Origin of the sequence: Streptomyces sp. ID05-26A (assembly GCF_033794685.1) — a bacterium.
Lineage (GTDB): Bacteria > Actinomycetota > Actinomycetes > Mycobacteriales > Pseudonocardiaceae > Lentzea.
Genome location: NZ_JARAYZ010000006.1, coordinates 1 through 230686 on the forward strand (window position 1 = coordinate 1; position 230686 = coordinate 230686).

Annotated in this window: 181 protein-coding genes, 5 pseudogenes and 1 riboswitch (1 of these 187 cut by a window edge); of the genes and pseudogenes, 93 read left to right on the top strand and 93 right to left on the bottom strand. The window is 68.5% G+C overall.

Annotated features, from left to right (window positions below; all coding sequences use genetic code 11):
* From PV646_RS37570 to PV646_RS37585, 4 genes are all read left to right on the top strand, one after another.
* Nucleotides 1-1260: hypothetical protein (locus PV646_RS37570; RefSeq protein ID WP_500347077.1), on the top strand; the 1260-nt coding region annotated here is incomplete at its 5' end.
* A gap of 146 nt (nucleotides 1261-1406) precedes the next feature.
* Entirely contained in the window at nucleotides 1407-1814 is a 408-nt protein-coding gene (locus tag PV646_RS37575; protein ID WP_285647536.1) for a hypothetical protein, read from the top strand.
* Nucleotides 1815-1935: 121 nt separating this feature from the next.
* Nucleotides 1936-3285 (top strand): DUF6924 domain-containing protein, encoded by a 1350-nt coding sequence (locus PV646_RS37580; protein WP_500347078.1) that lies wholly within the window; start codon nucleotides 1936-1938, stop codon nucleotides 3283-3285.
* 145 nt (nucleotides 3286-3430) lie between these two features.
* A complete protein-coding gene (locus PV646_RS37585) occupies nucleotides 3431-4036 on the top strand; it encodes a helix-turn-helix transcriptional regulator (RefSeq protein WP_500347079.1) in 606 nt (201 codons plus the stop codon).
* A gap of 140 nt (nucleotides 4037-4176) precedes the next feature.
* On the opposite strand, the gene PV646_RS37590 is transcribed toward PV646_RS37585, so the two are convergent.
* From PV646_RS37590 to PV646_RS37610, 5 genes are all read right to left on the bottom strand, one after another.
* On the bottom strand, nucleotides 4177-5418 hold the full coding sequence (locus PV646_RS37590; RefSeq protein ID WP_500347080.1) for an extracellular solute-binding protein: 1242 nt from the start codon (nucleotides 5416-5418) through the stop codon (nucleotides 4177-4179).
* A gap of 72 nt (nucleotides 5419-5490) precedes the next feature.
* Entirely contained in the window at nucleotides 5491-6291 is an 801-nt protein-coding gene (locus PV646_RS37595) for a class I SAM-dependent methyltransferase (protein ID WP_500347081.1), read from the bottom strand.
* A gap of 120 nt (nucleotides 6292-6411) precedes the next feature.
* Entirely contained in the window at nucleotides 6412-7644 is a 1233-nt protein-coding gene (locus PV646_RS37600; protein ID WP_500347082.1) for a cytochrome P450, read from the bottom strand.
* Nucleotides 7641-8429, bottom strand: a complete 789-nt coding sequence (locus PV646_RS37605) for a class II aldolase/adducin family protein (RefSeq protein ID WP_500347083.1) — start codon at nucleotides 8427-8429, stop codon at nucleotides 7641-7643. The genes PV646_RS37600 and PV646_RS37605 overlap by 4 nt, the downstream gene beginning before the upstream one ends.
* 35 nt (nucleotides 8430-8464) lie before the next feature.
* Nucleotides 8465-9355, bottom strand: coding sequence for an aromatic prenyltransferase (locus PV646_RS37610; protein ID WP_500347084.1), 891 nt, complete (start codon nucleotides 9353-9355; stop codon nucleotides 8465-8467).
* Between the two features lie 992 nt (nucleotides 9356-10347).
* Between PV646_RS37610 and PV646_RS37615 the strand changes: the two genes are divergently transcribed.
* Nucleotides 10348-10908 carry a hypothetical protein gene (locus PV646_RS37615; protein WP_500347085.1) on the top strand — a complete coding sequence of 187 codons (561 nt, stop codon included), beginning with the start codon at nucleotides 10348-10350 and terminating at the stop codon, nucleotides 10906-10908.
* 311 nt (nucleotides 10909-11219) lie between these two features.
* Here PV646_RS37615 and PV646_RS37620 read toward each other — a convergent pair whose 3' ends face one another.
* From PV646_RS37620 to PV646_RS37635, 4 genes are all read right to left on the bottom strand, one after another.
* On the bottom strand, nucleotides 11220-11357 hold the full coding sequence (locus PV646_RS37620; protein ID WP_500347086.1) for a hypothetical protein: 138 nt from the start codon (nucleotides 11355-11357) through the stop codon (nucleotides 11220-11222).
* Between the two features lie 280 nt (nucleotides 11358-11637).
* Nucleotides 11638-12609, bottom strand: coding sequence for an aldo/keto reductase (locus tag PV646_RS37625; protein ID WP_500347087.1), 972 nt, complete (start codon nucleotides 12607-12609; stop codon nucleotides 11638-11640).
* 292 nt (nucleotides 12610-12901) lie between these two features.
* The gene (locus PV646_RS37630; RefSeq protein WP_500347088.1) at nucleotides 12902-13366 is read right to left on the bottom strand and encodes a hypothetical protein; all 465 of its coding nucleotides are present in this window, start codon (nucleotides 13364-13366) and stop codon (nucleotides 12902-12904) included.
* Between the two features lie 407 nt (nucleotides 13367-13773).
* Nucleotides 13774-14148, bottom strand: coding sequence for a hypothetical protein (locus tag PV646_RS37635; protein ID WP_500347089.1), 375 nt, complete (start codon nucleotides 14146-14148; stop codon nucleotides 13774-13776).
* 1003 nt (nucleotides 14149-15151) lie between these two features.
* Between PV646_RS37635 and PV646_RS37640 the strand changes: the two genes are divergently transcribed.
* The gene (locus tag PV646_RS37640; RefSeq protein WP_500347090.1) at nucleotides 15152-15700 is read left to right on the top strand and encodes a ricin-type beta-trefoil lectin domain protein; all 549 of its coding nucleotides are present in this window, start codon (nucleotides 15152-15154) and stop codon (nucleotides 15698-15700) included.
* Between the two features lie 245 nt (nucleotides 15701-15945).
* Here PV646_RS37640 and PV646_RS37645 read toward each other — a convergent pair whose 3' ends face one another.
* The 5 genes from PV646_RS37645 to PV646_RS37665 all read right to left on the bottom strand — a co-directional run bounded on the left by PV646_RS37645 (nucleotide 15946) and on the right by PV646_RS37665 (nucleotide 23141).
* Nucleotides 15946-18297: an NB-ARC domain-containing protein gene (locus PV646_RS37645; RefSeq protein ID WP_500347091.1), complete on the bottom strand. Its 2352-nt coding sequence runs from the start codon at nucleotides 18295-18297 to the stop codon at nucleotides 15946-15948.
* 122 nt (nucleotides 18298-18419) lie between these two features.
* The gene (locus tag PV646_RS37650) at nucleotides 18420-19286 is read right to left on the bottom strand and encodes a carbohydrate ABC transporter permease (RefSeq protein ID WP_500347705.1); all 867 of its coding nucleotides are present in this window, start codon (nucleotides 19284-19286) and stop codon (nucleotides 18420-18422) included.
* A 50-nt stretch (nucleotides 19287-19336) separates the two neighbouring features.
* Entirely contained in the window at nucleotides 19337-20641 is a 1305-nt protein-coding gene (locus PV646_RS37655; protein ID WP_500347092.1) for a carbohydrate ABC transporter permease, read from the bottom strand.
* Entirely contained in the window at nucleotides 20638-21939 is a 1302-nt protein-coding gene (locus tag PV646_RS37660; RefSeq protein WP_500347093.1) for an ABC transporter substrate-binding protein, read from the bottom strand. Before PV646_RS37660 ends, PV646_RS37655 begins: the two co-directional genes overlap by 4 nt.
* Complete coding sequence (locus PV646_RS37665) at nucleotides 21936-23141, bottom strand: ABC transporter ATP-binding protein (RefSeq protein ID WP_500347095.1); 1206 nt, start codon at nucleotides 23139-23141, stop codon at nucleotides 21936-21938. The genes PV646_RS37660 and PV646_RS37665 overlap by 4 nt, the downstream gene beginning before the upstream one ends.
* A gap of 191 nt (nucleotides 23142-23332) precedes the next feature.
* Between PV646_RS37665 and PV646_RS37670 the strand changes: the two genes are divergently transcribed.
* The 4 genes from PV646_RS37670 to PV646_RS37685 all read left to right on the top strand — a co-directional run bounded on the left by PV646_RS37670 (nucleotide 23333) and on the right by PV646_RS37685 (nucleotide 28268).
* Entirely contained in the window at nucleotides 23333-24025 is a 693-nt protein-coding gene (locus PV646_RS37670; protein ID WP_500347096.1) for a response regulator transcription factor, read from the top strand.
* Nucleotides 24022-25290, top strand: a complete 1269-nt coding sequence (locus tag PV646_RS37675) for a sensor histidine kinase (RefSeq protein WP_500347097.1) — start codon at nucleotides 24022-24024, stop codon at nucleotides 25288-25290. Before PV646_RS37670 ends, PV646_RS37675 begins: the two co-directional genes overlap by 4 nt.
* Before the next feature lie 94 nt (nucleotides 25291-25384).
* Nucleotides 25385-27634 (top strand): AAA family ATPase, encoded by a 2250-nt coding sequence (locus PV646_RS37680; protein WP_500347098.1) that lies wholly within the window; start codon nucleotides 25385-25387, stop codon nucleotides 27632-27634.
* Between the two features lie 334 nt (nucleotides 27635-27968).
* The gene (locus PV646_RS37685) at nucleotides 27969-28268 is read left to right on the top strand and encodes a hypothetical protein (protein ID WP_500347100.1); all 300 of its coding nucleotides are present in this window, start codon (nucleotides 27969-27971) and stop codon (nucleotides 28266-28268) included.
* A gap of 209 nt (nucleotides 28269-28477) precedes the next feature.
* Here the strand turns inward: PV646_RS37685 and PV646_RS37690 are convergent, their stop codons facing one another.
* A complete protein-coding gene (locus tag PV646_RS37690; RefSeq protein ID WP_500347102.1) occupies nucleotides 28478-28633 on the bottom strand; it encodes a hypothetical protein in 156 nt (51 codons plus the stop codon).
* Nucleotides 28634-29848: 1215 nt separating this feature from the next.
* On the opposite strand from PV646_RS37690, the gene PV646_RS37695 reads away from it, so the two are divergent.
* Entirely contained in the window at nucleotides 29849-30376 is a 528-nt protein-coding gene (locus tag PV646_RS37695; protein WP_285647666.1) for a DUF2017 family protein, read from the top strand.
* A gap of 102 nt (nucleotides 30377-30478) precedes the next feature.
* Here PV646_RS37695 and PV646_RS37700 read toward each other — a convergent pair whose 3' ends face one another.
* The 10 genes and pseudogenes from PV646_RS37700 to PV646_RS37745 all read right to left on the bottom strand — a co-directional run bounded on the left by PV646_RS37700 (nucleotide 30479) and on the right by PV646_RS37745 (nucleotide 55832).
* Nucleotides 30479-46231, bottom strand: a complete 15753-nt coding sequence (locus PV646_RS37700) for a hypothetical protein (RefSeq protein ID WP_500347105.1) — start codon at nucleotides 46229-46231, stop codon at nucleotides 30479-30481.
* 1105 nt (nucleotides 46232-47336) lie between these two features.
* Nucleotides 47337-47663, bottom strand: coding sequence for a hypothetical protein (locus PV646_RS37705; RefSeq protein WP_500347107.1), 327 nt, complete (start codon nucleotides 47661-47663; stop codon nucleotides 47337-47339).
* A 333-nt stretch (nucleotides 47664-47996) separates the two neighbouring features.
* Nucleotides 47997-48782, bottom strand: a complete 786-nt coding sequence (locus tag PV646_RS37710) for an SAM-dependent methyltransferase (protein ID WP_500347109.1) — start codon at nucleotides 48780-48782, stop codon at nucleotides 47997-47999.
* Nucleotides 48783-50130: 1348 nt separating this feature from the next.
* The gene (locus tag PV646_RS37715) at nucleotides 50131-50454 is read right to left on the bottom strand and encodes a hypothetical protein (RefSeq protein WP_500347110.1); all 324 of its coding nucleotides are present in this window, start codon (nucleotides 50452-50454) and stop codon (nucleotides 50131-50133) included.
* Between the two features lie 160 nt (nucleotides 50455-50614).
* Nucleotides 50615-51226: pseudogene (locus PV646_RS37720) on the bottom strand (carbohydrate ABC transporter permease); the annotation flags it as partial.
* Between the two features lie 157 nt (nucleotides 51227-51383).
* The gene (locus tag PV646_RS37725; protein WP_500347706.1) at nucleotides 51384-52580 is read right to left on the bottom strand and encodes an ABC transporter ATP-binding protein; all 1197 of its coding nucleotides are present in this window, start codon (nucleotides 52578-52580) and stop codon (nucleotides 51384-51386) included.
* A gap of 548 nt (nucleotides 52581-53128) precedes the next feature.
* Nucleotides 53129-53320 (bottom strand): annotated as a pseudogene (locus PV646_RS37730) (integrase core domain-containing protein); the annotation flags it as partial.
* A gap of 16 nt (nucleotides 53321-53336) precedes the next feature.
* Complete coding sequence (locus PV646_RS37735; protein ID WP_500347112.1) at nucleotides 53337-54410, bottom strand: IS110 family RNA-guided transposase; 1074 nt, start codon at nucleotides 54408-54410, stop codon at nucleotides 53337-53339.
* A gap of 226 nt (nucleotides 54411-54636) precedes the next feature.
* A pseudogene (locus tag PV646_RS37740) lies at nucleotides 54637-55353 on the bottom strand (DDE-type integrase/transposase/recombinase); the annotation flags it as partial.
* A 236-nt stretch (nucleotides 55354-55589) separates the two neighbouring features.
* Entirely contained in the window at nucleotides 55590-55832 is a 243-nt protein-coding gene (locus tag PV646_RS37745) for a hypothetical protein (protein WP_500347114.1), read from the bottom strand.
* 841 nt (nucleotides 55833-56673) lie between these two features.
* Between PV646_RS37745 and PV646_RS37750 the strand changes: the two genes are divergently transcribed.
* Entirely contained in the window at nucleotides 56674-57132 is a 459-nt protein-coding gene (locus PV646_RS37750) for a putative glycoside hydrolase (protein ID WP_500347116.1), read from the top strand.
* Between the two features lie 741 nt (nucleotides 57133-57873).
* On the opposite strand, the gene PV646_RS37755 is transcribed toward PV646_RS37750, so the two are convergent.
* The 14 genes from PV646_RS37755 to PV646_RS37820 all read right to left on the bottom strand — a co-directional run bounded on the left by PV646_RS37755 (nucleotide 57874) and on the right by PV646_RS37820 (nucleotide 78672).
* On the bottom strand, nucleotides 57874-58140 hold the full coding sequence (locus tag PV646_RS37755) for a hypothetical protein (RefSeq protein ID WP_500347118.1): 267 nt from the start codon (nucleotides 58138-58140) through the stop codon (nucleotides 57874-57876).
* 15 nt (nucleotides 58141-58155) lie between these two features.
* Nucleotides 58156-58551 carry a hypothetical protein gene (locus tag PV646_RS37760; protein WP_500347120.1) on the bottom strand — a complete coding sequence of 132 codons (396 nt, stop codon included), beginning with the start codon at nucleotides 58549-58551 and terminating at the stop codon, nucleotides 58156-58158.
* Between the two features lie 426 nt (nucleotides 58552-58977).
* Nucleotides 58978-59427, bottom strand: a complete 450-nt coding sequence (locus tag PV646_RS37765; protein WP_500347122.1) for a hypothetical protein — start codon at nucleotides 59425-59427, stop codon at nucleotides 58978-58980.
* 409 nt (nucleotides 59428-59836) lie between these two features.
* Nucleotides 59837-64735 (bottom strand): DUF5005 domain-containing protein, encoded by a 4899-nt coding sequence (locus PV646_RS37770; RefSeq protein WP_500347123.1) that lies wholly within the window; start codon nucleotides 64733-64735, stop codon nucleotides 59837-59839.
* 200 nt (nucleotides 64736-64935) lie between these two features.
* A complete protein-coding gene (fxsT, locus tag PV646_RS37775; RefSeq protein ID WP_500347125.1) occupies nucleotides 64936-66906 on the bottom strand; it encodes an FxSxx-COOH system tetratricopeptide repeat protein in 1971 nt (656 codons plus the stop codon).
* A 213-nt stretch (nucleotides 66907-67119) separates the two neighbouring features.
* Nucleotides 67120-69501 (bottom strand): hypothetical protein, encoded by a 2382-nt coding sequence (locus PV646_RS37780; RefSeq protein WP_500347127.1) that lies wholly within the window; start codon nucleotides 69499-69501, stop codon nucleotides 67120-67122.
* A gap of 183 nt (nucleotides 69502-69684) precedes the next feature.
* Nucleotides 69685-71520: a glycoside hydrolase family 3 protein gene (locus tag PV646_RS37785; RefSeq protein WP_500347129.1), complete on the bottom strand. Its 1836-nt coding sequence runs from the start codon at nucleotides 71518-71520 to the stop codon at nucleotides 69685-69687.
* 19 nt (nucleotides 71521-71539) lie between these two features.
* Complete coding sequence (locus tag PV646_RS37790; protein ID WP_500347131.1) at nucleotides 71540-73126, bottom strand: glucoamylase family protein; 1587 nt, start codon at nucleotides 73124-73126, stop codon at nucleotides 71540-71542.
* 20 nt (nucleotides 73127-73146) lie between these two features.
* Nucleotides 73147-73962: a carbohydrate ABC transporter permease gene (locus PV646_RS37795; RefSeq protein ID WP_500347133.1), complete on the bottom strand. Its 816-nt coding sequence runs from the start codon at nucleotides 73960-73962 to the stop codon at nucleotides 73147-73149.
* Between the two features lie 2 nt (nucleotides 73963-73964).
* Nucleotides 73965-74861 carry a carbohydrate ABC transporter permease gene (locus PV646_RS37800; protein WP_500347135.1) on the bottom strand — a complete coding sequence of 299 codons (897 nt, stop codon included), beginning with the start codon at nucleotides 74859-74861 and terminating at the stop codon, nucleotides 73965-73967.
* Entirely contained in the window at nucleotides 74858-76129 is a 1272-nt protein-coding gene (locus PV646_RS37805; RefSeq protein WP_500347137.1) for a sugar ABC transporter substrate-binding protein, read from the bottom strand. The genes PV646_RS37800 and PV646_RS37805 overlap by 4 nt, the downstream gene beginning before the upstream one ends.
* Nucleotides 76130-76171: 42 nt before the next feature.
* The gene (locus tag PV646_RS37810; protein WP_500347139.1) at nucleotides 76172-77188 is read right to left on the bottom strand and encodes a LacI family DNA-binding transcriptional regulator; all 1017 of its coding nucleotides are present in this window, start codon (nucleotides 77186-77188) and stop codon (nucleotides 76172-76174) included.
* A 322-nt stretch (nucleotides 77189-77510) separates the two neighbouring features.
* Nucleotides 77511-78248 carry a toll/interleukin-1 receptor domain-containing protein gene (locus PV646_RS37815; RefSeq protein WP_500347141.1) on the bottom strand — a complete coding sequence of 246 codons (738 nt, stop codon included), beginning with the start codon at nucleotides 78246-78248 and terminating at the stop codon, nucleotides 77511-77513.
* A 37-nt stretch (nucleotides 78249-78285) separates the two neighbouring features.
* Nucleotides 78286-78672, bottom strand: coding sequence for a toll/interleukin-1 receptor domain-containing protein (locus PV646_RS37820; protein ID WP_500347143.1), 387 nt, complete (start codon nucleotides 78670-78672; stop codon nucleotides 78286-78288).
* A gap of 387 nt (nucleotides 78673-79059) precedes the next feature.
* Here PV646_RS37820 and PV646_RS37825 point away from each other — a divergent pair, with 387 nt between their 5' ends.
* On the top strand, nucleotides 79060-79446 hold the full coding sequence (locus PV646_RS37825; protein WP_500347145.1) for a toll/interleukin-1 receptor domain-containing protein: 387 nt from the start codon (nucleotides 79060-79062) through the stop codon (nucleotides 79444-79446).
* A gap of 7 nt (nucleotides 79447-79453) precedes the next feature.
* Nucleotides 79454-81841, top strand: a complete 2388-nt coding sequence (locus PV646_RS37830; RefSeq protein WP_500347147.1) for a toll/interleukin-1 receptor domain-containing protein — start codon at nucleotides 79454-79456, stop codon at nucleotides 81839-81841.
* 48 nt (nucleotides 81842-81889) lie between these two features.
* Here PV646_RS37830 and PV646_RS37835 read toward each other — a convergent pair whose 3' ends face one another.
* Nucleotides 81890-83914, bottom strand: a complete 2025-nt coding sequence (locus PV646_RS37835) for an ATP-binding protein (protein ID WP_500347149.1) — start codon at nucleotides 83912-83914, stop codon at nucleotides 81890-81892.
* A 300-nt stretch (nucleotides 83915-84214) separates the two neighbouring features.
* On the opposite strand from PV646_RS37835, the gene PV646_RS37840 reads away from it, so the two are divergent.
* Both PV646_RS37840 and PV646_RS37845 read left to right on the top strand, forming a co-directional pair.
* On the top strand, nucleotides 84215-84898 hold the full coding sequence (locus tag PV646_RS37840) for a response regulator transcription factor (RefSeq protein ID WP_500347151.1): 684 nt from the start codon (nucleotides 84215-84217) through the stop codon (nucleotides 84896-84898).
* A 50-nt stretch (nucleotides 84899-84948) separates the two neighbouring features.
* Nucleotides 84949-86280 (top strand): HAMP domain-containing sensor histidine kinase, encoded by a 1332-nt coding sequence (locus tag PV646_RS37845; RefSeq protein ID WP_500347707.1) that lies wholly within the window; start codon nucleotides 84949-84951, stop codon nucleotides 86278-86280.
* Nucleotides 86281-86324: 44 nt separating this feature from the next.
* Here the strand turns inward: PV646_RS37845 and PV646_RS37850 are convergent, their stop codons facing one another.
* Nucleotides 86325-88463 (bottom strand): MMPL family transporter, encoded by a 2139-nt coding sequence (locus PV646_RS37850; protein WP_500347153.1) that lies wholly within the window; start codon nucleotides 88461-88463, stop codon nucleotides 86325-86327.
* Between the two features lie 173 nt (nucleotides 88464-88636).
* Here PV646_RS37850 and PV646_RS37855 point away from each other — a divergent pair, with 173 nt between their 5' ends.
* Both PV646_RS37855 and PV646_RS37860 read left to right on the top strand, forming a co-directional pair.
* Nucleotides 88637-89842 (top strand): monooxygenase, encoded by a 1206-nt coding sequence (locus PV646_RS37855; RefSeq protein ID WP_500347155.1) that lies wholly within the window; start codon nucleotides 88637-88639, stop codon nucleotides 89840-89842.
* 1 nt (nucleotide 89843) lies between these two features.
* Nucleotides 89844-90797 carry a Rieske 2Fe-2S domain-containing protein gene (locus tag PV646_RS37860; protein ID WP_500347156.1) on the top strand — a complete coding sequence of 318 codons (954 nt, stop codon included), beginning with the start codon at nucleotides 89844-89846 and terminating at the stop codon, nucleotides 90795-90797.
* A gap of 11 nt (nucleotides 90798-90808) precedes the next feature.
* On the opposite strand, the gene PV646_RS37865 is transcribed toward PV646_RS37860, so the two are convergent.
* Both PV646_RS37865 and PV646_RS37870 read right to left on the bottom strand, forming a co-directional pair.
* The gene (locus PV646_RS37865) at nucleotides 90809-91474 is read right to left on the bottom strand and encodes a response regulator (RefSeq protein ID WP_500347158.1); all 666 of its coding nucleotides are present in this window, start codon (nucleotides 91472-91474) and stop codon (nucleotides 90809-90811) included.
* 169 nt (nucleotides 91475-91643) lie between these two features.
* Entirely contained in the window at nucleotides 91644-92468 is an 825-nt protein-coding gene (locus PV646_RS37870) for an IclR family transcriptional regulator (protein WP_500347160.1), read from the bottom strand.
* Between the two features lie 106 nt (nucleotides 92469-92574).
* Here PV646_RS37870 and PV646_RS37875 point away from each other — a divergent pair, with 106 nt between their 5' ends.
* The 9 genes from PV646_RS37875 (at nucleotide 92575) to PV646_RS37915 (ending at nucleotide 102985) form a co-directional block, all read left to right on the top strand.
* A complete protein-coding gene (locus PV646_RS37875) occupies nucleotides 92575-93876 on the top strand; it encodes an ABC transporter substrate-binding protein (protein WP_500347162.1) in 1302 nt (433 codons plus the stop codon).
* Nucleotides 93873-94598 (top strand): ABC transporter ATP-binding protein, encoded by a 726-nt coding sequence (locus PV646_RS37880; RefSeq protein ID WP_500347164.1) that lies wholly within the window; start codon nucleotides 93873-93875, stop codon nucleotides 94596-94598. The genes PV646_RS37875 and PV646_RS37880 overlap by 4 nt, the downstream gene beginning before the upstream one ends.
* Nucleotides 94595-95308, top strand: a complete 714-nt coding sequence (locus tag PV646_RS37885; RefSeq protein ID WP_500347166.1) for an ABC transporter ATP-binding protein — start codon at nucleotides 94595-94597, stop codon at nucleotides 95306-95308. Before PV646_RS37880 ends, PV646_RS37885 begins: the two co-directional genes overlap by 4 nt.
* Nucleotides 95305-96183, top strand: a complete 879-nt coding sequence (locus tag PV646_RS37890; RefSeq protein WP_500347168.1) for a branched-chain amino acid ABC transporter permease — start codon at nucleotides 95305-95307, stop codon at nucleotides 96181-96183. The genes PV646_RS37885 and PV646_RS37890 overlap by 4 nt, the downstream gene beginning before the upstream one ends.
* On the top strand, nucleotides 96180-97184 hold the full coding sequence (locus PV646_RS37895; RefSeq protein WP_500347170.1) for a branched-chain amino acid ABC transporter permease: 1005 nt from the start codon (nucleotides 96180-96182) through the stop codon (nucleotides 97182-97184). The genes PV646_RS37890 and PV646_RS37895 overlap by 4 nt, the downstream gene beginning before the upstream one ends.
* A 4-nt stretch (nucleotides 97185-97188) precedes the next feature.
* Nucleotides 97189-98646: an aldehyde dehydrogenase family protein gene (locus tag PV646_RS37900; RefSeq protein WP_500347171.1), complete on the top strand. Its 1458-nt coding sequence runs from the start codon at nucleotides 97189-97191 to the stop codon at nucleotides 98644-98646.
* A gap of 382 nt (nucleotides 98647-99028) precedes the next feature.
* On the top strand, nucleotides 99029-100246 hold the full coding sequence (locus PV646_RS37905; RefSeq protein ID WP_500347172.1) for a DUF6271 family protein: 1218 nt from the start codon (nucleotides 99029-99031) through the stop codon (nucleotides 100244-100246).
* Nucleotides 100239-101852 carry a GNAT family N-acetyltransferase gene (locus PV646_RS37910; protein WP_500347173.1) on the top strand — a complete coding sequence of 538 codons (1614 nt, stop codon included), beginning with the start codon at nucleotides 100239-100241 and terminating at the stop codon, nucleotides 101850-101852. Before PV646_RS37905 ends, PV646_RS37910 begins: the two co-directional genes overlap by 8 nt.
* Entirely contained in the window at nucleotides 101849-102985 is a 1137-nt protein-coding gene (locus PV646_RS37915) for an MFS transporter (RefSeq protein ID WP_500347174.1), read from the top strand. Before PV646_RS37910 ends, PV646_RS37915 begins: the two co-directional genes overlap by 4 nt.
* 48 nt (nucleotides 102986-103033) lie before the next feature.
* On the opposite strand, the gene PV646_RS37920 is transcribed toward PV646_RS37915, so the two are convergent.
* On the bottom strand, nucleotides 103034-105601 hold the full coding sequence (locus PV646_RS37920) for a glycoside hydrolase family 3 protein (protein ID WP_500347176.1): 2568 nt from the start codon (nucleotides 105599-105601) through the stop codon (nucleotides 103034-103036).
* Between the two features lie 211 nt (nucleotides 105602-105812).
* Entirely contained in the window at nucleotides 105813-106589 is a 777-nt protein-coding gene (locus PV646_RS37925) for an aminotransferase class IV (protein ID WP_500347178.1), read from the bottom strand.
* A gap of 740 nt (nucleotides 106590-107329) precedes the next feature.
* Between PV646_RS37925 and PV646_RS37930 the strand changes: the two genes are divergently transcribed.
* The 22 genes from PV646_RS37930 to PV646_RS38035 all read left to right on the top strand — a co-directional run bounded on the left by PV646_RS37930 (nucleotide 107330) and on the right by PV646_RS38035 (nucleotide 131321).
* Nucleotides 107330-108427: a glycosyltransferase family 2 protein gene (locus PV646_RS37930; protein WP_500347180.1), complete on the top strand. Its 1098-nt coding sequence runs from the start codon at nucleotides 107330-107332 to the stop codon at nucleotides 108425-108427.
* Nucleotides 108428-108445: 18 nt separating this feature from the next.
* Nucleotides 108446-108703 (top strand): hypothetical protein, encoded by a 258-nt coding sequence (locus PV646_RS37935; RefSeq protein ID WP_500347182.1) that lies wholly within the window; start codon nucleotides 108446-108448, stop codon nucleotides 108701-108703.
* A 116-nt stretch (nucleotides 108704-108819) separates the two neighbouring features.
* A complete protein-coding gene (locus PV646_RS37940; RefSeq protein WP_500347184.1) occupies nucleotides 108820-109101 on the top strand; it encodes an acyl carrier protein in 282 nt (93 codons plus the stop codon).
* The gene (locus PV646_RS37945) at nucleotides 109091-110065 is read left to right on the top strand and encodes a hypothetical protein (protein ID WP_500347186.1); all 975 of its coding nucleotides are present in this window, start codon (nucleotides 109091-109093) and stop codon (nucleotides 110063-110065) included. Before PV646_RS37940 ends, PV646_RS37945 begins: the two co-directional genes overlap by 11 nt.
* Nucleotides 110062-111069 carry an LLM class flavin-dependent oxidoreductase gene (locus PV646_RS37950; RefSeq protein ID WP_500347188.1) on the top strand — a complete coding sequence of 336 codons (1008 nt, stop codon included), beginning with the start codon at nucleotides 110062-110064 and terminating at the stop codon, nucleotides 111067-111069. Before PV646_RS37945 ends, PV646_RS37950 begins: the two co-directional genes overlap by 4 nt.
* Entirely contained in the window at nucleotides 111066-113165 is a 2100-nt protein-coding gene (gene pabB, locus PV646_RS37955) for an aminodeoxychorismate synthase component I (protein ID WP_500347190.1), read from the top strand. Before PV646_RS37950 ends, pabB begins: the two co-directional genes overlap by 4 nt.
* On the top strand, nucleotides 113158-114708 hold the full coding sequence (locus tag PV646_RS37960; protein ID WP_500347191.1) for an amino acid adenylation domain-containing protein: 1551 nt from the start codon (nucleotides 113158-113160) through the stop codon (nucleotides 114706-114708). The genes pabB and PV646_RS37960 overlap by 8 nt, the downstream gene beginning before the upstream one ends.
* Nucleotides 114692-116059 carry a class I adenylate-forming enzyme family protein gene (locus PV646_RS37965; RefSeq protein ID WP_500347193.1) on the top strand — a complete coding sequence of 456 codons (1368 nt, stop codon included), beginning with the start codon at nucleotides 114692-114694 and terminating at the stop codon, nucleotides 116057-116059. Before PV646_RS37960 ends, PV646_RS37965 begins: the two co-directional genes overlap by 17 nt.
* The gene (locus PV646_RS37970; RefSeq protein WP_500347195.1) at nucleotides 116019-116303 is read left to right on the top strand and encodes a hypothetical protein; all 285 of its coding nucleotides are present in this window, start codon (nucleotides 116019-116021) and stop codon (nucleotides 116301-116303) included. Before PV646_RS37965 ends, PV646_RS37970 begins: the two co-directional genes overlap by 41 nt.
* Nucleotides 116300-117397: a beta-ketoacyl-[acyl-carrier-protein] synthase family protein gene (locus PV646_RS37975; RefSeq protein ID WP_500347197.1), complete on the top strand. Its 1098-nt coding sequence runs from the start codon at nucleotides 116300-116302 to the stop codon at nucleotides 117395-117397. Before PV646_RS37970 ends, PV646_RS37975 begins: the two co-directional genes overlap by 4 nt.
* Nucleotides 117394-117912 carry a beta-ketoacyl synthase N-terminal-like domain-containing protein gene (locus tag PV646_RS37980; protein WP_500347199.1) on the top strand — a complete coding sequence of 173 codons (519 nt, stop codon included), beginning with the start codon at nucleotides 117394-117396 and terminating at the stop codon, nucleotides 117910-117912. Before PV646_RS37975 ends, PV646_RS37980 begins: the two co-directional genes overlap by 4 nt.
* Nucleotides 117909-120311: an AMP-binding protein gene (locus tag PV646_RS37985; RefSeq protein WP_500347200.1), complete on the top strand. Its 2403-nt coding sequence runs from the start codon at nucleotides 117909-117911 to the stop codon at nucleotides 120309-120311. The genes PV646_RS37980 and PV646_RS37985 overlap by 4 nt, the downstream gene beginning before the upstream one ends.
* A 148-nt stretch (nucleotides 120312-120459) precedes the next feature.
* On the top strand, nucleotides 120460-122283 hold the full coding sequence (locus PV646_RS37990) for an ABC transporter ATP-binding protein (RefSeq protein ID WP_500347201.1): 1824 nt from the start codon (nucleotides 120460-120462) through the stop codon (nucleotides 122281-122283).
* Nucleotides 122280-124052 (top strand): ABC transporter ATP-binding protein, encoded by a 1773-nt coding sequence (locus tag PV646_RS37995; RefSeq protein WP_500347203.1) that lies wholly within the window; start codon nucleotides 122280-122282, stop codon nucleotides 124050-124052. Before PV646_RS37990 ends, PV646_RS37995 begins: the two co-directional genes overlap by 4 nt.
* Before the next feature lie 49 nt (nucleotides 124053-124101).
* On the top strand, nucleotides 124102-125922 hold the full coding sequence (locus PV646_RS38000) for a condensation domain-containing protein (protein WP_500347204.1): 1821 nt from the start codon (nucleotides 124102-124104) through the stop codon (nucleotides 125920-125922).
* A 45-nt stretch (nucleotides 125923-125967) separates the two neighbouring features.
* Nucleotides 125968-126864: an aminotransferase class IV gene (locus tag PV646_RS38005; protein WP_500347206.1), complete on the top strand. Its 897-nt coding sequence runs from the start codon at nucleotides 125968-125970 to the stop codon at nucleotides 126862-126864.
* Nucleotides 126865-126871: 7 nt separating this feature from the next.
* The gene (locus tag PV646_RS38010) at nucleotides 126872-127402 is read left to right on the top strand and encodes an NUDIX domain-containing protein (protein ID WP_500347207.1); all 531 of its coding nucleotides are present in this window, start codon (nucleotides 126872-126874) and stop codon (nucleotides 127400-127402) included.
* Nucleotides 127392-127811 carry a hypothetical protein gene (locus PV646_RS38015; protein WP_500347209.1) on the top strand — a complete coding sequence of 140 codons (420 nt, stop codon included), beginning with the start codon at nucleotides 127392-127394 and terminating at the stop codon, nucleotides 127809-127811. The genes PV646_RS38010 and PV646_RS38015 overlap by 11 nt, the downstream gene beginning before the upstream one ends.
* Nucleotides 127793-129013 (top strand): NAD(P)/FAD-dependent oxidoreductase, encoded by a 1221-nt coding sequence (locus PV646_RS38020; protein ID WP_500347210.1) that lies wholly within the window; start codon nucleotides 127793-127795, stop codon nucleotides 129011-129013. Before PV646_RS38015 ends, PV646_RS38020 begins: the two co-directional genes overlap by 19 nt.
* 30 nt (nucleotides 129014-129043) lie before the next feature.
* Entirely contained in the window at nucleotides 129044-129859 is an 816-nt protein-coding gene (locus tag PV646_RS38025; RefSeq protein WP_500347212.1) for an HAD family hydrolase, read from the top strand.
* A gap of 89 nt (nucleotides 129860-129948) precedes the next feature.
* Entirely contained in the window at nucleotides 129949-130542 is a 594-nt protein-coding gene (locus tag PV646_RS38030; protein ID WP_500347213.1) for an RNA polymerase sigma factor, read from the top strand.
* Entirely contained in the window at nucleotides 130542-131321 is a 780-nt protein-coding gene (locus PV646_RS38035; protein ID WP_500347215.1) for a hypothetical protein, read from the top strand. The genes PV646_RS38030 and PV646_RS38035 overlap by 1 nt, the downstream gene beginning before the upstream one ends.
* A 57-nt stretch (nucleotides 131322-131378) precedes the next feature.
* Here the strand turns inward: PV646_RS38035 and PV646_RS38040 are convergent, their stop codons facing one another.
* Complete coding sequence (locus PV646_RS38040; RefSeq protein ID WP_500347217.1) at nucleotides 131379-131861, bottom strand: DUF6326 family protein; 483 nt, start codon at nucleotides 131859-131861, stop codon at nucleotides 131379-131381.
* A 163-nt stretch (nucleotides 131862-132024) separates the two neighbouring features.
* Here PV646_RS38040 and PV646_RS38045 point away from each other — a divergent pair, with 163 nt between their 5' ends.
* Entirely contained in the window at nucleotides 132025-133161 is a 1137-nt protein-coding gene (locus PV646_RS38045; protein WP_500347218.1) for a sensor histidine kinase, read from the top strand.
* Entirely contained in the window at nucleotides 133158-133814 is a 657-nt protein-coding gene (locus PV646_RS38050) for a response regulator (protein ID WP_500347219.1), read from the top strand. Before PV646_RS38045 ends, PV646_RS38050 begins: the two co-directional genes overlap by 4 nt.
* 36 nt (nucleotides 133815-133850) lie before the next feature.
* Here PV646_RS38050 and coaA read toward each other — a convergent pair whose 3' ends face one another.
* From coaA to PV646_RS38070, 4 genes are all read right to left on the bottom strand, one after another.
* Complete coding sequence (coaA, locus tag PV646_RS38055; protein WP_500347220.1) at nucleotides 133851-134801, bottom strand: type I pantothenate kinase; 951 nt, start codon at nucleotides 134799-134801, stop codon at nucleotides 133851-133853.
* A 119-nt stretch (nucleotides 134802-134920) separates the two neighbouring features.
* Nucleotides 134921-136099, bottom strand: coding sequence for an ATP-grasp domain-containing protein (locus tag PV646_RS38060; RefSeq protein ID WP_500347221.1), 1179 nt, complete (start codon nucleotides 136097-136099; stop codon nucleotides 134921-134923).
* 112 nt (nucleotides 136100-136211) lie between these two features.
* Nucleotides 136212-137573, bottom strand: a complete 1362-nt coding sequence (locus PV646_RS38065) for a serine hydrolase (RefSeq protein ID WP_500347223.1) — start codon at nucleotides 137571-137573, stop codon at nucleotides 136212-136214.
* Between the two features lie 7 nt (nucleotides 137574-137580).
* Nucleotides 137581-137739 (bottom strand): hypothetical protein, encoded by a 159-nt coding sequence (locus PV646_RS38070; protein ID WP_500347225.1) that lies wholly within the window; start codon nucleotides 137737-137739, stop codon nucleotides 137581-137583.
* A gap of 309 nt (nucleotides 137740-138048) precedes the next feature.
* Between PV646_RS38070 and PV646_RS38075 the strand changes: the two genes are divergently transcribed.
* The gene (locus PV646_RS38075; RefSeq protein ID WP_500347226.1) at nucleotides 138049-138267 is read left to right on the top strand and encodes a glycosyltransferase; all 219 of its coding nucleotides are present in this window, start codon (nucleotides 138049-138051) and stop codon (nucleotides 138265-138267) included.
* A 36-nt stretch (nucleotides 138268-138303) separates the two neighbouring features.
* Here PV646_RS38075 and PV646_RS38080 read toward each other — a convergent pair whose 3' ends face one another.
* From PV646_RS38080 to PV646_RS38110, 7 genes are all read right to left on the bottom strand, one after another.
* The gene (locus PV646_RS38080) at nucleotides 138304-138834 is read right to left on the bottom strand and encodes a hypothetical protein (RefSeq protein ID WP_500347228.1); all 531 of its coding nucleotides are present in this window, start codon (nucleotides 138832-138834) and stop codon (nucleotides 138304-138306) included.
* Nucleotides 138835-138902: 68 nt separating this feature from the next.
* On the bottom strand, nucleotides 138903-140069 hold the full coding sequence (locus tag PV646_RS38085) for a glycosyltransferase (protein ID WP_500347230.1): 1167 nt from the start codon (nucleotides 140067-140069) through the stop codon (nucleotides 138903-138905).
* Nucleotides 140066-140944 (bottom strand): DUF3152 domain-containing protein, encoded by an 879-nt coding sequence (locus PV646_RS38090; protein ID WP_500347232.1) that lies wholly within the window; start codon nucleotides 140942-140944, stop codon nucleotides 140066-140068. Before PV646_RS38090 ends, PV646_RS38085 begins: the two co-directional genes overlap by 4 nt.
* Nucleotides 140945-140960: 16 nt before the next feature.
* Nucleotides 140961-141668 (bottom strand): hypothetical protein, encoded by a 708-nt coding sequence (locus PV646_RS38095; protein WP_500347233.1) that lies wholly within the window; start codon nucleotides 141666-141668, stop codon nucleotides 140961-140963.
* Nucleotides 141665-142282, bottom strand: a complete 618-nt coding sequence (locus tag PV646_RS38100) for a hypothetical protein (protein WP_500347235.1) — start codon at nucleotides 142280-142282, stop codon at nucleotides 141665-141667. The genes PV646_RS38095 and PV646_RS38100 overlap by 4 nt, the downstream gene beginning before the upstream one ends.
* Nucleotides 142283-142392: 110 nt before the next feature.
* Nucleotides 142393-143577, bottom strand: a complete 1185-nt coding sequence (locus PV646_RS38105; protein ID WP_500347237.1) for a putative glycoside hydrolase — start codon at nucleotides 143575-143577, stop codon at nucleotides 142393-142395.
* 3 nt (nucleotides 143578-143580) lie between these two features.
* The gene (locus PV646_RS38110) at nucleotides 143581-144324 is read right to left on the bottom strand and encodes a lysozyme (protein ID WP_500347238.1); all 744 of its coding nucleotides are present in this window, start codon (nucleotides 144322-144324) and stop codon (nucleotides 143581-143583) included.
* A 278-nt stretch (nucleotides 144325-144602) separates the two neighbouring features.
* On the opposite strand from PV646_RS38110, the gene PV646_RS38115 reads away from it, so the two are divergent.
* The 3 genes from PV646_RS38115 (at nucleotide 144603) to PV646_RS38125 (ending at nucleotide 148587) form a co-directional block, all read left to right on the top strand.
* On the top strand, nucleotides 144603-147023 hold the full coding sequence (locus tag PV646_RS38115) for a transglycosylase domain-containing protein (protein WP_500347240.1): 2421 nt from the start codon (nucleotides 144603-144605) through the stop codon (nucleotides 147021-147023).
* Nucleotides 147024-147130: 107 nt separating this feature from the next.
* Nucleotides 147131-147625 carry a SigE family RNA polymerase sigma factor gene (locus tag PV646_RS38120; protein WP_500347242.1) on the top strand — a complete coding sequence of 165 codons (495 nt, stop codon included), beginning with the start codon at nucleotides 147131-147133 and terminating at the stop codon, nucleotides 147623-147625.
* The gene (locus tag PV646_RS38125) at nucleotides 147622-148587 is read left to right on the top strand and encodes a hypothetical protein (protein ID WP_500347244.1); all 966 of its coding nucleotides are present in this window, start codon (nucleotides 147622-147624) and stop codon (nucleotides 148585-148587) included. Before PV646_RS38120 ends, PV646_RS38125 begins: the two co-directional genes overlap by 4 nt.
* On the opposite strand, the gene PV646_RS38130 is transcribed toward PV646_RS38125, so the two are convergent.
* A complete protein-coding gene (locus tag PV646_RS38130; protein WP_500347245.1) occupies nucleotides 148584-149156 on the bottom strand; it encodes a QsdR family transcriptional regulator in 573 nt (190 codons plus the stop codon). The two genes, PV646_RS38125 and PV646_RS38130, sit on opposite strands and share 4 nt — an antisense overlap.
* Before the next feature lie 61 nt (nucleotides 149157-149217).
* Here PV646_RS38130 and PV646_RS38135 point away from each other — a divergent pair, with 61 nt between their 5' ends.
* Complete coding sequence (locus tag PV646_RS38135; RefSeq protein WP_500347246.1) at nucleotides 149218-150135, top strand: DUF1295 domain-containing protein; 918 nt, start codon at nucleotides 149218-149220, stop codon at nucleotides 150133-150135.
* Here the strand turns inward: PV646_RS38135 and PV646_RS38140 are convergent.
* Nucleotides 150119-151510, bottom strand: a complete 1392-nt coding sequence (locus PV646_RS38140) for a BNR repeat-containing protein (protein ID WP_500347248.1) — start codon at nucleotides 151508-151510, stop codon at nucleotides 150119-150121. The two genes, PV646_RS38135 and PV646_RS38140, sit on opposite strands and share 17 nt — an antisense overlap.
* Nucleotides 151511-151665: 155 nt before the next feature.
* Here PV646_RS38140 and PV646_RS38145 point away from each other — a divergent pair, with 155 nt between their 5' ends.
* The gene (locus PV646_RS38145; protein ID WP_500347250.1) at nucleotides 151666-155385 is read left to right on the top strand and encodes a glycoside hydrolase family 2 TIM barrel-domain containing protein; all 3720 of its coding nucleotides are present in this window, start codon (nucleotides 151666-151668) and stop codon (nucleotides 155383-155385) included.
* Nucleotides 155386-155431: 46 nt separating this feature from the next.
* Here the strand turns inward: PV646_RS38145 and PV646_RS38150 are convergent, their stop codons facing one another.
* The 8 genes from PV646_RS38150 to PV646_RS38185 are packed head-to-tail and all read right to left on the bottom strand — an operon-like array spanning nucleotide 155432 to nucleotide 167646.
* Nucleotides 155432-158239, bottom strand: a complete 2808-nt coding sequence (locus PV646_RS38150; RefSeq protein WP_500347251.1) for a discoidin domain-containing protein — start codon at nucleotides 158237-158239, stop codon at nucleotides 155432-155434.
* Nucleotides 158218-159621 (bottom strand): glycoside hydrolase family 43 protein, encoded by a 1404-nt coding sequence (locus tag PV646_RS38155; RefSeq protein ID WP_500347253.1) that lies wholly within the window; start codon nucleotides 159619-159621, stop codon nucleotides 158218-158220. Before PV646_RS38155 ends, PV646_RS38150 begins: the two co-directional genes overlap by 22 nt.
* 9 nt (nucleotides 159622-159630) lie before the next feature.
* The gene (locus PV646_RS38160) at nucleotides 159631-162057 is read right to left on the bottom strand and encodes a glycoside hydrolase family 127 protein (RefSeq protein WP_500347255.1); all 2427 of its coding nucleotides are present in this window, start codon (nucleotides 162055-162057) and stop codon (nucleotides 159631-159633) included.
* Nucleotides 162058-162059: 2 nt separating this feature from the next.
* Nucleotides 162060-162833 (bottom strand): hypothetical protein, encoded by a 774-nt coding sequence (locus tag PV646_RS38165; RefSeq protein ID WP_500347709.1) that lies wholly within the window; start codon nucleotides 162831-162833, stop codon nucleotides 162060-162062.
* 58 nt (nucleotides 162834-162891) lie between these two features.
* Nucleotides 162892-163680: a carbohydrate ABC transporter permease gene (locus tag PV646_RS38170; RefSeq protein WP_500347257.1), complete on the bottom strand. Its 789-nt coding sequence runs from the start codon at nucleotides 163678-163680 to the stop codon at nucleotides 162892-162894.
* Nucleotides 163677-164498 carry a carbohydrate ABC transporter permease gene (locus PV646_RS38175; RefSeq protein WP_500347259.1) on the bottom strand — a complete coding sequence of 274 codons (822 nt, stop codon included), beginning with the start codon at nucleotides 164496-164498 and terminating at the stop codon, nucleotides 163677-163679. Before PV646_RS38175 ends, PV646_RS38170 begins: the two co-directional genes overlap by 4 nt.
* Nucleotides 164499-164501: 3 nt before the next feature.
* The gene (locus tag PV646_RS38180; protein ID WP_500347711.1) at nucleotides 164502-165737 is read right to left on the bottom strand and encodes an ABC transporter substrate-binding protein; all 1236 of its coding nucleotides are present in this window, start codon (nucleotides 165735-165737) and stop codon (nucleotides 164502-164504) included.
* A gap of 31 nt (nucleotides 165738-165768) precedes the next feature.
* Nucleotides 165769-167646: a glycoside hydrolase family 127 protein gene (locus tag PV646_RS38185; protein WP_500347713.1), complete on the bottom strand. Its 1878-nt coding sequence runs from the start codon at nucleotides 167644-167646 to the stop codon at nucleotides 165769-165771.
* A gap of 144 nt (nucleotides 167647-167790) precedes the next feature.
* Here PV646_RS38185 and PV646_RS38190 point away from each other — a divergent pair, with 144 nt between their 5' ends.
* Both PV646_RS38190 and PV646_RS38195 read left to right on the top strand, forming a co-directional pair.
* Nucleotides 167791-168762: a LacI family DNA-binding transcriptional regulator gene (locus PV646_RS38190; protein WP_500347261.1), complete on the top strand. Its 972-nt coding sequence runs from the start codon at nucleotides 167791-167793 to the stop codon at nucleotides 168760-168762.
* A 66-nt stretch (nucleotides 168763-168828) separates the two neighbouring features.
* A complete protein-coding gene (locus tag PV646_RS38195; RefSeq protein WP_500347263.1) occupies nucleotides 168829-170262 on the top strand; it encodes a WGR domain-containing protein in 1434 nt (477 codons plus the stop codon).
* Nucleotides 170263-170356: 94 nt separating this feature from the next.
* Here the strand turns inward: PV646_RS38195 and PV646_RS38200 are convergent, their stop codons facing one another.
* Complete coding sequence (locus tag PV646_RS38200; protein ID WP_500347715.1) at nucleotides 170357-172033, bottom strand: AfsR/SARP family transcriptional regulator; 1677 nt, start codon at nucleotides 172031-172033, stop codon at nucleotides 170357-170359.
* A 78-nt stretch (nucleotides 172034-172111) separates the two neighbouring features.
* Entirely contained in the window at nucleotides 172112-173551 is a 1440-nt protein-coding gene (locus tag PV646_RS38205) for an IucA/IucC family protein (protein WP_500347265.1), read from the bottom strand.
* Nucleotides 173552-173573: 22 nt separating this feature from the next.
* On the opposite strand from PV646_RS38205, the gene PV646_RS38210 reads away from it, so the two are divergent.
* The gene (locus tag PV646_RS38210; RefSeq protein ID WP_500347267.1) at nucleotides 173574-174917 is read left to right on the top strand and encodes an IucA/IucC family protein; all 1344 of its coding nucleotides are present in this window, start codon (nucleotides 173574-173576) and stop codon (nucleotides 174915-174917) included.
* On the opposite strand, the gene PV646_RS38215 is transcribed toward PV646_RS38210, so the two are convergent.
* Together PV646_RS38215 and PV646_RS38220 are read right to left on the bottom strand one after the other, a co-directional pair.
* On the bottom strand, nucleotides 174907-175908 hold the full coding sequence (locus tag PV646_RS38215) for a hypothetical protein (protein ID WP_500347269.1): 1002 nt from the start codon (nucleotides 175906-175908) through the stop codon (nucleotides 174907-174909). The two genes, PV646_RS38210 and PV646_RS38215, sit on opposite strands and share 11 nt — an antisense overlap.
* A 70-nt stretch (nucleotides 175909-175978) precedes the next feature.
* Nucleotides 175979-176329, bottom strand: a complete 351-nt coding sequence (locus PV646_RS38220) for a hypothetical protein (protein ID WP_500347271.1) — start codon at nucleotides 176327-176329, stop codon at nucleotides 175979-175981.
* 178 nt (nucleotides 176330-176507) lie between these two features.
* Here PV646_RS38220 and PV646_RS38225 point away from each other — a divergent pair, with 178 nt between their 5' ends.
* Genes PV646_RS38225 through PV646_RS38240 form a run of 4 tightly spaced genes read left to right on the top strand, consistent with a single transcriptional unit; the run spans nucleotide 176508 to nucleotide 179514 of the window.
* A complete protein-coding gene (locus PV646_RS38225; RefSeq protein ID WP_500347273.1) occupies nucleotides 176508-177038 on the top strand; it encodes an NUDIX domain-containing protein in 531 nt (176 codons plus the stop codon).
* Between the two features lies 1 nt (nucleotide 177039).
* Nucleotides 177040-177900: a cobalamin-binding protein gene (locus PV646_RS38230; RefSeq protein ID WP_500347275.1), complete on the top strand. Its 861-nt coding sequence runs from the start codon at nucleotides 177040-177042 to the stop codon at nucleotides 177898-177900.
* Nucleotides 177891-178862 (top strand): D-cysteine desulfhydrase family protein, encoded by a 972-nt coding sequence (locus PV646_RS38235; RefSeq protein WP_500347277.1) that lies wholly within the window; start codon nucleotides 177891-177893, stop codon nucleotides 178860-178862. Before PV646_RS38230 ends, PV646_RS38235 begins: the two co-directional genes overlap by 10 nt.
* Nucleotides 178863-178887: 25 nt before the next feature.
* A complete protein-coding gene (locus tag PV646_RS38240) occupies nucleotides 178888-179514 on the top strand; it encodes a GTP pyrophosphokinase (RefSeq protein ID WP_500347278.1) in 627 nt (208 codons plus the stop codon).
* 41 nt (nucleotides 179515-179555) lie between these two features.
* Here the strand turns inward: PV646_RS38240 and PV646_RS38245 are convergent, their stop codons facing one another.
* The gene (locus PV646_RS38245) at nucleotides 179556-180377 is read right to left on the bottom strand and encodes a MerR family transcriptional regulator (RefSeq protein WP_500347280.1); all 822 of its coding nucleotides are present in this window, start codon (nucleotides 180375-180377) and stop codon (nucleotides 179556-179558) included.
* Between the two features lie 101 nt (nucleotides 180378-180478).
* Here PV646_RS38245 and PV646_RS38250 point away from each other — a divergent pair, with 101 nt between their 5' ends.
* From PV646_RS38250 to PV646_RS38260, 3 genes are read left to right on the top strand one after another with little or no spacing between them, the layout of a single operon-like run.
* Complete coding sequence (locus tag PV646_RS38250) at nucleotides 180479-181402, top strand: anti-sigma factor RsbA family regulatory protein (RefSeq protein ID WP_500347282.1); 924 nt, start codon at nucleotides 180479-180481, stop codon at nucleotides 181400-181402.
* Nucleotides 181403-181441: 39 nt separating this feature from the next.
* Nucleotides 181442-181972: a DUF742 domain-containing protein gene (locus PV646_RS38255; protein ID WP_500347283.1), complete on the top strand. Its 531-nt coding sequence runs from the start codon at nucleotides 181442-181444 to the stop codon at nucleotides 181970-181972.
* A gap of 48 nt (nucleotides 181973-182020) precedes the next feature.
* Nucleotides 182021-182410: a LapA family protein gene (locus tag PV646_RS38260; protein ID WP_500347284.1), complete on the top strand. Its 390-nt coding sequence runs from the start codon at nucleotides 182021-182023 to the stop codon at nucleotides 182408-182410.
* On the opposite strand, the gene PV646_RS38265 is transcribed toward PV646_RS38260, so the two are convergent.
* Entirely contained in the window at nucleotides 182364-184847 is a 2484-nt protein-coding gene (locus tag PV646_RS38265) for a helix-turn-helix transcriptional regulator (RefSeq protein ID WP_500347286.1), read from the bottom strand. The two genes, PV646_RS38260 and PV646_RS38265, sit on opposite strands and share 47 nt — an antisense overlap.
* Nucleotides 184848-185118: 271 nt before the next feature.
* On the opposite strand from PV646_RS38265, the gene PV646_RS38270 reads away from it, so the two are divergent.
* Both PV646_RS38270 and PV646_RS38275 read left to right on the top strand, forming a co-directional pair.
* The gene (locus tag PV646_RS38270) at nucleotides 185119-187677 is read left to right on the top strand and encodes an AAA family ATPase (RefSeq protein WP_500347287.1); all 2559 of its coding nucleotides are present in this window, start codon (nucleotides 185119-185121) and stop codon (nucleotides 187675-187677) included.
* A 56-nt stretch (nucleotides 187678-187733) separates the two neighbouring features.
* Entirely contained in the window at nucleotides 187734-188249 is a 516-nt protein-coding gene (locus tag PV646_RS38275) for an EF-hand domain-containing protein (RefSeq protein ID WP_500347288.1), read from the top strand.
* Here PV646_RS38275 and folE read toward each other — a convergent pair.
* Complete coding sequence (gene folE / locus PV646_RS38280; RefSeq protein WP_500347290.1) at nucleotides 188237-188785, bottom strand: GTP cyclohydrolase I FolE; 549 nt, start codon at nucleotides 188783-188785, stop codon at nucleotides 188237-188239. The genes PV646_RS38275 and folE overlap by 13 nt on opposite strands.
* Before the next feature lie 54 nt (nucleotides 188786-188839).
* Here folE and PV646_RS38285 point away from each other — a divergent pair, with 54 nt between their 5' ends.
* Entirely contained in the window at nucleotides 188840-189511 is a 672-nt protein-coding gene (locus PV646_RS38285) for a helix-turn-helix transcriptional regulator (RefSeq protein ID WP_500347292.1), read from the top strand.
* Here the strand turns inward: PV646_RS38285 and cobN are convergent.
* Complete coding sequence (gene cobN, locus PV646_RS38290) at nucleotides 189472-193038, bottom strand: cobaltochelatase subunit CobN (RefSeq protein WP_500347294.1); 3567 nt, start codon at nucleotides 193036-193038, stop codon at nucleotides 189472-189474. The two genes, PV646_RS38285 and cobN, sit on opposite strands and share 40 nt — an antisense overlap.
* 35 nt (nucleotides 193039-193073) lie before the next feature.
* Nucleotides 193074-193208, bottom strand: a riboswitch (cobalamin riboswitch).
* Nucleotides 193209-193216: 8 nt separating this feature from the next.
* Here cobN and PV646_RS38295 point away from each other — a divergent pair.
* Genes PV646_RS38295 through PV646_RS38305 form a run of 3 tightly spaced genes read left to right on the top strand, consistent with a single transcriptional unit; the run spans nucleotide 193217 to nucleotide 196307 of the window.
* The gene (locus PV646_RS38295; protein WP_500347295.1) at nucleotides 193217-194227 is read left to right on the top strand and encodes a ferredoxin-like domain-containing protein; all 1011 of its coding nucleotides are present in this window, start codon (nucleotides 193217-193219) and stop codon (nucleotides 194225-194227) included.
* Nucleotides 194224-194844 (top strand): precorrin-8X methylmutase, encoded by a 621-nt coding sequence (locus tag PV646_RS38300; protein WP_500347297.1) that lies wholly within the window; start codon nucleotides 194224-194226, stop codon nucleotides 194842-194844. The genes PV646_RS38295 and PV646_RS38300 overlap by 4 nt, the downstream gene beginning before the upstream one ends.
* On the top strand, nucleotides 194841-196307 hold the full coding sequence (locus PV646_RS38305; RefSeq protein ID WP_500347299.1) for a precorrin-2 C(20)-methyltransferase: 1467 nt from the start codon (nucleotides 194841-194843) through the stop codon (nucleotides 196305-196307). The genes PV646_RS38300 and PV646_RS38305 overlap by 4 nt, the downstream gene beginning before the upstream one ends.
* Here PV646_RS38305 and PV646_RS38310 read toward each other — a convergent pair.
* The 11 genes and pseudogenes from PV646_RS38310 to PV646_RS38360 form a co-directional block, all read right to left on the bottom strand.
* On the bottom strand, nucleotides 196279-197010 hold the full coding sequence (locus PV646_RS38310; RefSeq protein ID WP_500347301.1) for a cobalt-precorrin-6A reductase: 732 nt from the start codon (nucleotides 197008-197010) through the stop codon (nucleotides 196279-196281). The genes PV646_RS38305 and PV646_RS38310 overlap by 29 nt on opposite strands.
* The gene (gene cobM, locus PV646_RS38315) at nucleotides 197007-197747 is read right to left on the bottom strand and encodes a precorrin-4 C(11)-methyltransferase (RefSeq protein WP_500347302.1); all 741 of its coding nucleotides are present in this window, start codon (nucleotides 197745-197747) and stop codon (nucleotides 197007-197009) included. Before cobM ends, PV646_RS38310 begins: the two co-directional genes overlap by 4 nt.
* A complete protein-coding gene (gene cbiE / locus PV646_RS38320) occupies nucleotides 197744-198889 on the bottom strand; it encodes a precorrin-6y C5,15-methyltransferase (decarboxylating) subunit CbiE (protein ID WP_500347303.1) in 1146 nt (381 codons plus the stop codon). The genes cobM and cbiE overlap by 4 nt, the downstream gene beginning before the upstream one ends.
* Complete coding sequence (locus PV646_RS38325) at nucleotides 198870-199250, bottom strand: TIGR03618 family F420-dependent PPOX class oxidoreductase (RefSeq protein WP_500347305.1); 381 nt, start codon at nucleotides 199248-199250, stop codon at nucleotides 198870-198872. The genes cbiE and PV646_RS38325 overlap by 20 nt, the downstream gene beginning before the upstream one ends.
* An 8-nt stretch (nucleotides 199251-199258) precedes the next feature.
* On the bottom strand, nucleotides 199259-201430 hold the full coding sequence (locus PV646_RS38330; RefSeq protein ID WP_500347307.1) for a P-loop NTPase fold protein: 2172 nt from the start codon (nucleotides 201428-201430) through the stop codon (nucleotides 199259-199261).
* Nucleotides 201431-201491: 61 nt separating this feature from the next.
* Nucleotides 201492-203438 carry a pectate lyase-like domain-containing protein gene (locus PV646_RS38335; protein ID WP_500347717.1) on the bottom strand — a complete coding sequence of 649 codons (1947 nt, stop codon included), beginning with the start codon at nucleotides 203436-203438 and terminating at the stop codon, nucleotides 201492-201494.
* Between the two features lie 12 nt (nucleotides 203439-203450).
* Nucleotides 203451-204041: pseudogene (locus tag PV646_RS38340) on the bottom strand (chitobiase/beta-hexosaminidase C-terminal domain-containing protein); the annotation flags it as partial.
* 133 nt (nucleotides 204042-204174) lie between these two features.
* Nucleotides 204175-205845 (bottom strand): aminotransferase class V-fold PLP-dependent enzyme, encoded by a 1671-nt coding sequence (locus tag PV646_RS38345; protein ID WP_500347309.1) that lies wholly within the window; start codon nucleotides 205843-205845, stop codon nucleotides 204175-204177.
* 1 nt (nucleotide 205846) lies between these two features.
* Nucleotides 205847-206603, bottom strand: a pseudogene (locus tag PV646_RS38350) (amino acid ABC transporter ATP-binding protein).
* Complete coding sequence (locus PV646_RS38355; RefSeq protein ID WP_500347310.1) at nucleotides 206590-207417, bottom strand: amino acid ABC transporter permease; 828 nt, start codon at nucleotides 207415-207417, stop codon at nucleotides 206590-206592. Before PV646_RS38355 ends, PV646_RS38350 begins: the two are co-directional and overlap by 14 nt.
* Before the next feature lie 7 nt (nucleotides 207418-207424).
* Nucleotides 207425-208327, bottom strand: coding sequence for an ABC transporter substrate-binding protein (locus tag PV646_RS38360; protein WP_500347311.1), 903 nt, complete (start codon nucleotides 208325-208327; stop codon nucleotides 207425-207427).
* Between the two features lie 134 nt (nucleotides 208328-208461).
* On the opposite strand from PV646_RS38360, the gene PV646_RS38365 reads away from it, so the two are divergent.
* The 7 genes from PV646_RS38365 (at nucleotide 208462) to PV646_RS38395 (ending at nucleotide 212125) form a co-directional block, all read left to right on the top strand.
* On the top strand, nucleotides 208462-208842 hold the full coding sequence (locus tag PV646_RS38365; RefSeq protein WP_500347313.1) for a thioredoxin family protein: 381 nt from the start codon (nucleotides 208462-208464) through the stop codon (nucleotides 208840-208842).
* Nucleotides 208843-208875: 33 nt separating this feature from the next.
* Nucleotides 208876-209265 (top strand): phage holin family protein, encoded by a 390-nt coding sequence (locus PV646_RS38370; RefSeq protein ID WP_500347314.1) that lies wholly within the window; start codon nucleotides 208876-208878, stop codon nucleotides 209263-209265.
* Nucleotides 209262-209549 (top strand): DUF3618 domain-containing protein, encoded by a 288-nt coding sequence (locus PV646_RS38375; RefSeq protein ID WP_500347316.1) that lies wholly within the window; start codon nucleotides 209262-209264, stop codon nucleotides 209547-209549. Before PV646_RS38370 ends, PV646_RS38375 begins: the two co-directional genes overlap by 4 nt.
* A complete protein-coding gene (locus PV646_RS38380) occupies nucleotides 209546-209815 on the top strand; it encodes a DUF4235 domain-containing protein (RefSeq protein ID WP_500347318.1) in 270 nt (89 codons plus the stop codon). Before PV646_RS38375 ends, PV646_RS38380 begins: the two co-directional genes overlap by 4 nt.
* Before the next feature lie 90 nt (nucleotides 209816-209905).
* Entirely contained in the window at nucleotides 209906-210424 is a 519-nt protein-coding gene (locus tag PV646_RS38385; protein ID WP_500347320.1) for a VOC family protein, read from the top strand.
* A 13-nt stretch (nucleotides 210425-210437) separates the two neighbouring features.
* Nucleotides 210438-211526, top strand: coding sequence for an S-(hydroxymethyl)mycothiol dehydrogenase (locus tag PV646_RS38390; protein ID WP_500347321.1), 1089 nt, complete (start codon nucleotides 210438-210440; stop codon nucleotides 211524-211526).
* Nucleotides 211526-212125 (top strand): MBL fold metallo-hydrolase, encoded by a 600-nt coding sequence (locus tag PV646_RS38395; RefSeq protein ID WP_500347323.1) that lies wholly within the window; start codon nucleotides 211526-211528, stop codon nucleotides 212123-212125. Before PV646_RS38390 ends, PV646_RS38395 begins: the two co-directional genes overlap by 1 nt.
* On the opposite strand, the gene PV646_RS38400 is transcribed toward PV646_RS38395, so the two are convergent.
* A complete protein-coding gene (locus PV646_RS38400; protein WP_500347325.1) occupies nucleotides 212126-212884 on the bottom strand; it encodes an enoyl-CoA hydratase/isomerase family protein in 759 nt (252 codons plus the stop codon).
* A gap of 59 nt (nucleotides 212885-212943) precedes the next feature.
* Here PV646_RS38400 and PV646_RS38405 point away from each other — a divergent pair, with 59 nt between their 5' ends.
* Together PV646_RS38405 and PV646_RS38410 are read left to right on the top strand one after the other, a co-directional pair.
* A complete protein-coding gene (locus PV646_RS38405) occupies nucleotides 212944-213912 on the top strand; it encodes a DUF2332 family protein (RefSeq protein WP_500347327.1) in 969 nt (322 codons plus the stop codon).
* A gap of 11 nt (nucleotides 213913-213923) precedes the next feature.
* A complete protein-coding gene (locus PV646_RS38410; protein WP_500347328.1) occupies nucleotides 213924-214835 on the top strand; it encodes a hypothetical protein in 912 nt (303 codons plus the stop codon).
* On the opposite strand, the gene PV646_RS38415 is transcribed toward PV646_RS38410, so the two are convergent.
* The gene (locus PV646_RS38415; protein ID WP_500347330.1) at nucleotides 214832-215590 is read right to left on the bottom strand and encodes an esterase/lipase family protein; all 759 of its coding nucleotides are present in this window, start codon (nucleotides 215588-215590) and stop codon (nucleotides 214832-214834) included. The two genes, PV646_RS38410 and PV646_RS38415, sit on opposite strands and share 4 nt — an antisense overlap.
* A 281-nt stretch (nucleotides 215591-215871) precedes the next feature.
* Between PV646_RS38415 and PV646_RS38420 the strand changes: the two genes are divergently transcribed.
* Together PV646_RS38420 and PV646_RS38425 are read left to right on the top strand one after the other, a co-directional pair.
* Nucleotides 215872-217446 carry a WS/DGAT/MGAT family O-acyltransferase gene (locus PV646_RS38420; protein WP_500347719.1) on the top strand — a complete coding sequence of 525 codons (1575 nt, stop codon included), beginning with the start codon at nucleotides 215872-215874 and terminating at the stop codon, nucleotides 217444-217446.
* A gap of 20 nt (nucleotides 217447-217466) precedes the next feature.
* Nucleotides 217467-218000, top strand: a complete 534-nt coding sequence (locus PV646_RS38425; RefSeq protein ID WP_500347331.1) for a hypothetical protein — start codon at nucleotides 217467-217469, stop codon at nucleotides 217998-218000.
* Here PV646_RS38425 and PV646_RS38430 read toward each other — a convergent pair.
* Genes PV646_RS38430 through PV646_RS38440 form a run of 3 tightly spaced genes read right to left on the bottom strand, consistent with a single transcriptional unit; the run spans nucleotide 217910 to nucleotide 220276 of the window.
* Nucleotides 217910-218824: an alpha/beta fold hydrolase gene (locus PV646_RS38430; protein WP_500347333.1), complete on the bottom strand. Its 915-nt coding sequence runs from the start codon at nucleotides 218822-218824 to the stop codon at nucleotides 217910-217912. The genes PV646_RS38425 and PV646_RS38430 overlap by 91 nt on opposite strands.
* Before the next feature lie 43 nt (nucleotides 218825-218867).
* On the bottom strand, nucleotides 218868-219710 hold the full coding sequence (locus tag PV646_RS38435; protein WP_500347335.1) for a hypothetical protein: 843 nt from the start codon (nucleotides 219708-219710) through the stop codon (nucleotides 218868-218870).
* On the bottom strand, nucleotides 219707-220276 hold the full coding sequence (locus PV646_RS38440) for an RNA polymerase sigma factor (RefSeq protein WP_500347336.1): 570 nt from the start codon (nucleotides 220274-220276) through the stop codon (nucleotides 219707-219709). The genes PV646_RS38435 and PV646_RS38440 overlap by 4 nt, the downstream gene beginning before the upstream one ends.
* A 71-nt stretch (nucleotides 220277-220347) precedes the next feature.
* On the opposite strand from PV646_RS38440, the gene PV646_RS38445 reads away from it, so the two are divergent.
* Genes PV646_RS38445 through PV646_RS38480 form a run of 8 tightly spaced genes read left to right on the top strand, consistent with a single transcriptional unit; the run spans nucleotide 220348 to nucleotide 227363 of the window.
* On the top strand, nucleotides 220348-221253 hold the full coding sequence (locus tag PV646_RS38445; protein ID WP_500347338.1) for a phosphotransferase: 906 nt from the start codon (nucleotides 220348-220350) through the stop codon (nucleotides 221251-221253).
* Between the two features lie 58 nt (nucleotides 221254-221311).
* Nucleotides 221312-221401 carry a putative leader peptide gene (locus tag PV646_RS38450; RefSeq protein ID WP_322789012.1) on the top strand — a complete coding sequence of 30 codons (90 nt, stop codon included), beginning with the start codon at nucleotides 221312-221314 and terminating at the stop codon, nucleotides 221399-221401.
* A gap of 42 nt (nucleotides 221402-221443) precedes the next feature.
* The gene (locus PV646_RS38455) at nucleotides 221444-222559 is read left to right on the top strand and encodes an ROK family protein (protein ID WP_500347340.1); all 1116 of its coding nucleotides are present in this window, start codon (nucleotides 221444-221446) and stop codon (nucleotides 222557-222559) included.
* 44 nt (nucleotides 222560-222603) lie between these two features.
* Nucleotides 222604-223560 (top strand): TauD/TfdA dioxygenase family protein, encoded by a 957-nt coding sequence (locus PV646_RS38460; RefSeq protein ID WP_500347341.1) that lies wholly within the window; start codon nucleotides 222604-222606, stop codon nucleotides 223558-223560.
* A complete protein-coding gene (locus PV646_RS38465; protein WP_500347342.1) occupies nucleotides 223560-224582 on the top strand; it encodes an ABC transporter substrate-binding protein in 1023 nt (340 codons plus the stop codon). The genes PV646_RS38460 and PV646_RS38465 overlap by 1 nt, the downstream gene beginning before the upstream one ends.
* Nucleotides 224579-225412 (top strand): ABC transporter permease, encoded by an 834-nt coding sequence (locus PV646_RS38470; protein WP_500347344.1) that lies wholly within the window; start codon nucleotides 224579-224581, stop codon nucleotides 225410-225412. Before PV646_RS38465 ends, PV646_RS38470 begins: the two co-directional genes overlap by 4 nt.
* Entirely contained in the window at nucleotides 225388-226050 is a 663-nt protein-coding gene (locus tag PV646_RS38475; RefSeq protein ID WP_500347346.1) for an ABC transporter ATP-binding protein, read from the top strand. Before PV646_RS38470 ends, PV646_RS38475 begins: the two co-directional genes overlap by 25 nt.
* Complete coding sequence (locus tag PV646_RS38480; RefSeq protein WP_500347348.1) at nucleotides 226047-227363, top strand: LLM class flavin-dependent oxidoreductase; 1317 nt, start codon at nucleotides 226047-226049, stop codon at nucleotides 227361-227363. The genes PV646_RS38475 and PV646_RS38480 overlap by 4 nt, the downstream gene beginning before the upstream one ends.
* On the opposite strand, the gene PV646_RS38485 is transcribed toward PV646_RS38480, so the two are convergent.
* Together PV646_RS38485 and PV646_RS38490 are read right to left on the bottom strand one after the other, a co-directional pair.
* Nucleotides 227352-228212 carry a patatin-like phospholipase family protein gene (locus PV646_RS38485; protein ID WP_500347350.1) on the bottom strand — a complete coding sequence of 287 codons (861 nt, stop codon included), beginning with the start codon at nucleotides 228210-228212 and terminating at the stop codon, nucleotides 227352-227354. The genes PV646_RS38480 and PV646_RS38485 overlap by 12 nt on opposite strands.
* Before the next feature lie 45 nt (nucleotides 228213-228257).
* A complete protein-coding gene (locus tag PV646_RS38490) occupies nucleotides 228258-229355 on the bottom strand; it encodes an alkaline phosphatase family protein (protein ID WP_500347352.1) in 1098 nt (365 codons plus the stop codon).
* 49 nt (nucleotides 229356-229404) lie between these two features.
* Between PV646_RS38490 and PV646_RS38495 the strand changes: the two genes are divergently transcribed.
* Nucleotides 229405-230686, top strand: the 5' portion of a protein-coding gene (locus tag PV646_RS38495; RefSeq protein ID WP_500347354.1) for a Tex family protein. Its footprint extends 1052 nt past the window's final position; 1282 of the gene's 2334 nt are visible here — the first part of the coding sequence; the start codon lies at nucleotides 229405-229407; the stop codon falls past the right edge of the window.

A 230686-nucleotide genomic window follows, 5' to 3' on the forward strand; every position in this document is an offset into this window, starting at 1 on the left:
GAAGCCGACCGAGAAACCCACGCCACCGCACTCGCCAAAGAACTCACCAAAAAGTACAGCGTCCGACGCACACGCGGACTCCCCGGCGGCGCCGCACCCCGTACCATCCCCAACCCCGACCACGGAGAAACCTCCGCCACAGGTGCGGCCAGAGAAACCGCGACGGCTGCGCAGAAGAACCAGCGGCAAGATTCCGACAGCACACCTGAGGCGGTTTCGCTGACGCTTTCGGTCAACCATGCGTCGAGCACTGCCATTTCCGCGACGGACACCGCCAGGATTCGTTCCTTCGCACGCTGGGCCGTTCGTTTTGAAACCACCCGGCATCAGCAGGGAAAGCCCGTTCACACGCTCACCGTGAGCGGTGCCGACAAACGGCAGCTCCGATTCGTGCGCACCATGCTGGAGCACGAAATGAAGAGCGAGAGCAAGAAGCTGCACGCGGCGGAGAAAACGGGCAAGGTGCGCATCAAGGTGCTGACCCTGACCGATCCCGGATCGGCAGCGGACAACGTCGCTATCCGGGTGGACGCGGCCGGCGCGACCCAGCAGGAGCAGGCGGTGGACGGCGTTCTGCTCGCGCTCCTGCCGCATTCCCATCTCACGGCCTCGCCATCGGAACTGGTCGCGCTGTCACGCCAGGCACGGGATCTGGCGGGCCAGAACTCCTACGTCCCGTTGCTCATCGAACTGAGGGCGACGTTCGAGTACCAGCCCCTTCCACCTGGAGTGGAGGCTTCGCTCCGCTCACTTGACGAGACCCTCGCCGGGAGCGACGCGGCGGTCAGAGCCGATGTCAGCTCGCTCGTCTCCGACATGCTGCTGACCAGCAGCCTGTTCGTCAGTTCGGAACGCACCACGCGAACAAATGCGGTCGCGGGTTCTCCTTCCGGAGGAGTCGAATGGCGTCCAGACAGCAGAGCCATGACCCCTGAAATGCTCGTCTCAACCCTGAACGCCATCGATCGATTCCTGCGGGAGAACGGTTCGGACGGCCTGTTCGACACCCCGGGCTCGCCGGCCTTCGGCCTCAACTCGCCTTCCGGATCTTCACTGACGTCACGGCTTCTCCGGCTCGGACTCGTGAACCTCACCCCTGCGGCGAGAGCGGAGCTCCTCGGTAGCCCACGATTCCTACGTGAGCTGGCAGAGCCGTCGAGTACGACAATATGGAACATGCTGCGCACGTCCAGCAGAATGGGGAACCGCCTGAGGTACACGTATCGTCCGCTGGCCGCGAATCCTTCCGCTCTTTCGTGAGCAGAATCGGTCCTCACCGTTCCGGCCCAGGGGAACCGGGCAGACCTTCCGGTACCTCAGCGCACAATTGCTTGGCGTCGTTTCTGGTGACCGCAAGACTGTCACCAGGGCCACGACACAGAGGTCCACATGACGAAAGGCTGTCGATGAGTCACCGATTCACGTCCTTCTTGAAAGGCCTCGCCGCGGTGCTGTGCGTTGCGGGCGGACTCACGCTGTCGAGCGGTCTGCCCGCGACCGCGGCGCCGACGGTGGAGTACCGCGTCTGCGCTGTTCGCGGCAGTGACGTGACCGCCGCGATCGTCTTTGTCAGAGGCAGCAACTCCTACGACATCGGGGCCGTGGCGAAACCCGGAACCTGCCAGTCGGTGCGACGCGGTCCTGTCCTGTTCGAGATCTGGGCCGGCAACCAGGTCAACCCGTTCCAGAAGATCGCGTCCTACGGCTCGGGTGGCAGCCAGCCCTGCGTCAGGGTGTGGAGCCGCGACAGCGGAAGGCTCTTCGTCTACAGCCTCCAGTGGTTCTCCGGCACGCCGACCTGCAACGCCGGATGAGTCGGCGCTTCTCCTCTTCGGCACCACGCGGACGTACGCCGGCCGCGAGCGTGAGAGACGGAGCGGTTCGTGACGCTCGCTCCGCCTCGTCCCACGCGTTCCTGACGTGACAAGGAGTTCCATGACCGGCGGGCACCGGTTGACTCTCGGCGAAGGTCTGCGACGCCAGTCGTTGACCTCGCTCAACGACGCCTTCACGCTGAAACACTTCGGGTTCGAGGATCTGATCCTCTTTCGCAACCACGACCGGAAGCCGCTGTGGTGGTCTGTCACGCCGTCTCCCACACGGCGGGGGGAATGGCCGCGCGGGACTGGCGTCAGCGACGTCGCCCTGCAGGCCGACGGCAACCTGGTGGCACACGACGAGAACGGCGTTCCGTTGTGGGCCACGAATACCGCCGGCCTCGGCGCTGATCTCCTCGAAGTCCGCGGCGATGGCGACGTCGTCCTGGTGAACGCTCGCGACGAGGTCGTCTGGTCCACCGGCACGACCCAGCAGGAGATCACACCGCCGCCGTTCCCCGTCGGGCGCGGTGACCGCCTGCTCGTCGGACAATGCCTGGGCGATCAAAGCCTGACCTCCCCCAACGGAAAGTACGTGCTGGTTCACGACCGTCAGCACGCCGGTACCTTCCTCCACGGACCGAACGGGCTGGTCACCTCCTGGTCCCGTCCGGTTGCGCCTACCTATCCGAACGCGTTCGTCACGAGGCTCGTGCTGGAGGCCGACGGCCTCTTCCTCCGGTGGGACGGCACGTTCGACGGCCTTGACCTCTGGGGCGTCCGCAAGCCGTGGCACGACCTGAGTTCGCTCTCGCACCCGTTTCGTCCCCAGCAGCTCGTCGTGCGGGACTGCGGCGACGTGGAGTTGCTCGACGCCGCCGGCGAGATCATGTGGCGCAACGGGTACCTGCGCGACCATCCCGGCTTCGGCTCGGCGTCGACGCGTCTCCAGTCCCAAGAGGACAGCAGATTCCCGGAGCGGTTGTCGGCGACCGCTGCCGGACTCTTGCTGCCAGAACTGGAGTCGGTGCCGCTGGTTCGTACCGACTTCGTCAGCGACGAGGACTGGATCGCCGTCCGCGACGCCGTGCTGGCGCCGCGCCACCTGGTGGCCGGTGAGGTGTTCCACGCCGATGTGGACGTCGTGAACGATGTCGCCTTCGCGGGCCTGTCCGCGGCTCAGTTGACCGAGCTTGTTCCCGAAGGCTCGTCATGGGCCGTTCTGGTCGTCGCCGACAAACGGACGATGACGTGTCCTCAGCGATCGGTGCTGGTGATCGCTCTGAACGAGGACGACCGAGGCAAAACGCTGCGAGCGGTGCCCGCCGCCATCCAGGAGATCGAGAACAACCTGTCACTGTCCAACATGGACTGGGAGGACTTCGCCGACGCCGCGGACGATGACGACATCGTGCACCCGTTTCTGGACGAGGTCGACGAACCTGCCATGACAGATCATCCAGGATGACGACCGGGAAGACGGCGTGTGGACGGAACACCTTCCCACGCCTCACCTGGTTCCCGTCGCTGGTCAGGCATGGCCGCTCGGTGTGCCGAGCAGTTCTCGCAGCGAGTGGCGCGGCGATCCGGTCAAGAGGAGATGAGTCCGCTCGATGTCATTCACGTGCAACCAGAACCTGAGGCAGGCCGCCGGACAACGCGCGGCTCGGGCAGGCAGCGCGTTGCTCGCCGTTTTTGATGAAGCGCTGAGAAACGCGATGGTCAGGCGTTTCGTATCGATGGGCGTGGACATCGTCTACGAGGCGGAAGACGTCACAGAGATGATGCGGCTCGCAGACCATGTCCCCGCTGGAGATGTGGCGGTGGTCGATCTGTCGCACCGCGCCTATCACGCGCTGGGTCTGCTGAAAGGCCGTGGCTGGTCCAGTGTCATCGCGATGACCTCCGGCAAGAGGCCGGCCGAACTTCGCTTCGCGGTGAGGGCGGGTGCCGACGGGTGGCTGGTCAACCCGGCGGCGCCGGTCGCCTCGGCGCCTCAGCCGGTCCGGGACGCGGCAGGTCCCGACGTGTTGAGTGCCAGGGAGGTCGAGGTGGTCCGGCTGGTCGCCGAGGGAATGACCAATGCGGACATCGGCGCCGAGCTGCGGCTCTCCAGTCTCACGGTCAAGTCGCACATGACGAGAATCGGACGGAAACTGCTGGTCGGTGATCGCGCCGGGATCGTCGCGGTGGCCATGCGAGCAGGTCTGGTGACCTGAGCGGCTCCGATGCGGGACCGGGTGGCACCTCGTTCGTCCTTCGCCACCTGGCCCGGCATCCATGACCACTCACGACCACGCGACTGGCGCGAGCACCGACGAGCGGTGACCGGCCAGGCTGGGGCCGCGTTCGGCCTTGGCTACTTCGTCGCATCCCTCGCTTCGGCCACCGCGATCGTCCACGCGTCCGCGACGCTTTGCTTGCCTTCTTCCACCCTGCCCAGCGCCTCGCCGAACTTGGGCCTCGCCTTCGCGTCCTGGACGCCTCGATAGTTTGGCCGCAGGCTGTCCGCGGAGCCCGCGAAAATCTCGCCGACCGGTGCGTCGCTGAAGTACGCGTCCTTCTTGCCGAGCACCTCGGAATCGGTGTAGGCCTTGGGCGAGCTGGGCAGACTTCCCGCCGCGAGGAACACCTTCTTCTGCTGTTCCGGCGCGGTCAGCCATTGGGCGAGGTCGTACGCCTCGCGCAAGTGCCTTCCCTGCTTGGGCAGCGTCAGGAACGATCCTCCCCAGTTACCGCTGTTGCCCGGCACGGTCGCCACGTCCCACTTGCCCGTGTTCTCCTCGCCGCTGGCCTCCTTGATCAGGTTCAGCATCCACGCGGGACACGTCATCGTCGCGAACGAGCCCTGCTTGATCGCGACCGACCACGGCTGGGTGAACGCCGAGACTTTCGCCGTCTGTCCCTTCGCACCGATCGCACCTCCGATGTCGAAGGCTCGCTTCAGATTGGCGTTGCTGTCGGCGATGAAGGCGTCGTCCGAACGGGAGAAGAAGCTCTCGTCGGCCTGGTTGAGGATGGCCGCGTAGATGTTGCCCGCGGAGTCCGCGAACTTGACGTCGGGGGTGGCAGCGCTGAAACGGTCAGCGGTGCTCGCGTAGTCCTCCCAGGTCGGCCAGAGTGCGGACACCTGCGTGCGGTCCGTGGGCAGTCCGGCCTTCTCGAACAGGTCCCGGCGGTAGCACATCGCGAGACTGCCGATGTCCGTGCCCAGGCCCATGACGAAACTGCCGTTGTCGGTGACGCCCTGCTCCCACTTCCACGGCACCCATTGGGACTTGAGCTCGGTCGCGCCGTAGTCGGCGAGGTTCGCGAACTTGTCCTTGGACGCCCGGAACTGCGGCATGTACTGCTCTTCGAGCGCGACGATGTCCGCCGCACCTCGTCCTGCGGCCAGGGCGGGAGCCAGTCCCCGATGGTGTGACTCGAAGTCGGACACCCGCTCTTGGATCTTGATTCCGGGATGCGCGTCCTCGTACTGCCGGTACAACTCCTTGTACCCGAAGTCACCGAACGTCGCGACGGTGAGGGTGATCTCGCCACCGCCGTCGTCACCGCCACCGGTGCAGCCGCTGAGCCCTATCGCGGCTGCGAAGGCCAATGCGCTTGTACGTTTGATCAGTTGACGAAGGGACAAGGCGCTGGTCCTCTCTGCTCCATGTCGTTCGCGCGCTTACTCGGTGCGGGTGCAGGTGATGTAGTTGATGCCGGTCGTCAGCGAGTTGATGTCATTGAGCCGCATCCACTCGTCCACCTCCGTCCGGATCAGCTTGAGTGAATCTTCGCTCATCCGCATGGCGATGTTACGAAAGCCGCTGCCCAGCATGAGTTGCCACCAGTCGTCCAGCTGTGGTAGTCGCGTTACGTAGTCGTGGTGGGTGATGCGAGCTCCCGTCACCCCGGCTTCGGCCAGCAGGGCGTGAATCCGGCTGATGTCACTCGTTCGCCACCACGGCAGGTCGACGGCCAGGTCGTGCTGGTGGGTCTGGGCGAGGTCGAGAAAGCGATCGGACACGGGAGCGAACATGTTCCTCCCGATGGTCGCCACGACGAGCCGGCCGCCCGGCCTCACCAGTCTCCAGGCCGTGTTCAGCGCGGCGGCGATGTCATCGGCGAAGAAGATCCCCAGACTGCACGCGACCGCGTCGAAGGAGCCCGCCTCGTAGGGAAGCCGGTTCATGTCGGCGTGCTCGAACGTCACGTTCTCCATGCCGAGCTCCTCGGCACGGCTCCTGGCCAGTCGCAACATCTGCGCGGAGATGTCGCATCCGATGACCTTGCCGCCGGGGACCTGCCGTGCGGCGCGCAACGCCACTCCCCCAGGGCCGCAAGCGATGTCCAGCACTCGATCCTCTGGCCGCAACCGCAGTTCCGAGACGACCTCGTCGAGGCAGAACGGTGCGACTCGTTCACGGACGTCGAGATAGTTCACCGACGCGGCGTCGTACGTCAGCAACGGGTTGAAGGTGCTCATCAGGCCTCCTGGGAGTGCGAGTTCCTGGCAGTGGAGCGGGCTTCACGTCGAGCGGAAGCACACATGGTGCAGACGGCACTGGTCTCGGCCCGCCGGCCCGAGCGTCACACAGGCGTCAGTTCACAGTCCGGTGTGGACGGTGAGAGAGCTGAACCCCCGGAACCCCAGGTTCGTGTTGTAGACGGGAGAAACCTCCCGCACCACGTGCAACGCGGGGAATCGCGTCGCCAGGGCGCGCAACGCCATCGCTGTCTGCGTGCGGACCAACGTGCCGCCGATGCAGTTGTGCGCCCCACGACCGAACGACAGGTGCGGATTGGGATGGCGAGTGAGATCCAGCGTGTCCGGATCGCGGAAGTGGTGCTCGTCCCGGTTGGCCGCGCCCACGTAGAGGAGCACTGGTTGCCCGGCCTCGATCCGGTGGCCCTTGTAGGTGAAGTCCTCCGCAGCCATGCGTCCGATGTACTGGACCGGCCCGTCGTAGCGAAGGAACTCTTCCACCGCGCGATGCAGAGTCCGGTCGTTCTCCGTGATCAGATGCCGCTGTTCGGGGTGGGACTCCAGCGACCACACCGCGTTGCCGAGGAGGTAGCGCATCGGCTCCAGACCGGCGAACATCAGCAACATCCCCTGGGCGCAGGCTTCGTTGAGCACGAACCGGAAGCCGTCGGTGTCCTCCTCGGCGAGTCTGGTGATCATCGTCGGGTGGTGGGCGCGCATCGCGTTGACCGTGTGCTCAAGCAGGTACTCGGCGAAGTCGTGGATCGCGCGCTGACCCCGTCTCAGGTCCTCCACGGTCAGGTTGCTGGCTCCGAACAGGTACGCGATGTCGTCGGACCACTCGGCGAGCTGCACGTGGTCGTTGTCCGAGGCGCCCAGCAGTTTGGTGATTACCATCGCCGGAAGCGGGCGTGCAAAATCCTGGACGAGGTCGTGCCGTCCGGTCCACCTGTCCAGGAGTGTGTCGATCGCGTTCTGGATGACCGGGACGAGCACGTCCCTGGAGTACAGGTCGCACACCGCGTTCATGTGCTGGCGGCGAACATGGTGATCATGGCCGTCGAAGAAGGCAACCCACCGAGTCAGAACAGGCACGATGTCGGCGAACTCTTGTTGCTGTTCCGCTGGAAGCGCTTTGATGGGAAGCGTCGCCCGGTTGTTCGTCAGCCGAGGGTCCCTGAGCAACGCGGTGACGTCGTCGTAGGAGAAGATGACCCAGGAGCCACCGTACATTGAGGACTGATGAACGGGATCGTTGCGGCGTAGCGCCGTGTAGGTCGGGTACGGGTCCACGATGAGTTGCGGGTTGCTGAGGGAAAACAGTCCTGTGGCCAGTGCGTGGTCCGTGGTCATGAACGGTCTCCGATGTTGGTTCTGGCTCCGACGGCGCGGGCGAGCAGGCGCTGGGCGCTGGCGTACCCCACCTGGTGATTGCCGATCTGTTCGGCGGTGAGCCGGGCGACATCGTCGTCGAGCGGAACCGGGTTCCCGGCGGCCTCCGCGAGAAGGCTGATGTGACAGCATGTATCGAAGATCGTGAACCACCACACGGCGGCGTCGAGCGTCTCCGCCACGGCCACCAGCCCGTGGTTCTGGAGGATCACGCCCTTGCAGTCGCCGAGAGCCGCCGCGATCTGCTTGCCTTCGACACGGTCGAACACGATGCCCGTGAAGTCGTCGAAGATCGCGTGGTCCTCGAAGAACGCGGTGTGGTCCTGCGTGATGGGTTCGAGCAGTTTGCCGAGACTCGAATAGGCGCGGCCGTAGGTCGTGTGCAGGTGGATGGCCGCTTGCGTGTCGGGTCGGGCGGCGTGAATCTCGGCGTGGATTGAGAACGCGGGAAGGTTGACGACACCTTCACCTTCCACTGTGAGTCCGGTGGCTCCGTCGACGCGGATGAGCTGGTCCGGGGTCATGTGCGCGAACGGCACCGTGATCGGATTGGTCCAGAAGGTGTTGACGTCCTCAGGGTCACGCACGGTGACGATTCCGGCGATGCCCTCGTCGAACCCCAGGCTCGCGAAGTGCCAGAAGGCACCGCACAACCGGGACTTCAGGTAGACGCGGGCCTGTGCGGCGTCGTCGAACGACCTCTGCGGCTGGAACTGGTTGTCAGCCGGCTGCGTGCTCTTGGTCATGGTCATCCCCTTTGCACCTGTCCACTCGTCGAACGTCAGTTGGTGTGCTTCGCCCACATCTCGAGCAGGGTCCGGATGTCGCCTCGGTACTGCCGTTCCGCCTTGACATAGGAACCTCGGCGACCGAACGACCAGCCGAGGACGCTGAACTCGTTCGACCCGACCGGAAGGTCACCGAAGAACCTCGTCAGTCGTTCAGGCAGGCGTGGGAGCGCACTCACGGGAACGTCCAGCACGGAGAACCCGACATCGAAGGCATCGCCTTCGGCCGCTGTGAGGGCGAGAGCGACGCAGTAGTCGCGCGAGATGTGCTTCACAACGATCTCGGCGAGGTCGTCGGGAACATCGGCGGCACCGGCCATCGCGGTGTACCGGTCGAGGTCCACACGGGACAGTGGACCGTCGATGTCGAAGTCCAGCACCACGGACCCGGCCCGCCAGTCGACCGCGGCGAAGCTGATGTGGCGCAGGCCCGTCGCTGCGAAGTCCCCGATTCGCGCGACCAGCGGGACCGGCACACCGGGTGCGTCCAGGATCTCGTCATGCGGGCGCTTGGTGCCGAAGTAGAACCAGGTCTTCGCCAAACCGAAGTCGGAGTCGAACGAGCACGAGTGCAGCGTCCTGCCGTCGTACAGCTCCGCCCAGGACCGGGCGAGCGGGAGCAGCGCGTGATCGGCCGGCAGAAGCCCACCCGCGACGGCACGTTCGATGGTGTCGACAGGCTCCGAGGGGAACACCCGATACGACAGCGGCGCGTTCGGCTGGTCGGTGCTGCGCCACAGAACCGATCCTGTGTGGAACGGCTCGGGGAACGCCGCGAACGCCGCCAATGCTGTTTCCGCGTCGTACGGCGCGCCCGTCAAGACCGCGGCGGCGCTGAGATCCCGTTGAAAGTCCTTGGCGGTGGGAGTGCGTGATTCGTCCACAACGGGTCCTTTCAGGTACGTGCTTCAGGGTGCGCTGAACCGCGCGATCACCCGGATCGCCGTGTGATGGGGGAGAGCTGAGGTCCTCATGCTGGAGGCGGACGGGCAAACACTTGTGTGTGCGCAAGCAACTGTCTACGCCTGCCATCCCGGCGAAATCAAGGCAGCCTCAAGAGTGCCTCAAACAGGCGTAACAGGAGCCTGTTCGTGCGTAAACGATTTCATCGAAGATCGTCGCCGACAGTAGAATCGCCTGCTCCCAGGCCGCGCGGCATGACGGTCGTCAGACGCCGGGCGAGTCGCCTTGTGGGACTTGCTCGCGTGCGGCCAGCTGGGCTTATGCGTGCCCACAGCGAAACATGTGCCCAAAAGGGACGACAGATATGCCTTTCCGGCCACGTTCGACACGGGAGATCTTGCGCTGCGGGGTTGACCAGCGACGCATCGTGTGCGGTAAGTGCGCGGGCAGGCGGATGCGTCGTTCGGACAGCGAGTCCGAGGCGTCGCCCGCACTGGGTCGACCTGCGAGCGACCTCGCGTTCGGCGCCGGCGCTCCACCCCGAGGTTGAGCCAAGCCGGTCGGGGAAGCTGGTGCGCCGGCAAGCCGCCATGAACAGCCTCAAGCCGCGACGGCCGGAGGGGCCGGTTCATCGCCTGACGAGGCTTGTCCGATGTGGACTGACCCGAGTGATGCGAGCCGCTCTACTGTTGGCGGACAACGACTTCACCCCTGTCATCGACGGTCGTTCCTTGTACGACCGCGGTCGCGATGTCGACGGACAGGTCGAGCAGTGCCTGCCGCCAGACGCCTATGAGCCATCGAGTGCCGGAGTGCAAGCTAGTAGAACAGAAGGGGTAGCAGCCCCTTCCCTTTGCTCCTCTATTCCACGGCGACTGGGCAACAGTGCCCACAACGCACCTACTGTTCCCTACCACAGCTTAAGGAAGACCTAAGAGAACATCACCCACCCCGCCCGCCCCCGGAGTCCGCCATGAAGCGTCAGCGACCGCCTTTCGTCAGACTGCTCCGCGTTCTCGCCCTCGTCATCACGCCTCTGCTGGCGTTGACGCTCGTCACCCCGTCCGCTCTGGCCTGGGACAGGACGATGATCCGGAGCAAGCAGTTCCCTGGCCAATGCCTCGACAGCAACTACAACGGTGACGTCTATCTGCTTCCCTGCAACTCGGGGAACCTCCACCACCAGTGGATCATCACGAGGGTCGGCTATGGGACGGGCTACAACGGGCACGACCAGATCCGAATCCAGAACGAGGCAACCAGGCTCTTCATCGTCCAGCGGCGGTACAGCTCTTCCGGCACGATGAACCCGACCGGCGGGCTGCTGTACACCGACACGGCCGGCAGCAGCTACCTTTCGAAGATCGACGGCGTCGGCACGACGTGGCGAAATGTCCAGCTGATGTCTTCCCATCAGGATGCGACTGGCTTCAACTCTCCTGGCCTCGCCATCAAATCGTACAACTCGGCTACCGCCGTGGCATCGGACTTCAACAGCGCTGACGCCGGACAGTATTGGGATCTGAGCATCTAAACAGATCGACACAAAGCTTGAGAGCCGCTTCACGACCACCATTGTCGTGAAGCGGCTCTTGGCGTGACATCAGCTATGTCGACAGCTCCACTCAGGTCCTTGCCCCGGGCAAGCAATGCCGTGCCGCTGCCTGTCATCCGACGCAAGCAGAACGACCGGCGCGGCCCGCAAAGCACTCGCAAACCAAAATCGCCTCACTGCATTTGGCAATGAGGCGATGCGTACCCGTAGGGGATATTTGGTTGTACGGAGGGATCGTGGACAGAGGTGGCGGGTGGTGCGCGGAGGGGCGCCGCGCACCACCCCGGCCACTACTTGGGGCAGGAGTTGTAAGGGCACCAGCCGCCGGCCAACTGACCGGAGGCTGCCACCGTGGATGCCAGGCCCAGCGCGCCGACGGCCGCCGCCGACACCATCACCGCAACAATTCGAGCACGAATACGCTTCATGTCATCCTCCGAATGATCATCAGGGTGAAGGAGCGAACTCACAAGAGTAGGAATGCCTCCATCGCTCAAGTATTTAATACTTCCTTAGGTGACTTTGTGAAGTATTCCACACCGCCGGGGATAACATCCCTGCACATCTGGACATTTCTTGAACCTGAGTCTTGACGACGTGGTCGGCATATGTTTGCGGGAGGTTCTGTTCGTGACGTCGAGGCCGGCCGCCGGACTTTCCTCGAATACGCCCGCTCACGTCAACGCGACGCCGCCGGCACGCCTCGACTCAGGAGTGCCCGCTGATGGCGTGAGGAACGTAGCCTGACTCCAAGCCGGCCGCTTCGTCGTCCGACAGAGACACGTCCAGGGCCGCGACGGCGTCCAGGAGGTGATGCGGCTTCGTCGCGCCCACGATCGGTGCCGTGATGACCGGGTTGCGTAGCAGCCACGCGAGCGCGACCTGGGCGCGCGGCAGCCCGCGCTCGGACGCCAGAGCCGCGACCGAAGAGACGATGTTCGCGTCCGAGTCCGAATAGAGGCGCAGGGCGGTCTCGTCGCCCTCGGACCGGGTCGTCGTGGCGTTCCAGTCGCGGGTGAGCCGACCGCGTGCGAGAGGACTCCACGGAACGACGCCCACGTTCAGGTCGGCGCAGAGCGGCAGCATCTCCCGTTCCTCTTCGCGGTAGATCAGGTTGTAGTGGTTCTGCATGGAGACGAACTGCGTCCACCCGTGCAACCTCTGCGTGTACACCGCCTTCGCGAACTGCCAGGCGAACATCGACGACGCTCCGATGTACCGCGCTTTGCCCGCCTTCACCAGATCGTGCAGTGCCTCAAGCGTCTCCTCCAGATTCACTGACTCGTCCAGCCGGTGAATCTGGTACAGGTCCACGTGATCCGTACCCAGTCGCCGCAGCGAGTGATCGATTTCGGCGAAGATCGCCTTGCGTGACAGTCCAGCGCCGTTCGGTCCGGCCGCCATGCGTCCGTGGACCTTCGTGGCGATCACGACCTCGTCGCGCCGGGCGAGCTCCTTCAGGGCACGGCCGGTGATCTCCTCCGATGTGCCGTCCGAGTAGACGTTGGCCGTGTCGAAGAAGTTGATGCCGAGTTCAACTGCCTGCTTGAAGAACGGCAGCGCCTCGTCGTAGTCCATCGACCAGTTGTGGTCGCCTCGCTCGGGCGCACCGTAGCTCAGACAGCCGAGGCAGAGTCGGGAGACCTCAAGTCCAGACGCACCGAGCTTGGTGTACTTCATGGAATGCCTCCACAACGCGGGTTGGCGGAACCAGGGGGACAGCCGTGCTTCATCGGTGACCGCCAGTGTCCCTCCCACGCATGAGAGGACCTTCAAGGGTTCGACGCACCGCGGACAACCGGACGGAGATCCACCGTCTCGCGGGCGCTGACCGCCGACGCGATCTCAGCGGCAGAGGGCTCGATCGCGGACGCGGCCGAGCCGCAGATCCGGGCACGGAGGCCCGTAGCGCAGGCGGCGGCAACTTCGACTGCTGCGCTCGTGTCACGCACAGGGTGTCGTCGCCACTGATCTACGGGCTGACAGGGGCGCGTTCGGCTGGTGGCTGTTGCGGACCGGTGTTCCTGTCGTTGCGCGTCAGGGCGCCATGCGCAAGGTGTGTGGCGTTTTCCTCGGCGGTGCTGCAAAAAGTGGTGTAGTCGCGAACTCCATCAGCGAAGCCGCGCATACCGATTGCGGCGTTCGAGACGAATGTCGAGAGATCCTTCAGCGACGGTCCGAAGCCGTTGGAATAGAACGAGTCCCATGACTTGGACGCTCCGCTTACCGGCTTGTAGGTGATGAGCGCCTTCAGCTCGTGGCTCAGCGCGGCGAGGCCGATTGCGACGCCATCGACCGCTCCGGCACCACGCAACATGCTTTCCGTGTCGACCGAGAGTTCACCGCTCCCAGGGCCGAGGTCCACGAACCCCGATCCGCCCGCCGGATCACCACCGGCGCTGCCAGAACCGCCGGTGCCCGTGATTTTGCCGCTCATGGTCGTCCGTCCTCGCCCTTCACCACGTCACCAGTGATGTTCGCGAACATCGCGTTGCTCGCGAACATCGCCTTACGTCTCCGACGCCACCGAACAAGTATTCGGCGGAGAAACCCGGCGGAAGCGTGAGCGGGACCCAGGCGCCGCCGACTCGCTCCGGTACCCGCACGCGAACGACACAGCACAGGGCCAGCACACCCACCAGACCGTTCCCCCGCAACCCAAACCCGCCACCACAGGACGAAAAGACCGCCGCCCTGCCCAAACACACCCGCCGACGACCACGAGCGGCCATGGCTCAAGCCGTTGCGTGGCTGTTGTTGCGACGCAAAGCGACGCCGAACCGCCCACGTCACCAGCGGGCGGTTCGGCGTCCACAACGCGTACGAAGAGTCGTCCCTCACGAATCAGGGACCGAAGTGCATCTTGGTGATCTTTCCTCCGCCACCGAGGAAGAAGTTCTGGTAGTGACCGAAGTACGTCCGCTTGCCGCCGTACTCCTCAAACCAGCCGTCGTTGTTCCCGGTGGAGATCTGGTCGATGTCGGTGATCCAGACGTTCAACTCGCCGCGGTCTTTGAAGCACATTTTCGGGTAGCGTTGGAACTTCTCGTAGATCCGGAACCACTTGGTACCGAAGGCGCCATCACTGACATCGCCGCAGCCCACCCTGGACAGCGCGAAGGCCGGCGAGGCGGTCGCGATGACCAGGACGGCCGCGAGGATGCCGGTGACGGCAACCCTTTTCGATTTCCTTGCCCGCAAGTCGATGCTCCTCAGCATAGTGGTATCACTGAATCATTCCAGGCGAGCGTACAACGATCTCCTCAGCGCACATTCAGTTCAAGCGCACGATTGTGTCTTTACACCCCCGAGAAATGCACTTTTACACCCGCTCCGCGAGGGGACGGCCGCCAGGTTGCCACGCTGCGTCCAGGCGATCGCCAGGAGTCGCGCGGCTTCACCTTGACGCGGTGCCGATGACGCCCGCGGACGGCAGACCTGGTGGCGGCCGGGTGGTGTTCCCGGAGACGAGTAGGCAGAGCTCACGACCGGCCCCGTGTGCTCGCGGTCCTTGTGCTCGCGGTCCTTGTGCTCGCGGCCCGTGTCGGCGTCCCGCGCACCCGTGACAGCATCCCGGCCTACGAACAAACCGCGCGAAACCTGCCGAATCGGCTCGCAGCCTCCGAACATCGGCCCCAGCACCGAGACGGCCCCGTGAAATCGGACGGTCGCTGGACGTCCGGCCAACTGGCGCGAACGCGCTCCCACAGCGGCCAAGACTGGTGTTGCGGCAGCAAACCACGACACCTTGATGGCGCTTTGCCAGCGGGGACAAGCGTTCTGGCCCCTCTGCGTTCCGAAAAGCTTCCTTCGCTTGGGAACACGCTCCCACCCGCGCCAGGTTTCGTGGTGGGCAAGGCAGTCCGCACATCCTCGTCGTTCCGCTGACGTCAGCGCTGAACGACCTTTGCAGGCGTCCCAGGCAGACAGTCACCCGCCTCAGGCGAGTCCGTGCCTGGTCAGAGACCGCGCGGAACACGCGGCAGCGCCCTGAACATGCCTACGTACCAACACCTTGCCTAAACACCTAAGCGTGGACCGTGTTCACACCAACGTGTCCAGCCGAGAGGTGTTCGGGCACAAGGAGCTACACGTTTGATGCTCTGAAGCAACCTGCACTGCTCTGAGCCGACACGTTCGAGCTACCTTTCCTCCGCACTAAGGGAACCTCAACAGTCCCGATCACCCCCACCCTGTCCGCGCCTTGCTTGCGGGAGTCAAAATGACGACCAACCGATTCACCGCCCGTCGCTTCATCAAGACCGCGACCCTCGCGTTCGCAGCACTGTTCGCCTCAACGCTGGTCGCACCGTCTGCCTCCGCCGTCTACCTCGGAGAGAACCGCATCGAGAGCATCGACCGACCGGGGATGTGTCTCGCCAGCAACGGCAGCGTCCTGCGACTGTCCGGCTGCAACTGGAACTGGACCGACGCGGAACAGAGCTGGATTCTCAACACGACCGGCAACACCCCGAACGGCTACGACCAGGTGACCATCCGCCACCACGCGACGAACCGCTACCTGGTCGCGTACTACCGGGCCGACCAGCTGGGCACCTGGGGCGGCATCTACATGGCCGTCGAGGGTGCCAACGGCACGAACAAGATCTACTGGGACGGCGTCGGCTCCTCCTGGCAGGACGTCAAACTTCAGGCGTTCACCGACAGGACGAACTGGGCCAGGTCCTGCCTTGACGTCAACCACCCCTCCCTCGGAAGCACGTGTGGAAGCGGCGTCAACGCGCAGCGGTGGAAGCTCACCCGGCGCTGACCGCGCGCCTGATCGGATCGGCGCGACCAGCCGACAGATCACGCGAACGCACCGCAGGCGTTGTCACCGCAACGGAAACTGATTGTCCTACCAGTCGGCAGGCCGTCCCCCGGAAAGCAAAGCCCGAAGTGCTGATCGTCCGATCGCCGTGGTCCGGCATCTCGATCGAGATGCCGGACCACGGCGATTCGGTGTCCGGCAACATCGCTCGGCACCACCCGGCAGAGCGGTGGAACGCAGCCGCGTCACTGCGGCAGGTGAGCCAGCTCGGCGTCGACACGTTCTCTCTCGACGTGGTCAGCCGGTCCGTGGAGCTTGGCTCGGGCGAAGGTCAGGCATGTTCGCGCGCGGTCGATTTCGCCCGCGTTGCGCCATGCCGTGCCCTCGTTCAGTGCCAGTTCCCACTCACTGCGATAGCCCGCCTGTCGCACCGCCGGATGCGAGCGCACCTCCGAATATGCCTCGGCCGCCTCTGGCCAGCGTTTCAGACCGCTGAGAGAGTCACCCATCAGCAGCAGGAGATGCACGCCTATCTTGGTCGCCAACTCCTGGTTCGTCTGGGTGCGCCGGCTGTCCAGCTCAAGGCGCAGCGCTCCGAGCAGGTCCAGCGCCTCGTCGAACTCGCTCGCGGCCAGCAGCGTCGTGCTCAGCGAGAGAGACATCCAGATCCGTTCCTCGAAGAAGTCGCGGCCGACCGACAACCGACAGGCCAGCTTGCTGTGCTCGATCGCCTCCTCGACTCGCCCGAGACTCGCGAGCACCAGACCGCTGCTCGCATGCGACGCTGCCACGATCCTCTGGTAGTCGATCTTCTGGGCCAGGACTCGCGCTTCCTTCAGAGTCACGAGCGCGCGCTCGCTGTCGTTGGCCGACGCGTGCTGCGTCCATCCCAGGACGCTGAGCATTTCGGCCTCCTTGAAACTGTCGGCAAGCTCTCTGGCCGCCTCGAGGCCGAGCAGAAAGACCTCGTCCCACCGATTTTCGAACTCTCGTCCGATCAGGTAGCGGTGCAACGACCAAACGAACTCGTACACCGTCCGGTACCAGCCCAGTGCCGCTGCTTCCCTGGCGACGGCGATCCACGTCGTAGCCTGCTCGTCCAGCCAGGCTGCCGCCTCCCGCTGTGACTGGAACGGGTTCCCTTCCTGCGCCTCACGCACAGCGGGAAAGAACAGCGTGCCCGCTGCCGTGCCCTGGCTGAGGACATGGGTGTACAGAGCATCGCGAAGCTGGTCGCGCACGTGCTCTGGTTCCTCTTCGACCCAGCTCTCACGCGCGAAGAGGCGCAGCAGATCGTGGAACTGGAAGTGCGCTGGAGCGGTCGTGATGTTGATCAGTGAGACCTCCACCAGTGCGTCGAGTACCGCACCGATCTCGTCCGCGGGCTCACCGGTCGCCACGGCGGCGAGCTCATCGTCGAAATGAGATCCGGGAATGACGGCGAGGCGACGGAACACAGCCCGCTCGCGCGCCGGCAACATCTGAAGTGACACCGCGAACGCCGACCTCAGATGCAGGTCACCAGCTGACAGTGAGTCCAGTCGGTTCCGCTCGTCACGCAGCTGCCCGACGAGGTGGGCGATCGACCCTCGGCGCCTCGTGGCAAGGCGATTGCCGGCGATCCGCACCGCGAGCGGCAGATTTCCGCAGAGGGTCACGAGCTCCTGGGCCGCCTCCGGTTCGGCCTGGACCACCTCTCGGCCAACGATCGACGCGACCAGGTCCACCGCCTTCGTCGTGGACAGCATGTCGAGAGGTAGCCAGTGCGCCGAGTCCAGACCGGTCAGCATCCGACGACATGTCACGATCGTCAGGCTGTGCTCGCTGTCGGCCAGCAGTGGCCTGATCTGCGTCTCGTCGAGCACGTTGTCCAGAACCAGCAGAACACGCCGGTCCCGCAGCAAGGTTCGGAACAGCGAACCGCGGTCATCCTGTGCCGCGGGCATCCGCTCCCGGGATACGCCCAGCGAGGTCAGCGCTCGTTCGAGAGCGACGCCGGCGTTCACCGGCTGGCTGTCGGCACCATGCAGATCGACGGCGAGGCATCCGTCAGGGAACCGGGCTTCGAGATGCCCTGCGGCCGCCACCGCCAACGTCGTCTTCCCGACGCCAGGAGGTCCCGTGATGACGATGACGCCGCCCGTCTCGGCCTGCTCGCTCAGTCCACGAAGCTCGGCTTCCCTCCCGACCAGCGTCGGCGCGCTGGACAGCGCGAACAGCACCGCCCTGTTCTCCGCTTCCGCTGACCGGCGGCGTCCCTGCTTCGCCAGCATCACGAACGACACCCGCTCGTCCCCGGTGAGGCCGAGGGCATCGGCCAGAAGGTCGGTCGAACGCTCCTGCGCCGCGGCCGCACGACCACGTTCCAGTTCCCTGAGCGCTCGCACGCTCATGCCCGAGGCCAGTGCCAACGCCGCTTGTGACAGTCCTGCCGCCGTTCGATGCCGGAGGAGGGTCTGTCCGAAAGCCGATCTCTGCTCTCGCTGCTGCGAAACATGCGGATCGCTCATACTCGACAGTGCACTTCCTGCCTGTCGCCGGTGGCAAGGACGCTTGCCGCGAAGCGTCCATTTCGTTGCAATCAGACAGATGATCATCGGTCTGGCGGTGCACGCTCGACGGGGCACCTCATCACGATCTTCGGAAGCCGTCATCGCGACGACGGCGCGCGGCCGGGAGGACCCCGGACCACGCGCCGTCGTCTCGCTGGCGACCAAACCTACTTGGTGGAACCCGCGAGCACTCCCTGGACGAAGTACTTCTGGAACGCGAGGAACACGACCAGCGGCACCGCCATCGACAGGAACGCCCCGGTGGAGAGCAGGTCGATGTTGGCACCGAACTGCCGCAGCTGAGACCTCAGCGCCACCGTGATCGGCGCGGAGTCCTGGTCGGCGAACACCAGCGCCACCAGCAGGTCATTCCACACCCAGAGGAACTGGAAGATCGTGAGCGAGGCCAGCGCGGGCTTGGCGATCGGCAGGATCACGCGGCGGAACACGACCCACTCGGTAGCGCCGTCCATCCGCGCCGCCTCCACCAGGTCGACCGGGATGCCGGTGAAGAAGTTGCGCAGCAGGAACACCGCGAACGGCAACCCGAACGCGACGTGGAACAGCACGACCCCCGCGATGGTCCCGAACAGGTCCAACGCCCCGAACAGCTTCGCCACCGGGATCAGCGCGACCTGGATCGGCATCACCAGCAGTCCGACCACCGTGACCGTGAGCCAGTCACGACCAGGGAACTCGATCCACGCCAACGCGTACGCGGCCAGCGCGGAGATCACCACCACGAGGAACGTCGCGGGCACCGCGATGTACACGGTGTTGAGGAACGAACGCCAGATGGTCTCGTTCCCCGCGAGCTCGGCGTAGTTCTGCAGGGTGACCTCGGCCGGCTTGGTGAAGATCGTCCACCAGCCGCTCGCGGTGTTGGCCTGTTCGCTGCGCAGCGACGCGACCAGCAGCCCGAACACCGGCATCAGCCAGAACACCGCGACCACCGCGAGTCCTACCTGCACCGCGCCGTTGCCGAGCTTCGAGACGAACCGGGTGAGCGGGCCGCGTTTCGGCGAGCCGGTCACCGGAACGTCGACAACGCGAACTTCACGCTTCTCGTGAGACAGCACGGTGGTCACGATCGCTCCCGTCGGAACCTGCGGATGTTGTAGAGCATGGCCGGGGCGACCAGCAGGAAGAGGATGATCGCCAGCGCGCTGCCGACGCCCTGATCGCCACCGCTGCCAAACGACACCTGCCACATCTGCAGTGCCAGCACGTTGGCCTCTTCCTGGACAGACCCCGGCGCGATCACGAAGACCAACTCGAAGATCTTCAGCACGTTGATCACCAGGGTGACGAACACGGTGAGCAGGACCGGGGCCAGCAGCGGCACCGTGACCCGCTTGAACACCTGCCACTCGGTCGCCCCGTCCACTCGCGCCGCTTCCAGGGCGTCACGGGGAATCGCGGACAGCCCAGCGGCGATGAACGTGATCGCGAAACCGGTCATGATCCAGATCCAGGACGAGATGATCACCGGGGTGACCAGCGTCGGACCGAGCCAGGTCAGGCCACGGAACGGCAACGCGAAGTTGTCGGCCGGCAGGCGCACCGAGAACTCACCTGGTCCGAGGTCGGGGAAGGTGAACCGCCCGTCGTCACCGGTCATCGTCTTCGACACCACGGCTCCGTCGCGCAGCAGCTCGACCGTGAGACCGGGCAACCCGAGCTCGGCAGGGTCGATCTGACCAGGCTTGCCACCCGCCGACACGTCCAGCCACACGGCCCCGCGCACCTCGGTGCCGCCGGCCTCAGGCCGTGAGACGGGCCGCGCGCTGTCTGGCAACTGCTGGCGGGAGTACCCGACCAGAGGCAGCGACACCACTCCACCGCGAGACACCGTGGCGGTACCGGTGTATCCGTCCTCGCCGGCGTCGAACCCCGAACGCGGACGCGCGCCGGGATAGGGCGACGGCGAAGCGAACACGTCGTGGACACCGACCATCGCCGCGTTCACGACACCGCGTTCCGGGTCCTCCTCGTAGACGAGCCGGAAGATGATCCCCGACGCGAACAGCGAGATCGCCATCGGCATGAACAGGATCAGCCGGAACGCGGTGGCCCACCGGATACGCTCGGTGAGCACCGCGAAGATCAGGCCCAGACACGTCACCGCGACGGGCGCGACGACCACCCAGATCACGTTGTTGCGGAACGCGATCAACGTCCTCGGGTCGGTGAACGTCTCCACGTAGTTGCTCAGACCGACGAACCGGCTGCCGCTCGCGTCGAAGAAGCTGCGGAACAACGAGTACACGAGCGGATAGACGACCAGCGCACCGAGGATCAGCAGTGCGGGCAGGAGGAACAGCACGGCCTTACCGGGGGATCGCCCTGGCTCGGCCACGCTGCGACGTCCGCGCAGGGCATGGGTCACGACGTGTACGCCTTCACAGCCGCTGCCTCAAGGCGCTCCATCGTCTCGTCGATCTTCTTGGGATCGGCGAGGAAGTCCTGCAACGCCTTCCACATGCCCGCGCCCTTGCTGCCACCGAATGCGGCGGGAGTGAGGTCGGACAGGTCGAACCGGACGTTGTCGCCGGCGTCGAGGATGCGCTGAGCCAGCTCACGCGTGACGTCATCGGGGTACGACGCCGGTTCGATTCCCTTGCTCGCCGAGAGGAACCCGCCCTCGGCGGCCCACACCGAGCCTGCCTCAGGCGAGGCGAGGAACTTCATCAGCTCGTTGGTCACCTCGTCGTCCTTGAACTGGACGGCCATGTCCCCACCGGTCACCACCGCGGGAGCACTTCCGTTCACCGCGGGAAACGAGAAGAACGTCGCGTCACCGCCGACGACGGTCTTGGTGCTGGAGTTGATGACGCCGCTGACGAAATCGCCCTCGAACACCATCGCCGCCTTGCGCGGCTCGCCGAACACGTTGGTGACCGACTTCGGGAACTCGGTCTGCAGCGCACCTGACGCGCCGCCTTCGATCAGTCGCTGATCGCCGAACAGCTTCGCCAGCTCCTGCAACGCCACGCGCACGGACGGGTCGGTCCAGGAAAGCTCGTGCTTGGCGAGCTTGTCGTAGTTCTCCGCGCCCGCGCTGCGCAGGTAGACGTTCTCGAACCAGTCGGTGAGTGTCCAGCCGTCGGCGCCCGCGATGGACACCGCGGGCACGCCCGCGTCCGCGAGCGCACGGGAGGTTTCGAGGAACTTCTCCCACGAGGCGGGCTGGTCCACCGAGAGGGAGGCGTCCTCGAACGCCTTCCTGTTGTACCAAACGGTCGACTTGTTGGCGACCTTGAAGTAGACGCCGTACAGTTTCTTGTCGAAACTGCCGAGAGTCTTCCAGATCGGCGCGTAGTTGTCGCCGACGGCGTCCTCGACCTCGGCGCTCACCGGCTTGATGGCACCAGACTTGGCGAGTTGGGCTGCGAACCCGGGCTGTGCCACGAGCGCGACGCTGGGCGGAGTGCCTCCGGAGACCCTGGTCTGGACCACGGTCGGCAGTTCGTCACCCGCTCCTGTGTATCTGACTTGAGCCCCGGTCTTTCTTGAGAACGCGGCGAGCACCTTCTCGAAGCGCACCTGCTCCTCACCTGACCAGGTGCCGATGACGTCGGCGGACTGGCCCTTCAGTTCACCGTCACCGCCGGCCGTGCTGGCACCACAGGCGGTCGCGGCAAAGGCCAGCGCGCACAACGCCGCGATCATGCTTCGTCTCTTCATGACATCTCCTCGTTCCAAATGGCGGTGCTGGTGGCCGGGTCGAAAAAGTGCAGGCGTGAGGTGTCGACCCAGGTCGCGACCTGCTGTCCCTCGTAAATGCGCGAACGCGGGCTGAACCGCCCCACGAGGACGGTGCCCTTGCCGGCACCGGCGACGTCGTCCGCACCGGAGTCCTCGGCGAGCGCGCGGGTGTCGTCGGTGTCGGCGGCCTCGGCGTCCACCGGAAAGTGAACGAGGATGTCGGAGCCCATCGCCTCCACGAGGTCGGCGACCGAGTGCAGGAGCGCCCCCTCGACCTGGTCGACGAGAGCCGCGTCCTCCATGTCCTCAGGACGGATTCCCAGCACGACGTTCTGGCCGACGTACTTCGCCAGCGCCGGGCGTTCGTGCAGCACCGACTCCGGCAGTCGCAGGGCATCCGAGTTGAGCGTCACCCAGTACTGGCCGTCCTGGTCCTCGACCAGCTTCGCGACGAACAGGTTCATGCCGGGAGATCCGATGAATCCCGCGACGAACAGGTTCACCGGCCGGTCGTAGAGCTCCTGAGGCGGGCCGACCTGTTGCAGCACGCCTCGCTTCATCACCGCGACACGATCGCCCAGCGTCATCGCTTCTGTTTGGTCGTGCGTCACGTAGACGGTGGTCACGCCCAGATCGCGTTGCATTCGCGCGATCTGGGCACGCATCTGCACGCGCAGCTTCGCGTCCAGATTGGACAGAGGCTCGTCCATCAGGAACGCCTGCGGCGCCCGCACCATCGCCCGTCCCATCGCGACCCGCTGGCGCTGCCCTCCCGACAGGTTGCGGGGCTTGCGTTCAAGATGGTCGGAAAGCTCCAGCACCTCGGCGACCCGCCGCACTCGCTGGTCGATTTCCTTCTTCGGCATCTTGCGCAACGTCAGGCCGAACGCGATGTTGTCATAGACGTTCAGATGCGGGTAGAGAGCGTAGGACTGGAACACCATCGCGACGTCTCGATCGCGCGGCGGCACGTCGTTGACCACGCGTTCACCGATGCGGATCGTGCCCTCGGTGATGCTCTCAAGGCCCGCCATCATCCGCAGGGCGGTCGTCTTCCCGCACCCTGACGGCCCGACCAGAACGAGGAACTCGCCGTCCCGGATGTTCAGGTCGAGGTTCGTCACGGCACGAGTGCCGTCGCCGTAAGCCTTGCCAAGTCCGGCAAGCACGAGTTCCGCCACAACCAACTCCACGACGCTGTGTGAACGAGGGGCACCGCAAGTCGCGGTGTGGCTGAAAACCTAGGCCGGTCTGCCTTAACCGAGTCCTAAGAGCCGAGAACGATCGCAATAAGGGGCGTTAGGGAATGTTCGCCTGTCCGGAAACCCCTAATTAACCGACAAGCAACCCAGGTCGAACCTACGCTCCTGCCATGCCGAACGCGCTTGTGGTCGAGGACGATCCGGCGGTTCAGGCTGCGCTCGTGCAAGCACTGCGGGGACTCGGCCTGGTCACGCAAGCCGTGAGCACCGCGGCAGCCGCGTTGCAGGAGGCCGCCGCGAACGAGCTGGACATCGTGGTACTGGACCTCGGCCTGCCTGATCTCGACGGTGTCGTCGCATTGACGATGCTCCGCAGCGTGAGCAATGTCCCGGTAATCGTCGCTACGGCCCGTGGCGACGAAAGCTCGGTCGTGCGTTCGCTGAACGCGGGCGCTGACGACTACATCGTCAAACCGTTCTCCAGCAAACATCTCGCCGCACGGATCAACGCGCTGCTGCGTCGCAGCAAGCCAGCCTCCGCGAACGACGAAGCCGACGACATCATCGAGCTCGGCGACCTCCGCGTCGACCTGAGCAGGCGCCACGCGACCCTGGCCGGCGTGATGCTCGACCTCAGCAGGCGGGAGTTCGACCTGCTCGCCTACCTCGCGAAGAAGCCCGGTCACGTCGTCAGCAGGCGTGAGCTTTTCGACGCGGTGTGGGACCACGCGTCCACATCGGACGATCGGACGATCGACGTCCACACCTCGTGGTTGCGGCGCAAGCTTGGCGAGACCGCAGCCGCGCCGCGCTACCTGCACACGATCCGCGGGGTTGGCTACCGCCTCACGGAACCCGAATGAGACGTCTCGCCACCTACGCGTTCTTCCGCGCGTGTGGCGCTGTGGCAGCGGTCCTCGTGATACTTGCCGTCGCGCTCGTGGTCTGGTACGAGCACGATCTCGCGCGCGAAAGAGACATCCGCGACGCCACCATCGTGGCGGAGGTGCTGACCGCGACCTCGGATGCGGACGTCATCCGGGCGGCGATCGGCCGCACCTCGGCCGGCAGGAGCGGGCGGCTGGAGGTGCGGCTCGTCAACGGCACCGTATTGGGCATGAGCAGCGGTGCCCCTGCCTTCTCGCTGCCTGCCCGTGCCGAGGACGGCAACAACGCCGTCGTGTCGGTGGTCGCCACACCCGCCCACCTCCCCGCTATCACCATCACTGTTCTGGCGGTCGCGGCCGTGATGGCCGTGGCGGGTTCGGTGCCGCTCCTCGTACGTCCGCTCCTTCCTGTCGCTCGTGCGCTGACGATGCTGACCGAGGTGGCCAGAGACGGCCAAGGCCGAGTGCAGGTGAACGGTCCACACGAGTTGCAGGTACTCGCGGAAGCGATCAACGCGGCTGCGGACCGCACGGAGGATCTGCTCTCCAAGGAACGAGAGATGGTCGCGGACGTGTCTCATAGGCTCCGCACTCCACTCACCGCGCTGCGCCTCGACGCCGACGCGATCGAGTCCGGGGAGACGGCTGACCGCATCCGCGCGTCCATCGGCGCGCTGGAACGGGACGTCAACCGGATCATCCACTCCCTTCGCCCCAGCAAGACGGCTACGACGGCACTGAGCTGCGATCTGACCGCCGCAGTCAAGGAACGCATGACGTTCTGGTCGTCCTATGCCGAAACCCAGAAGCGGTCCCTCGACGTGGCGCTCACGGATGAGCCGACCGCTGTCCCGCTCAGCCGGGAGGACGTCGACGCGGTCGTCGACACTCTCCTGGCCAACGTTTTTCAGCACACACCTCCGTCCGCGCCGGTGGCGGTCGAGATCGTGCGGCACGCGGGGTGGATCACGCTGGTGGTGGAGGACGGCGGGCCGGGTGTCGCCGACCCCAGTGGTGCCCTGCGCCGGGGAGCGAGCGGCAGCGGGTCGACCGGCCTCGGCCTCGACATCGCCAGATCGGCCGTTGAGGCCACCGGTGGCCGCATCATCGTCGACAAGGGCAGGCTCGGCGGCGCGCGCGTGCGGTTGAAGATGAGCGAGGCGGGCCGCGAGCAGAGCCCGGAGGACCCGCGCGCCTGGCGCCTGTGGTCGAAGAACAACGGACGTCAGCGGAACGGCTGACCGACCCGCGTCGAGGCGCACCCAGAGCATTTGTATCAACGGACGTTGCTCTGCCGATAGGCCTGTCGTAGAGCCCATCGGCGGAGGGATCGAGATGTCCGATTCGATCGATGAACTGTCACTCGGCCAGCAGTTGCTCCGATATCGAACCGTGGCGGGCCTGTCACAGACCGAACTCGCGCGCGCGTCCGGGATGAGCATCCGCGCCCTGCGTGATCTTGAACGCGAACGTGCGTCGGCACCGCAGGCACGCTCGACAGAGCTGCTCGCGACCGCGCTCCGGCTGTCACCGGACGAGCGGGAGTCCTTCCTGTCGCTCGCCAAGAGGGCACGGCGCCGGTCGGTTCGTGACGCTGCGTCCGGTGGAACGACGCTGCACGGCCTGCCCAGCGTGCCCGAACTGTTCGGCAGGAACGCGGAGCTGGACCAGCTGTCGCGGGAGGCGGAATCCGGAGGGATCGTGGTGATCTCGGGTCCTCCCGGGGTGGGCAAGACCTCGCTCGCCGCGACCGCTGTGGACCGCCTCGCCGCGCGTTTCCCCGACGGGTGCCTCGCGATCGACCTTCGCGGTGTCGACGACCAGCCGTTGACCACCGGCGCCGCCCTGGAACGATTCCTGACAGCGCTCGGGGTGCAGACGAACCGCATCCCGGCGGACGAGTACGAACGCGGCGCCATGTTCCGCACGCTGATCCACGACCGCCGAGTGCTGATCGTGCTCGACAACGCGGCGAACGAGTCCCAGGTTCGGCCGCTGCTCGGCACCGGAGCGCAAGGCCTGACGATCATCACCTGCCGCCGCGCGCTCGCCGGACTGGAGTCCGCGCGCTGGCTGCCCCTGGAGGTCCTGGTCGCGGGTGCGTCCATCGCCATGATCAGCTCGATCGTCGGCGCAACGGCCGAGTGGAACGAGCCCGAGGCGATGAACGAACTCGTGGAGTTGTGCGGCAACCTGCCGCTGGCGGTACGGATCATCGGAAACAGGCTCGCGAGCGGGACACGTTCCGTCGCCGCGATCGTGCGGCAGATGCGTGACGAACGCTCCCGGCTGGACTCGCTGACGGCGGACGACCTTCAGCTGCGTTCCGCGTTCACGATCTCCTTCGAGAAGTTGCCCGCGCAGGCTCGGACGGTGTTCCGCCGCCTCGCGCTGATCCCCGGCGCGGACTTCGACGACGAGTTCGCGGCGCTCGTCTGCGGACTGCGGGTGGACCAGGTCGGCCTGGTGCTCGACGATCTCGTGGAGGCCTCGTTCCTGACCGTCACCTCGCTCTCGAACCGCCTGCAGTTCCACGACCTGATTCGGATCTTCGCCCGCGAACGCCTCGCCGCGGAGGAACCGGCGGACATCCGGGACCAGTTGCGCGACAGCCTCTATCACCACGTGCTCGACCGCGGTATCGCGGCGGGAAAGCTGTTCTTCGCCGATGTCCGTGACGTCCCCGAGAACAACCCGTTCCGTTCGCTGGAAGAAGCGCGCGGCTGGCTGGTCCAGGAGGCGACGACATGGTTCCCGGTGCAGCAGAGCGCTGCATCACTCGGCTGGCACCGCGAGGTCCTCGACTTCTCGTGGTACATCCAGCGCTACGCCCAGAGCCGCGAGGTCGAACACGACTGGCTCGCCGTCCACTCCGCCGGACTGGAGGCCGCACGGGCGCTGCGGTCGCAGGACGAGGTCGTGGACTCGCTCAACCAGGTGGGCTGGCTGCAGAGCTTCATCACCCATGATCACGAACTCGCGTTCGCGACTCTCTCCTCCGCGATCGAGATCGCGGAGGAGAACGGCTATCACCGGGGAATCATGGTCGCGAACTGCGCGTCCGGCCTGGTGTTGCTCAACCTCGGCCGGGTGCCAGAGGCGCTCGAACGCAACCGGATCGCCTACGAGATGTCCGCGAGCTACGACTTCTTCGGCTTCAGGTCGTGGATGGCCGTGTCCTACGGTGCTGCGCTGCTGGCAGTCGGCATGTTGGAAGAGGCACTCGCGGTCCACCGGTCGATGCTCGCCGAGTTGGAGGACCGGGTTGGTGAGACGAACCCCGACATGGAGAGAAAAGCCCGGGTACTGCTGCTGGCGAGCGTGGGCGACTGTCTGTCGGGCTTGCAGCGCTGGGACGAAGCGGCGAGAAGCTACCAGGCGGCACGGTCGGCTCAGCCCGACGACCAGGCCGCGGTGTTCCGCAGCGAGGCGGAGCTGGCCCTGACCGAAGGCATCGCCTGGCGGCACGCCGGCGACTTCGTCCAAGCCCGCGAGTGTCTGACGAACGCGCTCGAACTGTTCACCGGCCCTGCGAGCGGCGCGGACCGTGATCGCGCGAAAGCCGAACTCGACCTGCTCGACTAGACCCGATGCACCGCCCCTGGGTATCCCTGGGGCGGTGCATGTCCGCATGAACCCGACCTCGACACCTGACCGCCACTCATCCGAGCTTCATCGTGGATTCATTCCGCGGACACCCAAGAGAATCGCGACAGAACAACGCCGAACCCGTATACCGGCCGCGTGTTGCGAAACTCCCGCAAATACCCGATCGGCCACCGCGTTCTACCTGGTCACCCGCCCACTCGGGCGAACATCGCGGCCACACAGGGCACCGAGGCCATGAACCCGGTCCGAATCGACCACGCGATGCACGAAGATTCTCGGTATCGAAAGCCGATTTCCGAGAGGAGAACCAGTGCTTCGCAAGTTCGCTGCGGCGGCCGCGCTCGTCGCCGCCACGCTCACTCTTGCCACACCAGCGGCACTCGCCGCGGGTTCGGGTCCGGGAGCGGGCGCCGCTCCCGGTACGACCGCACCCGCGGCAACCACTCCCCCGAGCTCAAGCACGCCGTACTACTACACCTGGTACACGACGTACTCGGCCGCCAGCAGCCGAGGCAGCCAGGGAATTGCCGCCCGAGAGTGGAAGACCTACAAGGTACAGACCGTCAAGAGCGGCTCAGCGACTTACTACTACCTTTGGTTCGGCCGCTGACAAGACGTGTCGCGAGCAGGGCCGGGCTATATCGGCCCACAGCCGTGAGGGTTTCCGTCGCCGACGGAAACCCTCACGGCTGAGTGCGTTCAGATCGTCCGCTGCCTGAGACGCGGAGGCAGTGTGCGGCGCGATATGAGACCTCGTCCCCGCAGCGTCGCCAAGCGACGGAAAACGCTCCAGGGACGAGGTTTCACGTGTCAGTTTCGTCAGTACGGAAGCTTGCCGTACGTGAACGTGCGGAAACTCGCCCAGGTCTGCACCAGAGTCCGGCCGGAGCTGTAGGTCCTGTCAAGACCGGTGAAGCGGGCCAGCGAGGAGTTCACGTCGTAGGCTGCCAGGTAGAACCTCGTTCCCGCTTGCACGGTTGAAGTCGCACACAGGCCGTACGGGACCGTAGGGGTACTGGAGCCCCTATCCGGAAAGACCGCGGCAACTCGGTAGTCGGACCCGTAGTTGCACACCCTGAAGCGCTCGGTTGCCGCCTGTGCGGTACCTGAGGTGGCAGCGGTTCCCACGAGAGCGAGGCCGACAGAAGCGGCCAGCGCAACGAACTTCTTCACGTGCGACACAAGGTATCCTTTCGATATCAAGTCTTCGATGAACGCCGGATTCGCGCCCACAGACATGGTGGTAATTCACACCAAAGCGCATGAACCGGCCTTCCGCCAAGGCGGACGCAGAGTGGCCACACATACATACATTGAAGATTTCCTCTCCGCCCTTGAATCAGTGCAATCGCTCCCATGAGCCCCGCGGGCGCCGACAGTGAGGGTGCACAAGGGCAGAAGTTTTGTCCTGACTGAACCGACAACCTTCCGTTCTGCCGTCCGACCGACTTCCATCGCGGTTGATCGAGCCGTGAGGAGCGCTTGTTGAGGAAGAACCGCCGCCAACGTCAACATCCCCAGGACCCGGACCGCGGCAGATCACGAAGACGGGCGGGCAAGGGCCTCGTCATCGGGAGCGCGGTCGGTGTGACGGGTTCAATCCTGGTGGCGGGCGTGTTCCTCGCGGCTTGGAAGGACACCACTGCAGCGGACCCTCACCAAGGAACCAAGGGAGCGCCCGCGCTGTCGCTGGACGTTCCTTCGCTGGTCACCACCTCCACGGAAGTGGAACCACCGACCAGCACCGACACCTCACAGCCTCAGGCCGCACCTCAGCCACAACCGCGTCGCCGGTCTGCCGTCGAGACAGATGCCGCGCCGCCGACGATCGTCATCACCACGACCACCACTCAGCCGCCCACTACACCCGCGACGACGAACAGTCCGTCCAGGGTCGGCAGTCCTACTTCGTCGTCCCCGAGTTCTCAACCGAGCTCGACGTCATCCCAGACAAGGGACGGGACCGCGGGATGAGGTGATCCGCACCAGCCGCACGCGTTTACTCGATCACGGCGAGCGACCGAAAGCGCGGGTGCCGGAGTCCGATTAGGCACGACCTCGGCCACATGTGAAGCATTCGGGTAGTGTGCGCTGCCCCATCGGACCCCACGCGCGCACGGCATTCGGAACACGAGACCACCCACGGTCTACTTGAACGAACAACGCATTCGTGTCTGAAAAGGGAATCCCATGACCAACTGGGACCGCCTGGGCGGGTCGACCTACATCGGAGTCATGACCAGGCACGAAATCGACGTGCTCGACAGCTACGTCGTCGGCCTGCTCGGACTCCTGAGCCACCGCGCCGAGTCCTATCTCCCCGTGGGCGGAACGCGGGCCCGGATGCCGGCTGCCCCCACCAAGGACGACAGGATCAAAGCGATCTTGGTCGCCGAACTCGGCGCGGACGAACCCGACTGGTTCCTCGCCCTCAACGAGGAGTGCGTTCTCCGCGAGGTCGCGGAAGCGCTTCAGCTCATGGCATCGACGCTCCCGGCCTCCGGCGGCGTCGTGATGCTGCGCGTCGGCGCCGAGCCGGCAGCGTGGCTGCGCTGCATCCGCCACGTCCTGGCGATCATCGCGGCGGTCGTCGACCACAACGGCGAGGTGCGGGACCAGGCCAGCGAACCCACCGTGATCTGGCTGAACGCACTGGCCGACGGACTGACCACGGCCTCGGCTCACGTCGCTCTGGAGATCCGGGAGCACGGCAGATGAGTTCCCACCGGTCGGCAGCGTCGCGGGACACCCTTCAGGGCTGCTGACAGCACCGGTTCGCGACAGCCCACGACGCGAGCCGACCGATGGCACCACGGAAGGTCACCGTGCGAGCCTCGCGAACTTCGCGTTGAGTGCCGCCATGCTCTCCTCGGTGAGCACGTACTCGGCGATGGACAGCTCAGTCTCACCAAGGTCGTGCTGAGGCAGATCAACCTTGATCATGACGACCTCCACCTGACCTGACCGCACGGCGTAGCTGGTCTCCACGACGTGAACGTCCTGAGGGGAGAGTCCCGAGCCGAGCCGGCCTCGTCGTGCCCACTCCACGGTCATCGCGTTCTGGAGCGCCAAGGTGACCAGGTTGGTCAAGCGCTTGTTCTTCGCGGTAACGGTCATCACGGGCATTCCCACGTTGTTCAGCTTGCGCCACAACGCCGCCCGCGCTACCTGCCGAGCCATGTCACGGATCACGTCGACGGTGCTCTGCGGCATCGTCAACTGCGGCCCTTGCACAGAAAGCATGACCTGCGCCGACGCGATGTTCGACGTCACGAAGTCCGTCAACGGCACCTCGTCCCCGGCGCTCACGGAACTCTCGCCCGCCTCACCGTAGAAAGCCGGTTCGGCGACCGTATAATAGCCGATTGAAGGACCGTATCCCACAACGGCGTTCGCCGCGAAGAACTTCGCGTGCTGAGGCCTCATGTTTGTCACCGCGGCACTGAACCGCGCGGCCTGGGTGTCTCCTGCCGGCAGAAGCGTGTTCACGTGGCACGTGCGGAGCACGACAGGCCGATCCGGATCAAGCTGAGCCCGACGGTAGGAATCAGTCCCGAACAGCACTCTGGCCGCGATCGCACCGTCCAGGTACACCCCGTCACCGAACTCACTGGGCATATCGGTTTTGAGCCTGAAAGCGAACCCTTCTGGGACACCATGTCCGATCAGAGACCACGACGGGGCATCGATCCCCGCCCAGGGCGACAGGAAGGCGCGATGACGGAGCAGCGGTTTCCCTGCCGCGTCTACGAGATTCGTCGCTTCCGTCTTGAAGTAGTACTCCTGCTGCACCACGTTGTTGGCATGGGCTGACCTCGACATATTGAACACGTCATCCGTGCGTGCTGGAGAGTAGACAGCGGTGACAGTCCAAGGCAGATGCTGTCGCTGAACCCGGTGCACGATGATGTCCGCCGGACTGGGCGTAGGCCGCAGATGCTTGACCATTGGCTGTCCGGCCGTGGCGAGAGTGCCGTCGGCACGCCACGCGGGGCTGAGAGGAGCCTCATGCACCGTAACGTGACGCCCCAGAGACAGCAACGATTTTCCGACCTGCTGGCCGTCCCCGATCCTGCCGTTCGGAGAAACGAGCAGAAGATCCCGGCCGTCAATCGGGTCCACAGGTTTCGTCAGCATCGAGTATCCCGACAGCCCTCTGGCGAGATCGTCGGGAGAGATGACCATCGACGTACTCTTTTGTGCCGAGCTATTCCCGTTGAGACGCAAAATATCGTACCCGTTCACCCCCGCGTCGACGAAGACCACGACGGGCGGCCTCACCCACGGCGCCTGACGCATCTCAACTCGTCCGTCCGCCGCGTGAATCTCATACATCGCAAGCGTGTGCCGCGTCGCGTGTTTCGCCCAATCCGCAGCTTTCTGGTGTCCTGCACGATTTCCCGCACTCCACACGTACAGCACGTCGATGCCGTTACCGTTGGCAATCAAATCCACCGCCAGCTCGCCATACCTGATCTTTGAGACCACTTCGTAGCGAGCGTGATCGAGCGAGGCCATACTTCCTCGACCGAACACCAGTTGTCCGGTGGTCGCCACGATCTCTCCGAAATGGCCTGCGGCCCGGAAAGCCCCGGCGATATCGTAGGCGAGCCCGCCGTGGCTGATCTTCTCACCAACACGGTTGCCCACGACTTTCCAACGCCGCTGGGGATCGTGCCGCAGCGCCATCTGGATCTCCGGATGGCCCAGCAACATTCGCCCGAGCTGCCTGCCGCCCATTTCGACTACGGCGCCGGAAGAGGTAAGAAGCCTGGCGACCCTCCCATCGGGCGAATCGACGACGATCTGCAACGGCGTCTGATTCGAAGCTCCGTTCACCGACGCGCGCCTCGCGAGCTCGGCGGAGACCTCACGCATCCGATCGGGCGGCACAGCAGCACTGGGGAACGCGGCCACGGAACCATCGACAACCAACAGGAAATCCCGCAAAGACGGTGGCGGCCCCATTCTGAACGACTTGACACTGCTGACGACCCTCATTCCCATCTCACCGCTAGTCCTGCCGACATAGTCGATGCTCAGCCAGGGTTGTCCGCTCAAGAAGCGCAGGGTCTCCAGAAAGTCGGTGTTCAGCTTCGCCGCCGCCGCGGCTTTTTGCAGTGCGACAGCCCGTTGCACGGCACTCGCGCCTGCCGGGACGTCACCGTCGGGGTTGGCGGTCACGAGGAGCAGGGTGGGAAGTACCTGGCGTTTTCCGAACATCGTGAAGATGTCGGACGAGTAGACCAGCCTCGCCATAGCGTCAGGAGCGACGTCCACGACGGCCTTGCTCTTGGTCGGGACCATGAATCCGTAGACACTGCTCTCCAGCAACAGCAGAACCGTGCGGGTGTGGACACCGTCGGCCTCCGACACCGACGCCCACGGCGCGACCACGGACTCGGTCTTCGTTACACCACTGGCATTGATGACCGCCTGCTTCACGATACCCAGTTGGATGGCGGCGGGAAGTGCCCCGCTGTGCTTCTCCACGTCGTCATTGCGGTTCTTCGGCGTGTCGAAGGCCATACCGAAGGTAATGCCAGCCACGTCGATCAACGGAATCCAGGCGACATCCTCGGATCTGGGCGAGGACACAACGGAGGCCGAACCGAAGTTCAGCAGCGAAACCTGGCCGTCCTGGTCGACCTGCACCGAGACAGGCGCGACTTCGACAGACCTGAACGGTCCGACACCACGCAACGCCAAGGCGAACTGTTTCGCCGCGTAAGTCGCCTGGTCCTGATAGGTCAGGTCCACGGCGATGACCAGCCGCACGGCGGTGCTCGGGTCCGCCGCGTGCATGGTGAAGTGAGGTGAGGCGGTCACGATCCTGGCCAGCGTGCGGGCGTCGACGTACTGGCCTGCCACGAGGAACGTCCCCGCTTGCTGGGTGACGAAGATGTCGAATGTATGGTTCCTGGACACTGGCATCGAGCCGTACACCCTGGCCCACCGGACGGTGATCGCGAAGCCATCCCAGTCGAACCCGAGGCCACCCGCCTTGCCGACTACCGGGCCATAGTGCTCGACTGGCCCGAACGGTCCCCTACGCACCAGGGTTCCCTCGCCGGAAGGCTCCCCCACGGAGTCGCCGGACTCCGGAGACAACCGCGAGAACGCCTTGTCGACCGCGGTGACGGTGAGGGTGTCCACGTCTCCTGCCAGGTCACGCAACTCGCGTAGCCCCAGCTCCCGTTCCGGCAGCCGCACAGCGATCAACGCCGTGTGCCCGCCGTCCCGTGTCGCCACCGCGCTGAGTACCTGGACGTCGACCTGTGCCAGGGCGACGTCCAGCCCGAACTTCCGCAGGACCGCGAACTCGTCGTGCAACGCCTCGTTGAACAGGCTGTGCGCGGAGTTCGCGTGGTCGAGTCCGCTCTTCGCTCCTCTGGCCAGCGCGCCGAGGGTGCCGAACCCGGTGATCTCGACCAGCACCGGTCCAGCGCCGTTCACCCCGCGCCAGGCCGCCGCGCGGGCCACCCGGCGAGCGATGGTCCCGACGAGATCCTTCTGCTCTTGCGGACCGGTGTCTGCCACGGACGAGAACGTGACGGTGACGGGCTCGATCTCGGTCGCGGCGAGGTCGGCGAGCGCCACCAGCGGCGTCTGGTCGCCGTCCATCGGCGAAACCTCGGTGATGCGGCCTCCCGAATCGGTGACCTGGAGCCCGTTCCCGCTGTGCACCAGGAGATCCGACGTAGGTCCCACCACTGTGGACGGTGCCGAGGCTCCGCCCTGCCAGCCCGACATCAGGTCGCGTGCCACCGCGCTTCGGTTGATGGAGCAGGGAAGCAGTAGAACGGGGTTGTCTCCGGGAAGCCCCGCCTCGCGATAGAGGGAACCCCCCGTGACCATCTTGGCCATGATCGCTCCGCCGATCACGGTGGTGTCGCCGATCTCCCAGGGCCGGTCGGTTCGCAGCCCCACCGTGAAGCCTTCGGACGAGCCATGTCCGTCGATCACCCACGGACGCCCGTCGATTCCCGCGAGCGGCGAGAGGTATGCGACGTACTCCGTCTCGGATGTGCCGTTCTTCCTCGCTGCGGCGGTGAGTTCCTTGCGCACGTAGTAACCCCTTCGAGAGGAGCCACTCCGTGCCGTCTGGGACATCAGGTACGAGTCGGTCAGCCCGCTCGGGAAGTACTGCCCGTCGACCGCCGACAGCGAGGTCCTCCGAGGCTGCGTGACGACGTTCTCGACTGCCAGGTCGGAGGGATCGAGCGCAGGAAGTTCCGTGAACGCGGTCCGCGACACGGTGATCGTGCCGTCGGGCTCGAACCTCACTCCGGTTGTCGCGACGCTCAACGGCCGCCGGAACCCGCCCTGCAACAACGAGTCACGGACCAGATGCCCGCCCGCCGCCTCACCGTTCGGTGTGACGAGCGCGATCGGCCGTCCAAGGCTGTTCGTGCCGAGGATCTGGCGCATGGCCGGATGTGCCCGCGCCACACGGGCGAACTGTTCCGGCGTCACCATCCCCATCACGCCGTCGCTACGCTCGACTCGGTATCTCCCGTTGCCGGAACGGGCGATCAGGAACAGCGGCATCTCCTGCCAGGAAGACCTGCGGCCGGTTCTGGCGCCATCGGCCGATTCCACCTGGTAGGTCTCTAGTTTCTCCTCCGTCGCATTGAATGCCCAGGTGCTGGCAGCGTCATAGTCCGCCTCATCGTTCTCGGACCGGAAGTACAGCGAGACCGGGTAACCTGAAGCGTTGAACAGCACCTCGGCCTCCAGATCTCCGTCCCGCAGACCGGACACCAGGGTGAACTCGTCGAACGCCGACGGCTTCGTCGGGACATAGACTTCTCGGTAGATACCCTCCTCGTGCAGCACAGTCGCGAGGTCATAGGCAACGTCGCCGAAGTTCGCGTTTGTCACACTTTGGGGTGTCACCACCACGATCGGCCGCGCCGGCTCGGAATTCAACTCATTCCAAAACCCGGAGTGGTTCAACAACATCCGCCCGAAGTCCGCGCCGCCGAGCTCCAGCACCCTGCCACCGTACAAGGCGACCCGCACGTACTTGCCGTCCGGAGAATCCACTATCACAAACAGCGGCTTGCCGTCCCATTCGGACGTGCCGCTTCTCACATCGGAGATGAAGGACCGCAGTCCAGGCAGTTCGTCGCCCGGTACCGGGAATGCGAAGACCGAACCCGAAGACGTGTCCGTCACCGGGCTGACCGACTTCCGCACCGCGTTCGCGTTCAGCGAGAAATTCGTGGCCGCGCTGGACGAGAAGGTCTGCTCGAACTCGGCTCCCTCCGGCACGCGGAGGCTGGGCACCGTCGCGTCATGGTCAGCAGGCCCCGAGTACGCGGTGATCCGCCGCGGCCCGCCCAGTTCGCGCAGTCTCGCCTGCAGCTTCCGACTGCCAGGGTGCTCGACGGTGGAACCGGCGCCGAGATCGTTGGTGATCAGCACGATGTCGGGCTGGGCGGTCCCGCCGTGCGCGGTGCGGAACCAGCGCGACTTGTACGCCAGTTTCGCCATCTCGTCAGGGGAAACCCGGAGGACCTCTCCCGAGATCAGCGGAACGACGTACTTCTCGCCGTCGGCGTCCAGCAACAGCTCGAACGGCCTCAGCCGCGAGCCGTCCGTCGTGTCCGCCCACAGGGCGATCTTCGGGCGGAGGTGTTCGCTGCCGTTCTCGTCGACACTCCGTTCCAGAACGACGCGCGTGCTCTCGTCGCTCGCGCGCCTCAGGTTCGCCGCCGTGCCATCTGCCTGGCGAGCCTGGGTGTCGAAGCTCATTCCCAGAACCCTGCCGTCCGCGTGGGACAGCGGCAGCCAGGCGACGTCCTCCGGTCGCACCTCCGAGATCCGCTGAAACACCGTGCTGCCGACCGGTGCGGCCTCGATCAGGCGGAACCCGCCCTTCCTCCCCCGCAACAACCTCGCGAACTGCCGCACCTCCGCGTCAGCGGGATTCACACCGACTACGCGCACCGGCATCGCCGACCCGAACTTCTGATAGTGCGGCGATCTCTTCACGATCTCCAGCAGCACAGCCGGAAGCACCCTCGTGCCGTTGACGGACAATCCCTCGTTGCTCGACGTCAGGAACAGGTAGAAGGGTCTCGCCGCCGCCGGTGGCATCGCCGCGTAGCGTGCCACCCGCTTCGCATGGCCGAGGTCAGTGGCACCAGCGTCGAAACTCAGCCCGCCCGACGCGAACTCCGAAGGATCGTGCACTGCCATCGGTGGTTCGACGATCTTCGCGCGCGGGTCTTTCCCCTCGACCGACACGATGTCGCCGGAAGGCGGTGCGTCATCAACGGAAGGGGCCAGCTTGGCGAACGCCTTGTCGAGGGCGTCGAGTTCCTTGCTGCTGGGGTGGTCGGTGGGGCCGAACAGGAGTGCGGTCACCTCGTCCTGGCCGAGTGCCTGCGGCGGAAGGTCGACAGTGATGACGACGCCCGACTTCCCCTGGCTCGCCGACGCGGGAACATCGACAAGGTCGAAAACGACATCGTCGATCGTGAGCCCGCGCGCCAGTCTGCCCAGCCGCCCCCATTCCGCGATCATCTCCGCGCCCAGCACGGCGTGCGTGGCCTCGAATGACGAAGATCCCTTCGCGACCCCGGTTCCCTTGATGACCACGGTCGGCATCTCCGCGCCGTTCAGCGCCCGCCAGGCCGCCGCCCGCGCCAACTTCTGCCCGACCATGCGCAGTACCTCGGCACACCCGATGCCCAGCTCACCTCGCGAGCCGAACCCGATTTCGGCCGGGCCGATTTCGGTCGCGGCGAGATCCAGCAGCGGCACATCCCACTCGGGGTCCCTTTGTCCGTCTCCAAAGGCGAAGTAGGCACTCTCGCGCGGAACAGATCTTGTGGATGAGGAATGGGAGGTGACTATGTCGTCTGCCGCGGCGATGATCGGCTTTCCGCCGCGCAGGAGCCTCCACTGGCGGGAAAAATCCGCCGCGGGACTTTTATCCCCGCCGGTTGCCACCAAGCAGGAAGCGAACAGAACAGGCGCGCGGGGGTCCGCTTTGACCATTCGATAGACATCACTCACCACAAGGAGGCGCGCCGCTCCACCGCCATCGGACAAGACAACGTCACCCCGCTCCATCGCCTTGTTCGGCTTGAGGATCAGCGCGAAGTCCGAATCAGATCCGTGACCTATCCACAAGTACGGCGGAAGATCACTGACCGCCTGAGGAGAGAGATAGGGAACGGCCCTTCTGATAACGACTCTGTCATTTTCGTCGAGAACCGCGTCATTGAATCGCCTAAAATAGTACTGCCGACGCACCGGCGAATCATGCGGAGCCTGAATAGTGGTCGACAGTTTGTCAAAGTTCCTGACATCGAGAGCATGTCCCCACTGCCCGTACTGGTCACCGGAGAAGGGTGACCAGTCGATCTGATCCGCTCGCGGAGCAGGCGGCTGGTGAGCCACCAGAGTTCGCAGTGTCGCCGTGAACCGTCCCCCCGCAAGGAGCTTGATTCCGTGCCGGGCCTCGAACACCGTCCGCGAAAAACCTGAGCGCATCAGTTCGGCAGCAAGCTTGCCACCACCGCTGACGTCTCCACTCAGCGAAGCGATCACGATCGGCCGCTCCTGATGGCGCCGCAGGACCTTGCCCAGTGCGGGAATCGACGTCAGAGCGCCTGACAATTCCCCCGCGGACAAATGAAGGACTTCGCCGTCCCTGCGCTGAACAACAAACTCCTCCCCTCGCATCGAAACGAAAAAGAAGATCGGCGGACGCACCGTGGACCATCCGGATATCTTTCTGCTTCCAGCCGACGTCAGGTCACCGTGAGACAGTTCGACCTGATAGTCGGACAGAGAGGCGCTCGTAACCTCTTGTGCCCACGACCTGACCTCGGCGATCGCTCCGCTGTCGCCGTCCTCTCCGCTGGAGAGGTACAGAGCGGCGAGGTCGCCATCACCGTCCGGAAGGAACTCGATCTCCAGATCGGTTCCCAGCAGATCGGAAACAAGAAAGTACTCCAGCTTCGACGAGTCCGAGAACGCCGCGTACACGTCTCCGAAGTGACCGATGTCCCGCTGCCGCAGCCTTTCGGCAATCTGACGTCCCAGCGACTCGACGTCCTTCAGCACCCCGTTGTCGCGACTGACCACGACCAGCGGGCGATCCGGATCACCCGCCAGCGCAGAGGAGAACTCGGAACTGTTCCACAGAATGACCGCCAGCTCGGCGCCGTCCACCTCGTAACGCGGGCCGGTCTGGGATTCGATCAGCGCATGGGCGCCGTCCGGCGAGTTCACCAACACGAAAATCGGCCTCTTGCCGCGCGTGCGCTGGTTCAAGTTCCACGGTTCATCGCCCGCGAGCACACCGTTCGCCACCGACATGCCGAGGGAAGCCATGCTGGTCCGGTCCTGGCCGCCCAGTGGGAACCCGAACAGCGATGGCGACGTGACCAGCTCGATCGAGTCCGTGGACAGGGGTGGCCCTGCTTCGAACTGGCTTCCGTGCGGCAGAGCGAATCCCTCGCGGCTGAACGAGAAGTCCCCCGCGAACAGGTGAGTCTGCCAGGGCCGTCCGTCCTGCGACCTCAGTTCGCGCACAAGCTCGCGAAGCGCCTCCCAGCTTGGTCCGGTATCCGCCGAGACGTCATGGCCGAGGATGATCAACTGCGGACGGACCGCCTGCTTCCGGTAGGCCCTGAAAGCCGGGGAACTGACCATCGCCCTCACGAGAAATGCCGGACTCACCCTCGTGATGAGCTGACCAGGAATCGGGACCTCGAACAGGCCACCTTCCAGGCTCAGCATGACCAGTACAGGACGCACCCGGTCACCGGTCGTCGCCGGCGCCCAAGCCGGAACGACGTAATCACGGCTCTTGTCCGCGAGAGACCGTTCGTACGTCCACCTCAAGGCCAGATCAGATGGAATCACCCCAATCTTGTCCGCCATCTTGGCGACGGAACCGTGGCCAAACAGGAGGCCGAGTGGCTCGTTCTCCCTTCCCACGAATGAGCGCCATTGGAGATCGTCGGCTTGGACAGCCGACACAATCGAGTAGGCGGAGTCGTCCAGACCAACGACGCGGTTGTCCGTACCGACGCTGACCGAGCGAGTAGCCAGCTGCACAAGGCGGAACGAGTCCTGCCCACCCCGCTCAGCGATCGCGAACTCACGGGCGGTCCGCGTGATCTGGGCAAGATCGTTGTCACCGACCTGAACACCGATGATCCGAAGCACCACCGAACGATCATCCGCATATCTCTGGTAGTGCGGGGACCTCCGCACGAACTCGGCCAGCTCGGCGCCGCCCATCGCCTGGTCGCCGACCTGGGCCAGACCACCGGACCACGTCACGAACAGGTAGAAGGGCGGGGGGATGCCGTCAGCGGTGAACCCGGGCCTCCGCGACGCGGAGTACACCTGTTCCCAGAAGGCCCTGTCCTTTTTGGACCCGTAGTCGAGGCTGAGCGCACCTGACGCCTCGTCGCCGAAGGGCTCGTGGGTGTTGACGAAAGGCTGCTCGGCCTGCTGATGGGCGAGCGGCGATGCGCCTCCGCTCCCGGACTGGCCATCGCCGGTCCAAGGGTCGCCGGAGGCCTGGCCACCGCTGTGCGCGAACCACTCGCCGACTTCGTGGCCTGGCGCCTGGTCCCCGTCCAGGTCCAGGTCAGGATGGCGCGGCGCGACCGGCTCGCCCGACGCGGACACCGCCGCGGACTCGTCGTGCACGAGCTTCGCGAACGCGGCTTCGAGCGCGCCGAACCGCGCGGTGGTGATCTCCTCCAGCGACCCGGTGGCGTCACGCACTTCTCGTGCGCCGGGAACGTTCTTCGGCAGTTCGACGCTGATCGTCGCCGGTCGTCGCCTGCCAGGCCCGCCGACGCGGATGGCGAGGTCCTCCGGCCGCAGGCCGCGCCCGAACCGTCCCAGCCGCGCCCATTCCGCCGCCAACTCGTCCAGGAAGACGGCGGCGGCTCGCTCGGTGGTGATGCCGACCTCGGGCAGGCCTGCCCCGTTTCTCCTACGCCAGGCCGCTGCCCTGGCCACCTTGCGGGCGATCTCACGCACTCGTTCGGCGTCCGAAGGCGTCAGTTTCCTTCCTGTGCCCTCGATCTCGACCGGGGCGATCTGCTCCGCGGCCAGATCCGACAACGGCACCGGCCCTGCGCTGTCCCGCGCGGACCGCTCGACATCGGCGAGGACCCCGCCGGCCTTGACGGCATGAAGTTGGCCGGACATCGTCAACACGACCTGCGTGCTCGCAAAGGTGACAGTCTCCAGACTGACCTCTTTGCGCCATTGCCGTCCCAGCTTGCGCGCCTCACTCTCGGACGCGCCGTCCGCGACCTCGTTCACCGAGCAGAAGACCAACACGTTGGGACGAGCGGGATCAGGCCGAGTCTGCGTGTACACCGAACTGCCGTACATGATCCGCGCGGCTTGCTCGCCCGACAGCGTCACGGTGTCGCCGATGATCCAGGGTGAGTCGGTCCTGGTACCGAACTTGAACCCATCCACGCCGCCATGTCCGGAGTTCGTCCACGCAACCTTGTCCTCAACCGCCCATGATGCGAGGAAGGGAGCGAAGCACGCGGGCACGACCGCGCCCTGCTCGTCCGTCGTCGCCGGCGACACTTCTCGCATGAAGTACATCTGTCGTACCGGGGCGAAAGCGCGCGCTTCGCCTGACATGGACACGATGTCCCCGTCGTCGAGCGGAAAGAACTGGCCGACGTTCCCGAGTTCCCTGTCGACCAGGGCACGCGAGAAGACGTCATCTGGCTTCAGCACCGGCGGCTCGAAGGTCAGGATCTCGCCCTCGTGAGCGGTGAGCCTGCCGTCCTGGGTGAACTCGCCGCTCGTCAGCAGGTGTACCCGACGCCGGTAGCCACCCTGGGAGAACACGTCCGTGAACGTCCGGCCGTCGACAGCCGAATCACCGGACGGAACCAGTACCAGAGACCGATTACCGCTCCTGGGCAACAACTTCCGGATTTCCGGCTCCGACCTCATCGCCTTCGTGAACTGCTCGAGCGTGAAGGTCGTCGCCTGCGCCTGGCCAGGGCTCGCCGCGTCGCCGAGGCCTCGCCGCAGTCCCCGTACTCCCTCAGCGCCGGTCTCGAAGAGAAGAAACAACGGCAACTCCGTGGATGACCACGGCGAATCCTCCGCGCGATGGCCGTCCTCATAGGACTTTAGCGTGGCAGGGGTGGCGTTCCACGCCCATTCCTTCGCCCGCGAGTACCGCTCTTCGTCCCGATCGCTGCGGACGTAGACCGCGACCGGACGGCCGAGACGGTTGTACAGCACGTCCCACTTCAGATCGCCGGCACGCGATCCTGACACCAACTCCCAGCCTGACGCCGTGGCCGGGGCGTACACGTCGTTGAGAAAGCCCTCTCCGTGCAGCGACCCCACCATCTCGGACACCGCCAGTGACGAACTGGTCCCTTTCCCCGCTCCGACGAACAGCAGTTGCACGGGACGGTCCGGGTGTCTCTCCAATGCCAAGCGGAAAGCCGAATCCGACAGCAATGTCCGGCCGAACTGACGCCACCCCAACTCGTGCGTCACACCGGACGAGGACCTGACGCGCACGACCTTGCCGTCCAGAGAATGCACCGCCACCAGCAACGGCTTCTTCTGCCCCGGCCCCGTCGGCGGCTGTTGCCCGGCACCGTGCTCCACTTGGCCGACGAGCTCACGGAGCGACTTCCGGTCCTCGTCCGTAACGGGGAACCCGAAAACGGAGTCCGACAGAACTCGATCCAGTTCCTGCGCGGGAAGCGGGCTGCTCTCCGCGAACATGGCGCCCTCTGGCACAACCAGGCCACGCTCGTCGAACTCGATCTCACCCGCATAGTCGTAGCCGTGCCAGGAATCCTCATCCCATTCCCGCAGTGCCGCCCGCAACTCGGCCCCCGCCTGGCCCGACTCGGCAGGATCAGCCCCGTCGTCGCTGACGAACAGCACCAGATCCCCGCGAACGGGCCGGTTCCTGGCTTCCTGGTACATCGGCGATTCGACGATCAACCGCGCCATCCGCCGCGGGGACACGGCCGCCAGACGACCACCTTCCAGCGGAACGAGGTACTTCCCGTCGCGCATGACCAGGACGAATCCGACTGGTGGCACGCGATCGCCGAGAACCCCGTGTGCCCAGGGCGGCAATTCCCGCACGACTGTCCTGTTGTCGCTTCCCTGTTGTCGCTTTCTGCCGATCAGGCTCATCACCCTGTCGGGACCGTACGTGCCCAGCGCCCGCTTGAACGCCGCCGCGCGATCCTCGCCGAGGACGAGGCCCGCGCCGAACGCGTGACCATCGACGCCTGCGAACGAGGTCCAGGAGACCTCGCTCGGGGCGAACTCCGAAACCACGAAGTAGTCACCACCGAGGGGAACAACCTGCCCGGTCTCGTCGACCCGCAGCTCTCCGGTCGTCGCCTCGACGGTCCTGAAAGGACCGTCTCCGCGAAGCGCGGTCGCGAACTCTGCGACCTGTTCGTGGAACTCCGCCGAGTTTTCGGCTTCAATGCCCACCACGCGCAGGGGAATGCTGGGGTCGGCGCCGTACTTCTGGTAGTGCGGTGAGCTCAACACCACCTCGGCGAGCGCTGCCCCGTCGAGCAGGCTGTGTTCGACCAGGAAACCGCCGTCCGTCGCGGACACGAACACGTAGAAGCACGCGGGTTGCGTGTCCTGCGGCGGCACGGCCGAATACAGCTGGTCCCAGTACAGGGCGTCGTTCCGGACGACGGAGCTGAGACTCAAGCCACCTGACGCCGCCCTGCTCCTCGGCCTGTGAGCCCGGACGTGCACCAATTCGGCCGCAGGTTGCGACAAGTCGATGCTGACGACATCGGAGTGCCCGCTGACGTCGTCAGTGTTCTGATTCTGTGCCTTCGGCTCGGTCAAACCATCAGCGGCAGGCGGAGCCATCGGTGAGAGTCGCCCCTGTGCGAGATCGACCGGAAGCATCCGCTCCGCAGTCTCCCCGGCATCGTCCACGTCTACCAGTGGATCTCCATTGAGAATGCCGAGCATGTGGTCGATCTCGCGGGCGGTCCGCGAGCCGACCTGGCTTGGTCTCCAGTGGTTCTGGTCGATCTTGTGGTGGTGATCGAGCACAACGGTGTGATGTGCGCGGTCGCCTGCCTCGACCGGTACGATCCGGAAACGGAGCAGCTCGCCCGTGGAAAGGCGGACGTTCGGCTTGTTGCGCAGTTCGTCAACGGCTCGCTGTGCATCACGTACTGCACGATGGCGGGTCGTGTCGTCAACTCCCGACGCAGCTTCGAAGTTGATTCGGACAGTCAACTCCACGACACCGTGGCTACCGTGCCCGGCACGACGGATCTCGAAGGCCGGGCGCATGACGCTCGACTCCGCCGCCCCGGCAGATTCCCGTATCTCATGTGCACGGCCACGCTGGTGTGCCGGCGCATTGCCGAGGCGCTCTCGTGAATAGCCGTGCGGAACGATGCCGGAGCCGAGCGCGAGCTCCGGTAGGTCGGACCCACGTCCGACGGGTTGGTCTCCTGAGTTCGGAACGATGCCACCGCTCATGTTTTCGTCTGCGGGAACGTGCCCAAGTGCCGACTCGGACGGCAGTTCCGAAGCCCTCGTCAACGGCAACCTGTCCGGCAGCGGAACGCCGCCGTGGATGTCCGCCGATTGTTCCGCGTAGGGCGGGGCCTTCTGTTGCGGAGGCTGTGCCGCCGACTCGAACGCGGCAGGCGCGGATACGGAATCCAGGCCCTGCCGCAGTGACACCGGAACAACCGGAAACCCCGGAGCCGGAACACCCGGCAATCGCTGCATCGCAGAGCCGCCAGCGGTTTCGCCGCGGCCAGATTGCGACTGGCCGGCCGGACTCGCGCCCGAGGGCTGCTGCCCCGCCGAGTTCGGCGGCTGTGCCCCCAGTCCAGGAGAGACAACCGTGGCTGGCTGCCCCGGCAAGCCTGTACCGGCCTGCGGCGTCGCCGGAGTACCGGAGAGGCCGCCACCAGGTCCCTGCTGGCCTGGCACGACCACGACAGGTTCATCGGCAGCGGTGTTGTTACCCAGCAGATCGCGCGTCATCGGGTTCTGCGACGGCAGATCAGCCGCCCGCAGTGGCGACCCGACCGTTTCCACGTCCGGTTGCCCAGCGGCGGGCGACTCCTGCGGACTCACGGGATTGGCGGTCGGCGCGTTCTGGTCGATCGGCGCGGACTCCCCAGGCGCGTGCTCATCCCGCAAGCCTGAGAAGGCCGGGCCATCACCGAGCTGCTGGGGCCCGCTCGGGCCAGGAACCTTCGTCTCAGGCAACTGGTGGTTCAGGTTTCCAGGAGCATCCTCGTCGACGGTGGGACTGGACGCGAAGCGCAGTTCTTGCTGGGGTTCACCTGGGATTTGCACACTTGGTGCCGTTGCGCGGAACGTGGTGTCTTCTGGCTCGGCGACAGTGCTGACAGGATTGGACACCGGACTGGGGACGATCGGCCGGGCCGGCTGATCGGCGGGGGGAGCGCCTCCCGAAATCGTTGCTACGTCGTCATGCTGCGGCATCGACCGACTCGTAGCGCTGGAGACGACGGGGGACTCCGTTTTACCCCAGGTTTGCGGCACACGCGGCGTTGCCGGCGCGCTGATCGGAACGACTGGCAGCGTGGTGATCGCGTCCCGCGTCTCGGGCTCCGTGGACGAGTCATCGATCTGTGCTGTGGTGGCCAACGAGTTCGGAACTGACGTTTTGCTCCCAGATGACGTGAACGGTAGTGCGATGGACATGTCGCTCCCCGGCGTCTCTCCACCCCGCGCTTCTCCATCCGGGCTCTCGATCCTCGGCTCTTCGCTGCCCGACTTCGTGGCACCTGACCGCTCCACGCGCGGCCCCTCCGTGCCCGCCGCAGCACCGCCTGGTTTCCGCAGAGCAGGGTTCGCGAAGCCAGATCCGGTGGCGGTGGTGGGATCAACAGGGGTATTGCCTCCGGTGGGCTGGTTCATCTTTCCGGCGATGACTTGACCTGTGTCATCGGCTGCCTTCTGCGCGCCGCCCGAGAACGCGCCACTGGTGAACGCGGTTCCCAGTCCGTCGAAGTCGCCACCCAGAATGCCGGTCGCACCAGCGTCGACCACGACCTCGGTCGCGCCCTCCAGCCCACCGTGGAAGGTCACCGTGTCCGCGTGCTTACCCAGATATCGCTGGCCGGCCTTCATGCCCGCCGTCATGATGCCGCCTGCCGCACCACCAGCGGCCGCGCTCACGATCGAGTCCATTGAATCCCACGACGTGCGATTGCGCTCGATGAATTGCAGCACCTGTGCGTTGGCGTTCTGCATCACCTCGCTCGCGGCTTCACTGATCATCGCCCGGCCTGCCACGAGTGCGAACGACTCCATTTTCGCCAACCTCGGCAGCAAGCGCGCACGCAATGCGGCAGTCAGTACGGGCAACCAAGGCGCCCCCCACGGACTCCACAACGCCCACATGATCTGCGGAAAGAACAGCACGAGTTCTTGGAGCATCTCGTAGCCATTCTTCTCCTCCGACAGCGCCAGCTCTCGCAACGCTTCCTCGTTGCGGCGTGCCACAGCGCCCATCGACGGGCCGAGCTTGGTCAGCTTCCCCACGAACCTCCGCACACCATCACCGGCAGCACCTCCCAGGGCTCCCCCCACAGCCACACCGGCAGCGTCGCCGTCCTGGAGCAGATCCTCAAGTCTCGTCCCAACGTCGCGCAGCCGCGCCGCAAACGCACGTGCTCCCGCTACGTCCAGGCGGGGAAACGGCTGACCTACGACAAGGTAGAACAAACCGTCGAGCTCGGGGGGAACATTGACTGCCATGAGGACTCCCAAGCCGAACAGTTGCTTCTTTTCGGTCTATTCAGACACGTACGATTTCTCAAAGATATATGGACAACGAGCGATCAACACCGCCCACGCAACCGGAGAAGTGGGTCAACACCACGACCATCAACCCACGTCACGAACCAATTCTGACGAGCGCCACAGGTAGCCCTGCGGTCAAAATCCAGGAGTTCAGGCGCGACCCCCGAAGGAATCAACGCAAAATAACATCCGATCTCTTCCTCGCCGCATGTTTCCTACTTTTTCAGCGTCCACAAGCGTTCTACCGAATCAGGCCTCTCAAGAAAATCCGCCACCGGTTTCCACGCGCACGATCTGCACAACGCTCAGGCAAAGCTGTCAAGCCTCTGTCCCAGCCCTCCTCAGACCACATCCAACGCGACGCACAGCACAGAGCAGTACAGCCACCAGATCGCCATCCGGCAACACAAACCCGCTCTCCCAGGACAGAAGGCCCCTCAGATTGCCCGAACACACCCCAAAGACCACTCTGAACAGCCTCTACACACGAAATTGGAGACGCGAGAAATTGCCGGCGCTCTCTGGTTCCGCTCCGCCCACTCGCCCACGGGCGTGGATATGAGGCACACGGGAAAGAGGTGTCGAGACAGCTATTCGACCAGCCGGAGTCCGAGTTGCGAGTCTTGCGTTTCGCCCTGCGCGGCGCCCAGTCGTGAACAATGGAGCGCAGAGCTGCTGCAGCACGCCCGCTGGACGGATCTGCGCTTCGTTCGCAGCGTTGTCCAGCACGACCACAATACGCCGATCTCGCATTACGGCGCAGCACAGTGCGCTCCGTTCCATATCCGTCGACGGAACTTGGCTGATGGGTGCACCTGGTTTGGCCAACATCTGTTTTAGCGCCTCAGCCGGGGAAAGCGAGGATCATCGTCACCGCGCTGGTCGAGGACGAGACAGCCATCCACTGCAGGTTGAGTCGATCGACGGCCATAGCCATCGAGTTCTTGCCGCCACTGGGCGCATCGAACACGACCACGACGCCACCCGCGTCAGCCGCGCGTGACAGGTCCTCCAGTTCGCGCTCTCTGCCAACAATCGCCCGCACCATCGACAGCTTGTGCACCCAAGGTTCGATGATGAGCGGCCGCTGAGCGGCATCGGCCGTCTTTCGCCAAGCGGATGAAAGACTCTTTCCTTCGGCCTCGTTCAGGTTGAGGGCGGATGCCAGCACCCGACCGACCGCTCCTGGACGGAAGCCTCTTGGCCACGCTCCAATTCACGCAGTGTGCGAACACTCGGGCCTGACGACCGAGCCAAATCGCCCGCGACATCTGTGCCGCGATGCGGCACAGCAACAGGTGATGGCCAAATGACAGGCCAGTCGGGTCTTGGAGACGCCCCGCACGTGACCTATTGAACCCGTGAAATGCGGTGAGAGACAGCAGCATCACCTGACCTGACGCATCACTCGTTCAACACGCATAAGAGTGCCGCGAGAGTGACCTTTCAGCCAGGGCAACCAGGCGGGTCTCAGGATCGCCGCCCCACGACGAACCAGACGATCTCAAACCTTGATCGCCACACCCGCGAGTAGCCCCGCACACGGTCGGATGTCCGCCCCGCGAGACTTTCCCGGTGTCCAGACGCGGTGATGTAGCGGCATCAAACCAGGCTCCACGATTGCGAGTTCACCGAACATCTGCTTGATCTCCAGTTCGCCTCTGGGATGAAGACAGCGGTTGGAGCCGGCGAGCAGCCGCCCCACCTCGTCCAGATGCGAGAGTGCCAAACCTGGCGTCAGGTGTGAGATAGCTGCGGAGCTACCGGCCGCGAAAGCTGCGCAGTACCTCGGCACCACGAGTTCCGGCGCTTGCTGGGGTCCGATCAAGTGGAGCAGTCCGATAGCCAGCACGCCGACTGGCTCGCGCAGGTCAAGAATTCCTTCTCGTATCGCAGTCCACAGCACCAGATCCGCATCCAATACATTGGCGTGAACGAACCCAGCGTTGGCCTGACCACCGATCCTGGCGCGCAATTTTCCATGCTCGATCACGGCAATATCGTTGTCCACGTGCACAACCCGGATTTCCCTGCAGAGATACTCTGCAACATCCAGAGGACCACCCATGGTGGCAATTCCTGATCCCAAGTCAAGGAACTGCTTGATACCACGGTCAAGCATAAAGGACATTGCCGAGAACAAGAATGTACGGTCATGCAACAGGACCCCGCGTACCCACTCAATCACAGGAGAGTCATCAACGCAGGCACGATCGAAAGAGAAGTGATCACCACCGCCAAGAAGATAGTCCTGCATCCGAGCCGTGCTGATCATGCCCAGATCGTTCATGCTGACATTCGCCCGCGCAAACAGCACACCTTTCGAACGGCTTGTCGCGCCAGAATATTCCGCCCCATTATGACCCTTTCTACGCGGATTCTTCTACCATGCACGGAGAGCGAGTTCACCAGGGTGAATAACAGTGCGCGATTGACTCGACCTACCAGGAGAAGCTTGTGCATCGCCGCAACCAATTCGGCCCACTGCAGGCTTGTTTATTCTGGTGGATCACCGAGGACGGCCGCACTTGCACGAGCCTCGACCTCGTCCAGGATGACTGCGGATTGGCGACGAACGGCCAGCTGCAGAACTCTTCCAGCAGTGTGGCTTCTTACGGCGCATTACTTCAGGTCGGCAGCAACTTTTGGACACCGCAGGCAAAGCAACGCTCTCAGCGCACAGCGGTACGGCCAGGCCGCTGCCCGACTACCACTCCCCTGCCCAACGATCTCTCCCCACAGCCATGGACCAGCGGTGACGGGAAGCAGCGTTCGAACTCCCCCTGAGCGAACGGACGCACCAGTCCCTACAAACAGGTGCCTCATAACCAGGTCCGCACCCAAGTCGGTCAGAGAAATTCGCTGATCGCAGCAGTGCGGAAAGTAGATTCGTAGCTGACGGCGAGTTTTTCGTAGCGGTTGACCACGACTCCAGGCGACATTTGAGCCGATTGATGTCGCTCCACGATGAGGCGCTGATTTAGACCTTGAGAGCGAAGGTAGGTGGTCGGCCGCCTTCCGGCCCTTTGGCCTTGCGGGGCCGCGCTAGCCGGCCTTGCTCGGGCGCAAACACAACCTAAACGCCAAGCTCACCGACTGGCTCAATAGCGCCACCGAGAGTCTGCTAGATATTCCATACCTGCGCCATCCTATTTGATCGAACCTCAACCTAAGGTCAGCCCGAACCAGAGGGCGATGGAATGTCGCAAGAGAAGTCAAAGCAAGCCGCCAAAAGACGCAATCGATTCCCCTTCTGCCAGTGCGAACCGCAGTGACATTTGCGATTATCTACTTGAAGACATTGACCTTCTACTGGCAGATGCCTCTGAATGGGCAACCTTCACCCACAGGGAGGACAATAGGTTGTCGCCTTCTTGTCGACTGAGGGGTTTAGATGACCGACTACCTCACACCCCTGCTCTGCGGAGGCTGGCGGTGCCGGGGTGACATCAGGACGGCTACGCCATCGCGGCTTCTGTGGGGCCGCATCGGTCGCTGTCCCGTCTGGTCGGGTGGGCCCGCCTTCCTTCGCCGGACGCGGGTGGATGGCCAGCGGCAAGGCCCCGGTCAGAACGAACAGACCAAATCGTTCCAAGGCCGCGGCGTTGTCTCGATGTGAGTTGCGTTCTTCCTCGAGCTCAACGGCATAAATGAACGAGGTCGTGCATCAAGAACCTGTCCTCTGCAGTCTGGTCGAGCAGATGCACGCTCGACAGCGCAGACAGATGGCCCTGTGCCTTGGGAGGTGGCTGGTTCATGGAGGGCAGCTGCCGCTTCGTTCCGGACTGGGCCGCCTGGGGCAAGCCCAGCAGCTGGAAGGTGTCGGACATCTTCGATGGCAACGCATCACGCGAGTACGACAGAACGGTTCGCATCGCGAGAGTGTCGTTGACGGCGAACACATCCAGCGGCTGGCGCCGGGCAAGTTCGTCAGCGAGCGTCCGAAGTGGTGAGTTCAGCAAGCGACTGGGCCTTCCGCCGCGATCCGGAGTGCGCGAGGACGCCGTCCCGCGCGATCCGCAATCACCAGTGCCGCTTCAAGAGTGTGTCGATGCGGGGTCCGACAATCCAGGTCACAGCTACGCGAATGCACGAGGCACGCACCCGGGTGAAGCCGTTGTGGACGACTCTCGAGAGGAGGGCATCACTCGGCAGCAGGTCGAAGTTGCTGCCGAACTGTCGCGACTGCGAGCGCAGGGCCACCGTGAGGGGCGCTGAACCGGGGTCGGCGAACACCGGCGCCAACAGGAGGTCGTTCCACACCCGCAGGAACTGGAAGATCGTCAGTGAGGCGATCGCTGGTTTGCCAATTGGCAGGACCACCCGGCGAAAGATCATCCGCTCCTTCGCCCCGTCCATCCGGGCGGCTCCGATCAGGTTGCGCAGCAGGACGATCGCGAACGGCAGACAGAACTCGACGTGGAACAGCACGACGCCAGTAACGGTTCCGAAAGGGCCCAGCGAGCCGAAGAGCTTCGCCACCAGGAGCAATGCCACCTGCACCGGCATCACCAGCAAGCCGACCACGACGAGCGTGAACGTGTCACGGCCGGGGAAGTCGATCCAAGACAACGCGTACGCGGCCGACGCGGAGATGACGATCACCAGTGCGGTGGACCGAACCGCGATGTACAACTTGTTCAGGAGCGACTGCAGCACCGTGGAGTCCGCGAGCAGCGCCGCGTAGTTGTCGACCGCCAACTCGGCCGGTTTGACGAAGACCGTCCACCAGCCGGAAGAGGTGTTCGCCTGCTCATCATCCGTCCACGTGCCAACAACGTCGACACTCGATCCCTTCGCACTCCGTCCCCCGCGGTGCCCTGCCCACAATCGGTGACGACGAGCAGTGCGGCAAGTACGACGCTGAACTTCCTAGCGCTGGTCAGCACTCCTAGTTCCAGATGGACGACCCGGTGGCCGGATCGAAGAAGTGCAGGCGGGAGGTGTCGACCCAAACCGCGACGGGCTGGCCCTCGAACACCTTGGTGCGAGGGCTGAACCGGCCGACCAGAACGGAACGACCGTTCGCGGCCTGGAGCACGTCGTCGTCCCCGGTGTCGCCGGCCAGCGCGCGGGTGTCGGCTGTGACGACCGGTGACGCATCGACGGGGAAGTGCACGAGCACGTCAGACCCCATGGCCTCAACGAGGTCTGCGACGACGTGGAGAATCCGGTCTTCGGACGCATCAACCAGCGTGGCGTCCTCCATGTCCTCCGGCCGGATCCCCACGATGACGTCTTGGCCGATGCGGCGCTTCAGCGCGGGCCTGTCGTGCAGCACGGACGCGGGAAGCAGCAACGCGTCCGAGTTCAGCTCGAGCCACAGCTTCTCTTCTTCGCCGAACGTGAGCTTGCCGGTGACGACGTTCATGCCGGGCGAACCGATGAAGCCGGCGACGAACAGGTTCACCGGCCGGTCGTACAGCTCCTGCGGCGGACCGACCTGTTGCAGCACACCGTTCTTCATCACCGCCACCCGATCACCGAGCGTCATCGCTTCGGTCTGGTCGTGGGTGACGTACACGGTGGTGACACCAAGATCGCGTTGCATGCGGGCGATCTGAGCTCGCATCTGCACGCGGAGCTTGGCATCCAAATTCGACAAGGGCTCGTCCATCAGGAACACCTGTGGTGCCCTGACCATCGCCCTCCCCATCGCGACGCGCTGACGCTGTCCTCCGGACAGATTGCGCGGCTTCCGATCGAGATGGTCGTGCAACCCGAGCACCTTCGCGACGCGGCGCACTCGTTCGTCGATCTGCTGCTTGGGCATTTTGCGGAGGGTGAGGCCAAAAGCGATGTTGTCGTACACATTGAGATGCGGATAGAGGGCGTACGACTGGAACACCATGGCGACGTCGCGGTCCCGTGGTGCCACGTCGTTGACGACGGTGTCACCGATGTGGATCGTTCCTTCAATGATCGCTTCCAGTCCCGCGATCATCCGCAGTGCGGTGGTCTTGCCGCAACCTGACGGGCCCACGAGCACTAGGAACTCGCCATCGGCGATGCTCAGGCTCAGATCGGTCACCGCACGGGTGCCATCGGCGTATGCCTTGCCAAGCCTCGTGAGAACAACTTCTGCCACGCCAACTCCACAGGTACAACCTATGACACCGCGTCTGCGGATCGGCACAGAACGTAATCCGGGACGTCCTAAGCAGGAGTTAAGGACTTCACACGGTGTTCCGAAGGCCCAAATCTTCTGCCCCGTCGCACATGCCAGGTCCTGGTCGCTGGGCCTATCGTCGCCTGATGACAGATCACGGCCGAGTCACCGCCAAGTGCTGTGAGACCAAGTCCGCATTCCTCGAGCAGATGGTCACATCGTGATTTTCCTGCTGCGCCGAGTGTTGATCAGCACGCTCAGCTTGACAACTCGCGCGTTGCCCCCGTGTCCGCACTGGAGTGCTGACCAAGGCCGCAGGTGACGGACAACGGGTTCTGCTTCAGGGTCCGGCCGAACTCATCGCGCTGGCCGATGCCATCATGGCCGCTTCCGCAAAGGCCCAGCACCTGATCACCGTCGAACAAAGGATGACCGCGGACGAGTCACACTCGCGTGCGCGCGTCGGTGGTCGCGTTGGAACACGGTGTCGACCGGATCATCCGATCGGTCTCCACGTCCACGTCGCGCTAGGTGTGATGTCCGGGGAGGTTGCTCAGCCGGGTGATGGGTGGCTGGCCTCCGATGGCGGAGCGGGCGCGGTGGTGATTGTAGAAGTGGATCCAGCCGGGCAGGGCTGCGCGTCGTTGGGTTTCTGAGGTGTAGTGGCGGGTGTAGGCCCAGCCGTCGGCCGGGGTGCGGTGGAAGCGTTCGCTTTTGCCGAAGCTCCTATGGGTGTCAAGCGGGAGTTGGCGGTGAGGTTGGTGGCCGGGTGAGGAGTTTGTAGATCTCTCGCGCGATGTGGCGTTTGAGGCAGCGGATGATCTCTTTCTTCGTCTTGCCTTCTGTGGTTCGCCGCTCGACGTAAGCGCGTGTGGCGGGGTCCCAGGCCATGCGGGTGATCGCAAGGATGTAGAGGGCGTAGTTGGCTTGTCTGTCGCCGCCGTGGTTGAGCCGGTAGCGGACTGTCTTGCCGGAACTGGCGGGAATCGGTGCGACCCCGCAGAGGTGGGCGAAGGCGGACTCGCTGCGCAACCTGTACGGGTTGTCGCCGGCGGCGATCAGCAATGCGGCACTGGTGTGCGCACCCAGACCTTTCACCGCCAGCAGTTGCGGGGCGGCGATGTTGATCAGACGGACCAGGTGTTCGTCGAGGTCGTTGATTTCCTCGGATAGCTGGTGATAGCGGCGTGCCAGGCTGCGAAGAGCGAGCTTGGTCACCGACGTCGTGGTGGCGGGTGTAGTCCCTGGCCTCCAGCTCAGTGCCCGCTTGATGAGCTGCGGGATTGTCAGACCGCGGAGCTGGTCGCGCAGTTCGTCCGGTGCGGTGACGATCAGCGCGTGCAGCTGGTTGGCTGCCTGGCGGCGTGACTTCTGCGCGGAGCGCCGGGTCAGATGCAGGGCGCGGATCATCTCGACCGGACCGTCACCAGCTTTCGGTGTGGCGAAGGCGGTTCCGGCGAGCACCGCGCGTGCGGCGGCCTCGGCATCGATGGGATCGGATTTGCCATTGCGGCGGCGAACAGCTCGATCGGGCCGGTTGACCTCAACCACCGCGTGACTGCGGCCGCGCAGATAGCGGGTGAGGTTCGCACCCCAGCTGCCGGTTCCCTCGACTCCGAACGCGATGACCGAGCCCCAGCGCTGCGCCCATGCTTCGAGATGGCGTGAACCGGTGAGCGTGGACGGGACCGACAGATCGCCCAGGCGTCGGCCGAGCTCGTCGATCGCCACCGCGACGTGGATGTCGGAGTGGGTGTCGACGCCGACGATGACACCTGCGGGCTGTGCTGCAAGAGTTGTTGTCGTCACTGCTTGTTCCTTCCCGAACCTGGTGCAGCGGTGGCGAGAGCTGCTGGGTCCGGGAGCGGACAGAACTGCGAAGGGGCCTCTGGCCAGGCCCCTATCAAGTCACGAAACCGGGTCCGGCAGTTCTCCAGGCACGCTCAGACCGGAACCGGTCGACTCTTCGGGAACAAGGCATGAACGGCCGGTTGGTATGGGGGTCAGGCCGATCCCGGTCTGAGCGCCACACCACTCTCGCAGTTGGTCTGCGGCCGGTAGGGGCGTGTGCGTTGTGGTGTGATGCCGAGTTCGGTGCAGGCGTCGCGCCAGGCGTGGGAGCGGTAGGCGGGCCGTTGTCGGAGACGACTCGTTCGACGACGACTCCGTGCTCGCGGAACCAGGTGACTGCTCGTCGCAGGACGGAGGTGGCGGTGTCGCCTCGTTCGTCGGCGTGGATCTCGGCGTAGGCGACGCGGGAGTGGTCGTCGATGACGGTGTGCAGGAACGCTTTGCCGTTGCGTGGCAGGTAGTTGCTGCCTTTGGGACCAGGGGTGGCGCGTTTGTCGCGGTCGCCTTGTTGCCGTCCGACGAACCGGTGTCCGCCGCCGTCGGGGATGTTGCCGAACTTGGTGACATCGACATGGATCAATGAGCCGGGATGCGGATGTTCGTAGCGGCGCAATGGTTCGCCGGTGACCCGGTCGATGCGGGACAGGTGGTTGATCCGGCAGCGCACCAGTACCGCGTGCACGGTTGAGGCCGGCATCCCCAGCCGGCCGGCGATCTGGACCGGGCCGAGCCGGTGGCGCCATCGCAGACCCGCGATCCGCCGGACCATGGGCTCGGTTGTCCTGTTCGGGCTGCGGTGAGGGCGCGAGCTGCGGTCGTTCATCCCGGTCGGGCCCTCGTCACGGTAGCGCTGGGCCCATTTGCGGGCTGTCTTGTCCGCGACCATGAACAGTTTCGCCGCTTCGGCGGGCCGCAGAGTCGACCGGTGCCGGAGCGCAGGTTGATCGCGGCCGGTTGGGAGGTGCGCGGATCCGCTTGTCCTTCAACGAGTTCGGTCACAGCACCGGGCCAGAAGGACCCTTGAGCCTGGCGGCTGTGGACCAGCTCGCGCCAGGCCGCGGCTGATCGCTGACCTACGGACGAGAAGTCAGGTTGTGTGGCTCGCGAAGACCTCCATGCGAGCCACACAACCGTCGTTCAAGATCGCGTTGCCCCCTCGTCGCCATCGGGCAGGTCACTCAGATCAGCGGTGTTCGCGGTGGGCGTGACGTCGCGCGCCGAGCTCTCTGACCGCGCGTGCACATCCGCCAAACGCGCTTTCGCCCGTGCCACCAGCACCCCGGCCTCACCGGCTGCGTCCTGCGCCACCTGCTTCACCAGCGCCGTCAACAGACCATCCGCGACTTCGACGGCCTTGTCACCATCCACACCCTCGGCCACAGAGGCACTCCCTTCACGCTCGGTGCACCTCCGACCTTGCCCTGCACAGGCGCGTCACCAAGCCAGCAGCCGCGAAAACTGCCCAGCTCGTCAATGCACAGCGCCCGAATCACCTCAATACCCCCGCTCCCACTGCCCTTAAGTGCACACAACAGCGCACCAATGTCTCGACCCCGGCAATCCAAGGACCCGATATCCAATCTCGGCGATCATGGATCGCTTCAGTCGACTTTCGGAGAAGCCTTGCCATCCCTCGGAAAATCGGCGCCGTCACATGTGCTGCGCCTGGCCTGCCCGGCGGCAAGCATGAGGTGAAGGTCAGCCGAGGCGAACTCAACGAGACCATCAAGCCGAACCTCACGCTTGTCACCGAGGCTCTCGCGCGCACGATCAATTCGGCCGGTATGCGCCCGGCGATCTCGCGAGCGTGCTGTTGGTTGGTCGATCGTCGCAGATCTCGCTGGTCGCGCAGACTGTGTCAGCCGTGTTCGGCAAGCCCATGCGGGTAGCGCTGCGCCCGCCCCGCCGGTTCCCCGGCCTCCCATTCCACTTCGCTGGCTCGCCGACAGACCGACCGCCCCGCACCCGCTACGGCGGAGCCCGCGGAACGTGAGCCGCTGGTACGCCTCAACGCCCGAAGCCTGGTGGTCGTCGTGGCGGCGGCGGCCGCGGTGCTGCTGGTCGCTGGTGTCCTCACAGCCGTACTTTCAGGCGCCTCTTCCGGTGACCACCAGCCCGCATCGACGCCGACGGCTGGACCGGCCCGAGCGACCGCGGCGCACCGGACGGCACCCCGTGTGCCTTCATCCGCGACGGCCAGGACGTCACGTCGTTCCACGGCATGATCGGCTCCGACGAGAACTGGGCCGGCAGTCAGGTCACCGCGGACGGGAACGCCGCGCACCAGGCGATCACAGTCCGCGCTGCCTACGTGCATGGTAAGGGCGATGGGAGGCGAGTGACGTGGACCGGAATGAGCGCGGACCAGTTCTACCTGCAAGACCTCGCAGGGCGCCTGGACGCGCGGCCGTTCCTGGAGACCGGCACACTCACGTTCGAAGTGGTCGTGGCCAAGCGCCCCACCGCCCTGGTGACGCTCGCTGCTCGCTGCCACCCCCCGTGCCGAGCACCGCTGAACGCCACCGAACTGTTCAGGCAGCTTCCCCAGAGCAAGCAGACGACCGCGCGAATTCCTCTCTCATGTTTCGCTTCCCAAGGCCTTGATTCGTCCAATGTGGACGTGCTGTTCCCGGTGCACACCACCAGCGCGTTCGAGGCGACGTTCGCACAGATCCACTAGGAAGCGGACGGTACGAAACAGGCCAACCAGTGACCGACTGCACCTCTCTGGGCTGACGCGCGGACTGGACTCGGATCCACACGCCCCCGATCCCGGTCGTTCAAGGTCTCAAAGCGGTACCGCAACATCTCCACGCCTCGTCACCGATCTCCTAACAGAACCCCAATGCGCGATAACAATTTACTCCACTCCGATCAACCCCGACGCCTGACCATGATCACAGGTGCACACCATCACGCTTTCAGGCCCCTGCCGACGCACCACATCCACACTGCGGAGCGATGAATACTTGACCTCCGAGACATGGAAGCTTCTTCAGAGAAGAGCGAAATCGCGGGCAACTTACCCGGAATCGCGCACCACTACCGACATGCGTTCGGCTGGGACGTCGAGGCGCGGGGGAGAATTGCTCGAGGTTCGACTGAGCGGAGCACTCGCATCGTTCATCTTGCAGCCAGGGGACCTCTCGAAGGTCTCCACACACGTCGAAGCCGCCGGCGACCCGTTCGTCGCCCCTGCGGCTGCCCGCCAGAAACACGGAGCGTGGCGGTTCTGGATGGAACGCGAGCGCTCCCGTCAGCCCTGATACCAGGAAATCCATCCGGATCAGTACTTCCGGGTAGAGTTCCGTGGCCATCGGGCCCTATTCAGCCGGACGACGTGGACTCACGACGCGACACCCTCCAACGTGGACTGCGTCGTTCTACAGGAGGAACCGTGTCTCATCCAGTTGGCGAACTGCTATTGACGCTGAGACGCGCTTTTGCCATCGCGAACGACCAAGAAGGAGTGGAACAGGTCGTAGACCTGCTCACTGCGATGGCGAGCGCGGACGAGGCCGATTCCGCAAGAACACGCGGAGACGCGGCCGCGATGACGTTCCACATCGAAGTACTCAACCAACAGCTGCAGAAATTGCGCTCTGCGGATTTCTTCGCCGAAGATCAGCACCTCCGATAAGAAGCATTCGTGTCGGTGCGACAGAACACCCCGCACGATCTGGCGCACGCGATTATGCCCGGCTCACACAAGAGCAGCGTATGATCGTTTCTCAAGGCCAGCACTCGTCCACTCAGACGTCGACGTCGGGTACGTCTGCATTCGCGACGAGTTGATCAGGCGCTCACATAGCGAACCGGGATGGTTGACGAACCGGGTGAACAGCGTCGCACCACCGGCCCGCCCCCAACTACTCACGACGCCGGCGACGTGCGGAACGACAGGCGCCGACTTGCTGGACACAAAGCCGTTGTGCACGTCGACGACCACCAGCACGCTCTTGGCCAGACCCACCTGATCATTCTCCGCTCGCATCTCGCAACAACTCCGCGCGGTCGTGAGATGCCTGCCCAACTCGCTGTTTTCCAGCACTGCCCGCCGCATCGCGGCGTGCTGCGCTGTCCCGTGCGATCTGGTCATGGTCAACCTCGACCTGACCACACGGACCCAACGCCACCCTTACTCGGGGTGCAACTGGATCACATCCTTGTTCCACCTGCTCGTGCACGCGGTGGCAACAACACCACAACGCCTGGACAAGGAGCTCGCAGTCGAGCGATGAGCCTTGGGAGCACGGAGTGGGAGCAGATTGGGAGCAACTCCGTGCGTTGAACATGACGGAACGGTCCTCAATGGACCTGAACGGAACCGCGCTGACCTGCAGGAGTCTCGTTTCCGCAGGTCAGCACATTCTCGGCACTATAGTTCACACCGAAGAGGTCACTGGTTCGATCCCAGTATCGCCCACACAACCCGAAAGCCTCTGACCTGCGAAGGTCGGGGGCTTTCGGGTTTCTCGGGCACGTGCGGCCCCCTCGCTTCGGGGCCTCGGTGCAGAAAGTGGTGCTAAACCGGTGCGTGCTCGAGGAAAAGCATCATCTGCTCTAGGATCCAGGTGCTGTGGTTCCGCCTCGGAACCGACGGAGCCTTCACGCTCCGAATCGGATTGAGACTGATGTACTTCCACAACACCGCCACGCTCATCGCAGAGCTGAGCATGATGTGCACACTCTTGACGGTCTTCGGCGCGAGCCCAGGCACCTGAGGCTTCGGGATGCGACCGACCTCGTAACGCCGGACTGCACTGCGCGCAGTGGTGTAGGGCACACTTACCTTGTCGGCGATCTCCCTTGGTCGAATCTCCCGATCCGCAGCCCGAGCCTTCTTCCACAGCTCGTACATCTCGCCGTTGGTGTTGCGCTTCTGACGCCCCTCCGTGAGCAGGTAGTCGTAGAGGGCAGCGACCATTGACGGCACGAAGTCCTGCATCAGGCGCTTCCCCACGATCGGCATCACGTAGATCCGTGCCAAAGTCTCGTAGTTGGCCGCTGTCGTCGGTTCAGTGGTGAGGCGAACCTCGGTCCCGGAAGGTGATCGGCTGGGCCACCGCCGACCACCTGCGCACCGTTCTGGTTGAACAGGCCCTGCGCAACGCCATCACCCAGCGCGCTGCCCCGCACCCGGCGTGATCTTCCGCTCCGACAGGGGCTGTCAACACACCTCCGGCCAGTACACCCGCGCGGCAGCCGACACCGGGGTGCGGCTCTCGTTCGGCCACAAGGGCCGATGCTGGCACAACACCCGGCGCCGGCATTCCAGCCTCGGCTACATCAGTCCTGCCGCGTACGAATCGACCCGATGTCAGCCGACCTGGCGGTTCAACCTGCCTGTGTTTCGCTTCTCCGCGAACCGGAGTCCGGCCGGGTTACCACGTCCACCACTTGCACCCGCCGTAGCCCGAGTACGGCGGTGGCTTGTAGTGACCCCAGACGAGGTTCGCCTGGACCTCGAAACTGTTCATCTCCCAGTCGTTGTTCGCGTACTTCCTCGAGTGGGCGGTCGCCAGCCCGTAGTCGATCGCGAAGGCGGCGAAGCCACCAGGGCCGGTGTAGTTGCCGGTCTGCCAGCTGTGCACCTGTTCGTGTCTGGGCAGGTTGGCCGCGTTCTCCTCCGACACTGCCGTCCCGTGCTGACGCCGCATCCTCAGGCGCTCGATCGCTTCGCACTGCGTCAGGCGGTTGAAGAGGTCGAGACCCTTTGGGAAGAAGAAGTAGTCCCCGTAAGTCACCGGGTGACCGTTGTACCCCCAGCCGAAGCAGATCCGCTGCCAGCGACCGACGTAGCACGGCGTGTTGTTCACAAACGCCGTCTGGACGCCGTAGGCGTTGCCTCCGTTGGTCACGTTGGAGCCCCACGAACTGACGTCCTGCAGCCAGATGTTCGACGCTGACTCGCCCAGCGGCGAGGTGGCCTCACCGGACAGGTTGCGCACCTTCACGCGGATCTGCCACACCACACCCGCAGGGCGCTGCCAGATCTCGGCCGAGTTCCCGGAGGTGGTCGCCAGTGGCAGCCACCAGCCGTCGTCGGAGGCGTTGCGGAACTCGACGTTGTAGACCGCTCCCGGCGTCGGACTCGACGGCCAGGACACGAACACCCTCGCGGTCGTGCGTTCGGCCCATGCGTCGACCTTGGTGGGCGCGACCGGCGCGGGCGGCATCGGCTTCACCGTCACCACGTTCGACTGCGCGCCCTGGCCGCCCTCGTTCGCGGCTCGCACCATGAACGAGTAGTTGTAGCCGTTGATCAGATTCGTTGCCGCATAAGCGGTCGAGTGGATTGGGTTCGGGTAGTAGTACCAGTCGTTGTGGCCTTCGGGCTTGAAGTACACCCAGTAGTAGTCAGCGCCGCTGGCGGCGTTCCACGACAAGAACGCGTTGCGGTCACCTACCGTCACGGCCAGGTTCCCCGGTGCGGAAGGCAACGGCTGGAACGGTTTCGCACTGACCACGTTGGACGGTGGACTCTGCCCGCCGAGGTTGGCCGCGGTGACGCGGAACTCGTAGGAGAACCCGTTCAACAGACCTGTTGCGGTGAAAGAGGTTCCGGTCCCGGGGTACTGGAAGTGGTACCAGTCGCGGTGACCCTGCGGCCGGTAGTAGACCCAGTAGTAGACCGAACCGCTCGGGCTCGCGTTCCAGCTCAACGACACCTGCTTGTTGCCCGCCGTGGCGCGCAGGTTCGTCGGTGGGGCGGGCGCGGGCGGCACGGGACGGGCACGCACGACGTTCGACGCGGCGCTCTCCCCCGCCACGTTGCCGGAGATCACCCGGAACTCGTACTCGGTCCCGTTGGCCAGTGGCTTCACCGTCATCGCCCACGAGGAAGCCGGGTCCTCCAGACGCTTCCACCCCGAAATGGAGGTGGCATTGCGGTACTCGACCCAGAAGTAGGTCGCGTGCTCGACGGCGTTCCAGCCGAGGCCGACCTCGTTGTTGCCCGCGATGGCGGTCAGCGAGGCAGGCGCGGGGACCGGCGGCAACGGCCGGGCGCTCACCACCGCGCTGGCCCGGCTGTCGCCGGCCCAGTTCGTGGCAGCGACCTTGAACTCGTAGATCTGGCCGTTGGTCAGCGAACCGATGGTCGCCGTGGTCGCGCTGAACGGCAGTTCGAGCTTCCGCCAGCCCTCGGGACCGAAAACGTTGCGGTAGTAGACCCAGTAGTAGACGCCGGACGTGGGGCTCGCGGTCCAGTTCAGCACGACCTGGCTGTTGCCGGGCGTGGCGACGAGGCCCGTGGGCGGCTGTGGCAGGCCGCCGAGCGACGTGACCTGCACGGTGTTCGACTGCGGACCGAGTCCACGGGAGTTCTCGGCACGCACGTAGAACTCGTAGCGGTGCCCGTGCTTCAGACCGTCCCACGACGTGAAGGTGTTCTCGGTCGGCAACTCGGCGCGGGTGAACCCCGTTTCCGTCTCGTCGTCGAGGTCACGCCGGTACACCCAGTAGAACAGCTTCGGTCCGGCCGAATCCCATTGCAGGTCAACACTTCCGTCACCGGCAGCCTGACCACGCAGTCCGGCCGGCGCGTTCGGGAACGCGATCGACGCGGTGGCGCCGCGCACGTCCGAGTCAGGTCCGTCGCCGGCGAGGTTCGTGGCGGTGATCTTGAACTCGTACGGCTGCCCGTGCTTCAGATCCGTGACTGTGAACTGTGCTTCCGACGCGGGCGCCCCCAGCCTGTTCAACGGCTTGCCCGCCTCGCCGTACGCGACCCAGTAGAAGACGTTGGGCAGCGCGTTCCAGGTCAGTTTGACCTCGCCGTTGGACGTCGGCGTGGCCGTCAGTCCGGTCACCTTGGGCGGCAACGGAGGCATCGGCTTCGCGGACACGACGTTGCTGGTCGCGCCCTCGCCGCCGGCCGTGGTCGCGGTGACCTTGAACTCGTAGGTGCTGCCGTTCGCGAGCAGCCCCGCGGTGAACGAGGTCCCGGTGGTGACGGGGTACTCGAGCCGGGTGAAGTTCTGGTCGTCCACGTTGCGCTGGTAGATCCAGTACCAGGCGTTGGGAACGGCGTTCCAGCTCAGCGCGACCGTGCCGTCGCCGGCCACCGCGGTGAGGCCAGACGGCGCGGGAGGCGGGTTGTAGCGCGCGGTCGCCTGCACCACAGCGCTCATGGGACCCTCGCCGCCGGTGTTGATCGCGGACACCTTGAACTCGTAGACGTGGTCCTTGATCAGCCCACCCGGCGAGAACGTCGTGCCGGTCGTGACCGGGTACTTGAGCTGCGTGAACTCCTCCTCTTCCGCCGAGACATCACGCTGGTAGATCCAGTACCAGTGCCCGTCGCCGGTCGAGTTCCACTGCAGCTTCACGCTGCCGTCGCCCTGCGAGACAGCGGTGAGGCCGGAAGGCGTCGCAGGCACGTCGAACCGCGCGGTTGCCCGCGCTGGAGCCGACTTCGCGGACTCCACGTTGTGACGGTTGATCGACGAGACAACGAACTCGTAGACGTCGCCCTTCGTCAACCAACCCGGCGTGGCGCTCGTACCGTTCACCACGGGATGTTCGAGCTGGTGGAACTCCTCCTCCTTCGAGACGTTGCGCTGGTAGACCCAGTACCAGTGGCCTTCGCCGGTCGAACTCCACTGCAGCTTCACGCTGCCGTCGCCCTGCGCGACCGCGGTCAGCCCGGTCGGAGCGGGTGGCGGCGCGGCCACCACCGCGGCCTGCACGGGATTGGACGGCGGGCTGTCGCCACCACCGTTGCGCGCGCTGACCCGAAACTCGAAGGTGTGCCCCGGCACCAGGTTGGTGATGGTGTGCTCGGTGCTCGACGGGTTCGAGAACCACACCTCGGTGAAGTCGGTGTGCTGGGCCGTGACGTCGCGCTTGAACAGCCGGTACTGCACGTTCGTCGTGCCGGGAACGGCGTTCCACTGCAGCTTCACGTCGGCGTCGGTGCCGGGCGTGGCGCGGAGGTTGGCGGGCGCGGGCGGCGGGGTGACCTGTGCGGTGGCGCTGACGGTCGTGGAGAACACGCCCTCACCGCTGGAGTTGACCGCGCTGACGCGGAACTCGTAGGTGTGCCCGTTCTTGAGCCCGCCCAGCTCCTCGAAGTTGGTGTCGACGGTGTTGTGGCCGCGACTGAAGTGCGTCTGCCCCGCGGTGACGTCCCTTCGGTAGAGCCAGAAGTTCAGCCCGCTCGGCGCGTTCCAGCTGACCCGCCCGGTTCCGTCGGTGTTGAACGAGACCGCGACACCGGTCGGCGCCGCCGGTCCGGTGGGCGCCGTGCGCGGCCACGTGATGTCGACGAACCGCGGCCGGTAGATCCGCACATCGCGGTAGTTGTCGCCTTCGTCGAGGCTGTTCAGGTTGTACGACATCAGCAACTTGCCCGGATCAGCCTGCTCCTGGTGCAGCTGCGCGTCGTACGCGAACTTCATGATGCCGTCGGGTTCCGGCGCCTTGTGCAGGTAGCTGGGCCCGACGAACGGCCCCGTGGGACTGCTTGCGGTGTACGCGACGAACCACGGGCTGAAGCCCACGTTGCCGTCGTGCGTGACGAGAACGATCTGACCGTCCTTGCGCACCACCGAGAAAGCCGTGCCACCGCCCGAGAACAGCCGCTTGGACTGCGCTTCGTCACTCACCCAGCCCGTGCCGTTCCAGTACTGCCACGCCGCCGCGAGATTGCCGCTCGCGGCCCTCGCGACGTGGGCGAACTTGTACCCGTCCACGTCCTCCGTGCCGTAGACGTAGTCGAACCCGCCCTCGGTGAAGATCGCGGTACCCCACCCGACCTTGTTCGCCCGATCGAGGTCCACCACGCTCGCGACGGTCAACGCCGGCAGGGTGAACGTGACCAGCGACGTACCGATCCGGCGGAACCCGAGCGGCCCTTCACCCGCGTTCTCGTACCGGCCGTAGAGCGCTTTCAACGCTCCACCCTGGACGGTCGCGGCACCGATCCAGTAGAAGTGCGCCGGATTGCTGCCCGTGACGAGTGTCGTCGGGTTCTGCGCGGTACCGCCGTGCACGGTCTGGACCAGCTGGTTGCCCTGCTGCACCACGATGGAGTTGCGGATGAACGGCGCGGTCCTCGGCCTGCTGTGGTCAGCGTTGACGCTGCCGAGGAACGTGTCGGAGAAGAGCCAGGCGACCCGGCCGTCCGGCAGCGGCACGGAGACCGTGCTGTCACCACCGGTCCAGTGGCCGCCTTGGTTGCCGTAGGCGTTGAACTGGTTGTTCAGGTCGGCTGACGGCGTCGCCTGCACCTGCGGTGGTACCGCGATGAGGCTGAACAACATCAACAAGGACAGCATGAACCGGCGTCTCACCGCGTACCCCCAGGCAGTTGCAGTGACGAAGTAGAGGGACTGTACATACGAGACGATCCGGTGCAACAGCACTGAACGGGCTATGCACCGGTTCAACGGGTCTCGCCAGACTCCACCAACACCGAAACTGTCACCTGCGGAACTGTGAAGACGTGACTGGTCGTACGAGGAGGTGAACGGCCGCACTAAGGCGCTTCCAACTCCCGTGGAGCGGTATCGGTGGAAGGCCGTGTGCCAGAGATCGCGTCCGCGTCCTGGGCCTGTCGAGCTTCGTGCGCGGTCAGCGATTGCCGAGCCAGGGTTCGGGCCGTGTCCGCGTTGCCTGCCACGAGTAGCCAGCGCAGCAAGTTCTCGATCAGTCGTGCCGTCTCAGCAGACCTGCAGTCGACGGCCTTTGAGTGGACGACATGGGGGAACAGGGTCGCGTACAGCGGCCAGTTGGCCGCGTCATCCGGGTCTCCCGGATCGTGTGCGGCGAGCGCGGCGTGTACGGCGTGCCGTGACTTTTCCTGCAGTTCCAAATCCATCTGACCGCGGACGACGACCTGGAGCAGCGGGTGCAGGGCGAGGCTGTCGTCGCGGCGGTCGACCTCGACAAGGCTGCACTGAGCAAGGTGCTGGAGGGCGTTTCGCAAGCGGATCGTCTCGTACGGCTCCCGGTCATCTGACTCAGACTCGGAGGTCCGTTCGGCCTTGGCCACGAGGGCGTGAGGTATGCGTGCCGGCGCGAAGAACGCGCACAGACGGAGGAGTGACAGTGCCTGTCGGTCTTCGGCTTTGATCCGCGCCAGGGGAACGTTCCAGATTGCTCCGACAGGCAGTGCGTGATCGCCGCCAGATTGTTGAACTTGCAGCAGCGCGGTGCCGTCTCCCGCCAGCAGCCGGAGGCATTCGGACACCGAGGTGCCTGTCCGGCTGAGCCACGAGCCCACCTGGTCCACTGCCGCGGGAAGATCACCGAGCGCTTCCGCGAGCTCGTCGGCGTCGATGTCCACACCACGACGGCGCAGGAGCTCCCTGCTTTCCGCACGGGTGAACAGACCTACCCTGACGGGCCGTGCCACGCCTTCCCAAAAGGGGTTTCGTGACGTGATGAGGACGTGTCCGCGGCCTCCCGGCAGGAAGCCGCGGATCGAGTCAGGTCGTTCAGCGTTGTCGAACACGAGAAGCCACCTGCGATGACTTTCGCTGACTCGCAACGCTTCGAGCACGGCCGGCACGGCGATCTCCGCGCTCGAAGCCTGGATGTTCATCCGCTTCGCCAGCTCCACGAATGCGTGGTGCACAGTCGCTTGGTGCTCAGCGGAGATCCACCAGACCATGTCGTAGTCACCAGCGTGCCGGTGGACGTATTCGACAACGAGTTGCGACTTGCCTGTCCCTGCCGTGCCGTGGAGCACCTGTGGTCGAGCAGGAGACCCGTCCAGCGGAACCAGTTGATGGCCTAGATGCCGAAGCAGCTCGGCTCGTCCGGCGAAGTCGGGATTGCGAGACGGTACCGGTCCCCACACCGCCGGCGGAGGGCTGTCCTTCCACGCCGCTACGTTCATCACCTGTTCAGGCGTCGCGACCGCGTCTGCGATGGTGGCGACGGCGACCCGTTCCGCCTGCAACACCTTCGCCAAGGTATCCAGCTGTGTCAGCTGTTCCTCGAGTTCGGCGATCTTCGTCTGGTCCTTCTCCCGAGTCGCACGCTCGGCGGCCAGTTGATCCTGGATCATGTCGATGTCCTGCTCGACCACAGCGATGCGGTCGGCCAGCCTGCCGTCGCGATCCTCCAACTCGACCTCGTGGACGATCAGGATGTTCTTGTTCGCGGCCGCGGCGTAGAGCAGATCCCGACCTTGATCGCGTTCCTCGTGAGTGAGGCCGGCATCGGTACTTGCTTTCACCCAGTCTTGAAAACGGCGCAACCACGCGAGTTTGGGCAGTCGCTCACCGCTGAGGTAGCGGGACATGCTCCCCGCCCCCATGCCCAACTCGGCTTCCAGCTTCTGGGAGGTCAGCCCCGTTCGCTTTCGCAGCATCCTGAGGTACTCGGCGAACTCCCGGCTCTCGTGCGCAAGGTCCCGCTTGCCTTCGAGGTTGGCCAGGGACCTGCCAGTCTTCGGTGGATCATCCTCATCGCCACTTCCCACACCCTCACCCGTCTCCATTTGCCACCCCCGCAAACTGCGGTCTGCCTGACAAGAACATTTTTGCTCATTACGCAAATGCGCCAGCGCTGGTGAACTCGCTACCGAGATTGTTCCCCATACTGGAATGGATGGTGCAGGAACGTGCACAAGCCAGCCGATGAGCAACGGGGTCGTGACATCCGGGCAATGATGTGGCTCCTGTTCCGGATAGCGCTGGAACTCACGCGATTCCTACTGGATGATCACCCCTGAGCCCGCAGGCCGACCTGTGACGCGATAGAGCGCTGTTGCCGTGGCGGGATTCGCGCCGGGAGCGTAGACGTGCAGGGAGACGCTGTCTCCCTGCACGGGACTCAGGCGTCCGCCGTCGATCGCGGTGACGCGGAACGGATTGTTCGTCGTGGTGCCGTCGACAACCAGCGTGCCCACGCCTTGGAAGCTGCCGACCGAACTGTTGGCACCGCTGACCGACAACCAGTCGACGCTGGTGGCCGTGAACTGGGTGGAGTGGCAGTCGCTCGGGTTGGGGAGTTTGCAGTTCTTGTTCTTGTTGCCGGCATATCCCACGAAGTAGGTGAACGAGAACGTGCTGGCCTGGTCAACCGTTCCGTCTGGCCGGTACATGACATCGAACCCGAAGTTGACGTCGTCGGACTGCGCATTGCCGGTCAGGCCGGGCAGGAGGTCAACCGGGTTGTTGTCGACGTCGGTGTGCACGGGTGTCAGCGTCTTCTTCCCGGCTACGTCGGTCGGGCCTGAAGGGTCGTAGACCGTGAGGAAGTCGAACGTCACCGGGCTCCAGTTTCCGGCGCCGTCTCGCGCTCGCACATTGACCTTGTGCACGCCACTGGCCAGAGCGTTGCCGAACGACGCGGCGAAGCCGGCGCCATCGGGACTCATGGCCACTCCGTTGCCCGGACCTGGGTCGAGGTCGCCGAGGTAGTACTCGGCGACAGCGACTCCGGACAAGTCGTCAGTCGCCCCGACGCTGAGGCTCGCTGTCGCGGCGAGAGGCTTGGGATTGGTGGACCACGTGAAAGTACCGACAACGGGAGCGGTCCGGTCTGTCGTCACCGTGACGCTGTTGCTAGCGGCGCTTTCTCCGCCAATCGCCACGGCAGTCACGTAGTAGGTGTGCGTGCCCTCGGATGCGGTGTTGTCGCTGTAGGCCGCCGAAATGCTGGTGCCGGCCAGAAGGCCGTCCCGGTAGATGTTGTACGACGTCGCACTCCCGACTGAATCCCAAGTCAGTTGAGCGGTGATGGCAGGAGAGCTCGCGGAGAGGCCGGCCGGGCTCGCCGGAACAGCAGGAGCGCTGAGATACGCCTGTGGGCGCGGAACCGGCGCCGTGGTCAGATCGGTCGCGAAGCTGCCGAACACGACGAGGCCGTCTTGTGTCAACTGGAGTGGACCGAACGAGGCATCGTTCGGCTGCTGCCCGGCTGGGGTCACATCTGCTTGGGTGATCACGCCCGTCTGCATGTCCCGCACGAAGACATGCGAGTTCGTGCCCATGCCACTGGTGTCGATGACGGGAGCGTTCACGAATCCGACGTACCGGCCGTCCGTGCTGACAGCGGGTGGCTCGTTGACTGAACCGCTCATCGGCACGTCTGGCGACGCCACGTTCACGAGCGTCTCGGCACCGGTCTGCAGGTCGCGCCGGAACACGTGATACGCCAGCCTGTCCGGGCGAAGACTCGTGTACACGACGTACCGGCCGTCGCCCGACACGCTCGCGTGGTTGTTCTGCGTGCCCTGCACGCCATGAGGTGAGGCGATGAGTTGGACGGTGCCAGTCACCATGTTCCGCACGTAAATGTGGAATCCCGGCTCCACGCCCGGAACAAGCGGGGAACTCGACCAGAAGGCGACGATCGTGCCGTCATCGGACATGCTCGGCCGGTACGCCTGGTAGCTCGACCAGACTCCCGAGTTCACCGCGCCGTGGTTTCCGGTGCTGTCGATCGCCACGGGGCTGATGACGCCGGTCGTGCGGTTTCGCACGTAAGCGTTGTAGCCGGTCCAGTTGCAGGGAAACTGTGGGCAGAAGTAGCCCGGCCATCCAGTGCGGAGCTCGCCACTGAAGCCGACGACATTTCCGTCCGGGCTGATCCCGAAGCAGTTCGAGGTGTTGTCGAAGGTCCCCGCGGCGCGGACCGTGGTGTTGAGCTGAAGGTCGCGCACGTAACAGTGATAGCTGAAGTTCGTGTTGCCATCACCGAGGTTGCCGGCGTTCGACCAGAACGTCGCGTGGCGCCCAGAAGCACTGATGATCGGGTAATACGACGACTCGTTCGCGAACGCGCCAGAGCTGTTGACGCTGACAGCCACCGTGGCATTGGTCGTCCTGTCGCGCACGTAGACCTGGTTCTGGCCGATCTGCGAAACGAGGCCCGGCACCAGGTTCGTCGCCGAGGAGTTGAAGGCGACGTGGCGCCCGTCCGGAGTCACACCGCTACTGCCGTAGCTGCTTGAATTCGGCAGAGCACCGCCGTCCCCGAGTGATGCCAGAGACGGTCCTGGACCAGCCGCTGTCGCCGGCGCTGCGGGCACGAGCACCAGGGTCGCGCAGGTAACGGCAACGAGGAACAGCCTGCTGGTCTTGTGCATGTCCGCTCCGAGGTCCGGCATGGCATTCGCGTCCGTCTATCGATCGGCCGAGCACGCCGTTACATGTCGAGCGAAAGTTCGTCCTTGCCTGACCAGCAGGGCAAATCGCCATCTTCACACCACGTGGAATGACGGCACTTTCCGCAGTCCTCCCACAATCAGAGTGGCGTAGCGCGGCCTGGACTAGCTCGACGGTGCGCCGTGCCCGAACGGGAAGAGCGGGTCGTCGTAGCCCGCGACGTCCTCGGGGTGGCGGCGCACCTGCTCCATCGAGCGGGGCAGGTCGAACGGGAGCCTGCCCTGCGCGGGGAAGACGCCCGTCAGCGCGTCGGCCAGGGCCTCGTCGGTGCTGCCGTAGCTGACCACCAGGGTCGACACGTGCGGGAGCAACGGCGTCAGCACCGCCGGGCGGTCCAGCGTCACGTCGACGATCAGCGGGCAGACGGCGGCGATGCGGGCCAACCGGGAGGGCAGGCCCGGCGGGAAGTCCAGGGAGCCCTGGTGGAACCACGACTCCAGGAACAGGTCGGAGCGCGGGTCGAACGGCGCCATCAGCCGCACCAGCGCCACGTCCGCCTCTTCTGGTGTGGTGACAACGGTTCCCAGGCGTGCGGCCACTTCGGGCGAGACGTTCTCCACGTAGAGCTTGAGTCCTGGCCTCAACGGCAGTGCTGCCGCGTCCGGACCCGCCTGCAGCACGGTGATCGAACGGGCCTGGGCGGCGTGGCCCTCGTCGCGGAAGTCCTGTCGTCCCACCGTCTCCGCCGCCTGGTCCTCGTCCACGAACGGATTGTCGAACAGGCCCAGGTGGAACTTCAGCGCGAGGATTCGGCGTGCGGACTCGTCGATCCGTGCTTCCGTGACGCGGCCCTGCGCCACGAGTTCCAGCAGGACTTCTACGCATTCCTCGCCGCCGAACTGGTCGGCTCCCGCGGACAGGGCGAGTTCCATGCGTCCGTGCGGGTCCAGGTGTTCTACGCCCCAGGCTCGGGCGGGGAGCACCTTGTCGCCCACGTGGTTGTCCATGACGAGTTCCCAGTCGGTGAGCACCACCCCGTCGAAGCCGAGGCGGTCGCGCAGCATGCCGGTGACCACCTGGCGGTTGTAGCCGAAACCGACCTGCTCGATCGGCTCACCGTCGACCTCCAGGCCGACCGGCATGCCGTAGTACGGCATCACCACCGCCGTGCCGGCCTCGACCACCGCGCGGAACGGGGCCAGGTGGTCGTCGAAGCGGCCGCCCGGGTAGACCTGCTCGCGGCCGTACGGGAAGTGTGCGTCCTCGCCGTCCTTCTGGGGGCCGCCGCCGGGGAAGTGCTTGCTGGTGCAGGCGACCGAGTCCGGTCCGAGCGACGGGCCCTGGAACCCCTGCACGTAGGCCACGGCCAGTTCGGACGTCAGCGCGGCGTCCTGGCCGAACGTGCCCGCCTGCCTGGCCCAACGCGGTTCGGTGGCCAGGTCGATCGCGGGGTGCAGGGCGTAGCGGATGCCGACCGCGACGTACTCCTGGCGGGCGATGTCCGCGAACCGGCGCACGAGCGACGGATCGCGCAGCGCGGCCAGTCCGAGCGCTTCCGGCCACTGGGAGAAGGCCTTGGCGGTGAAGGAAACCCCCGCGTTCTCCAGGAAGGCGTGCCGCGGGTCGGTCGAGATGGTGACCGGGATCCCGTGCGGCGTGCTCTCGGCGATGCGCTGGAGGTTGTTGTGCCAGCGCGCGGCCATGCGGGCGTCGTGGAGTGCGTGCACGTTGAAGTGCGAGAGGTGCTTCTCCTTCACCACGACGCTGGTGGGAGACTTGCTGATGTCGCCGGGCGCCTCCTTCACGGTGCCGTCGGCGCCCGCCTCGATGACGGTGTGGAACAGCAGTCCCGCCTTCTCCTCCAGCGTCAGTCTGGAAAGCAGGTCCTCCACCCTCTCGGCCACCGGCAGCCGCGGGTCCTCGTAGGGGTCCAGGACACCGTTGCCGTTGAGGTCGCGGTATTCGACACCGTCCTCGGAAATCAGCCGCACGGGCCGCATGCCAACACCTCCGTTGTGCTCAAGCCCGGCTCGCGCCGAACTCCTCTACCCCGATGACCGGCCGCAACGCCCGCTCCACGGCGGGGGTCGCGAACGCGCGCCGGATCACGTCCCGGCACAGGACGTTGCCGACCGCGCCCATGACCATCGCCTGGTCCAGCGAGAGGTAGCGCCGTGCGATCGCACCCGACCGCACGGCGACCGAGTCGAAGAAGCCGCCCGAACCGTAGGCGCGCAGATCCTGTTGGATGCCAACGAGATTGGCGTAGGCCTCATCGCGTTCGTGCATCATCGCCAGGAACGCCGCGTGCGGGGTGACCACGCCGTCGCCGAACGACGGTGTGGGCGCGGTGGCGGGACGGCAGGTGCCGAAGCCGACGTCGTAGTTCGTCATCTCCTGGTCGGAGAAGTACCCGTTGGCGCCGTTGCCCGGCTCGTTGCCGGGACCCATGCCGAGCGCGTCGACGCCGTACTCGCGGTAGCCGCCGGCGGGGTTGCTCGCCGGGCTGAAGCCCCAGTAGCCGTACTTCGCCTCGAGCAGCCCGTGCTCGCGCTGGGCGCGGACGTGCAGCCGGTGGTTGCGGCCCCACGATCGCGGCGCCCACTTCGCCTCGGGTACGAAGACGTCCGGCATCAGTTCCTCGAACATCGACCCTCCCCAGCCCGGCACGATCCGCATGCCGCGGTAGGTGTAGGCGCCTTCGAAGACCTCGATGCCGTAGTAGGTGCGGTTCTCCCCCACCGGTTGCATCTCGTGCCACGACCAGTCGCACGACGCCGGGAACGTCCGCCACATGGCGAAGTACTGCTTCGGCGGGATCTGGCCGGTGATGATGCCGAGGTAGCTGGTGATGCGGGTCTCGGAGACCGTGGTGTCGTAGTGGTGCGTCGTGAGCCAGACCGGGTCGCCGCCGATGTGCGTGCCCCGGTAGACGCCGCCGGGGCGGTCGTGGTCGAACGGGAAGAACCCGCCGTGGACCAGCCCGCCGGGCCGCACCGGGTGCGCGGGGTCGTCGCCGGGGTTGTAGAAGGAGTCCCACCGCATGCGCGCGAAGAGCCGCGTTGCCAGTGGAGCCGCCGCGCGGTCCGCTCCCGCCACGACGAGCAGCGCCGCGCCGAGCCAGCCGTTGTCCACACTGGAGCAGAACGGGTGGACGACCGCGCCGGTGCCGGGCCAGGCGCGCAACGCCTCACCGGTTTCCTCGTCGTACCAGTTGAAGTACATGCCGCTCGCGGTGTGGTGTTCCATCCGGTCCAGGGTCGTGAGCGTGCGGATCAACCGCGCCGACGCCTCGTCCTTCGAGATGAACCCGAGTTCGCGGGCGACGACCGTCGACCACAGGTAGCCGCCGATGTTGGTCGGCGAGGTGTATCCGGAACGATCGGCCGGGGCGAGCGACTCGGGGATGTTGTCCGCGGGCAGGCCGGTGCCCGACGGCGTCATGGCGACGAGGCTGCGCCACGTGTCGCGGGCCCAGCCGCGGATCCGGGCCGGGTCGTACCCCCGGCCGGGCGCCGCGAGTGCGGACGGGGTGCCGGGGAGCGCGAGTGCGGCGGCGGTCCCCAGGAACAGTGTTCGGCGGGTGATCCCTGCGGCTGAGTTCATGTGAGTCCCCTTCGGACCTCTCACTTGATGCCGGTGGTCGCGATGCCTTCGATGAAGCGCCGCTGGAAGACCAGGAAGACGAGCAGCACCGGGATGACGACGATGGTGGCCCCGGCGAGGAGCAGGCCGTACTGGATGGAGTTCTGACCGGTCGAGTAGAGGGCGAGGGCGACGGGAAGCGTGTACTCGCTCTCCTGCTGCGCCACCACCAGCGGCCAGAGGAAGTTGTTCCAGCTGCCCAGGAACGTGAGGATGCCCAGCGTGGCGAGCGCGGGCCCGCACAGCGGCAGGACGATGCGGGCGAAGATGCGCACCTCGCCCGCGCCGTCGACCCGTCCGGCGTCGAGCAGCTCACCGGGCAGGCCCGTGATGAACTGCCGCATCAGGAAGACCCCGAACGGCGACACGAGGAACGGCAGGATCAGCGCGGGCAGGGAGTTCGCCAGGCCCGCGTTGACGACCAGGACGTACAGCGGCACGAACGTCACGACGCCGGGGATCATCAGGGTCGCCATGACGACCAGGAACAGCGTCCGCCTGCCCCGGAACTCCAGTTTGGCGAGCGCGTAGCCGACCATCGAGCAGAACAGCAGGTTCCCGGCCGTCACCAGCACGGCGACGATGGCCGAGTTCAGGAAGTACGTCCCGAAACGCAGACGGGAGAACAGTTGTGTGTAGTTGTCCAGCGACGCGGCCTCGGGCAGCCACGTCGGCGGGTTCGCCAGGATCTCACCCTCGCCCTTGAGGCTGCCCAGCACCATCCAGGCGAACGGCGCGATCACCGCGACGAGCGCGATCGTGAGCGGAACGTAGAGCCACCAACGGTTTCGGGTCATGGTCAGCTCCTCTCCCGCAGCAGGCGGAACTGCACGGCGGTGACGACCGCGATCACGACGAAGATCAGGTAGCTCATGGCGGAGGCGTAGCCGTAGTTGCCGAAACCGAACTGCCGGTAGGTGTACATGGACGCCGAGATCGTCGAGTTGAGCGGACCGCCGTTGGTCATGACGTAGGGCTCCTCGAAGAACTGCAGGTAGCCGATCGCCGTGGTCACCGAGACGAACAGCAGCGTCGGGCGCAGCAGCGGCAGCGTGATGTACCGGAACCGTGTGAAAGCCCCGGCGCCGTCGATGGACGCCGCCTCGTGCAGGGACGCCGGTACCGCCTGCAGCCCGGCCAGAAAGATGATCATCGCGGTGCCGAAGTTGCGCCACGCGGCCATCAGGATCAGCGCGGGCATCGACCAGTCCGGGTCACCGAGCCAGTTCGGGCCGTCGATCCCGACCCAGCCCAGCACGGTGTTGATCAGCCCGAACTCGTCCTGCAGCAGGAACCTCCACACGACGGCGACCGCCACGATCGAGGTGATCACGGGCGTGTAGAAGCCCAGCCGGAAGAACGCGCGGAACCGCGAGATCCCCTTGTCCAGCACCACGGCCGCCCCGAGCGCGATGACCAGCGTGAGCGGCACGCCGGCCAGCACGAAGTACGCGGTGTTCGCGGCCGCGGTGCGGAACAGCGGGTCGGCGAACGCCTGCAGGTAGTTGTCCAGGCCGACGAACTCCACCGCGAACGGCGTGCGCAGGTCGCGGTTGCGGGTGTCGGTGAGACTCATGAACAGCGACTGGACGACCGGCCACGCCGTGAACACGAGGAACAGCAGGCAGAACGGCAGGATCAGCAACCACGCCGCCCGCTCGGCCCCGCGGCGGCGGGTCGCCGCGGGGGAGCTCACTTCCCGGTGCCGATGGAGTCGGCCGACGCCTGCGCTGCTTTCAGGGCCGCGGCGGGGTCGGCGCCGGAGCGGGCCACCTTCTCGACCTCGGTGTCGAGCGCGGTGATCGCCTGCTCCCAGGTGGCGAAGGTCGGCGGCGCCTGCGCGGTCTCGAGCTGCTTGCCGAACGTCGCGAGCTTGGTGTCGGCGGTGAGGGCCGGGTCCTGCCAGGCGTCGCGCACCGACGGCAGGACAGTCGCCTGCTGGTACCACTTCACCTGGGTCTTCTCGTCGGCCAGCCAGTTCACGAACTTCCACGCGGAGTCGCGGTTCTTCGTCTCCTTGAACACGACGAGGTTCGACCCGCCGACGAAGCTCGACGACGTCTTCTTCACCGGCATCGGCATGACGTCGTACTTGTCCTTGAAGCCGTCGCCGCCGAGCTTCTCGACCGCCGACATCATCCAGGGACCCGAGATGAACATCGGCACCCTGCCGCTGACGAAGTCCGGCTCGGTGGTGGGCTGGGCGGGGGCTCCCTTGTCCGCGATGCCCTCGGCGAAGAAGGAACCGTAGTACTCCAGCGCCTCCTTCAGCTCGGGGCTGTCGAAGTTGTACGCCCCGTTGTCGTTCTTGGTCAGAGATGCGCCGTTCGACCACGCGAAGGGCAGCAACGACTGCCAGGATCCCGTGCCGCCCGCCTGCAGCCCGATCCCGAACTTCGCGCCCGCCTTGGCCTGCAACGCCTTGGCCATCTCCTTGAGGCCCTGCCAGTCCTTCGGCGGCGTCTCGTACCCGGCCGTCTTGGCCAGGTCCTTGCGGTAGTACAGGAGCCTCGTCTCGACGTACCACGGGATGCCGTACGACTTCCCGTCCACCTCGGTCGTGCCCTGCGCGCCTTCGAAGAACGCCTTGGCGTCGATCGTGGACGGGGTCGGGTCGAGCGCGCCGAGTCCCGCGAACTCACCCATCCAGGTCGATCCGACCATCGCCGCGTCGGGGGTCTGGCCCGCCGTGATCGCCGAGGTGAACTTGTTGTGCGCGGCGTCCCACGGAATCGCGGTCACCTGGACGTCGACACCGGGGTTGGCGTCCTCGAACTCCTTGGCGAGCGCGGGGAGCTTCTCCCCCTCGGCGCCCATGGCCCAGACGGTGACGGTGCCGGTGGCGGGGCCGTCGGCGATGCCGGCGCTGCTCTGCCCACCGGCCTGGTCGTCACCACGCCCGCAGGCGGCCAGCACCAGCACGAGGGCGGACACCCCCGCGAGTGATTTGGCTGTCTTGTGCACCATGGACTCCTCGCCTTCCTTGAGTCTGAAGTGGACGGTGGTTCAGCAGCCGCACGACGAGCGCACGACGAGGCGCGTCGGCAGCATCTGCGCGTGTGCGCGGGGTGTCTCGCCGGCGACGAGCTCGTGCAGGCGATCAGCGGCCAGCGCACCGAGTTCGTGCACGGGCTGGCGCACGGTGGTCAGCCCCGGCCGCACGTACCGCGCCGCCATGACGTCGTCCCAGCCGACCACCGCGATGTCGCCCGGAACCTGACGTCCCGCGTCCTGCAGCGTCGTCATGACCGACAACGCGAGTTCGTCGTTGGCGCACATCAGGGCGTCCGCCTCGTGAGAACCGGCGAGCAACCCCCGTGCGAAACCGACGCCCTCGCTCTCGCACAACGCCATCCGCACGGGTTCGGCGGCGCGCAGCCCGCGGTCGCGGTGCGCGGCGACGAACCCCGCGTACCGGTTGCGGACGTCCGGCCCGCTGTCCGGATCACCGACGAACAACGCCCGCCGCCTGCCGTGGTCCAGCACGTGCCCGGCGAGCTCTCGCGCGCTCTCCAGGTTCTCCGCCGCGACCGCCTCGACGCCGTCCCCCGGCTCCCCGGCGATGACGACCACCGGCTTGCGGGAGCGCAACGACCGCACCACCCCGTCCGGGATCGCCGCGAACACCGCGATGGCGTCCACCCGCGTCGCCAGCTGCCGCACGGCGGCGGTCAGGTCGGTGCGGCTGTCGGTGAGCACGAGGACGACGGACTGCGCGAGCTCGGCGGCGCGGGCCTCGAAGCCCATCAGCAGCTCGGCGTAGTAGGGACCGGACAGTTCCGGCAGCACGAGCCCGTGCGCCTCGTGATGGCGCACGGCCAGGCTGCGCGCTGCTCCGAGCGGCACGTAACCCAGTTCGTCGACGGCGGCGAGCACCTTCTGCCGGGTCGTCTCGGCCACGACCGTCACGCCCTGGAGCACCCGCGAGACCGTGGCGATCGAGACGCCGGCGCGGTCGGCGACGGAGTAGATCGTCGCTCCCGCCGCCGGAGTCCCGGGAGTGGCTTGCTGCTGCTTCCGCACTGCGCTGCCGCCCTGTCGTCGACCTTCTGAATCGATGTAAGCGCTTACATTTCACGTGCGCTCAATGTAAGCGCTTACATCACTTCGTTTCGGCAAATATAGGCACGGTCCAGCGCCCGGCACAAGGGTGGACGGCGGCCCGACCGGTCGTTCATGGCAGCAAAACCACAGGTCACACCGCTGGTCGAGGTATCTGACATTTGTTGACGGACAGCGTGGACCGCGGTGATGTGGACGTCGCCGTCATGCACAGCCCCGTTCGCTGCCTCGGGCGCGGGTCGTCGCTGAGATCCGCAAGGACCGGTCGGAGCCGTCGAGCCGCTCAATCCCACTCGTCGCTGGAACTTCGCGTCCACCCCTCGTCGATGTTCAGGTGGCCCTCGTCAGGTGGGGCGCCGGACCCGAAGGTGACGACCGCGGAGGGCGTCACGGACACGTGCAACGTCACCGAGTCCGGCTGTGTCTTGTGGTGAGCCAACGACGTCGGGCCCGAGTTCGGCGGGACCTCGACCGGCAGGGTGTACGAGCCCCACCTGAGCACGACCTTGTGAGGAGCGCCCGCGTTCTCCGCGGCCGCCATGACCCTGACCCACACCGGTCCCACGTAAGCCTTCGGATGGTCGCAATGCCACTCGGGAGCCGGCTCCCGCCTGAACAACGACTTCACCTGACCGGCGAGCACCTCGAGTCCGTCGGACCACGTCAGGTACAGCTTGTGCGCGAGTAGCGGGTACTTCTCCGCGAACTTGTCCGGGTCGACGTCCAGAACGGCGACGACATGCGTGACCCCGGTCCGGATCTCCCGGGAGAGCGCAGCGTTCAGCTCCGTTTCCACGCCTCTCCGCCCCAGGAAGTTCTCGGTGACGATGACGAGGACGTAGCGGGAAGTGGCCAGCCCCGCGTCGATCTGCGCGATGATGCTGTCACCTGGCCGGATCTCGGCCTCGTCGATCCAGCAACTGAGGCCGAGCCGGTTGAGCTCGCGGTAGAGCACGCGTCCGTGGGTCACCTTGTCCACGGCGGCGTGACAGAGGAAGACGTCTCGGCCTCGACCCCGCACGTCAGCTCCTGACCGGGTTCGTCACGAGTTTCCGCCGCTACCGCAGTGCGGCACACAACAGCTCGACGCCGGCCACCCAGTCCTGGGACAGGTCGGCGTACCGCTTGTCAGCCAAGATCGCCGGCGGCTTTCCACCGGCGAACAACGCCGTGAGCAGCTTGACGCTGTCGCCTTCGACCTGCCGCGCCAGCGTGGACATCCATTCCGCCGCCATCCACGACGACGAGCAGTCCGCCTCGGAGAAACACGCCACCACGTAGTCGGCGCCGGCGAGCCCCTCGTTTATCTTTCCGACGATCGAATCACCGATCTTGATCTCCGAGGACGAGTACCACACCCGGTGGCCCCGCTGCTCGATCTCACGGACCAGCTTCTCCACCTCAACCTTGTCGACGAGTTTGTGGCACACGAAGACAGCGGCCATGCTCACCTCTCCACCGCACAACTCCCCGATCGGCTTCCGCGAGCTTATCAGCGCAAGCTGGATCGACACCGCCGAACAACGCCGACTCGACCGGGTTTCGTCATTCCACTCGAACTGTCACATCACTTTCCCTCATATCTGGACAAAAAGAGGACAGAGAGGCAATAGCTGCAAAATCAAGCATTCCGAAACCTGAGCCGACCCGATTTGTCCACGTTCGTTCACCATTTGCTCTCTCGATACCTGAACCACGCGCGGGGCGACGTTGATGCGAGGTGTCCCGGGTAACGCGAAGGTGCCGGCCACCGACGTGGATCGTGTGCCGCGGACGCTTCGGCATCGCTGTCACCGCACCTCGTTGCGCCCACCACCACCATGGAGCCTCACATGGCCGCAGTTTTCATCAGCCACCGCAGCGCTGACCAGCAGGAAGCTGACCGGCTGGCGGCGGAGATACGCGGCCGCGGGCACGACGTGTGGATCGACAGCGAGCAGATCGACATCGGCGATTCCATCGTCGAGAAGATCGATGACGGTCTCGCGGACTCCGTCTTCGTGGTGCTGTGCCTCTCGAAGAAGGGGGTGGACAGTCCCTGGATGAGCAGGGAGTGGATGTCGGCCCTCGCCCGCCGGCTCAACGGGGTCGGTGTCACCCTCCTGCCGGTCCGGCTCACCGGCGGCGATCTGCCCGCGATCCTTTCCGACATCAAGTACGCGGACCTCACCTCGGACTGGGACGCGGGCGTGAACGCCCTGTGCAGTGCGATCCGCTGAAGCGAGGATGACCGTGCGCCGCGTCTACGTCGTCCACGCCGAAGGCGAGGACGAGTTCGCCGAATTCCTGGCTCGTCCGCTTCGGGAGGCGGGTTACGACGTCACCCATGACGGAACCGTGCTCGTCGGTGACTCCCTGGTCGACGAGGCCATGCGGGCGATCTCCGCCGGTTCGGCGATCGTGGTCTGCGGGACCAAGCGCGCGATCGGGAGCGAATGGGCACACCGCGTGGTGAAGGCGAGCTACGCCGGCGAGGGCCGCACGCAGGTCTTCGTCGTGCAGATGGAAGAGGGCGTGTACGTCAAGCAGCTTTCGCTGCACACCAAGGTGGCGCGGTACGACGTTGATCCGGCCACTGCCCTGGAGCAGCTCGTCACCGCGCTCGGCGCGCACTTCCCGCGGGAGGTCGCGCGAAAGGCAGTGCCGGACCGGCCGCTCGGGCGCCCGGTTCGCGATGTCACGCCGCGCGAGCTGATGGTGTCGCGCATGCTCGGCGCGGAAGACACCCATCTGACGCCGTACGTCCGGCGCGAGCACGACGAAACGCTGTCGAAACTGGTGGATTCGGCGCAGGAGGGCACATCGGGCATCGCGATCCTGGTGAGCGACTCCACCTCCGGCAAGACCCGCGCCTGCTACGAGGCCCTGCGCCGGTTGGACGACGGGTGGCGGGTCTGGCCGACCTCACGTGTGCCGTCGACGATGCTCGACGACATCTACCGCGTCGGCCCCAAGACTGTGGTGTGGCTGGATGAGGCGCAGGAGTACCTGCTTCGGCCACCTGAGGCCGACGCGCTCACCGATGCTCTGTCCGACCTGGTCTTCGACCGTGAGCGCGGCCCGATCCTGGTGCTGGGATCGGTGTGGCCGGAGAACCGCGACGAGCTCATGAGCCGATCCTCCGGCAGGCATCTGCTGGACGGCCGGTTCGTCACCGTGCCCGCCGTGTTCGACAAGGCGGCCTGCGCCGCGGCGCTCGACACCGGCGACCCGCATCTCGCCGACGCGGTGCGGTCTGCGGAGGACGGAGCGGTGGTGCAGTACCTCGCCGGCGTCCCGGCCCTCATGGCGCGCGTCGACAGTGCTTCGGCACCCGAGCGCGCCCTGATGCGGGCGGCAGCCGATGCCCGTCGGCTGGAGCAGGAGGAGTACGTGCCGGAGGCGGTACTCGTCGCGGCCGCACCAGGCTATCTGGACGCGCGCGAGCGCCGCCGGCTGACGCGCGAACCGCACTGGGCGGCGAAAGCGGTCGCGTCGTTGACATGGCTCGGCAGGGGCGACATGAGCCCGCTGCACCCGTCCGCCGACAACACCGCGCACAGGCTGGAGGACTACCTCGAACAGCACCTGCGCCGCGAACGCCACCGCGTGCCGCCTCCCGCGTCGTTCTGGGACGCGTGCCTCCTCCACAGTCGCGTCCCACAGCTGGAGCGGCTGGCCGGGCTCGCCCACCGGCGATTGCTCTACTCCCACGTCATCGGCTTCTGCAGGCGTGCCTTGGCTGCGGGAGACGTGAACGTGCTCGACCGCTGGGCGGCGGTCCTGCGCATGCGGCGCGATCTCGACGGCCTGACCAGGTTGACCGAGGAGCATCGGATTCCCGACGTCCTTCTGCACCTCGCACGGCTGCACGCCAGGCTCGGGGACGCCGGTGCGGCGAAGTCAGCGTGGCGTCAGGCGGAGTCGGCCGGTCATGACGGACCAGACCAGACGGTGCTCGCGGACATCGGCCGACTGGACCCGAACTGGGTCGCGCAACGGTGGCGTGGCTGGGCGGCGAGCGGCAGGATCACCCACCTCAAGCTCGTCCACGAGCTGGCCCAGCTCGGTCTCACCACCGAAGCGATCGCAGAGTGCCGGGCAGCGATGGAACAGGGCCGGCACTCCGCGCCTTGGACGTTGCTCACGCTCTACGACGGGATCGGCAACGACGAAGAGATCCGCAAGATCCTCGAGGAACCCGGCGTGGAGGAGGGACTTCACCTGCACCCGGCCGCACGACGATTGCTGGGCTCCACAACGGTGGAGTGGCACGACCCCAGAACGGTTGCTGCCCGATTGCACACGGCCGGCGACCTGGAAGCGTTGCGCCGGCACACCACCGCCCACCCGGACAAAGTCGTGCGCAGGCACCTGACCGAGCTCTTGCTCGAAAACGGTCGCCTGGACGAAGCACGTGCCATGAGCGAAGAGTGGAACAGCGCCAACCGCGCCTACTGCGCCTTCCTTGTGCGCGAAGGACAATGGCTCGAACTGGGCAGGCGCGTCGCGGAAGGCAACCACCAAGCCTCAGCGGCGCTCTTGGCGCACCTGAACGGCCATGACGACCTCGACGACACAGCCGAACTGATCCGGCGCCACGGCCTGACTCCGGACGGGACGATTGCCGGCTGACCGTGCGAGGCTCGTCGAGCACTGTTGCTTTCCGGCCCTCCACCGAGGTCAGTCCGCGCCTTTCGCGGTGTCCTCCCCGAGCAGTCTCCCCCGCACGCGGTCCGCGTCACCGACGCGGTGCTGGGAAAGGAAGAGTTCATACGCCGCGCGCAGCATCTGCCGTGCCTTCTCCGCGTCGCCCTGCTGTGCGAGAACGTCAGCCAGGTGTTCCGCGCTTTCGGCCTCCGCGAACAGGTTCCCGAGTTTCTTCGCCTGTCGCACGGCGGCGGCGAAGTGCTCCGCGGCCAGGTCCAGCCGGCCGTCCCTGCGAGCGATGTGCCCCAACGCGTCGAGCGTGCTCACTTGGCCGCTCACGTTCCCGTGCGCGCTGTGGAGCGCCAACGCCTGTTCGCAGCATTCACGGGCCAAAGCGAAACTTCCGAGCTGTGCGTGCTGCCAGCCCTGCGCGTTGAGCGAGTGCGCTTCGCCGACGGGGTTGCCCTCCGCCCGGTAGAGCTCCATCCCGGAGATGGCGTGCGACAACGCCTGGGCGTGCTCACCTGACAACGACAGGACCCGTTGCAGATCGTGATGGGTGTGCGCCTGCCCCATGAGGAAGCCGGCCTCTTCTTCGAGCCTCAGCGCCTGCACGAGGAGGTGCTTGGCGTCCTCCAGGTCGCCGGCGCGGGTGCAGGCGCGTCCGACCTGGCGCAACGACGATGCGCGCAACCGCACGGAGCCGATGGCCGTGGCGGCCTCCAGACCGAGGCGTGACGACGCGATGTTCTCCGTCAGCAGACCCAGCCGGTACTGGTAGGTGTCGAGTCCGTGGGCGATGTGCCACACCGCCTCGTGCCACCCGCGGCCGGCCGCGACCTGGTGCAGGGCCGCGATCGACGCGTGCTCCAGGCCGAACCACTCGACCGCCGCGGGTTCGCCGGCCAGTTGCACCGGTTCGCAACCATCGGGCAGCGAAGGCACTTCGAAGGCGTGCCGGTGCGGGTACAGCAGGATGTCGGCGGTCCGGACGGCGTGCGCGTAGAACGCCACCAGCCGCCGCAGCGCCCACACCGACTCGGCGCCGGGCTGCAGTTCGGCGGCGTGCAGGCGCACGAGGTCATGCATGTGAAACCTCCGGGGAACGTGCTGGCGCACCAGGTTCGCCGCCTCCAGTGACCGCAACGTCGTGACCGCCTCGCGGTGCGGCACCGCCCACAGGCACGCCGCCGCGGCGGTACCGATCTCTCCCAGTGGCGTGACACCGAGCAGCCCGAACGCGCGTCCCAGCCTGTCGTCCAGCGAACCGGAAGACCAGGACAGCACCGCGCGCAGGCTCGCGGACTCGTCGTCGGCGTCGAACGCGCTCAGCCGTGTCGTCTCGTCGTCCAGTTCGTCGGCGAGGACCGACATCGGGAATCCGGGGTGCGTCGCGATCCTGGCCGACGCGATCGCCAGCGCGAGCGGCATCCCGCCGCATCTGCGCACGATCGCCGAGACGGCCTCGGGTTCGCGTTCGACGGCCCGATCCGGCAGCAGTTCGCTGAGCAACGCCCGCGCGTCGGGCTCGTCCATCGCCTCGAGCCGTACGACATGGGCTCCCAGAACGCGCAGCGAGGACAGCCGCATCCTCGTCGTCACCAGCACCGCGCACGACGGGGTTCCGGGCAGCAACGGCGCCAGCTGGTCGGTGTTCCTCGCGTTGTCCAGCACGATCATCATCCGGCGATCCGCCACCGCGCTGCGGAAGAGCGCGGCCGCGGCGTCCGGATCCATCGGGATCGCGGCGGGCTCGACACCGAGCGCCGTGAGGAAACCGCGCAGCACCGCGGCGGGCCGGGCGGGATCGGTCTGCGGGTCGAACCCCCTGAGGTCGGCGAAGAGCTGGCCGTCCGGAAACCGGTCTGCGTGGATGTGCGCCCAGTGCAGGACCAGCGTCGTCTTGCCGAGCCCTCCAGCGCCTTCGACGACGACCAGGGGTGGCCGGCCCTCCTCCAGCGCGGCGGCCAGGTCGCCGAGTTCGCGCTCGCGGGCCACGTGCCGGCGCGGCGCCATGGGCAGCTGTCTCGGTGTCGTGAGCGGCCGCGTCCCGCTCACGTGCAGATTCCCGTGCAGGACGCCCAGCTGAACCGCCGTGTGAACCTGATCCGAGCGGACTACGTTGCGAAAGTCATCGGACATGCTTCTCCAGAGGAAGAGCCGTGGCCGCGTCTGCCTCCATCGTCGCGCTGAGTCCGGCACGACGCGTCGGCCTTTCAGGGCCTGTTCCGCTCATGCCACCGGTCGCCGGGCATCCTGGCCGGACCGAGGGCACCACCGCGACGACGCTCTAATCGTGGCCTCAGGTTGGTCGGAGACGATGAGCGGCAAAATGCGTCGACTGGAGGGCGGGCCGGAGTGCGGATCATGATCGCGGATGACGAGGCGGCCATCCGTGAGTCACTGGAGCGGGTGCTCCAGGTCGAGGGTTACGACACCAGCACCGTCGCCAACGGTCTCGCCGTGCTCGACGGGATCGACGGCGACGAGCCGGATCTGCTGATCCTCGACGTGATGATGCCCCGCCTCGGCGGGGTGGAGACCTGCCGGCGGTTGCGGGCCGCGGGGCGGGATCTGCCGGTGCTGATGCTGACCGCCCGGGATCAGGTCTCCGACCGGGTCGCGGGGCTGGACGCGGGTGCCGACGACTACCTGCCCAAGCCGTTCGCCACCGAGGAGTTGCTGGCCAGGGTCCGGGCTCTGCTGCGCCGCCGCGCGCCGGGTGACGACGAGTCGCAGGTCCTGACGTTCGCCGACGTCCGGGTCGATCCCGACAGGTTCGAGGCGTGGCGGGGCGGGCGGCCACTCCGGCTGACCCGGACCGAGTTCTTCCTGCTGGAGGTCCTCGTGCGCAACGCGACCCGCGTGTTGACACGAGGCGAGCTGTTCGGGGCGATCTGGGGCTTCGACATGAGCGTCACCTCCAACAACCTCCAGGTGTACGTGAGCTATCTGCGCCGCAAGATGGAGGCCGAGGGTGAGCCGCGACTGATCTACACGCGGCGCGGCCTGGGGTACACGTTGCGGGAGACTCCTCCGTGAGCAGGCTGGGCCGGTGGTGGCATCGGCGGTCGCTGCGGACCAGGCTGACGGTGATCGCGGCGACGGCCATCGCGGTCAGCGTGTTCATGGCCTTCCAGGTGGCCAGCGAGCTGCTGGACTGGGAGCTGCGGAACACCGCGGAGGACCAGTTGCGCGCCGACTCCCGCGTGCTGGCCGCGAACGCGGAACGCGCCGGGCTGGCTCAGGTCGAGCTGCCGCCGTATCCCGGATCCGGTCGGCTGGTGCGGGTGGTCCTGCCCGACGGCTCAGTCCGGACGCCGGACGGTCAGCCCGCGCTGCCCCCGGTCAGCGAGCAAGCCGGGCGCGTGGCGCAGGGTGCGTCGGCCGACCTGATGGAGTCGGGTGACAGCGACGACGACGGCTACCTCGTCTACACGCTGCGGACAGGCGGGGGCGCGGTCCAGGTGGTCCGCGTCGCGGACGACAGCTCGATCAACCGGTTCGGGCTGGGCATGTTGCTGATCGGGTTGCTCTGCGTGGCCTGCGGTGCCCTGGTCGGGCGGGCCGTGGCGCGGACCGGGCTGGCACCGATCGACCGGCTGACCGCCGCCGCTGTCCGCGTCGCGCACACGCGGGATCTCGACGCCGACATCCCGGACGAGGGCGGTGGGGAGATCCGGCAGCTGATCGGGTCGATCAACGACATGCTCGCCGCGCTCCGGGACTCCCGGCAGGCCCAGCGGCTGCTCGCCGAGGACGCCGCCCACGAGCTCAAGACCCCGCTCACCAGCCTGCGCCTCAACATCGAACTGCTGGTCCGGCTCGATCGGCGCGGCACCCTGGACAGCGCACTGCCCTCGGAGAGCCGGACCCGGCTGCTCAACGACCTCGGCGCCCAGGTGGCCGAGTTGAGCACCCTCGCCGCCGAGCTGACCGACCTGGCGCGCGGTGACGTCAGCGACGAGAACACCGAAGTGCTCGACCTCGCCGACGTGGTGGTGGCCGCCGCGGCGCAGGCGTGTTCCCGCATGCCCGACGTCGAGGTCGCGCTCGACGTGACCTCCGTGTGGGTGAGCGGGCGTCCCGCCGCGCTCCAGCGGGCGGTGCTCAACCTCATCGACAACGCCGGCAAGTGGTCCCCCGCCGACCAGCCGGTCCAGGTGCGGCTCCGTGCCCAGGGCGCGTCGGCGGTGCTCGAGGTCGACGACGCCGGGCCGGGCATCAACGCCGCCGACGCACCGCGGGTGTTCGACCGGTTCTACCGGGCCGACAGCGCCAGGGCGTTGCCCGGATCCGGTCTGGGGCTGTCGATCGTGCAGCGGGTCGTCGACGCCCACGGCGGCAGGGCGACCGTGGGCCGCTCCCCACGCGGTGGCGCGCTGCTCCGGGTCGACCTTCCGGCAGCCTCGACCACGCGGTGAAAAGATCCGGGACCGGCCTGTGCCCGTCCCGGATCCCGCCGCGCTCACCGTTGCAGCGCGGGCTCCTCGTCGTCGGCGAGCGACCGTTGCCCGTCCGGCAGCTGTTCCGCCGGTCGGGACAGCCGGCTCGGCCACCACATCCGCCGGCCGATCAGCAGGGTGAGGGCGGGCACCAGGAGCGACCGCACCAGCAGGGCGTCGAGCAGCACGCCGAACGCGACCAGGAACCCGACCTCGATCAGCATCACCAGCGGGAGCGTGGTGAGGACCGCGAACGTGGCCGCCAGGACCAGACCTGCCGAGGTGATGACACCACCGGTGGCGGAGAGGGCTTTGAGCATGCCCTCCCTGGTGCCCAGACGCACGGTCTCCTCCCGGGCCCGGCTGGCCAGGAAGATGTTGTAGTCGACGCCGAGCGCCACCAGGAACAGGAAAGCCAGCAGCGGCACCGAGTAATCGATGCCCTTGAACCCGAGGATGGTGTCGAAGACGAACACGCTGCCGCCGAAGGCCGCCGCGAAGGAGACGACCACGGTGGCCATCAGTACCAGCGGGGCCACGATCGCGCGGAGCAGCAGCGCGAGAACGATCAGGACGACGACGAGCACCAACGGGATCACCAGCTTCTCGTCGCGGCTGGTGGTCTCCGCGGTGTCGAGGTGCTCCGCACTGGGCCCGCCGACGATCGCCTCCGCACCGTTCACCGCGTGCACGGCGTTGCGCACCCGCTTGATCGTGTCGTACTCCGCGACGGTGTCCGGCGCGTCCGTCGGGAACACCGAGATGTCGGCCCAGCCACCGCTGGTCTCACCGGGAACGGCCACCGCCACACCGCGAACGCCCTTGACGGCCTCGAGCACCCGCTCCTGATGCGCCGGCCGCGTGAGGACCGTCATCGGCTGGCCGCCGAGGTCCGGGAAGTGCTGGCGCAGAACGGTGAAGCCGGTGACCGACTCCGGCGCGGACACGAACTGGTCCTGCTCCCGCAGAGCGCCGGTGTTGCCCGTCAGCCCGAGGGCGAGCACGCCCAGGACTCCGAGCGAGCCGAGCGTCGCCACCCACCGGCGGCGGCTGATGGCGGCGCCAAGCCGCACCCACAGCCTCGGCTTCTCCTCCACGGCCGTGCCGAGCCGCGGGATGGCCGGCCAGAAGATCCGCCTGCCGAGCACCACCAGCAGCGCCGGGAACAACGTCAGCATGGCCACCAGCGCGCACAGGATGCCGGCCGCGCCGATCGGGCCCAACCCGCTGGTGCTGTTGAGATCCGCGACGAGCAGGCAGAGCAGGCCGGCGATCACCGTGGCCGCGGACGCGACGATGGCGGGCGCCGCGCCGCGCAGCGCGTGGATCATCGCGACCCGGACGTTCTCGTGGTGGTGCAACGCTTCCCGATATCGGGCGATGAGCAGCAGCGCGTAGTCCGTGCCGACGCCGAACACCAGGATCGTCAGCAGCGCCGAGTTCTGGCTGTTGACCACGATGCCGAAGCTCTTGACCAGCAAGTAGACGGTCGCCATCGAGGTCAGTGCGGCCGCGCCGACGGCCACCAGCGGGATGAGCCACAACACCGGGCTGCGGTAGGTGATGATGAGCAGCAGTGTGACGACGACGATGGTGGTGAGGAGGACCGCCAGGTCGATGCCGTCGAAGACGGCGTCCATGTCGCCCTCGACCGCGGCCGGGCCGGTCACATCGAGTTCCAGGCCGGCGGGGCGGTCCTTCGCGGCGTCACGCAGCGGGCCGACGATGGCCTCCGGTTCGCCGTAGGACGTGCTCACGTCGAGGGTGAACATCATCGCCTTGCCGTTGGCGGAGGGTCTCGTCCGCGGACCCTCGTCGTCCTCGCCGGCCGGGGCCACCACCTTGGGCGGGTAACTCTTGGCCAGGGTGTCGTAGTGGCGCTCGACCGTCGCGCGGTCGGCGTCGGTGACGCCGCTGTCACGGTGGTACACGAAGACGAACGTGTTGTCGTTCCCGCCGGGGAGACTGTCCTCCAGCACCGCGACCTTGGTGGACTCGGCGTTCGCCGGCAGGGTGTCCGCGGCTTTGTCGGTGGTGACCGAACTCAGTTTTCCGCTCAACGGCCCCATGATCACCGTCAGCGCCAGCCACAGGCCGATCACCAACCACGGCACCCACCGGCCTGCCGGCCTTTTCCCGGACGGCGTTGCGTTGACTGCCATTTACCAGCCTCCTGCTCACGTGTACATCGCCTGTCTGACGACGACTTCCTACCGAGCGAATCTGAGAAGACCGTTAATGCGGCGGAGAAGTAGTACCGTCGTGCCGCCTCCATCCCGAACATGACGACCGCGGTATGACGAAACGGCACGGATTTCGGCTTAGCGTTCAGGTCATGAAGAAATCCGACAGTCCACTGTGGAGCCTTGGAGCGGCCACCGTGGCGCTGGCGACGGCGTTCACCGTCGTCGCCTGCGGGTCGAACGCCGGCAACGGCGCGGCGCCCGTCCCGCCCGGTCCGCACAACGCGCACGCGGGCCAGCCGCCGGCTCCGCCGCAGCCGCTGCGCGCCGGCGAACGGTTCCTCGACCTGAAGATGGCCGAGGCCTACACGCCCGCTCCGCCGGAGGGCGGCGGCACGGACGAGTACCGGTGCCAGGTGATCGATCCGGGCCTGACCAAGGCGGAGTTCCTGACAGGGACCCAGGTCACGCCGGAGAACGTCGCCCTTGCGCACCACGCCATCGTGTACGTGGTGCCGCCGGGCGGGGCCGCCGCGGTGCGCGAGCAGGACGCGAAGACCCCCGGCCTCGGCTGGCAGTGCTTCGGCGGGACCGGTGTGAAAGGCGCCGAAGTGGAAGAGGGGGAAGCGTCCTGGGTGGACACCTGGGCGCCGGGCGCCTCGGAAACGCTGTTCTCCCAGGACGTCGGCTTCAAGTTGGAACCGGGCAGCCTGATCGTTCTCCAGATGCACTACAACCTGCTCGCGACCGACGGCAAGCCGGCCGGGTCCGACCGCTCGGCGGTGCGGCTGCGACTGACGGACGGCACTCCGCAGACCCGGGAACTCGACACGATGCCGCTCGACGCGCCGACCGACCTGCCCTGCGCGGCCGACGAGTCTGGTCCGCTCTGTGACCGGGCGGCCTCGATCGCGGACGTGACGAAGCGGTTCGGGCAGGAGGTCGGCGCCACCGCGGACGAACAGCTGGAGGAGTGCGGCCAGAGCGCGCCGAAGCCCGGTGACACCCAGACCTGCGACCACAAGGTGGAGGAGCCGATGACGCTCTTCGCCGGTTTCGGCCACATGCACCTGCTCGGGCGGGCCATCAAGGTCGAACTCAACCCGGGCACACCGAACGCCAAGGTCGTGCTGGACGTGCCGCAGTTCGACTTCGACAACCAGCGGCTGCTGAAGCTGCCGGAGCCGGCGGAGATCGGTCCGGGGGACACGCTGCGGGTGACCTGCACGCACGACGCGGGGCTGCGCAAACGGTTGTCGCAGTTGAGCAAGCTGCCGCCGCGCTACGTGGTGTGGGGTGACGGCACCAGCGACGAGATGTGCACGGGCATCATGACCGTCTCCCCCCACAAGTCCTGACATGACCTGGTTGCGTTGGGACTCCCCGAGGCGTTCTCCGGTCTGGATGTTGCTGCCGCTGCGTGCTTTTCTCGGCGGCACCTTCGTCTACGCCGGTCTCTCCAAGCTCCTCGACCCGCACTACTTGGACGACACCTCGCCACTCGGTGTCCACGCGCAGATGGTGAACGCCGCCGCGACCTCCCCGATCGGCCCGCTGGTCTCGCTGGCCGCCGACCACGCGACCGTCGCCGGGCCGGCGATCGCCTTCGGGGAGATCGCGGTGGGGCTCGCCACCCTGCTCGGGCTGTTCACCCGGCTCGGCGCGCTCGGCGGTGTCCTCCTCTCGCTCGGCTTCTTCCTGACGGTGAGCTGGACGACTCGGCCGTACTACGTGGGGGCCGACATCGTGTTCGCCTTCGCCTGGACTCCGTTGCTGATCGCGGGCGACGCCGGGGTGTTGTCACTGAGCGCCCGGCTGCGCGCGAAGGTGCGGCACGGGCTCGGCCTGCCGGCGCACCCCACGCCGGAGGAGGACGAGGCGGTGCGGGACGACGTCGAGCGGCGCACCGTGCTGCGGAGCGGTCTGATCGCGGGGGCGGCGACCGCCGCCGGAGTCACCGCAGGCAGCGTGCTGGCGTTCACCCGGCGCCCTGCCGGCTCGCCCGCGGACACGGTGAGCCACGGCCCGGTGATCGCCGCGGTCGACGACGTCGTCGTCGGCTCGTCGACGAGCTTCACGATGCCGGACGGGACGCCCGCCCATCTCCTGCGCCCGGCGACGGACACCTTCCTGGCGTTCAACGCCACCTGCAGTCATCAGGGCTGCCCGGTCTCCTACGTCGGCCCTGGATTCCGGTGTCCCTGCCACGGCGCCACCTACGACGGGAACGGACAGGTGACCGGCGGGCCGGCACCCGCACCGCTGGTCAAGATCCCGGTCGAGGTCGTCGCGGGGCAGGTCGTGCTCGCCTGATCTTCGGAGCGCTAGATCGGCCTGGTGAGTCTCAGGTCGTAGGCGAGGATGACGGCCTGGATCCGGTCCCGTGCCCCGATCTTGGCGAGGACCCGCCCGACGTGGGTCTTCACCGTCGACTCCGACAGCGTGAACCGTCGCGCGATCTCGCCGTTGGTGAGGCCGTGGCCGATGGCGACGAGGATCTCGCGCTCGCGGACGGTCAGGGAGTCCCACCGGGGATCCTTCCGCACGGGCCCGCAGAGGTCGTCGTCGAGCCGGTCGGCGACCGTGTCGAGCAGCCGCCGGGTCAGCGCCGGCGCGATCACCGCGTCCCCGGCGGCGACGGCCCGGATGCCGGCGAGCAACTCCTCCGGGCGGGTGTCCTCGAGCAGGAAACCGCTTGCCCCGGCCCGCAGCACGGCGAACGCGTACCGGTCCACGTCGAACGTCGTCAGCACTAGGATTCGCGAACGCCCGCCGGCGGCGACGATGCGCCGGGTGGCCTCGATCCCGTCGACGCCCGGCCCGCGGAGGTCCATCAGCACCACGTCGGGACGCAACTCGGTGGTCCGCCGAACGGCCTCGGCGCCGCTCTCGGCTTCGCCGACGATCTCGGTGTCGGGGGCGCTCTCCAGCAGCATGCGAAACCCGAAGCGCTGCAGCGGGTGGGCGTCCACCACGAGCACAGAGATCATGAGCGGCTGCCTTTCGGCGAGGCCGAGTCCGCGTCGCCCGGCGATGCCTGATTCATACCGAGCGGACCTGAGACGATCGTTAAAACGGTGCTCAGGCCGATGGGCCGCTGGTGCGGGTTCGTAGTCGGCCTCCGAGGAGTGTTGTGTTCCAGATATGCGAACACTTGCCCTAGGAGCGGAATCCCAGCTGCTCGGAGATCTCCGTGGCCGTCCGCCGCAGGGGCACCTCCAGCCGCTGGACCACGGAGTCGACCGAGGTCGACCACGTCACGTGCACCGCGATGTTGATCGCCGCCACCACCAGCCCGGTCCTGTCGCGCACGGGCGCGGCGATCGAGCGCAGGCCGGGCGCCAGCTCCTCGTCGTTGACCGCGATGCCGGTCTGGCGGACCTTCGCCAGTGCTGTCCGCAGTTGCTCGCGGGCCGTGATGGTCTTCGGGCCACGGCGGGCCAGGTCGACGCTTTCGAGCAGGACGCGCAGCTCAGCCGGTTCGCGGTGGGCGAGCAGCACCTTGCCCATCGAGGTGCAGTACGCCGGCAGGCGGGAGCCGACGTGCAGGTTCAGGTCCACGGCGAACCCCGCCGGGCGGCGGCTGCGGCGGCGTTCGACGTAGACGATGTCCGAGCGGTCCAGGACCGCCATGCTGCAGGCGTAGCCGGTCTCGTCGGACAGCGCCTGCAAGGGTGCCGCCGCGACGCGGGTCACCTCCATCGAGCTCAGTGCGGCGAAGCCCAGGTCGATCACCCGCGGGCCGAGCGAGTACTTGCGGGTGTCCGGGTCCTGCTGGACGTAGCCGAGCTTGGCCAGCGTCGCGACGTAGCGGTGCGTGGTGCTGCGGTTGAGGTCGACCGCCCTGGCCATGTCCGCGATGCCGAGCACCGGGGTGCTCTCGGTGAACGCGGACAGGATGGTCAGGCCGCGTTCGAGCGACTGGGAGAACGAGCCGCTGGGGGCCGCGTCGTCGGCCGGTTCGGGCTTGTCACGAGAAGCCATAGCTGTCAGTTTACTGTGGTGTTTCATTTATTCGAACACTTGATTGACCGTTGGGACAGTCTGTCCCTACCTTCCTCCGCACCATCTGACCTCGCGGAGGCACCCCATGAGCAGTTCCCCCGGCCCGGCAGGGCTTTCCCGGCGCAGCGTCCTCGGAGCGATGGCGCTCGCCCCGCTGCTCGGCGCCTGCGGCGGGCTGGGCAGCGGTCCGAGCGGCGGCGGTTCGGTCCTCAAGATCGGGTTCGTCAGTCCCCGCACGGGTGGTGCGGCGAGCTTCGGCGAGCCGGACGAGTACGTGCTCTCGCTGGCGCGCAAGGCGTTCGAGAAGGGCCTGACGATCGGCGACACGACCTACGAGGTGCAGGTGCTCGACCGCGACGGCCAGTCCAACCCGCAGCGGGGCGCCCAGGTCGCGAACGAGCTGATCAACGGCGACGGCATCGATCTCATGCTCACCACCTCGACGCCGGAGACGGTCAACCCGGTGTCGGACGCGTGCGAGGCCGCCGGTGTGCCGTGCGTGTCGACCGTCGTGCCTTGGCAGGCCTGGTACTTCGGCCGCGGCGCCAAGCCCGGGGAGAAGCAGGCGTTCCAGTACGCCTACCACTTCTGCTTCGGCGTCGAGCAGTTCCGCAACGCCTACACGACCATGTGGCCGCAGGTGCCGACGAACAAGAAGGTCGGCGTCATGTGGCCCAACGACTCCGACGGCAACGCGATCCGCCAGTCGCTCGGCCCGCAGCTCACCGAGGCCGGCTACACGATCGTCGACCCCGGCGCGTACACCAACGGCACCAACGACTTCTCCGCCCAGATCGCCCGGTTCAAGGCCGAGGGCGTCGAGATCATCAACACCTTCCCGCTGCCGCCCGACTTCGCCACGTTCTGGCGCCAGGCGACCCAGCAGGGCCTCAAGCCGAAGATCATCCAGGTCGCGAAGACCGGCCTGTTCCCGTCCCAGGTCGAGGCGCTCGGCGACCTCGGCATCGGGATCGGCGGCGGCGCCTACTGGGCGCCGGTCTACCCGTACACGTCCTCGCTCACGAACGTCTCGTCGAAGGACCTCGCGTCCGGCTACGAGAGCGCGTCGAACAAGCAGTGGAACCAGCAACTCGGCCCGAGTCTCGCGCTGTTCGACGTCGCAGCCGCCGCGCTGACGGCCTCCAACGCACCGAAGGACCGCACGGCCGTCGCGAAGGCGATCAGCACGCTGGACGTGCAGACGCCGGTCGGCCGCCTGCAGTGGGGCAAGGGTCCCAACGCGAACGTCGTCGTCGCGCCGATTCTCGGTGGCCAGTGGGTCGCGGCCGAGCCCGGCAGCAAGTACAAGGTCGACTTCGTGGTCTGCGAGAACTCCAGCGACCCGAACGTGCCGGTCGCCGCCCAGCTCAAGGCCTACGGCGCATGAGCGCCACGCTCACCGGCGAGGGCCTCTCGCAGCGGTTCGGCGCGGTACAGGTGCTGCACGACGTCGACTTCACCGTCGGCCAGGACGAGGCGGTCGGCATCGTCGGCCCGAACGGCGCCGGCAAGACCACGCTGCTCAACGTCCTCACCGGCACGCTCCGGCCGTCCGCGGGCACGATCAGCCTGGACGGCGAGGACGTCACGAAGCTCCCGCCCGAACGCCGCTGCCGTCTCGGCATCGGCCGCGCCTTCCAGGTCCCCCGGCCGTTCGGCGGCATGACGGTCCTGGAGAACGTGCTGGTCGGCGCCACCTACGGCGCGGGCCTCAAGCAGTCGCGGGCCTACGAACGCTGCGTCGAGGTGCTGGACCTGTGCGGCCTCGTCGATCTCGCGAACCGCCGCGCGGACAACCTGGGCCTGTTGCACCGCAAGCGCCTCGAACTGGCCCGCGCCCTCGCTACCGGGCCGCGGGTGGTGCTCCTGGACGAGATCGGCGGCGGCCTCACCGACGCCGAGGCGGCCGAACTCGTCACCACGATCAAGGAGATCCGCGGGCAGGGCATCGGCATCGTGTGGATCGAGCACATCGTGCACGTGCTGGTGCAGGTCGTGGACCGGTTGGTGTGCATGGCGAACGGCCGGGTGATCGCGGACGGGCCGCCGCACGACGTGCTCAACGACGCCACCGTCATCGACGCCTATCTCGGCAAGGCGGCGTCATGACCCTGTTGCAGGTCAACGAACTCACCGCGAGGCACGGCCTGCTCGAAGCCGTGCGCGGTGTGTCGTTCGACATCAACGAAGGTGAGATCCTCGCGATCGTCGGCGCGAACGGCGCCGGGAAGTCCACGATGCTGCGCACGATCGCGGGCGCGCACACGGCGGCCGCGGGCAGGATCTCGTTCGAAGGCAACGACATCACGGACCTGCCGGCGCACGAACGGGTCCGGGCGGGCATCGCGCTCGTGCCGGAGGGCCGCAAGCTGTTCGGCGAGATGACCGTCGAGGAGAACCTGCTGGTAGCGGGGCGGAGAGCCCGTCCAGGCCCTTGGAGCCTCGACACCGTGCTCGCCGCGTTCCCGATGCTCGAGGACCTCAGGCACCGGCGGGCGGGCGCGTTGTCCGGCGGCCAGCAGCAGGCCACCTCGATCGCGCGGGCGATGATGACCAACCCGCGGCTGCTGCTGATCGACGAGGTGTCGCTGGGGCTCGCCCCGGTCGCCGTCGACGGCGTCTACGAGTCCGTGAAAGCACTGCACGACCAGGGAACCACCGTGGTGATCGTGGAGCAGGACCTGGGCCGCGCTCTGTCGACCGCGGACAGGGTCGTGTGTGTCCTGGAAGGACGCATCGTGCTCGACGCACCCACGCGAGCGATCACCCGCGACCAGGTGACCGACGCCTACTTCGGCCTCGGGGCGAGGACGTCATGACGATCGTGAACGCCGTCGTCCAGGGCCTGATGCTGGGCGGTCTCTACGCGCTGTTCGCCTGCGGCCTCTCGCTGCTGTTCGGCGTCATGCGCATCATCAACCTCGCCCACGGCGACATCGCGGTGCTCGGCGCGTTCCTGGTGTGGACGATCTCCACCCAGACCGGCATGTCACCGTTTCTCGCGGTGCTGCTCGCACTGCCGGTGATGCTCGTCGTCGGCTACCTGCTGCAACGCACCGTGCTCGCCCGCAGTCTCAAGGGCGGCGCGCTCGTGCCGTTGCTGACGACGTTCGGCCTGAGCATCGTCATCCAGAACGCGCTGCTGCAGACGTACTCACCGGACGTGCGGTCGCTCGGCGGCGCGGCCGGGTCCATCGCCACCGGTAGCTGGCAGCTGTCCGATCAGCTGTCGGTCTCGCACATCGGCGTGCTCACGTTGCTCACCGCCGTCGTGCTGCTCGGCGGCCTGCAACTGCTGCTGCGCCGCACGCCGTTCGGCCGCGAAATGCGCGCCACCGCACAGGATCCGGACACCGCGGCGCTCGTCGGCATCCCCTCGTCGTCCGTCTACGCGAAGGCGACGGCGATCGCGGTGGCCACGGCGACGCTCGCGGGCGCGTTCCTCGCCGTCCACTCCACGTTCGAGGCGGCGAGCGGCCCGACCCAGCTGATCTTCGCGTTCGAGGCCGTGATCATCGGCGGGCTCGGCTCGTTGTGGGGCACGCTGACCGGCGGCATCGCCCTCGGCATCGCGCAGACCGTCGGCGCGACCATCGACCCCCAGTACTCGATCCTCGCCGGACACCTGCTGTTCCTGCTCGTGCTGGCCGGACCGCGCGGACGCTCGCTGCTCACCAGGAAGGCCACGACATGACGATCGCCAGTCCGGTGTGGACGGTCAGCAGGACGGGCCGGGGCACGCGGATCTCGTCCGTCGCGCTGCCGGTGTTCGGGCTCGCGCTGGTCGCGGTGCCGTTCCTGTTCCAGGCCAACGTGGTCCAGCAGCTCACGTCGTTGTTCATCTTCCTCGTCCTCGCCGTCATGTGGAACGCCCTGGCGGGCTATGGCGGCATGGTGTCCGTGGGGCAGCAGGCGTTCATCGGGTTCGGTGCCTACGCCACGATCTTCCTGACCCAACGCGGAGTCACGCCCTACCTCGCCGTGGTGCTGGCGGCCGTCGCGTCCGCCGGACTGGCCGTCGTCCTGGCGCCGTTGCTGCTCCGGCTGCGCGGCGGGCAGTTCGCCGTGGGGACGTGGGTCGTGGCCGAGGCGCTGGCGCTGTTCGTCGCACTGGACTCGTCGCTCGGCGGCGGTACCGGGGTGTCGTTGCGCGGCTTGAACGTCTTCGCGCCCGACCTGCGCCGCGCGTACACGTTCTGGCTGGCGCTGGCGTTCCTGCTGCTGGTGCTCCTGGTCGTGTTCCTGCTGCTGCGACGGCCGACCGGGGCCGCGTTGCAGGCCATCCGCGACGACGAGGAAGCGGCCGCCTCGCTCGGTGTGCGCACCGCACCGCTCAAGTTCGGGCTGTACGTGCTGGCGGGGTTCGGGTGCGGGGCCGCCGGGGCGCTGACGCTGGCGAACACGCTGTTCATCCAGCCGCAGTCGATCTTCGGGGTGCAGTGGACGGCCTACATGCTGTTCATGGTGCTCGTCGGCGGGCTCGGCACGTTCGAGGGGCCGATCATCGGGGCGATCGTGTTCTTCACGCTGCAGTCGCAGTTCGCCGGGTTCGGCGCGTGGTACCTGGTGGGGCTCGGCGTGGTCGCGGTGGCGTTCGCGTTGTTCCTGCCGCGCGGGCTCTACAGTCTGATCACCGACCGGTTCGGGTTCCGGCTGCTGCCGGTCGGGTACGAGCTGCGCGTGAAGGAGAGCTGACCAGGTGAGCACGACCGTCCGGCACCACATCGACGGCCAGTGGGTCGGCTCCGGCACCGGCAGGACGCACGCCGACCTCGACCCGTGGACCGGGCGGTCGCTGGCGGACGTCGCCTCCGGTGACGCCGACGACGCACGACTGGCGGTCGAGGCGGCGCACCGGGCGTTCCCCGCCTGGGCGGTGCTGCGACCGGCGGACCGGCAGAGGATCTTCCTGCGCGCCGCGGAGGCGTTGGCGCGCAGAGAGGACGAGGTGCTGCGACTCCTCGCGGCGGAGACCGGGTGCGCGGAGTACTTCGGGCGGGTGCAGTTCGAGTTCAGCCTGTCGTTGCTGCGCCAGGCCGCGAACCTGGCCTACTCCCCCACCGGCCAGGTGCTGCCGTCCGACCTGACGGGCACGCGTGCGTTCGCGATCCGCCGCCCGGTCGGCGTGGTGGCCGCGATCGCGCCGTGGAACTCGGCGCTGGTGCTGTCCGGTCGCGCGGTGATCGGGCCGATGGCGCTGGGCAACACGGTCGTGCTCAAGCCGTCGGAGGAAGCGCCGATCACCGGCGGTGCGCTGTGGGCCGAGGTGTTCGCCGAGGCGGGCTTGCCGGCGGGCGTGCTGAACGTCGTCACGCACGCGGCGGGCGAGGCGGGCGTGATCGCGGAGGAACTGGTCACACACCCGTCGGTGCGCCGCATCAACTTCACCGGCTCGACGGTGACCGGGCGGCGGCTCGCGGAACTGTCCGCACGGCACCTCAAGCGGCCGGTGCTGCAGCTCAGCGGGCACAACTCGTTGATCGTGCTGGCCGACGCGGACCTGGACCACGCGGTGCGGGCCGCCGCGTACGGCGCGTTCATCCACCAGGGCGAGGTGTGCATGTGCGTGCGCCGGATCCTGGTGGAACGGCCGGTCGCCGACGAGTTCACGGCCCGCTTCGTCGCCAGGGTCGAGAGCTTCCCGATCGGTGATCCCTCGGCGGCGGGCACGGTGATCGGGCCGCTGATCAACGAGTGGGCGCTGTCGCTGATCGACCGGCGCGTGCGGGAGGCCGTGGAACTGGGCGCCTCCGTGCTGACCGGTGGTGTGGCCCAGCCACCCTGTTACCCGCCGACCGTGCTGACGAACGTACCGGAGGAAGCCGAGGTCGCGTTCGAGGAGACCTTCGGCCCGGTCGCGATCCTGGAGGTCGTCGAGGACGCCGATCACGCCGTGGCGCGCGCCAACGCGTCCCGGTACGGCCTCACCGCGGGGATCATGACCGGCAACCCGTACGACGCGCACGACCTGGCGCGCCGCCTCGAGGTCGGCATCGTGCACATCAACGACCAGCCGGTGAACGACGAGCCGCACATGCCGTTCGGTGGCTTGAAGGACAGCGGGTGGGGACGATTCGGGCTCACGTTCGCCGAAGAGGACTTCACCGAACTGCAGTGGGTGACTTCGCGCAGCACGCCTCGCGAGTATCCGTTCTGAACCAGGTACGTGCTGCGGGGACATTCAAGAAACCGCAAGCCTGAAAATGCTATTTGACGCAAGAAATCCTTTCAACGTATTTCCGCGTCGAACCACAATCGGTCGTGCCGGACCCATCGATCAGTGACGTATGTCACTCGAACACTCCCTCTCCCTGCGCGATCCATAGGGAATTCACCCGACAAGGCAGCACGTTTCAGACAAAACACTGCACGCCGGGAATTGCCCAGCCTCTCGGCCAATGAACGAGGGCGTCACTTGCACACCATTGGTCTGAACCTCGTGTAGCTTGGCGACGGGGGCACTGAAAGGCTGTTTCACGCCTGTTTCGGCACCTCGCGTCCGTTTGCGTGGAATTCATCGCAGGGAAAGAAGACCGGGGATGAAACGCGTCTGCCTGGCCGTTCCGACCAACCGCGAGTGCACAGCGACGCTGATGCAGGTCGCAGAGGAGGCGTCGTACGCCGCCGCACACTTCGACGTCGAGGTCCACCTCTTGGTGCTGGACTCCTCGGCGGACTTCGATGCGCACGCACAGGTTCTGAGATCGGTGCCGAACGTCTGGCACCTCGACGAAGCGAGGCAGCGGGAGTTCCTGCGCCGAGTGATCGCGCGGTCCCGCGTCGGCAAGCCCGACCTGGCGCTGGACCTGATGTTGCCGGACGCCCTGTCCTACGGCGCGTGCACGAACCGCGCGTTCCTGGTCGCGGCGGCACTCGGATGCTCGTCCGTCCACCGGCGCGACTCCGACCTGCACTACCAGACCTACCAAGGGGAAAGCGTTTTCCCGATCCACGCGGAACTGCTGGCTCTGGGCAGACCCGCGACGGAGGCGGTGGTGGTCACGAACCGGCTCGACCCGGCGCGGGCCGAGCTTCCGGTCGCGCTGGTGGGCGCGTCGTTCGTCGGCGAGATGTCGGTCGACCTGGACGACGTGCGAGACCATCCGGCGTACTACGACCTGGTGAGCCTCTGGGCGGCGCCCGGCTCCTCGGAGGAGGAGAAACGAGCGCTGGTCGAGGAGTCCTTCACCGGCTGGGACGCGTTCGACGGTGACCAGTCGGTCCTGGACGTGGTCGACCCGATGCGCGTGGACATGCACAACATCAGCTTCCACGGCCTGCACGAGCGGCTGCCGTTGCCACCGGCCACCGACACGATCGGCAGCGACTACTTCCTCATCCACGTCGCGAACAAGGCCAGGCTGCCCGCGGTCGTCCACAACCGGCACATCGTCAACTTCCACACCGGTGAGCGGAAGTCCGACGCCGGCTTCCTCGACTACCAGATCCGGTTCGCCAAGTTCGTCCTGTCGATGCGGTACTTCCATTTCATCTACGAGCGGATGGACACGGACGATCCGGTGACGATCGCCGCGTTCGTGCGGGAGAGCAGTTGGCAGGAGCGTGACGACGACACCGTTCGCCGGTTGGAGGACGCCTACCGACGACTGGGCGGCCGGTTCGTCCGCGTCGCCGACCACGTCCGCCGTCACCGCGAACGGCTTCTTCTCGAGGCACGGCGGGACGTCGACGACTACGCGCTGCTCATCGACGCGTGGGCGCCGCTGATCGAGGCCGCTGGTGCCACCCGTGTCTGATCACGTGCTCGCCGCCCTGCGCGCGGCCTCCAGTGACCGGTTGATCTACGACCTGAGCGGGATCGAACGTCAGTACCACGCCCTGCTGGCGGAACTGCCCGGCGTCTCCGTGCGGTTCGCCATGAAGGCGTGTCCCGTGCCCGCCGTTCTGTCCGTGCTGGCCGACGCGGGCAGCGGGTTCGACGCGGCGAGTCCCGGGGAGATCAGGCTGGCGCTGGACAGCGGCGCCCGGCCTGACGACGTGCACTACGGCAACACGGTGAAGTCCGACGCCGACATCGCCGCCACGCGCGCGCTGGGCGTCACGACGTTCGCCACCGACAGCCTGGAGGACGTGCGCGCGATCGCGGCGAACGCTCCCGGTGCACGGGTGTTCTGCCGGATGACCACGACGGGTCTGGGCGCGCTCTGGGGGCTGACCTCGAAATTCGGCACCGAGGACGCGGTCTCGGTGCTGTTGGAGGCCGAACGGCTCGGGCTCGTACCCGCCGGGTTGTCCGTCCACGTCGGATCGCAGCAGATGACCGCGCAAGCGTGGTCGACGGCGTTGGACGACCTGGTCTCGCTGGTCGAGAAGCTGGCAGCGGCCGGTGTCGTGCTGGACCACGTCAACCTCGGGGGTGGTCTGCCGGCCGAGGGCTACTACTCGCGTGACGGAGTTCGGCTGACCCCGCCGACCGCGGAGATCTTCGGGGCGATTCGCGCCGGTGTGGAGCGGTTGCGTGCCGCCGGCGTCCCGTCCTTCCTCGTGGAACCGGGACGGCACCTGGTCGCCGATCACGGCACGATCCGGGCCCACGTCAAACGGCTCACCACGCGGGCGGAACGTTGGCTCTACCTGAGCTGCGGCAAGTTCAACGGGTTGTACGAGACGGACCAGCTCCGGTACCGGCTCACCTTTCCCAGTCACAGCACGCAGTCCGTGCGGGCGGTGGTCGCGGGACCCACGTGCGACAGCGACGACAGTTTCGGCGACGACCCCGTCCTGGTTCCCGCCGGGCTCGCTTCCGGCGACCCCGTCTGGATCCACTCCGCCGGCGCCTACGCGACGAGCTACACGACGCAGGGGTTCAACGGGTTCGACCCGCTGCCGGTGGTGGCGGTGCGCAGCGGGCGGGTGCGGCTGATCGAGCCGGGCGACTGGGACCGCATCGGCGAAATCGAGGCGGCCGAGTACGGGGCGCGCGGGCTGGCCGAGGGCAGGGAGCTGCTGAAGTCCCGCTGGGGCAAGGAGACCTCGTTCGTGCTGGAGTCGGAAGGGCGAGTGGACGGGTACGTGATCGCCCTCCCCTACCCGCTGGACACCGGCCCCGATCCGGCGATCGCGGAGCGCGTGGTCCACCGGTCCTCGAACCTGCACTTGCACGACATCGTTGTCAGCGAGGAACTGCGCGGGCGCGGCTGGGCGGGCCGGATGACGGGACGCCTGGTGGAGAGGGCCAGGAGGTCCGGATACCAACGGATCTCCCTCGTCGCTCTCGGCGGAGTCACTGGTTTCTGGGCAGGGCAAGGTTTTGAGAGCCGTCCAGACGTACCGCTGCCGGACGGCTACGGACCGGGGGCCGTCTACATGTCTCGCGTGATCGCGGACGAGGAGCGAGCATGACGGAGTTCCGCCGGGCCCAGTCGGCCGTGGCCGCGCTCTTCTTCTTCCTGGGCTTCCAGTACTCGACTTGGGCAGCGCGCATTCCCGCGCTGGCCGAACGTCTGCAGATCACCGCGGGCGAAGTCGGTGTGCTGCTGCTGAGCGCGGGGATCGGGGCGGCCGTGTCCGCCCCGATCGTCGGGAAGCTGATGGCGGCCTTCGGTTCTCGTCGCCTGTCACTGCTGTCGGCGTGCGGAATCATGGCCGCGCTGGCCGGGCTCGTCGCGGCACCGAACTACTCCCTCGCACTCGTCGCCCTCTTCGTCGACGGCATCGCGGTCGGGTGCCTCAACGTGGCGATGAACGCCCAAGGCGCCGTGCTGGAGAGGAAGTTCGAGCAGGCGACCATGGCCAAGCTGCACGCCCTGTTCAGCGGCGGAATCTTCGCCGCGGCGTTGTTCGCGGCCGGGGTGAGCCTCTTCAGCCAGAACCTCGTGGTGCTCTTCGCCGCGGCCGGGGTCGTCCTGGCGCTGCTGCTGTGGTGGGCGCGAGGCGGTCTGCTGGTCGAGGACCTGCCGGGGAAGGCCGGCGAGCGCGGCGGCGGGTGGACCTGGCCCATGGCCTGGCTCGCCGCGGCGATGGTGCTCGCCACCGTGACCGAGGGTGCCATGACGGACTGGTCCGCGTTGTATCTCAAGGACATCGCACACGCCTCGCCATCGGTGCTGCCGCTGGGCATCGCGGCCTTCTCGGGAGCGATGGTCGTCGCACGGCTGTTCGCGGACGGCTGGCGCGTGCGATGGGGCGACCGGCGCGTCGTGCTCGTCGGCGGAACGCTCGCGGGGACAGGTCTCGCGCTGGCCCTGCTGACCGGTGGTGTGGTGCCGGCCCTGGCCGGGTTCGCCTGCGTCGGCCTGGGCATGGCGGCGGTGACGCCGTGCCTGTACGTGGCCGCCGCACGCCAAGGGCCCGCCGCGCTCACGGCCGTGTCGGCGATGGGCACCACCGGGTTGCTGGCCGGCCCTCCGGTGATCGGGTTCATCGCGGAGTACGCGGGTCTGGTGGCGGGCATGACGGTGGTGGCGGCGACGGCGTGGCTGGCGATGGTGTGCGTGGCGAGGGCGCCGTTCGACGTCGTCCAGAAGACGATCTGACCACCGTGCGCCCCCGGTTCCGGAGAACCGGGAGCGCACCGCGTCACCTCAGGTGCAGGGCAGGACGTCCGGGTCGGTGGCCGCCTGCGGCACCCACCTCACGTTCGCCACCGACGCCGACAGCGCGCCCTCGGTGTACAGGACGAACGGCGCGTTGACGTTCTCCAGGTCGAGTCCCTTGCCCGCCAGGCAGTCGATCGCGATCTTCATCGTCGACTTCTGGCCCACGGGCAGTGAACGCAGGACCGAGGTCACGTCGAGCTCCGCCGCGCACGGGTGCTGGCAATGCGTGCTGATGACCGTGCGGGCCGCCGGTGCCTGGTGCACGACCAGGTCGAACTCCAGTGCTCCGTTGGCGTTGACGTAACCACGCAGGTCGCTGCCGCCCGCGGGGTTCTGGAGGTAGACCATTCCGGTGCCGCTCCACGTGGTCTTCAGCCCGTCCAGCGTGCCGTTGACGTCCGCGGGGACGACACCGATCCCGGCGTGCGAGGCCTGGCCGTCGGGGCCGATCTCGGTGCCACCCCAGTTCTCCGGCGAGGCGATGTAGCTCTTGTAAGGCGCCTTGTCGCCGCCCACGAAGAGTTCGAGGTCCTCGGTGGCGGTGCCACCACCACCTCCGGTGCAGCTGTTGCCCACCGAGGTCTCGTCGAGCTTGCCGACGCTACCGGTCTCCGAATCGCGCAGGCCGTAGCCGAGCCCGAACAACGGGTTGTCCGCCGGTCCGTTCAGCTGCGTCTGGCAGGCGCTGCGCGGCCACGAGTACGGCAGCTTGCCCCTGAAACCGTTGTTGCGGCCCTTGATCAGCAGGTCCGCGACACCCTGCCCCTCGGTGCCGGGCAGCCACGCCGCCACGAACGCGTCGGAGCGGTTGATCTCCTTGTTCATGTACAGCGGGCGACCGCCGACGTACACGGTCACGACCGGGGTGCCCCTGCCGGAGACCTTGTCCAGCACGGCGAGGTCACCGGGGTAGAGCTTCGCGGTCTCCAAGGTGCGCTTGCCGAGGTCGCCGAACCCTTCCGCGTAAGGGGTCTCGCCGATGACGGCGATCACGGCGTCGAACGCCGTCGGGTCCACGCCGTCCGCCGTCTCGGAGAAGGTCACCCGCGCCTCGCCGAGGGCGCCCTGGAGGCCCTTCAGAATGCTGGTGCCGTGCGGGAAGTCCGCGTTGCTGTTGCCGGTGCCCTGCCACGACAACGTCCAGCCGCCGGTCTGGTTCTGGAGGCTGTCCGCGCTCTTGCCCACCACGAGCACCTTGCTGCGCTCCGACAACGGCAGCGTGCGCTTCTCGTTCTTCATCAGCACGGCGGACTCGCGCACAGCCTTGCGGCCGAGCTCCTTGTGCAGCAACGACTCCTGCTGACCGGCATGGGCGCGCTCGGAGGGCTTCCTCGCCTCGAAGGCACCGGCGCGGAGCTTGACGCGCAGGATGCGCGTGACGGCGTCGTCGATGCGGGCCATCGGGATCTCACCCGACTCGACCTGCGCGACGGTGTTGGTGATGAACGCCTTCCAGTCATGGGGCACCATGACGACGTCCATGCCCGCGTTGACCACTGCGGCACAGGACGCGTTGGTGCACCCCGGGATCTGGCCGTGGCCGTTGTAGTCGCCGACAAGCAGGCCGTCGAAGCCCATCTTCTGCTTCAGGATGCCGGTCTGCGCGTACTTGCTGCCGTGCAGCTTGCCTTCCTTGATGACGTCGTTCGTCCAGCTGTTGAACGAGATCATCACGGTCTGCGCGCCCGCCGCGAGCGCGCCGTAGTAACCCTGTCCGTGCAGGTTGATCATTTCCTGCTCGGAGCTGGTGGCGACCCCCTGGTCCTTGCCGCCGGTGGTCCCGCCGTCACCGACGAAGTGCTTGGCGGTCGCGATCACACCGTCCGCGCTGATGCGGCTCCTCGCGTTGTCCTGCAACCCCTTCACGGCCTCGTAGCCGTAGGCCCTGGTGATGCGGGGATCCTCGGAGTACCCCTCGAAGGTGCGGCCCCAGCGGTCGTCGCGCACGACCGCGAGCGACGGCGCGAACGCCCAGTCCTGGCCGGTGGCGCGGATCTGCGCCGCCGTGGCCGCGCTGATGTCCCGGATGAGGCACGGGTTGAGCGCGGCGCCGAGACCGATGTTGTGCGGGAACACCGTGGTGCCCATGACGTTGTTGTTGCCGTGCACGGCGTCGATGCCCCAGATGGCGGGGATGCCCGTACGGCTTCGCTTGGACGCCTCGAAGACCGAGTCAGCGAGCGCCAGCCACTCCTGCGGCGTCGCGTTCTTCTTGCCACCCGGCCAACTTCCGCCACCGTTGAGCACGGAGCCGAAACCGTAGGTGACGACGTCGGCCGGCGTGATGGCCGCGATCTCCGGCTGCGTCATCTGGCCGACTTTCTCGGCCAGCGTCATGCCTTCGAGGATCTTCCTGATCCGCGCCTCGTCGGCACGGTCGGCACGAACCTGGCTCTCGACCTTCGGCCAGTCCTTCAGCTCCGGCAAGGACTTCTCGATGCGGGCACACCCCTGGTCGACGTTCGGCGGCCCGATCACCGGCTGCCCGGCGGCCCCTCCCTGCGGCGCGGCCGCAGCCGCCGCCACACCGGAGACCAGGGTCAACCCCAACACCGCGGCTAGCGTGCTTCTCCACTGCATGAATCCGATCATGGGTATCCCTTCAGCCGCACGTCAATGGGAACGCTCTCACTACTTTGTTCCGGAACTCGCCGGAGGAACCCGCGTTACCCCGACTGCGGCAACACGGATCGCAGGACGCACCAATCCGTTGCGCGACAAAGACGAACAGTTCGAGTTTGATCCTTTGTAGACAGACGAGCGCCTACACCTCGTCGCCGCGCAACGCGCCGTACCGCGCGGACAACTCCTCCAGCACGGGAGCCGCCGTGTCGTAGCACGCTCCGTCCAGCGAGGCGATGGCACGGACCCCGACCGCCGCGTTCGTGGCGAAGGCGACCGGGAAACGCCTCGCGTCCGCGAGGTCCACATCGGCTTCGGACGACTCCGCCACACCGAGCGCCTTCACCAGTTCCATCGTGACGCCGGGCAACTGGTCCCCTGCGGGCCACACCAGCCCGGCACCGTCGTGGAAACCGATGTTCCACGTCGCACCCTCGAGAACTCGCGAGCGTTCGTCCACGAACAGCGCGTCGTCGAAGCCTTCCCGCTGGACGAGGCGACGCTGCCTGATCGTCTCGAAGAGACCGACGTGCTTCGTCTCCGGCGCGTCGCGCCGATGGGCGACGGACCGCAGGCGCAGCGGCGGCGGCCGGTGCGCCGGAACGGGCCGGGTCGTGACGAGGACGCGCGGGTCCTGGTCGGCGCCCGGCCGAGCGAGGTCGAGGCCGGGCGCGTAAACCGTCACCCGCACCATCCGCGCCGTGTCGGCACGAGCACGGCGAACGAGAGCACGGACCCGGTCGAGGTCGAGCTCCACATCGAACAGCCGCTCGCAGTCAGCGGCCAGCCTCCCCAGGTGCGCCGGCAGCCCGCGCACCCGTCCTCCGGTCATCGACATCGTGGTGAAGTGCCCGTAGTTGGTCAGCGCGAGTGCGGCAACCTCCTCCGCTTCGGCAGGCCGCCCGTCGAGTTCGATCACGATCGCATTCCACCACACTCATCTCTAATCGCGGCGACACCCGTGACCGCAGTTGACGAAGGTCGCGCGCGACTCATCTCACGGATTGCACACCCGATTGCCCCTGATTAGTCCAGATGGGTTTCAGATCAGAGCTGGGTTTACCCGATTCCACGGCTCAGGTACTGTCCCTCAAGGTTGCTTGATCGAGTCCGAACACGATGGCCGGATGGGTCCCGGCCAGGACCGAGACACCGCCGTACCGGGGGGTACGTCAGGACGCTGTGGATGACTGGGGGTCCCACGATGACGAATGGTTCCTGACCGCAGCTTTTACCGGGACGGTTCCCGGTACTTTTACCGGAACAGCGTCAGGGTTCAGCAAAGAGCCCAGTTTTCGCTGGTAGAAGCCGTTTCCGAAGGCACTGTCCACGACGACCTGGCTGAACTCGCTCGCACGAGCGCATTCGACCGGGCAGCGTAATCCGATTGCCACCCGAGACCGTCCGATGGTAGGTCTCCGGTCATTTCGGACTCCCACGCGGGAATTCCGAAAATCCGCGATCGAGGTGCGCGTAATTCGGTGGACCGCCATCCGGTGACGACCTCGGCCCCACGGTGCCGAAGAAGACGTCAATGGCGACGTCAATCGCGTTCGAGTCGGGGCGAGCTCACGCCCCCGGTCGAGCGCGGCCAAGTCCTGTCCGCGAAAGAACGGGAAGACGGGAGGGTGCGTGTCCACAGCAGAACCACGACGCGGTATGTCCGTCGTAATTCCGGTCAAAGGCCGCGTGGCGCTGCTTCGCGCGCAACTGGCGTCGCTGCGCGTCGCCATGGACCGGAGTCCGGTGCCCGCCGAGGTGGTCGTCGTCGACGACTCGGACCCCGATGACGCGGCCGCCCACGAGGCGAACTGCCGCGAGTTCGGGGCCCGCTACGTGACGGGCCCGCGCCACGTCGGCGCGAAGCGCAACCTGGGCGTCGAGCGGGCCGGCTACGACCTGATCCTCTTCACCGACTCCGACTGCCGGGTGCCACCGGACGTGTTCGAACGGCACGTCGCGACGCTGCGCGGTGCGGACGCCTCCGTCGGCGGCGTCGCCGGCCCCACCTACGTCGAGCACGGCGACGCGCGGGCGAGCCGCATCATGCGCTGGTCGAAGCTGATCAACGACGACCTGGAGCGCCCGCGCCGGTGCGCGACGGTGACCTGGGCGACGACGACGAACCTCGCGGTGCGCCGCGAGGTGTTCGAAGAGGTCGGTGGGTTCCCCTCGGAAAGCCTCGACCACGTCGGCGGAGAGGACTGCGACCTCGGGCTGAAGATGTCCGACGCCGGGTACCGGATCGTGTGCGACCCGGACGTGGTCGTCGTGCACGACGAGGCCATTGTGGACTCTCTCGCCACCGCCGGGCGCAGGCTCTACGGTTACGGCCGCTCGGAACAGTGGGTGTGCAAGGTCCACCCGCGACACCGCAGGCCCGCGCTGAACGCCTGCACCGTCGTGGCGGGCGCGGCGGTGGCAGGACTCGCGCTGGCCTCGCGCACCGGGGGCAGGAGCCTGCTCGCGGCACCCGCCGCACTCGCACTGGTGGTGGGTCTGCGCGCCCGAGGGTTGCGCCCCGCCGGGCAGGACGCGCCCAGAAAGGACGTCCCCGGACAGGACACCCAGGGCGGGGACGGCAGTTCCGTCCGCGCCACCGCCGAACGCCTCGCGTGTGCGGCCGTCGACCTCATGTTCGACCTCGGCGGTTTCGTCGCCGCTCTCGAACTCCGCCGCCCCGGCATGGTGTTCACCGGACTCGCGCCCGCCGACGGCGATCCCGGCGCATCGAACCGTTCCCGCAGCCGCTCCTGACGAGAGGTCCGAGGCCACATGATCACGCGAGACCAGGTGACCGCGCTCATCGCCGAGTGCATGGCGATGCAGACGCCCGACGCCGCGATCGGGTACGACACCGGGATAGCCATCGACTCCTTCAGCTTCGTCTGGCTGCAGCACACGCTCGGGCAGCGCTTCGGCGTCGAACTCGAACCGCCCGGCGACGACGTCCTGGAGTCGTGGACCTCGGCTCGTTCCGTGCACCGCCACCTGGCCGAGATCAGCCCGGACCGCTTCGCCCCGGTGACCTGAGACCGGCGTCTCGGCACGTACCAGCTTTTCGCGCGAACAAGGGGGAGATCACGTGGAGCAGTGTCATGCCGTTTCCGGCGGTGACGCCCGGCCGGTCCGCACCGGGAGGAGTGCCGATGTCTGAGCACCCCGTGGCCACCGCACTGGATCCCGAGTTCGAGACCCTGCTGCGGCAGTGCCTGGACGGCCTGGTCACGCCGCAGACCCCGTTGCGCGAGGACACCGACCTCACGGCGTTCGGCATGGACTCGCTCATCGTCGTCCGGCTGCTGGTGACCGTCGAGGAGACGTTCCGGGTGACGTTGCCGGACGAGGCGATCTCCTTCGAGATCTTCTCCTCACCGGGCGCGCTCTGGAACCTCGTCGCCGGACTCCTGGAGGCTCGTGATGGCCGCTGAGACGCATACCGAGACGAACACCGAGGCGATCACCGGAACGACGGCCGGGACGACGGCCGACCTGCGGGCCGTCGTGGACCGGATCAGCCGGGTGCCGGACCGGTACCGGGTCTTCGACCGGGACGCGCACACCGCCCACAGGGTCTTCGGCCTCGGCGCCGACGTCCTGCCGGCGCTGCTCGACCTCGGATTCCCTTGCAGCGTGCGGAACGGGGAACGGTCGTTCGACGAGCTGGACCTCACGAACGCCTCGCTCGCGCTGCGCCTGCCCTCCCCCCGCTACTTCGCGATGCGGGGCTGGCCGCAGACGTTCCGATCGAGCACGGACAGCAGGCCGATCCGCTACGACGTCACGATCTCCGGTGCGTGCGGCTCCACCGAACCCGGCCACGGATGCGACTTCCGCGCGGCCGCGGGGCTGGGCCAGGAGGTCTCGGCCGGGCGGTTCGCGCTGCGGCGCGAGGTCGGTGGCTCCGCGGTCGCCGTGGAGGTGCCGGCGGCGCTGGAGCGGCTCTTCGGCGAGGTGTCGCGGCTCCACTTCCACGTCCTGCCCGTCGCGCTGTACCGGGACCTGGGGTTCCTCGAGGAGACCTCGCTCGCGAACTGCGACCTGGCGAGCCTGCACGTGGCACGGCGGGCGGAGCAGGAGGGCTGGGAGGCCCGGCGCAGCTTCGGGTTGCTGCTGTCGAGCCCGTACTCGGCCGAGCACTTCTGGCCCGAGGTCCGCCTCGACGGGGTCTGGACCGCGTTCGACCCGCACACGATCAACAGCCTCGTGCGGTGGCAGGTGCTGGCCCCCGGCGAGATCCCGCTCGCACAGCCGTTGAACGACGCCTTCCACCGCGTCGCCGGCGACTGGGTCGACCTGGTCCAGGACGCCGGACGTCCCGCACGGCTGTCCCTGCTCACCCGCAGGCAGCCGCTGGACGGCGCCGCGGGCCCCGCCGAAGGGACGTCGTCATGACCGAGCCCCGACAGGAACTCACGCTGTTCGGCACGTGCCCGCACTCGCTGCAGGAGCACGGCCCGGATTACCTGCGACAGCTGCGAACCGTCGCACGGTGGTACGACGACGCGGGCTACGAGGGTGTGCTCGCCTACACCGACAACAAGTCGGTCGACCCGTGGCTCGTGGCGCAGAGCATCATCGAGGCGACCACCCGGCTGGCGCCGCTGGTGGCGGTGCAGGCCGCGTACATGCACCCGTTCACGGCCGCGAAGCTCGTCGCCGACCTGGCCTACCTGCACCAGCGGCGGGTGCACCTCAACTTCGTCGCGGGCGGGTTCACCGGCGACCTGGAGGCGCTGGGCGCGAACCTGCCCCACGACGCCCGCTACGACCGCGCCGTCGAGTACGCGTCGATCATGGAGAAGCTCTTCTCCACCAACGATCCGGTGACCTTCGCGGGCGAGTACTACTCCGTCGCGGGGCTGCGGCTGAACACCCCGCTGCCCGCACACCTGCGTCCCGGCTTCATGATGTCCGGGTCCTCCCCCGCCGGAATGGCAGCCGCGAGAGCGCTCTCAGCCACCGGGATCGTGTACCCGCAACCACCGCACGAGCAGGCTCGGGCCGAACCCGGTCTGCGCCAGGGGATGCGGATCGGCGTGATCACCCGGCCGACCTCCGACGAGGCGTGGGACGTCGCCCTGACCCGCTTCCCACCCGACCGCACCGGGCAGTTCAAGCACCGGCTCGCCATGTCCCGCTCGGACTCCCAGTGGCACCAGCAGCTCTCGAACGCCGTCGACCGGGAGAACTCCTACTGGATGGGGCCCTTCAAGAACTACAAGACCTTCTGCCCGTACTTCGTCGGCGACTACGCCACGGTCGGGCGGGAGATCGGGCGGTACGTCGAACTCGGCTACACGACGTTCGTGCTCGACACCCCGGCGGAGGAGCAGGACGTCAAGCACGCCGCCGTCGCACTGGACATCGCTGGGAACCGTTCGAAGGGGTCGGCGTGAAAACCCTGCTCATCGACAACTACGACTCCTTCTCCCACAACCTCGCCCACTACCTCGGTGAGATCAGCGGGAACGAGCCCACGGTCATCCGCAACGACGAGCCGGGGTGGCGCGCGGAGCACCTCGACGGATTCGACAACGTCGTGATCTCCCCCGGCCCCGGCACGCCCGGCGTGCCCGCGGACTTCGGCATATGCCGCGAGGTCATCGCGGCAGGACGGATCCCGCTGCTCGGGGTGTGCCTGGGACACCAGGGCATCGCGATGCTCGGCGGCGGTTCCATCGCGCTCGCGCCGGAACCCCGGCACGGCCGCAAGTCCCCGGTCCTGCACGACGGCACCGGACTGTTCGCGGGCATCCCCTCGCCGCAGGAGGTCGTGCGCTACCACTCGTGGACCGTCGACCGGCTCTCGGACGACCTGGAAGCGATCGCGTGGACTCCGGACGGGATCCTGATGGCGTTGCGGCACCTGCACCGTCCACAGTGGGGGGTGCAGTTCCACCCCGAGTCCATCGAGACCGAGCACGGACACCGGCTGCTGGTGAACTTCGCGACGATGAGCGCCGAGTGGAACACCAGGGCCGGGCGGCGCACACGATCGGCCCGGCCGGCCGTCGAGCCCCGACCCGCCCCGCCGACGAGGTACCGGCTGCTGACCGAGGTACTCCCGGCCGAGGAATTCCCGGCGGCGTCCGACGCGGAGCAGGTCTACGAGACGCTGTTCCGGGACGAGCCCTTCGCGTTCTGGCTGGACAGCAGCCGCCACGATCGTCGGCTGGGCCGGTTCTCGATCATGGGTGCGGCCGACGGGCCGCTCGCGGAGGTCGTGACGGCCGACGTCGCCGAAGGCACCGTGACCGTGCGGTCGGGACACCGCACCCGCACCGAGGTCCGGCCGTTCCTCGACTGGTTGGACGAACGGCTGCGCGCCACCGAGGTCGTCGGCGGCGAGGACCTGCCGTTCGACTTCCACTGCGGCTGGGCCGGGTACCTCGGCTACGAGCTGAAGGCCCAGTGCGGCGGTCGGTTGCGGCACCGCTCCGAACACCCCGACGCCTCGTTGCTGTTCGTCGACCGGTGCGTGGTGTTCGACCACACCACGTCGACGACCTACCTGCTCGCGCTGCACACCGGAGACGAGAAGTCCGCGCGGTCGTGGCTCGCCACCACCCGGTCCCGGATCCTGGCAGGCGTTCCCCGTTCCCCCGCACCACCGCGGGAACGGATCGACGCGGAACTGTCGACACGCCACGACCGCGACACCTACCTCGACCTCATCGAGTCCTGCCAGCGCGCCATCGCCGCGGGCGAGAGTTACGAGATCTGCCTGACCAACATGATCGACGTGGAGTGCGCGCTCGACGTGTGGCCCGCCTACACCACGCTGCGGCGGGACAACCCCGCCCCGTTCGCGGCGCTGCTGCGCCTGGGCGAGGTGTCGGTGCTGAGCACCTCGCCGGAGCGGTTCCTGCGGGTGGACGGCCAGCGGCACGTGGAGGCACGGCCCATCAAGGGCACCCGGCCCCGGGGCAGGTCCGAGCAGGAGGACCAGGACCTGCGGCACGACCTCGCGTTCAGCGAGAAGGACCGGGCGGAGAACCTGATGATCGTCGACCTGCTGCGCAACGACCTCGCCCAGGTCGCGGTGATCGGGTCGGTGGCCGTGCCCGAACTGTTCGCGGTCGAGACCTTCGCGACCGTGCACCAGCTGACCAGCACCGTGACGGCCCGGCTGCGGCCCGATCGCAGCGCGGTCGACTGCGTGCGCGCCGCGTTCCCCGGCGGCTCGATGACCGGCGCTCCGAAGGTGCGGACGATGGAGATCATCGACCAGCTCGAGAACGGGCCGCGCGGGATCTACTCGGGTGCGATCGGGTACTTCTCGCTGTCGGGTGCCGTCGACCTGAGCATCGCGATCCGCACGCTCGTGGCGACACCAGGCCGGGTCGGCTACGGGGTGGGCGGCGCGATCGTGGCGCTGTCCGACCCGGCGGCGGAGTTCGAGGAGACGGCCGTGAAGGCCACCCCGCTGCTGTCCCTGCTCGACGCGCGGTTCCCGGAACGGGAAACCGCGAAGGCGGCCAGCGATGGCTGAGCCCACGACGTTCCCGGTGATGCTCCACGACTGGTTCGGCGACTCGGCGCGGCGGCACCCGGACCGGACCGCGCTCGAGGTCGGTGGTGTGGCGTACGGCTACCGCCGGCTCGCGGACATGGCGGAATCGCTTGCGGGGCAGGTGATGGCCGCGTCCGATCCCGTTCCCCGGCGGATCGCGCTGTTCGCCGAACGCAGCCTGCTCGCCTATGTCGGCTACCTCGCCGTGCAACGCCTCGGCAGCTCGGTCGTGCCGCTCAACCCCGCGTTCCCGGCCGCCAGGACGCGGTTCATGGTGGAGACCTCCGGTGCCGGTCTCGTGCTGGCCGATCCGGCGCTGGCCTCGCCCGAGGTCGGGGACACCGCGGTCCTGCCGATGGACGCCCACCTGCTCGCGCCGGGTCCGCCGGTGCCGCCGGTGGCCGACGACCCCGGCGCAGAGGCGTACCTGCTGTTCACCTCCGGCTCGACGGGCGCGCCCAAGGGAGTGCCCATCCGGCACGGCAACGTCTCCGCGTACCTGGGCGCGGTCTCGGGCCGGTACGGGATCGAGGCCGGTTCCCGGTGCTCGCAGTGCTTCGACCTGACGTTCGACCCGTCCGTGCTCGACCTGTTCGCCTGCTGGTCGGCGGGTGCCACGCTGGTGGTGCCGAGCCGCGACGACCTGCTGCGGCCCGCGCGGTTCATCGCGGACAACGCGCTCACGCACTGGTCGTCGGTGCCGTCGCTGATCAGCAACGCCCACGCCATCGGACGGCTGCGACCCGGCAGCCTGCCGACGTTGCGGCACAGCACGTTCTGCGGCGACCGCCTCACCTGGCAGCAGGCCCGCGCCTGGCGGGCGGCGGCACCCGGCGGCACGCTGCACAACCTCTACGGGCCGACCGAGCTCACCATCACGTGCACCGACTTCGTGCTGCCGGACGATCCCGGCGACTGGCCCGACGACCCGACCGGCGTGGTGCCGATCGGCAGGCCCTACGCCGGCCTCGAACACGCCGTGCTCGACGAGTCGGGACGGCCTGTCGAGGAGGGTGAGCTGTGCGTCCGGGGACCGTTGCGCTTCAGCGGTTACCTGGACCCGGAGGCGAACGGCGGCCGGTTCCACCCCGAGACCACCGACGCGGTCGTCGCACCGGAGCACTGGTACCGCACCGGTGACCGGGTGACCACGCGCGACGGGCAACTGGTCTTCCTCGGCCGGACCGACCACCAGGTGAAGATCAACGGCTACCGGATGGAACTCGGTGAGATCGAGGCGGCGCTGCGGTCGCTCGACGGCGTCACGGACGCCGTCGTCGTCGCCGCGCCCGACGGCGGCGGTGCGGTGGCCCTGCACGCCGTCTGCCTCGCCCCGGACGGCGACCCCGCCGTGCTGCGCGCCGGTCTCGGCCGCCGCCTGCCCGGCTACATGGTGCCGAAGCGGGTGCTCACCGTGGACGCGCTTCCCCTCACCGGCAACGGAAAGATCGACCGCCGGGCCGTGTCCGAGCTCGTCGGGACGGCCCTGGCCGGGAAGGCAGGCCATGACCACCGCGCGTGAACTCAGCGACCGCCTCTGCGGTTCCCCGTCGGCGGAGCCGGTGTGGATCGACGAACAGGCCACGTTCGACCGGGCCGCGTTGCACGCGGAAGTCGCACGCTGCCAAGGACTTCTCGTGGCCGCCGGGGTCCGGCCGGGTGACTGCGTGGCGCTGCAGCTCGTCCCCTGCGCCACGCTGTTCTCGTTGCTGCTGGCCCTCTGGCGGCACGGCGCCACCGCGATGCTGCTGGACCACCGGCTCACCGACGCCGAGACCGCCGCGCTGACCAGGCTGTGCACACCGGCCTTCCACGTCCGTGCCGGTGCCGCCGCGCACTTCACCGCGACGGCCGACCCGGCGATCGAGGCCGTGCCCGGCGCTCGGGAACTCCCGGGGACGGTCAGCCTGGTGCAGTTCACGTCCGGCTCGACCGGACAGTCCAAAGTGGTCGGACGTTCGGCCGCGTCGATCGACGCGGAACTCGACCGGTACGCGGCGATCGAGGACATGCCCGGCCGGGGCGACCGGCTCCTGCTGTTGTGCTCGCCCGTGCACACCTGGGGCCTGATCGGCGGTGTCCTGCACGGACTGGCGGCGGAACTTCCCGTGCTGCTGCCGTCCGCGCAGCACGGCGGGGCGCTCGCCCGCGCGATGACGACGCTCGACCCGACGGCGATCTTCGGTGTGACAACGCACTTCGACCTGCTGGGCAGCACGGCGGACCTCCCCCGGCTGCCCGGCCTGCGCGTCGCGGTCAGCGCGGGCATGGTCACCGCCCCGGACGTCGCGGCGCGGTTCGAACAGGCGACCGGGTGCCGCCTCGGCCAGGTGTACGGCCTGACCGAGGCGGGCGTGGTGACCGCCGACCTCACGGGCGCGCTGCCCGCGCCGTCGGTCGGGCGCCCCGCCCCCGGCGTCACCGTCCAGGTGGTGGACGGCGAGCTGCACATCCGGTTCTCCGACACCCCCTACCTCGTCGACGACGGCGTGGCACGGTTCGCCGGCGGCTGGCTGCGCACCTTCGACCGGGCGTCGATCGACGAGACGACCGGTGGGGTCAGCGTGCTGGGCCGGGCGGACTCGGTGGTCGCGATCGGCGGCATCAAGGTCGACCTGATGGAGGTCGAGCACGTGCTGCTGGAGCACCCCGATGTCACGCACGCGGTCGTGACGTTCGGCAACGTGATCGAAGCCCATGTCGCCGTCAGGGACGGCACCACCGACCGGGTTCTCGCGGCGTGGAGCCGGGAACGGCTCAACCCCACGAAGACCCCGAAGCGCTACTACCTGCACGACAGGCTCCCCGAAACTCCGACCGGAAAGGTCGTCCGTGACCGAGCACAGCTCCTCTCCGCTGCCCACCAGCTCTGACCAGTCGCTCAGCCTGGACGAACTCCGCGACGTGCTCGCCGGGTGCGAAGGCGTCGACCTGCCCGAGCCCGCCGACGACGACGCGTTGCTGCTGCTCGACTCCTACACCGCGATCTGGATCCAGCACGTGCTGGAGGAGAAGCACGGCGTCGTGGTCGAACTCAGCGGCAAGACGTCGGACATCGACTCCGTGCGGGCGCTGCACGCCTTCGTCAACCGCGAACCGGGAGTGGGACAGGGATGACCGAGGACGTCCACGTCAGCGGCTTCGGCGTGTTCAGCGCGTTCGGCTTCGGGCCGGACGCGCTGGCCGCGGGCGTCTTCACCGGCACGCCCGCGTTCGGCCCGGTGACGCGCTTCGACGTCTCCCGGTGCGGCACCGGTCAGGCGGCCACCTTCGACCAGGCCGACGACACCGCCGACGTCCTGGTCACCTGCGCCGGGCAGGCCGTCGAGATGGCCGGGTGGAGCCGCCCGGAGCAGCTGCCGCTCGTGCTCGCGACGAAGCTGCGTGCTCCTTCGGTGGCACCGGAGTCACCGGGCGGACTCACCGACCGGGTGGCCTCCCGGCTCGGCCTCGGCACGCCTCGGCGCACGTTCGTCAACGGGTGCTGCGCCGCCTCGAACGCGATCATCCACGGCGCCCAGATGGTGCGCACCGGTGTCGCACCGGCCGTGCTCGTCGGTGGCGCGTACCTGGTGGACCTGCACGCGTTCAGCCTCTTCGACTCCGCTCAGGCGCTGGCCGCCGACGGACGGCTGCGCCCGTTCGACCAGGACCGCCGGGGCGTGCTGCTCGGCGACGGCGGCGCGGTGCTGCTGCTGGAGTCGGGGACGAGCGTGCGCGCCCGCGGCGCACAGCCGTTGGCCCGGATGTCGGGCTGGGCGATGACCGACGACGCGTTCCACGTCGCCAAGCCCGATCCCCGGGGAGCCGGGGTGGCCGCCGCCGTCACGCAGGCACTGCGGCGGGGCGGCCTCGCCCCCGGCGACCTCACCTACGTCAACGCCCACGGCACCGGCACTCCGCTCAACGACACCGCAGAGGCCGCCGGTCTGCACCGGGCGCTCGGCCCGCAGGCGGAGAAGGTGTTCGTCAGCGGCACGAAGAGCACCACGGGCCACGCACTGGAAGCCGGCGGCGCGCTGGAACTGGTGATCACGTTGCAGGCGATGCGGTCCTCGGTGCTGCCTCCGACCGCCGGGCTGGACCGCCCCGACACCACCAACCCGTTGCGGCACGTCATCGCGCCCGAACAGGTGGACGTGCCCCACGCGATGACCCTCAACTCGTCGGTGGGCGGCGTGAACTCCGCGATCCTGCTGGCCAAGTCATGACGGCGCCGAAGAACGACCTCGGCGTCGTCGCCACCGCACTGGTGCACGCGGACACCGCTCCGCCGGCCCCCGCCGGCTTCTTCGGGTCGGACTTCGCGCCGCTGGTGCAGGCGGCCGTGCACGAGTGCCTGGGCGACCCCAGGTCGGCGCACCTGCTCACCGGCGCGGGCGACCGGACGGCGATCGTGCTCGGCTCGTGCCGGTTCGACACCACCAGCCTGGAACTGTCGGTCGACCAGGTGGCCGGTGGCCGGGTCAGTCCGATCCTCTTCTACCAGGTGCTGCCCACGGCGATCCTGGGTCACCTCGCGCGTGCCTACGGCATCACCGGCCCGGTCAGCTGCGTCGCCGCGACCGGTGACGCCCGCACCGAGGTGCTGGACACGGCCCGCCTGCTGCTGGCGGACGACTGCGCGGACCTCGTGCTCGGCGTCACGGTCGAACTGGATCCCGACCCGGCGAAGGCGTTCGCCCGCGCCGACCTGGTGCGGTCCGGCGAAAGGACTCAGACGTGACGACCTCCGAGCGCGGCGCCGGTTCTCGTGCCGGGGCGGTGAAAGGCGCTGTCGTGCGGGGCTCCTGGCTGGTGCGGAGCACCGCCGACGGGGTCACCGAGCCGACCACCTTCCGCCAGCACGAGCGGGACTGGGACCTGCTGCCGGGAGTGTTCGCGCCGACGTACTGCGCGTCGACCCGGTTCTTCACCGAGTCGCTGCCGTTCCCGGCCGGTGGCGCCTTCCTCGAAGTCGGCTCCGGTACCGGTGTGACCGCCGTGATGGCCGCGCTGCACGGCTGTGCCAGCGTGACCGCGATCGACGTGACCGAGGTGGCGGTGGCCAACACCGCGCTCAACGCCGCCCGGCACGGCCAGGCGGGCCGGGTCGACGCGCGGCGGGGTGACGTGTTCGACGGCCTCGCCGGAGGGCAGCGGTTCGACCTGATCTTCTGGAACTCCCCGTTCGTCGATCCCGGCGCCGCACGGCCCGTGACCGACGACCGGCGCGGACTGCTGGACCGGGCCGTGTTCGACCCGGGTTACCAGGCGCACCAACGCTATCTCGCGGGCGCGCGTGCCCTGCTGACCGAGTCCGGGCGGCTGTTGCTCGGGTTCAGCAGCCTCGGCGACCACGAGGCGTTGCGCACGATAGCGGCGGACGCCGGGTACCGGGTGGTCGTCCTGCGCACCTCGGGCGACCTGGTTCCCGGGATGGAGTACCAGCTGCTCGAACTCGTGCCCGTCCACGCGGACGACACCACCGAGAACGTCACCGAGGAGGACATCGCCGTGGGGACCACCTTCGTCCCGTCCGCCGTGCGCGAATCCGTCGCCGCCGACCCGGAAGTGGGCGGGGGCAACGCTTTCGACGTCGCGCTGCGGGTCAGCCCTGACGTGCACGCCCCCTACCTGCACAGCGAGGTGCCGGTGCGGGACGCGCGGGGCGTGGCGCGCACGAGCCTGAGCCTCGCTGGACTCGCCGACCTCGTGGGCGGGTGGAGTGCCTGGTACGCAAGGAAAGGCGTGGGACGCAGCGACCGGGTGGCGATCTACGTCCGGGACAGCGCGCACAACGTGATCCACTACCTGGCCCTGTGCCGGCTCGGGGCGATCGCGGTGCTGATCAACGGTGAGATGGCACCGGAGGTCGTGGTGGCCTACCTCCGCCGCACCACGCCCGTCGGTCTGCAGACCGACGACGTGCGACTCGCCCGGCTCGCCGCCGAGTGGGAACCGGACGGCGCCATCTGGGTGTCGTCGATCGACGACACCGTGCCGTCCGCCGACGCGCGGGTGCCGGGCGCGGTCCGGCACGCGCCCGGCGACCCGGTCCTGATCTGCCACACCTCGGGCACCACCGGCACTCCAAAGCCGGTCATCTGGGCGCACGCGCAGATGATGGAGGGGATCAGGGCGCACCTGACGCGGTTCCGCGACCACTCCCGGTCGTTGATCCTGTCCGCGCTGCCCCAGTCGCACGGCTCGGCGATCGGGTACGCCCTGCTCGCCATGCTGTCCGGGGTGCCGCTGGCGCTCATGGCCGATCGCGGGGGTGCGGCGGTCGCCGCCTCGGCGGGCCGGCACCGGGCGACGATCGTCGTCGGCTTCGCGGTCACGCTCGCCGAACTGGCGTTGCTGGAAGGGGACCTGCCCGATCTCGACCTGGTCGAACGCTGGGTCGGCGTGGGCGACGCCTCGCACCAGGCGCACGTCGCGAAGCTCGTCGGCCGGGGCCGGCACTGGGTGGGCACGAAGCCGCTGCCGGGGTCGATGTTCGTGGACGGTTTCGGTTCGTCGGAACTGGGCTGGGGCGGGGTGCTGGGGTCGATCACGATCCCCGGAGTCGTGTCGCGGCCCCGGTGCCTCGGCGTCGCGCAGCCGCACGCGGACATCGCCGTGCTGCGACCGGACGGGACGCCCGCGGCACCGGGCGAGGTCGGGATGCTCGGGGTGAAAGGCCTGACCGTGACACCGGGCTACTGGAACGACTCGGACCGCACCTACCGCAGCCTGCTCGCGGGCTACTGGCTCTCGGGGGACCTGGTCTTCCGAGACGAGGCGCACCGCTTCTACCACGTGGACCGCGCGGTCGACGCGATCCACACCACAAGCGGCACCGTGTACTCGGTGCTCGCGGAAGAGGTCCTGCTGTCCCACCTCCCGGAGATCACCGACTGCGTGGTGACGGCGGCGGACCGGGACGGCGAGGTCCACGCCGTGGCGCTGGTGCACCTGCGCGACGGCCACGACACGAGCGGCATGCTGGCGCGGGCCAACGACGCGCTGGCCGGGCAGGGCCTGCCGCCGCTCACCGAGATCACGGCGCAGGACCAGGAGTCGGTCCCCGTCGGAGTCACCGGCAAGGTGCTCAAACGCAGACTCCGCCAGGAACACGGATCCCCTGTTCCCGGCACGTGAGAACCATCTAGTCGCACTGTTGATCTGGACGAGGAAATTGCCCGATAACGGCCATGACGGCTCCACGCGAAGCCGACCAGGAGGAAGTGATGTCGCACGCTCAGGTCCGAGGCTCGACAGCCCGGAACCGCGACGACGAGAGGGTGTCGTGAACCAGGCTCCCGCAGCCCCGAGGCGGCTGGTCATCCCCTCGCTCGTCGGGTACGCCTTCGCCCAGGCACCGGTCCTGGCCACGCTGACGACGGTCACGGCCGTCCTGGCGGGCGCGGCGCCGGTGGGCATCACGATCGCGATCGGTGAGCTCGTCGACGGCCTCACGGCCGCCGTCGGGCACGGCGTCGACACCCCGGCCGCACGGGACTGCTACCGCTGGGTCGCGGTCATCGTGGGCCTCTTCCTGCTCACCCACCTCGCCGAGTCGGCGCGCACGGCTCTCGGCCGGGCGCTCGGCAGGAGGGTCACCGGCAGGCTCGGTGAGCGCGTGATGACGGCGGTGTCCGAACCGGCGACCATCGGGCACCTGGAGGACTCCGCCTACCGGGACAGACTCCGGCTGGCACGGGGTTCGGGCACCATCGACATGCCCGCGGGGGAGGCGCTGTTCGGCTTCTCCACCAGGTCTTCGCTGTGGGTCAGCGCCATCGGCTCGGCGGCGCTGCTCACCCAGGTCACCTGGGGCGTGGGCCTGGTCGTGTTCGCGGTGTTCGTGCTGATCCACGTGCGGCTGGCCCGCAACTACCGGATCGCCGTGGTCGAGAGCATCAACCAGACGAAGAAGCTGCGCCGCACGTCCTACCTCAGGGACGTGCCGACGACACCGGGTGCGGCCCGCGAGGTGCGCCTTTTCGGTCTGTCGTCGTACTTCCGCGACGCCTACCACGCGGAGTGGCTCACGAACATGAAGGAGGTCTGGCGCCGGCGGCGGGACCACGACCTGTTCGTCGTGGTGGTCGTCGTCGTCACCGGCATCACCGTCGCGTCGGTGTTCTACTACCTGGCGCACCGGGCCGCGACCGGCGGCACGACCGTCGGTGACCTCGCGATCGGCGGTCTCGCCATCCGGGCGTTGCTGCAGATCCTGCGCGCGGACGACGACGACCTGCGGATGGGTTTCGGCGCGAAGGCGGCGGCCGAGTCGTTCGCCTTCCCGGACGTCACTCCCCGCGCCGAGGACCCGGCGCGGCCGTGGCCCAGTCCCGTGACCACGTTCTCCTGCGAGGACCTGCGCTACCGCTACCCCGGCGCGTCCGCCGAGGTCCTGCACGGCATCGACCTCGAGATCCCGGCGGGGCAGTCGCTCGCGATCGTCGGTCTCAACGGCGCGGGCAAGACGACGCTCGCCCGGTTGCTCGCCGGACTGGACGCGCCCGGCTCGGGTGTGGTGCGGGCCGGGGACACCGAGGTCTGCGACGACAACCGGCGGCTGTGGCAGAGCCAGGTGGTCGCCGTCTTCCAGGACTTCAGCCGCTACGAGCTGACGTTGCGCGACAACATCACGTTCGGGTCGCTCGCCCACTCCGGCGACGACGACGGGTTGCGCGCCGTCGCAGGACAGGCGGGGCTGCTGAAGTTCGTCGAAGGACTCCCCCGAGGCTGGGACACGGTGATGTCCAGCGCGTACGCCGGCGGTGTGGACGCCTCCGGTGGCGAGTGGCAGCGCATCGCCATCGCCAGGGCGTTGTTCAAGCTCCGGCACGGCGCCCAGTTGCTGATCATGGACGAGCCCGCCGCGAGCCTCGACGCCCGCTCCGAGGCCCAGTTGTACGACACCTTCCACGAGCTCACCGCGGGTGCCACGACGATCGCCATCTCCCACCGCTTCGCGACCGTGCGCAAGGCCGAACGGGTGGTCGTGCTCGACCAGGGGCAGATCATCGAGGACGGCAGCCACGACGAGCTCATCACCGCCAACGGCCGGTACGCGGAGCTGTTCCGCCTGCAGGCCAAGCGTTTCGAGGAGGCGGCATCGTGATCGACGCCGTGAAGTTCGCACTCAGGACCGCCCCCCGCGTGGACCGCGTCCGGTCCGTGGTCGTGGTGGCGGTGGCTTTGCTCGAACAGGCCACCGGCATCGGGCTCGCCGTGGTGCTGGGCCTGTTCAGCGAGATGGCGCTGCGGGGCTCGACCAGCGGCCTGCTGCCGCTCGCGCTGGGTCTCGTGGTGTTCGTGATGCTCACCCAGGGCACGTTCATCGCCGGGTACTTCACCCGGCTGCGCCTGCAGGAGGAGATCCAGGACGAGGTCGACCGCCGGTTCGTCGACGTGGTCGGCACGACGCCGACGCTGGAGGTGCACGAGCGGTCGAGCCGGTCGGACAAGGCGGCGATCGTGCGGAGCGCGCGGGGTGAGATCGGGCCGGGCTTCGACCGCCTGATGTGGCTCGGTGGCGCCGCGCTGGCGCTGATCGCCTCGGCGGCGCTGATGGCGTCGGTCGTCCCGGTGCTCGCCGTGTTGCCGTTGTTCGCCGTGCCGACGGTGCTCGCCACCCAGGCGGCGGACAAGCGGCGCGGGAAGGCCGTGGAGCGGGCCATGCCCCGCACCCGGCTGGCCGATCACCTGTACTCGCTCGCCACGACGGCCGCACCCGGCCGCGAGACCCGGTTGTTCGGGCTCGCGGGCGAACTGCGGCGCAGGCACCGCGAGGAGTGGGACGCGGCGGGCAGGGAGATCGCGGTCGCGGACCGGCGGGCTCAGGTCCCGGTGGTGCTGGCGTGGCTGTTCTTCGTGCTGGCGTACGCGACGGCGATCTTCCTCATGGTGCGGGCGGGTCTGTCCGGTGAGGCCTCGCTGGGCCTCGTCGTGACGGCCGTCGCCGTCAGCAGCCAGATCACCGGCCAGGTGCAGAGTCTGCTGAGCCTGACTTACTGGACGCTGGAGTCACTGCGGGCCACCACGGCGTTCCTCGACGTGGTGCGCGACGCCGAGGAGGAACGGGCGGTGGTCGAGCCGGTGTCCCCGGTGGCGGTGCCCGCCCGGCTGACCGACGGGATCAGGCTGGAGAAGCTGGGTTTCCAGTACTGGAACCGGGACCGGCCGACGTTGCACGACATCGACCTGCACCTGCCCTCGGGCGCGGTGGTGGCTCTGGTGGGCGAGAACGGAGCCGGGAAGTCGACGTTCGTGAAGCTGCTCAGCGGCCTGTACACGCCGACCACCGGCCGCGTCCTGGTGGATGGGACGGATCTCACGAAGTTCGCGCCGCAGGACTGGCGCGCGGCCATCACCGCGGCCTTCCAGGACCCCGTCCACATCGAGATGACCTTGCAGGACACCGTGGGGCTGGGTCTGCTCGAAAGCGGCGGCGACCGGGAGCGGGTGCTGGAGGCGTTGCGGACGGCCGGCGGTGAACGACTGCTCGCCTCCCTGCCGGACGGTCTCGGCACGCGGCTGGGCCGGGAGTCGTGGGACGGCGAGGGACTGTCCGGCGGGCAGTGGCAGACCGTCGCGAACGCCAGGGCGTCGATGCGGCGGACCCCGTTGCTGCGGGTGCTCGACGAACCCTCGTCGAGTCTCGACGCGCAGGCCGAGGAGTGGCTGTTCCAGCAGTACGCCGGGCTGAGCCGGGAGGACGGCGGCGTGACCGTGCTCGTCACGCACCGGCTCACGACCGCGCAGGCGGCCGACCTGATCGTGGTGCTGGACGGCGGCAAGGTCGTCGAGGTCGGCACCCACGACGTGCTCAGCCAGGCCGATGGCCTCTACGCGGAACTGTTCCACCTGCAGGCGCGGTACTTCGTCTGATCCGGCACGTGGCGTCACGACAGGGGGAAGCGTTGTGCGAGAAGAAGTGGTGAGAACCGGGCCGTTGCAGTCGGGTCTCGCGCAGCTGGAGTGGCTGTCCTACCGCACCGGCGGCCGGGGACTGCTCCCGAACCTGTCGTGGCCCGTCGGCGTTCCCGGCACACTGTCCACAAAGGACGTCATTGACGCGGTCAACGACCTGCTGGCCCGTCATGAGGCGTTGCGCACCACCTACGACGAGGACGACGACGGGTCGCCACGTCAGCGGGTGCACGACCACCGGATCACGGAGTTGCCACTGGTGGGCGACGACGAACGGTCCCGGCTCGAGTTCGTCGACGCGCCGTTCGACGTCGAAGCCGCTCCCCCGATCCGCTTCGGCCGCCACGCGAACGGCGACCTGGTCTTCGCCATCGCGCACATCGCGATCGACGGGCTGGGCGCGTGGGTGTTCTTCAACGACCTCGTCGAACTGCTCGCGGCACGGGCGGAGCACCGGGCACCCGGCTTGGATCCCGTTGTGCCGCAACCGATCGACCAGGCACAGCACGAGCGGGCGGACGGCAGGGCGAAGGTCGAGTCCGCGCTGCGCCACTGGACGTCGGCGTTGCGGGACTTCCCGGCGACAGTGGTTCCGGTGAGCCGGGGCAGGCCGGGGGCGGACGTCGCGCGGGCGTACCTCGAGTCGCCGGCCGCGAGCGCCGCGCTGGCCCGCCTGCACACCACGCTGAGCGCGACGCCGTCCTCGATCCTGACGGCGGCCGCGTACACGGCACTGGCGATCCAGTTCTCCCGTCAGCGGCTGGGGATGAACCTGACGTGGTCGTTCCGGGAGTACCCGGCCACCCGCGAGGTGGTGGCCGCGGTGTTCAGGGACATGCCGCTGGTCGTCGACCTGTCCGGGCGGCCGTCGTTCACCGACGTGATGCGGCGGCTGCGCAGGGCGGTGCTGCTGGCCGGCCGGCAGATGGCCTTCGACGTGCTGGAGTTCCACGAGTGCGCGGGACGCGCCGAGGCAGGGCGGGGCAGTTTCCTGCCCGGTCCCGAGGTGGTCAACTGCACGTTCGACGGTGTGGAACTCGAACCGGCGCGACCGGGGGTGGACCCGAGGGACCTCCTGTCCCGGTCCCGGCTGACCCTCGAACGCACGAACCACTTCGCGGACGTGTGCAACCTGTACGTCAGCGCCTACCCCGTGGACGCCCGCCTGCTGATCGAGGCACGGGTCGACTCGGCCGTGCCGGGGGCGGACGACGTGGCGGGGCTCGTCCGGCTGATCGAGGCGATCCTGGTGCAGGCCTGCGCTCGCGGGGACCTCACGTTCGACGAGGCCGAGGCCCTGGCGACCGACCCGTGGCGGCCGGGCCCCCGGTGGTCGGCGATCGACGACGTCTGGGTGGACCTGGACTTCCTCGCCCACCGGCTGCGGGAGCACCCCGGGGTGCGGCACGCCGACGTCCGCGAGGAGGACGGCCGGGTCACCGCGCACGTCGACGCGGACCTCGAACCGTGGGAACTGCGGGACTTCCTGCTGTCGACGGACAACGGCCGCAACGCCGTGGTGAGCCCGCCGCTGTTCGCGGTCAGCCGGGCGGACGGGTCCGTTGTCACCGGTTCGGGCGTGGACCGGCCGGAGGTGGAGCCGGTGGACGCGGCCGGGCACGCGCTGCGGGACGCGGTCGCCAAGGCCAACGGCCTGACCGGTCCGACGATGGCGGGCACCTACCTGACGAACGGCGGACGGCTGCATCTCGTCCCCCGCGTGCTGGCGCTGCTCCTGGACTGCGGGTTCGAAGGCCTCGAGGTCGCGGACTTCCGCCGTCCCGCGAGCCTGCTCGTGCTCGCCGGGAGGCTGCGGCAGCGTTCCTGATCCCTGCTTCTGACCTGGTGGAACCGATCGTGAGGGAAGAGATCGATGTCTGATCGTGTGATGTGGCTGAACGGGGCGTGCGTTCCCTGGGAGGACGCGCGGGTCCACGTCTGGGACGAACTGGCGCTGCGCGGGGCGAACGTGTTCGAGGGCATCACGGCGTTCTGGAACGCCGGGGAGCAGCGGCACGACGTGCTGGCCGGGGACGCCCATCTCGACCGGCTCTACGGTTCGGCGCGGGAGGCCGACGTCCCCGCGTACCTGGACAGGCAGCAACTGTGGGCGGCGCTCGCCGAGGTCGCGGCCCAACTGGGCGGCTCCGACGTGTACCTGCGGCCGACGTTCTACGCCAAGCGCGGCCGGTCGACGCTCTCGCCCGACAGCGAGGGAGGCGCCTACATCGGCGGCTTCCCGTTCCGGCCGGCCACGCCCGACCGCGTCCGGGCGATCGTGAGCGCGCACCGGCGGTTCGGCGGCCCCATCGGGGCGGGGGCCAAGTCGGGGGGTTCCTACCTGGACTTCCGGGTGTACGAACGAGAGCGGGTCGAGCACGGCGTCGAGCACGTCTTCTTCCTCAACGACCGCGACCAGGTCGCGGAAGCCGACGGCGCCGCGATCCTGCTGGTGCGCGACGGGAGCGTCGTCACGCCGTCGGTCGACTCCGGCGTGCTCGACTCGATCACCAAGCGGATCGTGCTGGGCCTGGCCCGCGCACGCGGCCTCGTGGTCGAGGAGCGGCCCGTGTCGCGCGAGGAACTGCACGAGGCACAGGTGGTGCTGGCGGGAACGCTCATGGGACTGCGACTCGTGGACGAGGTGGACGGCCGCACCCCTCCCGACGCGACCGGGGCAGCCGACGCGGCGGCGCTGATCAGTGAGTACGACCTGTTGTGCCGGGGCGGGCACCCGCTCGCGTCCGCCTACCTCGTCCCGTTGCGGTGAGGGCGGCGTGCTCCAGATCAGCAGCAGGACCGAGCACACGAACCCCTGGTTCACGGTGGAGCACCGCGAGTACGAGACGGAACGAGGCGCACGCCACCCGTACTTCGTGGTCTGCCGTTCCGACTCGGTGATGGTGGTGCCCCGCCAGGGCGAGCACTACGTCCTGGTCGAACTGACGCGGCCGGTACTGGGCGGGTTGCGGAGCCTGGAGTTCCCGTGCGGCGGCACGGCGGACGGTGAAACCCCCGAGGAGGCCGCTCGGCGGGAAGCGCGCGAGGAGGCGGGACTGGAGCTGACCGGGGTCCGGCACCTGGGCACGTTCGCCGAGAGCAACGGTTTCGCGACGTCGTCCTGCCACGTGTTCGTGGCCGACGTGGCCGGCACCGTCGCGGCCGACCGGGACGTGTTCGAAGCCGATCTGGCCGTCCACCGCTACACCTGGGCGCAGCTGGGGCAACTGGTGGCGGCGGGCGGCATCGGGGACTCCTCGACGCTGGCCGCGCTGGCCTTGATGGGAGCGTCCGGGGATGGCGGTTGATCCTGTGGAGGTCGTCGTCGCGCTCGCCACCGAGATCAGGGTCAGCCTGCGCACGGGGGACCTGACGGCGAAGGCGTCGAACAGCCAGGACCGGACACTGCTCGCCGGGCTGGGTCCGCTGCGGTCGGCGACCCGCCACGGCGAGGCGGCCGTGCTGCTGGAGACCGTGTCGGGCGAGACCTGGCTGGTGCGGCTGTCACCGACCTCGGGGCTCGTCGCGACGGTCGAACCCGCCACGGTCGAACCCGCGACGGTCGAACCCGCGACGGTCGAACCCGCTGCGGCAGAACTCGCTGCGGCAGAACCCATCGCGATCGCCCCCACCACGGTCACCCCCACCGGGGCACCGCCCCACGGGATCACCCCGCCCCAGCAGCGGGGAGGCGAGCGATGCGCGACGGTGACGTGATCGTGGCGGGCGCGGGCATGGCGGGGTTGCTGACCGCGCTGGACCTCGCGCGCCGGGGCGCACGCGTCGTGCTCGTCGAGCCGTCACGGGCGGGCTCGGGGCAGTCCGGGCAGTCGCACGGCTACCTGCACCGCGGGTACGCGTACGGACCGGACGAGCCGCTGCTGCCCACGTTGCTCGGCCGCGCGCACGAACACTGGAAGGAACTGCTCGCGCGGATCCCGCCGGTGACGGACAGCTCCACCATCGCGTTCTCCGACCCGGCGGCGGTGCGCCGGGCCGAACGGTACTGGCGGAACTCCGGTCTGCGGGTGCGGCCGCGCACCGTTCCGGCGTGGCTCGCCGGAACGCCGGCCTGTTTCCGCAGCAGCGAACCCACCTATGACGTGGGTGACGTCCTGCGCGGGCTCGCGGCGCAGGCCTGCGCGGCGGGGGTCGAGACGTGGCCGGGCACCGTCGGGCGGGTCGAGGAGGACGGTGCGGGCGTCCGTGCCACCGTCGTCGGACCGGACGGCCGCACGGCGGTCGTGCGGGCCGAATCGGCTGTTCTCGCGGCGGGCGCGGGCACGCCCGCTCTGCTCGCCCGGTCCGGTCTGCCCGCCGTGGTGCAGCTCCGGAGGGCGTTCATGCTCGTGCTGCGCGGCCACCTGCCCGCGGTGAGCGTGCTGTTCCCGGGACGGGAGGAGCACGGGTTGTTCCTCGCGAGCAGGCTCGGCGACGACGGGCGGGCGACGTGGCTGGTGTCGGACTTCCAGTCGTTCGACAGCGGTGGCGCCACGGGTCACCTCGCGGGCTGGTGGGCGCGCCGGGTGTTGCTCACGTTGAGCCGGGTGATCGACGCGGCGACGCTGGCCCGCGTCCACACCGTCTCCGGCTATCCGGCGACGAAGTCGGGGCTGGCGCCCAGCAGCGGCACCGTGGCGCACGAGTTCGGCGTGGAACTGCTCGGCGGCCGGGCCGTCGTCGCGGGCCCGGCCAAGCTCACCCTGGCGCCGCTGGCCGCGCTCCGGGCGGTGCAGACCGTCGCGGCGCGCCTCGGCATGTGCCGCGACCACGACGACTGGGAGCCGATCGCGCCCGTGCCCCGGAACCGGTCGCCGGTCAGGGAGACCTGGGAGGACCCGGCCGCCGCGCTCGACCGCCCCGACCTGCTGGGCGAGCTTCCCGGCATCGACGCGCTCAACGCGTTGTACCAGCGGTGAATCCGCGCACCGACACCCACAGGAGCTCGAATGGCCGACCGCCCCACCCCCTACGCGTTGATCGCCACGGACCTCGACGGCACCCTGCTGCGTTCCGACGGCACCGTGGGTCCCCGCACCAGGAACGCGCTGTCCTCGGCCGCCGGGCGGGGCGTGCGGCACGTCGTCGTCACCGGCCGCTCGGCCGCGTGGACGAGGCCGGTGCTCGCCTCGCTGGGCTATCGGGGCCTGGCCGTCTGCGGCCAGGGCGGACAGGTGTACGACGCCGACGCGGACCGCGAGCTGACCGCGTCCGAACTCGACCGGGACGTGGCCCGCGAGGCACTGGCCGCGATCGAGGCCGAGACCGGACCGCTCGCGCTGGCCGTCGACCAGGCCGGGCTGGACGGACCGGTGCTCGCGGGCCCCGGCTACCGTCCCGACCCGCTCGACGGCCTCCCGACTTCTCCCGCCGACGACGCCGGGCTGTGGGCGAAGCCGCTGCGCAAGGTCTACGTGCAGCACCCCGCCCTCGACGAGGATTCGTTGCACGCGGTGGCGGACCGGCTCGCCGGTCACCTGGTGACCACCACCAAGGCAGGACCGGGTGAGATCGAGATCCTGCCGCTGGGTCTGTCGAAGGTCACCGGTCTCGCGTACGCGGCCGGACTGCTCGGCCTGGCCGCCGCCGACACGATCGCCTTCGGCGACATGCCCAACGACGCGTCGATGCTCGTGTGGGCGGGACACGCGGTGGCGATGGGCAACGCGCACCCCGAACTCAAGGCGGTCGCCGACGAGGTGGCACCGGGCAACGACGACGAGGGGGTCGCGGTCGTTCTCGACCGGGTCTTCGGCGCCCCCTGACATCGCGGGCGCCGCCGACGCAACGCTGTCGCGGCCTGCGGGGACTTCCCGGTGTGAGGACCACTGCGGAGCGAGAGCGGGAGCGGCACATGCGGGCAGAGCCCGGGAGCGTCGACGAGGAGGACGACCAGGCGCTGTGGGAGCGAGCCGCGGGCGGTGACGTCGACGCCTTCGGCGACCTGTTCCGCAGGCACTCCGGCGCGGTGTGGAACCACGCCTACCGGTTGACCGGCTCGTGGTCGGTGGCGGAGGACCTGACCTCGGCGGCGTTCCTCACCGCGTGCCGCCGGGTGGGCGGACTGACGTTGGTCAACCGCAGCGCGCGGCCCTGGCTGTTCGCCGTGATCGGGAACCTGGCCCGCAGGGAACGCCGCGGGCGCGGGCGGTTCGCGGCGGCACTGGCCCGCCTCCCGCGCGGCGGGACCGTGCGAGACCACGCCGAGGACGTGGCGGGCAAGGTCGACGCGGACCACCGGCTCCGCGAGGTGCTCGACGCCGTCGCCGGGCTGCCCAGAGCCGAACGTGAGGCCGTCGAACTGTGCCTGGTGGGCGAGCTGTCCACCGCGGAGGCCGCGGCGGTGCTCGGCGTCACCGAAGCGAGTGTCCGCTCGCGGATATCCCGCGCCCGCAGCCGGCTCCGCGCCACCACCACCCCGACCACCACGACCACCGAGGAGCGGTGATGGACAACGACATCGATCTGCCCGCGGACCGCCCGATGCCCGTGGAACTCCAGGAACATCTGTGGAACCGGCTCCGGCCGGAGGTGGCGGCCGCTCTCACCGGCAGGCGTCGCCGCTCGGTCGTCCTGCCGCTGTCGGCGGCTGCCGCCGTGGGGGTGCTCGTCGTCGGCGGCGTGCTGGTGGCGGGCCCGGACGACGCGACCCGCCGGGTGGTCCCCGCCTCCGACCCGGCCGACGTGCAGCTCGCGCGCGACTGCGTCGCCACCACCGTGGCATCCGGGGTCGAGGTGCCCGATCCGGAGAGCTGGACCCCCGGCGTCAAGATCGACGCCGGCTCCGGCAACAACTCCCCCTGGCCGGAGTACTTGATGATCCGCAACGCGAAGGCCGCGGCGGTGTGCCTGGTCGCCGGCGGCAGGACCGGCGGCATCACCGGCCCCGACGTCGCCGAGATGGAAGGCCGCGGCAGGCACAGCTACGCCACGCTCACCGCCGCGCGCCCGTTCGACTACACCGACGCCTGGAACTTCGACGACGGGTCGAGCATCCAGTTCGGGATCACCACCGAGGACGTGGTCGCGGTGTCGGTGGTGCGGCAGGACGGCACCGAGACGTCCGCGCGGCTGCACGACGGCACGTTCGCGGTGAAGATCGACGGCGGCGAGATGTGCGGCAGGTCCGACCACCCCGGCGGGCCCCCCGTGGCGAGCAACGTGATGCGGGTGACGCTCGGCAACGGCCAGGTCGTCGAAGGTCCACTCTGCGCGCCCGCCGGATAGGGCCGGGTGTGGTGCGGTCCTCCCCGGTGACCGCGGGTCAGCCCAGCTCCTGGCGGTTCACGCTCGTTGTCGAGCGCCAACGGTTTCACGGTCCGGGCTGGTCGCCGACAGCGCGGTGCGGGGCCACGTCCAGGCGTACCGCAGGATGAGGACGAGGAGGACCAATTCCAGGGCGAAGCCGAGGCCGTAGAAGTACGTCCAGGACTCGCCCACCACGTTGAACGCCGCGTAGGGGATCTGCACCGAGGCCACGACGAGGTTCGTGACGCGGTTCGCCCTGGCCGGCAGCGTCGCCGACAGCACGACCATGAAGATCGGGATCGCCATGAGCGCGATGAAGGTGGTCAGCAACGTCTGGCTGATGTCGAACTCCCAGACGACGCCGGCCTCGATGCCGTCGATGACGCCTGGCTTGAAGAAGGCGATGATGTCCACGTAGGCGTACAGGAACATGAAGCTCGTCCACGCTGCGGCGAGCTTGGCCCTCACCGGGATCCGCTGCTCGTCCAGTGCGGTCTTGGCGGGTTGACGTGTTCTCATCGCGGGCTCCGTTGTCGTGGTGAGGATCGGTGGGCCCACGATCGCCGAGCTCCGGAGGCGGGCACATCCGCGCCGAGGCCGGATCCGCCTCCTCCGTTGGGAGAAGCGGCGTCTCGTTCTTTCGGTCACTCCCCCGGACATCGGCGTTCCCTAGGCTGGCCGGGTGACCACCAACGCCCTGAGTTCACTGTGGACCGAGCCCCGCGCCCCGGACGCTCCCGCACGGGTGTCGCGCGACTGGGTGCTGGTCGGGGTGCTGGTGGTGACGGCGCTGCTCGAGGGAGTCCTCCGCGACGACGTCGCCTGGCGGCCGGTGGCGACGATCGTGGCGGTCGGACTCGCGCCGGTGCTGCTGTGGCGGCGCACCCACCCGTTGGCCTGCGTCGTGGTCGCCTTCGGCGCCGCCATGGCGCTGGGGCTGGCGAGCCTGCTGGGCGTGGCCCCGAGCGTGGGCCTCGACACGATGGTCTACGTCCTGGTGCTGGTCTACGCGCTGGTCCGCTGGGGTTCGGGGCGCGAGATCGTGATCGGGCTGGCGGTGGTGGCGGTCGCCGCGGGAATCGGTACGGCCGCCGACTACACCGGTCCGGCCGACGCCTTCGGCGGGTTCGCCGTCCTGGCCGCGGCGGCGGGCGGAGCCGCGTTCCGCTACCGCGCCGAGAGCTGGCGCCGGGCGTTGGACCAGAGCCGCGGCCGGGAGCGGGTCGGCCTCGCACGCGAGTTGCACGACATCGTCGCCCACCACGTCTCGGCAATCGCCGTGCAGGCGCAGGCGGGCCAGGCGATGGCCGGGCAGCGGCCTGAAGCGGCGCTCGAGGCGCTGGCGGTCATCGAAGGGGAGGCGTCGCGGACGCTCGCGGAGATGCGGGCGATGGTCCGGGTGCTGCGCGACGGGGCGCCGGCGGAGTACGCACCCCAGCCCGGGGTTGCCGACCTGGTGTCCCTCGCCCGGCGTGCCCCGGTCCCGGTCGTCGACGTGGAGTTGCCGGACGACCTCGAACTCCCGCCTCAAGTCGACGCGGCGGTCTACCGGCTGGCGCAGGAGGCGCTGACCAACGCCCTGCGGCACGCCCGCGACGCCTCGTGCGTGGAGATCCGGGTCGTCGAGGGCGCGGGAAGTCTGCGACTGCGCGTGAGCGACGACGGACTGATCGACCCGGCGCGGTCGGTGAAGCACGGCTTCGGGCTGCTGGGGATGACCGAGCGCGTGCAGCTGCTCGGCGGCACACTGCGTGCCGGGCCCGCGCCCGAGGGCGGGTGGACGGTCGACGCCGAACTGCCGACGAGGGTGGGCCGATGACGGTGCGCGTGCTGGTGGCCGACGACCAGGACCTGGTGCGCACCGGCCTGTCGATGATCCTCGCCGCGCAGCCCGGCATCGAGGTCGTCGGCCAGGCCGCGGACGGCCACGCCGCCGTCGAGCTGGCGCGCCGGCTCCGCCCCGACGTGTGCCTGGTCGACATCCAGATGCCCGGGCTCGACGGCATCGAGGTGACGAAGCTCCTCGCGGGGCGCGGCGTCCCGGATCCGATCGCGGTGGTGGTGATCACGACGTTCGACCTCGACGAGTACGTCCACGGCGCGCTCCGGGCGGGCGCCAGGGGCTTTCTGCTCAAGGACGCCGGGCCGGCACTGCTCGTGCAGGCCGTCCACGCCGCCGCCGACGGTGACGCCCTGATCGCGCCGAACGTCACCCGGCGGCTGCTGGCCACCCTCGCCGCCGGGGAACCGCCGGGCCGGCGGACCCAGCCGATCGAGCCGCTCACCGACCGCGAAGAGGAGGTGCTGGCGCTGGTCGCCCGTGGCCGCACGAACGCCGAGATCGCCGCCGAGCTGTTCATCGGCCTGACGACCGCCAAGAGCCACGTCGCCAGCCTGCTGAACAAGATCGGCGCCCGGAACAGGGTCGAGATCGCGATGTGGGCCTACGACACCGGCCGGGCGGGGGGCTGAACCCGGGAACCTCGAGTCCCGTCCAGGTCTTCTCGGCTACAGCCTGCGCAACCGGACCCGGTCCACCCGGTGGTCCGCTCCCTTCTGCAGCACGAGGTGCGCCCGCGACCGCGTCGGTGCGATGTTGTGCGCGAGGTTCGGGCTGTTGATCCGGTCCCAGATGTCGAGCGCGGTCCTGCGCGCCTCCCGCAGCGACAGCCCGGAGTACTTGTGGAAGTACGACGCGGGATCGCGGAAAGCGGTGCGGCGCAACGTGAGGAACCGGTCGACGTACCACTGCCTGATCAGGTCGTGGTCGGCGTCGAGGTAGATCGTGAAGTCGAGGAAGTCGGCCACGAACCTCGACGGCGCGTCCTCGGTCCGGCCGGTCCACGACTGCAAAACGTTCAAGCCCTCCACGATCAGGATGTCCGGCGTCGAGATCCTCTCCACGTCGGGCAGCACGTCGTAGACGAGGTGCGAGTACTTCGGCACCTCGACGTCGCTGTGACCGGAGGTGATCTCGTCGAGGAAGCGGATCAGCCGGCGCACGTCGTAACTCTCCGGGAAACCCTTGCGGTCCATCAGGTTCCGCTCGCGCAGCACCGCGTTCGGGTGGAGGAAACCGTCCGTGGTCACGAGTGCGACCTGCAAGTGGTTCTCCCACCGCGACAGCAACGCCCTCAGCACGCGCGCCGTGGTGCTCTTCCCGACCGCGACACTGCCCGCGATCCCGATGACGTACGGCGCCTTGACGGGCTCGCGGCCGAGGAAGTCGTTCGCCACGTGGTGCAGACCCTGCGTCGCGACGACGTACAGGTTCAGCAGCCTCGACAGCGGGAGGTAGACCTCCTCGATCTCCTCCACCGACAGCGCCTCGTTGAGGCCCTGCAGATCGGTCAGTTCCTCCGCGGTCAGCGTCATCGGCGTCGACTGCCTCAGCGCGGCCCACTCGGCCCTGCTGAAGTCGAAGTGGCCGACCGCCGCGTCCAGTTCCGTGATGGACAACTCCGTCCCCCGATCATCAGGTGCGCGTGCTCCCACCCAGTCTCACCAAGACGCGCGTCGCTGAGGAACGAGGACGGGGTGACGTTGACCACCGCCGGCTCCAGGGGTCCGTTGTGGACTCAGCTGAACCAGGTCATGTCACCGACGCGTGCGACGTCCTCCGCGAGCTGGACGGGATCCCGGTGCCACAGCAGCACCGAGGCGCCGATCAGCCCGCCGTCGGTCTCGTTCCCCTCCCGGCCGACCTCCCGCACGTGCACCTCGTGCTCGCTGCCGAGGCCGCTCAGGTCAGGGCCAGGCTCGCGGAACCTCCTGCCCGGCATGACCGGCGGCCACAGCCAGGCGGCCTGCACGCCCCGCACGGCCGGCTCCGGCACCGGAAGCCCCGCCTGCATCCGGAGGTTCACCACCTCCAGTTGCACACCGGCGTGCAACCGCGCCAGCTCCGACACCAGTGCGCCCGGTGCCCTTCCAGCGACCTCCAGCACGACCAGTTCGTCGTCGCCGTTCACCGCGAACTCGGTGTGCACGACGAAACTTCCCTCGCTGCCCAACGCACGCACGACGCGTTCGTTCATCTCGTGCGCCGCCTTGGTGAACTCCGAGTCCTCTTGTGTGGCGCCACCGAGCGTGCGGCCGACGTGCACGCCGATCAGCGGTCCCAGGTACCGGCCCACCTGCACCGGCGTGATCTCGCCGTCCCGCACCACCGCGTTGACGTGGTGCAGCGGACCGTCGACGAACTCGTCGACCTGCCACCCCGCCTCGCCGTCGTGCGCGGCCAGCCAGGCCTGAACGTCCTGGGACGTCCGGAGGATCGTGATGCCGCGGGAGTTCGCCTCCTGCCGCGGTTTCGCCACCGCGGGCAGGCCGATCTCCTCGACGAGCTGCTCGGCCGTCCCCGTGACGACGGGTTCGAAGGCGTGGAACCGCGGCACCCGCACACCACCGGCAGCGAGCAGCCGCTTCATCACGACCTTGTCCAGGTACGCGGCCGGCTGCCGCGGATGCCGGGGCCGCAGGCCCAGTTCCGCCCGCAGCCGCGCGCACTCGGCGAGGCAGTACTCGTCGTTCGCCACGACCTCGACCGGTCCCTCGATCCCCCGGAGGTGCTCCAGCCACTTCTCCCGGTCCAGCACGGTGACCTCGGGCGCGGGCCCGGTGACGTCCTCTCGCAGCACCGCGTCCGCCGGGCCGTCGGTCAGCACGACGACGTCGAACTCGCCGGGAGGGAACGCCACGTCCAGCGCGACTGTGAACGGCTGCTTCGACTGCAGCGCGACGATCGTCGTCCTCATCGGTGGTCTCCCCTGTGCTCGCACGAACGCGCGGGCGCGTCCGCTCGTCCCGTTCGAGCCTCCCGGAACCTCCCCCTCGCTCGCCAGCGCGATCACCAGGTGATCGACGTGGTCAGGAGCCCTTCATCAGGGTGTCGATCTCCCTGCCCAGCCGCGCGTACTTCTGCGTGTACAGGACGGGAAAGACGCCAGGCGTGTCGGCCGGGCGGGCGGCGTCGACGTGGTCCATGCCCAGGTTTCCGAACACGACGACGACGTAACCGCGCTTGTCCTTGCCGGGCAACGACTTCACGATGCCCGCGTCCGATCCCGCGGTGTCGACCCAGCCGGTCTTGTGCGCGAACGTCACCTCGGCGGCCTCGTTGCACGGCCTCACGTCGCGGTCGTAGATCGCGTCTCCGACCCTCGTCGTGCCGTCCGGGCCGATCCAACGCGCCGGTACCTGGTGTGGGATGCCCGGTGCCGGGTAGCCGCGGCCGCACCAGTTCGGCGTGGAGAGCATCTCGTTGTGGCCCTGGTCCGCCAGGGTTGCGAGGAAGAAGGTCCGTGACGACGGCGAGAGTTCGCCGGCGGTCACCGGTTTTCCGGCGTCCGTCGTCCACAGCACGCCGGGGCCGCCGTTGAGCAGCAGCAGGAGTTTGGCGGTGTCGAGGGCGCTCATGTTCGCGCCGCTCCAGTCGCCGCCGTTGCCGGGGATCGTGCCGGTGAGGATGAGCGTCGGCAGGCCTAGGTCCGCGAACGTGCGGTTGACCTCGTCCCACGCGTTGAGGTCGTGGAGCAGCTTCACCAGGGCGCAGGTGGATTCGTTCTGCGACTTCGTGATCATCTCGTCGAAGTGCTGCCGGACCTTCGTCACCGAACGGCCACCGCACGCCGCGCGCACCGGGTCCGGTTCATAGACGTAGTCGGCGCCCAGGTCGATCCTGCCCTGGTCCGCCAGGCGCAGGACACCGAAGCCCACCATCAGCTTGAGCACCGACGCCGGGTACGGCGAGGCGAAGTCGATCGGCGCGTTCTCCCTGCCCTGCACCACGTCCCGCGTGCCCCTGCCGCCGTTGGCGTCCCACTCCGCGTCGTTCCACCAGCGGTAGCGCACCTGGTCGGTGGACAGGCCCCGGAGAGGTACGACCACGCCGTCGCGGTGCTGCGGGCTGAACAGGACGTTCACCGCGAGGTCCCGCCGTTCGAGGTCGATGACCGCCACGTCCAGGTTCGGCGGCTGGTGCAACGGTGTGCCGGGGGACGGTGTCCGGACCCGGGCCATCACCTCGGCGGCGGAGGGGTGGTGCTTCTCCCGCTGCTCCGCCGGTCGCGTGACGGGTTCCGGCGGAGTCAGGTCGAGGACGTCCTGGAAGTCCTGCGCGAGGACCGCTTGGCGCAGGCGTTCTGCCAGCGGGTGGGTGTCCGCACGGGCCACGGGCGTCGTGGAGGCCGCGATGGTGAGCGCTGCGCACACGACGGTGATCAGCTTCATCGCATCGTCAGTTCTCGGTGGGCCATTGCGGGGCCTGGTGCGTCCACGGGTAGGAGGTGGGCATGGGTGGCTCGATCACCGGAGCCGTGATCGGCGGCGCCTCTCTCGTGGGCGTGCCGGCCACGTACTTGGCGTAGAGCTCGTCGAAGATAGGTGTCCTGGTCATGCGCACAATGGTGATGTTGTGAGGTCACGGATCACGTGGCAACGCGTCCAAACCGCCAGATGGGGTGATGGGCGTGAAAACGCCCTGCTGTTCGCTTCGTCGGGGGACGTACCGCGGGCCAGCGGTCCGAGTCGGCCTCGACGTCCGGGTTCACGCACGGTCCGCCGTCGTTGTGGGAGAAGAGCGGCACCGCGATGGCGTTCACGTCCATGCGGCAGACGTTGATGTCGCTGAGCACTTCACCCCGGACGGCCCGGTCGAGGTCCAGGACGGGCGGTCGGCGCGCTGAGCGACATCGTCCTGCCGGGCGTGACGGGACAGCTGGTCCCGCCCCACGGCAGCAGGCGGCTGGCGCGCTCACTGAAGTCGTTGCTGGAGGACGAGACCCAGCGGGAGCAGTTCGGCATGGCGGCCCGCGACCGCGTCGCCGGCCGGTACTCGCGGCTCCGGCTCGCGAACGAGACCCTCGCCGTGTACCGCCGCGCCGCCGGTGACCGCGCCCTCATCCGTCCCGTTCGCCGCGGCTGAGGGCCTGCCGTGCAGGGGACGGCAGGACCCCCGGGATCAGCGCCGGCCGGTGCGCAGGAAGCTGATGTACGACTCCGCGGCCGCACGAGCCCGCTCCCGCAACGCCTGCGGATCCGTCGCGGCGGCGGCCTTCACGCCTTCGCAACTGGAGCCGAGCAGGTCGGGGCCGAGCGCGTTCATGGCCACGCCGGGCAGTTCGTCCTTCATGCACCGGGTCGCCCGGCCGACGGCGGTGGGAGCGCAGTAGTCGTCCGGCGAGTAGCACTTCTCGACGACACCGTCGAGAACGGGTTTGCCGCGCTTGTAGATCTGGTCCATCCCACCGAGTCCGGCCACGGCCTTGGGCAGGACGACGTCCTTGAGCTCCTGCACGTCCCTGCGGTCTGTCCCCGGTTGGAGTTGTGCGGCGCAGACGCGGGACATGAACTCCTCGCGCGTGATCGTCGTCAACGTGCCCACGGTGTCGCTGAAGTTGCCGAGGCACGCGACCGCGTTGGCGGCGGCGGGAGCGAGCACCAGTGGAACCGCCGCGAACAACGCGGTCAGCACGGTCGTCCTCGTTTTCATGTCGTCCTCCTGACTCAGCGGGTCGTTCGGTCACCTGGCACGTACCCGCTGGAGGGCGGGCACCTCACTCACCGGGCCGAGGTCAACCACATCGGGTGACTGACGCGCTGGTAGGCCAGGGCCGTCTCCAGCGCCACGCGGTCCCAGGCGTAGCGGGTGCGGGCGCGGTCCTGTCCCGCGAAGCTGAACTCCTGCTGCCGCAGGCCGTTTCCCATCAACGAGCGCAGCGCCCGTGCCAGTGAGGAGGGTTGTCGCGGCGGAACCAGCAGACCGGTGACGCCGTGCACCACGGTGTCGCTCAGGCTCCCCACGTCCGTGGCGACAACGGGCACTCCGCAGGCCATCGCCTCGACGGACGCGCTCCCGAACGGAGCGTGGTGCTGAGCGCACGCCACGACGTCCGCGGACCGGAACAGCGCGGGCATCTTCGAATACGGCACGTGCCCCAGGAACGTGACCCGGTCCAGGACGCCGCAACACGTGGCCATGTCCCGCAACCGTTGGTACTCGGGGTCTTCCGGCAGCTCGGACCTGGGCGGGCCACCGGCGATCACCAACTCTCCCCAGTGCGACTTCGTCAGCGCCACGAGCAGGTCGTCGACACCGTCGTGCGGCGCGAGCCCGACCACGGAGACGATCCGCGGAACGTCGGTGCGGGGTGCGGCGGCACCGGTGGCGGCGAACTCCTCGACGTCGACACCCCACGGGACCGTCACGATCGCGGACCGGCGCATGCCGATGTCGATCAGCGCCTTCGTCTCGTGACCCGACGCGGCCACGACGCAGGTCGCCTCCCGCCCGACCAGGCGTTCGACCCCGGTGTGCTCGCCCCCTTCGAGCTCGTGGAAGCTCTGCACCGTCGGGACGGCCGTGTTCCGGGTGCCGAGCACCGCCGCGAGACCGGACGTCCAGTGGTGCGCGTGGACGACGTCCGGTGGATCGGCGCCCCACTGCGAGCCGAGGAACCGGGCGAAGGTCCCGAGGTGCGGCACGACGTCGTTCCGGCTCAACGGTTCCTCCGGTCCCGCGGGCACGTGCACGACCCGGAACCCGGGACTGATCCGCACGACGTCCGGAGGGCGCCAGTCCGACCGTCGCGTGTAGACGGTCACGTCGTGCCCGAGGCGGTGCAACGCCTCGGAGAGCCTGGCGATCCGCAACCGTGCTCCGGCGACGTCGGGGTCGCGCAACGCGGTCAGCGGGTTCGCCGCGAGGGACACCACGGCGATCTTCACGGAGTCACCGCCGGCGTGGGCCACGGGTTCGCGACGCAGGTCCTGCCGTCACGGGGAACCGGCGCCCCCTGCGGTGTGGCGGCGGTGATCTCGGCGAGGCGGTCGTTCGAGACGGAGAACGTCTGCTGCATCATCACCGGCGCCGGAGCACCGTCCGCCGGGCACGGTTCGTGGCCGCGGCCGAGGAAGTGGCCGATCTCGTGGTTGACGAGGTACTGCCGGTAGCCCGCCAGGTCACCGGCGAACGACTCAGCGCCGCGGAACCACCGTGGCGCGCTCACGTAGACCACGCCGCCGACGAAGCACGAGGTGTCGTAGGGCAACCGGAACCCGCAGATCGACCTGGCCGTCTCCGTCGCGGTGAGCCGGATCCGCACGTCCGGCTCGGCCACGTCGACCCGTCGGAACGCGAGGCCGCCGGACGCCGTCCAGCCCCTCGGGTCGGCCAGCGTCCTGTCCACCACCTCGGCGAACCGGCGCTGGTCCGCGGGCAGCACCGCGCCCTGCTCGACCTCGACGGAGTAGGTGTGCACCCGGCCGCCGCCGACCTGCGCCGTGGTGCCGGCCACGGTCCGCCACCAGCCTTCGCCCTGCGCGCGCACCGCCTGACCCGGTGGCAGCCCGGGCCCTGGCCGGGGCTTGACCTGCGCGATCGGCGTGGACGGCGCCGCGGACGACGACGGCGGCGGCGAGGACGAAGCCGGAGCAGCCGAGGACGGGGCCTTCCTCACCGACACCGTGGCGACGGCGGGCACGCGCGGTCCGGCGAGGTCCTCCCGTGCGGGCTGGCCGGGCGGAAGGTTGCCCAGCACGCCGATCATCACCCCGGCGAGCATCGAGGCGATCACGAACATGACGATTCTGCCGACGGTCATGAGATCACTCCCCCTGTCACACGCAGCTGAACAGCGCCGGGCACTGCGCGTGGTGCAGCGCCGCCCGTGCGCCCGGTTGAAGGCCTTCCGCCGGACCGCGTTCCCGGCCGGACACGACGAGCAGGTCGCTCGGGTGCGTCCGCGTCTCCGCCTGGACCGACCGGGGTTCCCGCACGAGTTCGACGATCACGTCGGGAGCCACGGCGTGCACGCGGTCCGCGACGTCGTCGAGCGCGAGAGCGGCACCGGGGTACGGACGGGCGAGCACGCGCAGACGGGTGGCCCGCCGGACGCGGCAGAAGCCGATGGCCCGGTTGAGCACGCCCTCCCCTCCCACGGAGCAGATGACGGCGGTGATCACGCCGAACCGGCCCGCGATCGCGGCGGGCGGACCGGCGACGACCACGACGTCGCGTTCGTCCTGCCCGGCGAGCGGCGGCGCGGCCTTGGCCCGGGAACGGGAGATCACCACCAGGCCGCCTTCCCAGCGGCCGGGCGGACGACCTTCGTGTTCGAAGTGGACGGACAGGTCCGGGTGCTCGGACAGCACCTTCGCGACGTCGGCGTGCACGGGATCGTCCTTGGGCCCCGCCTGCACGACCAGGCCCACGTCGAGGTCGTTCGCGCACGCCGCCGCCCAGCGGACGCCGATCACGCCGGAGTCGCGGACGTCGACGACCACGCAGGTCGTGGTGAGACGGGCGGAGCTGATGACGGCGGTCATCGCGTCACGCTCACCGTGTCGGTGGCGGCGTCTTCCTCGTGGGCGAGAGGTTCGGCACGCCTGGGCAGCGGCAGGTCGGGCTCCGTCTCGACGGCCGAGTACCACTGTTCGAGCAGCCGCTGCCGTTCCGCGACCTCCGCGAGCACGGACCGCGACTCCCGCAGCGCCTCACCCACGATCTCCCGTGCGCGGCTGCCCGCCTCGGCGAGCCGGCGCTGGGACTCCTGCTCGGCTTCCTCGAGCAACCGGGCCTGCTGGTCGGCGGCTTCCTGCGCCCGGCCCACCGCCTGCTCGGCGCGCGACCGGGCCTCGGCCTCGATCTCGTCCACCTTGCGCCGCGCGGAGTGCAGCAGGTAGCGAATGCAGCCGGACACGGCGTCGTCCTTGCTGTGTCCCGCGTGCAACTCCCGGTACTCGCCGAGCTCCGACCGCGCTTCCTCGAGGTGCCGCGTCAGGTCCTCGGCCGTGGCGAGCGCGGCGTCGCGGTCGGCCCAGGCGAGTTCGGCCTGCGCTTCCAGCCGGGCGTGCTCCTCGTCGACCTGATGGCGGTCGTAGCCGAGCCATCGCGTCCGGAACACCGGCGGGCCCTCGTTCAGGAAGTCTTCGACATCCATAACCCCTGTCCTTTCCCGAACGTGGGCGAACGTGCGTTGTGCTGGGCAAATACCCCGGGAAAGGGCGGACAGTCATTTCTGACCGGCAAGCACTCGGTCTAGTGAATTCCTCACGGAGTGTCACCGCGGACCACGAAGTCGGCGTCCACGAGCCCGTCCGCGGTGTCCTGCGGCAGAACAGCCCCGAGGCAGGCACCGGCGGCGCGCACCACCTCCCACGCCTCGGCGAGGAAGCCCTCGGCGGCCTGACCCCCGACGTGGTCGAGCACCACGTCGTCGAACCCGAGCGCCACCGCCTCCCGGGCGAGGGCCACGACGTAGCCGCGCACCTCGGGATGAGCGGGGTTGGTGAGCACGAGCGAGCCGTCCCGCACGTGGTCGTTCATCCCGGCCAGTGACGACGCGCGGGCCAGCACGGGATCGCGGAACGCGACCACCCGTCCCACCGCGCGCAGTCCGGCGCCGTGGATCTTCCGGACGGCGGACCGCAGGTCGTAGCGGACGTCGATCGCGCCGATCCGCTGGGCCAGCGGCACCTCCGAGTGGTGCAACACCCGGCCGTCCTCGTCCTTGACGTCGAGCACGACGGTGTCGACCTCGCCTTGGCGGGCACTCCTGAACATCGACTCACGTGTCCGCGCCGACGTCCAGCCGGCCGCGCTGAGCCGGATCACCCGCGCCTGCGGCCGGTGCGCCGGCACCGCCACCCGTCGCCGGGTCGTGTTGCCGGCCGCGTCGCGTGCTTCCACGAAGACCGTCGCCGACGACGGCACCGTGGCCTCGAACACGCCGCCCGCCAGTTGTGCCGGGTTCCCGGCCACCCGGACGGATTCCGCGCCTTCGGCGGTGCCCCGGATCGTGACCGGCGACCGGGGGTCCGCGGTCTCGGCCCGGCTCACGACGAGGTCCGGCGCGGTGTCGTCGACCGTGAAGGTGTGCTCGAGCTCGGCCTCCATCCCCAGCAGGGTGGTGTCCCGGACCCGGACGCGGACGGTGTGCTCACCTTCGGCGGGGTCGAACCCGTTGAGCAGCAACCTGTCCCCGGCGCGGCGCGTGGTGACCTCCTCGCCGTCCACGAACACGTCGATCCGGTCCAGAGTGGACGGATCGTCCGCGACGACGCCGGCGTCCCTCACCGCGGCCGCCCTGACGACCACGCCGTCCCCCAGGCCGTCGACGGCGAGCCCGAAGCTCTTGTGGTGCGCCACGACCGTCATCGCCGTGGCCGTCAGCGAGCAGACGACGGCGAAGTACACGAGCACGATGAGCTCGGACCTGCGCGGCGGGGCGTTCACCACTCACCCCGCGGCCAGCGCGGCCAGCCGGTCGGCTCCGCCGTTGAAGACGTTCTGATCGATCGGCGACGACGTGTACTGCCAGATGGTGTGGAACGGCCACTTGAACGGCATCGGGCCCGCCGACGCCGAGTACCGGGCGACCCACAACGCGTTGGTGCCGCTGAAGTCGCCGCCGCGTCCCGTGCACCTGTCCCACCACAGCGTGGACGTGTAGATCACCGGCCAGCGCTTGGTGAGCGCGTGGTAGGTGTCGCTGAAGCTCCGGATCCAGGTGATCATCGCGGCGTGGCTCAGGCCGTAGCAGGTGTCGCCACCGTACGGGTTGTACTCGATGTCGAGCACGCCCGGCAGGGTCCGGCCGTCCCGCGACCAGCCACCGCCGTTCTGCACGAAGAACCGCGCCTGCGTGGCGCCGTCGGAGCGGTTGGGCAGGGCGAAGTGGTAGGAGCCCCTCGTCATGCCGACAGCGGCGGATCCGTTGTACTGCTGGGTGAACTTCGGGTTGCGGTAGCCCGTTCCCTCGGTCGCCTTGATGTAGACGAACCTCTTCCCCGCGCGCCACCAGTGCCCCCAGTCCACATTGCCCTGATGACTGCTGACGTCGATGCCGTCGACACGACCCGCCTCGAGCACGGGCGGTGTCATGAGCATCTCGGAGGTGCCCTCGTGCTTCGCGATCTGGGAGCCTGCGGCGTGGTCCTCGGAGCCTTCGGCCAGCGCGGGCGAGGGACACAGCACGCTCATGACCAAGACGATCGAAGCGGTGCGAGCGCCACGACAGCCGGTTAGTGGTTGCGGCGACATCGGTTTCCTCCCAGGTGCGTCAACGGTTCTGCTGGCCAGCTACCCGTCGCAGCAACGGAAAAACCGGACACCGATTTGTTGACACGAGCGAGTGAGCCAAAGGCCGTTCGGGCACACCAGGTAACGGTTTTCCTGATCTGGGTTCATTCGATGCGGGCGCCTGATCACGATCTCGGCGGGTAACCGTCAGAACCTGGTTCAGCGAGGGGAGTCTGACGGTGGATCGCAAGAGGATCGGGCCCTGCGTCGCCAAACTCACGGGGCTGTGCGCGCTCGCCGGCGTCGTGCTCGCCGGGATGCTCTTCCCCGTCGCGGGAACACTCGGCGCCATCTCGAACAAGGTCAGCGACCAGGTGGCGTCCACCCTCTCGCTCATGGTGACCGACCACCCGCCGCTGATGACGACGGTGACGGACAAGGACGGCGCGCCGATCGCGTACCTCTACGACCAATATCGCGTGCGAACGCCACCGGACAGGATCTCGCCGCACATGAAGACGGCGTTGCTCGCGATCGAGGACCGCCGTTTCCACGACCACCACGGCGTCGACTGGCTGGCGACCCTCCGCGCGGCCGCGCGCAACAACGCCAGCGGAGCCGTGGAGCAGGGCGCGTCCACGCTCACCCAGCAGTACGTGAAGAACTACCTCGTGCACGTGCTGGCGCGCACCGACAAGAACGCGCAGCGGCTCGCCCAGGAGCAGAGCGTCACCCGCAAGCTCCGCGAGGCACGCATCGCGGTGGGCCTGGAAACGGTGCTGAGCAAGGACGAGATCCTCGGACGGTACCTCGACCTGGTCCCGTTCGGTTCGACGATCTTCGGTGTCGCGGCGGCCTCGCAGGCCTACTTCGACACGACGCCGGACAAGCTGACCGTCACGCAGGCGGCCACGCTCGCGGGCATGGTGAACAGTCCCACCGCGCTCGATCCCGAGGCCCGGCCGGACAAGGCGATCGAGCGCAGGAACCTCGTGATCGACGCGATGCGCGCGGAGGAGAAGCTGTCGAGCGAGGAAGCCGACGCGTTCAAGGCGGCTCCTCTCGGGCTGCGCGAACCCGTGCGCACGCTGCAGACCGGTTGTGTGGGGGCAGGGCCGTCGTACGGGTTCTTCTGCTCGTTCCTGGTCCAGCACCTCACCGAGGCGGGATTCGACCTGGAGGAGCTGAAGATCGGCGGGTACCGGATCGAGACCACCCTGGACCCGAAGATCACCGAGCACGCGAAGCAGGCGGTCGAGGCGCAGGCGCCGAAGACCACCCCCGGTGTGGCGAACACGATGGCGGTCGTGCGTCCGGGCAAGGACGCGCACGAGGTCGTCGCGCTGGTGGCCAACCGCGACTACGGGCTGAAGAAGGACGAGTTCCAGACCCAGTTCGACCTGCCCAGCGGCGTGGAGAACAAGTTCGGCACGGGGTCGGTCTACAAGGTCTTCACCGCGGCCGCCGCGCTGCAGAAGGGCATCGGCATCGACACGACCGTCGCCGCGCCCAACACCTACACCTCGCGGGTGTTCAAGGGCGGCGCCCCCACCTGTCCGTCCACAGGGGAGCCGAGCACGTACTGGTACTGCCTGGCCAACCACAACGACCGCTACCCGCCCCAGATGCCGCTGAGGCAGGCGCTGGCGACCTCGCCCAACACCGCGTTCGTGATCCTGGAGGAACAGGTCGGCCTCGACGCGGTCGTGGACATGGCGTCCCGGCTCGGCATGCGCAGGACGATGGCGACGAACATCGCGGGTGTCGCGCCGGATCCCCAGGCAGCCAAGGACCTCCGCGTCACCCAGGCCCAGTTCTACGCCGGCAACGGCAACGCGTCGTTCACCCTCGGCCCCGCGCCGTCGAGCACCCTGGAGCTCGCCAACGTCGCCGCGACGATCATGAGCGGTGGCACGTGGTGCCCGCCGACGCCGGTCAAGAAGATCGTCGACCGGGACGGGAAACCCGTGGAGCTGGCCAAGCCCCCGTGCGAACAGGCCGTGCCCGAACCACTCGCGAACGCCCTGGCGGTCGGCCTCAGCGAGGACAGCAAGGGCATGGGCACCGCCGCTTACTCGGCCCGCAAGGCGGGCTGGAAGCGCCCGATGATGGGCAAGACGGGGACGACCGAGGAGTACAAGTCGGCGGCGTACCTCGGCGCCACCCCGGACTACGCGGGCGCCGTCCAGGTGTTCAACGACAGCACGTCGCCCAAGGGCATCTGCGTCGGTGTGGGAGCGCCCAGGCTGTGCCCCGAGGGCAACATCTACGGCGGCACCGTGCCCGCCGCGACGTGGTTCGACACGATGACGAAGGCGCACGCCGACCTGCCGGAGAAGCCCCTGCCCGAGGTGGAGGACCGCTACCGCCACGGCGACGGGAAGCTGAAGGTCCCGGACGTCGTCGGATCGGGCGTCGACAGGGCGTCGGCGATGCTGCGCGACGCCGGCTACCAGGTGACCACCGTGTCCGTCAGCGCACCGCAACCCCGTGGCGCCGTGGTGGCGCAGTCGTTGCGCGGTGTGGCGATGCGGGGGATGCAGGTGACGCTCTCGGTCAGCTCGGGACCCCCGCCGCCCAAGACCGAGACTCCGCCGCCTGCCGCGGTGGCGCCGTCCGTTCCGGAGTCGTCCGCTCCGGAGGCGCCGCCCACGCGGTGAGAATCGCGCTCACCCCCTGTTCTCACGGCTTCTTCCCCGGCGGGCAACCATTCGCGCGGCCCACCGGGTAGAAGCAGTGACGGACAGAGTGGAGGGGCCGGGAAGTGGTGAGCTCACCTGAGGGGTTCGAGGAGTTCGTGGTGGGTGCGACGCCCCGGTTGCTGCGGATGGCCTTCCTCCTGACGCGGGACGCGGGGCACGCGGAGGACCTGCTGCAGACGGCCCTGGCCAAGGCGTGGCGGGCGTGGGGCCGCGTCGACGGCGATCCTGAGCCCTACGTCCGGCGGATCATCGTGACCTCCCACGCCACCTGGTGGCGGCGCCGGTGGAGAGGCGAGGAACCGACCGGTGACCTGCCGGAACGACCGGGCGAGTCACCGCAGGACCTGGTCGGCGAACGCGAGTGGCTCTGGCAGGCGCTGGGCCGTTTACCCCGCCGGCAGCGCACGGTCCTGGTGCTGCGGTTCTACGAGGACCTGACGGAGGCGCAGGTGGCCGGGTTGCTCGGCTGTTCGGTCGGCACGGTCAAGAGTCAGGCGAGCAAGGCGCTGGCCAAGTTGCGGATCGACGACCCGATCACCTTCGAAGGGGTGCGGCGATGAACCTGACCGACCTCACCGAGGTGTTGCGCGACCGGGCGGACCTCACCGACTCGTCCCACGAGGCGCGCATGGCCGGTGTGCGGGCGAGGGTGGCCGCGACTCGGCGGCGGCGTGCCGTCGCCGGTGTGGCCGCGGTGGTGCTCGCGCTCGTCGGCATCGTCTACGCCGTGCTCCCCCGTCCCGACGTCCTGCCCGAACCCGCCGTGCCGCCGCGCAGCATGCCCGAGTACCAGCTCGGCACGCGGCTCATCGCCCAGGGCTGGGGGGACCTTCCCTCGACGACGGTCACCGTGCGGTTCGTGCCGAGGTCGCTGGACCTCACGATCTTCACCCAGTGCGAGGCCGGGACGGACGAGCGCCTGTTGATCAGCACGTCGATCAACGGACACCCCATGGCCGAACGCAACAGCTGCGGCCACGCGAGCAGGCCGCTCAACTGGACCGGGCTGGACGTCGTGCCGGGACAGCCGTCCGTCATCACGCTGACCGTGAACGGCAAGCAGGGCGACTTCGACAAGACAGGCGACCTGGAGGTGCTCCCCCTCCCTGCGAACGGCACCTTCGCCATCGGCATCGGCGAGGCGATGCCGGTGAGCGAGTACCCGTTCCCGCCGCGCCCGCAGACGCTGGCGACGATCCCCCTGACCCATCCCAGGCCCGTGGTCGAACTGAACTCCGACGCCACGAACCCCAACGAGCGCAAGGAGCTCACGGTGCCGTGGCCGGGTGACAACGTGATGCTGGCGCAGCTGAACACGCCCGGCAGGGTGCGCGTCCTCGTCGACGACGTCCAGGTCATCGACTACTCGAACTGGGCCTACGGCCTCGGCGGGACGCAGATCGAGCGGCGCGAGTGGAAGGAGGACTACGGCCTCGACCTGCCCGAAGGGTGGACGGTCAAGATCACCGTGATCCCGGAGCGCGTCACCGGCGAGTGGAAGGTGACGCTCGGAGTCCCCTAGGCGAGCAGCTTCCGGATGATCTCGGTGGCCGTGTCGATGTCCGGCGGGGCACCGGTGATCACGTCGGAGTAGCAGAACGACTCGGCGAGCCGGACCACCGCGTAGGCCAGTTTGGTCACCGGGATGTCCGGCTCGTCGTCGCGTTCGGCACGGATGAGGCAGGCCAGGCCCGCCACGAGACGGTGCTGCACCACCCCCTGCTGGGAGGTCAGCACGCGCAGCGCGGTCTCGGGGTCGCGTTCGAGCAGGGCGCGCAGGGCCGGTGAGGCGACGGTGTCGCGCATCGCCTGGTCCAGCACCGAAACCACCCGCGCCGTGCCACGGTGTGTGCTGGCCTGCCACAGGCGCGCCCACGCCCGGTGCGTGATGGCCCACAGCACCTCGCCCAGCACGCGGTCGCGGTCGCCGTAGCGGCGGTAGAGGGTGGCGCGGCCGATCCCGGCCTCGGTGGCGAGCTCGCCCATGTCGATGCGGCTCTCGCGGAGGAACTGCCGCAGCGCGCGGGTGATGACCGGATCCACCTCGGGCTCGGTGGTCAGGTTCACGTTGGCCTCGGCGTGAGACAGCATGTATAAAGTGTCTCACTGAGACATTCAAGCAGAATGTCTCACCCGGTGCGAGGAGGGCGGCATGCCGCGGGTCTGGGGAATGCTGCCGTTCATGCTGGTCGGAGCCGCGTTGCTGCTGGCGCCGGCCACCGCGACGGCCGCCGGGTGGAACCTGGCCGTGCAGGTCGTGCTGTTCACCCTGGCTGCGGCGATACCGGGGTACCTCACGCGGCACGTGTCGTACGTCGACGTGGCGTGGCCGTGGGGTCTGGTGGGAATCGGCCTGGTCACCCTGTTCACGGCCGAACTCGGCGTCGTGACGGTCGCGATCGCGGTCGCCTACCTCGCCATGGGCGCGCGGATGGGGCTGTGGAGCCTGGTGCTGACCGTGAAGCACGGCTGGTGGAAGCCGGGCGCGCCCAAGGTCGAACTCCCCCGGTACCAGTACCAGCGGCGGCGCTGGGAGCGGCAGGGGTTCCGCAACGAAACGCTGTCCGTCCAGTACGAGATCTGGTTGCAGGGCCTGGCGAACGCGTCGGTGCTCGCCGTTCCCGCGTTCCTCGTCGCCGCCGACCAGCGGTCGCTGTCCGTCTGGTCCGTGGCCGCACTGGTCCTGTGGGCCGCGTCCTACGTGCTGGAGTCGTTGGCGGACAAGCAGAAGCAGCGGTTCGCCGCCCGTGGTGGACGGCGAACCTGCGACGAGGGGTTGTGGCGCTACAGCCGGCACCCGAACTACTTCTTCCAGTGGATGCAGTGGAACGCCCTGGTCCTGCTCGCACTGCCGTCGCTGCCGGCCCGGTTCGGCGACACGTCGCTCGTGGTGTGGGTGCTGCTGACCCTGGGGCTGTTCCTCGCCTCCTGGACGCTGTACGTCACGCTGACCAAGCACACCGGCGCCCGCCCGGCCGAGTACTACAGCCTTCAGAAACGCCCTGACTACGCCCAGTACCAGGCCACCACCAACATGTTCTTCCCCGGCCCCGTCAAGAAGTCAGCCTGAAGTCGGCGACGCGGATCGGCGACGGCGTGGTACCGGTGGAGGTCTGCTGGTACTGCACCGACAGGATCCCCTGCGAGGCGACGCGGGAAGCGTCCACGTTGACCTCGCCGAACGCCCGCAGCGACGGCCGGTCGAACACGGTCGTCCAGTCCGTCCAGCCGCTCGCCTTCGTGGCCGCCACGATCTTGCCGCGCGGCATCACGAGGTAGACGTTGTCGTTGCGGTCCAGCACGATCCTGGTGCGCTGGGTGTGGTTCGGCGGGATCGGGACCTCCATCTTGGTCCAGGTGCCGTCCGCGCCGCGGAAGACGTGGAACGTGCGGCCGTTCTGCGCGCGCTGGGCGGCGTAGTTCGAGACGCACTGGGTGAAGCGGCCGGGTACATAGCTGATCACCACGTGCGGGCGGCCGTTCGCGTCCACCGCCTGGCTTTCCTGGTTCATCAGGCCGTGGTTCGGGTCGAGCGGATCGGCCACCAGTCCCGGTGACCCGACGCTGACCCGAGTGCCGCCGGTAGTGCCCACGACGGTTCCCGCGCCGTTGCGCCAGGTTCGGCCGCGGTCGTCGCTGTAGACGTAGCCGGTGTCGTGGTTGGTCAGGCCGCCGGCGTTGCACAGCACGCCCGCATTGCCCTCACGCCAGGTGAAAGCGGCGTGCAACCGTCCACTTCGGTCGTAGTTCAGACCGTGGAGGTACATGTTGCGGGTGGTGGAGACGACGCCGTTCGGACCGGTGTACGAGCCCGTCGCGGACGACCAGGCGCCGAGCTTGCGCCACGTCCCGCCGGTGTACTCGGCCAGCTCGTTGACGCCGTTGCCCGAACCCCCGGTGCGGTAGCTGAACTGCAGCCTGCCCTCCGGCGTCACGACGAACTGCGGGTACGTCATCGAGCCCAGCTCGACGTCCCCGAGCGTGCGCCGCACCACGCCGAACGACGCGGCGTTCCAGGGTTGCGCGCCGATCGCCAGTCCGGGTTCGGAACGCAGGTAGAACAGGCGCGTGTTGTGGGTGTCCAGCGCGACGTGGATCGTGTTGTCCTGCGGGGAGATTCCCAGCGAGATCACGTTGTGCGAGTCGTCGGCGCTGAGCTGGTGCGGCAGAACGACTGTCTCCCAACGGGTGCCGCCCACGCTCCTGCGCGCGATCACGGCGCTGCGGTTCGCGGTGTACCAGGTGGCGTACTGACGCCCTTGGTACGTCAGGATCGCGTCCTGCTGGAACGAGTTGTTGTTCACCAGCCCGTCGTACGAGACGAAGTACAACGCCGAGGCGTCCAGCAGCGTGTCGGAGACGAGGCTGATCCCCGGTTGCGCCTGCGCGGGCGTCGGCACGAAGAGCGCGACGGCGGTCAGCAGTGAAACGAACGTCCTGGCCATGCCGCCGAAGCGTGCAGTCGAACAGGATCGAACGCAAGCGTCGACTTGTTCGATAACACCGGGCGTTGTGAACGTCCCTGACCTCGTGGCTCTTGTCGGCACCGCCCGCCGACTGTTCACTTGTGTTCACTTCTGTCCGAACATGGAGGTTCCGCGTGCGGCGCGCGATCGTTCTTGCGACAGTCATGGTGGTGACGGCCGGTGCGATGACGCCGGTCGCCGCCGCCGTCGATCCCCCTCCCGACGTGCACACGTACCTCGAGGATCCGAGCAGGATCGCCGAGGGGCAGGAACCGCACCACGCGTTCCTGCGCCCGCAGGCCGACATCGCCTCGGCCGCGCGCGACGAGGAACGCGGTCCGTTCGTCCGGTCACTGGACGGCCAGTGGCGGATCGCGATGGCGGACAAGCCCGCCGACGTGCCGGCGCGGTTCTACGCCGAAGACCACGACACGTCCCGCTGGCGCACCGTGACGGTGCCGCACACCTGGCAGACCGACGGACTCGACCACCCGATCTTCCGCAACATCGCCACCGAGGTGCAGCCGGACGACCCTCCCCGCGTCCCCCGCGACATCAACCCGACCGGCGCGTACGTCCGCGACTTCGAGGTGCCCGCGAACTGGGCGAAGCGGGAGACCTTCCTGCGCTTCGAGGGCGTCACGTCCGGCTACTTCGTGTGGGTCAACGGGAAGTACGTCGGCTACGACCAGGGCGGCTACACCCCGGCCGAGTTCGACATCTCGTCCGCACTCCGCCCGGGACGCAACAAGATCGCCGTGCAGGTGCACCGCTGGAGCGCCGGTTCCTACCTGGAGGACTACGACCAGTGGCGGTACTCGGGCATCTTCCGCTCGGTGTCGCTCTACTCGACGCCCGCCACGTTCATCCAGGACGTCACCCTCAAGACCGACCTCGACGCCACCTACACCGACGCGACCCTCACCGCGGACGTCGAACTCGGCCTCAAACCCGGTGGCACCACCGGCACGCACCGCGTCACCGCCAGTCTGCGTGACACCAAGGGCAAGGAAGTCGGTTCGGTGAGCCAGGAGGTCACCGGCAGCACGGCGCGGCTCACGTTGCCAGTGCGCGACCCCGCCAAGTGGACCGACGAGACCCCGAACGTCTACACCATCGTGCTCACGCTTGCCGCGCCCGACGGCAAGGTCACGCACATCACCAGTGACACCACGGGTTTCCGCGAGATCGAGATCAAGGACCGCACGCTGCTCGTCAACGGGAAACGCGTGCTGTTCAAGGGTGTCAACCGCGCGGAGACCGACCCGGACCACGGCCGGCACGTGCCGAGGGCCGCGCAGGAACGCGACGTCGAGTTGATGGAGCAGCTCAACGTCAACGCCGTGCGCACCTCGCACTACCCGAGCGACCCGTACTTCTACGACCTGGCCGACGAGCACGGGATCTGGATCGACGACGAGGTCGACATCGAGACCCACAACCACGAGAACTGCGCCCGGTGGTGCCAGGCCAACCAGCCGGAGTGGCGCGACACCTTCATGGACCGGCTGATCGGCATGGTCGAGCGCGACAAGAACCACCCCAGCGTCTTCATGTGGGACACCGGCAACGAGGCCGGTCTCGGCGCGCACCACTACGAGATGGCCAAGTGGCTCAAGGCCAACGACCCCAGCAGGCCGATCTACCACCAGTCCAACAACCCCGACGGCGACGCGCCGTTCGCCGACGTGTGGGGGCCGCGCTACCCGTCACCGGAGAGGTTCGCCGAGCAGGCGAAGAACACGACCAAGCCGTTGATCTTCGGTGAGTACGCGCACGCGATGGGCAACAGCCTCGGCAACTTCCGCGAGTTCTGGGACATCATCCGCGCCCATCCGCAGACCCAGGGCGGCTTCATCTGGGACTGGGCCGAGCAGAACATCAGGCAGAAGACCCGCACCACCCCGGACACGTCCGGCAACGACATCACGGCGTTGCTCTCCGGTGCGCCGAAACTCGTCGACGGCCACCGCGGCAAGGCGCTGTCCCTGTCCGGTCTCGACGACTTCGTCGAGGTGTACCGCGACCGCAGGCTCGACATCACCGGCACCGCGCTGACGCTCGACGCGTGGGTGCGGCCCGGCAAGTGGACCGGGCAGTTCCCGATCATCGCCAAGGGCGACCACCAGTGGACGCTCAAGATGAAGAACGAGACGACGCTCGAGTTCTTCGTCCACAGTGGCACGTGGCGGGCCGTGCAGGCGAAGGTGCCCGCCGACTTCTACGGCAAGTGGCACCGGGTCAGCGGCACGTACGACGGCACGGCGCTGCGGCTGTACATCGACGGCGCGGAGGTCGGCACGCTGCCGTTCACCGGCGCGATCGACTACTCGGCGGCGGACGTGAACATCGGCCGTGACTTCGAGATGTCGTGGAACGACCCGTCGAACGTCGGGCGGCTGTCCCGCGGTGACGTCGACGACGTGCGCGTCTACAACCGGGCGCTGACCGCCGCGGAGCTCGGCACGTCCGCCGCTCCGGCCGGTGGCGCCGTGCTGGCACTGGACTTCGACACCGTGCGGGAACGTGGCACGCACCTCGCGTACGGGTCGACGCTGTCCGGTGTGGACGGACTGATCAACACGGACCGCACGACCCAGCCCGAGACGCTGCAGATGGCCTGGGCGCACCAGCCGATCCGGTTCGCCTACTCGGGTGGCGTGCTGACGGTCACCAACGAGCGGCAGTTCACCGGCACCGACGACCTCACGCTGAAGTGGCGGGTCACCGAGGGGACGAAGACGGTCAAGAGCGGCCGGCAACCGTTGCGGGTCGCCGCCGCCTCGACCTCACCGATCTCGTTGCCGGTACCGGCGAACGACACCGACCGGGAGAGGTTCCTGACCGTCGAGACGGTCACCTCGAACGGCCACGTGCTCGCCCACGACCAGTTCTCCCTGGGCGGCGGCAAGATCCCGGGCCTGGACAAGGCGCCGCGGGACTGGGCCGTCGTGTTCACCAAGGAGGACGCCTCCAAGGTCACCGCGACCGCGGCGGGCACCACCTACACGGTCGACAAGAAGTCCGGCTCGCTGACGTCCATCAGGTCGTGGGGCAGGGAACTGCTCACCAGCGGCCCGAAGCTCGACGCCTGGCGCGCGCCCATCAGCAACGAGACCTACACGTGGGGCCGCGCGGAGGGCGAGGACTGGCGCAAGGCCGGCCTAGACCGCCTGGAGACCAGCGTGACCGGCGTCCGGGTCGAGCAGGACGGCGTGAAGGCGACCCGGATCGTCGTGGACAGCAGGGTGGCGGCGCCGGGTGTGACCGGGGCCTGGTTCGACCAGACGATGGTCTACACGATCGACTCCGCCGGAGTGCTGCGGCTCGGCCACCGGGTCACGCCGCAGGGTTCGGTGCGGACGTTGCCGTACCTGCCCCGGATCGGTGTCCAGCTGTCCGTGCCGGACCGCTATTCGACGTTCTCGTGGTACGGACGCAAGGCGGAGAGTTACAACGACCGCAAGGACGGCACGCCGATCGGGGTGCACTCCAGTTCCGTGGCGGACCAGTACGTCGAGTACCACCGACCGCAGGACCACGGCAACCACACCGACACCCGGTGGGCGTTGCTCACCGACGGCCGCACTTCCGGCCTGCTGGTGTCGGGCGTCAAGGACGTCAGCGTCACGCAGTACGACGACCTGGAACGCGCGGCGTACCCGTTCATGTTGCAGCGCAACAAGGGGCACTTCACGCTGCACGCCGATCACGCCGTGACCGGTGTCGGTGACACGCCGAACCCGGTGCGGCAGCGCAACCAGGTCCGTCCCGACTCCACCTACGAGTACACGATCACGATGCGGCCGCTGACGCCGCAGGAAGCCTGGTCCGGCACACCGGCGGGTGCCTGACCGGAAGGGGGTGGCCCCGGTGCGCGCACCGGGGCCACTCGGCACATCAGTAGATCTTCACCTCCGTCAGCCCGGTCCGGAAACCGCTGGCGTGCGTCATCTGCACGCGAATCCGTTGCGTGGTGACGGAACCGAACGTGACCTGGTTGTAGTTGGCGCGAGGCGAGGCCGGTGTCCTCGCCTGCCCCGGCACGTCGGTCCACGCGCTGCCGTTCCAGTACTGCACCTGGTAGGAGGCCGGTGCCCGGTAACGGTTGCCCGCCCGGTCGTCGCGGAAGTACAGCCGTGCCTCGGTGACCGCGCGTTGCTGGCCGAAGTTCAGCTCGTACCAGTCGGTCGTGTTGGGTGAGCCGGAGCTGCCCCAGATCGGTTCGTTGATCGGGAAGCCGTCCACGGCCGCACCGACCGATGTGCCGGACGCCGTGTAGGACGCCGACGGACCCTGCGCCACGTTCGGCCGGGTCGAGTTCAAATCGACCCCTGCCTTCGCAAAGACGTCGACCACTCGTGCGCCGCTCTGCACGACGTCACGGGGAGCCCGCACACCGGCCACCGCGGTCTGGTGGGTCACCGAACCGCCGGAGGGCAGCGTGACCGATCCGGTCGCCGGGTCGTAGAGCACGCGGGTGAGCCGGTCCACCGTGAAGGCGCGGGTGCCGTTGAGATACACCGAGTATCCCTGCGGGACGCCGTTGTACCGGGTCACGCCGTCGGCCGGGTCGTCCCACACGACGCTGAGATCGGTGTTGCGGTGACGCAGGTTGTTGACGGCGAAGTGCGACCAGCCGATGTTGATCGGCGACAGCTCGATCAGCCCGTCGGTGCGCGGCCGCAGCCCCGCCACGTCCTCGACCACGGTCCAGTTGCCGCTGCCGAGGATGTTGTGGTGGATCCACGACCGGTACTGGATCGTGCTGCCGTTCCAGTCGGCCCAGAACTCGTTGGCGTCCGGCCACTGCGTGTTGCCGCCGACGTACTGCGCCCAGGTGTTCCAGTACAGCAGCTTCTTGTAGTCCTCCGCGGTCATCCACTGGTTCGGATAGTTGCGCAGCACCGAGGAGTAGAGGCGGAACTGCACGGTCGAGTTGATCGTGGAGAAGTTGTTCGAACCGGGGTGGCCCGCCGCCGCTGCCGCCGCCTTGTCCCGCTGGTTCGCGGTGTAGAACGGGAACACCGGGTACTCGGCCTGGTCCGCGAACAGCCGCAGCGCCTGCTTGTACTGGTCGGTGTTCGGCATCAGGCCGACCGAGAACGGGTAGTAGTTGTTGATCTCCTTCCACGGCACGTGCGTGTTCGTGGCGACGTGCTTGTGCTCCAGCAACTGCCGGGACGGGTTCCACAGCGTGTTGATCACACCGGACCGGATCCGGTCCGCCAGCGTCTGCATCTCCGCAGCCTTGGCCGCGTTGCCCGCCAGCGCGTAGGCCTGCTGGGCCGCAACGGCTCCGCTCCACACGTACGCCGTCTCAGCGCGGTCCAGCCGCCCCGCGCGCCAGTCGAACGACACGGCGTCGGCGTCGTTGCCGGTGAGCGCGCCCCAGTCGTACTCGATGACGCCGTTGTTGTTGGTGTCGTAGAACGAGAGCTGCCCCTTGGCGTCACCTTCCGCGTAGCGGGCCAGCAGGGCCGCGATCGACGGCTGGCCACCGTGGACCTGGTAGCTGCGCCACGCGGCCTCCGAGATGTACTGGGTGTAGGAGTTCGACCAGTTCTCCGGGTCGCCCGGGTTGTCCATGAACCGGCCGCCCTTGGACGTCTGCCCGGCGGACAGCCACGGACCGAAGGAGTAGACAGGATCGCGCAGGTACTTCAGGTCGTCGATGTGCATCGGCTGGGTCAGCACGATCGCGTTGTTGTACCCGGTGGCACCCTCGACCGAGACGGGGAACTGGTAGTCCTGGCCGGGGATGTCGACGTCGAGGTGGTTGAAGCGCATCAGCCACCAGCGGTAGTACACGTTCTTCTTGATGGCCGCGTCGGGCACGTCGATGTAGGGGATGTTGTCCGCCCACCAACGGTTGTAGGCCCGCACGTGGGTGGCGAACGCCGTCTCCGGTGTGTACCCGCGGTAGGACTGGTACTCCGTGGACGACTCCGGGATCTCGGTCGTGGGGAAGCCCATGGCGACCTTGGTGGTGATCGTCTGGCCGGCGCCGACGGTGATCGATCGGTTCAGACCGCCGTTGTTCACCGCGAACCCGTCGCCGGTGAGGCGCGGCCTGATCGTGGTGAGGTTGTTCTTCACCGGCCGGCTGCCGGTCAGCTCGTTCCCGCTCGCCGTCGTCGCGTACGGCGAGGTGGCGCGCAGTTGCAACGTGGCGGCCGAACCACCGGTGTTCACGAGCGCGAGGTTCGTCACCGCCACGTTGTTGTGCGTGATGAACTTGGTCATCTCGACGCGGATCGAGCCGCTGGTGAAGACACCCTTGTAGTGACTGGGTTTCTGCACCCGTCCGGAGACCTGTTCGGTGAACGTGCCGGGTGACACCGCGACCGAGTAGGCGTTCTGGCCGCTGAGGTCGTCCCAGTAGGCCGACCGGCCTCCGAAGCCGATCACCCCGGGGTTGTGGGTGTACATGAACAACCCGCGGCCGCGGGTCATCAGGAAGTTGCCGGCCGGGTCGTTGCCGGGACGGGCCAGCAGCCGGTCCATCCAGAAGTCGGTGCCGCCGCTCTCGGCGTCGTAGATCGCCCGCATCGTGCTGCCGGTGCTGTACCCGGCCGGGGGTGCGGGGATCGACGGCCCGGAGAACGTGGGAAAACCGATGGGTTGCGCGGCCGAGGCGGGTGCCAGGCCGCCCGTGATCAGCACGACGGCCAGCGCGGGTGCCGTCAGGCGGCGAAGGCTTGCCATTCCAGGACTCCCGTCGAGAAGCCGGTCTTCGCGGTGACGCTCAGCCGCAACCGGGTGGTGGACACGGTGGGGAACGAGAGGGTGTTGAAGGTGTTCGCGGCCGTCCCGCAGGAGCCGGGCAGATCCGCGTAGGCGCTGCCGGTCCAGTACTGCACGCGGCACGACGCGGGCAGGTCGATGCCCTGGTCGTCGTCGAACCAGTACACGGCGGTGCGGTTGACCGATCTCGCGGCGGGCCAGGTGTACTCGAGCCACTGCGTGCCCTGCTCGGGCCAGTTGCCGTAGACGAGGTTCGACCGGTCCGCGGAACTCGACGGCGTCGCGCCGTTGTTGACCGCGGCCAGGGTCTCCCACGGCGACACGTACGAGGTGGTCGCCGTCGCGCTCGGGGCGATGTTGCCGGTGGGGGTGCCGGGGTTCGACGGCGGGCCGGCCACCGTCTGCACGACCCGTTGCATCGTGCCGTCCGCGTTGAAGTTCAACAGATCCATGGCCACCGACCGGCGGAAGTTGCCGCCTCCGGGTGCCTGGGCGTTGTGGTAGACCATGTACCACTGGCCGTTGAACTGCGCGACGCCCGCGTGGTTCGTGGTCGACGAGACCTCGCCGAGCACGACGCCGCGCTGTGTCCACGGCCCCGTCGGGCTGGTGGCCGTGGCGTAGCGCTGGCAGGCGTAGCTGGAGTTCGTGACGCAGCCGCCCGTGTCGTTCGCCGCGTAGATCATGTAGTAGAGACCGTTGCGCTTGAACAGGAACGGCGCTTCCCAGAAGTTCGTCAGGCCCTGCGGTGTCACGACCGGGCCGTCCAGCTCGATCATGTTCGGCTTGAGCTTCGCCATGCGGGGAGCCCAGTAGCTGCCCCAGTACAGGTAGGCCTGGCCGTCGTCGTCGGTGAAGACCGTCGGGTCGATGTTGAGCCCGGACGAGTTCGGCGTGCTGTCGCTGACCAGCGGCCCGCCCTTGGCATCGGTGAACGGGCCGAGCGGGCTGTCGCCGACCGCGACGCCGATGTCCATCCACCCGGCACCGTTGCCGTTGACCGAGGTGTACCAGTAGTACTTGCCGTTCCTCGCTTCGACCTCACTGGCCCACGCGTCGGCGCCGGCCCAGCGGAACGTGCCGATGTTCGCCTTGGCGCCGTGGTCGGTCCAGGTGGAGGCGTTGGTGGTCGACAGCACCCGCCACTCGCGCATGAGGAAGTTCTGCTGGCCGGACGCGGCTTCGTCCCGGCCGGCGTAGACGTAGAGGGTGTCGCCGACGACCAGAGGGGAAGGGTCGGCGGTGTAGACCGAGGTCACGATCGGGTTGGCCGCGTGAGCGGGCGTTGCCACGACAACGCCCGCTGTCAGCACGATCGCGGCGCCCAGCAGGGTGGCGCGCATCGATTCTCCTTAGGTACCGGTGGAATGGAGGTTCGCGACCTCCGAGGCGCTGAGGGCGCGGCCGTAGACGCGGAACGAGTCCACGGCGCCGTCCAGGTACGGGTCGTTCGCGTACTGCGAACGCCCGATCCAGTTCTGCGTGGTGTTGCCGAGCCTCGCCGTCAGGCCCGCGTTGCGGGCCACCTCCGTGCCGTTGACGTACAGGGCACCGAGATCGCCGTTCTGCGTCACCGCGACGTGCGTCCACACGCCCTGTGGAAGTGCCGGCGCGTTGATCTGCTGCTCCGCCCCCGCGCCACCGGTGGTGATCGCGAACCGCGCGCCGCCGGACGAGCTCAGCGGGGTGAGGAACGCGTACGCCCCAGTACCGGAACCGAAGTCGAACACCCGCGACCAGGTCGTCACGGTGTCCAGCCGCACCCACGTCGCGATGCTGAACGCGGTCGCGGTCGCGAGCAGTCCGGCGGGCAGCACCACGTGGGCGCCGGAGCCGGACAGGTCCGCGGCCTGCCCGGTGCGCCCGGTCGTCCAGGCCGCTCCCCCGGCGAGGGCCGCGTGCAGCCCGTTGCCGGTGGCGTCGTTCGTGTTGCCGTCGAACGGGTAGTGCGCGACGAACGGCGAGGTCTCGGTGGTGATCGTCCAGTACACCGAGTACCTCTGCCCGTGCACCTTGTAGAACGGCATCAGCGTCACTTGGCCGGTGCTCGCCGTCGCCGTGTACTGCAAGGGAGTCGAGGTGGCCCTGATGGTCGACGCCTGCAACGCGGGCATCGATTGCAGGTTGTTCGTCCCGTACGCGCCGGCCAGCACGATCGGGCCGTGCCGCACCGCCTGCACCGTGCGGTTGTCCGGAGTGGACTCCCGCGTCACCGTCATGGGGAGGCTGATCTCCACGACGTCCCCGCTCGACCAGGTGCGGTCGACTCGCGCGTACGTGCCGGGCGTGACCGGTACCGAGGCACCGTTGACCCGGAGCTGGGCTCCCGCTGCCCAGGCCGGAATCCGCACGCGCAGGTCGATCGTGCCCGAACCCGTGATGGTCAGCCTGCTCGACGGCGACTCCGGGAACGTCGTCTCCTGCCGCACGGTGAACCCGCGCCAGCTCAACGCCGAGGCGATGAACAGGTTCACGTACAGCGTGCTGCCGGAGTGGGCGTAGATCCGGCCGCCGTGGGCCGTGTTGGTCTCCATCCCGGTGCCGTGGCAACAGGTGAAGTCGTTGTAGTCGTTGCTGTACGTGCGGATGCCACCAGGACGCAGCGGGGTGTAGTAGCTGTGGTGGCCGTGGGTCGAGGCGGGGTTCTGCGCGCCCAGCAGGTGGTTGTAGAGCACCTTCTCGTAGTAGTCGAAGTACCGCGCGTCACCGGGATAACCGCGGAACAGCTGCGAGGTGAGCTTGAGCATGTTGTAGGAGTTGCAGGACTCGCAGGTGGTGTCGGACAGTTCGGACGCGATCCGGCCCGGAGCCTTGAAGTACTCGCCGTTGGAGTTGCCGCCGATCGCGTAGCTGTGCGCGCCGGTGACGATCTCCCAGAAGTTGCTCGCGATGTCGCGGTACCGGGTGGCACCCGTCGCGTGGTACTCGCGGATCGCGCCGATCGCCTTGGGGATCTGCGTGTTGGCGTGGTACCCGTTCAGGGCGTCCCGGTTCTGCGCCAGCGGGTCGAACACCTCGGCGTGGTCGAAGTACTGCGCGGTGGTGAGATGTGCCGGGTCCCCGGTGAGCTGGTAGAGGTTCGCCAGCACCTCGTTCATGCCGCCGAACTCGGTGTCGAGCATGTTCTGCCGCTGGGTCTGGGTCAGCCTGCCGTTGCGCCAGGCCGTCCACGCCGCCTTCTGGGTGAGCACGGTCAGCGCCGGGGTGTTGCCGGTGAGCAGGTGCACGTCCAGCAGGCCGGCCATGATCTTGTGCAGCGTGTAGTAGGGAGCCCAGACCTGTTCGCGCGCCTCGACCCGGCCGATGAAGCTCTCCGGGAACGCCGACAGGTAGCCGGTGCTGAAGCCGACGGACGTGGCCCGGCCCTGGCACAGCGCCAGTTGCTCGACCAGGTAGGCCGCCTTCGCGGAGAACGCCGTGTCGCCGGTGGCGGCGAAGGCCTGGGCGAGCGCGGTCAGCACGTGCCCGGTCGAATGCCCGCGCAGTTCGGTGGACGGTGACTCCCACCCTCCACAGGGGACGGCCCCGGAGGCGAGCGAGACGTTGCGCCGGAACGTGTGCAGCAACCGGTCCGCGTCGAGGAACTTCAGGTAGGCGTGGGTGCGGGTGGTGTTGTCCCGGAACGGCCCCGGCAGCAGGGACACCGAGCCGAGACCGAACAGCTCCGCCGACACCCCGATGTCGGGGCGGGCCGCGGCGAGTGCGCGTGCGGGCAACGCCGTCACCGCGACGGCGAGAGCGCCCGCACGCAACACCGCGCGTCGAGAGGGGAGGTTCATCGTCAGTACCCGTACCGGTTCTTCAGGTGCCGCCACCAGTCGCGCAGCATCCACTTGTCGAACTCGGTGATCACGGTCGAGCTGCCGGCCTTCATGATGAACCCGCCGACCCCGCTGGGGGTCCAGTCGTAGAAGTCGTCCAGGCCGAACGTGTGGCCGATCTCGTGCAGCAGGATGTGCACGTCCGACGAGTTCAGGTTGCCCATGTAGTACTCGCTGCCGATCCGCTGGCCCCAGTCACCACCGGCGCCGCCGCCCATGCCGGCGGTGAGCCACAACGACTGGTCGTAGTGCCGCGCGACGCCGCCGGGGCAACGCGGGTAGGAACCGTTGCGGTTGAAGAACCTGCCACAGCCCTCCGAGCACTGCGGGGCGTTCTCCCGGATGTCGTTGACGTAGATGTCGACGGAGTTGTCGTTCCACTTCAACTGGTTGCGGTCGCGCACCGCCCAGCCGACGACCTTGATCGGCACGGACGCGTACGGGAAGTTGTTGTGCCCCGCCATCACGTCCATCCACTTCTTGTACTGCCGGGCGAGCTGGGCGTGCACGGCGTCGCGTTGCTGCGCGGTCACCGGCTGGGGCGAGTCCCAGCGCACGCAGAAGTTCAGGTAGCCGCCGTTGGCGAACAGCTGGTCCCATCCGTAGTTGCGGAACCCGTAGAGGTTCCCGTAGGTGCTCTCCACGTGCTGCCACACCTGGTTGATCGGGGTGACCAGGTTCGCGGGCGGGTTCCACGTGTCGGCTCTCGCCGGTGCCGCCACGCTCGTCGCCATCGCCGCCGCGAAGACAGTGGTCAGAAGTCCTTTCCAGAACCGGTTCACTCCGGCCTCCTCAGCCTTTCAGCGCACCCGAGGTGAATCCCCGGACGTAGCTGCGTTGCATGAACGCGAACAGCACGAGGCACGGCACGGCCATGAACACCACGCCCGCTTCGAGCGCGGCGTAGTCGATCGAGCCATGACTGGCGGTTCGCATGTTGACCACGGCAAGCACGGCGGTGAACTTGTCCGTGGAGTTGAGCAGGATCAGCGGAGCGAAGAACTCGCTCCACGACGTGAGGAACGCGAAGAGCCCCACGGTGACGAGCCCCGGCCGGACGGCGGGGAGCATGATCCGCACGAGGGTGCCGAAACTCGTGCAGCCGTCGACACGGGCGGACTCCTCCAGTTCGATCGGCACGGCCTCGAAGCTGTTGCGCATCATGAAGACCGAGAACGGCAGCTGGAAGACGATCAGCACGAGACTGAGGCCGATCAGCGAGTCCTCCAGCCCCAGCCAGCCGAGCAGGACGTACAACGCGATCAGGATCGTCGCGTACGGCACCATCAGGATCGCGAGCGTCAGCAGGAACAGCACGTCGCGGCCGGGAAAGCGGAACCGCCCGAACGCGTAGCCCGCGAAGGTGGCCACGACCAGCGTGCCGCCGACCGTCATCGCGCTCACCAGCAGGCTGTTGAGCACGTGGACCGGCCGGATGCCGTTGGCGGAGGTGAAGAGCCGGGCGTAGTTCTCGACACCGAACCCGGTGTCCGTGCGGATCGACGCCCAGCCGCTCCAGGCCAGCGGGAACAGGAAGAGGATCGCGAGCGCGGTGCCCGTGACGTAGTAGGTCCTCGTCATGCCGACCTCCTGCGCAGGACGGCGAGCTGGACCGAGCTGAGCACCGCGAGCAGCACCAGCAGCACGACCGAGATGCCCGCCGCCGACCCGAGGTCGAGCCGGACGAACGCCTCCCGGTAGATCACCATGACCAGCGAGGTGGTGCTGTTGTCCGGGCCTCCCCTGGTGAGGATCCAGAACTGGTCGAACGCCAGCAGCGATCCGGTGACCATCATCGTGAGCACCAGCGCGATGGTCGGCCGCATCATCGGCACGGTGATGCTCCGGAAGGTCTGCCAGCGGGTCGCGCCGTCGATCCGCGCGGCCTCGTAGACGTCGAGCGGGATGGCCTGCAGCCCGGTCAGCAGGACCAGCATGTTGAACCCGGCGAACCGCCACAGCACCAGCAGCACGACCGATCCCAGCGCCGGGCTGTCCCCGGTGTGCGGGAACGGGCCGATCTCCTCGCTCAGCAGCCCGAGGAAGAGCAGCGAGGCGCTGGCGAAGCCCACCGCCATCGGCAGGAAGAACGCGGTCCGGAAGAACCCCACGCCCCTGCGCCGGTTCTGCACCAGCAACGCGAGTCCGAACGCGACCACGAACAGCAGCACCGTGATCAGCACGGTGTACCGCAGGGTGAACCAGGCCGCGGACGCCAGCAGTTCGTCGTCCACGACACCGGTGTAGTTGTCCGGCGCGTTGAACCTGGGCAGGCCGAGCAACGGCCAGCGGTGCAGCGACATCCAGCCGACGAGCAGCAGCGGAACCACGAAGAACAACCCCACCAGCACCGCGGCGGGCGTGGCGTAGAGGGCTCCGGTGACCGCTCGCCTGCGCACCGGTCACTCCTTCCGCAGCGACTTGGTGATCGCGTCGTTGCCGGCCATCAGCGCGCTCGTGGCGTTGCCGAAGAACGCGCCGCGCACGACGGTCAGCCACGGGCCCTGCGGGTCGTTGAAGGTCGCGTTGAAGTTGCGCGCGTACGGCGTCTTGCCCTTGGCCACGAGGCTGTTCGCGGTGACGAGCCGGGGATCGGCCGAGGAGTACTTGTTGTTCGCGAGGTCGGTCCGGACGGGCACGCCCTTGCGCTTCGCGATGACCTCGACCTGGGCCTCGTCCGACATCGTCCAGGCCAGGAAGTCCCACGCCTGCTCGGCCTTCGTGCTCGTGGCGCCGATGCCGATCGCGTCTCCACCGACGAACGTGGACTCACCGCCGGTGAGGCCGGGGATCGGGGCCAGGCCGGTCTTCACACCCTTGGCCTCGATGGCGTCGAGCCACACCGACGGGCCGGGCGCGATGCCGACCTTCCCGCCCTGCAACGCTCCCAGCCACGTCGGGCCCTGCTCCCCCTTCGACCCCGGTGACGCGACGCCCTCGTCGTAGAGGTCGCGGTAGACGGCGAACACGCCGGCCATCTCGGGTGAGTCGATCTTCGCGCTGAGACCGTCGGCGTTCAGCACGTCACCGCCCGCCGCCCACACCGAGGGCCAGAGCGTGAACTCGATGCAGCCACCGCAGTTGCCGCCGAAGTAAGTTCCGTGGACGTCCTCGCCGAGCTTGTCGATCCTGCGGGCGTGGTTGGCGAACTCCGTGAGCGTGCGCGGCGGCTTCTCGGGGTCGAGACCGGCCTTGGCGTAGAGGTCCTTGTTGTAGAGCATCACCGACAGGTCGATGGTGTGCGGCACGGCGTAGTTGCGCTCTTCCCAGGTGCCCGCGCGGACGTGGGAGGGTGCCACGGAGTCCTTGAACGGCAACGACTTGAACCGGTCGGAGACGTCGGTCCACAGACCCTGCGCGGCGTACTGGGGCGCGAACACCACGTCCGCGGCGAAGAGGTCGGGCAGCGACTTCGCTCCCGCGGCGGACGCCAGCTTGGCCGGGTACTCCTCGTTGGGGTAGGCGGTGACCTCGATCTTGTTGCGGTGCGAGGCGTTGTACGCGTCGGCGTAGGCCTTGGACACCGATTCGGTCGCCGCGCGCGTCCACAACGTGAGGGTCGCCCCGTCGTCGGCGCTTCCGGGTTGGTCCGCACCGCACGCGGCGGTGGCCAGCAGCAGTACCGCTGCCGCGAGCATCGCTTTCACAGTCTCTCCTTTGAGACGTCGATCAGGCGGTGGGCAACCAGATCCGCATCGTGGACGGGCCCCGGCGGGCCCAGCGGTGGTAGGGCGTGAGCGTGAACGGTGCCTCGGCACCGGGTCCGGCCGCCGGCTCGCCGTACGGCCACGAGGTGTCCGCGAGGGTGTCGAACCTGGCTCGGACGACAGCGCCGTCGCCCGAGCACTCCGGGTCGTCCGCCGTGCTGACCCGCAGTGCGTCGAGGTCGTTCTCGCCCCACGACTCCGCGCACAGCACGACCGGCCCGCGTTCGACCGCGACACAACCGCGCACCGCGTCGATGCGGGGATCGGGCCGGGTGAACCTCGGTCGCATCGGCAACTCCAGGCGGAACTCCTCGCCCTGCGTCCAGTCCCGGGTCAGGACGAGGTCTCCTGGTGCGACCGGGCGGCGCTCGTGGTCCAAGACGAGCACCGCGCCGGTCGCCCAGACGGGCACGCGCAGGGTGAGCGACCAGGGTCCGCCGGTCCTGGTCACCCGCACGGCCACGTCTCCGTCCTCCGGGTACGACGTGCGCACCTCGATGCCGGCCGGACGTCCGTCCCGCAGCGTGGTGTCGACGTCGCAGTCGGCGAACTGGTGCAACCTCAACCCGGTGTCGTCGGCGGTGACCAGGTACGACGAGAGGCTGGCCAGCAGCCGTGCGATGTTCGGCAGGCAGCAGGAGACCTCGTACCACGGCGCTCTGAGTCCGCTGACGACGTCGAGCCGCTCACCGCTGTGCGACGGTTGCGCGGGGATGCGCCGATGCAACGTGTTGGAGTAGAAGAAACTCCGGCCGTCGTCGCCGATCGCGCCCGCGATCAGGTTGTGCAGCACGCGATCCGTGATGTCGGCGTAGCGGCTTTCGCCCGTGGCCAGCAGCAGCCGCTGCGCGAGCATCACCGTGGCGACACCGGCGCACGACTCGGCGTACGCGCGGTCGGCCGGCAGCACGAAGTCGTCACCGAACGCCTCGTCCTGGTGCCGCGACCCCATGCCGCCGGTGATGTGCGTCCGGCGCGCCCAGGCCCGTTCGAACTGCTCGGCCACCGCGCCCAGCAGGTCGTCGTCGCCGGTCTCGACCGCGACGTCCACGGCCCCGCAGGCCAGGTAGAGCGACCGGACCGCGTGCCCGCGCAGGACCGTCGCCTTGCGCACCGGGACGTCGTCGTTGAAGTAGGACCAGCCGAACTCGTGCGCGGGCAGACCGCGGTGGCCGCGCCGGTCGACGAACAGCGCGGCCTGGTCGAGATAGCGCTGCTCTCCCGTCAACCGGGCGAGTTCCACCAGCGCGGTCTCGATCTCCGGATGGCCGCAGACACCGGTGCCGTCCTGCGCGAAGGTGTCGCAGACGTGGTCGGCGGCTTTGCGGGCGACCTCCAGCAGGGGCCCTTCCCCAGCGGTCCTGGTCCGTGCGACCGCGGCCTGCAGCAGGTGCCCGGTGCAGTAGAGCTCGTGGCCCCAGGCCAGGTCGCTGTAGCGGGGTCGTTGCCAGTCGCGGCCGAACGAGGTGCTGAGGTAGCCGTCCTCCGCCTGCGCCGCGGCGAACCCGGCCGTGAGCGCGTCGACGTGGGCGTCGAGCACGGAGTTCGGTGACCTGCCGTGTTCCCACGACATCGCCTCGACGAGCTTGTAGACCTCGGAGTCGGAGAACTCCCGGCCCTTGCGTTCCAGGGACCCCCACCCGGTGCCGACGGTGGCGAAGTTGCCGGTCCAGCCCAGCGCGTCCATCCACTCCAGCGCGTGGACCAGCGTCTGTTCCCCGTTGACCCGTTGCCGGGCACCCCAGAAACCACCGGTGACGCGCACCTCGTCCGTCCCAAGTGGACGGAGGGGGCCACGGGTCGGGACCACCGGCCCGCGGATCGACTGGGTGTTGCGCATCGTTGCCACACAACGCACTCTGGAGACCGAAAACGATTTCGACAATGCGCCATCAGGAGCAGGAACCGTCGAACAAGCACTCGAATCTCGTTCGAAAGGATTTCGATGGGCAGGCGGCGTTCGGAAGCGGTGACCCTCGGGGACGTGGCCAGGAGGGCGGGCGTGTCGATCGCGACGGCGTCGAAGGCGATCAACGACCGGGCCCAGGTCGCCGCGACGACCAGGGCCCGCGTGTTGCGCGCGGCGGCGGAGCTCTCGTTCCAGCCCAACGTCCTCGCGCAGGGACTGGTGGCGGGCCGGACCCGCGCGATCGGCCTGCTCACCGACGAGCTCGACGGCCGGTTCGCCATCCCGATCCTGCTGGGCGCCGAGAACGCCCTGTCGAATCTGGAGATGTCGGTGCTGCTGTGCGACACGCGAGGCGACGCCATCCGCCGCAACCACCACATCCGCACGCTGCTGGCCCGCCAGGTCGACGGGTTCATCGTCCTGGGGGACAGCAACGACGTCCGCCCGTCGCTGACCGCGGACCTCCCGGTGCCCGCGGTGTACGTGTACTGCCGGTCGAGCAACCCCGGCGACCTGAGCCTCGTCTCCGACGACCTCGGCGGCGCACGGCTCGCGATCGAGCACCTGATCGCGTTGCGGCGCAGGCACATCGCCCACATCACCGGCCCCCAGCACTACCGCGCCGCCCGCGACCGCGCCGCCGCCGTCCACACCGTGCTGGAGGAGCGGGGCCTGTCACTGGCGGGTGGTCAGCCGCTGCACGGCGAGTGGTCCCAGCGCTGGGGCCGCCACGCCGCCCGCCTGCTGGCCACCACCTCACCCGAGGTCGACGCGATCTTCTGCGGCAACGACCAGATCGCGAGCGGTGTGGCCCAGGCGCTCACCGACCTCGGCCGGCGCGTGCCGGACGACGTCGCGATCGTCGGCTACGACAACTGGGAGATCTTCGCCGCGGACTGCAGGCCACCGCTCACCACCATCGACCTCAACCTGCACCAGCTCGGCGCGACCGCCGTGACCCACCTGTTCGCGGCGCTCGAGGGCGCGCCCGCGAGCGGGGTCGTCCGGCAGCCGTGCCGGCTCGTGGTCCGGGAGTCCACGGCCTGACCGCCCACAATTGTCAGACCCCCTTGCTACGGTCTGTTTCAGCTGATCAACACGAGGGGGAAGACCGTGGCTGCTGCCACCACGTACCTGGAGCTGTCCGAGTCCAGTGGAAGCGCGCACAAGTTCTACGAGGTGGTCGTCGACGGCACGAAGGTGACGATCACGTTCGGCCGCATCGGCGAGAAGGGTTCGACGCGCGAGTCCACGTTCGCGGACACGGCCAAAGCGGTGACGGCCGCCGAGAAGAAGATCGGCGAGAAGGTCCGCAAGGGCTACGCACCCGCGGTCAGGGGCGGGCGGCAGCGGCGCGCGATCACCCGGCGCGAGATCACCAGCGTGCGGTCCAGCGCGCGGCAGGCCCCGGTGCTGTGGCGGTTCCACTCCGGCGCGCCCGCGTTCGGCATCTTCATCGGCGAGGACGAGGCCTGGGTCGGCAACGAGCGCGGCGACGTCTTCACGCTCGCGCACGACGGCCAGGTCACCGGCCGCTACGGCCTGCCGGACGGCGTGAAGTGCATCGTCGCCGACGACTTCTGGATCTACGCGGGCTGCGACGACGGCCGCGTGTACGACCTGGGCGGCAAGGTCCCGCGCGTCGCGTACGAGATCGCCACCGACGTGGACATCTACTGGCTCGACATCGACGACGGCGTGCTCGGCGTGTCCGACCGGCAGGGCGGCATCACGATCGTCGACCACGAGGACGAGTTCCAGTGGTCCCGCCGCAGCACGGGCGACAGCGCGTGGATGGTGCGCAACGCTCCGGAGGGCGCGTTCCACGGGCATTCCCGGGGCGTCACGCACTACGCGGCGCGCACCGGTGATCCGGTGTGGCACGCCGAGACGACGGGCGCCGTCCTCTTCGGCTGGCAGGAGCCGACGGAGGTGTTCGCGGGCACCAGCCGCGGCTGGGTCCACCGCCTGTCCCGCGCCACCGGCGAAGAGACCGGCCGCTACCGGTGCGACGCGGCGGTCTTCTCCTGCGCCACCTCACCGGGCGGCGACTACGTCTTCGCCGGCGACAACCACTCGTCGGTCTACTGCTTCGCCGCCGACGGCACCCGGCTGTGGAAGCTCGGCACGGGCTGCGGTTCCGCGTACTCCATGCAGTACCGCGACGAGCGCCTCTACATCGTCACGACGGACGGCTCGCTGGCGTGCATCGACGCGAGCCCGGCGGCCATCCACGCCGCCGAGCAGGGCGACCTGCCGCAGCGCAGCGACATCAAGGCCGACCACTGGCAGCGCGTCGAGGCCACGGCCGAGGTCGAGACCGTGGTGGCCGACGCCGTCCCGGCCGGTGGCGTCATCGTGGAGTGCGTGCAGGAGAACGGCCGCCTGCGCGTGCACGTGATCTCCGAGGGCTACGACCGCGCGCGTGCCGTGCAGTTCCCGAAGGACATCCGCGTCCCCGGCGCCCGCTACCTGGTCACGGAGATGCACACCTCGGCGAGCGGCGGCTTCTACCGCGCGAGGGGAGAGATCAAGCGCCTCCTGTGAGACGCGGACGTGGTGAGGCAGGGCGTCGACCCCGGCCACGGCCGTACCGGCGCCGACAGCTGGCGTCCGCTGGTCTTCGACGACGCCGGGCTGGTCAGCGGGTGAGAAGTCGCTTGGCGTAGGCGCGCACCAGCCCGTGCATCCGCCATCGGCCCGGAACGTCCTGGCACAGCAGGGAAGCCTCCTCCAACGCGCGCAACACCTGCCGGGCCTCCGCCGGTGCGACGCCGAGGAGACCGGCCACCGCGGCCACGCCGACGTCGGGGCCCGGAGCGGTGCCCAGCACCGCGAACGCCGCGCACTGCAACGGGTTCAGGGCGTGCAACGACCAGGACAGCACGGCGGGGAGGCTGGCGGAGGGTTCCTCGCTGTCGAGCACGTCGATGACGGCGTCGCGCAGTTCGGCGGCGAGGGTCGCGAGCGGCAGGCCCCGCCGGATCTGGGCGTGCGCGACGACGATGTTCAGTGCCAGCGGGAACCCGCCGCACATCGCGATCACCTGAGCCGCGGCGAGCGGTTCGGCCTCCAGGCGTCCGGCGCCGAGGCGGGCGGTGAGCAAGGCGCGGGACTCGGCGTCACCGAGTTCGGTCAGCACCAGGTGTTCGGCCTCGTACCGGGTGATCAGGCCGGGCAACCGGTTGCGGCTCGTCACGACCACCCGGCACAGCTCGGTGCCGGGCAGCAGCGGCACGACCTGGTCGGTGCTCGCCGCGTTGTCGAGCACCAGCAGCATCCGCCTGCCCGCGACGAGCGAGCGGAACAACGCCGAGCGGGCGTGGGTGCCGGTGGGGATGCGGCCGGGGTCGACGGCCAGCGCGTGCAGCAGGCCTCCCAGCGCCTCCCCGGCGTCCATCGGCTCCTCCGCCGGGGAGAAGCCGCGCAGGTCGATGAACAACTGGCCGTCGGCGAACCGGTCGGCGTTGCGGTGTGCCCACCGCAACGCGAGGCTGGTCTTGCCGATGCCTCCGGTGCCCACGATCGCCGAGACGACCGCGGTCGCGGCGTCGAGGCGACCCAGTTCCTCCTGCCGGCCGACGAACGTCGTGGGCTCCGGGGGCAACTGCCGCGGCACCACCGGGACCACCGGCGTGACGAGAAGAGGATCGGTGACGAGGATCCGCTGGTGCAGCTCACGCAACGCGGACGAGGGCCCGGTACCCAGCTCCGCCCGCAGCCGCTCGCAGGTGTGCCGGTAGTGCTCCAACGCGTCGATGCTGCGCCCGGACCGGTGCAGCGCCAACAGGAACTGGCGTGCCACCCGCTCGTTCAACGGATGGCACGCGGCCCGTGCGGACAGCTCGGCGACCAGTTCCCCGCCCTCACCGGCCGCCAGCCGCGCGTCGACCAGCTCGTGCGACACCGCCAGCCGTTCCTGTTCCAGGCGGTCGCGTTCCTCCCGCGCCCACTCGCCGTCGAGGCCGGTCAGCGCCTCCGCCCGCCACAACGCCAGCGCCTCGGTCAGCAGCCCGGTCGCGTCACCGGCCCTGGCCCGCGCGCGCAGGTCGTGGAACCTCAGCAGGTCGATCGCGTCCCCGGTCAGGACGTACCCGCCCGACCGGTGCTCGATCGCCAACCCGCCGATCGCGGCCACCGCCCGCCTCAGCCGTGACACGTAGCTGTGCAGGGTCGTCCGTGCCCGCGGTGCCGCGTCGGCACCCCAGACCCGGTCCACCAGCCGGTCGACCGGCACGACCTTTCCCGCGTCGACCGCGAGCGCCGCCAGCACGCACCGCTGCCTGGGCGCACCCAGGTCCACCGAGCCCGCGCTCACTTCCCCCAAGAGACACAGCACGCATCCTTCACGCGGCAGGGTGCGTCCAGGTTGCCGTGCCGGTTGCAACGAAAGGAGCTATTCCCGGCGCAACGGATTCGGGCAGTCGACGTAGCGGCTCGCGGCGCCCTCCGCGCGCGTCCAGCGCAGCAGGAGGTTGGCCTTCGCCGGCACGAACCGGTCTGCCAGCAACGACAGGACCTGCTCACATCCGTGATCACGGGCGTAACCGACGAAAACGGCCCGTGCCTCCGCCCACACGTCGAGACCGGGGTGCCGGTCGAGCACCGCGCCGGCGATCTCGATCAGGTGGTTGACGACGAGGCAGTACCGCAGCCGCTCCCAGCCCTTCGCCTCGGAGACCCCGCGCGCGCCGTCCGGTCCGTCCGTTGAGGACAGCAGTTCGGCGTGGCGAGGGAGCAGCCGCATGCCCTCGGGATCGCGGAAGATCGCCTGCACCGGCGTGCCCGAGGCGTCCACCCCCACCAGAACGTTCTGCAGGTGGCACTCCATCACGACCCCGTGCGCGAAGAACGCGTGCAGTACAGGCGGAACGACGACCGACACGTACTGCCGGAACCACCGCAGCGCGCTCCCGGCGTCCAGGCCGTCCAACGGGTTCCCGTCGAAGCCCTCGCTGATCCCGGCCGCCAGCAACGGGGTGACGCCGGGCAGCGCGTGCTGCCGGACACCGTCACGCACGACGACGGCCAAGCCCTCGAAGGAGTCCGGTGACGTCCGGTAGCCGCGGTCGATCAGGAACGCGGCACCGGGGAAGACCGAGGCGATGTCGGAGAACACCGGTCTCAGCAGGCGTGCGAGCGGCGGGATCCACCGCAGGTCGTGCGCCCACAACCGCCGCACGTCGTTGGTGATCCGCACGTCGAGGCTGAACTTGTAGAACAGGTCGGCGGCCGGGTCGTAGACCGTGCGCACCGAGGACGTCGGCCACACCTCGGGCCCGGTGACCGCCCCTTCCAGTCCCAGCAGGGAGAGCTGCCAGGGGTGCGCGGGCAGCACGCCGGGAGGCAACGGCACGTCGCCGTCGTCGTCAAACGCGCCTTCCAGGTGCGCCAACGAGAACCGGGCGTGCACCTCGGGCGAGTACGGCAGCCACTCCGACGCGGGCAGCCCCCCGCGGCCCTTCGGTGCCGGGTGGTAGCGGTGACCGGCGATCAACGCTTGCTCGGAACGCTGGTAGAGGTCGGCGGGGGGCGCGCCACGGGCATCGAGCACGGCGGCGACGGCCGACCGCGAACCCGCGATCTCGTCCAGGAAACCGACCGGCGGATCGCCGAGCTCCTTGGTGATGAGCACCGCGAGCTCGTGCCACGTCAACGGCTGCCACGACCCGGCGAACACCTCGGGGTCCGACAGCCAGCGCCCCTCCCGCACCCGCAGCACCGTGCCGGTGCGGGGCAACCGGATCGTGCCGTCGGCCCACTCCCCCACCTCGCGGCGCAGGCAGTTCAGCAGCGCCGTCGTGGTGATGCCGTCGGGATCAGTGATCGCTTCCACCGGTGTCCGCTTCCCTGTGGCGATGTGTCAGGATCAGATCATTCTGACGCAAACACAGGTCGAGTCGGACTTCCTCGCCGCACTGGACGAAAGTCGCGCCGAAAGGTTCGCCGAGGCGTTGCCGGGAGCCCGTGCGGCGATCCTCGCGCGCCTGCGCCGGGCGCTCGCGATCGAACCGTTGCCCCAGGTCAGCGTCGATCCGGCCGAGTTCCTCCACCCGGTCGACCTCCTCACCGCACTGCGCTGGCGCCGCGCTGAGAGCCTCGTCACCGAGGTCGCCCACAGCGTCGCCGGACTGGCCCTGTCCCGCACGGCGAGCCCGCTCACGACCCCGTTCCCGAGCAGGTCGCTGGAGGAGCACGAGCAGAGCGTCGTCGACGGCCATCCGCTGCACCCGTGCTGCCGCAACCGCACCGGGTTCACCGCCGCCGACCACCTCGCGTACGGCCCCGAGCACCGCCCGGTCGTCCGGCTCCGGCTGCATCCGGCCGCGCACCACGTGGTGTTCGGCGACTGGCCCGACGAGCTCCGCGACGGCGAGCGCATCCTGCTCCCGGTGCACCCGTGGCAGGCGGACCGGCTGAACGTGCCCACCACCGGCACCCTGGACGCGCACCCGCTGATGGCGCTGCGCACGCTCTCGGCCGGCGACTGGCACGTCAAGACGACGCTGAGCGCCCAGATCACCTCGGCCGTGCGGGACATCTCCGGCGAGTCGATCGCGACCGCGACGACGGTCTCGGACTTCCTGAGCGTCACCGTCGAGGGCATCGAACTGCAGCACAACAGGGCATCGGCGGCCGTGCTGGCGAACGGCGAGCCGGACCGGCGGCTCGGCGTGGTCCTGCGCGACAAACCCGTGCCACGCGAGGGCGAAACCCTGCTGCCCCTGGCCGCGCTGACCGCCGAGCAGGTCCCCGATCCGATCAGGTGGATCGCGGAGTTCGCCGAACTGACCGTGCCACCGTTGATGACGTTGCTAGCGCGCGGTGTGGCGTTGGAGGCGCACGAGCAGAACCTCGTGGTGGGGCTCGTGAACGGCAGGCCGAGCCGGGTGATCTACCGCGACCTCGCCGACATCCGCGTCAGCCCGCGCGCCGATCTGCCCACCCGCCTGCACGCGAGCCCGGAAGCGTTGCGCGCCAAGACGTTCGCCACGTTCTTCTCGACCGCGCTGACGGGACTGGTCGACCGGCTCGACGCCCCGGCCGCCGACCTGTGGGCAGTGGTGGCGCGCACGGTCCCGGACACGCCGGACCGGCACGCGTTGCTGCACGACCCGTTGCCCGCCAAGCCACTCACGCTGATGCGACTCGACCCGAAGACGACGAAGTGGGCGTACCTGCCGAACCCGTTCAGGCCTTGAGCAGGTCCGACCGGTGCTGCCAGGCCAGCGCCAGCAGTGCGGCACCGGCGGCCTGCGTCGGCTCGTGGTGGACGAACCTCTCGACGTTCGAGACCGTGAACGGAAGCCCGCGCAACACCCGGCCCTCGTCGTTGTGCGACACCAGATCACCGAACAGCTCGTCGAACCGCGAGGCCTCGATCACCGCCACGGTCAGCATGTCGGTGGCGAACGTCAGCGGGTCCACGCCCATGCCGAGGTAGAACACGCGGGCGGCGGCCGTGAGACTCGTGGCGAACGGCCAGGCCTCGTAGTCGGCCTCGTGGATCTCCTCCGCCCCGAGCATCTCCTCGGCGAACTCGCGGATCATGCAGTGCCACAACGAGAAGTCGGCGTCGGTCGAACCCTGGAACACCCCGACCGGCAGCACCTGGAACATCCCGCCCGCGTGCCCGACACGCAACGGGTCACGCCAGTGCAGGAAGAACGTCGCCTCGCCGGAGACCTCGTCGTGGCGCAGGGTCAGCGTGCTGATCGCGACGTTGACCGGCCGTCGGCGCGGGTCGCACGGATCACCGACCGCCGCTCGCAACGGCAACCCGCCGGCCCGCCCCGCGTACTCGTGCGCGCAGGCCTCCCCGACGTCGATGCCGTCGAAGTAGGTGCCGAGCCCGAACGTCAGGTGCCGGCCGGTGAAGCCGAGCAACCGGTAGGTCTCGCGGTTCTGGAACACGGCCGGCGCGGCGAGCGCGGCCATGGCCTCCGAGTACCGGCCGAACCCGTCCGGGAGCGCGGTCACGGGCAGGTCGGGCAACGCCGGCGAGTCCGTCAGCGTGAGGGAGAGATCGGCCAGCGGGACCGGAGCGGACGGCATCCAGTCCGGTGACGTCAGCAGCGGCGTGCCCGCGACCCTGGCCAGGCCCGGATACTCCGAGACGGCCTCCAGGGCCAGTGCGTGGCGGTGTTCCAGCAGGTGAGCGCGCACTTCGAGCCACTGCGCCGACGTCGGCATGAGCCTCGTTCCCGGTGACATGGCGAGACGACCGGGCCACCCGTGGCCCGGTCTCCGCGGTGTGAGGCTGTCAGGCCCGCCAGCGCCGTGACGCGTGGACGACTTCGCCGACCGCGCGTGCCAGACTTCCGTCGGCGTCGACGTGGCTCTCGTAGTGCTCGACCGGAAGCGGCTTGGCCACCTCGGGCGGTGCCTCGTACAGGTCGCTGTCGTCCAGACGCAGCCTGCGCGCCGTCTTCACGAACGCGACCGCCGCCGCCAGCAGCAGCACCCCGACCACGGCAGGCCAGAGGACCATCTCCGCGATCGCGATGGCGAACTGGACCTGGGCCACCACCACGAACACGACGGTCAGACCGACCACCGACCACGGGGCCGAACCACCGTCACGTCTGCGCTGGGCGGCACCACTTGCCCCCATTGGCGTCACCTCCACCGATGCTGCCGTGGACATCGGCGATTGATCGCACGGAGTTACAGACCCAAGCGTACTCCCCGATCGTTTGGTTGCAGACCGTCATCTTCCGGACATCCGCCCACCAGTGCGAAACCCGTGCACAACGCGTGCGCGATTCACTCGGTGGTGTGATCATCGGCTCGTGTCCGCACTGCACGCGGGAGACCCCGCATCATTCGCCGCCGATGTTCTCGACGAGGGTCCGGCCGAACTCGAGCACGTGCCCGGAGTGGCGTCCCGAAGGCCGACCAAGACGTCCGCGGGCGGCGCGCTGATCCGCGACTCCGCCGGACGAGTGCTGTTCGTCGTGCCGACCTACAAGGCCGTGCTGGACATCCCCGGCGGCATGACCGAGGACGACGAGTCGCCCAAGGCCGCGACGCTGCGGGAGATCCACGAGGAACTCGGCCTGACCGTGCCACTGGGACGGCTGCTGGTGGTGGACTGGACGCCGCGCAACGGCGTCTGGCGCGACTGCCACCAGTTCGTGTTCGACGGTGGCGTCGTGGACGGTGCCGTGGCGTGCGATCCGGAGCTGGAAGGCGTCCTGTACCTCGCGCTGAGCGAGGCGGAGCCCCGTATCTACCCGTCACTCCACCGGCGCCTCACGCTCGCTCTCAGCGCCCTTGAGAGCGGTTCCACGCGGTACGCCGAGTTCGGCAGGGAGGTCTAGGGTGCGGATCGTCTCGCTGCTGCCCGCGGCCACCGACATCGTCGCCGAGCTGGGCCTCGCCGGGAACCTGGTGGGACGCACCCACGAGTGCGACTGGCCGGCGGAGATCGCGACCGTCCCGATCGTCACGAGCACCGGGATCGACCAGAACGCGCTGAGCAGCAGGGAGATCAACTCGACGGTCCACCACGGCTCGTCGCTCTACGGGCTCGACGCGGACCTGCTGAACGACCTCGAGCCGGACGTGATCCTCACCCAGGACCTCTGCGACGTCTGCGCGATCTCCTACCGCAAGGTCACCGACACGGTCCGGCTGATGGACGTCGGACCCCAGGTGCTCAGTCTCGAACCTTCCACTTTGGACGAGGTGCTCGGCTGCCTGAGGACCGTGGGCGACGTGCTCGGCGTCGACAGCACGGACAAGATCGCGGCCCTGAAACACCGCATCGACGCGGTGGAGCGGCAGACCCGGGATCTGACCCACCCGAGGGTCGCCGCGATCGAGTGGCTCGACCCGGTGTGGCCCGCCGGGCACTGGGTGCCCGAGCAGATCGCGCTCGCCGGTGGTGTCCCGCTGATCGCCGGGAAGGGTGAGCACACCAGGCCCATCACCTGGCAGACCGTCCACGCCGCCGAGCCGGACGTGGTGCTGCTGATGCCGTGCGGGTTCCCACCCGAGCGGACCTTGCGGGAGCTGCCGGACCAGGAGCTCCCCGAAACGTGGGTGCTGGACGGCCCGTCGTACTTCAACCGGCCGGGCCCCCGCGTCGTGCGCGGCATCGAGGTCCTCGCCCACGTCCTGCACGGAATCGGGGGCGCCCCCTCCGAACACGAGGCGATTAAGCTCGCCCCATGGATCTGAGCGCGTTCCCCCGAGTGTCCCTGGGCAACTGGCCGACGCCGCTGGAAGCCGCTCCGAGGCTCACGGCCGCGCTCGGCGGCCCGCCGGTCCTGATCAAGCGCGACGACGTCAACGGCCTCGGCGCGGGCGGCAACAAGCTGCGCAAACTCGAGTTCCTGCTGGGCCAGGCGATCGAGCAGGGCGCGGACACGATCATCACGTTCGGCGCGCTGCAGACCAACCACGGCCGTCAGACCGCGGCGGCGTGCGCGAAGCTCGGCCTGCGCTGCGAACTCGTGCTGACGGCCAAGGTGCCGATGGAGGGCGACGCCTACGAGCGGTCCGGCAACGTCGTGCTGGACCACATGTTCGGGGCGAACGTGCACGTCTGCGCGGACGCCGACGAGACCGTCCATGCCTACGAGAAGATCAACCACGACAGGGCCGTCACGCTGCCCGTCGGCGGTTCGAACGGCCTGGGCACGCTCGGCTACGTCGCCGCGGCCGTCGAGCTCGTCGGCCAGCTCCACGACCAGGGCGTCGACCACGCCACCATCGTCGTCCCGGACGGCAGCGGCGCCACGGCCGCAGGCATCGCGCTGGGCACCGAACTGCTCGGCTGGGGCGGCACCGTCCACGCCGCGAGCGTCTCGCACACCGCGGCGGACGCCGAGGCCGAACTGCGCACGCTCGCCGCGGCCGCCGCCACCCTCCTCGGCGAACAGGCCCCGAAGCTCGGCCACGTCACCGTGACCGACGACACCATCGGCCCGGGCTACGGGGTGCCGACGCCGGAGATGTGGGACGCGCTGAAGCTCTTCGCCCAGACCGAGGGCGTCCTGCTCGACCCGGTCTACACCGGCAAGGCCGCGGTGAAGTTCCGCGAGATCGCCCCGCAGAGCGACGTGCCGGTCGTGTTCCTCCACACAGGTGGTCTTCCCGGCTTCTACGGCTACGCCCCCGAGGCCGTCGCGCAGTTCTGACGGCCGTGATCAGTACTCTGGTGTGGTGACCGATCTGGCCGACCACCTGGGTGTACTGCGCGACCTCGAAAGACGGCTGCTCGTCTACAAGTTCGCGATCGAGGAGCTGATGACGAAGCTCCGCATCCTGAGTGAGGAGTTCGACTCGGTCCACCGGCACGACCCGATCGAACACATCACCAATCGGGTGAAAAAACCCGAGAACATCCTGGAAAAGCTGCGCCGCAAGGGTTTTCCGCTCGACCTCGACTCGATCGGCGACTGGCTCGACGACATCGCGGGCGTCCGGGTGATCTGCCCGTTCGTCTCGGACGTCTACCGCGTCAAGGCGATGCTGGCGCGGCAGCACGACGTGGAGATCCTGCACACCAAGGACTACATCGCGCAGCCGAAGCCGAACGGGTACCGCAGCCTGCACCTGATCGTGCGGATCCCGGTGTTCCTGTCGGACCGCGTCGAGCACGTGAAGGTCGAGTTGCAGCTGCGCACCATCGCGATGGACTTCTGGGCGACGCTGGAGCACAAGCTGTTCTACAAGTACGACGACAGCCCGCCCGCGGACTTCGTGGGCGAGCTGATGTCGACGGCGATGATCGCGGCGCAGCTGGACGAACGCATGGAGTCCCTCCACCGGCGCATCCACCAGGACTAGCGGTGCGGCCCGTTGGCTGCCACACCGCGATCAAGCCCCCGCTACGCCTTGGTGATCTCCAGCTGCAGCTCGGTCACCCAGTCCGCCGGGTCACCCTCGCCGTAGTTCAGGTACACCTCGCGCGCGAGCCCGTTCTGCTTGTACCCGTGCGCCTCGATCCACGCCGCGACGGCCTGGTACGAGGTGTCGACGTCGTCCATCGTGCCGCGGTGCACGATCGTCGCCGCCTCGGCCAGCGCGGGCAGGTCCACGACCTCGAAGTCGTAGGCCGGGGACGGGTCGACGGCCACGGTCACGCCGGCCCGCACGAGCACCTCGTCACCGGCGGCGGACTCGTAGGTGGCGATGCCGTGGCCGGCCGGCGCGACCCCCGCGCGGCCGAGGCGTTCGAAGAGCTGCGGGTACAGCGGCTGGATGATCGGGCCGATGTCCTCGGGCCCGTACGACGCGGCGGTCGCCGTCAGGCGGGCGATCCGGACGGCGGGTACGGACTTCACGACGATCTCGTCGGTGGGCATGGCGCCTTCCCTTTCAATGGCGCGGAGACGTGCTTCGACCCGGCGCAGCCGCGACTCGTCCGCGAGGATCTGTTGCCGCAGCTCGGCTCGCCGCAACGAAAGCATGCCGTGCAACTGCTCGACGGAAAGCTTTTCGTCGAGCACGACACGCACCTGGTCGAGCGTCAGACCGAGGTCCTTCAGCGCGACGAGGCGGTTGAGCCGTTGCATCTGGGCCGCGGTGTAGAAGCGGTAGCCGCTGGACGGGTCGACGTGGGCCGGCGGGAGCAGCCCGACCGCGTCGTAATGGCGCAGCATCCGCACCGACACGCGCCCCAGATGGGCGAAGTCTCCGATGGTGAACATGACTGCTCCTGTGTAGGGGCTGACACGGTGTGAGGGTCAAGAAATGATGGTTTGAACAACGCCCGGGGTGCGCACCCTGGGACGTTGACGAGAGGTGGCACATGACGTTCGCACATCCGGCGCTCTTCTACTCGGACGAGGACTCCTACATCGACGGAACAGTCCCGTTCGTCGTGGAGGGCCTCGCGAGCGCCGAGCCCGTCGCCGTGGCGGTGCCCAGCAGGAACCTGCAGCTGCTCGAAGACGCGCTCAGCGGGTTCGCCCACCTCGTGACGTTCATCGACATGGAGGACACCGGCCGCAACCCCGGCCGGATCATCCCCGAGCTCCGCGCGTTCGCCGACCGGCACCGCGGGGCCGTCCGCATCATCAGCGAGCCGGTGTGGGACCTGCGCACCGACGTCGAGTACCCGGCGTGCGCGCTGCACGAGGCGCTGGTCAACTACGCGTTCAGCGGACGTGACCTGAGCATCCTGTGCCCCTACAACACCACCACCCTCACCCATGACGTCCTGGCCGACGCCGAGAAGACCCACCCGGTCGTGATCGACGCGAGCGGCCACCGCCCCAGCGACCACTTCCACCCCGCGCGGGTGGTCGTCGCCACCCACGCGCTGCCGCTGGCCATCCCGTCCGACGCGGCGAGCACGTCCGTCGGCGCCGGGGCGATGGCGGCGGTGCGGGCGTTCGCGCGCGAGCAGGCCGTCCAGCTCGGGCTGGCCCGTGATCGCGTCGACGACTTCGCGCTCGCGGTCACCGAGCTCGCGACGAACAGCGTGCGGCACGGCGGCGGCGAGAGCACGGTCCGCGTCTGGGCGGAAAGCAGAAGTATTGTTTGCCAAGTCAACGACAACGGGCACATCACCGATGTTCTGGCTGGCCGCACCCCTGTTCACGCAAACGAACCAGGCGGTCGCGGTCTGTTGCTTGTCAACCGTTTGGCGGACCTTGTCCGCACCCAAACGACGTCAAACGGCACCGCAATCCAAGTCAGATTCGATCTGACTGACAAAAAGGCAACGTGATCCACTCACATTCGGGCGACTTCGTTATAGCTTGAGCACGTGCACGACGAGGAAGCGACGGAAATCGGTTACACGGGGGCTCGATTCGGGTCTCCGGCGACCCGTGGACGGCTGCACGCCGAAGGAAGTGGAGTCTTCAACGGCGCGGAGACGCAACAACTGCCCCGTCAGCAACCGTTGCGCCAACGCCCACCGGAACCGCTACCGGAGTGGCCTGTGCAAGAAGAGGAACAACCCCAGACCCCCGCCAGGGACAGCTCGCTCATCCGTCCCTACGCCCGCACCGGCGGCCGCACGACGGCCCGCCACGACCTGCGCCTGGAGACGCTGCTCTCCACCGACGAGGACAAGCTCTACCGCGCGACGAACGACCAGGCGGCGATGATGCGGCTGTGCCTGCAGCCGCGGTCGGTCGCCGAGATCTCGGCGCTCATGAAGATCCCGCTCGGCGTCACGCGGGTGCTGCTGAGCGACCTGATCACGCTGAACCTGGTCGCCGTGCACGAGCCGGCCGACAAGCCGAACGTGGCTCTGCTCGAACGCGTGCTGTCCGGGTTGCGCCGGTTGTAACCCGTTCGCCAGCGCGCGAGATCACGCCTGGTCGCCGATAATTCTCCCGTGGCGACCTCCAGCGACGAGACTCCGAAGACGCCGGTCACGGAACCGATCCCGACCGCTCCGCCGGCTGTTCCACCCTCCACCCCGGGGGCCGCACCGAAGAAGCTGCGGCCGACCCGGATCAGCGGCACCTGGATCGCCGTGCTGGTGGCGATCGTCGTGCTGATCTTCCTGCTGGTCTTCATCCTGCAGAACGGTGGCAACGCCACGATCCACTTCCTGTGGGGCGAGTTCAACCTGCCCCTGGGCGTGGCGCTGCTGTTCGGCATGATCGGCGGCGCGCTGCTGGTCGCGGTCGTCGGCGCGGCCCGCATCCTGCAGCTGCGGCGTCAGGCCAAGCGGATCACCGGTCGTCCCGCGACCTCATCACCAGCTCGACGCGCGAGCTGATCCCCAGTTTCCGGAAGATCTTGCGCAGGTGGAAGTTCACCGTGTGCGGCGACATGAACAGCTGCGTCGAGATCTGCCGGTTCGTCTGACCCTTGGCCACCAGGTTGGCGATAGCCCGTTCGGTGTCGTCCAAACTGGACCATCCGGACTCCGGCCGCGCGGGAGCGGCCCTGCGGCGGCGGCCGAGCTTGCGCAGCCGGCCCAGCACCCGCGCGCTGTCGCGGGACGCGCCGATCTCCCGGTAGAGGCCGAGCGCGCTCTCCAGCGCCTGCACCGACCCCGCGCGGTCCGGTGACCCGGTCAGCAGCACACCGAGGTCCTCGGCCGCGTTGGCCCGCGCCCACGGGTCGCGGTGTTCGCGGGCGGCCAGTTCCAGCGACCGCGCGTCGGCGTCGAGCAGGCCGCGTGCGTGCACCGCGGCCGCCGCGACCGCCGGGAAGCCGGGGTGTTCCCCGGCCAGCCGTTCCGCGCGGTCCACGACAGCCTTGGCCAGCCCGTCGTCCCCCGCTTCCAGGGCCCGCCGCACGAACCACCCGGCGGCACGGGGCTCTTCCGCGAAGAGGCCCGACTGGACCAGGTCCGGGTAGGAGTCCGCGAGCAGCGCCATCGCCTTCTCGAGCCCGGAGCCGACGTAGGTGACGAGCACGTCGGCCCACTGGTAGTAGGCGCGGGAGAAGATGATCCGGTCGGCGGGGACCTCGTCGCGGCAGCGTCCGACGTGGTCGATCGCGGCGGGCAGGTCGCCGGTGTGGATCGCGACCATCGCCAGCACCGCCAGCGCCGGTGCGACCACCGCGTCGTGCCCGGTCTCCTCCGCCACGGTCAGCGCGGCACGCGCCTCGGCGGCGGCCTCCTCGATGCGCCCGGCCTGCAACAGGATCCGGGCCTGCACGACCGCGGTCATGACCTCCCTGGTGACCACCGCGGACGGCCCGCCGCGGACCCGCCGCACCACGTCGCCGGCGTCGGCGAACTCCCTCAACCCCGCGAGCAGGGTCGCGAACAGCAGCTGCGGGTACGCGCTGAGGTCGTGCGAGGTGCTCGCCCGCGCGGCCTCGCGAGCCAGTTCCAGCGCGGCGCCGGGCCGTCCGGTGTCGCGTGCGATCGCGGCCAGCACGGCCAAAGCCGTTGCCAGCACGTCGTCCGGCGCTCCCTCACGGGTGCGCACCACGGCCTCGGCCAGCTCCCCCGCACGGTCCCGGTCGTGGCCGAGCAGCGCCATCAGCCGGGTGATCTCCACCCAGGGCGTGAGTTCCGGCGCCAGGTCGGGGTCGCGCAGCAACACCTCGGAGATCTCCAGCGACTCCGCGTGCCGGGCTCCCAGCAACGTCGTCGTGGCCACGCAGTGCCGGAGTTTGGCGGCGGGCTCCGGGGAGACCTGACGGGACAACGCCTCCCGCGCCAGTGCCTGCGCGGCGGTGAGCCGGCCTGCCGCGGTGAGGGCCCGCACCGCCATGACCGTGCGGTGGACCAGCGAAGCAGACGCTTGGTCGGTCAGTTCGAGCGCGCGCACGGCGAGTTCGGCGGAGGCCTCAGGAGCGTTCCACAGCACGGCTTTCGCGGCCGTGACGAGTCCGTCGATCGACCGGGCGTCGCCGCGCTGGGCGCCGTGCAGCAGGTGTTTCGCGGCGGCGACGGCGCTGTCCCCGCGCCCCAGCAACATCTCGCCGGCCTCGCGGTGCAGCGCACGCCGCACGGGCGGGGGCACGGAGTCGGCGACCAGGCGCCAGAGCAGGTCGTGCCGGAACTCCAGGCCGTCGTCCAGGGCCGTCACGACACCCGCGCCGATGGCCTCGTCCCACGCGGGCAACAGAACGGCGGTGCTCGACGCCAGCATCTCCGCGACGTCACCGGGTTCGAAGCGCGGCCCGAGCACGGACGCGACCTGCAGGAGGTGCCTCGCCTTGCCGCTCAACGCGGTCACGCGGTCGTGCAGCAACCCCTGCGCCGTGGCAGCAAGCGCTTTCAGGTCGGGGGCGGGGTCGGTGACCACGTCGTCGGTCAACGGCCGCAGGTCGATCCTGGTCGCTCCGCAGTGCGCGGCCGCGGCGAACAGGCTGTCAGCGGCCTCGCCGCGGCGGCAGGCGAGCAGCCACACCACCTCGTCGCGGGCGGAGGCGGGTAACAGTGCGCGCAGAGCGGCCAGGGTGCCCGGCGCGGCCAGGTGGAGATCGTCCAGCACGACCAGCAACGGGCCGTCCGGACGGCGTTCTGCCAGGCAGGCCAACAGGAACGGCTGGTCGAGCTCGTCCCGCGCGGTCACGACCTCGAAGCCCCGGCCGGCGGCGACGGCGGCGATCTCGGCCAGCAGCCGCGTCTTCCCCGTGCCCGCGGCGCCGTCGACCAGCACCACACCGGTGCCCGCGTCCAGCACGCCGTTCAGGAGCTCCCGTTCCCCCTCACGGCCGCGGAACATCCCGTCCCGATTCCCCGACACCCATTCTTCCTTTCGCTCCGCGGCGGCGGAGAACAAGCGCTGCATTACCACGAGGACCCGCACCACGACCAGAGCCGAGCGGCGTCCCCTTGCGCCGCTGGGATGACCTTGACAAGCTGCCGCTACCCATTCGAGTAGCAGCCCGCGGGATCATACGGGCCGTACTCCTGTTGAGACGCCCCATAGCGCAGAAAGCTTTACCTGGGCAAGTGGAGCGCTTTCTCCTAGCATCAATTCCGCTGAGCTTTCAGCGGCGGATTGTGGAGAGATCTTGGAAAACCGGCTGAAAGTGTGGTGCGCCGGAATCGGCGATCAGGCGGTGCCGGGCACGACCACGGTGGTGGAAGGCGCACCCGGCACGGGCAAGACGGCGGCCGTCGACGACCTCGCCGCACGGTGGGAGGCGTCCGGCCGGCAAGTGGTGCGAGCACGGGGAAGCGCATTGGAAAGCGATCTTCCCTTTGGGATCGTGGCCCAGCTGTTCGACCTGGTCGACTCCACTCTCGTGCCCGACGAGGCGATCGGGGCGCTGCAGCTCACCGCGGCGGCCGCGGACTTCCCTGTGCTGCACGGCGTGTACCGGCTGACCGCCGCGCTGGCCGCGCGCGCCGATCTGCTGGTCCTGGTGGACGACGCGCACTGGGCCGACGCCGCTTCCCTGCGCTGGCTCGCCTACCTGGCGTTGCGGGTGCGGCGGCTGCCGATCGCGCTCGTCCTGACCGTGGGCGTGGGCGAGCGGTGCGACGACCCGTCGTTCGGCGAGATCACGGCCGCGTGCCAGCGGGTCACGCTGGACCACCTCACCCCTGCCGAGACGAGACGTCTCGTCTCGGCGGCACTCGGCGAAGCCGCGCCGGAGTTCGCGGCGGCGTGCTTCGACGCGACGGGCGGCAACCCCCTGGCGGTGACGCGGCTGGTCAAGGCGCTGGTGGAGGACGAGGTCCCGCCGACGACCGAGGCCGCGTGGCGGGTGACCCAGCGCGGTGCCGAGGTGTCCGGCGAGATCATGGCGGCCCGGCTGCGCCGCCGCCCCGCGTCCGTCGTGACGACCGCGCACTGCCTGGCGGCACTGGGTTCTTCGCCCCATCCCGGTGTGCTGGCCGAACTCACGCGACTGAGCCCGGCGGAACTCGCCGAGGCCAGGCGCACCGTCGAACTCCTCGGCGTGGCGGGACCCGCGGTGCTCGAAGACATACCCGCCGCGGCACGCGCGGCGCTGCACTTGCGGGCCGCACAGGCGTTGCGGACGCACGGCGCTTCGGACCGGGCGGTCGCGGACCACCTGCTGGAGACGTCGCCCGGCCTGGAACCGTGGGCGGGCGAGGTGCTGGACCGGGCCGCGCAGGAGGCGGTGAACCACGGCGACACGGCCGGCGCGGCACGGCTGCTGTGGCGGGCGCTGCGCGAACCGGTGGCGAACCCGTCCCGTGCCTTGCGACTGCTGGGAATCGCCGAACTGGTCGGCAACCTGCCCGGCGCGACCGCCCGGCTGCGCGAGGCCCTCCAGTCCGATGTGGACGATGCCGAGTCCGCGATCGCGTTGTCCTACGCCCTGCACGCCGAGGGCGCCCCGGCCGAGATCCCCGCGGTGCTGGGCGGCTCACCGCAGGCGCGGGCACATCTCGCCGTGCACGGCCTGGTGTGGCAGGAGGCCGTCCCCTCGTCGGTCTCGCTCGACAACCCCGCCGGCGTGCTGCACCGCGTGATGGTCGGCGACATCAGCGCAGACGAGACGAGGCGTCTCGTCTCGGCACGCGGCGACGGCGTGGTCGCCTCCCTGACGGCCGCGATGACGCTGAACCTGGCCGACTCGCTGGACGAGGCGCTGGCCGTGCTGGACGAGGTCGACCGCGCCCAGGCACCAGCGTTGCGCGCGCTGACGAACGTGATGCGCGCGAACGTCCAGCGCCGCAAGGGAGATCTCGCCTCCGCCCGTGCCGATCTCGCGGTGGCGGCCGACCACCTGCGGCAGGACCGGCGCTGGCACGCCGTCTCCACGTGGCACGCCGCGCTGCTCGCCGACATCCTGCTCGAGGAGGGTCGCCTGGACGAGGCCGCCACGGTGATCGCCGAGGCCTCGACGGACGAGGCGCGGCGCACGTGGTCGTTCGGTGGCGTGCTGACCGTGCGCGGACGCGTGCTGACGGCGCGAGGCGACGATCACGAGGCCCTGGAAGCGTTTCTGGCCGCCGGACGGCACTGCGCGGCGTGGCCGTACCGCAATCCCGCGGCGCTGTCGTGGCGTTCCGGCGCGGCGCTGGCCTGCGCGGCGATGGGCGACGGCGAACGGGCCCGCGAACTCGCCCAGGAGGAGGTCGCGCTCGCACGGGTCTGGGGCGCGCCCAGGGCGCTGGGCATGGCGTTGCGCGCGGAGGGCCGGGTGACCGCGGGCGCGGCCGGGCGAAGGTTGCTGGAGGAGGCCGTGCGGGTGCTGCGCGCCTCCCCCGGCCGTCTGGAACTGGCGCGCGCGTTGGTGGACCTCGGCGTGGTGCTGCGGCGTCAGGGCGACACGGCCTCCGCGCGCACGCACCTGCGTGACGCCGTCGACCTGGCGCAGAAGTGCGGATCCACCACGATGGCCGCCCGTGCCTACTCCGAACTGGTGGCGACGAGCTCCGGACCTCGGCGAATGCGGCAGACCGGGCCGACCGCACTCACCCCGACGGAGCATCAGGTGGCGGAGCTGGCGGCACGCGGCCGCTCCGACGACGAGATCGCGTCCACGCTGCTCATGCCCGCCGACGGCGTGGAGGGAGTGCTCTCGGGCATCTACCGCAAGCTCGGGGTGTCCGGCCGTTTGCACCTGGCGGATGCTCTGTTCGTGGAGTAGCTCGGACCCGTTCGGCCGATGGTTCGACTACGTCTTTCGGCCCTATCGTCCTGCGCATGGCGAGCGACTTTCAGCGGAGCAAGGTGGACCTGGTCTTCGGCGCGATGGACTCCGACGGCAACGGACGGCTGAACCGGGAGGACTTCGAGCTGCTCGCCCAGCGCTGGGCGGCGTTGCGCGGCAGTGACGAGGAGTTGCTGACGAAGGTGATGCTGGGCTGGTGGACCACCCTGCAGTCGGCCGCGGGAGGCGCGGAGCAGGTGACGCTGCAGGACGTCCTGAACGTCGTCGACGTGCTGCCCGACAACATCGAACCGGTGCTGGGCACGGCGGACGCCATGTTCGGCGCCGTGGACGCGGACGGCGACGACTACGTCTCCGAACCCGAGTACCGGACCATGATCGAGGCCTGGCTCGGCGGCGCGACCGAGACCGTCTTCGCGAAGCTGGACCTCGACGGCGACGGACGGTTGTCGCGCAACGAGTTCACGACGCTGTGGGCCGAGTTCTGGGCCGGCGACAACCCGGACGCCGCCGGCTCCTACGTCTTCGGCCCCGTTCAGGCGGCGTGAACGAGGGTGAAGAACTCCTGACGTGACGCGGGGTTCTCCCGCAGCACGCCCTTCAACGCCGAGGTGACCGTGCGGGACCCGGTGACCCGCACGCCCCTCAGCGCCATGCACATGTGCTCGGCCTCGACCACGACGCCGACCCCCTGGGGCCGCAACTCCTCCTGCAACCAGTCGGCGACCTGCTTGGTCAGCCGTTCCTGGACCTGGAGATCGCGCGCGAACATCTCCACGACCCGGGCGAGCTTCGACAGGCCCAGGATCCGTTCCCCCGGCAGGTATCCGACGTGCGCGACGCCGTGGAACGGCAGCATGTGGTGCTCGCACAACGACTGCACGGGAATGCTCCGCGCCAGCACGAGCTCGTCGTAGCCCTCGTCGTTGGGGAACGTCGTCATGGTGAACTCGCGCGGGGTCAGCATCTCCGCGTAGGCCTCGGCCACGCGGCGCGGGGTGTCGGTGAGATGCACCGAGTACGGGTCCTTGCCCAGCGCCTTGAGCAGGTCCGTGACCGCCCGTTGTGCCGCCTCGACGTCCATGCCGCCACGGTAGATCCGCTGGCCGAATTTAGTCAACAAGAGTAGTTTTTAGAGATGGCCGACCCCGTCGCCGCCGTCGCGGCCCTCGACGAACCGAACCGCCGCAGGCTGTACGACCTCGTGGTGCGCCACAACGCTCCCATCAGCAAGGACGAGGCCGCGCAGGCCGTCGGGCTGCCCCGCACGACCGCGGGGTTCCACCTCGACAAGCTGGTCGAGATGGGCCTTCTCACAGTGGCGCACCAGCGCCGGACCGGTGGCCCCGGAGCCGGCAGGCCCGCGAAGCTCTACCAGCGGTCCGCGGAGCACATCGAGGTGTCGCTGCCCGACCGCCGCTACGAGGCGGCGAGCCACCTGCTCACGGACGCGCTGGTGGAAGCGGAGAGCACGGGCGAGCCCGTTCGCGAGATCCTGCACCGGCGCGCCTACGAGTGGGGCGCGGACCTGGCCGCGCGGGCGCCGGGCGGAGTCGTGGACACGTTGGCGGGCTTCGGTTTCGAGCCGCGCGAGGACGGCGGCTCGATCCTGCTCGGCAACTGCCCGTTCCACAGCCTGGCGCACCGGCACACGCAGTTGGTGTGCGGAATGAACCTGCGCCTCGTCAGCGGCCTGCTGGACGGCATCGAGGCGAACGGTCACACCGCTCGCCTCGCTCCGTCACCAGGTCACTGCTGCGTCCGGGTCGATCAGACGCCGTCCTCCAGGTCGCCCTCGGTCTCCAGGTAGGCCGCCCGCAGCGCGTCCAAAGTGGACTCCTCCGGGTGCTCCCACATCTTGCGCTCGGCCGCCTCCAGCAGGCGCTCGGCGATGCCGTGCAACGCCCACGGGTTCGACGTCTGCAGGAACTTGCGGGTCTCCGGGTCGAGCACGTAGCTCTCGGTCAGCTTCTCGTACATCCAGTCCGCGACCACGCCGGTCGTGGCGTCGTAGCCGAACAGGTACTCGACCGTCGCCTGCAGCTCGAACGCGCCCTTGTAGCCGTGGTTGCGCATCGCCCCGATCCAGCGCGGGTTCACCACGCGGGCGCGGAAGATCCGCGAGGTCTCCTCGGTCAGCGTCCGCGTGCGGACCGCCTCCGGGCGCGTGCTGTCCCCGACGTACGCGGCGGGTGCCTTGCCCGTCAACGCCTTCACCATCGTGACCATGCCGCCGTGGTACTGGAAGTAGTCGTCCGAGTCGGCGATGTCGTGCTCGCGGGTGTCGATGTTCTTGGCCGCCACCGCGATCCGCCGGTACGCCGACTCCATGTCCGCGCGCGCGGCGACGCCGTCGACCCCGCGGCCGTAGGCGTACCCGCCCCACACCGCGTAGACCTCGGCGATGTCGGACGAGTCGCGCCAGTTGCGGCTGTCGATCAGCGGCAGCACACCCGCGCCGTACGCGCCCGGCTTGGACCCGAAGACGCGCAACGTGGCGCGGCGCTGGTCGCCGTGCTCTTCGAGGTCGCGAAGCATGTGCGCCCGCACGAAGTTCTGCTCCGCGGGCTCGTCCAGCGCGGCGACGAGCTGCACCGCGTCGTCCAACATGGACACGACGTGCGGGAAGGCGTCGCGGAAGAAGCCGGAGATGCGGATCGTGACGTCGATGCGCGGCCTGTCCAGCTCCTCGAGCGGGACGACCTCCAGCCCGGTGACGCGGCGCGACTGGTCGTCCCACACCGGCCGCACGCCGAGCAGCGAGAACACCTCGGCGATGTCGTCACCGGAGGTGCGCATCGCGGACGTGCCCCAGACCGACAGCCCGACCGAGGGCGGCCACTCGCCGTCGTTCTCGGCGCGGTACCGCTCCAGCAGCGAGTCGGCCATCGCCTGGCCGGTCTCCCAGGCGAGGCGCGACGGGATGGCCTTCGGGTCGACCGAGTAGAAGTTGCGGCCGGTCGGCAGCACGTTCACCAGGCCGCGCAACGGAGAACCCGACGGGCCGGCCGGGATGTAACCGCCGTCCAGGGCGTGCAGGACGTTCGTCATCTCGTCCGTGGTGCGCGCGAGCCTGGGCACGACCTCGACGGCCGCGAACTCCAGGATCTTCTGCACGTCCACCGACTCGTGCAGACCCGCTGCGGCCTCACGGTCCCAGCCCGCGTCCTCCATCGCCTGGACGAGCACGCGAGCCTGTTCCTCAATCGCGTCAACGTCTTCACGGGCCGTGCTGACGAGCCCGAGGGCCTCGCGCAGGCCGGGCAGCGCGGCGACCTGACCGCCCCACATCTGCCGCGCCTGCAACATGGCGAGCACGAGGTTGACGCGAACGCTGCCGGTCGGCGCCTCGCCGAGGATGTGCAGGCCGTCGCGGATCTGGACGTCCTTGACCTCGCACAGCCAGCCGTCGACGTGCAGGATGAACTCGTCGAACTCCGCGTCGTGCGGCCGGTCGTCGAGTCCCAGGTCGTGGTCGAGCTTCGCGGCCTTGATCAGCGTCCAGATCTGCGCGCGGATCGCCGGCACCTTGGCCGGGTCCATCGCGGAGATGTTCCCGTACTCGTCCAGCAACTGCTCCAGGCGCGCGATGTCGCCGTAGCTGTCGGCGCGGGCCATCGGCGGCACGAGGTGGTCGACCAGCGTGGCGTGCGCGCGGCGCTTCGCCTGCGTGCCCTCACCGGGGTCGTTGACGAGGAACGGGTAGATCAGCGGCAGGTCGCCGAGCGCCGCGTCCGTGCCGCAGGACGCCGACATGCCGACGGTCTTGCCGGGCAACCACTCCAGGTTGCCGTGCTTGCCGACGTGCACGACGGCGTCGGCGCCGAAGTTCGACTCGACCCACCGGTACGCCGCGAGGTAGTGGTGCGACGGCGGCAGGTCGGGGTCGTGGTAGATCGCGATCGGGTTCTCGCCGAACCCGCGCGGCGGCTGGACGATCACCGCGACGTTGCCGGACCGCAGTGCGGCCAGCACGATCTCGCCGTCCTCGGACTTGCTGTGGTCGACGAACAACGAGCCCGGTGCCTCGCCCCAGTGCTCCTGCATCGACTCGCGGAAGTCGTCGGGCAGCGTCTCGTAGAACTCGCGGTAGTCGGCTGCGGCGATGCGGATCGGGTTGCTCTCGAACTGCTCCTGCGTGAGCCAGTCGGCGTCCTGGCCACCGGCGGCGATCAGCGCGTGGATCAGCTTGTCGCCGTCGAGCTCGTCGACACCGGGCAGCTCGGTGCCGATGTCGTAACCGTGCTCCTGCATGGCCTTCAGCAGCCGGACGGTCGACGCGGGCGTGTCGAGCCCGACCGCGTTGCCGATGCGCGAGTGCTTCGTCGGGTACGCCGACAGCATCACGACGACCTTGCGCTCGGCGACCGGGATGTGGCGCAGCCGGCCGTGCCGGACCGCGATGCCCGCGACGCGCAACGCCCGTTCCGGGTCGGCCACGTAGATCGTGAGGCCGTCGGAGTCGATCTCCTTGAAGGAGAACGGGACCGTGATGATCCGGCCGTCGAACTCGGGGATCGCGACCTGGGTCGCGGTGTCCAAAGGAGACAGTCCGTCGTCGTTCGAGTCCCACGTCTCGCGGCTCGACGTGAGGCACAACCCCTGCAGGATCGGCACGTCGAGCGCGGCCAGCGCACCGACGTCCCACGCGTCGTCGTCGCCACCGGCGGAGGCCTTCGCGGGGTTCGTGCCACCGGCCGCGAGCACCGTCACGACGAGCGCGTCGGCCTGCCTCAGCGTGTCGAGCAGCTCGGGTTCGGCGGTGCGCAGCGAGGAGCAGAAGACCGGCAGGGCCTTGCCCCCCTTGGCCTCGATGGCGTCGCACAGCGCGTGGATGAACGCCGTGTTCCCGGCGACGTGGTGCGCGCGGTAGTAGAGCACCGCGACCGTCGGGCCCTCGGCCGCCGAGGCCTCGCGCTCCAGCACGCCCCACGTGGGCGTGGCGGTGGGGGCCTCGAAGCCGTGGCCGGTCAGCAGCACGGTGTCAGAAAGGAACTTGTACAGCTCGGTGAGGTTCGCCGGGCCGCCGTGCGCGAGGTAGAGGTGCGCCTCGGCGCACACACCACCGGGCACCGTCGACAGCTCCATCAGCGCCGCGTCGGGCTGCATCTCACCGCCGAGCACCACCACGGGCAGCCCGCTGGCCAGCAGCCAGTCGAGACCTTCCTCCCACATCCGGCGGCCGCCGAGGATGCGCACGAGGACCAGGTCCACGCCCTCGACGAGCGCGGGCAGGTCGTCGGTAGTGAGTCGCGCGGGGTTGCCGAGCCGGTACTCGGCACCACTCGCACGCGCCGACAGCAGGTCGGTGTCGGAGGTCGACAGCAGCAGGATCACGCAGGCTCCATCCCTCGTGGGGTCCGCGCCCCAGGTTGCGGGTGACCGGCGAAGCAGAGTTCCTGACTCCCAGCGGTGTTCGCTGGTCACAGTGGCGGGACCGCGCCGGATTCACACCGGCTTCCTCCTGCGCTTCGTCGTTCGGGCTCACCCTAACCGGCGGGTTACAGTCCGACCTATGCCCAATGGGATTCACCGGGGTCACCCGGACGCCTGTCCCGGCGCCGTCGAGCTGCACCAGGCAGCGGACGGCGGGCTGGCGCGCATCCGGGTGCCTGGCGGCACTCTTTCCGCTGTTCAGTGGGACGTCGTGCGCACCTCGGCCGCAGAACTCGGGAACGGTTCAGTGGAACTGACCTCGCGGGCGAACCTCCAGATCAGAGGCCTCGCGGACGGCGTCGAACTGGGCGCGCGCCTGGCCGCGGCGGGCCTGCTGCCGTCGGCCTCGCACGAGCGGATCCGCAACATCATCGCTGCACCCCTGGAGGACGAGCAGGGGTTGGTCGACGAGATCGATGCAGCCCTGTGCGCGGACCCCGCTCTGGCAGCGCTGCCGGGCAGGTTCCTGCTGACGGTGGGGCACGCGGTGAGCGGCCTCGGCGGCGACTTCGGGCTGGTCAGAGATGGTGCGGCGACGTGGGCACTCCTCCTGGCCGGGACCGACACGGGCGTCCGCGTCACCGACCCCGCCGACACCGTGGTCACCGCGGCCCGCCTCTTCCAGCGACTCCGCGGCCCGGCCTGGCGCCTGTCCGAAGTGGACGACGGTGTGCGAAAGATCACCGCCCACTTCGGCACCTCCGACGCGCCGCGCATCACCCCGGCTGTGACTCCTGTCGCACCTTCACCGTTGACCCCAGGGGTTCCGCTCGGCCGGCTCGACGCCGGCCAGCTCCCCGGCGTCGCTCTCCGCCTCACGCCGTGGCGCAGCCTGGTCGTGCCCGCCGGCACCGACACGTCCGGCCTCATCACCGACCCGGACTCGCCGTGGCACGGCGTCAGCGCCTGCACCGGCCGCCCCGGCTGCGCGAAGTCGCTCTCCGACGTACGAGCCGACGCCCGTGCGTGGCTCGGAACCCCACACCGCCGTCCGGTGCACTGGTCGGGTTGTGCCCGCCGCTGCGGCCGTCCCGCGGGCGAAGTGATCGAGTTCGTCGCGACCGGCGACGGCTACGAGGAGATCCGTTGACGCAGTACATCAAGGACGGGGCGGAGATCTACCGCCAGTCCTTCGCCACCATTCGCGCGGAGTCGGACCTCACCGGGTTCCCCGCCGATGTCTCGCAGGTCGTCGTCCGCATGATCCACGCGTGCGGCATGACCGACCTGCCCAGCGACGTCGTGTTCTCCCCGGACGTCGTGCGGAACGCGCGCGCGGCGCTCCGCGACGGCGCGCCGATCCTGTGCGACGCCAACATGGTCGCGTCCGGCGTGACCCGCCGCCGCCTGCCCAAGGACAACGAAGTCCTGTGCTACCTGCAGGACCCGCGCACGCCGGGCCGGGCGCAGGAGATCGGCAACACGCGCAGTGCCGCCGCCCTGGAGTTGCTCGCGGACCGGTTCGACGGCGCGGTGATCGCGATCGGCAACGCCCCCACGGCGCTGTTCCACCTGCTCGACCTGATCGCCGCCGGAGCCCCCCGGCCCGCGGCGGTGCTGGGCATCCCGGTCGGGTTCATCGGGGCAGCGGAGTCCAAGGAAGCTTTGGCCGCAACGGATCTGGAGCACCTCGTGGTGCGCGGCCGGCGCGGCGGCAGTGCCATGACGGCGGCGGCCATCAACGCGATCGCGAGCGAGGAAGAATGACGGGCAAGCTCTACGGCGTCGGCCTGGGTCCGGGCGACCCGGAACTCGTGACGGTCAAGGCCGCGCGACTCATCAACGAAGCCGACGTGGTGGCGTTCCACAGCGCCCGGCACGGCAAGTCGGTCGCCAAGACCATCGCCGCGCCGTACTTCCGCAGCCAGGACGATCCGAAACCGCAGGTGCTGGAACAGCTCGTCTACCCGGTCACGACCGAGGACACGGACGACTACCAGGGCGAGATCGACGCCTTCTACGAGGAGGCCGCCGCCACGCTGGCCGCGCACCTCGACGCCGGGCGGAACGTCGTCGTGCTGGCCGCCGGGGACCCGTTCTTCTACGGCTCCTACATGCACATGCACAAGCGGCTGGCCGACCGCTACGAGTGGGAGGTCGTCCCCGGCGTCACGTCCGTGAGCGGGGCGAGCGCCGTTCTCGGCACCCCGCTCGTCGAACGCGACGAGGTCCTCACGATCCTGCCCGGCACGCTCCCGCCCGCCGAGCTCGCGTCCCGCCTGGCCGACACCGACTGCGCCGCGATCCTCAAGCTGGGCCGCACCTTCGGCAACGTCCGCGAGGCGCTCGAGGCGTCCGGCCGGCTCGACGGTGCCTGGTACGTCGAACGCGCCACCACGGGCCGGCAAAGGATGGCGCCGCTGGCCGACGTCGACCCCGCGACCGTGCCGTACTTCTCCATCGCCGTGCTGCCGAGCCAGTCCAAGCCCGCGAAGCCGAAGGGCGAGGTCGTCGTCGTCGGTCTCGGCCCCGGCTCGCGGGACTGGCTCACCCCGGAAGCCCGCCAGGAGCTGGAGGCCGCCGACGAACTGGTCGGCTACAGCACCTACCTGAACCGCGTGCCGGAACGTCCCGGCCAGCAGCGGCACTCCTCGCACAACCAGGTCGAGTCCGAACGCGCCGCGTTCGCCCTGGACCTCGCCCGCAAGGGCGCACGGGTCGCCGTCGTGTCGTCGGGTGATCCCGGCGTCTTCGCGATGGCGACCGCGGTCCTGGAGGTCGCGGCGGAGTCCCCGGACGTGCCGGTCCGCGTCATCCCCGGTGTCACGGCCGCGAACGCCGTGGCGGCCAAGGCGGGCGCACCGCTCGGCCACGACTACGCGGTGATCTCGTTGAGCGACAGGCTCAAGCCGTGGGACGTCATCGCCGAACGCCTCGAGGCCACCGCCAGGGCCGACCTGGTGATCGCGATCTACAACCCGGCGTCCAAGGCCCGCACGCACCAGGTGGCGGACATGCGCGACCTGCTGCTCCGGCACCGCGCGCCGGAGACCCCGATCGTCGTCGGACGTGACGTGGGCGGCCCGGAGGAGGAGATCCGCGTCCTCACGCTCGGCACCCTCGACCCGGCCACGATCGACATGCGCTGCCTGCTGATCATCGGCTCGTCGCAGACGATCGTGACGCCCCAGGGCGTCGTCTTCACGCCCCGGCGGTACCCAACCAGCTGACGGCGGCGTCGACGCCGGCCACCACTGCCGCGGGCGGGAGCGGTGGCCGGCGCACGATCACGACCGGCACACCGAGCCGACGCGCGGCCTCCAGCTTGGCCGACGTCATCGAGCCACCGCTGTCCTTCGTGACGAGCACGTCGACGTCCCGCGAGCGCATCAGCTCCAGTTCACCGTCCACAGTGAACGGACCGCGCGACAGCAGCACCTCGATCCGTTGGGGCAGCGGCGGTTCCGGCGGTTCGACCATGCGTGCCAGGAACCACTGCGGGCACGCGGCGAACTCGGCCAGGTCCTGCCGTCCGGTCGTCAGGAAGACCCGCTCGCCCCGCAGTTCCCGCGCGGCCTCGGCCACGCTGTCCACCCACTGCCAGCCGGGCTGCGGCGTGAACCCCGGTCGCCGCAGGATCAGCAACGGCACGCCGACCCGCTCACAGGCCTCGAAAGCGTTCGCGGTGATCTGCCGGGCGAACGGGTGGGTCGCGTCGACGACGGCGCTGACATCGTTGTCCCGCAACCACTGCGCGAGCCCGTCGACCCCACCGAAGCCGCCGACGCGAACCTCGCCGACGGGAAGAGCGGGGTTGCTTACCCTGCCCGCCAGGGAGGAGACGACCCGGCCCGGAGGAAGAGCCGCGGCGGAACCCATCACCCGCCGCGCGAGTTCCCGAGCCTCCCCCGTCCCCCCGAGGATGAGGATCATCGAACGCGCGTGGCCGAGTACAGGTGGCTGTCCGGGAACTGCGTCGCGCCCAGCACCTGTCCCACGATGATCACGGCGGTCCGCTTGATCCCGGCGGCCTCGACCTGCGCGGCGATGTCGTCCAGCGTCCCGCGCAGCACGACCTCGTCCTCACGGGACGCGTAGGCGACGACCGCGACCGGGCAGTCCAGCCCGTAGTTCGGCACCAGTTCCGCCACGACGTCCGCGATCCGCTGCACGGCGAGGTGCAGCACGAGCGTCGCGTGACTGCGCCCCAGCGTGTCCAGGTCCTCGCCCTCGGGCATCGGCGTGGCGCGCTGCGAGGTCCGCGTCAGGATCACCGTCTGCCCGACCCCGGGCACCGTCAGCTCGCGCTGCAACGACGCCGCGGCGGCCGCGAAGGCCGGCACCCCCGGCGTCACGTCGTAGGCGATCTCCAGCGCGTCCAGCCGGCGCATCTGCTCGGCCATCGCGCTGAACACCGCCGGGTCGCCGGAGTGCAGCCGGGCCACGTCCAGTCCCTGTTCCGAGGCCGCGACCAGCTCGGCCACGATCTCGTCCAGCGTCAGCAGCGCCGTGTCGACCTTGCGCGCGCCGGCGGGGCAGAAGTCCAGCAACTCCACCGGCACCAACGCACCCGCGTACAGGCACACCGGCGACGACTCGATCAGCGCGCGGCCCCGCACCGTGATCAGGTCGGCCGCTCCGGGCCCGGCCCCGATGAAGTGCACGGTCACTTCGTCACGCTCCACGTCGTCACGGGCATGTGCGGGCGCCAGGCGGTGAACCGGCCGACCGACGAGCCGCGGTTCACCGCGATCCGCACCAGGTCGCCGCCGAGCCGCTCGTACCACTGCGCCACCACGGCCTCGGACTCCAGCGTCACGGCGTTGACGACCAGTCGGCCGCCCGCCGCGAGCGAGTCCCAGCAGGCCTGCAGCACACCGGGCACCGTCACGCCGCCGCCGATGAAGATCGCGTCGGGCTTCTCCAGCCCCTCCAACGCGTCCGGCGCCCGTCCGATGTGGACCTCCACCCCGGGCACACCCAGAGACGCTGCGTTACCGGCGATTCGCTCTGCGCGTTCGGCCGACTGCTCCACGGCGATCGCGCGGCACGTCGGATGCGTGCGCGCCCACTCGATCGCGATGGAACCCGAACCGGCCCCGACGTCCCAGAGCAGCTGCCCGGGCAGCGGCGCCAATCTCGACAACGAAATAGCCCGCACCTCTCGCTTCGTCAGCTGGCCATCGGATTCGTACGCGTCATCAGGCAGGCCGGGGACCCGTGAGAGAGCGCTCCCGCGGTACTCGATCGCGATCACGCACAGCGGGTCCGCGTCCTGCCCGGACCAAGGGTAAACCCGCTCGGCGGGACCACCTAGCTGTTCGAGCACAGTGATGTCTCCGGCCAGTGCCGCAACGGTTGCCGGGTCGCCACCGAGCACCAGCACGCGCTGTCCCGGCGTCAACACGGGGCGTAGCAGGTCGGCCGATCGCGCCACCAGGGACACGACCTCGACCTCGTTCAACGCCCAGCCGAGCCGTGCGCAGGCGAGCGACACGGAGGAGGGGTGCGGGATCACCGTCACCCGGTCGCCCAGCAACCGCACCAGGGTCGTGCCGATGCCGTGGAACATGGGATCGCCGGACGCCAGCACGCACACGTCCCGGTGCTTCTCGAACAACGCGGGCAACGCCGGGACCAGCGGCGACGGCCACGCGACCCGGTCGAACTCCCCCGGCACCAGGTCGAGCTGCCGGCGCGAGCCCATCAGCACACGTGAACGGGAAACAGCCTGCTGGGCGGCAGGGGAAAGCCCGTCCCACCCGTCGGCACCGATGCCGACGACCACGACGTCAGACGGTGCCGGTGACACGCTTCACCTGGATCTCGATCACGACCCGCTCGGGGTTCACGCGCGGCTGCTTGTACCGCAACGCATACCGCCGCACGGCCTCGTCGACGGATTCCACGTCGTCGCGCACGACGGCGGGACCCTCCAACGTGGACCAACGCCGACCGTCCACCTGGCACACGGCGGCGTACCCGGCGTTGCGCACGTGCTTGACCTTCCACGACGCGCCGTGCGTGATGATCCGCGCGATGCCGGCTTCGGCGTCGAGCGTGACGCCGACCGGCACCACGTGCGGAGTCCCGCCGGGACGGACGGTGGACAACGTGCACAGGTGCCGTTCGGCCCAGAACTCGGCGAACTCGGCACCCCGGTCGATCGACATGGCACGCATCATCGCAATGCGGCGGTCGTGAAGGAAAATCGCCGCACCAGCGGCAGCCACTTCCGGTAGGTGGACAGGTCGTCCGGCACGGCGAGATCACCGACCAGCCGGTCCCTCTCCTGCCGCCAGTCCCGGCCCGACTCGATGGCGTCGAACAGCGCGTCGCACTGCCCCGACCGGCCGACGAGCACCGCCAGCAGCACCAGCACGACCCGGTAGTCGGTGCTCAGGAACCCGTCGGACTCCAGAACCGCCGAGCGGGCCCTGACCAGCCGATACAGGTTCACCAACCGCTTGGCGGCGCGCGGCGTGCGCACCAGCGGCGCGAGGCTCTCCAGGTAGAGCAACTCCGGCCCGGTGATCCGCATGCCGCGCGGCGCGTGGTCGAGCGACTCACCCGGCTCCTCGACGGGCGCCGGACTCGTCACGCGCGGCAGGTCCTGGGGGTCGTCGTGCAACGGAGTGAGGTAACTCGCCTCACCGAACTCCTCCCCGGCCAGGTCCGACACCAGCCGCCGGAATCCCCCGCCTTCCATCGGCGGCAGCGCGAAGGACACCTGGAAGATCTTCTCCAGGTAGTCGACCGGGTCGTCCAGCATCTCGGTGTAGTGCTGTTCCAGGGCCCTGAGCAGCCACCTCGCGTCCACGCCGACGACCACCACGAACACGGGCTGCGCGAGCAACAGGTGCACCGCCTCGAGCACCTTGATCACGACAGGCGGAGGGCACCGGTCGAGGTCGTCGATGTAGAGCACGATCCGTTCCGGCCCGGCCGTGCTGTGGGCGAGGATCGCCGCGAACATCTCCAAGTCCTTGCGCACCAGCGAAACGACGCCCAGGTGCTGCTGGTAGTCGTTGTCACGGGTGCGCGCGTACTCGGCGACGTCCGGCGCCAGCTCCCCGATCGACCGCTCCAGCCCCTCGATCTCCTCGTCGAGCTCGGCGAGCCGGTCGTCCAGCGGGTCCTGCCGGTCCTTGAGCTCCCGGAACCACGTCACCGCCTTGGCGGCCCGCGCGAGCACCGGCGTCGCGGCCGCCACGGTCGCGGCCAGCACCAGCGGCCACGTCGCCGTCACCACGAACAGCCCGGCGACGACCAGAGCCCCCAGCAACAGCGTGATGATCGCGGTGCGGTCCTTGCGCACCTGCCCCCACACGAACTCCGGCACCTTCACGCCCGGTGCCACGAACGACAGGTCGCCCTCAGCGAGCTGCCTGGAGAGCCTGCGGCGCGCCGAGCCGAGGCTCTTCTGCTGCTGGGCGGCGACCGCCATCCGTTCGAGCCTGACGGTCGCCAGCCGGTCGACCAGCGACGTCTTCTCCTTGCGCTGCTCCGCGAACTCGTCGGCGATGCGCTCCAGGTCGTGCGCCGACCCGTTGGCGAGGGTGTCGAAGATGTGGGTGGCGAGCGACGCCCAGAGATCGGCCTCGACGTAGTGCCAGGCGTTGAACCTGATCTGCCGCACCGACGAGCAGTACACGTCGTGACGCTGCGCGAGATCGTCGATCCGCCGTTCCAGCTGCCGCATGAAGAAGCTCTTGCCGCTGCCCCAGCTGCCGAACAACCCGATCGACAGCGGCGGCTTGATCAGCCGGGACGCCATCAGGTCCGCGAGCATCGCGACGTCGGGTTCGATGCCGAGCCGGTCGGCGCCGCCCTCGTCGTCCGCCCGGTAGCCCGCGTGCACCCGGATCGGCCCGGCCTGCCGGACCTGGTGCAGGAACTCCTGAACCGTGTCGACCGGCGGGAGGGAGGGGTACAACCGTCGGACGTCGTCCTTCTCGCCCTCGCTCAGGTAGATCGACACCTGGACGACGACCGCGTCCACCACCCAGTTGGGGAGGTTGCGGGTCATCGCGGACTCGAACACGATGATCCAGCGCGGCGTGCTCAGGTCGATCCGGCTCGGGACCGATCCGTAGTCGAACCACACCACCGATTCCGGCACCACGGGCGCGCCCTCGTCGGGGTTCACCACGATGGGCTTGTCCGGCAGCACGCGCAGCAGCGCCTCGTAGACGGCCCTGCGCGCGCCGGCCCCACCCGGTTCCGTCCGCACGAGCACCACACCGGGACGGCGCAGCGCGCGGTCCAGCTGGACATCGACGTCTCTCGGCAGGTAGACGCCTGGTGAGCCGCTCGGCTCCTTCAGCAGCCTCGTCCTGTCGACGTCCCGCACCCAAGGAAGATCATCCGCCACAACCGACGATTGTGGCGGATGATCCGGACCCGCGTCGGGATTACGGGTAGCTGATGACGTTCACCGGCACGGTGCCCGGCGGTGTCACCCCGCCCACGTTGTTCACCACGTGGGTGATCGTGCCCTGGTAGTTGAGCGACACGGTCAGCAGGTTGTGCAGTCTCACGCCGGACCGGTTGGGCACCTCGAAGGCGTTCTCGGCGCGCACCGACGGGTTGACGTTGAAGAAGCAGTAGCTGCCGAGCCCCCACGCCTCGTGCGTGGTGACGTTGTCGCCGACCTTGTAGGCCGCGTACCCGGCCTGCCCGTTCGGCCTGTTCCAGGTCGCCTGGTTCGGCACGTCGTACGGCATCTCGTTCTGGAAGAAGATGGTCCGCCCGCGCTCCCCGTTCCAGATGACCTGGTACTTCTGGTAGTGCTCGACGAACAGGCCGGTGGCCAGCACGTCGTTGCCGTTGACCACCAGGCCGGTGTCCCCGATCGCCTCGTCCCAGCCCCAGGTGCCGGCGTTGCCGTGGTCGGCGCGCCAGATCCAGCTGTGGTCGATGATCGTGTTGTGGCTGTTGACGACGAGGCTGTTCGTCGCCTTGCCCGCGATGGCGCCGCCGACGCGGAAGAACACGTCCTGCAGCGTCGTCGGGTTGGCCGCGTGCGAGGCCGAGGAGCCCGCGGGCCCGACGGTCAGCAGCGAGTTCGACAGCGTGGTGCCGGCGTCGAACAGGATGCCCTTGATCCGCACGCCGTCGACGTCCGCGACCTGCATCGCGGTGACGCCGTTCTGCGGCACGATCGTCGCGTAGCCGATGCCCAGCACGACGGTGTTGGGCCGCGTGATGTTGATCGTCTGGTTGACGTTGTAGATGCCGGGCGTGAAGAACAGGTTGCAGCCCTGGCCCAGTGCCGCGTTGATCGTGGCGGCCGTGTCACCGGACTTCACGACGTAGAACTGGCTCATCGGCAGCGAGGTGCCGGGCGTGCCACCGTTGAGCCACGAGGCGCCGGAAGCGTTGGTGCGCAACGAGGGCAGGAACACCCGGTACTGGTTGCCGTCGAGGTAGAGATACGGCACGTCGCGCGAGATCGGCGTCGTCGCCAGGTTCGTCGACGGAGGCGTCGGGAACGTGGTCGCGGGGGCACCGGGCGTTCCGGAGAACACCATGTTCCACACGCCGCCGTTCCAGCTGCCGTAGTTGGAATCGCGCGTGTACCACTGCTGCTGCGACACCGACGCGGTCTGACCGGACACCCGCGTGTCGGCCGTGTAGCCACCGGACGCGAACCCGTAGCTGGCCGGGTAGAGCGCCAGGTTGCCGCGGACGTCCATGCGCCGGAACGGCGCGGCCTGCGCGACGGCCCAGCGGTTGGTGCCGCTGCTCGGAACCACGGCCATGTTCTCGGCGGAGCGCCAGAAGTTCTGCAGCGCCACACCCTTGTCCGACTCGTTGAACGCGTCGACGGTGATGTCACCGTTGATCACCACGTCGCCGGGGTTGCGGCCCAGCCCCGAAACCGACGTGTAGTAACCGACGTCGTCGTGGATACCGCTGTAGGTACCGGGCTTGAACAGGTGCGCGACCCGCCGCGGCGCCATCTGCGCGGTGATCGTGTCCTTCTGGTTGTTGAAGTCGATGTCGAGCTGCGTCTGGATGCTCGTCGCCGACATGGTCGGGTCGAAGATCCGCGTGTTCGGCCCGAAGTTCGGGTTGTCCGACTGGACGCATCCCTGCTGCGTGCCGATCGTGTACGTCGCGCTGGCCACAGCGGAGTTCACGAGCCCGGACTTGATGCCGATGGCACTGATGGTCCTGTTGCTGGGCACGGAGATCGGCCCGCTGTAGACCGGACTGCTCCCGGTCGGCGTAGAACCGTCCACTGTGTACCGGATCGTCGCGCCACTGGTCGACGTCGAGATCGTCACCGTCTGCGCGGACGCGTAGGCACCACCCGGCGGGCTGAACGTCGGCGTCGCGACCGGCGTGCCGATCACGTACTGAGCACTGCCGACCGCCGAGTTGGGCTGACCGGACTTGATACCAATCGCGTTGATGGTCCTGTTGCCGGGCACCGAGATGGGCCCGCTGTAGACCGGACTGCTCGCGGTCGGCGTCGACCCGTCGGTGGTGTACCGGATCGTCGCACCCGAGGTGCTGGTGGAGATGCTGACCGTCTGCGCGGTCGAGTACGTGCCAGCGGGCGGGGTGAACGTCGGCGTCGCCACCGGCTGCACCGCACCCTGGTGGGTGTACGTGAAGTGCGGCGTGTCGTACTGCGGACCGCTCTTCTCGTAGGTGAACCAGTAGTCGATGACCGTGCCGGACGACAGCGACCCGACGGTCTTCTGCCAGGTCCCGGCGTTGTTGGTCATCCGGAAGTTCTGCTGCGGGGTGCCGCTGATCAGGTAGTGCACGTCGACGTAGTTCGCAGGGGTCGTCGGCGTGAAGTCGATCCGGGCCTGAGTCGCGTCGATCGCGGTCACGTTCTGCGTGTAGTCGTCGGCCGCGTACGCGGCCTCGACCGTCGCCAATGACGACAGGGCAATCGCTACGGCGGCGAGTCCACGCCGCCATCTCACCTTTGAGAGCGCTCTCACACCTGGAACGGTAAAGGCGAGATGACGTCGAGGGAAGACGTAAGTTACAAGAAAGGTGGGCGGCTCCAGCGAAACACGAATGGCCGCACCGGGACTGTTTTCACCCGAACGAGCAGACGTGCCACAGGGTTGCTCAGGTTCCCCGGTTCTCGTTGAGGTAGTTGTAGATCGTGTAGCGGGTGACCTCCAGGACGCCCGCCAGGTGGTCGACCGAGTCGCGGATGAGGAAGAAGCCCGCCTCGTCCAGCACTCGGACGACCTGCGACTTGTGCACCTTCTTCATCAGCTCGACCGGCACGCCCACGTCGGCGATCGCCTTCTCGACCAGCACGCGCTGGAGCGTGTCCACGTCCTGCGGGAACGACTCCACCGGGACGGGACCGGACGCCTCGTGTGCGGCGAGTTTGTTGACGCACAGGCAACCCACGGCGATGCCGGCCGCGTCGCGCACGAAGGTGGTGGACGAGGAGATAGCACGGCCGTCCGGGGCGTAGGTCTCGTAGCCGGGCATGTCGGTGGTGGTGCCGCGGCGGACCAGGCCCAGCAACAGGTCCGTCATCGGGCCGCCGACCTGGCGGCCCGTCAGGGAACCCGCGATCGCGATGATGGAGTTCGGCAGGCGGGACAGGTCGTGCACCACGACCTCGGTGTCCGGCCCCAGGGCAGAGGCGAGGCTGTCGATGGTGGGCACGAGGGCCGACAGCGCTGCCGGGATCGGGGAGGAAGCCGCCCCGGACAACGACTTCAGGGCCGCGCGCAGTCGTTCCAGCGTGCCGCGCGAGGTGGTGGCGTGCGGGGACAGGCGGACGTGCTCGGGGCGGATGGTGGCGGTGATCCCGAACGTGTTCAACGCTTCGCCGACCACGGAGGCCGCCTCGGGCATGGTGAACGCGAGGATGCCCGCACGGCGTTCGCGGGCGGAGACGATCTTGCCCCCACTGGACAGCACGATCTCCTCGGCCTCGGCGACGATCTCGCTCACCGCCGCGTCCAAAGAGGACACTCCGGCCAGCTCCACGAGTTCCAGCGCTTCGGCGAAGGCGCCGGAGACGACCGGGGAGAGGTTCGTGATGTTCCAGGAGGCGGCGTCCGGGGCCGCGTCGTGGACCGAGTCGTCGAACAGGCCCGCGTCGAGAGCGCCCGTCCAGCCCGACAGCACCGGCGACAGGCGTTCCAGCGCTCGGTCCGAGAGCACCACGAAGCCGGTGCTCCAGCCTGCGCGCAGCCACTTCTGGCCGCCCACCACCAGCACGTCGGCCAGTTCCCACGGTTCGTCGACCACGCCGAAGCCCTGGATGCCGTCCACGATCAGCAGTCGGTCGCCCACCGCCTCGCGCAACGCCGCCAGGTCCGCGCGGTAGCCGGTGCGGAAGTCCACCGCGGACACCGACAGCGCGGACACCTCGGGAGTCAGGCCCGCCGCCACGGCCGCAGGGTGCACCGGGCCGTCCAGCACGACCGACGGGAGGCCCGCCCGCACCCACGGGTAGGTGTTGGACGGGAACTCCGCGGCCGAGTACATGACCGTGCCGGACAGGCCGAAGGCCGCCTGGAACAGGCCGATCGAGGTGTTCGGCACCAGCGCGACGTGGTCGGTGTCCGAACGGCAGAGGCGCGCGACGGCGGCCTTCACCCGTTGTTCCTCGCGCATCAGCGTGTCCACAGTGGATGGTCCGGCCAGGGAGGCCTGTTCCATCAACCGCGCGGTGGCCGTGACCACCGGGAGCGACGGCGGGCCGAAGCGGGCGAAGTCGAGATACCCCTCCGGTTCGCGGAACTGGGCGAGGTACGAGGCGTCGATCAACTCAGAGCACCTTTGCGAGGAACTGTTGCGTGCGCGGCTGCTGCGGATTGTCCAGGACGTCGGCCGGTGTGCCGGACTCGACCACCGCGCCGTCGACGAGGAACACCACGCGGTCGGCGACCGAGCGGGCGAAGCCGATCTCGTGGGTGACCACGATCATCGTCATGCCGTCGCGGGCCAGCGAGGTCATCACGTCGAGCACCTCGCCGACCAGCTCCGGGTCCAACGCGGACGTGGGCTCGTCGAACAGCATCAGCTTGGGCTTCATCGCCAGAGCGCGCGCGATCGCAACACGTTGCTGCTGACCGCCCGACAACTGGCCCGGGTAGGCGGAGGCCTTCTCGGCCAGTCCCACCCGTTCCAGCAGCCAGCGCCTCGGCGCCCACCTCGGCCTTGCGGCGCCCGAGGACCTGGACCGGACCCTCCATGATGTTCTCCAGCGCCGTGCGGTGCGGGAACAGGTTGAACCGCTGGAACACCATCCCGACGTCGCGCCGCTGGTGGGCCGCGTCGCGTTCGCGCAGCTCGTAGAGCTTGCCGCCGGCCGCCCGGAACCCGACGGGCACACCGTCGACCCAGATGCGGCCGGCGTCGATCGTCTCCAGGTGGTTCACGCAACGCAGGAACGTCGACTTGCCCGCGCCCGACGGGCCGAGCAGGCACACGACCTCGCCGCGCTCGACCTCCAGGTCGATGCCCTTGAGCACCTCGGTGTGGCCGAACGACTTGCGGACACCGATCGCCTCAACGAGGGCCATAAGCACGCTCCAGGTAGTGCTGCCCGATCGACGCGAGGGAGACCATCACGAGGTACCAGGCCGCGGCGGCGAACAGGGTTTCCATGATCTCCAGGTTGCGCGAGGAGATGTTGTTCGCGGCGTGGATGAGCTCCGTGAAGGCGATCACCGACGCCATCGAGGTGCCCTTGATCATGTTGATGAAGTTGTTGCCGGTGGGCGGGATGATCACCCGCATGGCCTGCGGCAGCACCACTCGGCGCAGAGTCGTCAGCGGTGTCATGCCGATCGACTTGGCCGCCTCGGTCTGGCCCTCGTCGACGCTGCTCAGGCCCGCGCGGACGATCTCGGCCATGTAGGCGCTCTCGTTGAGACCCAGGCCGAGCAACGCCGCGACGAACGCGGTCATGACCACGTTGGTGGGCACCGAGAACAGCCCCGGGATGCTGATGTTCTGGAACACCAGCGCGAGGTTGAACCAGATCAGGATCTGCAGGAGCACCGGCAGACCGCGGAACAGCCAGATGTAGCCGACGGCGAACCACCGCGCGACGGGGTTGGCCGACAACCGCATCAGCGCGACGACCACGCCGAGGACGATGGCGCCGCCCTGCGCGGCCAGCGCCAGCACGATGGTGTTGAGCAGGCCTTCGAGCATCACGGGGTGCGTGAAGAACCCCGGCACGTCCTCCCACTGGATCTGGGCCTCGGACATCGACCAGCCCAGGCCCGCGATGACCAGCACGATCACCGCGCCGCTGATCCACCGCCACGGGTGGCTCAGCGGCACGACGACCAGTTCTTTCCCCGTCAGTTCTTCTTCGGCGCCGTTCATACGGGTGTCACTTGCCATTGATGGCGGCCTTCGTGATCGCACCCTGCTTGATGTCCCAGGTGGTGACGATCTTCTCGTAGGTGCCGTCGTCGATCAGGGACTGCAGCGCGCCCTTGATCGCCTCGGACAGCTTGGCGTTCTTCTTCGCGACGCCGATGCCGTACGGGCCACCGTTGATCGGCGCGAGCGGCACGACCTCGAAGTACTGGCCGTCACCGGCGGTCTTCGCGACGTAGACGGCGGTCGGCAGGTCGTTGAGGATCGCGGCGACGCGGCCGGTGCGCAACTGGTTCTGGTTGCCGGTGTCGCTGTCGGTGACGCTCAGCGTGACCTCGCCCTTGCCGGCGGCCACGCACTTGGCGCTCTGCTCCTTGCCGAACTGCTCCTGCGAGCTGCCCAGGTTCACCGCGATGCCCTTGCCGCAGAGGTCCTCGACGGACTTGACGCCCTGCGGGTTCCCCTTCTGCACCATGATCGTGATGCCGGAGGTGAAGTAGTCGACGAAGTCGATCTTCTGCTGGCGCTCCGCGGTGTCGTTCATCGCGGCCATCGTCACGTCGACGCGGCCGGTCTCGAGGCTCGTGATCAGCGAGCTGAACGCCATGTCGCTGTGCTCGGCCTTGAGCCCGAGCTTGGCGGAGATCGCCTTGATCAGGTCGACCTCGGACCCCATCGGGGTCTTGCCGTCCTGGTCGTAGAAGTTGTTCGGCGGGTTCTGGATGTTCGACCCGACCTTCAACGTGCCGGCCGAGGCGATCTCGGGCGGCAGCAGCGCGGCCAGCGCGTCGTCCTTCTTGACCGAGCCCAGGTCGGACGACGGAGGCGTGGACGTCTGAGTGGTGTCAGACGTGGACCCGCAGGCGGCGAGCCCCAGTACGAGCAGCGAAGTCACGAGCAGGCGCGGCATCATGGCGGGGACCGTACAACGTCGAGTTGAAGACGTCCACAAAAAGTTGAAACCAGGCGTGACCGGGGGCACTCGGGGAATTCCATCGACGCCCGCTTCGTTGGGTGGGATGCCCCCAGCAAACGAGGAGGACCAACATGGCGACGGTCGAGCTGACCAAGGAGAACTTCGACGAGGTGGTCGGTGACTCCGACGGCTCCGGCATCGTCCTGGTCGACTTCTGGGCCGAGTGGTGCGGTCCGTGCCGCGCGTTCGGGCCCACCTACGAAGCCGCGTCGGACAAGAACGAGGACATCGTGTTCGGCAAGGTCGACACGGAGGCGCAGCAGGAGCTCGCGGCCACGTTCGGCATCCGGTCGATCCCGACGCTGATGATCGTCCGCGAGGGTGTCGTGCTGTTCTCGCAGCCCGGTGCGCTGCCCGGACCGGCCCTCGACGGCCTGATCCAGCAGGCGCGCGAAGTGAACATGGAAGAGGTCCACGCGAAGGTCGCGGAGGCCCAGGCCCAGCAGGGCTGATTGACGTAACCCACCTGTGGGTATCTGACGTGCATGAACACCGACACGTCGACCGCACAGCTGGTGAGCCAGCTGTCCGAGCAGGTGAGCAGGCTCGCGCGCGATGAGATCCGTCTCGCCGTCGCCGAGCTCAAGGACAAGGGCAAGCACGCCGGTGTCGGCGCCGGGATGTTCGGCGTGGCCGGCGTGTTCGCGTGGTGGGGTGGGCTCAGCGTCGTCGCGGGCCTGATCCTGCTGCTGGCTCTCGTAGTACCGCCGTGGGCGGCCGCACTGATCGTCGCGGCCGCCCTTCTGCTGTTCGCGGGCGTCTTCGCGCTCGTGGGCAAGGGGCAGGTCAAGCAGGCCGCTCCCCCGGTGCCGAGGCAGGCCATGGACAACGTCCAGCAGGACATCGCGACGATCAAGGAGAGTGCGCACCGATGACCGACCCCAAGGACCAGCTGCAGCGCGATGTCGAGCGCACCCGGCGTGAACTCGGCGAGACCGTGGAAGCCTTGGCGCACAAGGTGGACGTGCCCGGTCGCGTCAAGGAGCAGGCGCACGAGACGGTAGTGCGGATGACCGCCGCGACCAATCAGGCGATCGACTCGCTGCCCGACCCCGTCGCGGAGCAGGTCGAGAAGGCGCGCCGACACCCCGGTGCCATCGCGGCGGCGCTCGTCGCGCTGATCGTCGCGATCTGGGCGATCTCACGGAGGAACCGATGAAGGTGCTCTACCGCCCCCTGGGCATGCTGTTCGGCGCACTGGGAGGCTTCCTCGCCACCGCGATCTTCGGCCAGATCTGGAAGCTGATCGCGGGCGACAAGGAAGCGCCCAGCGCCACGATGCGCAACCGCGCCTGGACCGAGGTGCTCGTGGCCGCGGCCATCCAGGGCGCCATCTTCGGCCTGGTCAAGGCCGCGATCGACCGCGGTGGCGCCAAGGGTTTCCAGAAGCTGACCGGTGAATGGCCCGGCGACGAGGAAGACTGACCGGAGCCGAACAGAGGCCCGGCCCGCACGCGGGCCGGGCTTCGGCGTCTGGGCCTGCGACCGTTTGAACCATCAACTATTCTGGCGGGCATGCCACAGCCAGAGGGTGAAGAGCTCGCCGCGATCCGGGCCAAGCGCGATGAGCTGCGCGAACGCTACGTGAAGCCGCTCGCCGAGCGCGGCGGCTCGCCGACCAGCGGAGTGCACCACATCGCGCTGATCTGCAAGGACGTCCAGGAGACGATCGAGTTCTACCAGGAGTTCCTCGGCTTCCCGCTCGTCGAGCTCGTGGAGAACCGCGACTACAACGGCTCGAGCCACTTCTTCTTCGACCTCGGCGCCAAGAACCTGCTGGGGTTCTTCGACTTCCCCGGCCACGACCACCCGGCGTTCTCCGAGACGATCGGCGCCGTTCAGCACCTGGCCCTGTCGATCTCGCCCGAGCGGTTCGACGAGATCAAGTCCAAGCTGGACGAGGCCGGGATCGAGTACCTGGGGCCTGACCGCGGCGTCGAGGACAGCCTGTACATCCGCGACCCCAACGGTGTAGGGATTGAGTTCTACCGGGAAGTTCTCGGCGAGTTCGAAGGCACGACACTGATCAACTGAGAGCGGAGTCGCAGTGGCGCAAGAGGTCAAGGGCATCGTCGCCCGGGGCAAGGGACAACCCGTCGAGCTGACCTCGGTGCTGGTGCCCGATCCCGGTCCCGGCGAGGCAGTGGTGAAGATCCAGGCGTGCGGCGTCTGCCACACCGACCTGCACTACCGCGAGGGCGGCATCAACGACGAGTTCCCGTTCCTGCTGGGCCACGAGGCCGCGGGTGTCGTCGAGTCGGTCGGCGAGGGCGTCACGGACCTCGAGCCCGGCGACTTCGTCGTGCTGAACTGGCGCGCGGTCTGCGGCACGTGCCGCGCCTGCAAGCGCGGCAAGCCCTGGTACTGCTTCTCGACGTTCAACGCCTCGCAGCCGATGACGTTGCTGGACGGCACGAAGCTCTCGCCCGCGCTGGGCATCGGCGCGTTCATCGAGAAGACGCTCGTCCACTCCGGACAGTGCACGAAGGTCGACCCGTCCGCCCGTGCCGCGGCCGTGGGCCTGCTGGGCTGCGGCGTGATGGCCGGCGTCGGTGCCGCGATGAACACCGGCAACGTCGGCCGCGGTGACTCGGTGGCCGTGATCGGCTGCGGCGGTGTCGGTGACGGCGCCATCGCGGGCGCTCGCATCGCCGGTGCCGCGAAGATCATCGCCGTGGACACCGACCCGCGGAAGCTGGAGTGGGCCAAAGGTTTCGGTGCCACGCACACGATCAACGCCCGCGAGGTCGACGACGTCGTGACGGCGATCCAGGACCTGACGGACTCGTTCGGCGCGGACGTAGTGATCGACGCGGTCGGCCGCCCGGAGACGTGGAAGCAGGCGTTCTACGCCCGCGACCTCGCCGGAACCGTTGTCCTGGTGGGAGTTCCGACGCCGGACATGAGGCTCGACATGCCGCTGATCGACTTCTTCGGGCGCGGCGGCTCGCTCAAGTCCTCGTGGTACGGCGACTGCCTGCCGTCGCGCGACTTCCCGATGCTCGTGGACCTGTACCAGCAGGGCCGCTTCGACCTGGACGCGTTCGTCAGCGAGGAGATCGCGCTGGACGGCGTCGAGGGCGCGTTCGAGAAGATGCACCACGGCGACGTGCTGCGATCGGTCGTGGTGTTCTGATGGCGCTGCGGGTGGACCACACCGTCACGTCCGGCACGTTCTCGCTCGACGGCGAGACGTTCGACGTCGACAACAACGTCTGGGTCATCGGCGACGACAGCGAGTGCGTCGTCATCGACGCCCCGCACGACGTGGACGCGATCCTCAAGGCCGTGGACGGCCGTCGTGTCGTGGCGATCCTCCTGACCCACGCACATGACGACCACGTCCGCGTCGCACCGGACCTGGCGCACGCGACGGGCGCGCCTCTCGCACTGCACCAGGCCGACCACGTGGTGTGGAACCTGACGCACACCGGCGTTCTCCCGCACCAGGCGCTGGAGGACGGTCAGGTGATCACCGTCGCCGGCGAGGAGATCCACGTGCTGCACACGCCGGGCCACTCGCCTGGCGCCGTGTGCTTCTACGTGCCGTCGCTGGGCGCGGTGTTCACCGGCGACACGCTGTTCCAGGGCGGGCCGGGCGCGACCGGCCGGTCGTTCTCGGACCGGCCGACCATCGAGGCGTCGATCCGGGAGAAGCTGCTGACGCTGCCCGGCGAGACCGTGGTGCACACGGGCCACGGCGACGACACCACGATCGCCGCCGAGGTCTTCTAGCTAGAACCGCGGAGGCCGCTTCTCCAGGAACGCCGTCACGCCCTCGGCGTAGTCGGCGCTGGAGGCGGCCTCCGCGTACAGCGCGCGCACGAAGTCGTCCTCGTGCCCGCCTTCCGTGATCGAGTTGATGATCTTCTTCGCGCCCCGCACGGACACCCGCGCGCGGCCCGCGATCTGCTCGGACAGCTCCTTCACGCGAGCGTCCAGGGACTCCACGACCTCGTTGACCAGGCCGATCCGCAACGCCGTCGAGGCGTCGATCAGGTCGGCCGAGAACAGGATCTGCTTCGCCCACGCCGGGCCCACCGCGTCCACCAGCGCCTTGGTGGAGGTGAAGTTGTAGACGATGCCGAGCTTCGCGGGCGTGATGCCGAACCGGGCGTCGGCCGAGGCCACCCGGATGTCGCAGGCGAGCGCGATCTCGCAGCCGCCGCCGACGCAGAAGCCGGAGACCGCGGCGATCGTGGGCTTGTCCAGTTGTGCGATGGCGCGCTCGCCGTTGTGGACAGCTTCGCCGTAGTGCGCGGCGCCCTCGGGCCCGCGCCGCAGCGTGGAGAACTCGGCGATGTCGGCACCGGCGGAGAAGTGCCCCCCGCCCCGGATCACGAGCACCCTCACGCTCTCATCTGCGGAAACGTCGCCGAGCAGCCCTGGCAGGGCCGACCACATCTCGTAGCTCATGGCGTTGCGCTTGGCCGGTCGGTTGATCGTCAACGTGGCGACCGGGCCGGCCGCGGACAGTTCCAGGAACTCGCTCACCCGCCGCACGATACCGACGCCCTAGTAATGTCCCCTGGTCGAAGACCCTGGAGGACCACGTGACGGCTGCTGCCATCGGTGCGTCGACGTTGCGCACGCTCGCGGTGCGGTTGCGCACCAGCGCGCCGGTGTCCGCGCGCATCCTTTCGGAGCTCGCGGGTGAGCTCGACAAGGGCGGGCCGGTGGCGGACCTGTTGTGTTCGCACAGCGCCGTGCACAGCCCCTTGTTCGGCATCCAGGCGCTCGCGGGGGTGCGGTTGCTGATGTTGTCGGGGCGGGCGCCGGAGTTGAGTCAGCGGTTCACCAGCGCGCAGGCGGCGGCGATGGCCGGGGAGTCGGACTCGACGACGTTGCTGGCGTGGCTCGCGGCGCGGAAGGCCATCGTCGAGAACCCGGGCGAGATCCTCGCGGCGCTCGACCGGACGGTGCAACAGCATCAGCCCAAGACGGCGGCGTTCCTGCTGCGAGGGCTCACGATGATCGGCGCGCCGAAGGTCCGGCTGCGCGAGCTCGGCGCGTGCGCGGGGCTCAACCTGATCCTCGACCACTACCGCTGGTTCGGCCTCGGCTGGGAGTGGGGCGACAAGGACTCGCCGGTGCGTCTGGCCGCCATCGGGCCGCAGCCGCCGAACCTGGAGATCGTCGGCAGGGCCGGCTGCGACCTGCAGCCGCGCGACCCCGCCGACCCGAAGCACGCGATGATCCTGCAGTCGTTCATCCCGCCCGAGCACGACGCGCTGCGGTGGGACCTCGACGACGCCATCGAGCTCGCCGCGAAGGTCGGCGTGAAGGTGGCGCGCTCCCCCGCCGGACGGTGGCTGCGCGAGAACCTCGTGCCGCCCGAGGAGCGGGGCACGTACACGGTGATCTGGCACAGCTCGTTCTGGGCGTACCTGACCGAGGACGAACGCCACGAGATCGAGACGACGCTGACCGCGGCGGCGGGCTCGATGCCACTCGCGCGCGTCGCCTACGAGTCGACTGATTTTCGCTCGAACCCCCGCCTGACGGTCACCATCTACAGCTAACCTCCGGCGGCGTGAAAACGATGCGCGCTGGTCTGGTGGCGATCGCTCTCCTCGCCCTGACCCCTGCACCCGCCCATGCCGTCTCCGACCACGACCTGGCGTTCCACTGGGCCCCGGTCCACCACCAGGACACGGACTCGTCGGACGCCGACGCCGACTACCTGTCCACAGTGGACTTCGACGGCGACTGGAACGCCCAGAACAACTGGGAGAACCAGCCGCAGCTCGCCAAGCTCACCGGCGCCGCCTACTACTCCGTGGTCGAGACCTCGACGCACTGGTTCGTCGTCTACGGCTTCTACCACCCACGCGACTGGGACGACCAGCCCGACCCGTTCGGCCAGCGCACCCACGAGAACGACCTGGAGGGCACGCTCCTGGCCATCCGCAGGGACACCGGGTTCGGCAAGCTCGAAGCCGCGGTCACGGTGGCGCACAGCGACTTCTACTCCTACGTGCCCGCCGGGTCGCCGTTCCAGAACGGCGCCGAGACCATCGACGGCACTCTGCTGCTGACCGACGGCCGTCCCACCACCTTCCAGGAGGCCAAGGGCCACGGCCTGTACCGCTGGAACGGCAACGACTTCCCCGGCGGTGACGGCGTGGTCTACCGCCCCGCCACCACCGGCGAGGTGCCGTCGGGCGGCAACGACCGCAGCGTCGGCTATCGACTGGTGAACACCCTCGAAGCCAACGGGATGTGGGCGCGCCGCAACAACTCCGAGACGTTCGCGTCGTTCGGCACGTTCCGCGGTGACAACGGCAAGGACAACGCCGCGCACGCGCCGTGGGGCTGGGACGACCAGAACGACGGCGCGATCTACCGCGGGTACATGGCCACCGACCCGGCCGCGCTGATCGACCGGTACTTCTCGAACAAGGGCGACTTCAGCCTGACCTACACCCGCAACGCCTTCCGCTAGGCGGCACGCGGGTACATGCGGGCCATGCCCGGAGGCGCGGCGAAGGGTGCCCACGTACCCTCCGCCTGCGCCAGCCGGTCCGCCACCACCCACAGGACGGTGGAGTTGAAGCCGTAACCCAGGTGTGAGGACGACACCTGGACGTTCTCTCGGCGTGGCCCCGGTTCCTCGACGCACGACTCCCACGAGACGATGCCGTCCGTCTTGGAGTAGATCGACGTGGCGGGCACCGGGATCGGCGGCCGCGTCGACTCCAGCGGCGGGAACTCTTCCTTCGGGATGTGCAGGCGGGCCAGCAGGGAGAACGCCGGCATCGCCCGTGACTGCACGGGATCGCTCATGTTGTACGGCGAGCCCAGCGTGATCACCTGGCGCACGCGGTGCGGGTGGTCGCGGGCCATCTCGCGCGCGAAGATCCCGCCCAGCGACCAGCCCACGATCGAGACCGGCGCGCTGTAGTCGTCAGAAACCTTCTTCACCAAGGCGTGCATGCCGTCGACGGCCTTGCGGGTCGGCCCGATGTTGCGGCCCAGGCCCCACGGGTTGACCTGATACCCCAAACCGGACAGGAACCGGCGCAGCATCACCGTCGACGAGTCGGCGGCGCCGAGGCCGGGGAAGACGAGGACCGGGTGGCCGTCACCGGACGGCGCGCCGCGCAGCATCGACCGGGTGGCCACGAACTCGCTGACGTCGAGCGCGCAGCGGGTGGGCTCGGTGAGGTACCAGAAGAGACCGGGAGCGCTGCCTCTCACGAGGTGCAGGGGCGAAGCGGCAGGCACTTCGAAGACTTCGTCCGATGGAACGGCAGACATAGGAGCCTCCCCACACGTCGACAACCCCGAGCCGGCGCCCCGGGCCACGTCGCCCGGTGAGTCCATGATGTTTCGTGAACGATCTTTTCGCCAGTACTTTCGAGTCTCGATTCGCCACGTGCAGGTAACGCGTTGGCAACCTCACAGGTGTGCAGTGCCTCTCACCTGCATGGACGTCGATTGAGACGCCCCGGTCCTCTACCATTTTTCAAGTGGATCGGATGAGCTCTTTGGACGCCAGCTTCTACTTCATCGAGGACGAGAACGTGCCCATGCACGTCGGTTCCGTCCTGGTCTTCGACGGGCCGGCCCCGTCCTACGGCGACGTGATCCGGCTCTTCCTGGCACGCATGGACCAGGTGCCGCGTTACCGCCAGAAGGTGAAGGCGCTGCCGTTCCACGTGGGTCGTCCGGTCTGGGTCGACGACGACCACTTCAACATCCTCTACCACGTGCGCCACACCGCGGTGCCGTCGCCGGGCGGGGAGGACCAGCTGCGCAACCTCGCGGGCCGGATCTTCGCGCAGAAGCTCGACGACTCCAAGCCGATGTGGGAGGCGTGGCTCGTCGAGGGGCTCGAAGGCGGACGCTGGGCGATCATCTCCAAGGTCCACCACTGCATGATCGACGGAGTGTCCGGTTCGGACATGCTGCAGCTCATCCTGGACTTCCAGCAGGAAAGCGTGCTGCCGGAACCGAAGGAGTGGACGCCGCAGCCGCAGCCCTCCACGCTCGACCTGGTGGTCGACGGCGTGCGTGACGCCATCGTGACGCCGGTGCAGCACCTGTCCGCATTGCCCGCCGTCGCACGGAACGTCCGTTCCCTCAGTGAGATCCTGGACTTCGGCAAGACGGTTCTCGGTTCTCTTCCCGGTACGGCCAAGCGTCTGGTCACGCGCGCGGCGACCTCTTTGAACGGTCCTATCGGGCCACACCGCCGCTGGGTGTGGGCGCGCGCGAACCTCGCGGAGATCAAGCAGATCCGCGTGGCCGCCGGCGGCACCGTCAACGACGTCATCCTGACGGCGATCACGCGTGGCTTCCGCGACCTGCTGGAGAAGCGCGGCGAACTGACCGAGGGCATGGTCGTGCGGACCATGGTCCCCGTGTCGATGCGCAAGGCCGACCAGCACAACGAGCTGAACAACCGCGTCAGCGCCGTGCTGGTGAACCTGCCCGTGGGCGAGGCCGACCCGGTGAAGCGCCTCGCGTCGATCCGCGCGCAGATGGACGACCTGAAGAGCTCGCGCCAGGCCGCCGGTGCCGACGTCCTCACGAACCTGTCGAACTTCGCCGCGCCGACGCTGATGGCGCTGGGCTCGCGGACCGCGATGCGGTTCCCGCAGCAGATCCTGCAGACCGTCACCACGAACGTGCCGGGCCCGCGCATCCCGCTCTACATGCTCGGCCGCCCGCTGGTGGAGATGTTCCCGTACGTGCCGGTCGCCTCGACGATCCGGATCACCGTCGGCATCTTCTCCTACCTCGACCGGTTCACGTTCGGCATCAACGCCGACTTCGACGGCGTGCCGGACGTCCAGTTGCTCGCGGACGGCATCCGCGCGGGCTTCGACGAGATGGTGGCGCTGGCCGCAGAGGCGGCGGAGAGGACCGAGGCGGCCCACAAGGTCGTGGACGCCAAGCCCGCCACTCCGAAGCCCGCCGCTCCGAAGGCCGCCGCTCCGAAGCCAGCCGCTCCGAAGCCGGTCGCGAAGAAGCCCGCTCCCAAGCCCCGTGCCGTGCGGACGACCTCCAAGGCCGCCACGAACGGCGTGAAGCCGGAGACGACGGCCTGAGACACGACCTGACGGTCCAGGTGGGTGAGCACGACCTGCGCCTGACCGTGGTGGGACTCGACGCGAGGCTGGGCGCCGTGGGACTGGCTCTCGGCCAGCTCGACGACGTCCGCGTGGAGCTGGAGGACGTGCGGTGGTCGCGCTGGCGTGCCCGCCGCGCCACCGTCGTGTGCCACGACGTGCACGTGAACCCGCCCGCGGTCCTGGTGGCCTCGCCGGTCGAGTTCCGCGTCGAGGTGGAGTTCGCGGACGTACCCGAACTGCACCCGGTCCGCTGGTTCCCGCTGACGGTCCAGCTGGTCGGCGCCGAGCTGCACGTGCGCCTGCACAGGTGGCTGCCCCCGCGTGTGTTCGCGGTGCCGGAACTGCCGCGCGGCATCGAGCTGACCGGCGTCGAGCAGCACGACGACCACTTCGTGCTGACCGGAGCCGCCCCCGTCCTGCGGGAGCGGCTCACGCTGGGTCAGCTCGCGGACGTGCTCAGGCGGTTGGCGTCCATCCAGGCCAGGACCCTCTCGGACACCACGTCGGGGATCTCCATCTGGGGCACGTGACCGACGTTCGCGTACTCGTCGTAGCGCCAGTGCGGGAACCTGCGCGCCACGGCCCTGGCGGCGGCGACGTTGACCAGCCGGTCCCGGTCGCCGCTCATCAGGAACACCGGCACGCGGACCTTGGCCATCGCCGCGTAGTAGGCGCCGCGCCTGGACGTCGTGAAGACGACGCTGCGCGCGGCGGCGAGGAACGCGGTGTCCAGCCCGTCGACCTTGGCGCGCTCGCCGATCAGGTGCTCGCTGGCCAGCTTGAGCTCCTCGGGGATGCCGGACGGGTCCGCGCAGACCAGCTCCAGCAGGCGGTCGACCTGCCGGCGGGCGGGCACGGCCCTCGACCTCGCCAGGAACCGCTCCCCCAGCCCCGGCACGGAGTACAGGAAGAACGTGCTGAGCATCGTCGGGTCGGGTCGAGTGCCGAGCACCATCGGCAGCGCGGGGTCGACCAGCACGAGACCGCTGACGAGCTCCGGGGCGTGGGCGGTCTGGAAGAGCGAGATCAGCCCGCCCATCGAGTTGCCGACCAGCACCGCCGGCTCCCCCACGACCTCGCGCAGGAACCGGCCCAGCAGCCGCGTGTTGGCCTGGACGGTGGTCTGGCGCCCCTCCGGGTTCGTCAGGCCGTGCCCGGCGAGGTCGACGGCCGTCACGCGGGCCCGCTGGGCGAGCAACGGCGCCAGCAGCACCCAGTTGAGGTGCGAGCCGCCGAGTCCGTGCACGAGCACGATGCGCGGACCGTCCTGCGGTCCGCCGAAGTCGACCCAGTGCACGGGCCCGTCGAGGTCGGCGTGGTGACTGGTGCCGCCGAAGTTCGCCACAGTCGTCATACCAACCAGTATGTCGCTGGGGCGTACTGATCGGTAGTGACGTTCAGCGCGACTTCCAGGGGCTCGCCTGCTTGCACGTCAGCGGGTCCGCTCGGGTGTCGCCGTAGATGATCTTGCCGGTCTCCGGGCTGACGTAGCAGCCGTCCCCGTAGCCCGCACCGGTCGCGATCAGGGTGCCCGCCGCGTCGTAGGCGTGCAGAACTCCCTGGTCCTCGACGTTCGGGATCGCCCAGTTCGACGGGTAGAGGATCCGCGCGGCGAACGTGCCGTTGACGATGGTGGCCTCGACGGTCTGGCCGTCGATCGTGTACGTCAGCCGGGCGACCTGGTCGTCGACGCGGCCGGCGACGGTGCGGTCGCCGGGCACGCCGGCGTAGGCGGGCTTGAGGTTCAGGTCACCGCCGGCCCTCGCCCCGCCGGAGTCGCGGTAGAGGTGCCCGGGAAGCCAGTTCACCGGCGTCCCGGAGAAGCCGGAGTTGTACTCCATTCCGCCGACGCCGAGGGTGCAGGTCAGGGCCTCCTTGTCGGTGTAGAGCAACGCCCACCGGATCTGCGAGCTCAGCAACTGGTACAGCTTCGCCTTGCCGACCCCGGCGCTCTGCGCGCAGCCCTTCTCGATCGCCGCGACGGTCTCCGGCGGCACCCCGAAGTCCGGGGTCGTCGACGTGACCGGCGGTGAGGTGGTGATCTGGACGGCGGGCACCGGTTCCGATGGCGGCTGGAGCATCATGACGCTCGTGGCCACGGCGGCCACCGAGGCGACCCCGGCGAGGACCGGGAAGAGCAGCCTGCGCTTGCGGCCGGTGGCGGCGCGGTCGAGTTCGGCGCGGATCCGGGTGTGACGGCCGGGGGGCAGGTCACGGGTGGGCGGGAGCATGCTGGTCATCGGTCCTCCCCGGTGTGCACGAGCTCGCGGTGCTGCTGGAGCTTGGACTTCGCCTTGCTGACCCGTGCCCGGACGCTGCCCTCGGTGATGCCGAGGACCGCCGCCGCGTCCGCGTACGACACGTCCGACCACACGCACAGCGCGAGCGCTTCCCGTTCGTTGCGCGGCAATCTCGCCACGGCGCCCAGCAGCTCCTTCATCTGCCGCTGGTCGTCGAGCCGCTCCGCCACCAGGTCCGCGTGGTCGGGCATCGCGGGTTCCTCGCTCAGCCGCCGCAGGTTCCTGAGCCGTCGCAGGAGCGAGCGCTGCTCGTTGCGCACGACGTTCGTGGCCACCGTCAGCAGCCACGGCAACGCCGACTCGCGTTCGAGCCGCACGTCGTCGCGCTTGCGCCAGGCCAGCAGGAACGTCGCCTGCAGGTGGTCCTCCGCCTCGGCCCACGACGCGGTCAACCGGAAGCAGTGGTTGTAGACCGCCTTCGCGTGCCGGTCGAACAGCACCCCGAAGGCGCGCGAGCTGCCCTCGGCGGCCTGCGACCACAGCGCGCGGTCGTCGTCCGTTGTCATACCTGTTCGTGTCCGCCCGCCCCAGAAGTGTTGGCACCAGTTTCACGCGCCGATCACTAACGTCCCGCAGCGTGGCACATCTGGGGGTGGCCGACCTCGCGGGCATCGCGCAGGCGGCGTACGGCCGTGAACTGAGCGACGTGGCCCGCTTGCACGGCGGCAGCAAGAAGGGCGTCTACCGCCTGACGCTCGACGACGGCACGACAGGCGTCGCCTACGTGTGGCGCGCCGCGGAGGACTACTGGCCGTCGCACGAGCCGGATCCGTTGTTCGGCAACGCGAGCGGGCGCGACCTGTTCCTCACCGCGCACACCGCGCTGTCCGAGGCCGGCATGGGCGTGCCGCGGCTGGTGCTGGTCGACACCGACGTGATCGTGGTCGAGGACCTCGGCGCCGAGTTCCTGGAGAAACTGCTCGACCAGGACACCGAGCCGCTGGAACGGTTGTGGGACGACCTCGCGGCCATGCACCGGCGCACCAGCCCGCGCTACGGCCGTCCGAGCGCGCCGCAGCCCCTGGACGCGCCACCGATCCCGGACGTGGTGCTGGAGCGGGCGTTGACACACCTCGACGCGTGTTGTGCCCGCGTGCCACGCGTCGCCGCCGAACGCGACCGCCTGGAAACCCAGCTGCGCCAACGACATGCGGCGATCGAGCCACGAGCTCGGTACGGCCTGATCCACGGCGAACTGGGCCCGGACCACGTGCTCGTGGCGGACGGGCGCCCGGTGCTGATCGACATCGAGGGCGCGATGTTCTTCGACGTCGAGTGGGAGCACGTGTTCCTGGAGCTGCGGTTCGGCCCGCACTACCGGCCCGTCGCGGACCTCGACCAGGCGCGGATGTCGTTGTACCGCCTGGCACAGCACCTCTCGCTCATGGAGGGCCCGCTCCGGCTGCTCGACGGGGACTTCCCGAACCGGGACGCGATGAGGGCGATCGCCGAGCACAACGTGGAGCGCGTGCTCGTCGTCTAGCCCGTCCCACCACGTGGGCGCGCTTGGCCGGGGCCGCAACGGATGTCAGAGTCGGGGCATGTCCCAGGCATCCGTGCTCAGCACGCGCCGCCACGTCGACCTCCGTCGGCAGGCGAGCGCGATCTGTGCGGTGCCCGCCTTCGCCTGACCGGAGATCAGACGAACCCCCTGCGAGAAGGGGAGGGACCACGTGAGCCGCACCGCCGCCACCGTGCTCAGGTCCGTGCTGGACCACGGACCTGTCGCGCGCAGCACCATCGCGCGCCTGACCGGGCTGAGCGCCGCCACCGTCACCAAGCAGTACGCCGAGCTGGCCGAACGCGGGCTGGTGCGCGAGGTCGACACGCGCGTGCCGAGGGTGACGATCGGGCGGCCGCACGTTCCGGTGGACATCGACGTGGACCGGCACGTGGTGTGCGGGGTCCACATCGCTTACGGGCACACGACCTTGGCGCTCGTGGACCTGCGCGGGCGGGTGCTCGCCGAGGAACGCGAGCCGCACGACAGGCCGAGCTCGGCAACGGCGATGCGCGGGATCGCCGAACGGGTGCCCGCGTTCCTGCGCAGGCACGACCGCGTGCCGATCGGTGTCGGAGTCGCCACCGGCGGACGCGTGGACGACGGCACGATCGTCGAGCACAGCCAGCTCGGCTGGAAAGACGTGCGTGCCAAGGAGTTCCTGACCACCGCGCTCGACACGGCAGTGCACGTCGAGTCGCACTCGAGAGCGCTCGCGCGGGCCGAGCAGCTCTTCGGGGCTGACCCCAGAGCCCGCACCAGCCTGGTGCACCTGTTCGTGGGCAACGTGGTCGACGCGGCCATCGTCACCGGCGGCGCGGTGCACAGCGGGCCGGGTGGTGCGGCGGGCGAGATCGCGCACCTCCGGCTGCGCGACGACGACACCCCGTGCCCCTGCGGCCGGCGCGGGTGCCTGGAGGCCGCCACGTCGAACCGGACGCTCGCGGAACGGGCCGCGCGGCTCGGGATCACCGCGGTGCCGTCGCTGGACCTGCTCGTCGAGGCCGGGCAGCGCGGCGACCCGCGGGCGATCGAGCTGTTCCGGAGGCGGTCGCGGCTCGTCGGGCAGGCCGCACGACTGCTGCTCGACGTGATCAACCCGGACGTGCTCGTCGTGGTCGAGGCCGGCGCGATCCTCATTCCCGGATGCTGGGAGGAATTGACATCGGAAATCGCCGAACGTAATAGCGACGTCATTCAGACGAGTTTCGGCAGCGAGGTTCTCAGCGTCGCCGCCGGAAGTGTCGTGCTCAGCGAGATATACGGCGGACCGACTTATTTTCCCTGAGCGGAAAATAGACATGCACGGGATCTGAACTGCAGGATCGATCCATGACCTCAGTCCAGGAAAAGACCATCACCGTCAAACCGATCGCGGGACACATCGGCGCGGAAATCTCGGACATCGACATTTCGAGGCCACTCCGCGCGGTCGAGCTCGAGACGGTCCAAAAGGCGCTCCACGCACACAAGGTGATTTTCTTCCGGAACCAGGAGCTGGACCACGCGAGCCAGATCGCGTTCGGCCGCCAGTTCGGGGAACTCACCTACGCCCACCCCCACGACGACGCCCCGCCGACCGGTTTCCCGGAGATCTTCACGATCGACCCGCGCCGCTACGAGGAGCGCTACGGCAAGGAGTTCAAGCAGGTCCAGAAGCGCCAGTACAGCTACTTCTCCGGCTGGCACACCGACGTCACCGCCGCGGTGAACCCACCGGCCGCCTCCATCCTGCGCGCCGAGGTGGTGCCCGAGATCGGCGGCGACACGACGTGGACCAACCTCGTCGCCGCGTACAACGGACTCTCCGAGCCGATCAAGTCCTTCGTGGACGGACTACGGGCCGAGCACCGCTACGGCGGCTCGGTGAAGGTCGGCGACGGCGCGTACGCCAAGCGCGTCAACGACAACCTGCTCGTCGCCGAACACCCGGTCGTCCGCGTGCACCCCGTCACCGGTGAGAAGGGCCTGTTCGTCAACCCCGGCTTCACCAGCCACGTCGTCGGGGTGTCCGCCGCCGAGAGCAAGGCGGTCCTGGACCTGCTCTACGCGGAGATCACCCGGCCCGAGTACACCGTGCGGTTCCGCTGGGAGCCGGGCAGCGTCGCGTTCTGGGACAACCGCGCCACCGCCCACCTCGCACCGCGCGACCTGGAGCACCTCGACGTCCGGCGCACGCTGCACCGCGTCACCCTCATCGGTGACACCCCGGTCGGGCCGGACGGCCGCGAGTCCACGCTGCTCGCCGGCCGCCCGTTCACCGCCGACCACGCCGTGGTGGTGGACTGATGCTGACTCGACGTTCCCTGTTGCTCGGCCTCGCGGCTTTCGGTGCCGCGGGGTGCTCCGCGGGCGGCAGCACCACCACGCAGGTCCTCGGCGACCTGCCCACGACACCCCCTCCCCCGGACACCAGGCTGTCGATCTCCATCCGCACCACGCTCAAGCAGCTGGAGGCGAACGGCGAGTTGGCCAAGCTGCCGTTCCAGGTCAGCGACTGGCCGAACATCCAGGCCGGGCCGGACGTGATCCAGGCGTTCCGCGCGAAGTCCGTCGACCTCGGCGCCAACGCGGGCATCCCGCCGATCCAGGCGCAGGCCACCCGCCTCACCACCAAGATCGTCGCGGTCGGCGAGCGCGACAAGCCGCTCTACACCTACGCCACGAAGCCCGGCTCGCCGATCAGGAGGCTCGAGGACTTCAAGGGCAAGAAGATCGCGTTCAGCCAGGGCCAGGCTCAGGGCGTGGTCGTTCTGCGCACGCTCAAGGAACTCGGCCTGAAGCTCACCGACGTCGAGCTGATCCCGTTGACCAGCAACCAGTTCCTCACCGCCGTGCAGGCGGGCCAGGTCGACGTCGCCGTGCTCGCCGAACCGCAGCTCACCAAGTACCTCGGCCAGTACCCCGACGCCACGGCGATCCAGATGAACTCCGTCGACCTGCTCACGGTCCTGTGGGCGCCGGTCGAGGTCCTCAACGACCCGGCGAAGCTCGCCGCGATCAAGGCGTTCATCCCGTTCTGGGCGCGCGGAACCGTGTGGAGCTACGAGAATCCGGACAAGTGGGTCGACGCCTACTACGTCAAGGACCAGAACGTCTCCAAGGCCGACGGTGACCGGATCGTGCAGTCCCAGCCACCACTGACCTTCCCGACGAACTGGGACCGCGCGATCCAGTGGGAGCAGGAGACCGCGGACCTGCTGGCGGAGGGCGGGTTCGTCGAGAAGTTCGACGTCACCCAGCTCTTCGACCGCCGGTTCGAGAAGGTCGCCGCCGAGGCCGTCGACGCCAGGTACCGGAGCCGGACATGACCCAGGTGCTCGAACGCCCCGCGACACTCGTCGCACCCGCCACCCCGAACCGGCGCAAGCGCCTGGGACTCGGCAAACCCATCCCGTACGGACGCGTTCTCGGACCAGCGCTGATCATCGCCGTCTGGAGCATCGCGTCCGCGACCGGCGCACTGGATCCGCGCATCCTGAGCGCGCCGTGGACGATCGTCCACACCGGAATCGAGCTGACCGAGAACGGCAAGCTCCCCGAGAGCATCCTCACCTCGCTCCAACGGGCGGCACTCGGGTTCTTCTTCGGTGCCACGGCAGGAACGCTGCTCGCCATCGCGTCCGGCCTGAGCCGGGTGGGAGAGGCGCTGATCGACGGCACGGTCCAGGTCAAGCGCGCGATCCCGTCCCTCGGCCTGATCCCGCTGCTGATCCTCTGGCTCGGCATCGGCGAGGAGTTCAAGATCGTGGTGATCGCCGTGACCATCGCGACGATCATGTACCTGCAGACCTACGCGGCACTCACGAGCATCGACAGCCGGTACGTCGAACTCGCGGAGGCCGTCGGCCTCACACGCACCCAGTACGTGCGCAAGGTCGTCTTCCCCGGCGCGCTGCCCGGCTTCTTCCTCGGCCTCCGGCTCGCCGTCACCGCATCCTGGCTGTCCCTGGTGGTGCTGGAGCAGATCAACGCGACCAGCGGCATCGGCTACCTGATGTTCCAGGCGCAGAACTACGGCCAGACCGACGTGATCGTCGTCGGGCTCGTCGTCTACGGCCTGTTCGGGTTCGTCTCGGACGCGCTGCTGCGGATCGCCGAACGGAGGGCGCTGGCATGGCGACGCACGCTGTCCGGGTGAACGGCCTCACCCGCCAGTTCCAGGAACGCAAGATCCTCGACGACCTCGACCTGACCATCGCGCCCGGCGAGTTCGTCGCGCTGCTCGGCCGCAGCGGCTCCGGCAAGTCGACGCTGCTCAAGGCCATCGCCGGCCTCGACCACGACGTGACCGGCGAAGGCACCCTCGAAGTCCCGCACGAGGTCGCCGTCGCGTTCCAGGACTCCCGGCTGCTGCCGTGGCTCCGCGTCCTCGACAACGTCGAACTCGGCGTCAAGCCCGGCAAGGGCAAGGCAGCGCTGGAGGAAGTGGGTCTCAAGGGCCGCGAACGCGCGTGGCCCGCGGAACTGTCCGGCGGCGAGCAGCAACGCGTCGCACTCGCCCGCTGCCTCGTCCGCGAACCCCGGCTGTTGCTGGCCGACGAACCGTTCGGCGCGCTGGACGCGTTGACCCGCATCAAGATGCACGACCTGCTGCGCGAACTGTGCGCGAAGCACCGGCCCGCCGTCCTGCTGGTCACGCACGACGTCGACGAGGCCGTCGAACTCGCCGACCGCGTGCTCGTGTTGCAGGAGGGCCGCATCGGCCTCGACCTCCCGGCGCACGACGCCGACCGAACCCATCTGCTGTCCGCACTCGGCATCGGAGTAGCCGCATGACGCTGCACCTCAACCTCTTCGTCCACGACACCGGCCACCACGAGGCGTCGTGGCGGCTGCCCGAGTCGGAACCGTTGGCGCACATCGACATCGCCTACCACCAGCGGATCGCGCGCATCGCCGAGGAGGCGAAGTTCGACTCGGTGTTCCTCGCGGACTCCCCGGTGCTGTGGGGGAACCCGAGCCGCCGCCCGTCCGGCAAGATCGAGCCGACCATCCTGCTCACCGCGATCGCCGCCGTCACCACGAGGATCGGCCTGATCGCGACGGCGTCCACCACCTACAACGACCCCTTCAACCTGGCCCGCCGGTTCAGCTCACTGGACCACGTGAGCGGCGGCCGCGCGGGCTGGAACATCGTCACGACCGCAGGCGACGACGCGGCCCGCAACTTCGGCCTCGACGCCCAGCCCGCCCACCTCACCCGCTACGACCGCGCGGCGGAGTTCGTGGAGGTGTCGAAGAAGCTCTGGGACTCCTGGGACGACGACGCGATCATCGCCGACAAGGCGACCGGTGTGCACGCCCAGGACGACCGCGTCCACACCATCGACCACGTCGGCCCCCACTTCAAGGTCCGCGGCCCGCTCAACGTGCCGCGCTCACCGCAGGGCTACCCGCTGCTCGTCCAGGCGGGCAGCTCCGAGGACGGCAGGGACTTCGCCGCGAAACACGCGGAAGCCGTCTTCACCGCCCATCAGACGCTGGAGGACGCCGTCGCGTTCTACCAGGACGTGAAGCGCCGGGCGATCGAGTTCGGCCGCGACCCGGACGAGGTCAAGATCCTGCCCGGCCTGGTCCCGGTGATCGGCTCCACGGAGGAGGAAGCGCACGAACTGGACGCCGAACTGGAACGGCTGATCGTCCCGGAGCACGCGGCGAGGCAACTCGCGGGCCTGCTCAAGGTCGACCACCTGGAACTGGACGAACAACTGCCCGCCGACCTCCCGGACGAGGCCGCGATCGAGGGCGCCAAGTCCCGGTACACGCTGATCGTGGAACTGGCCCGGCGTGAACACCTGACCGTCCGGCAACTGATCGGCAGGCTGGGCGGCGGCCGCGGCCACAAGACGTTCACCGGCACCGCGGTCCAGGTCGCCGACCAGCTCGAACAGTGGCACCGGGCAGGCGCCGCGGACGGGTTCAACATCATGCCCGCCGTGCTGCCGTCCGGGCTGGAGCGGTTCGCGGACGAGGTGCTGCCGATCCTGCGGCAGCGCGGCCTGTTCCGCACCGAGTACACCGGCACGACGCTGCGCGAGCACTACGGGCTCAAGCGCCCCGCCGGCCAGTTCACCGCACTAGCCGTGTGACGGGTGCCCGTACAGCCCCACGCCGGCGATCTCCAGCGTCGTGAGGAACGCGGTCGAGGCCAGGTAGGAGGCCTCGACCAGTTCCGCGGTGTGCGAGAAGTCCAGCGGCGTCACGGCCTGCACCGGCGGCCCCGGCAGGTACAGCACGGGCGCGCTCTGCGACGCCAGCTCCACCTCCAGCACGGCCTGGTTGCGCATGCCCAGCGTCGCCCAGAACAGCAACGTCTCGGCGAGCGTCTCCGGCACCGTCGGCAGGTGCCCGGGGAACGCGCAGTCCAGCACCACCAACGACTTCGCGCCCATCGCCAGGGCTTGGCGGATCGGCACGTTCGCGAGCACACCGCCGTCGTAGAGCACCTGGTCGCCGATCCGCACCGGCGGGTAGACGCCCGGGATCGCCGCGCTGGCGAGGATCGCGGGGATCAGCTCGCCCTCGGTGATGTTCACGGCCTCGCCGGTCACGCCGTTCACCGACACCGCGCCGAACGGCAGCGACAGGTCGGAGAAGGAAGTGGATCCGCCGAGCCCCTCCGCCAGCACGTGGGCCAGGCCGGTGTTCGGGAACAGGTAGGTCTTGTTGGTGCGCAACGACCTCAGCTGCGCGATCGGCCCGCCCGGGAACACCCGCTGCCGCGTCATGCCCTCCCACAGCACGGCGAGCCGTTCGAACGCCTTGTCCGGGTCGAGGGCGAGCAACGACCCGTTGACCGACCCGACCGAGGTGCCGACGACCAGATCGGGCGTCACGCCGTGCTCCCGCAACGCGCGCAGCATGCCGACCTGAGCGGCGCCGAGGCTTCCGCCGCCCCCGAGCACGAAGGCGACTGGTCCAGGCAGTTCGATCGTCACGTCCGGTAATCCTAAAGCGAGACAACAAAAAGGGCTGGATTCAGATTACACTGAAGTCACTGAGTGAATGAGTAACGGAATGGCCAGCTCCGCCGAAGTCCGCGATCCGTGGAACCCCGTCAAGGCGTTCCAGGTCGGTTCGGCCTGACTGCGCAACAGCACCGCGGAGTCCCTCATCGCCACGACGACGTCCCCGATCCGGTCGGCCGCCAGCGGACTGACCGGCCCGAACCACCCGGCGTCCACGGCCTCCTCGCGGGTCAGCACCTCGGCCCGGTCGCCGAGGAACTCCCGCCACACGGACAGCACCTCGTCGCTCTGGGTGTGCAGGTACCGCACCCGCGGCTCACCGGTGATCACCCGGACCCCCTGCCACAGCAGCGGTTCGGTGTCGAAGTCGATCCGCTCGCCCGCGGTGACCATGCCGTGGTCCGCCGTGACGGCGAGCAGCGAGCCGGACGGCAGGCGCGCGGCGATCCGGGCGGCCAGCGAGTCCACGAACTCCAGCTGCAGCAACCACTCCTCGGAGCCCGGCCCGTAGAAGTGCCCGATCGTGTCGAGATCGGCGTGGTAGGCGTAGCAGAACGACCGGTCCTGCCGGACCGCCGCCACCGCGCCCAGCGCCAGGTCGCCGAACCCGGCGGCGCCGCGGAACCACGAGCCGCGCAGCACCGCCCTCGTCAGCCCGGACGAACGCTGGAGCATCGGCGCGACCGTGCTGACCGCGACCCCGACCGCCGACGCGCGTTCGAACAGCGTCGGGTGCGGCTGCACGACCTCGGGCACGAGCGACTTGCGCAGGTCGTGGTCGCGTTCACTCGCCCTGGTCCAGGTCAGCGAGTTGAGCACCTCGTCCCCGACCGCGAACGTGTAGCCGACGATGCCGTGCTCCCCCGACTGCAGCCCGGTGCCGATCGAGGCGAGGCTCGTGGCCGTCGACGACGGGAAGCCCGCGGAGATGCGCCGATCGGACAACGACGACAGGAACGGCGCGTGCGAGGCGTGCGCGCGCAGCTGCTCGTGCCCCAGACCGTCGACGAGCAGCAGGACGACACGCCGGGCCGGTGGCAGGCCGAGCGTGTTGTCGGCACCCGGTACGTCCAGGCCCGACAGCAGTGAGGGGACGACCTCGGCGATGGTCATGAAGGACACCGTGCCACGTCGAATCGGACAACGGGCAGAATGGCGCGCTGTGACAACGCTCATCCACCAGAAGATCGCTGACGAGCTCGGAGTGGCCGCAGGCCAGGTCGGCTCTGCTGTCGAACTGCTCGACGGTGGCGCGACCGTCCCGTTCGTCGCCCGCTACCGCAAGGAGGCGACCGGCGGTCTCGACGACGCCCAGCTGCGCACGCTCGAGGAACGCCTCGGGTACCTGCGCGAACTGGAAGAGCGCCGCGCGGCCGTCATCAACTCCATCCGCGAGCAGGGCAAGCTGAACGACGCCCTCGAAGCCCAGATCCTCGCCGCCGAATCGAAGGCGCGGCTCGAGGACCTCTACCTGCCGTACAAGCAGAAGCGCCGCACGAAGGCCCAGATCGCGAAGGAGGCCGGTCTCGAACCGCTGGCCGACGCACTTCTGGGTGATCCTGGCCTGAACCCGCAGGAGGAGGCCGCCAAGTTCGTCGACCCGGCCAAGGAGGTCGCGGACGCCGCGGCCGCCCTGCAGGGCGCGCGGGCCATCCTGGTCGAGCGCTTCGGCGAGGACGGCGACCTGATCGGCGACCTGCGCGAGCAGATGTGGACGCGCGGCCGCGTCGTCTCCAAGGTCCGCGAGGGCAAGGAGACCGACGGCGCCAAGTTCTCGGACTACTTCGAGTTCGACGAGCCGTTCGCGAAGCTGCCGTCGCACCGCATCCTGGCGCTGTTCCGCGGCGAGAAGGAGGAGGTACTCGACCTCGTCCTGGAGCCGGAGGAGCCGCGTGAGGAGGGCCCCTCGACGTTCGAGGTGCGCATCGCCTCGAGGTTCGGCATCGACGACCAGGGCCGTCCCGGCGACAAGTGGCTCACCGACACCGTCCGCTGGGCGTGGCGCACGCGGATCCTCGTGCACCTCGGCATCGACCTGCGCGGCCGGCTGCGGAGCTTCGCCGAGGACGAGGCCGTGAAGGTGTTCGCCTCGAACCTGCGCGACCTGCTGCTGGCCGCCCCGGCCGGCACGCGCGCCACGATGGGTCTCGACCCCGGCTACCGCACCGGTGTGAAGGTCGCGATCGTCGACGCCACCGGCAAGGTGGTCGCGCACGGCGTCATCCAGCCGCACGTGCCCGCGAACCGCTGGGACGAGTCGATCGCGAAGCTCGCCGCGTGGTCCAAGCAGTACGACGTCGACCTGATCGCGATCGGCAACGGCACGGCGTCGCGCGAGACCGACAAGCTGGCCGCCGACCTGATCAAGCGCCACCCCGAGCTGAACCTCACCAAGATCGTGGTGTCGGAGGCGGGCGCGTCGGTGTACTCGGCGTCGGCCTACG

Bases quoted from the DNA above. Each gene is read 5' to 3' on its own strand.
- PV646_RS37575 (WP_285647536.1), top strand. From the start codon at position 1,407: ATGAGTCACCGATTCACGTCCTTCTTGAAAGGCCTCGCCGCGGTGCTG.
- PV646_RS37580 (WP_500347078.1), top strand. From the start codon at position 1,936: ATGACCGGCGGGCACCGGTTGACTCTCGGCGAAGGTCTGCGACGCCAG.
- PV646_RS37585 (WP_500347079.1), top strand. From the start codon at position 3,431: ATGTCATTCACGTGCAACCAGAACCTGAGGCAGGCCGCCGGACAACGC.
- PV646_RS37595 (WP_500347081.1), bottom strand. From the start codon at position 6,291: ATGAGCACCTTCAACCCGTTGCTGACGTACGACGCCGCGTCGGTGAAC.
- PV646_RS37600 (WP_500347082.1), bottom strand. From the start codon at position 7,644: ATGACCACGGACCACGCACTGGCCACAGGACTGTTTTCCCTCAGCAAC.
- PV646_RS37605 (WP_500347083.1), bottom strand. From the start codon at position 8,429: ATGACCAAGAGCACGCAGCCGGCTGACAACCAGTTCCAGCCGCAGAGG.
- PV646_RS37615 (WP_500347085.1), top strand. From the start codon at position 10,348: ATGAAGCGTCAGCGACCGCCTTTCGTCAGACTGCTCCGCGTTCTCGCC.
- PV646_RS37620 (WP_500347086.1), bottom strand. From the start codon at position 11,357: ATGAAGCGTATTCGTGCTCGAATTGTTGCGGTGATGGTGTCGGCGGCG.
- PV646_RS37625 (WP_500347087.1), bottom strand. From the start codon at position 12,609: ATGAAGTACACCAAGCTCGGTGCGTCTGGACTTGAGGTCTCCCGACTC.
- PV646_RS37630 (WP_500347088.1), bottom strand. From the start codon at position 13,366: ATGAGCGGCAAAATCACGGGCACCGGCGGTTCTGGCAGCGCCGGTGGT.
- PV646_RS37635 (WP_500347089.1), bottom strand. From the start codon at position 14,148: ATGCTGAGGAGCATCGACTTGCGGGCAAGGAAATCGAAAAGGGTTGCC.
- PV646_RS37640 (WP_500347090.1), top strand. From the start codon at position 15,152: ATGACGACCAACCGATTCACCGCCCGTCGCTTCATCAAGACCGCGACC.
- PV646_RS37645 (WP_500347091.1), bottom strand. From the start codon at position 18,297: ATGATCATCTGTCTGATTGCAACGAAATGGACGCTTCGCGGCAAGCGT.
- PV646_RS37660 (WP_500347093.1), bottom strand. From the start codon at position 21,939: ATGAAGAGACGAAGCATGATCGCGGCGTTGTGCGCGCTGGCCTTTGCC.
- PV646_RS37670 (WP_500347096.1), top strand. From the start codon at position 23,333: ATGCCGAACGCGCTTGTGGTCGAGGACGATCCGGCGGTTCAGGCTGCG.
- PV646_RS37675 (WP_500347097.1), top strand. From the start codon at position 24,022: ATGAGACGTCTCGCCACCTACGCGTTCTTCCGCGCGTGTGGCGCTGTG.
- PV646_RS37680 (WP_500347098.1), top strand. From the start codon at position 25,385: ATGTCCGATTCGATCGATGAACTGTCACTCGGCCAGCAGTTGCTCCGA.
- PV646_RS37695 (WP_285647666.1), top strand. From the start codon at position 29,849: ATGACCAACTGGGACCGCCTGGGCGGGTCGACCTACATCGGAGTCATG.
- PV646_RS37710 (WP_500347109.1), bottom strand. From the start codon at position 48,782: ATGAACGATCTGGGCATGATCAGCACGGCTCGGATGCAGGACTATCTT.
- PV646_RS37750 (WP_500347116.1), top strand. From the start codon at position 56,674: ATGATCGGCTCCGACGAGAACTGGGCCGGCAGTCAGGTCACCGCGGAC.
- PV646_RS37760 (WP_500347120.1), bottom strand. From the start codon at position 58,551: ATGACCAGATCGCACGGGACAGCGCAGCACGCCGCGATGCGGCGGGCA.
- PV646_RS37770 (WP_500347123.1), bottom strand. From the start codon at position 64,735: ATGCTGTCCTTGTTGATGTTGTTCAGCCTCATCGCGGTACCACCGCAG.
- fxsT (WP_500347125.1), bottom strand. From the start codon at position 66,906: ATGGAGACGGGTGAGGGTGTGGGAAGTGGCGATGAGGATGATCCACCG.
- PV646_RS37780 (WP_500347127.1), bottom strand. From the start codon at position 69,501: ATGCACAAGACCAGCAGGCTGTTCCTCGTTGCCGTTACCTGCGCGACC.
- PV646_RS37785 (WP_500347129.1), bottom strand. From the start codon at position 71,520: ATGCGGCCCGTGCGGCTGATTTCCGAGGACGGTGTCGAATACCGCGAC.
- PV646_RS37790 (WP_500347131.1), bottom strand. From the start codon at position 73,126: ATGAACTCAGCCGCAGGGATCACCCGCCGAACACTGTTCCTGGGGACC.
- PV646_RS37795 (WP_500347133.1), bottom strand. From the start codon at position 73,962: ATGACCCGAAACCGTTGGTGGCTCTACGTTCCGCTCACGATCGCGCTC.
- PV646_RS37820 (WP_500347143.1), bottom strand. From the start codon at position 78,672: ATGGCCGCTGTCTTCGTGTGCCACAAACTCGTCGACAAGGTTGAGGTG.
- PV646_RS37825 (WP_500347145.1), top strand. From the start codon at position 79,060: ATGGCCGCAGTTTTCATCAGCCACCGCAGCGCTGACCAGCAGGAAGCT.
- PV646_RS37830 (WP_500347147.1), top strand. From the start codon at position 79,454: ATGACCGTGCGCCGCGTCTACGTCGTCCACGCCGAAGGCGAGGACGAG.
- PV646_RS37850 (WP_500347153.1), bottom strand. From the start codon at position 88,463: ATGGCAGTCAACGCAACGCCGTCCGGGAAAAGGCCGGCAGGCCGGTGG.
- PV646_RS37855 (WP_500347155.1), top strand. From the start codon at position 88,637: ATGAAGAAATCCGACAGTCCACTGTGGAGCCTTGGAGCGGCCACCGTG.
- PV646_RS37860 (WP_500347156.1), top strand. From the start codon at position 89,844: ATGACCTGGTTGCGTTGGGACTCCCCGAGGCGTTCTCCGGTCTGGATG.
- PV646_RS37865 (WP_500347158.1), bottom strand. From the start codon at position 91,474: ATGATCTCTGTGCTCGTGGTGGACGCCCACCCGCTGCAGCGCTTCGGG.
- PV646_RS37870 (WP_500347160.1), bottom strand. From the start codon at position 92,468: ATGGCTTCTCGTGACAAGCCCGAACCGGCCGACGACGCGGCCCCCAGC.
- PV646_RS37875 (WP_500347162.1), top strand. From the start codon at position 92,575: ATGAGCAGTTCCCCCGGCCCGGCAGGGCTTTCCCGGCGCAGCGTCCTC.
- PV646_RS37880 (WP_500347164.1), top strand. From the start codon at position 93,873: ATGAGCGCCACGCTCACCGGCGAGGGCCTCTCGCAGCGGTTCGGCGCG.
- PV646_RS37885 (WP_500347166.1), top strand. From the start codon at position 94,595: ATGACCCTGTTGCAGGTCAACGAACTCACCGCGAGGCACGGCCTGCTC.
- PV646_RS37890 (WP_500347168.1), top strand. From the start codon at position 95,305: ATGACGATCGTGAACGCCGTCGTCCAGGGCCTGATGCTGGGCGGTCTC.
- PV646_RS37895 (WP_500347170.1), top strand. From the start codon at position 96,180: ATGACGATCGCCAGTCCGGTGTGGACGGTCAGCAGGACGGGCCGGGGC.
- PV646_RS37905 (WP_500347172.1), top strand. From the start codon at position 99,029: ATGAAACGCGTCTGCCTGGCCGTTCCGACCAACCGCGAGTGCACAGCG.
- PV646_RS37915 (WP_500347174.1), top strand. From the start codon at position 101,849: ATGACGGAGTTCCGCCGGGCCCAGTCGGCCGTGGCCGCGCTCTTCTTC.
- PV646_RS37930 (WP_500347180.1), top strand. From the start codon at position 107,330: ATGTCCGTCGTAATTCCGGTCAAAGGCCGCGTGGCGCTGCTTCGCGCG.
- PV646_RS37935 (WP_500347182.1), top strand. From the start codon at position 108,446: ATGATCACGCGAGACCAGGTGACCGCGCTCATCGCCGAGTGCATGGCG.
- PV646_RS37940 (WP_500347184.1), top strand. From the start codon at position 108,820: ATGTCTGAGCACCCCGTGGCCACCGCACTGGATCCCGAGTTCGAGACC.
- PV646_RS37945 (WP_500347186.1), top strand. From the start codon at position 109,091: ATGGCCGCTGAGACGCATACCGAGACGAACACCGAGGCGATCACCGGA.
- PV646_RS37950 (WP_500347188.1), top strand. From the start codon at position 110,062: ATGACCGAGCCCCGACAGGAACTCACGCTGTTCGGCACGTGCCCGCAC.
- PV646_RS37960 (WP_500347191.1), top strand. From the start codon at position 113,158: ATGGCTGAGCCCACGACGTTCCCGGTGATGCTCCACGACTGGTTCGGC.
- PV646_RS37965 (WP_500347193.1), top strand. From the start codon at position 114,692: ATGACCACCGCGCGTGAACTCAGCGACCGCCTCTGCGGTTCCCCGTCG.
- PV646_RS37975 (WP_500347197.1), top strand. From the start codon at position 116,300: ATGACCGAGGACGTCCACGTCAGCGGCTTCGGCGTGTTCAGCGCGTTC.
- PV646_RS37980 (WP_500347199.1), top strand. From the start codon at position 117,394: ATGACGGCGCCGAAGAACGACCTCGGCGTCGTCGCCACCGCACTGGTG.
- PV646_RS38005 (WP_500347206.1), top strand. From the start codon at position 125,968: ATGTCTGATCGTGTGATGTGGCTGAACGGGGCGTGCGTTCCCTGGGAG.
- PV646_RS38015 (WP_500347209.1), top strand. From the start codon at position 127,392: ATGGCGGTTGATCCTGTGGAGGTCGTCGTCGCGCTCGCCACCGAGATC.
- PV646_RS38020 (WP_500347210.1), top strand. From the start codon at position 127,793: ATGCGCGACGGTGACGTGATCGTGGCGGGCGCGGGCATGGCGGGGTTG.
- PV646_RS38025 (WP_500347212.1), top strand. From the start codon at position 129,044: ATGGCCGACCGCCCCACCCCCTACGCGTTGATCGCCACGGACCTCGAC.
- PV646_RS38030 (WP_500347213.1), top strand. From the start codon at position 129,949: ATGCGGGCAGAGCCCGGGAGCGTCGACGAGGAGGACGACCAGGCGCTG.
- PV646_RS38035 (WP_500347215.1), top strand. From the start codon at position 130,542: ATGGACAACGACATCGATCTGCCCGCGGACCGCCCGATGCCCGTGGAA.
- PV646_RS38040 (WP_500347217.1), bottom strand. From the start codon at position 131,861: ATGAGAACACGTCAACCCGCCAAGACCGCACTGGACGAGCAGCGGATC.
- PV646_RS38050 (WP_500347219.1), top strand. From the start codon at position 133,158: ATGACGGTGCGCGTGCTGGTGGCCGACGACCAGGACCTGGTGCGCACC.
- PV646_RS38060 (WP_500347221.1), bottom strand. From the start codon at position 136,099: ATGAGGACGACGATCGTCGCGCTGCAGTCGAAGCAGCCGTTCACAGTC.
- PV646_RS38065 (WP_500347223.1), bottom strand. From the start codon at position 137,573: ATGAAGCTGATCACCGTCGTGTGCGCAGCGCTCACCATCGCGGCCTCC.
- PV646_RS38070 (WP_500347225.1), bottom strand. From the start codon at position 137,739: ATGACCAGGACACCTATCTTCGACGAGCTCTACGCCAAGTACGTGGCC.
- PV646_RS38080 (WP_500347228.1), bottom strand. From the start codon at position 138,834: ATGAAAACGAGGACGACCGTGCTGACCGCGTTGTTCGCGGCGGTTCCA.
- PV646_RS38090 (WP_500347232.1), bottom strand. From the start codon at position 140,944: ATGACCGTCGGCAGAATCGTCATGTTCGTGATCGCCTCGATGCTCGCC.
- PV646_RS38095 (WP_500347233.1), bottom strand. From the start codon at position 141,668: ATGACCGCCGTCATCAGCTCCGCCCGTCTCACCACGACCTGCGTGGTC.
- PV646_RS38100 (WP_500347235.1), bottom strand. From the start codon at position 142,282: ATGGATGTCGAAGACTTCCTGAACGAGGGCCCGCCGGTGTTCCGGACG.
- PV646_RS38110 (WP_500347238.1), bottom strand. From the start codon at position 144,324: ATGAGCGTGCTGTGTCCCTCGCCCGCGCTGGCCGAAGGCTCCGAGGAC.
- PV646_RS38125 (WP_500347244.1), top strand. From the start codon at position 147,622: ATGAACCTGACCGACCTCACCGAGGTGTTGCGCGACCGGGCGGACCTC.
- PV646_RS38130 (WP_500347245.1), bottom strand. From the start codon at position 149,156: ATGCTGTCTCACGCCGAGGCCAACGTGAACCTGACCACCGAGCCCGAG.
- PV646_RS38135 (WP_500347246.1), top strand. From the start codon at position 149,218: ATGCCGCGGGTCTGGGGAATGCTGCCGTTCATGCTGGTCGGAGCCGCG.
- PV646_RS38140 (WP_500347248.1), bottom strand. From the start codon at position 151,510: ATGGCCAGGACGTTCGTTTCACTGCTGACCGCCGTCGCGCTCTTCGTG.
- PV646_RS38150 (WP_500347251.1), bottom strand. From the start codon at position 158,239: ATGGCAAGCCTTCGCCGCCTGACGGCACCCGCGCTGGCCGTCGTGCTG.
- PV646_RS38155 (WP_500347253.1), bottom strand. From the start codon at position 159,621: ATGCGCGCCACCCTGCTGGGCGCCGCGATCGTGCTGACAGCGGGCGTT.
- PV646_RS38160 (WP_500347255.1), bottom strand. From the start codon at position 162,057: ATGAACCTCCCCTCTCGACGCGCGGTGTTGCGTGCGGGCGCTCTCGCC.
- PV646_RS38165 (WP_500347709.1), bottom strand. From the start codon at position 162,833: ATGGCGACGAGCGTGGCGGCACCGGCGAGAGCCGACACGTGGAACCCG.
- PV646_RS38170 (WP_500347257.1), bottom strand. From the start codon at position 163,680: ATGACGAGGACCTACTACGTCACGGGCACCGCGCTCGCGATCCTCTTC.
- PV646_RS38180 (WP_500347711.1), bottom strand. From the start codon at position 165,737: ATGCTCGCGGCAGCGGTACTGCTGCTGGCCACCGCCGCGTGCGGTGCG.
- PV646_RS38185 (WP_500347713.1), bottom strand. From the start codon at position 167,646: ATGCGCAACACCCAGTCGATCCGCGGGCCGGTGGTCCCGACCCGTGGC.
- PV646_RS38210 (WP_500347267.1), top strand. From the start codon at position 173,574: ATGTGTCAGGATCAGATCATTCTGACGCAAACACAGGTCGAGTCGGAC.
- PV646_RS38215 (WP_500347269.1), bottom strand. From the start codon at position 175,908: ATGCCGACGTCGGCGCAGTGGCTCGAAGTGCGCGCTCACCTGCTGGAA.
- PV646_RS38220 (WP_500347271.1), bottom strand. From the start codon at position 176,329: ATGGGGGCAAGTGGTGCCGCCCAGCGCAGACGTGACGGTGGTTCGGCC.
- PV646_RS38235 (WP_500347277.1), top strand. From the start codon at position 177,891: ATGGATCTGAGCGCGTTCCCCCGAGTGTCCCTGGGCAACTGGCCGACG.
- PV646_RS38245 (WP_500347280.1), bottom strand. From the start codon at position 180,377: ATGTTCACCATCGGAGACTTCGCCCATCTGGGGCGCGTGTCGGTGCGG.
- PV646_RS38250 (WP_500347282.1), top strand. From the start codon at position 180,479: ATGACGTTCGCACATCCGGCGCTCTTCTACTCGGACGAGGACTCCTAC.
- PV646_RS38275 (WP_500347288.1), top strand. From the start codon at position 187,734: ATGGCGAGCGACTTTCAGCGGAGCAAGGTGGACCTGGTCTTCGGCGCG.
- folE (WP_500347290.1), bottom strand. From the start codon at position 188,785: ATGGACGTCGAGGCGGCACAACGGGCGGTCACGGACCTGCTCAAGGCG.
- PV646_RS38285 (WP_500347292.1), top strand. From the start codon at position 188,840: ATGGCCGACCCCGTCGCCGCCGTCGCGGCCCTCGACGAACCGAACCGC.
- PV646_RS38295 (WP_500347295.1), top strand. From the start codon at position 193,217: ATGCCCAATGGGATTCACCGGGGTCACCCGGACGCCTGTCCCGGCGCC.
- PV646_RS38305 (WP_500347299.1), top strand. From the start codon at position 194,841: ATGACGGGCAAGCTCTACGGCGTCGGCCTGGGTCCGGGCGACCCGGAA.
- PV646_RS38310 (WP_500347301.1), bottom strand. From the start codon at position 197,010: ATGATCCTCATCCTCGGGGGGACGGGGGAGGCTCGGGAACTCGCGCGG.
- PV646_RS38325 (WP_500347305.1), bottom strand. From the start codon at position 199,250: ATGTCGATCGACCGGGGTGCCGAGTTCGCCGAGTTCTGGGCCGAACGG.
- PV646_RS38355 (WP_500347310.1), bottom strand. From the start codon at position 207,417: ATGAACGGCGCCGAAGAAGAACTGACGGGGAAAGAACTGGTCGTCGTG.
- PV646_RS38360 (WP_500347311.1), bottom strand. From the start codon at position 208,327: ATGATGCCGCGCCTGCTCGTGACTTCGCTGCTCGTACTGGGGCTCGCC.
- PV646_RS38365 (WP_500347313.1), top strand. From the start codon at position 208,462: ATGGCGACGGTCGAGCTGACCAAGGAGAACTTCGACGAGGTGGTCGGT.
- PV646_RS38370 (WP_500347314.1), top strand. From the start codon at position 208,876: ATGAACACCGACACGTCGACCGCACAGCTGGTGAGCCAGCTGTCCGAG.
- PV646_RS38375 (WP_500347316.1), top strand. From the start codon at position 209,262: ATGACCGACCCCAAGGACCAGCTGCAGCGCGATGTCGAGCGCACCCGG.
- PV646_RS38380 (WP_500347318.1), top strand. From the start codon at position 209,546: ATGAAGGTGCTCTACCGCCCCCTGGGCATGCTGTTCGGCGCACTGGGA.
- PV646_RS38385 (WP_500347320.1), top strand. From the start codon at position 209,906: ATGCCACAGCCAGAGGGTGAAGAGCTCGCCGCGATCCGGGCCAAGCGC.
- PV646_RS38395 (WP_500347323.1), top strand. From the start codon at position 211,526: ATGGCGCTGCGGGTGGACCACACCGTCACGTCCGGCACGTTCTCGCTC.
- PV646_RS38420 (WP_500347719.1), top strand. From the start codon at position 215,872: ATGAGCTCTTTGGACGCCAGCTTCTACTTCATCGAGGACGAGAACGTG.
- PV646_RS38430 (WP_500347333.1), bottom strand. From the start codon at position 218,824: ATGACGACTGTGGCGAACTTCGGCGGCACCAGTCACCACGCCGACCTC.
- PV646_RS38435 (WP_500347335.1), bottom strand. From the start codon at position 219,710: ATGACCAGCATGCTCCCGCCCACCCGTGACCTGCCCCCCGGCCGTCAC.
- PV646_RS38440 (WP_500347336.1), bottom strand. From the start codon at position 220,276: ATGACAACGGACGACGACCGCGCGCTGTGGTCGCAGGCCGCCGAGGGC.
- PV646_RS38450 (WP_322789012.1), top strand. From the start codon at position 221,312: ATGTCCCAGGCATCCGTGCTCAGCACGCGCCGCCACGTCGACCTCCGT.
- PV646_RS38460 (WP_500347341.1), top strand. From the start codon at position 222,604: ATGACCTCAGTCCAGGAAAAGACCATCACCGTCAAACCGATCGCGGGA.
- PV646_RS38465 (WP_500347342.1), top strand. From the start codon at position 223,560: ATGCTGACTCGACGTTCCCTGTTGCTCGGCCTCGCGGCTTTCGGTGCC.
- PV646_RS38470 (WP_500347344.1), top strand. From the start codon at position 224,579: ATGACCCAGGTGCTCGAACGCCCCGCGACACTCGTCGCACCCGCCACC.
- PV646_RS38475 (WP_500347346.1), top strand. From the start codon at position 225,388: ATGGCGACGCACGCTGTCCGGGTGAACGGCCTCACCCGCCAGTTCCAG.
- PV646_RS38480 (WP_500347348.1), top strand. From the start codon at position 226,047: ATGACGCTGCACCTCAACCTCTTCGTCCACGACACCGGCCACCACGAG.
- PV646_RS38490 (WP_500347352.1), bottom strand. From the start codon at position 229,355: ATGACCATCGCCGAGGTCGTCCCCTCACTGCTGTCGGGCCTGGACGTA.